Raw genomic sequence first — 209,757 nt, 5'->3', positions numbered from 1 at the left:
ATCATGTTCTTGAAGTTCTGGTCGTGGCTCATGGCGGAGCGGTGCGGCATGGCGAGATGGATGATTGCAAGAATTACACGGATCGCATGCGCGTTCCAGGTGTTGAATCCCCGCAAGGCGGCCTTGTAAAGCGGGCATCGGTGTCAGGTCTTGACTTGTGCCTTGAGGCTAAGTGCGTAGGTTGTGCCGAGCTTGCGAGGCACAACGCACCGCCGGCGGTGTTGCGCTTCCTAGCGTCGGCGCAACCGACGGTTGTCGAGTTTGGGGGAAAAGGGTCAGGTTCAAATAACGCTCAACTTAAGGCCCGCCCCGGTGGGTCGGAATTCAGTCCGACCTGCTCTCGGCGTCTTCCCGCAGCGCGGGTGTCGCGCTCGACGCCGAGCGCCGGGTGGCCTGAGACGGCGTTGTCGGGCTGAAAAGCCCGTCCCACTTCAGGCGTCGTGATCGCAGGCCGTCAGGCGTCGCGCGATTGGTTCAGGAGCGCCTGCAGGCGCGCGACCTCGGCGAGTGCGGCTTCTTTGGCTTGTCGCTCTGCCTCGTTGGCTTGAAGTGCTTCCTCCTTAGGCTTGTCGTTCCGATTCCTTGACAGCTCGCTCTTTCTCGAGCTCCTGTTGGATGGAGCGCTGTTGGCGCCAGAACTCTTGACGCGCCTGGTACCATGCTATTACCCATAACTTCCGTTGGCGTCGCGCTGCGCCTGCAGTGCGAGCACGAAATCGGCGGCGCGTTGCAGGCCGATCCACATCGTTTGCGGACCCGGAAAGCCGTCGCCTTTGCGGTTGAGGAAACCACCGAGGCCGGCGACCATCCGCACCATCGTATCGAGGGTGGGTGGTTCAGTCGGTGGCGGCTGGCGCTGGGTGACCAGATAGACCGCTTTCCATTCCTCCTCGGCGAAGACCGCGTCGCACGGCAGCTCGGGGCAATCACGCCCGATGTGGGTCAGAAACAGCACGCGCCAGGCGATGATCATGTAGAAGGCCAGCGCCGGCTCCAGGCGCTCGCGGGTCTCCAGTTGCAACTCTTCGATTTTGCAGCCGCTTTTGAGAATTTTGAAATAGACCTCCACTTGCCATCGGCAAAGATACCAGGAGAGCTTTTCGTGTGCCTGCGCGGCATTCTCCACCGGCAGATTGGTCAGCAACAGCCACCGCAGCGGCGCCTCCCCCGGCGGTGGGTCGATCTCCTCGGCGAGCAGTGCAGTGACGCTCACCTCGGGTAAGGTCCGGTCGGGGCGTGCCGGGGCTTTGAGCGTCACCCGCACGGCCTTGAGTTGCTGGGTGACCGAACGCGCCGGGCGACCGCTCGCCGCCGGGCGCTTGAAGGTGACCTCGGTGAGCACCGGTGCCGCAGCAAGTGCGTCTTCTAATTTGCGCCCGTCGGACAACCGCCGGTCGTGGTGTTGTGCGCGGATCAGCCAGTCGGCGCCGGTCTGCGGGCACGGCGCCTCGACGAACAGATCATAAATATCCCCTTCGCGATCGGCGATGTCGACCGGCCGCGTCTCGGGGAAGCGCTCGGCCAAGGCGTTGACCCGGGCGAAACCATCGACCCGGGGTGCGCTCTCCTTGTCTTCCAGCGGGCGGCGCCGATCCTTCGGCTGGCCGAGACTGCCCGGCTCGCGCGTGAAGCGGTGCGCGCCGAGCAGGCCCAGCGGCACCCGCTCGGGGGTGACCACCAGCGTCGGATGCAGGTACATGCCCCAGCGGCTTTCCAGATTCAGCACGCCCAAACCTTTAATAACGTTCTTTTTCTTAGTGTAGTCCAGCTCCGTTGTATCCTGGATGCACAACACCCGCGGGTACGCACGCAGGCGCGCCTCGGTGCAGGCGATGTGCGGGGCGAGCACCGCCTCGGCGGTGACCGCGGCGTGGTCGAACAGCCGATAGGCCGCCCGGGTCTCGTCCCAACCGCTGCAGGCCCCCGGAAGACTCAACGTCGGTTTGGCGCCCAAGGTCTCCACCAGGCGCTGCGCGCGCCGATTCTTATCGCCGATCGCCCAAGTCGATGTCGGCCAGTTCCGCTGCGAGCCCGTCCATCAGGACACCCCCAAGACGGCGCGGAAGTCGCGCCGCAGCGGATAGGCGAAGACGCTTTTACGGGGCAACGCGGCGCGCGCGAAGCGGTCCAGTTTGCCGCGTCCGGCGGTCTCCCCCAGATACTGCCAGTTCGCCGCCCGGTAACAGGTGCCGCGAAAGCGCGGGTGTTCCACGAAGGTTTCCAGCAGCACCACCGAGGCACCGTAGCGCGCGGGGAAGTCCACCGCGACCCGCGCGGCGGCCATCGCCAAGACCTTGGAGGCGAGATTCTTCACCTGCACCCACGGCAGGATCAGAAACCGAGCGTTGTTGAGCACGCCGCCGAACCGTCGCTCACGCGTCGGCGCATCCCAACCGATCCAGCGATCGCGCGCGGCGACCTTCCAGGCCGCCGCGCCGAAGCCCAGTGCACCCAAGACGCCGCCATCCCAGCGGATCAGATAGCGCAACTGCGCGCCGGACAACGGCGTATAGCCCAGATAATGCCAGCCTGCGATCAGGGCGTTCCACAACCGCGAGTCCGCCGCGCCGGCGACCGCTTCGAGACGCAGACCGACCAGCGCCTGCACCGAACCGCTCAGCGTCACCGCCTCGGGCAGCGCGTCACAGCGCGGCTGCAGCGCCCGGCCATTGCCATTGCCGTTGCGCGGCGCCGGCAGCGCGATCAGCCCCGCACGATGCAGGCGCAACAGCCCGACCCGGCAGCTCATCAGCTTCGGGCGTCCCTGCACATCGACCCAGTTCAGCGCCGTGCAAACCCGCCGCGCGATCTCCGCACGCTGCGGCGGATCGGCCTCGCGCACCGCCGCGCGTATGCTCTCAAGATCCGACGCGCTCAGTGCGCGCCCGCACAGCTTGCCAACCGGTTCCTCGTTCATCGACACTTGCCCCATCGGTGGTGATGGGGCGGGATTTCACCAGCTCAGCCTGCCTGTGTCCGGACCCTGGCGCTCCTGGCTCCGGGGCTCCGGGGCGTGAAAAGATATGGGTAATCGCATGGCCTGGTACTGGTGATAGGCGCGTTCTTTCTCGGAGAAGGCGGTCAAGGTGCTCATGGCTTGCCTCATGACAGGGGTTTGCATCCAATCGGGGAGTTTTTCGTTATCAAGGGTTTCACCCTCGTTGAAGAATCTCAGCCATCGTTCTTGCTCGGTTTCGACCTGTTGGATGGCCGCTTTGTTCAGCTCGAAGATCCAGATGCCGCCGTGGTCGATCAGCGCCTGTCCCCGATCATCGCGCATCCGGTAGCGGTGCGCATCGTCGGGCGTGTCGTCGCGCAGGGTCTGGTCGAGCAGCCAGATCGCATAGGTCGGTTTGAGGATGAGCCCTTTGCGCTGTCAGTAAGTTACTGAAGCAACAGGCTGCACCGGGTCGAGACATTTTCGTTTACCCCGGTTCCGGGGGCGGCATCGACGATCGATCAGTGGCTTACGTGGGCGGGGTCGGGCGATGAGCGAATAGTCACCCCGGCCTCGCGGGGCGTGCAAAGAGGCGGCCGCCAAGGGATCATATCGTTGTCGAGACGATCCTTTGCAGGAGGACCCCATGGCGACCATTGAACCGAGCTTGTTTGACTGGCGGGATGTCGAAGCGTGCAGCGACTTGGATCGCTTCTACCTGGCGCGGGATCATCTCCCGGATGCGCGGTTGCTGCAATACCTGGAAGTCATGCGCGGGGCGGGCCGCGACGACTACCCGGTGGCGGCGATGTGGAATGCACTGATCGCCGGGGTGGTCTTCCAGCATCCCTCGGTGGAAGCGCTGCTGCGCGAACTGGGGCGCAACCCCGCATTAATGCAGGCGTATGGCTTTGCGGTCTTGCCGATCCAGCGCAAGCCGGTGACACGGTTGGTACGCGATGCGGCAACCGGACACCTGCAGCCGGTGCGCGATGCGCCGGCCGATCCACAGGCGGCGGTGCCCACCAGCTGGAGCTTCTCGCGTTTTCTCGCCAACGTCATTGAGTTGGAGGAGACGTTGGGGATGGTGACGGGGATGATCGTGCCCCTGCGCGAGCAGTTGATGGCGGCGTTGCCGGATTTCGGCGGTCATCTCGGCTATGACGGCAAGGCCATCGAGAGCCACAGCACCGGGCGGGCCAGTCGCACCACCGGGGCGACCTCCGATCCGGAGGCCGATTGGGGCAAGCACGAAACCGGCGGGATCGACGCGCGCACCGGCAAGGCTTGGAGCAAGGTCAAGAGCTGGTTCGGCTACGGTCTGCACCTGATCGCCGACACCCGCTACGAGATCCCCGTGGCGATGCACCTCACCCCGGCCTCCCACGCCGAGCAGCCCGAGTTGCGGGCAATGATCAGGGAGCTGTTCGCCGAGACCCCCGCGTTGGCGCAGCGCTGCGGAGACTTCAGCGCCGATCGCGGTCTGGACAGCGCCGAGACCAAGGCGCTGTTGTGGGATGAGTACGGTATCCGCCCCTTGATCGACACCCGCGAGCTGTGGCGCGAGGAGAAGCAACATCCCGATGACGATCCGTCCAAGCCGATCACGCGGCCTCTCTTCCCCGAGCGGGTCGACACCATCGTGCATACCGAAAAAGGCAGCGTCCACTGCGTTTGCCCACACACCGGCGTGCAGCGCGACTTGGCCTTCCAGGGTTTCGAGGCCGATCGCAACGCACTGAAATACCGCTGCCCGGCCGCCGCCTATGACCTGGACTGCCAGGGCCGTGAGGCCTGTCATCACGCCGGCGGGGTCACCCCGGGCGCGTACGGGCGCATCGTACGGATCTGCCTCGACGAGCATGATCGGCGCATCTTCGTGCCCACGCCCCACGGCAGCCCGAGTTGGCGGCGCGGCTACAACCGGCGCAGCGCACTGGAGCGGATCAACAACCGCATCGACAACAGCTTCGGCTTCGAGCGGCACTTCATTCGGGGGCGGGCGAAAATGACCACCCGCGTCGGCTTGGCCCTGGCGGTCATGATGGCGATGGCCTTGGGGCATGTCCGGCAGGGGCGTATCGAACAGATGCGCTCGTTGGTGCAACCGATCCCCGCTACCGGTTAGCTTTGACCGCTCGGTCCTCCCGGCCAGGCTGCCGCGGCGTCGCCTGCTGGCGCGGCTGTTCGTCGCCCGGCCTTATTGAGAGTGAGTCGCATTTGCGATCCCTGGCGCGCTGCCGGGCGTCCGCGAAGGCGTGAAAAACACGCCGTGCCGGCCGGCTTGAGCCTCGACGATGCTCACCAGGTCCGGGAAAAACGCAGCAGCGCAAATGGCTCAGGATGCTGTAGTCTTGACCGCGACGCAGTTGCCGGCGGTACAGGTCCGCCCAGCCGTAGGGTGCGGTGAGGCACGAACCGCACCGATGTCTGCTCCGATCGTCGCGCTGGATCTCGATCTGAAAGACCCGGCCGGCGGCATCGCGGGCTTTCACGTCGACGATGGTGAGTTTGTCCTTGAGGGTTTCCCGCGGGTTGTAGGGATCGAGGATCCGCACCGCGCTGATCGGACGGGGGAGCGTGTCGATCAGCATCGCATTGAGAAAGTCGATGAGCAGTGCGCGGTTCTCCTCCGCGCCCAGCAGGGCTTTGAAGACACAGTCGACTTTTGGATTGATGCGGTGTTGCATGCGAAGAGTGTACGATTGCCGAACGACATGCGCAATGCCAAGAGCCCAATCGACGGGTGCGGAGGCTCAGGGTCGGTCGAGGGTCGCATCGAGGGCGACGTCGGCCTTGTTGGTCGCTCCTGCGGGGCCGGCACGGGGCGCGGAGCGCCAGGGGCATGCGTGACACCGCGGCGCGGGTGTCGCGAGAACATCGATCTGAGCCGGTTGCCGGCTCAGGCTGCGTCGTGCAGGACCTTCGCGACAGCCTCGGGCATGCGAGCAATCACGCGTAAATAGCTCTTGGCGGCCGTATCCGGCGCCTTGCGCCCTTGCTCCCAATCACGAAGCGATTCGGCGGGGATGCCGAATTGCTCTGCAGGAGAAACCGGGGACGTACCACGGTCATCGCGATCGGCGACGAATCGGCCCGGCGAGCTGCCGAGCGGTTCGCTTGGGGCCGGAGAAAAGGGGCCATGTCTGCGGTGATCTGAATTCATTTGGAATATCAACGCAGCCCAATGTGCCAAGTCGATTGCGATGCTGGCCGAGCACTCCGGGATTCGACCTCCGCTTCCCCTCTTGTTCAATGTGGATCGCCTCTGCTCGGCCTTGGTTGAGCCGGATCCGAGCGTCGAGTCGATCGGGCGTTACCTCGACATCGTGATCGATCCCGAGGATGCCCTGAGGGTGTTACACAAGCGGATCGCCCCGGACATCCTCCTGGAATGGCTGGCGCGCGAAGCCGCTGCGTCTGACGGCAATGTCACGCTCGGCGTCACAAGAACCTTCAGAATCTGGGTCGAAGGCACGCAGGATCTCGACGGATTGATCCAGGCGGCCTGTCTCAATCATGCCGGGCCGCGGTGGACGCCCGCTCAAATCACCTCCACTTTGGTGGCGACGGGGACAACGCGGGAGCCGGATCCGATCGACGGACTCGATCGACTGGACCGACCTGACTCCGTGCCGTCGAGCGTCTATTCGCAGTTTGGGAACGCCATCCTGGACATGGCCGGCCTGAGTGCTCGCAACTGTCGAGACCGCTTGGGCGCGGATGCTGTGGTCGCTTGTTTGCGGAAGCACTTCCCCGATGATGCCGAAGACTGTGCGCAGATCATCGAGCGCGAGACCGCGCCACTGACACAGAATCTGCGAGGACTCGGGCAATGGGCCGAACGGACCACCCGGGCATCAGAGCGGGACGTGGAAAGCGGCGACGGCGAATCCTTCGTGCGTTATCGGCCCGGTGATGTGCTCTCGACCGCGCAAGAGGCGATGTTGAGGGAGCTCGCGACGGGGCTTGCGTCAAGCTGGGCGTCATGGCGTGCCGAAGTGGACGAGGCTCAGCAGTACGATGACCAGAAACGTCATCGCAGGCTCATCGAGATGATCGATGATGCCGGCATCATGCTGACCGAGTGCGCCTGGTCCTGGATCGACGCGGAAGAGGATATCGCGATGCTGGACCTCTTGCTGCGGATGATGGCCCCAGACGATGACACCTTGCTCATCGCCAATCTGCGCCGTGGACTTTGCGAGCATCGGGATCTTTGCCGGATCCTGCTGGGCTATATCAACGAGCGGGAGTCGGTTAGCGAGTTGGAGCGCGCGTCTTGACCAGGCTCGCAGCGGGCTGCGATGTCGGGGTCGCGCTGCAGGCGCAGGCGCAGGCGGCAGGCTGCGAGGTCCGTGGGCGCAGTGTGTAGGATTAGGCGCGCGCTCGGCGGTTCGCGCTTTGTGCGCGGGAAAAGACGTCGGGTTCAAATAACGCTCAACTTAGGCGATTTCCGCAAACTTCTATACCCGTAGGTTGTGCTGACGATAGGAGGCACAACTTGCGCCGACGGTTGGTTGTGCCTCGCACGGCTCGGCACAACCTACGCCCTTGGCATGAAGGTTTCCGGAGTTCGCCTTAAGGTCGGCCCCCTGTGGGTCGGACTTCAGTCCGACCTGCTCTCGGCGTCATCCCGCAGGGCGGGCGTCGCGCTCCACGCCGAGCGCTGGGTGGCCTGAGACGGCGTTGTCGGGCTGAAGCCCGACCCACTTCAGACCTCGTGATCGCAGGCGGTCAGGCATCGCGCGGTTGGTTCAGGAGTGCCTTCAGGCGCGCGACTTCGGCGAGTGCGGTTTCCTTGGCTTGTCGCTCGGCTTCCTTAGCTTGAAGGGCTGATTCCTTGGCTTGGCGTTCCGCCTTCTTGGCTTGCCTCATCACAGCGGTTTGCATCCGCTCGGGCAGCTTCTCGTCATCGAGGGTTTCGCCCTCGTTGACGAATTTCAGCCAACGTTCTTGTTCGGTGTCGACCTGCTGGACGGCAAATGTGTTCAGCTCGAAGATCAAAATGCCGCCGTGGTCGGGCAGATCCTGTCCCTGATCATCGCGCATCCGATAGCCGTGCGCATCGTCCGGCGTGTCGTCGCGCAGGGTTTGATCGAGCAGCCAGATCGCATAGGTTGGTTTGATGGCGCTGTAGGGGGCGCCGCTGTGCAGTTGCCGGCGGTACAGATTCGCTTGGGCGCAAATAGAATCGAATCGAGATCCCTGGGTTGCGGATGGCATTCGCGATGTCGACACGGCACGTCGGATACTGTGCCGAGCGGTGCGAGATAGAACCCATCGCCGGTCAGCGTTGCGCTTCCAATCGTCAGCGCAATCGAGGGGTGCGGAGAATCAGGGTAGGTCGAGGGGGGCGAGGGCGCCGCCGTCATGCATTCGGCGCGAGTCTGGGGGCTGGACAAGGAAAAAGGCGAGATCGAATTCCCAAAGTCTACGCCTCTCGGCTGGCAGTGGCCGCGCCAACCCGCTGAACCGGGTAGAGGCTGATGAGCGGGTCATCGGTCATCAGCAGCAGCGGCTCGATTTGTGCCTGGACGATCAGCAGGCGGTCGAACGGATCGCGATGATGATGCGGCAGGTGGCGCACGGCAGCAGCATGGACTGCGGATATCGGCAGCTCGCGAAAGCCGGTTTCCAGGGCTGCGCGATGAACCGCATCCGGCTCTACGTCGAAATTAGGGCGGTCGAGGGCGCGCTTAATCGCGATCTCCCAGATGTTGACGGCACTGAAGAAGACCTGGTGCTCGGGCGACTCCAGCACGTCCCTACTTACCGCATCGAGCCGCGCGGGCTGCAACAGGGCCCACATCAGGGTGTGGGTGTCGGTCAGTACCCGCATCGGTGGCCCTCGACGGCGTCGATGAAGTCTTCCGGGGTCTCCGGGATCGGCGGCGCATGCTCGTCGGGCAGAGTGAAGCGGCCTTCCAGTCGGCCCAGCACGCGCCGCGGCGGCGCATCACCGACCAGCACCAGGCGGACAACCGGCATGCCGGCGCGGGCGATGATGGCCTCGCCGCCGGCCTCCACCTGTTCGATGAGGCGAGACAGCTGTGACTTGGCTTCGTGGATATTGAATTGGGTCTGCATGGTTAGTCTCCGATTAGCTAACCGCAGGATAGCCTTGCGGGGCTGCGGAGACAAGGGCATCGGTGTCAGGTCTTGACTTGGGGGGCATCGGTGTCAGGTCTTGACTTGTGCCTTGGGACTAAGTCGGCGTCGAAGTCGGCGCAACTTGACTCGAAAAAGACCGCCTCGTCGGTCTTGCCTTTTTGCGAGGCGGTGTCGGGTCTTAAGACGATACACGGTGGGGTCGGGGTGCCGATTCTTGTCGCTCGGGTGGGTCGGGCGATCGGATCGTAAGCGCCGGGTTGCGGATGGCCTCCGCGATGTCGACACTGCATGTCGGATACGATGCCGAGCGGTGCGAGACGGAACACATCGCCGGTCAGCGTTGCGCTTCCAATCGTCAGCGCAATCGACGGGTGCAGAGACTCAGGGGACGTCGAGGAGGGCGAGGGCGCTGCCGTCATGCCGGCCTTCTCGCGCGGCTGCTCGTCAAGCGCGTCGGTTCCCTGTCGGACGAGATGCCGGCGCGGTTGACCCATGTCACCGGCGATCAGGTGGAACGCCGGGGCGTGCGCGTCTTGGACGCGCCCCATCGGGTACCTGGTCCGGGAACCTCACCCTGTCATGTTGCGCAACGGCTTCACATTCAATGGCCTGCATGTTGAGACTCTGTTTTTGGGGAAATGGGGGCAGGTTCAAGGTGATTTCCGCAAACTTCCATACCCGTAGGTTGTGCTGACGATAGGAAGCACAACTTGCGCCGACGGTAGGTTGTGCCTCGCGCGGCTCGGCACAACCTACGCCGTTGGTATGAGGGTTTCCGGTATTCGCCCAAACAACGCTCAACTTACGGCCGGCTCCCGTGGGCCTGAATTCAGTCCGACCTGCTCTCGGCGTCATCCCGCGGGGGTGTCGCGCTCGGCGCCGAGCGCTGGATCGCCGGAGCGACAGGGGTCAGGTCTTGACTTATGCCTTGTATCCAGAGCTAGAGGTGGTGCGGGCCAACCCACTGACGATCCGGCAGACCTGCTCAAGCCCGAGTTCTACGGCGATGAGATCGTCGGTGTATGCTAGAGTCCAATGAAGGCGCCAACATTCGGTAACCTCATGACTGACGACACTGAAAACCTGGTCATGACCATCCTGAAGGATCTCCAATTTCGGATGAAACGGTTGGATGACCGCATGGCCAACCTTGAGCTGCGGATGACCGCCCAAGAGCAACATCTCGGCGCGCTTGTTCTGTCGCTGCCGTCGATCCACGACCGTCTCGATGTGTTGACCAGACGCGTGGAGCGTGTGGAGAGCCGATTGGAGCTCAAAAACGCGGACCCCAGCGGTTAACGGCATTTCCGTCCTCCCGGGGAAAAGGTCCAGGTTCTAATAACGCTCAACTTAAGTCCGGCCTCCTGTGGGTCGGAATTCAGCATGACCTGATTTCGGCGTTATCCTGCAGCGCGGGTGTCGCGCTCGACGCCGAGCGCCGGGTGGCCCGAGACGCCGTTGTCGGGCTGACGCCCGACCCACTTCACGCGATTGGTTCGGTAGCGCCTGCAGGCGCGCGACCTCGGCGAGTGCGGCCTTCTTGGCTGGGCGTTCGGTTTCCCGGGCGCGAAGAGCTGCTCGCTCTCGTCGTCGCCGACTTCGCCTCGCCTGGCCCTGAGTTCCGCGCGTGACGGTCCTTATGGGCCATCACCGAAGACCTCGTCGAGGGTCTGCGCGGTGAGCACCCGGGTGGACCAGTACAGCAATGACTCCGCATCGGCGTTTTCCACGCGCTGGCGGACGCTGTCGGGTGGATCGCCGAACCGGATCTTGAGCAGGGCCAGCAGCACGCGCGCCTCGCCGCGTTGGACGCCTGTTTCGATGCCTTGCTCGATGCCTTGCTCGATGCCTTGCTCGATGAAGCGCTGGGCAAATCCGCTCATGTCGGCCGCCTCCTGAGGGTAGCGTTGGTTGTATAGGATGCGTTCATTCTCGGTGAGGTCGGCATAGATGTCGATGAAATCGAGATATTTCAGACGTCGCTCGGGATCGGACTCAAGCTGCAGCAGACCGCGCGTGGCCTGGGCATAGACCTCGAGCTTCTCGTCCGGGGTGTAGGCCATGCTGGGCAGCGTCAGGCGTTCCACGAGGTTGGTGCTGTTGAAGGAGTCGCGGGCACGTCGCGCGAACAAGGCGCAGTGCAGATAGTGGAACTGCAGATACCGGCACTGCTCGCTGCCCAGGGCGAGTCGCTCGGCGTAGTGCCCGGGGTGCAGAAAGATCACGACCGGGACGACCCGCTCGGTCTCGAAGAGCTCGGCGAGATGCAGGCAGTAGTGCGCAAGGCGATGGATGGAGAAGCGGCGCGGTTCGGTTTCTTCCTCGAAGACAAAGAGCACGGCGGCGCGGCGCCCGTCGGGCCACTCCACCAGCAGTGGAACATCAAGCTCGCGAAAGCGTTCGCCGAGGCGTTCCAGGTGTTGAATCCCCGCAAGGCGGCCTTGTAAAGCGCGAAAGGGTCAGGCGGTGGAACCGCTGCATTTGAGCCACCCCACTCGGCAGGTTGTGATTGCTCGCGCGTGACGCGCCTCGGCGGGTCTGCGGAACTGCCTCATCACAGGGGTTTGCATCCACTCGGACAGCTTCTCGTCATCGAGGTGTTCGGCCTCGTTGAAGAGTTTCAGTCAGCGTTCTTGCTCGGTTTCGACCTGCTGTACCGCCGCTGTGTTCAGCTCGAAGTTCCAGATGCCGCAGTGGTCGATCAGAGCCTGTCTCCGATCGTCGCGCATCCGATAGCGGTGTGCATCGTCCGGCGTGTCGTCGCGCAGCGTTAGATCGAGCAGCCAGAGCGCATAGGTCGGTTTGAGGATGCTGTAGTCTTGACCGCGACGCAGTTGTCGGCGGTACAGGTCCGCCCAGCCGTAGAGCATGCGCGCGGTCAGATCCGCATAGACCGACAGCTGGATCTCGACCTGAAAAACCCGGCCGGCGGCATCGCGGGCTTTCACATCGACGATGGTGAGCTTGCCTTTGAGGGTTTCCTGCGGGTTTTAAGGATCGAGGATCTGCACCTCGACCACCGGACTGGGGAGCGTCTCGGTTAGCATCGCATTGAGAAAATCGATGAGCAGCGCGCGGTTCTCCTCCGCGCCCAGCAGGGCCTTGAAGACACAGTCGACTTTTGGATTGATCTGGTGCCGCATGCGGAGAGTGTACGGTTGCCGAACGACATGGTCAAGGGAACAGCAGGGGACAACAACAGGGGACACTCAACAACCGGGGGCAGTGCGGCCTGGCAAGGCCGCGTGTTCTAGCGGGTGGAACTCCCGCCCGGGTAATCGCTAGCCACGAGCTCGGTATCGAGCCTTGCGGCGCGGCTGGTAACAGGCGCGTCGATGCGTAGGCACGACAGCAGGCGAGGTGCAAAGGTCACGGGTGAAGCTGGCCTTGAAGGTGTTGAGTCCCGAAACGTTATGTTGGTGAGTGTCGATAATGCTGTTCCCGGCATTACGGTCATTCGATCGTATCGTCGCGCCTGATTGCACGATCGTCAAAGAGACACCAGTTTGACCACATGCTCCGGGAGATCCCCGCCACGATCGCCCACCTCACCCCGCCACCATCCGCTCCCGCAACCGCGTCAACCGCCCGCCGCCGGTCTGCTTCACCGCCATGGCGAGCGCCTTGGGCTGAGCGATCAAGACCACCAAGCGCTTGCCGCGGGTCACCGCGGTGTAGAGCAGGTTGCGCTGCAGCAGGGTGTAATGCTGGGTCGCCAGCGGGATAACCACGGCCGGGTACTCCGAGCCCTGGGCTTTGTGCACGCTGGTGGCGTAGGCAAGCGCTACGGCGTCGAGCTCGCCGGTCTCGTAGGCGACCGGGCGCCCGTCGAAGTCGATGGTCAGGATTCCTTCGTCGAGATCGATCGTGCGGATCCGTCCGATGTCGCCGTTGAAGACCTCCTTGTCGTAATCGTTCACCAGCTGGATGACCTTGTCGCCCGGGGCGTAGGTCCAACCGAAGCGCTCGATGCGCGGCTGGGCCTCGGGATTCAGCGCCGCCTGCAGGGCGACGTTGAGCGCCCGCGCCCCGAGACCGCCGCGGTTCATCGGGGTCAGCACCTGGATGTCGCGTACCGGATCCAGACCGTAGCGCGCCGGGATGCGCTCGGTCACCACCCGCAGCAGCCGCTCGTGAATCGCCTCCGAGGTGTCGACCCGGATCAGATGAAAGTCGCTGTCCGGGCCGTGCGAGGCCGCCGCCTCGGGCAGGTGTCCGGCGTTGATGCGGTGGGCGTTGACGATGATCCGCGAGGCGGCGGCCTGGCGGAAGATCTCGGTCAGGCGCAGGGTCGGCAGCGTGCCGGAGGCGATCAGGTCGGCGAGCACCGCGCCGGGTCCGACCGAGGGAAGCTGATCGACATCCCCGACCAGGAGCAGCGCCGCAAAGCTCGGCACGGCGCGCAGCAACTGGTTCATCAGCACGATGTCGACCATCGAGGTCTCGTCGACCACCACCAGATCGGCCTCCAGCGGATGCTCGGCATCGCGCTTGAAGCCCATCACCTGCGGATCGAATTCGAGGAGCCGGTGGATGGTCTTGGCCTCCCGTCCGGTCGACTCGGAGAGCCGCTTGGCCGCGCGCCCGGTCGGGGCACACAAGAGGACCTCCACGCCCTTGGCCGCGAGGATCCGCAGCAGGCTGTTGACCACCGTGGTCTTGCCCACGCCCGGACCGCCCGTGATGATGGCGACCTTGGCGTCGAGCACCGTCGCGACCGCGATGCGCTGCGAGGCCGAGAGCACCTGCCCGGTGCGTGTCTCGACCCAGGGCAGGGCCTTCTCGGCGTCGATCGGACCCCAGGGCGGCGGATCCTGCGCGAGCCGGCGCAGATGACCGGCGACCCCGCGCTCGGCGCGCTGCAGAGGCGCGAGGAAGAGGGCAGGGCGCTCGGCGATCGACTCGGCAACCAGGCGCTCTTCGGCCAGCTCGCTGTCGATCGCCGCCGCGATGATCGGGGCGGGGATCTCCAGCAGGCGCGCGGCCTGCGTGCTCAGGTCATCCCGCCAGGCCGCACAGTGGCCTTCGGTCGAGAGCTCCTGGAGCACATGCCTTACCCCCGCCCGGGCCCGGATCGGCGCATCGCGCGCGATGCCGAGGCGCTCGGCGATCGCATCCGCGGTCTTGAAGCCGATGCCCCAGATGTCCAGCGCCAGCCGATAGGGATTCTCGCGGACCTTCTCGACCGCGGCGTCCCCGTAGGTCTTGTAGATGCGCACCGCGCGCGCCGTGCCGACCCCGTGGGACTGCAGAAAGACCATGATCTCGCGGATCACCTTCTGCTCGGCCCACGCGGAGGTCACCCGCTGTTGGCGTTTGGGACCGATCCCCTGCAGTGTGAGCAACCGCTCCGGGGTCTCCTCGATGACGGTGAAGACGTCCTCGCCGAAGGCCGTAACCAGGGTGCGTGCGAAGTGCGGCCCGATGCCCTTGACCATCCCGGAGCCGAGATAGCGTTCGATCCCCTCCAGGCTGCGCGGCGGGACGATCCGTAGCTGGATCGCCTTGTACTGCAGCCCGTGCTGGCGGTCGTTGACCCAATGCCCCTCGGCCTCGAGATGCTCGCCGGGCGAGACGCTGGCCGCGGAGCCGATCAGGGTGACCAGATCCCGCTGCCCGCGTACCTGCACCCGCAACACGCAGAAGCCGCTCTCGGGGCTGTGATAGGTGACGCGCTCGACGGCGCCGCTGAGCGGCTCGGTCGGGGTGGGCGAGGCAGGCGGCGAGGTGGGATTCATCGCCGGATTGTAGACCCGGCGAAAGCTGTCCAGGGCAGGGATCGGCACGGCAATCGCTGCGGCGCAAGAAGACGACGTCGCCGCAGGGCAGGGCGAGCTCCCCCGTTGTGTGCGGACCGCGACGACTCCGCCAGTGGTGGCCCGAAGCCCGGACCGGTCAGCGTTCGACGAACGTCGTCCCGTTCCAACGCAGCGGATTCGGGCTGCCGTCGTCGGATGTGAGCGCGATGGCGGGCGGATCGCCCGCACCGATGCTCGCCCCGCTTGACAGAACCTCGGTGTTGAGACTCAAGCGCCCGCCTTGGCGCACGTAGAGCACGACCAGGCAGGTGCGGATCCCGCAAAAGCCGCTGCGTCCACCGGAGCGGCAGGCGAGTCCGTCATGGGAGATCAGCAGATCGGACGCTGCCTGCCGAATCCAAATCGCTGGCTTGCCGGAGAGTACACGATGATACGACTGAACCTGTTTCTGTCCATGCTGTTGGCGGTCCTGTTGGCGGTCGCTGTGACTCAGGCGCAGACCCAACTCGATCTGAACGAGGGTGCCTGTGCCGAGCTGAACGCAGCCGATGCCGAGCTGAACCGCACCTAACAAGACATCCTCCGGCACTACCGCGACGAGACGTTGTTTCTCGCTTCCGCAAACTTCCATACCCGTAGGTTGTGCTGACGATAGGAAGCACAACTTGCGCCGACGGTTGGTTGTGCCTCGCGCGGCTCGGCACAACCTACGCCGTTGGTATGAGGGTTTCCGGTATTCGCCTAAGTCCGCTCGGCCTTGAGCAAACGCCGATCCATGACCAATTTCCGCGGTTCGCCGATCACCACGGCGTCGGCGAAGCCGGGATCGGCGGGATTCAGGATCAGGTTGCGCTCGCCGGGTGTTACGGCGCTGGGTACAGTCAGCCCCACCGAGACGCCTGATGCGGCCCAGGCGTCGCCGATCGATCGCGTCGATGCCGGAGCCGGCCAGGCGGCGTCATCGGCGGGTAGCTCGGCCACGAGCTCGCACGCCAAGACGGCCTCGGGCACCACCTCGAGCTCAATATATCGCCAATGCCCGCGCAGGACGTCGTCAGCCTCCAATTGGACGAGCAGCTCAAGCTGCGCAAGCGATAGCGACTGGGCCGCATACACCATCGAAATACCGGGTGAATTCCAACGCCCGCCGAAGAGCCGTGCACCTTCGCCGGTGAAGGCCGTCTCCAGATACGCCTCGTCAAGCAAACGAAACCATCTCAAGAAAAGACCCCATGGCGTAATCGGCCGATCAGTTGCTCGACTTCACGCGCACCGACTTCCGTGTCCGCGTATTCGAGCGGACGCTGGCCGGCGAGCGCAGTCTTCGGCGACTTGAGCCAGTCCCGCGCGCGCGCGACGTCGCGCAGCATCTCGGTCGCCAGGGCCAAGAGTCGCTCGATGCGCAGCACACGCTCCGACTCGGCCGGGTCCAGACGACCGGCTTGACGGCGCCGCACCAGGGTGCGACTCGGAATGCCGGCATAGGCGGCCAGCTCCTGGAGCGACAGGCCTAAGGGTTCGCGCAGGGCCTCCAGCTCGGTGAAGGGCACGCCACGGCGCACCCGCTCGACGAGCTGCGGTGCTGGGGTCTGCAAGACCTTCAAAAGATCAGCTGCTTGCGGATGCGTCGGGGCCGTGTTCCCGGTCGCCGTGTTCGTCATGACCAGATGCTCCACCAGTAACGCCACTTGGCTCCACTCTATACGCCATTTGCCATGACAACAAGAACGTCTTTTCGACGCAGCACCCAGATCCAGCCGCTGGTGAGACGCACGGCAGTCGCCATGAGCGTGGCGACTACCCCACTGAAGTCTTCGGGCTGGGCCCTATCCCGGGCCGCGGAGACATCAACGAGCGTCTGCAGTGGTGGTGGTCTATTTGCCAGCTTTGCGGCGGCCGCAGTGTGCAGGATCTGATTCACCGTCGGCTCGGCGGCATCCAGCAGTCCGAGATCCTGCGAGCGAACGCGGATGACGGCATCCTTGGTCGGCAACCACACCCGATAGGCGACATCGCCCCACATCGCCTGGCGACCCAGGATGCGGCAGGGTGTCGCCTGGCGGATGTGCCAACACCAGTCGCCGACGCCCCAAGGCTGTTCGCAATCCATCGTCAGGTGTTCTCCGCAATCAGGCTCCGCAAGCCGTCGCGCAGCTTGCGGAAGCTCGGAGAGGTGTTGGTTTCGATACCAGGATCTCGATGTGCATCCCTACCTCGCATCGAGATAATCGCTGTACCAAAGACCGCCCAGAGGCAGTCCCTCGGACACCAGGTGACCGACATCGGCGAGCGCCGACGCCCGCTGGATCTCGGAGAAGCCGTCGGCGCCATTCTGGAGTACCCAGACCTCTTCCGGAGAAAAGGCATCAACGAAATAGGGCTGGTTCGTCGTGACGAAGATCTGCGGGGCGCCCCCGAAAGCGCTTGATGCGCGGATGCTCCATCAGCGTGCCGAGTGTGGCGATGCCCAATTGCCGCCGGTCGGTCAATTCAACATCCAAACGAGCTCTGCCCTCCTCCTCGGCACCCTCCACGGCATCTTCGCCCGACCAAACCGTCCCTTTTCCATGCTGCAGGCGCAGAACGGAAGTTCTGCGCCAGAAACCCTTCAATAATGGCCAATCAGCGTTCCTCGATGCGACACTCGAACCCCGTGCGGCACGTCGCTGATTAGGCGGCGCTTATTGCCCTTGTTCTTGACGGAGGTCCAGAGGTCGGTGACATCGATGAGCTGCACCCGTTCATCGCGTTCGGGTGGCTTATTGTTGGAGGTTTCGGGCTCAAGTTCCTGTCGGTGTGGAATGAGCGCCGGCGGCACATGAAAGCGGCTGCCGTAATCGGCGACATGGTTCATGCCGTCAGTGAGAAAGCCGCCCGGCCCGCAGGCCGGATCGTAGAGGGTACGAATCGCCGATAGCCCGCTCTTGCGGGGTCAGGCCACGGCGAACGGAGCGATATCCGGGCCGACCTCGCGACGCGACAACCAAGCATCCACCTGCGGAAGGTCGCTCGCCACCCTCAGTGCCAGCCGCTCGTACTTGGTCACATCCTCCCCGAAGCCAGCAAAGCTGAAGCCCGCAAAGATGTCATCCGGCGGAGCATCGCGCTCTTGGAGCCGTGCACGATCTCCGACCGGCAGGTAGGCGACCGGGGCTATGGCGAACAATCGCGAACCCTTCCCCCGCCGTTGATCGACAACCACGTATCACACCCGCTCAGCCCCTGACACCGACTCTGGAGCGGCATGACGCGGAGCCGGCTCGATTGGCCGATGCACGGCCGTGTCAGGCCGTCGCTTCGCCGGGCTCTCGGGCGAGGGCTTGGCGGATGCGCCCGAAGCGGCTGTCCAGACCGGCGGAACGTGGCGCGGGGCCGCAGAGATACCACTCTTTGAGGAGTCTGGCGCTGCCTTGAAGTGGGTCTTCCTCGCCGTCGACCATGCGCTCGGTCAGACGTGCGACCTGGAACTCGAGGCGCTGTTGGGCAAGCTCGGGCGGGGTTTCGACGCCGGCGAGGATTTCGAGCTGCAGGCAGAGTTGGCTCAAGCGCGCGGCGTTGGCGTCGTAACGGCGGCGCAGCGCGGCGATCTGCTCGGGGTCGCGGGTGGCGGCGAGTGCGGCCGAGAAGCGCGCGGCGATAGCTTGCTGGATCTCGCTGTCTTGTTGCTGCGGGAGATCCGCCCAGGCTTGCTCGGCCGCTTCGGGATCGAGCGGGGCGTCGGCTTCTCCGAGGAGGCCGAGCTCGAGGCGCTCGCACAGCTCGGCCTGGCGTTGCAGTAGATCGAATGCGCCTCGACGCTGTTGGTCCTCGCAGTCGCGCAGCTGTTGCTTGATCGCCTCGCGGGTCTCGCGCCAGCGTTCGTTGAGCGGGCCGGCGCTTGGGCGCGGGATGGGTAGGGACTGGGCATCGTCCCAGCGCCGTTCGAGCTCGCGGAGCTCGGCGCGGAGTCGTTTCGGATCCTGCTCGGTTCGGGCGAGTGTGATCGCGTCGGTGCAGATGGTCTCGCGCGTGGCGAGATGCTCCTTCACAGCGTTGGCGTGCGCCTGGTGCAAGGCGACGCGCCGTTCGAAGATGGCGTCGCAGGCGCTGCGGAAGGTCTGCCAGAGCTTGTTCTCGTCCTTGTGGCGCGCCGGTACGGTGGTGTGCCACTCGCGCTGGAGTGCCTTGGTCCGCTCGATGGCGGCGTCCAGATCGGGCTCCTCGATCAGGGCTTCGATCTTGGCGATCAGCTCGTGCTTCATCGCCTGATTGCGTTTGCGCTCGCCATCCAGGCGGCGATCGAGCTGCTTGAGTGCTTGGCGGAAGCGTCCTTCGAGCGCCTTGAAGTGGCGCGGGTCCACCGGTCCGATGGAATCCCAGGTGTGGCGGGTCTCGCGCTCGGCGTGCAGGACGCGTTTCCAGTCGATGCGTTCCCAATCGACCTTGGAGAGGAAGTCTTCGATCTGGTCGCAGACGGACTCGCGCGCGGCGCGGTTGGCCTCGCGCTCGGCCGCTTGGGCCTCGATGTAGGGGCGACAGCGCTCTTGGACGGCGTCGCACGCCCTATGGAAGCGCTCGGCGACGGCGGGGCTGGCGCGCGGTCCGGTCTTCTCCAGACCCTTCCAGTCCAAGCGCATGGCGTGGAGTCGCTCGCTCAGGGCTGGCAGGGGCAGGTCGGTTTCGATGAGCTGCTCCATCTCCTCGCAGAGGCCGTCGCGATGCTGATCGGCACCCCAGCGGCGCCAGTGTTGAAGGTCGCGCAGGCGTGGTGCGAGGACATGCAGGCGTGCGGAGATCTCCTCGGCGGCGCCCTTTGGCATGGCGCTGGCCTCGACCAGGTCCAGGCCGGCTCGCAGGCTTTGAAAGATCGGGTCGGCCTTCTTCAGCTCGCCGTCATCGAGGTACTTCTCCAGCTCGGCGAGTTTTTCGGGGAGCTGCTTGAGGCGGTGCTCGGCGTTCTTACGCTGGGTCTTGGTCCGCGATTCGACGCGCTCGACGAGTCCGAGGAAGGCTTCGGTCTCGGCGGTGGCGGGAAGCTCTGCGGCAAGCGCCCGGGCCTGCTCGATGAAGGTCTTGGTCATGCGTAGATCGAGCGGTTTGGGCTCGTCGAGGAGCTTCTGCGCCCGATTGCTCGATTTGCGCAGTTGCGACATGCGCTTGCGCTGATCGCCGAGGGTCGTGCGCGCGGCGTCGGCCGCGTCCATGAGTGTGCGATAGCGCTGGTCGAGGGGCCTCTGGCGCTGCGGCGGGAGGGCGTCGAGGGCGTCCCAGGCGGTGGAGACCTGTTCGCACAGGGCGCGAATCTCTTGCTCGGTGGTCAGCGCCGGTGCCACGGCCAGGGTGTCGAGGAGGGCGAGGCGTTCGCCGTGCAGGGACTCATGTGCCTCGTCGGCGGCGACCCGGGCGGCGGTCTCGCGCGCGTGGCCGCCGTAGGCCTGGATGAAGCGCTCCCGTGCGCTCTCGTAGCGCATGCGCCAGTCCGGATCGGCCTCATCCCGGATCTCGGACCATTGGCGGTCGAGCAGATCGAGGATGGCGCGATCTTGATTCCAATGCTCGAGCCGACCGAGACGCTCGGCCTTCTGGCAGAGCTCTTCGCAGAGTGCGCGCACGCGCAGCGGCCGCTCTTCGCGCTCGGCGATCAGGCGGAGTTTTTCGCGTGCGCTGCGGTAGACGTTCTTGTCGCGCTTGCCGATCTGGCGCACGACCTGCTCAAGCGCGTCCTTGGTCTCGATGCGCTCCACGGCCGCGCCGCGGTTGGCCGCGAGGGGATCCTGGACCGCGCAGAGCGCGAGCACCTCGGGAGACCGAAGGCGCTCGATGGCGGCGCGACGGATCTCGTGGGCCTGCCCTTGGACGGCGACCTGCTCGAGGATACGTGCGTCCTCGACGTGCGACAGCTCTGCGACGCGCGCATCGACGCTCACACCGTCAGGGGCGAGCTCTGCCGGCTGGGTTCCGCACAGTAGATGGCGATAGCGGGCGGCGGCGATCTCGCGCACGCCGGCGTCCGCGTCTTCGGTGAGGATCAGGCGAAGATGGGGTAGAGCGAAGAGCCGCCGCGTGGCCTCGCGCCGCACCGCAGGGTCTTCATGAGTGCGGGCGCGTTCGGCCAGAACCCCCTGGTCCTCTTCCTTGTGCGTATCTTGTCGTTTTTTCTTGAGAAAGCGCTCGAATAACATCTGATACTCGCCAACCGTTGCCCACGGACCGGCCATTGTACTCAGAAACGCGAGCAAACGGTCCGACGACTCTATACCTCGTGCAGCACGGAAGACGTGTCGAGACCGTTTGTTGTCGTTGTCGTCATCGATCATCGATACGACAACGACAACGACAACGAAAGGTCGTCAAGTCTGCCGGGGCCGATCCCATCCAAAAACATCGCATACCGCGCTGAGCGCGGTTTAGATCCAGCAGTGCGTCGGCAGGACCGCGAGAAGTCGGGCGTCCTCCGCAGGCAGCGCGATCCCGGCGTCCTCGGCGATGAGCCGCAGCACCGGGATGAAGGGGTATCCCGCGCCGGTTTCGGCCTTGGTCTCGAAGCATGCCTCGTAGGCGTCCGCGCTGCGCCGAACGAGGCGGCGCGCCGTCTCGCCGAGCGGGTCGTCCGGATGCGCTGCGGCGGCCGGTGCGGGTGTGGCGGCCGAGGGGGAGACAGGCGGGGAAACGGGCAGCGGCGCGAGCGGCGCGTCGAGGAGATTGGAGGCGGCCTCGGCGATGCGCTCGACCTCGCGGCAGACCGCGTCCAGATAGGCCTGGTCATGGACACGGTTGAAGGGGTCGGAACCGCGCAGACGGTCGGTGATCGCCTCGCGGGATCGCTCTTCGAGCGCTCCGAGTCTCCGGACGAGCAGACGCGCCGTCTCCGCGAGGGCCAAGAGCGGGGCGCTTGGATTCGGGGCTGGCATGGCGGCCGGGTTCGCAGGATTCTGCGCGGTCGCGTGCGTGTCCGGCGCGGTCGAGACAGCCGGTAGCGCGGGCGTGGGGGCGTCCTTCGTGGATGCACGACAGCTCGCGATGCCGTACTCGACGGCTGCGGCGAACAGCTCGCGGCTCTCCGGATCGCCGACGGCCTGGTCGGTCAGGCACGCGAGCAGGGCGGCGCGACCGGATTCGGAGAGTCGGTAGGGTTCGAGAAAGTGGGCCTTCTTGGTACGCTTGAGTGCATTCCGCGGCCGCTCATCGGGCGGCTCGGCCTGCGGGTTGCGCAACGGGAGGCTGCGCGGCGGACTGCTTTTCCGGCCCGGTGCCGGCGTCGGAATGCCTGATTTTCGCATGATGCCGTTCCTTCCGCGGGCGGTTGCCCGGTGGCGGACGTTGCTCGGCGAACACTTATTCGCGAACGAAAGGGTTGGTGCGTCGCTCCTCGCCCAGGGTCGACATCGGGCCGTGCCCGGGGATGAAGCGGACATCGTCTCCGAGCGGAAACAGGCGCTCCCGGATGGAGTCGAGGAGCTGGCGATGGTTTCCGCGCGGAAAGTCCGTGCGTCCGATCGAGCCCTTGAAGAGGACGTCGCCGACCTGGGCGAGTTTGCCGTGTGCGTCGAAGAAGACGAGATGGCCCGGCGTGTGCCCGGGGCAATGCAGGACCTCGAGGGTCTCCTCGCCGACGGCGATGCGCTCGCCCGCCCGGAGCCAACGGTCGGGCTCGAACGCGGTCACGGGCGGAAACCCGAACATCTCGCACTGCTCGTCCAAGGCGTTGAGCCAGAAGGCGTCGTCGGGGTGCGGGCCCCAGATCGGGATGCCGAGTCGGCGCGAGACCTCGGCACTGGCGCCGACGTGGTCGAGGTGGCCGTGGGTGAGCAGAACGTAATCGGGCTCCAGCCCGAGCGCCGCGACTTGGTCGAGGATCCGATCGGCCTCGCCGCCGGGATCGACGATGACGGCGGATCGGGTGCGCTCGCACCAGAGCAAGGTGGTGTTCTGCTGAAAGGGGGTGACGGGGATGATTCGAAATTGCACGGGGTCTGCGGATCACGCGGTCGGCGGCTCGATATCCGCGCATGGTTTCATCTGGTGTCCGGGATGTCCAGGACGCGATGGGGGTTAAGTATCCTGTTGAGCACCAATCCGTTGTCGTTGTCGTTGTCGTAATCGATGACGACAACGACGACGGCCTTTTGAATCGCTCACAAGGACGGATACGGCGCTCTGCGGATTCACGACCTGGGCGGATTCACGACCTGGGCGGTTTCACGACCCGGGCGGTTTCACGACCCGGGCGGGATCTCTGGGAGAGGGCGAGACGGCCCTTGTTCGTGCGAGGGGCCTCGGGTCTGGTTGCCTACGCTCGACAAGCCGGACGTGGGGCCGTTGTCGGCAACCCGAATGCGCTCTCAGGAACGCAGAATGGCGTAGAGCGTATCCTTCAGAATCAGGCGTTCCTTCTTGAGCTCCTCGATGGTCTCGTCGGCGACCGGCGTCCCCAGTTCTTCGAGGTCGCGTACCCGGGCGTCGAGTGTATCGTAGTCATCCATGAGTTGCGCGAACTCGGCGTTGCTCGAGCGCAGGCTCGAGATCTTCGTTTCGAGATCGGGGAACTCGTGAAGGAGGTCGTGTGATTCGCCAAGCATTGTGTCCGTTCCTCAATAAGGTGCAGTAACCCGCGCAGTGGTCGCGCCGGCGGTCGTGTGGTCGGGGCGGGACTTGCTCGCCGGGTGCAGGCGCAGCGGCGATACCGGCCCGATGCCTCAAAATGATACCGCAGCGTCATGGGTCGGACATAGCCCGTTCATGCCGAACGGTTTGCTGGACTGTCGCCTTACTTGGTGTTCGCATCCAGGTGTTTGATGACTTCGGCGGTCAGATCAAGCCTTTCGTCGAGATAGAGGAGACCGGATGTCCCGGGCTCGACGACCATGCCGACTTTGTTCTTCTTCGCGACAGCGCTGATGGAGTCGCGCGCCGGGCCGATGATCTCGCGGCTTTTGGTCTGCTGGACCTTCAGAACCTCCTGCTGGATGCCGTTTGCCTTCTCCTGGAAGGCTTCGATGCGCTTCTGAACGTCGGCCTCCTGCTTGCTGACTTGCTCGGCGCTCATGAGTGGTCCATCGCGCTCGAGTGATTGCTGGAGCTTGCGGATCTCCTGCTCCTCGGCGGCCATCTCCTGTCCACGTGGCTCGAACTCTTCACGAAGCTGGTCTTGAATACGCTTGCCCAACTTGCTTTCCTCGAGGACCTTTTGCATGTCGACATAGCCCAGCACGTCGGCGGCCAAGGCATGGGTCGGCATGATGACGGACAGGGCAAGCGCGGCAATGAGGGCAAAACGGGACATGAGCAGGACTCCGAGGAACGAAAGAGTAGGGTGAGGAAACACGCGGTCTGTAAGCATACAGCGGCGAGGAGGATCGCGGAATGGCGGCGCGCGCGATTCTAACCCTCCGCTCTCGGTCATGGGAAACGACTCGTATGCTTGCGTCGCGGGCGCGCCTATCGGATCCTGTCGACCGGCTCTGGCAGTCGGATATCCGCCGAGGGTATGCGGACTTGGGTCTGCTCGGCGATCGGCGACACCTTTTTCGGAGATCCACACCGTGGGCAACTCGTTGCAGGACCAATTGCTCAAGGCCGGCTTGGTCGACGAGCAGAAGCTCAAGCAGGCACGTTCCACCAAGCACAAGAAGACCAAGCAGCACGCCGGTCCGCGTAGTACGGCCGTCGACAACGAGGCCCGGTTGGCCGCGGACCGAGCCCGTCGCGAGAAGCTCGAGCGCGACCGCGAGCTCAATCTGCGCCGTCAGGAAGAGGCGGCCTTGCGTGCCGCGGAGAACGAGATTCGCCAACTCGTGCACACCCACCGGGTGGTGCGCGATCGCGGCGATTTGGCGTTCAATTTCACCGACGGCACGACGCTCAAACGCATCTATATCAACAAGGAGCAGCACGCGAAGCTGGTCGGGGGAAGCCTGGCCGTCGTCCGGCAGGATGCCTTCTACGAGGTCGTGCCCGCGGAGATCGCCGTGCGGGTAGCGGCGCGCGATGCGAGCCTGGTCTTGGTCCTCAACAAGGCCGCCGAGGAGAAGGACGCGGATGATCCATACGCCGACTATCAGGTTCCGGACGACCTCATCTGGTGATGAGCGGCGGTGATGCGAGCCGGCGACGCGATCAGGCGCAGCGTCCCGTAATCACGCTCCGACGTGATCGGAAGCCGCTAAATTCAAAGACCGATTGACAGGAAGACCACGGATGTCCGACATCGCCAACCTCAAGCTCGCCGTGCTCATCGATGCCGACAACGCCCAAGCGAGCATCGTCGAGGGGCTTCTTGCCGAGGTCGCCAAATACGGCACGGCCCACGTCAAGCGCATCTACGGGGATTGGACCCTGCCCAATCTGGGGTCATGGAAGGACACCCTGCTGCGTCACTCGATCCAGCCCATGCAGCAGTTTCGCTACACTAAGGGCAAGAACGCGACCGACGGGGCCATGATGATCGATGCCATGGATCTACTGTACTCGCGCAACTTCGACGGCTTCTGCATCGTCTCTAGCGACAGCGACTTCACTCGCCTGGCGTCGCGTCTGCGCGAGTCCGGCATGACGGTCTACGGCTTCGGCGAGCAGAAAACCCCGGAACCCTTCGTCGCGGCCTGCGACAAGTTCGTCTTCACCGAGGTGCTGCGCGAGGGTGCGGGCGGCGACTCGACGACGCGCAAGAGCGGCAAGGATCTGCAGCGCGACGCCAAATTGGTCAACCTGCTGCGTGCCGCCCTGGACGGCGCCGCGGACGATACCGGTTGGGCCGGGCTCGGCGCCGTCGGCTCGGCAATCGCCAAGCGCAGCCCCGAGTTCGACTCGCGCAACTACGGCTATGCCAAGCTCAGCGGATTGCTCAAGGCGATCCAGCTCTTCGAGATCGAGGAGCGGCAGGTCGGCCGCGGACCGCATAAGGCGTTGTTCGTGCGCGATCAGAAGTCGGCTGCTTAAGCCGCGTCCGGTGCTGTATGTGCGGGCTTCGGGTGGCTCTGTGTTGCGCGTCTGAGCGGACGCGGCTTAAGGTGATATCGGGAGAAAACCATACCCGTAGGTTGTGCTGACGATAGGAGGCACAGCGCGCGCCTACGGTTGGTTGTGCCTCGCACGGCTCGGCACAACCTACGGCCCTGCACATTCCTGGAAGTCCCTCACGCCGTAAGTCTCGAGCAAACCGTCGCAGAATTTTTCGTTGTCGTTGTCGTTGTCGTGTTCGTGGTCGTCCGTAATTCGATTACGACAACGAGCAGAGCCTTCGACCACCGTTCCTGGTTCCGGCTCTGCCGATCAGCGACGTGCTCAACGGGTCTATGAGCCAGGTCTGTCGAGGGGCGTTCGGATTTGTATTTCCATGCCTCGCGAGACGGCGATACCGTCCGGGATGCGACTCATGATCGATACACACTGTCATTTGGATGTTGCCGAGTTCGATCCCGATCGAGGGGCGGTGATGGCACGGGCGCGTGCGGCGGGCGTGGCCGCTATTGTGGTTCCGGCCATCCATGCGGAGGGATGGGAGGGTCTGCTCGCGCTCTGTGCGTCGGCGGACGATCTCTATCCGGCGCTGGGCCTGCATCCGGTCTATCTCGACCGACACCGAGCGGCCGATCTCGATGGGCTGGATCGGGCCATCGCCGAGCATCGCCCGCTGGCGGTCGGCGAGATCGGTTTGGACTATTACCTGCCCGAGCTGGATCGGGCGGGTCAGCAGGCGCTGCTCGAGGCGCAGTTGTCGATCGCCAGGTCCGCGGATTTGCCGGTTCTTCTGCATGTGCGCAAGGCCCATGACGAGATCTTGGCAACCCTGCGGCGTGCGCGGGTGAAGGGCGGCATCGCGCATGCCTTCAACGGCAGCCTCCAACAGGCGCAGCAATATCTGGAACTGGGATTCCGGCTCGGCTTCGGGGGGATGTTGACCTTCACGCGCTCCTCGCGTCTGCGCCGTCTGGCGGCCGAGCTACCGGGCGAGGCGATCGTGCTCGAGACGGATGCGCCGGACATGACGGTTGCCGCGCATCGGGGCGAGCGCAACAGCCCTGAGTATTTACCCGATGTTCTGCAGGCGTTGGCCGAGGTCAGGGGCGAGTCGCCCGATGTCTTGGCGGCCCGCACGACGGCCAATGCGCGCGCGGTCTTGCCGGGCCTCGACGGGGTCGATCGCTCCGGTTCGGGTCGCGTCAGCGCACCGCCGATTTGACGACCTCATAGGCGGCCAGGGCCGCCTCGCGCGATGCCTTGAGATCCACGATCGGGGCCGGGTAGTCGCGCCCGATCCGGATGCCTGCATGATCGAGCAGGGCGGTCGGAGCGTTCCAGGGTTGATGGATGTATCTGTCCGGGAGTCGGGCCAGCTCCGGGCACCAGCGTCGAACATAGGCCCCGGTCTTGTCGAAACGCTCGCCCTGCAGGACCGGGTTGAAGATGCGGAAATAGGGCGCGGCGTCCGCGCCGCAGCCGGCGCTCCACTGCCAGCCGAGGCTGTTGGCGGCGAGATCCGCGTCGACCAGGGTGTCCCAGAACCAGCGTGCACCGGCCTGCCAGGGCAGGCGTAGGTTCTTGGTCAGGAACGAAGCGACGACCATGCGCACCCGATTGTGCATCCAGCCGGTGTGCCAGAGCTGGCGCATGCCGGCATCGACCAGCGGGATGCCGGTCTCCCCGCGTTGCCAGGCCCGGAGCAACCGATCGGCATCCTCTTCGCGCCAAGGCAGAGCGGCGAAGCGCCGATCCAGCGGCTCATCGGTGGTGTGCGGGTAGTGATAGATCAGATGGTGGGCAAACTCGCGCCAGCCGATCTCGCGCACGAAGGGCTCGACCGGATCTGCGGTCGGGTCGTCACACTGTTCTTCGACCATGGCGATGATCCGCCGCGGACCGATCTCGCCGAAGTGCAGGTGCGGCGAGAGCTCGGATGTCCCTGTGTGGGCCGGCAGGTCGCGCTCGGTCGCGTAGCCCCGGACGCGCTCTCGCAGGAAGGTGCGCGCATGCTCACGCGCGGCCGTCTCGCCCGGTGTCCAGGTCTCGCGCAGCCCCGCGTCCCAGGTAATGGTCGGCAGCAGACCGAGGCTTTCGAGGGGGAGCGAGTTGAGCGCCTCGGGAGGTGGCGGCAATGCCGCCGGAGCGGGCAGGGGGGTGACCTCGGAAAGCCGAGCGGCGCAGCGACGCCAGAAGGCGGTGAAGACCCGGTAGGGCTCGCCGTTGCCGGTGGCGATCTCCCAGGGCTCGAACAGAAGCGATGCGTTGTGACTGTCCACCCGCAGGCCATCGGCCCTCAGGGCTTGCTTGATCCGGCCGTCACGTTCACGTGTCGTCGGATCATAGAGGCGATTCCAGTGGATGCGCCGGGCGCCGGTCGCCGCGACGATGCGCCGCAGCTCGGCCAGGCTGTCGCCGCGCGCGATCAGGAGCCGACTGCCGACGGTGCCCAGAGCCTGCTCCAAGCTCGACAGACTGCCGTGCAGCCACCAGCGGCTCGCTGCGCCGGGTGTCCAAGGCGCCTCCGAGTCCGGGTCGTGGATATAGACGGGTACGAGTCTGTCGCAGTCGACCAGGGTCTCTTGCAGAGCTGGGTTGTCGTCGAGACGCAGGTCACGACGGAGCCAGAGGATGACGGTGCTCGGCATTGAGGGGTGCGGTCTCGGGTCGATTTGGATCGGGTCGTGGGATGTGTGCGAGTGAGGGCTTCGGTGATTTCCGGCACAGAACCGACCGAACTGTAGGGGCGACTTTAGTCGCCCACGCGTCCGCCAAAGAAGCGCCCCCGGGCGACTAAAGTCGCCCCTACATCGCCCCTACATCGCCCCTACGTCGCCGCTTGTACGCCGTCGTTACGGTCTGTCCGGGCTTTCGGCGCCCAGGAGTCGCATAAGGCCGCGACTCAACGACGCGCGAGCATACGCTGCCGGACGCGGTTCAGTCCGCGAAGACCTCGTCGAAGAACCCCTGCATCTGCGCCCAAGACCGCGCATCGGCCTTGGGGTCGTAGGCGAGTGCGTCCATCCCGTAGGCGGCGGCGCCGGGGTTGGTGAAGCCGTGACGTGCCCCCGAGTAGACGACCATCTGCCAATCTGCCCCGGCGGCGTCGAGCCCCTCCTTGAAGGCGGCGATGCGCTCGGGCGGGACGAAGCTGTCGGCCTCGCCGTGGGCGATCAGGATGCTGGGTTTGATGGTGCCGGGCTCGACATTGCTGGCCGGCGGCAGTGAGCCGTGGAAGCTCGCGACGCCGTCGAGATCGGCACCGGCATAGGCCATCTGCATCACGGTGGCGCCGCCGAAGCAGTAGCCGATGGCGGCGAGCTTCTCGGTATCGACGCGGTCGCTGGCCTTCAGTGTGTCGAGTCCGGCCATCGCGCGCTGCTGCCAGGCTGACTGATTGGCGGTGATCTGCTGCATCCAGCCCTGGGCGTCAGGCGCGTGATCGGTCACCTTATTGTCGCCGTACATGTCGGCGGCGAAGGCGACATAGCCGAGCTCGGCGAGCATCTCGGCACGTTTCTTCGCGTAGTCGTTGAGGCCCCACCACTCATGGATAACGAGTACGCCGGGGCGCTTGCCCTCGATCGAATCGTCGTAGCTGAGGTAGCCCGTGAGGACAGTGTCGCCGTCGCGGTATTCGACACGCTCGGTCTGGATGGCGGCGCCCGCGACGAGAGGGGCGCAGAGCAGCCAGGCGGCCATGTGAGTCGATGGTCTTCTCATGAGTCTCTCCGATCCGGTGATTGACTGGGCTGTTGAACAGGTCGGGCCTGACGGCCGCGAGCTGCCGAAGGGGCGGGCTGCCATCGCGGTTCCGGAAAGGTCAGTCCGTTCGGTCCGGATGACAACCCCTAGGCCATCGGTCCTGCGCAGCGAGCCGTCAGCGTGATTGTCACACGATCGGCATTGCGACGGGCGCGGGACCTCTCTATCCTAATGCTGCAATGCAACAGGTTGTCGGGACCCCTATCTCGATCCCGACCGCCTTCGCGACGAAGGCATCATGCGTGCCCGATCAACTCATCGACGTGCGCACTGACGCTGCGTCCGAGCGCGGACAGACTGTAGCCGCCTTCCAGACAGGACACGACACGCTCTTGTGCATGCCGGCGTGCCAACAGGTGGAGCTCGCGAGTGATCCAGGCATAATCGGGCTCGCGCAGATTAAAGTGCGCCATGTCGTCCTCGACATGCCCGTCGAACCCCGCCGAGATCATGATCAGCTGAGGGGCGAAGGCGTCGAGCTTGGGCAGCCATGCGGCCTCCACGGCGGCCCGAAAGGCGGCCCCGTCGGTCAGCTTGGGCAGCGGCAGGTTGAGGATGTTGGGCGCCTTGGTATCCGCGCCGCATCCCGGATAGAAGGGGTGCTGAAAGCTCGAGCAGAAGAGCACCCGCTCGTCGCCGCTGAAGATCTCCTCGGTGCCGTTGCCGTGGTGGACGTCGAAATCGACGATGGCGATACGCTCGATGCCGTATTCGGCCATCGCATGTGCGGCGCCGACGGCGACGTTGTTGAAGAGGCAGAACCCTCCGGTCGTGCGCCGCCCGGCATGATGGCCGGGCGGGCGCACGCAACAAAAGGCGGCGTGATGTTTTTCGCTCATCACCAGGTCGACCCCGAGGATGGCGCCGCCGGCCGCACGCAGTGCAGCCGGCAGGGTGTGGCTGTTCATGGCGGTGTCGCCGTCGACCCAAACCAGGACGTCGTCGACCTCGGGGGCGGCGTCGATCAGCCCTTGGACATAATCCGCGTCGTGCACGCGGGTCAACTGCGCCACGCTCGCCTCGGGTGCGTCGTAGTGGGTGACCAGCATCTCCATCCCGGAGGCAATCATGCGATCCTGGATGGCGTAGAGTCGCTCCGGACACTCGGGATGGTGCGCGCCCATCTTGTGCTGCTGGCACAACGGGTGAGAGACAAAGGCGAGGTTCATGCGAAGGTCCTCAAAGCATTGATTGCACGCGGGAGATGGATGGTACCCGGGCAATTCTCGTTGTCGTTCGGCGCATGGTCGCGCCCGTGTCGAATCCCTGAATCCAATTTTTTCATCTTCGAAACGCGTCTACGCCGACGCCGGTCGATGCATCCGAGGCCGAGTCGATGCAGCGATACGGAATGTCGCGCCCGACGCGTTTCGAACGCGGTTTAGCTTAATCCTTTTTATTGCCCGGGAGGGCGATTCCATGCGCGTATCCGATATCGAACAACTCTTCACGCCCATCGCCGTTGCGGTTTTCGGGGCTAGCGACAGCGAGGGGTCCATCGGCGGCATGGTCTTTCGCAATCTGCTGGCCGGTGGATTCAAAGGCAACGCCTATGCGATCAATCCGAAGTACCAGGAGGTGGCCGGGGAGCCCTGCTATCGCGATCTGGGCCAGCTCGACAAGCATGTCGACCTGGCGCTGATCGCCACGCCCGCCGATCGAGTCCCGGAGATTCTCAATCAATGCGGCGGCTACGGGGTCAAGGTGGCGGTGGTCCACTCGGCCGGTTTCGGCGAGTACGGCGAACGCGGGATCAATCTTCAGGAACGGATGGTCGAGGCGGCCCGGAACAATCGGATCCGCGTTCTCGGACCCAATTGCATCGGGGCGATGCGCCCGCAACACGGTCTGAATGCCAGCGTCGGACAGGATCTTCCACGCCGCGGCAACGTGGCCTTGGTGTCGCAATCCGGTGCGATCTGTACGGCGATGATCGATTGGTCGGAGCGCCGCCGCATCGGTTTCTCGGCGGTGGTCTCGCTGGGGGCGGCAGCGGATGTCGACTTCGGAGACGTGCTCGACTATCTCGCCCTGGACAGCCAGACGCAATGCATCCTGCTCTACGTAGAGGGGATCCGCAACGCGCGACACTTCATGAGCGGGCTGCGCGCGGCGGCGCGTCTGAAGCCGGTGGTGGTGGTCAAGGCCGGGCGACATCCGGCAGGGACCCGCGCGGTCAAGTCGCATACCGGCGCCTATGTGGGCTCGGCGGACGTGTTCCGCGCCGTCACGGAGCGTGCGGGCGTGGTACAGGTCTCCAACCTCGATCAGTTGTTCGCAGCCGCCCAGGTCTTCGGCACGCGTCGGCGTCTGGCGGGCGACCGCATCGCTGTCATCACCAACGGCGGCGGGCCGGGCGTACTGGCTGCGGATCGCATTGTAGAGTTGGGCCTCTCGCTCGCGCAGATCAGCGACACGACGCGTCAGACCCTCGAGAAGGGGCTCCCGGACCATTGGTCCCACGGCAATCCCATCGACATCATCGGCGACGCCCCGCCGGAGCGTTACCGGCTGGCCCTGGATGCCTGTCTCGCGGATCCGGAGGTCGACGGGGTGCTCTGTATCCTGGCGCCCTTGGTGTTCGGCGATCCGGTCGCCACGGCCGAGCAGGTCATCGCGGCGACCAAGGACAGCCGCAAACCGGTGCTCGCCTGCTGGATGGGGGGGAAACGGGTCGCCGAGGCCCAAGAGCTTTTAGCCGAGCACGACGTGCCGCACTTCGACAGCCCGGAGGTGGCGATCGACGCCTTCTCGTTCCTCGCCACCCACCAGCGCAACCAGAAGCTGCTGATGCAGTCGCCGGGCCCGCTCTCGCAGGAGGACGCGCCGGACGTGGAAGGCGCGCGTCTGATCATCGAGGGCGTCATGGCCGAAGGGCGAAAGACGCTGGGCACGGTGGAGGCAAAGGCGATCCTCTCGGCGTTCCGCATCCCGACCATGCAGGCGGTGTTGACCCGCACGCCGAACGAGGCACTGATGGCGGCCCAAGCCCTCGGCTTCCCGGTCGTAATGAAGATCAACTCGCCGGACCTGGAGCACAAATCCGATGTCGACGGCGTGCGTCTGAATATCGACGATGCCCAATCGGTGCGCCGGACCTTCACCGAGATCGTCGAGCGTGCCAAGCGGCTGCGCCCGGATGCGCGGATGGAGGGCATCACGGTCGAGCATATGGCCTCGACGCGCGCGGCACGCGAGCTGATGGTTGGTGTGACCCGGGACCGGATCTTCGGTCCCGTGATCAGTTTCGGCGCCGGCGGCACCAAGGTCGAGGTCCTCGAGGACCGCGCGCTCGGTCTGCCGCCGCTCAACGCGTTCATCATCCAGACCATGATCGACCACACCCGGATCGTGCGTCTCATGGGCGCCTTTCAGCATATGCCGCCGATGAACCGTGTGGCCTTGGCAAAGATTCTTCAACGCGTTTCGGAGATGGTCTGCGAGCTGCCCGAGATCATCTCGATGGACATCAACCCGCTCATCGGCAACGACAAGGATGTCATTGCCGTGGATGCGCGCATCAAGGTCGATTATCGCCCGCCCCAGCAGACGACCTACGGGCACATGGCGATCCACCCTTACCCGAGCCACCTCATCGAGCGCGTCCAGTTGCCGGACGGCAAGGATCTGGTGATCCGACCGATTCGCCCGGAGGATGCCCAGATGGAGCAGGAGTTCGTTCGGGGACTTTCGGAGCAGACTAAGTATTTCAGGTTCATGCAGGCGATCAAGGAGTTGACGCCCGAGATGCTGGTCCGCTTCACCCAGATCGACTACGACCGCGAGATGGCCCTGATCGGCGTGGTCGAGCACGACGGCGCGGACGTGCAGGTCGGTGTGGTCCGCTATATGGCGCGACCGGGCGGCGAGGCCTGCGAGTTCGCGATTGTGGTCTCAGATACCTGGCGAAACCTAGGGATCGGCGCAAGACTCATGCGTTCGCTCATGCAGAACGCTCGCTCGCGCGGCTTTCGTGTCATGGACGGCGAGGTGCTCAGCGCCAACAGTCGGATGCTGGCCCTGGTGAAATCGCTCGGATTCCGCATCGAGAGCGACCCGCAGGACATGGCGGTCAAATGGGTGAGCAAGGTGCTTTGAGACCGCGTCCGGCCCGGACGGGGTCTCCGGCGTTTCGCGCAGCTTGTGCCAGAGCACGATGGAGGCGAGGACCAAGGTGATCGCGTTTGCGGCGATCACGGGCCAGGAGCCGATCAGGAGCCCGTAAATTCCCCAAAGCGCAACGCCTGTGCTGAAGAGGGCGTACATCCAGAGCGAGATGCCCCGCGTATCACGGGTACGCAAGGTGCGCACCACCTGTGGCACGAAGGACACGGTGGTGAGTGCCGCCGCAGTAAAACCGATGGTCTCGATCCACAGCGTCACTTCGTCGGCTGCCCCGACATGAGCTCAGGCGTCCGGCACTCAGTTGGCCCGGGAGCGGACAATCGACATCCCCCGAGCCTACGAGCGGCAATAGATTCGCGCCTTATCTCTTTGCTTTTAATTTTCATTTAAACCGCGTCGCGGCGACCTTCATTGGTTCGCACTACGCCGGAGTCGCTCCAACCCATTTAAGGCGATTTCCGGGAATGATCATCCCGGCCGTGCGTGTTGCCAATGCTTACCGGGCGACTAAAGTCGCCCCTACATGTTGGTCGATGCTTTCCCGGAAATAATTTAAGGTGCTCCGAACGCGGTTTAAATGCTGACCTTGAGCTTCTGCCCCGGGCGAATCTTGTTGTCGTCGGGCTGCATCTTGTTTAGCTTGCGCAGCTCGGCGACAGTGATGCCGTTCTGAACCGCGACGCGATAGAGCGTCTCCTGCGGCTTCACGACATGGTAGCGCGCTGCAGCGGTCGACTTCTTCGACGTCTGTGCAGCGGGCGCCTTCGCGACCTGTTTGGTGGATGCCTTCGCTGACGGCTTCGTTGACGGCTGCGCCGCGGCTGTCGTCTTGGCAACCGGCCGCTCCACCTTCGCGATGGCCTGACGGGCCACCGGCGATGACTTGGGCTCGGCACGGGCGACCATGACGTTGGCGACCGGTGGCGGATGGCTGGCGATGCGTCGTTTCGTCCCGGCCGGGAGCCACACCGTGCTGCCGGGGGGCAGATGCGCATGACCGTCGCGTGCGCGCTCTCGCCAGTGCATGTTCAGGTCGGCAAGGCGATAGGGGGTCACGCCGTAGTGTCCCGCGATATGGCTCACCGGCATGCTGTGCTGGAGGACCAGTCGGTCGTGCGGCCAAGGCTCTTCGCGCCGGACGCCCTCGGGGAAATAACGATCGGCGTTGCGCGTGACATCGCGGGCGGCGATGAACCCGGCGTAGAAATTACGCGAGGAAAATCCGAAGTACGGTCCCCGATAGTTCTTAACGATCCCGCCGAAGTCGTCGCCGAACTGTGCCTTGGCATTCGCCATTCCACCTTGCCCGTGGTTGTAGGAGGTGATGGCGAGCGGCCAGCTCCCGAGTCGACGATGGGCTTGGGACAAATAGCGCGCGGCGCCGTCCGCCGCGATGATGGGATCGAAACGCTCGTCGACGGTATCGTCGACCTTCATATACATTCTGCCAGTGGCGGGCATGAACTGCCAGACGCCGGCCGCGCCGACACCGGATCGTGCATTGGTTTGAAATGAAGATTCCACATGCGGGAGATAGGCGAGATCCTCCGGCACACCGTGACTGCGCATGATCTCCCGGAAGGCGGTGTCGTACCGCCCGCTGATCTCCACGCCGCGGTGGAAACGCTCGCGCAGACCTCGCTGGCTGCGCACGCGATCGGCAGCCCCGTAGACCGCGGCGCGACCTCCGGCCTGCTCGAGCTTCGCCAGGAGCGTCTTGTCGCTGCTGCTCAGGCTCTGTCCGGTTCGCACGCGCTCTTCCAGAAGGCGCAGCTGGCCCTTGTAGGCGTCCGTACGGTCACGCACCAGCGACCGTTGCGGATCCGTGTAGCCCTCTTTGATGGGCGAGGGCAGCTTGACGACCTCGTAGACGATGCCCATGTGCTCGTTGTCGTGGATGGCGACGTCGCCGCGACTCCAGATTCCGTAGACGTGGCGCCAGAAATCCACATTCGGCTGGATCTCGGCCGGAACGGGAAAGGTGTCCGAGCCGGCGACCACCTCGCCTTGGCTCCGGCTTTCGCCCGCGGTATCACGTTGGCCGCCGTCGCTGCCGCAGCCGGACAAGCCGACCAGTACAATCGACAACAGCAGGAATGAGAGATCCCTGATCCCGGTATGATAGGTCGGCATGGTCGGCGTGTCCTCTAGAGCGTGATTCGCGCGCGTCACGACCCCTGCGACGGCGGATACCCCGACGGGCCTACCGGCTCGATCGGGGCAGGGCGATGCCGTGCGAATAGGCAGCGACATCGTCGATGTGGTCGGTGCGCTCGGTGCAATGGGTGCGGCGACGATTTGATATTGGCTCACGAAAGCCGCCTTTGCAATGGATGATTGCAAGGAAATCCCTCTTTTGTTCATGCGCTGCAGCTGGCTCTTATTCTTGAAAGCGCTTGAGCTTTTGCTGTTTAAAATCATATTTATCAGTATTCTATGGTAACTGATCATTGCGATTAATCGATCGCTCGATCAGTGTGCCCGACGAATGAATTCGACCCGGACGCGCCCTGCGATCAGGCGTTGAGCGGATGGATACCTGCCGATTCGAGCAATGAGACCAAGCGGATGAGAGGCAATCCGATCAAGGTATTGGGGTCGTCACCTTCAAGCCGCTCGAATAACGCGATACCGAGACCTTCCGACTTGAAGCTGCCGGCACAATCGAAGGGCTGCTCGCGATCCAGATACCCTTCGATTTGCCGTCGGTCGAGGTGTCTGAAATGGACGCGAAAGGGTTCGACGAGGGTTTGGGCGCGCCCGCTTACGGTGTCGAGCAGACACAATCCCGTCTGGAAGACGACGGTTCGTCCGGATGCCCGCTCCAGTTGAGCGATGGCGCAGGCACGGTCACCGGGCTTCCCCAAGATATCCTTGTCGATACAGGCGACCTGATCCGACCCGATGACGAGCGCGTTCGGATGGGTGGACGCGATTGCCCTGGCCTTGGCCTCCGCCAGGCGCAGGACCAGCACCTGAGGCGACTCGCCGGGGCGGGGGCGCTCGTCGATATCGGGAGCGGCGCTCGTAAAGGGCAGCCCCAAGCGTTCCAGAAGTTGGCGTCGGTAAGGCGAGGTCGAGGCAAGGATGAGCGCGGGTGCAGGCACGGTGTCGGGATCCTGATGCGGTTTCCGGAGATCGCCTCTAGGCATTGGCGTCAAGGCCGTGGCGCTCGGTCGGTCGTTCGGGCTGAAGTATAAAACAAAAAAGCCTTCGCAATCGATTGCGAAGGCTTGAATTCATGTGCCCGCCCGATAACCGGGCGGGCCTTGTCGCTCGGGATTGTCAGACCCCTCCGACGGCACCTCCGACGACGGGCGGCTCTTTGCGCGGCGCGCCTCCTTTGGGGAGGTCGCCGTTGCTGCTGCCGGACGTCGGTTTTGCGTTGCCGGCGTCGTCTTCGGGCTCGCGCATCGGCCGACCGGACATGATGTCGTCGATCTGATCCTTGCCGATCGTCTCGAACTTGAGCAACGCCGCGGCCATCGTGTGCAGCTTCTCGAGGTTGTCTTCGAGCATCTGTTTGGCGCGCTTATAGTTGCGGTCGATGATTCGACGCACCTCCTTGTCGATCGCCTGTGCGGTCTCGGGCGAAACCTGACGCTGCTGCGTGACCGAGCGACCGAGGAAGACTTCGCCCTCGTCCTCGGCATAGGCGAGCGGTCCCAAGTTGTCCGACAGACCGAAGCGCGTGACCATGTTGCGTGCGATATCGGTTGCGCGCTCGATGTCGTTCGAGGCGCCGGTCGTCACATGCTCGGGTCCGAAGATCATCTCCTCGGCCAGTCGTCCGCCGAACAGGGTCGAGAGCTGACTCTCCAACTGACGCTTGCTCATGCTGTAGCGATCGCGCTCGGGCAGGAATAGCGTGACGCCGAGCGCACGTCCACGCGGGATGATGCTGACCTTGTGGACCGGATCATGCTCCGGAACCAGACGCCCGACGACGGCATGACCCGCCTCGTGATAGGCGGTCAGCTTACGCTCGGACTCGGACATGACGATGCTGCGCCGCTCCGCGCCCATCATGATCTTGTCCTTGGCGCGCTCGAACATCTGCATCGCGACCTCGGTGTGCCCGGCGCGGGCCGCGAAGAGGGCGGCCTCGTTGACCAGGTTGGCGAGATCCGCGCCGGAGAAGCCGGGTGTCCCGCGGGCGATGGTGCGCGCGTCGACATCCGCGGCGATCGGTACCTTACGCATGTGCACTTCGAGGATGGCCGCACGACCGGCGAGATCGGGCAGCCCGACGACAACCTGACGATCGAAACGGCCCGGGCGCAGGAGTGCCGGGTCGAGCACGTCCGCGCGGTTGGTCGCCGCGATCACGATGATGCCTTCGTTGCCCGCGAAGCCGTCCATCTCCACCAAAAGTTGGTTTAGGGTCTGCTCGCGCTCGTCGTGGCCGCCGCCCAGACCAGCGCCGCGCTTGCGCCCGACGGCATCGATCTCGTCGATGAAGATAATGCAGGGCGCGGCCTTCTTGGCTTGCTCAAAAAGGTCGCGAACGCGCGAGGCGCCGACGCCGACGAACATCTCCACGAAGTCGGAGCCCGAGATGCTGTAGAAGGGCACTTTTGCTTCGCCGGCGATCGCTCTCGCCAGCAGCGTCTTACCGGTGCCGGGGGGACCGACCATCAGCACGCCGCGCGGGATGCGACCGCCGAGGTTCGAAAATTTCTGCGGATTACGTAAGAAATCCACCAACTCGCCGACCTCTTCCTTGGCTTCTTCGACGCCCGCGACGTCGCGTAGCGTGACCTTGATGTCGCCCTCGGCGTGCTGACGCGCGCGGCTCTTGCCGAAGTTGAAGATCCCTCCGCCCCCACCGCCGCCCATGTTGCGGCGCATAAACCAAAACCAGACGCCGATCAGGAGCAAGAAGGGCAACCAGGCGATCAGCATCTGAGCCAACACGCTCGGGCGCTCGGGCGGCTCGGCCCGAATGCTCACCCCGTTCTCCAAAAGATCGCCGACCAGCGCCGGATCACCCGGATCGAAGGTCTCGAAACGGGATCCGTCGGTCCTCAGGCCCTTGACCTTCTGATCTTGGATGGTGACCTCGCGGATCGACCCATCCGAGAGCTCTTGCAGAAACTGGCTGTAGCTTAAGCTGCGGGACTCGATCGGGTCGGAGGTCGTCATGCTGTTGAACATCATCACCAGCCAGATGGTGACGGCGACCCACAGCAACAGATTTAAGTTTTTGGCATTCATTCTCAGGTTGTCCTCGTTGAACATCGCTCGGCTGGAGCGCGACGCCCTGCCATTTGGCATTGGCGGGTACATCGGGGCATGGGTCCGAAAACCAACGGAAACGCTGCCGCGGCCGATGACGGGAAAGAGCTTACCAGTTTTGATGGGTCCGGGAGCAACCGCGCGCCGTCGTTCGCAGGTGCGGATGTGGTTGGAACGCGTCGGATCCGTTGCGGTCGCAGGCTCACATCATGCTTATCGAGGCCCTCTACGATGCATCCTACTGTTCCTCTCTTGTCGGCCGGCTTCGCGGCCGGTGCACTGATCGGCGCCGCCGCGGTTGCCGGCTATCTCGCCGTGACCGAACCGCAGCCGCCGGTCTCGTTCGATGCCGATCGCGTCGCCGAGGCAGACTCGGCGACGCCGATCCCGAATGCGCTGGGTGTGACCGCGGATGTCGATCCGGCCCCGGACGCGCCGCCGGCCGAGCCGGGTGTGTCCGCGCTCGATGCGGTGACGCCGCGGGCGTTGCAAAGTCTGGAGTCGCAGGTGAAGGATCTTCGCGTTCGTTTGGTGAGCGTGGAGCAGGCCCTAAACCGTGTTCTGAGCGCCTCGACAGCGATTGCGAGTGCTGCCGAGGAGGAACGGCCGCCGGCCCCGCGCACCGCCGAGGAGCGGCGCGGTGCTCTCGTGGCCGCAGGCGTGGATCCGGGTCTGGCCGAGGATTTGGTCCTGCAGGAGGCGCAGCGCTCGCTCGAGCGACTTTCCTTGCGGGATCAGGCGATTCGGGAAGGCTGGCTCGGGACCGCCCAGTATCGCGAAGAGCTCTCGCGGATCAACGCGGACGCGCGCTCGCTTCGCGAGGAGATCGGCGACGACAGCTACGACCGTTATCTCTACACAACGGGTTCAGACAACCGCGTAAGGGTCGATTCCGTTATCCCGGGGTCCGCCGCTGAGATTGCAGGTCTGCAAGCGGGCGATCTGATCGAATCCTACGCCGATGAACGGCTGTTCGATTTCTCGGAATTGCGCGGCAAAACCACCGAGGGCGAGTACGGGGAGCAGGTCGCGGTGCAGGTGCGCCGCGGCGGCCGCGTGATCGAAACCTGGGTCCCGCGCGGTCCGCTCGGCGTGACCTTGGATTCGGCGCGGGTCGGGCCCGCGCCATGAGGCCAGTCGCAGACTTTTTCGTTGTCGTTGTCGTTGTCATAATCGGATTCCGGACTGACACGACAACAACGACAACGACAACGACAACGAGTAGAGCTTTCGACCAGTTCTCCTGGTTCCGGCTTTGCCGGTCGATCTTTTTCTGGAAATCACCTTAGGCGAATTCCGGAAACCCTCATGCCAAGGGCGTAGGTTGTGCCGAGCCGTGCGAGGCACAACCAACCGTCGGCGCAATTTGTGCTTCCTATCGTCAGCACAACCTACGGGTATGGAAGTTTGCGGAAATCACCTTACCCCTCAACGCAGATCCTTTGCGACGTCCTGCATCAAGACAGCCAGGGGACCGGCAACAGCGGGTTGGCCCGGCGGCACCTTGCAGTCGCGACAGGATGCGGTGTAGACCCGGTCCAGTCGTACCCGGCCGGTTGCCGGATCGCTCGCGCGGATCCGCATGGCGATGGTCCCGCTGCGCTGGTTGGGTTGGGTCCAGGTCAATGCGGTCAGCGCCGGTTGGATGAGCAGTCCTCCCTCGTGAGCCTCCGAGGCGTGCTCGAGCGGAATCACGCCGGCGAAGAGGTCGCTTCGATCCAAGTCCTCCGCGATGAGTTTTTGGATCCACCAAGCCGAGACCTCCGGCGAGGCCGACGTGCGCCCGTCGATGACCGGGGTGATCGCGAGGGCCGGGGGGCCGTCGTAGATCTCTCCGGAGGCCGTTGCCTTGGGCCTGGACGGGGCCGGGGTCCCGACCACCGTGGAGGTTCCGATCCTGGTCGAGGTCTGGACCGGAGCTGAGGTCGGACTGGATCCACAGCTCACGGTCGCCAAGGCGACAACGGCGACGAGCAGCAGGTGCGAGAAACGGCGGGGCGACATAGACGCGGACCTTTGCTGAGTTGGACGGAAGAGGCGGTCGGAAGAGATGCCGGTACGTCTTCGCACGCGTGCTTCGAGGTCTAACGGCGTGTGCGGAGTACCACCGACGGTAGGCTATCATAGCGGTCTCGGGCCTAGGCGCGCAGCCCCGGGTCGATCGCGGCGCGGCGTCTCTAGGAGCGAGGCTGTGCCTGTGTTACAACGGGGGCGGTAAACCTCAATCCTTGGGGCCGGTGTGCTGCGGCGATTCTCGGCCGTAGTCGAATGCGACGTCGGCGGTGTTGCGCATGAAGCGAGCAAGAGTGGAACGGTGGATGCTGCATTGGCCCGAGGGTTTTAGGCCGGGCCTTGGTTTGGGTCCGGAGGCGGGGAGCTAGTCGGTGTCTCTGGGTCCCGTCATGCTCGATGTCGCCGCGCCGGCGCTCGACGCCGAGGATCGCGAGATTTTGCGCCATCCAGCCGTGGGCGGGGTCATCCTCTTCGCTCGTAATTTCGACTCGCCCGTGCAGCTCGCCGAGCTGACCGCGGAGATCCACGCCCTGCGTGAGCCGCGTCTCTTGATCGGCGTCGACCAGGAAGGCGGGCGGGTCCAGCGGTTTCGCGAGGGTTTTACGCGGCTGCCGCCCGCGGGACGCTTCGCCGAGATCTACAGACGCCATCCCCGGGACGCTCGCGCCAGCTGCGAGGCGGTGGCCTGGCTGATGGCCGCGGAGCTGCGCTCGGTCGGCATGGATTTCAGCTTCGCGCCCGTACTCGATCTGGATCGGGGTTTGAATCCCGTGGTCGGCGATCGCGCCTTCGGTAACCGGGCGCGTGCAGTCGGCGATCTGGCGCTTGCTTGGCTCGACGGCGTGCGTCGCGCCGGCATGGCGGGCGTCGGCAAGCATTTTCCCGGACACGGCGGGGTAAGTGTGGATTCACACCTTGAGCTGCCAATCGATCCGAGACCTTACGCCGCTTTTTTGATGGAAGATCTCATCCCCTTCGAGCGTCTGATCGCGCATGCCCTGGAAGGGATCATGCCGGCCCATGTCCGATACCCTCTGGTCGACGATCGGCCGGCCGGATTCTCGCCGGTCTGGCTGCGCGAGATCCTGCGCGGTCGGCTCGGTTTTCAGGGGGTCATCTTCAGCGACGACCTCAGCATGGGGGCCGCGGCATCCGAGGGTGACTCGGTCGAGCGTGCCCGCGCCGCCTCGGATGCCGGTTGCGATATGCTGCTGGTCTGCAACGATCGTTCGGCGGCGCTCGCGGTTCTCGATGCGTTCGTCGACCACCACGACCCCGCTGCCGAGTTGCGTCTGCTCAGGATGCACGGCCGCGGTCAGCATGAGCGAGCACGCCTGCACGAGCAGCCGGAATGGCAGCGCGGCGTGCACTGCGTGGCTCTTCTCGAGGGGCTCGAAACGCTCGATTCGGGGCTCCTCGACCCGACCGACCCGGAGGCAACTGGATGAAGCTCGACCCGAAAGACTACGATGCCGTTGCCGCGCGCGCGCAACAACTGGTCACCCCCGAGGAGGTCGATGCGGCGCTCGACCGGATGGCTGCGGCGATCACCGAGCGTCTTGCGGGAAAGGATCCGCTGGTGCTCTGCGTCATGACGGGAGCTGTCTTTGTGGCCGGCCTTCTGCTGCCGCGGCTACAGTTTCAACTGCGGGTCGACTATGTCCATGCCAGTCGCTATCAGGGCCGAACCAGCGGCGGCGAGATCGTCTGGCACTACCGTCCGTCGGATGCCATCCGCGGCGAGCATGTCTTGGTGCTCGACGACATCCTCGACGAGGGCATTACGCTGCGTCATATTGTCGATGCCTGTCGAGAAGACGGGGCGGCAAGCGTACATACCGCGGTACTGGTGTCCAAAGAGCGAGAGCACGCGTGCGAGGCCGATGTCGTCGGCGTTCAGGTCGAAGACCGATACCTCTACGGGTTCGGGCTCGATTACAAGGACTACTTCCGGAACGCCGCAGGGATTTATGCGGTGGCCGACGAAGACGTGTAGGCGCGAAGGCTTCATGGGTATTTGTTGAAACGGGAATATAAGTACCCGCTTTTTGACACCTTTTGAGCTTTGGTATACATCCTGATCCGAGTGTTGCTTCAGCGTGATCGGTCTTCCCGAGGGTGACGGTTTCGTCGCCCTGCGGGACGCGCGAGCCCGGGCTGCGGGGACGCGACGACCGTATAATCCACAACAATCGGAGGATGGTGTATGCCGACCCTGGAAGACTACCGCCACACCCATGGCGAGCTGCGTCAGATGATCGAGGATCTCAGATCGCTCCTCACGCCCGATCAGCTACGCATTCGCCCCAATGCCAAAACCGCTTACGAGCTGTTGTGCGATCTGGGCACGAAGGTTCGCAACCATCTCGCCGACGAGGATCGCAGTCTCTATCCGACACTGCTCATCCACGAAGATCCCAAGGTGAAGTCGATCGCCTGGGGCTTCATCAGCGGCGAAAAGCCCTTGCGCAAGACCTTCGACGACTACCACAAGCACTGGCTGAAAAATTGCGATTTCAACTTCACGGACGATTTTCTTGTTGAAACACACGAGATCTTCGACATGGTCGACAAGCGCATCGATCGCGAAGAGCAGGTCCTGTTTCCGAAGCTGATCGAGATCGGTATCTTCAACGATCGCGCCGGAAAGCGCGGCGCGAGGTCGCTCAATCCATCAGCCTAAGAATCGGTCGTCAGATCGCTCGACGACAAGAAATCGGCGCCGCAAGGCGCCTTTTTTTTGGCTTCCACGCCACCCTCCGCTAGACTGCACGGCCGATTTCGAGTCACTTCCGGACGTGATCAACGCATGAGTCTTCTCGCCATTATCGGTGGATCTGGTTTTTCGGACTTTCCCGCCTTGGAGGTCGAGGCATCGCGTCGCGTCGAGACCCCGTTCGGCGAGACCTCGGCGCCGGTGGCGAGCGGTCACCTGGACGGTGCGCAGGTCCTTTTCCTCCCGCGCCACGGCGCCGGCCATCGTCTGCCGCCTCACCGAATCAACTACCGGGCCAATCTCTGGGCACTGCGCGCCCTAGGCGCCGAACGTGTCGTCGCACTGGCGGCGGTCGGCGGGATCGGTGCGCGCTTCGCTCCGCTCGCGCTGGCGGTTCCGCATGACCTCGTCGACTACACCTACGGGCGCGAGCACAGCATCTACGACGGGGAGCAAAGCGGGCTGGATCATGTCGACATGACCTCGCCCTACTGCGAGGAGCTGCGCAGTGTGTTGATCCGCGCCTGCGCCGAATCCGGTCATCCGGCGATCGAGGAGGGCGTTTACGCCGCGACCCAGGGGCCGCGGCTCGAAACGACCGCCGAGATCGCCCGGCTGGAGCGCGACGGCTGCGACCTGGTCGGGATGACCGGCATGCCGGAAGCCGGGATCGCGCGGGAGCTCGGACTCTGCTATGCGAGCCTGGCGTTTGTCGTGAACTGGGCTGCGGGTAAGGGCGAGGGCATCATCACGATGGCCGAGATCGACTCTCATCTGCGCGAGTGTGTCGGACGTGTGCGCAAGGTCCTTGGGGTCGTCGCAATCTCGGGCTGACCCGTCAGGCCGGCCTTGTCCAAACCCACCGCTCCGATCGGCGACCCGGCGGGGTGGGTGAGCTCGGTCGGGCCTCGGGTGTCGGATCGCCTGCTCCGGCCCCTCGCAGGCGCAAGGTTTAAGTACATCAGGAAACTCTGATACCATAAAGGTCCCTTACTTCATCGCTTTATCCAGGAGAATCCGAAATGGCCACCGAGGAAACTGCACCCAAACGCTCCGGTCTTGGCTGGATCCCGAAGTTGTCGCTTTGGGCGGTCGTGATCGCCTTCGGTTATCTTTACCTGAGCTCGATCGACCGTGACACCGCCGGCGATACGACGCAGGTGGCGGTGGCTGACGAGAGCGCTGTCGAAGCCGACGGGTTCCAAAAGTTCGTCGCTAAGCTCGGCGATCTGACGGCCTCAGCCGAAACCGTGATCGCCGATGTGACTGCCGCCGGGGCAGACGGCTTCAGCAAAGTCGTCGATACGGTCAAGGATCTAACCGGCTCGGCGGAAACTGAAGCGGTCGAGACCCTCGCCTCCGAGGCAGCGCCGGGCGAGGTCGCCAAGGCCGAGCCGATCACTGCCGAGCCGGTCGCTGCTGAGCCGGTCGATGCCCGGGCGGCGATCGTCGTGCCGAGTGCTGGTCCGCAGGAGTCCGCCGCCAAACCCGTCTCCATGCAGGTCGCGGAAGAGCGCCCGGCCGCCGCGGCATTCAACAGCCATTCAGCCCCCTTGCCCTCGACAGCTGCGGCTCGCGCGACGACCCCGGAGCCATTGTCGGAGCCCGTCGCCGAGGTCGCGCTCGAAGGATCCGCTCCCGCCGGGGCGACCGCCGCTGCGCCGCCGATCAAGGACGCCGAGGCAACCGTCTTCGCCGAGTCACTGATGGGCGGCGAGTCGCCTGCCGAGCCGGCTTCCGTGTCGGCCGAGGTCGCCCAGCCGATGTCCGCTCCGATCCAGCAGGGTTTCGCAGCGGTCCCGGTCATGCCGCAGCCGTTCGCACCGATCGAGGGTGCGCCTGCGCCGACCATGGCCGCGCCCGGCGCCCCTGCGTTTGATCGCCGTCAAGAGAGTGTCGATCAATACCGGGCACGCATGATGGCCGAGTACGAAAACATGCGGCGTGCCTCCGACCAGCGAGCCCGTGAATACTGGGAGCGGATGCAGGCTCCCGCTCCGATGGCCGCGCCCATGGGTTATCCCGCTTACGGACCGGGATTTGTACCGGGCTACGGCGCGCCGGTCTATCAACGATAGTCCTCGCCGGACCGATCCGCCGACACAGCGGTCCGGTCGATGTTGGGATTGGTCGGTCGGGTGCCGAGGATCCCGAGCGATGGGCAGCGTGCGAGGCGGTTTTTCGCCTTGCGCGTCAACTGATCGCATCCGCGAGATCCGACATTCGCATAGTCGACGGTGCCCTATCGTCGACACCCGGTCACCCGAGCACGACCCCGGTCTAATCTCCGTTCGGCCCTTCAGCCTCGCAGTTCGGTCTCATGCCGGAGGGGTTGCCGGCAGCGGCGGCAAAGATAGACGGCTCCCTCCCGGCAGATTCTGTTGTGACGAATACTGCTGATCTCGTGCGTGCCGCAACTGCAGCGATAGAGAAACCGCTGAAGGGATCGTGTGCGCAGTTTCGAGACGTCGTAACAGTGGCAGCGTGAAGGCTCGACACCGAAATGACGCATGACGGCTTGCCATTCAGGGCCGTGTGGTCGGATGCGCGGTCCATATTTCACGAAGGCCACGACATGGGCCACCTCATGCGGCACGGTTTCGGCAACGAACTGCGTCGGGTGTAGACCCAGCAGGGTCGCGTTGTACCGGATGATTGCGAAGGATTCGTTTCGCATCCGCGCTTGCCCTGCCGAGGTCCCTCGAAGATCGAATCGGATCTCGACCCGAGGCATGGCGAGGCGCAGCCGGCATTCCGCCTCGCGCAGGAGCGCTCCGGTACGAGCCGCGGCGTGCTCGGTCGGAGACGGGTTTGTCAACGTTTTGTTTATGATCGATTCTCCTGTCATCGGCCCCTCGTTGTCGTCTTCCTCGCATTGACGGCGTTGCGGGCGGTTGGCGATCTGCAATCGATACCCGACGCCGACCTCGCGGGTCGGCCGCCGCTCGATTTCTACGTGCTCGGAGACTGCACCGACGCGGCCCCGGTTGGCAATGTGCGGGCGGTTTGTCGGCGATGTTTCCTCCTCGGGCCATACCTTCGGTACAGGGTTGACCGATCAACAACCCTTGCGATTCAAAGTTGAACGGGATACACTCCACGGGCTTCGTAGACGGAGTCCACTACGGGCACTTTGAAGGTCGGCGCTTCATAAAGACCCCTTCGATGGGGTTTTTTTATCTTGGGCCTTTCATTGCTGCCGAGCTTCGGGCCGGCGGTCTCCTTCGCAAGGCGGTCAGTCGGGCGTCACCCGTTCGGGGTCTCGACGTGCCGTCGGCTCTCTTGGCCCGGGATCGCATCGGTGCGGCTGTGAGCCGCCGGCGCGTGCGTCGTGTCGGTGCATTCGACCGTGTCGGGTCGATAGCAGATTCTTCAAGTCGTTGGGCCAATGGCCCAATTTTTGTTTCTGAAGGGCGTGCGATGGAGCCTGCGGAGAGTCGTCTGAGCCAGTTGGCCCGCGAGGTTGTCGAACCTTTGGGCTACGAGCTTGTCGGTGTCGAGTTGTTTCAGCGCGGCGCGAGCGGCGCTACGCTGCGAATCTATATCGACCACGAGCGCGGCATCGGTCTCGACGATTGCGCCGCCGTGAGCGATCAGTTGAGCGCCGTACTGGATGTCGAAGACCCTCTTCAAGGGCGCTACGACCTTGAGGTCTCCTCGCCCGGGTTGGATCGGCCACTGGTATTCCCCGAGCACTTTCGGCGTTTCGAGGGCTTGCGCGCAAAGGTCCGGTTGAGCGAGAAGCTCGAAGGTCGACGCAATCTGGAAGGTATTCTGCGCGGATGCGAAGACGGCATCGTGCGCCTCGAGGTGGACGGTCGTCTCTGGGCGATCCCTGTGAGTGGGATCGAGATTGCCCGGCTCGTCCCCGTCTTTTGACGTCGTGGGTCCAACGTAGGGCCGAGCCAAAGTCGTGTCGAGCCAGCCCAGTGCCGAGCCAGCCCAGTGCCGAGCCGGTTCAGTTTTGGCGTAGCCGCATTCGGTCAAGTCGCACTTCGGTGGTCGATCGCATCGGCACGACCCCGTCGCGAGCCGGATCTTTTGAGTCGGATGAGGTGGAATGAGTAAAGAGATCTTATTGGTCGTGGAGGCCGTCTCGAACGAGAAGGACGTCCCCGAAGGCGTCATCTTCGAGGCCATCGAGGCCGCGCTGGCGTCGGCCACCCGCAAGAAACACGGCGGGGAGATCGATGTGCGCGTCACGATCGACCGCAAGACCGGCGATTACCGCTCTTTCCGGCGTTGGGAGATCGTTCCCGACCCCGAGCAGGGTGTGCTCGAGGCTCCGTCGCGACAGATTACCGAGTCGGCGGCACAGATTCTCGAGCCCGAGCTCGGCCCCGGCGACTTTATCGAGGAAGAGATCGATTCGGAGCTGTTCGGCCGCATCGCGGCCCAGACCGCCAAGCAGGTCATCGTGCAGAAGGTCCGCGAGGCCGAGCGCGCGAAGATCGTCGAGGCGTTTGGCGAGCGCAAAGGGCAATTGGTGACCGGCATCGTGAAGAAGGCGGAGCGCGGCACCATTATGGTGGATCTGGGCAGCAACGCCGAGGCACTGGTCCCGCGCGACCATGTGATTCCTCGCGAGTCGGTGCGCCCCGGCGATCGGCTGCGCGGTTATCTCTACGATGTCCGCTCCGAGCCCAAGGGTCCGCAGCTGTTCGTGAGCCGCACCGCCCCGGAGTTGCTGATCGAGCTGTTCAAGCTCGAGGTGCCCGAGGTCGGAGAGGGGCTCATCCGGATACTGGGTGCGGCGCGCGATCCCGGGTCCCGTGCCAAGATCGCCGTGCGGACCACCGACCCGCGCATCGATCCCGTCGGCGCCTGTGTCGGGATGCGCGGTTCGCGGGTTCAGGCCGTCTCCAACGAGCTCAACGGCGAGCGCGTCGATATCATCCTCTGGGACGACAATCCCGCCCAATATGTCATCAACGCCATGTCCCCGGCCGATGTGGTCTCGATCGTGATCGACGAAGAGGCGCGCAGCATGGATGTCGCCGTCAAGGAAGAGAACCTTGCGCAGGCGATCGGACGCAACGGTCAGAACGTGCGCCTTGCCAGTCAGTTGACCGGCTGGGAGCTCAACGTAATGAACGAGGAGGACGCGGCGGCCAAGGGCGAGCAGGAGGCGGTTCGCTCGGTCCAGAACTTCATGGAGCAGCTGGGGGTCGACGAGAATCTCGCGGCGATCCTGGTCGAAGAGGGTTTCAGCACGGTCGACGAAGTCGCCTACGTGCCCTTGGTCGAGATGCAGGCAATCGACGAGCTCGACGACGACACCATCGAGCTGCTGCGCGAGCGCGCAAACGATGTCTTGTTGACGCGCGCGATCGCCACCGAGGAGGACGGGGCTCGGGATCCTGCGCAGGAGCTGCTGGATATGGACGGGATGGACGAGCCATTGGCCTATGCCCTTGCGGAACGCGGCGTGGCCACAGTCGAGGATCTCGCCGAGCAGTCGGTCGACGACCTGCTGGATATCGACGGGATGGACCGCGAGCGTGCGGCCCGCTTGATCATGAAGGCCCGCGAGCCCTGGTTTGCGGACGCCCCGCAGGAATAGAGGAATAAAGGTCAGTTCATGAGTGAAGTTACGGTCAAGCAACTCGCCTCTACGGTCGGCATCCCGGTTGAGCGTCTCCTGACACAGCTGAACGAGGCAGGCATCACCGCGGAAAACGCGGAGACCACCTTGACGGAGCAGGAGAAACTCCAGCTTCTAGGCTATCTGCGTCGCAGCCACGGGAAGGCTGAAGCCGACAGCGGTACCACGCCCGGTCAAGTCACGCTCAAGCGCAAGTCGGTCAGCGAGCTGCGCCAGCCTGCGGCGGCCCCGAGGGGTAACGTCGGAAGTGCTCGACCGACCCCCGCCGCGCGGGCCAAGACCGTGAGTGTCGAAGTTCGGCGCAAACGGACTTACATCAAGCGGGCAGACGAGCCGGTTCCGCCGCCGTCCGCAGCCAACGCCCAACAGCGGCCGGCTGTGGAACGAGCGCGCCCGCAGCGCGAGCGCTCGGCCTCCTCGGCACCTGCACACGACGGCGGGCGTCGCCGTATCGAGCTTGAGGCGTTGCGGGCCGAGCAGGAGGCGCGCCGACTTGCCGAGCAGGAGGACCAGGAGCGCCAAGCTCGCGAGCAGGACGAGAGGCGTCGGATCGAGGAGCAGGAGCGACGTGCCGCCGAGGCGGCACGTGCCGCGGAAGAGGCGGCTCGTCTTGCTGCCGAGGCGGCGGAGCGAGCGGCTGCGAGTGTTGCGATCGAGATCGAGAGCGCGATCGAAGCGGACGAAGAAGAGCCGGTCGCGGCGGCCATCGTGCGTCGCGTAGAGGCGTCGAAGCCGAAGAAGGCGCCCCCGAAGAAGGCGGTGGAAATCTCCGAGAAGGAGCGCTCGGTGAAAAAGGCCGGGCGAAAAGATAGCTTGCGTGGCCGCGAGGTTGCGGTGACGCCGAACGCCGATTACGAAGAAATCGATTCCGCGGGTGGCGCTGCCGGCCGCGGATTGCGCCGTAAAAAGAAGACGCTCAAGCCGCAGCTCCAAGATAAGCACGTCTTCCAAAAGCCGACCGCACCCGTCGTGCGCGAGGTCGAGATCCCCGAGGTCATCTCGGTCGGCGAGCTGGCCAGTCGGATGTCGGTGAAGGCATCGGAGGTCATCCGAGAGCTCTTCAAACAGGGCATGATGGTTACCATCAACCAGGCGCTCGATCGCGACACCGCAACCATCGTCGTCGAAGAGTTCGGTCACACGGCCGTGCGCGCCGACGAGCGCGATGCCGAGGGCGTGCTGATGGAGGAGGTCCAGGAGCAGGTCGAGCAGGCCGAGATGCTGCCGCGCCCGCCCGTCGTGACCATCATGGGTCACGTCGACCACGGCAAGACCTCGCTGCTCGACTACATTCGCCGCACCCGTGTCGCCTCCGGCGAGGCAGGGGGGATCACCCAGCATATCGGCGCCTACCACGTCGAGACGGCCAAGGGCACGGTGTCCTTCCTCGATACTCCCGGCCATGCCGCCTTCTCGGCGATGCGTGCTCGCGGGGCCAAGGTCACGGACATCGTGATCCTGGTGGTGGCGGCGGACGACGGCGTCATGCCGCAGACGGTCGAGGCCATCCAGCACGCCCGAGCCTCCGGCGTGCCCATTATCGTCGCGATCAACAAGATCGACAAACCGGATGCCCATCCGGACAAGGTGATGCAGGAGCTCACGCAGCATCAGGTCGTCGCCGAGGAGTGGGGCGGCGACACCATGATGGTGCAGGTCTCGGCCAAGACCGGCGACGGCATCGATGATCTTCTCGACGGTATTTTGCTGCAGTCCGAAGTGCTCGAGCTGAAGGCCGCCGTCGATGGTCCTGCCCGCGGGACAATCGTCGAGTCCAGTCTCGACAAGGGGCGCGGTCCGGTCGCGACCGTCCTGGTTCAGTCCGGAACCCTGCGGCGCGGCGACATCATCGTCAGCGGCGGGGAGCATGGCCGTGTTCGGGCCATGTTCGATGAGGCCGGAGTACCGGTCGAGGCAGCAGGGCCTTCGATTCCGGTGCAGGTACTGGGTCTGTCGGGCACGCCCTACGCCGGGGACGACGTCATGACGGTCGCCGACGAGCGCCGAGCTCGCGAGGTCGCCGAATTCCGCTCGGCGCGCTCACGCCAGAGCCGTTTCGACGAGCAGCGCGGCGTCAGCCTCGATCAGCTCTTCGCGCAGATCAAGGACGGCGAGCAGAAGAGCGTCAACCTCATCATCAAGGCCGACGTGCAGGGCAGTCTCGAGGCACTCAAAGACAGCCTGATCAAGCTCGGGAACGAAGAGGTCAAGGTCGCGCTGGTCGCGGTCGGCGTCGGCGGCATCACCGAGTCCGACGCCAATCTGGCCGTTACCTCCAACGCCATTCTGCTCGGATTCAATGTTCGGGCCGACGCCGCGGCGCGCCGGGTGATCGAGGACAAGGGCCTCGACCTGCGCTACTACAGCATCATCTACGAGCTGATCGACGACGTGAAGAAGGCCATCTCGGGGCTGCTCAGTCCGATCGTGACGGAGGAGATCATCGGTCTTGCTCAGGTGCGCGACGTCTTCCGCTCCTCGAAGTTCGGCGCGGTTGCCGGCTGCATGGTCACCGAGGGTGCGATCCGTCGCAACAGCCCGATCCGCGTGCTGCGCAACAATGTCGTCGTCTACGAGGGAGCGCTCGAGTCGCTGCGCCGTTTCAAGGACGACGTGAACGAGGTGAAGAACGGCATCGAGTGCGGCATCGGTGTGAAGAACTACAACGACGTGCAGCCGGGCGACCAGATCGAGGTCTTCGAGCGGACCGAACGGGCCCGCGAGATCTGACCGGATGAAGGAATTCGATCGTACCGAGCGCATCGGCGCTGAGCTCAAGCGTGTTCTCTCCACCCTGGTGCGCGACGAGGTGAAGGATCCGCGTCTGGCCAACATCACGGTCCACGAGGTGCGGGTGACGCGGGATCTGGCGCACGCCAAGGTCTTCTTCACCTGCTTCCCGACGGACGACGACGCGGCCGAGCAGACCCGTCTGCTCAACGGGCGTCTTGCCGGATTCCTCCGTCACGGGCTCGCTCAGCGGGTACGTCTTCGGACCATTCCGCAACTGCATTTCGTGTTCGACGAGTCGATCGGCAAGGGCGAGCGCCTCGCGGCGTTGATCTCGCAAGCGGTCGGACAGTCCGACACATCCATGCGTGAAGACGCCGACCAGGAGGAGCTGCAGGCAGATGGGACGCCGTCGTAATACAGGCCGGGATGTCACCGGTATTCTGCTCTTGGATAAGCCGCCGGGCCTGTCGTCGAATGACGCCCTGCAGCGCGTGAAGCGCTTCTATAGCGCCGCCAAGGCCGGCCATACCGGGAGTCTCGACCCTCTGGCGACCGGACTTCTGCCCTGTTGTTTGGGCGATGCGACCAAGTTCTCCGCCTATCTGTTGGATGCGGACAAACGCTATCGGGTACGTGTGCGCCTCGGCGTGACCACCACGACCGCCGATGCCGAGGGCGAGATCGTTGCCGACGAGCCGGTGGTCGGGATCGACGAGGCGTGCGTGCGCGAGGTGCTGCGCGGCTTTCTCGGTACCATCTCGCAACTGCCGCCGATGCACTCGGCCGTGAAACATCAAGGACAGCGGCTCTACAAGCTGGCTCGGCAGGGCCTGGAGGTCGAGCGCACGCCGCGCGAGATTCAGATTTTTGCGCTCGATCTGCTCTCGATCGATCTGCCGGAGATCGAGCTGGACGTGCATTGCTCCAAGGGCACCTATGTCCGTACGCTCGCCGAGGATATCGGCCGCGGGCTCGGCTGTGGTGCCCATGTCAGCGGATTGCGCCGCACCGCCGTGGGGCCTTATGCGGAAACGGCAGGGCCCTTCGTCGGTCTGGAGCGGATCGAGGCGATGGCCGGAGAAGACGACATGGCCGGTCTGGATGCGCTGCTCCTGCCACTCGACAGCGCTCTGGGCCACTGGCCGGCCGTGCGTTTGTCCGCCGATGCCGCCTTCTATCTGCGGCAGGGCCAGGCGGTCTTGATCCCGCAGGCACCGACGGACGGATTGGTGCGACTCTATGATCCGTCGCAGAACTTCGTCGGCGTCGGCAGTATCCTCGACGACGGGCGCGTTCAGCCCAAGAGACTGATTTAGAATGTAAAGCGTCGTTGGCGCTCGACGCTGCGAGCACACGATACCCTGCGGGTCCGGCGCGCGCCGCCGTCGAGCTCAGGTTTTCTTATCCATGGTCCGATCCCCTGATGTCATTGTCGGGGCGATCGATCCCCCTCCCGACGGGAGGCGGAGCAGGACCTTTTTTCTCCATCACCGAACCGGGAGACCACCAATGACAATGACCGCAGCCGAGAAGAAACAGATCGTCGAAGACTACCGTCGTGCCGATACCGACACGGGGTCCCCGGAGGTGCAGGTCGCGCTTTTGACCGCGCGCATCCTGCAGCTCACCGATCATTTCAAGGAGCACAAGCATGATCACCACTCGCGCCGCGGTCTGGTGCGCATGGTCAATTCGCGTCGCAAGCTCCTCGACTATCTCAAGCGCAAGAATCTCGATCGTTACCGCGAGCTGATCACACGACTCGGCCTGCGTCGCTGACGCGCGCCTTCCGATTTGGCGATCGGGCGGTTGCAAAGCCCCCGATCCGCCCGCTCCCCGCGGTTGGGAAGCCGCTGGCGGCACCGACGCACAGCCCTGTCACCGCAGCGCGCTCAGATGCCCTGAGGTTGCAGGGGACCATGGCCCGGCGCTACGACGGACCACATACCCGAGGATCTACTTGTGATTCCCAAAGCTATCGTGAAGCAATTCAAGCTCGGCGACCAGACCGTGACGTTCGAGACCGGCGAGATCGCGCGCCAGGCCGATGGTGCCGTGATGGTCAACGTGGACGATACGGTCGTCCTGGTCACGGTCGTTGTCGACAAGCGCCCCGGCGCGGTGCGCGACTTTCTGCCTCTGACCGTCGACTATCAGGAAAAGACCTATGCCGCCGGCCGTATCCCCGGCGGCTTCTTCCGTCGTGAGGGGCGTCCGAGCGAGGTGGAGATCCTGACCTCGCGTCTGATCGACCGTCCAATCCGCCCTCTGTTCGCGAAGGGCTTTGGGCAAGAGATCCAGGTGATCGCAACCGTGAAGTCGCTGAACCCCGCCGTCAATCCCGAGGTTCCAGCGATGCTCGGCGTCTCCGCTGCATTGGCGGTCTCGGGTGTCCCCTTCAACGGACCGATCGGCGCGGTGCGCGTCGGCTACAAGAACGGCGAGTACCTCCTCAATCCGGCGGTGGTCGGCGTGGGTCCGGATTCGGATCTCGACCTGATCGTTGCCGGCACCGACAAGGCGGTCTTGATGGTCGAGTCCGAGGCGCGCGGCCTCTCGGAAGAGATCATGCTCGGCGCCGTGCTGTTCGGTCATGAGCAGATGAAGCCGGCAATTCAGGCAATTCGCGAGCTGGCCGCCGAGGTCGGCAAACCGCCGATCGCCTGGGCCCCGCCGCCGACGGATACCGCGTTGGCCGACGCCGTCGCCAGCGCCTGTGGCGATCGGATCGCCGAGGGCTACCGCATCAAGGAAAAGCAGGACCGTTATGCGGCCCTGGACGCGGTGCGTGCCTCAGTGGTCGCCGATCTGTGCGGAGGCGACGCATCGGCCTGGACCGAGCAGCAGGTCATGGGCGCGATCGAGAAGTTCGAAAAGACCACCGTGCGCAGCTCGATCATCGCCGGCAACCCGCGAATCGACGGCCGCGACAACGTGACCGTCCGTCCCATCACGATTCGCACCGGTGTGCTGCCCCGCACCCATGGCTCGGCGCTCTTCACGCGCGGCGAGACCCAGGCGCTGGTCATCACGACCCTGGGCACCGAGCGTGATTCGCAGGTCATCGATGCACTGGAAGGCGAGCGGCGCGAGCACTTCATGCTCCACTACAACTTCCCGCCCTTCTGCGTCGGCGAGACGGGGCGCGTGGGCTCGCCCAAGCGGCGCGAGGTCGGCCACGGCCGGCTGGCCAAGCGCGGCGTGCTCGCCGTCATGCCGAGCATCGAAGAGTTTCCCTATTCGGTGCGCGTGGTCTCCGAGATCACCGAGTCCAACGGCTCCAGCTCCATGGCCAGTGTCTGCGGCACCAGTCTGTCGCTGATGGATGCCGGCGTGCCGGTGAAGGCGCCGGTTGCCGGCGTAGCGATGGGTCTGATCAAGGAAGGCGATGCCTTCGCCGTGCTGACCGACATCATGGGCGACGAGGATCATCTCGGCGACATGGATTTCAAGGTGGCCGGAACGTCCGAGGGCATCAACGCCCTGCAGATGGACATCAAGATCGAGGGCATCACTGCCGAAATCATGGAGACGGCACTCGATCAGGCGAAGGCCGGCCGGCTGCACATCCTCGGCGAGATGAACAAGGTCATCGGTTCACACCGCTCCGAGATGTCCGAGCACGCGCCGCGCATTATTGAGCTGAAGATCCATCCGGAGAAGATCCGCGATGTTATCGGCAAGGGCGGCTCCGTCATCCGCGCCATCACGGAAGAGACCGGCGCCACCATCGACATCAACGACGAAGGCGTGGTCAAGATCTTCTCGGTCGAGAAGGCTGCCGGCGAGGAGGCCAAGCGTCGGATCCGTCTGATCACGGCCGATGTCGAGGTGGGCAAGATCTACGAAGGCCGTGTCGCACGCCTGATGGATTTCGGCGCCTTTGTCACCATCCTGCCCGGACGCGACGGTTTGGTGCACATCTCGCAGATCTGCGAGGAGCGCGTCCAAAGCGTGAGTGATAAGCTCGCCGAGGGCGATCAGGTCCGTGTGAAGGTCCTGGAGGTCGACAAGCAAGGCCGCATCCGCCTCAGCATGAAGGCCATCGAGCCGGGCGAGTAATCGTTCAGTTTCACGGGGTATCGCTAAGGGGCCTATGGCCCCTTTCTCGCGCTTCAGAGACCCGATTCATCCGCCCGTCATCGACATAAACCGGATGACCTTCTCAGGGCGCTCGTTGAACTCATGGCGCTCGGGTTTCAGTGCGATGGCCTGTTTCAGATGCTCAAGCAGTTCGTCATCCCCGATTCCGTCGCGCAGCAGCGGCCGCAGCGCGTAGCTGCTCTCCTGACCGAGACACAGATAGAGGGTGCCGTCGACCGTGAGGCGCACCCGGTTGCAGGTTTCGCAGAAGTGCTGCGAGATCGGGGTGATGAAGCCGATCCGGGTCTCGGTCGCGCCGAGGCGGAAGTAGCGCGCCGGGCCGCCGCCCGGAAGGATGTCCGGGATCAAGGTGAAATGCTGCTCCAAGCGGCGACGCACCGTCTGGAGATCGAGATACTGATCCCGCGCGGCTTGACCGGTCGCGCCCATCGGCATGGTCTCGATCAGGCGTAGCGTGAAGCCGTTGTCCGCGCAGTAGTCGAGGATGTCCTCGATCTCCTCGTCGTTCACACCGCGCATCGCGACGGTATTGACGCGGATGGGTGCGAAGCCGACTTCACGTGCCGCCGCGATGCCGCGCAGCACCTTGTCCAGATCCCCGCCGGTGACCTGCTTGAAGACCTCGGGGCGCAGGCTGTCGAGGCTGACATTGAGCCGGCGCACGCCGGCACGATAGAGCGGCTCGGCGAGCGACTCCATGCGGGTGCAGTTGCTGGAGATGGAGAGATCATCCAGGCCGGGTAGCGCCGACAGCCCGGCGGCCAGCTCGGGCAGATTGCGCCGCACCAGCGGCTCGCCGCCGGTGATGCGCACACGGCCCACCCCCAGCGCGGTGAAGGCGCCGACGACGCGGGTGATTTCCTCGAACCTGAGCCAGTGCTCGGGCTCCTCGAACCCCTTGAAGCCTTTCGGCAGGCAATAGCCGCAGCGCAGGTCGCAGCGGTCGGTGACGGACAGGCGCAGGTAGGCGATGCGTCGGCCATAGGGATCGGTGAGGGTCTGGTCGTTCATGCAGTGATCCGTTGAAACTCGAAGGGTTGTGTCAGGTGTTGGGATGCAGGGGACTCCTCGCGGCCGCCCGGCCCCACGAGGCCGTGCGTCAGACCGAATACGGGACCTGATCGGCAGGTCTCGGGTCCGATCACCCGCGGCGAAGGGCAGAAAGATCCTGCCCACCGGCCGGACGGGAACCGAGGCGATGGCCTCAGAACTCGCCTGTGGCCCCGGCCGTCATGATGATCAGCATCGCCTGGTTGACCCGTATTGCCAGCTCCTGGAGGTCGTTGGGCAGCGAGTTGTTGTTGATCAGCATGTCCAGGTTGAGCATGAACAGCCAGGGCCTTCCCTGGGCGTCCTCGACCAGCGCGATGCGGCAGGGCATATAGGCCGAGTAGATGGGGTCTATCCGCACCATCTTGACCGCGTCGTCCGGGTCGCAAAACTGGAGGATCTCCAGGTGCGGGGACTCCTCGCCCCGGGCCCGGATCTCCGCGTGGACCTCCTGACGGCCGACCAGCTTCCAATTGAGCTCCGCGGCCTTCGACATCATCGCTGCGCTGGCGTCCTCGATGCTCACCCCGCCCTGAAGGCTCATCTTGACAACGGTCTGGGAGATGTCGTGGATCTCCACCTGGGGGCGGTCCTGGGCCCAGGCAGCCATGGCCACGATCGCGACGGCTGCGCCGATCAGGCGGCGAATGAGTGGCTTCACGTAATTGTCTCCTTGGAGGATAGCACTGGGTGCGGCGTCCCACCCCCCGTTTGGGAACGCCGCTGACTGGAATCCGCGATCATCTCGGAATGAATAGCAGACCGTCCTCGGTGACCTCGAAGTCGCCGGAGAGGCCGGTCACCGGGCGCATATCCTGGTTGATGGGGGTGAGCAGGATGTCGCCGGTCGGCAGCACCTTGAAGCGTCCGGCGATCTTCATCGCCTGATGCGCCTCGCCCGTTGCCTGTGTCGCGACCGTCGTCCCGCCAGAGCCCAGCGCGATCATCTCGTCCGTCATCTCACTCTCCGGAGACGATTCGGCCTGCAGGCTGAAGGGTTCGACCTTATCCAGGGGGCCGTGGGCGGGGAGTGTGGTGAGGAAGGTGACCAGATCGTCCAGGGCTTCGTCTTCCAGCCCATCGAACGTCTCGTCTTCCGGGTCATTGTCGTGATGGCGATCCTTTTCCTGGAACCGTTTCATTTGGTTGAACAGGTAGCTGCCGTACTGGCCGGCCAGCGGCGGGATGTCTTTCTCCGGCTTGCCCAGACCCGTGGTGCGGTGGCAGCCCTTGCATTCATCCATGAAGTAGTCCTCGCCCAGCTCGGCATCCCCTTTGGTATAGGCAGGGATCTCCGGCAGATTGAGCGTGCGCAGGTTCACCCCGGCCAGATACTCGGAGATGTCGTCGATATCCTTGTCGGTCATGGAGTCGACGCTGGACGCGATCACCATGGGAGGGTAGTGCCGTACCCCGTCGCGGTAAAAGCGAAGCTCCTTGGACAGGTAGCCGGCGGGCAGGCCGGCGAGCCTGGGGGACATGGTGCCCGGTGTGCCCTGGCCGTAGTTGCCGTGACAGAGGGCACATGACCGGTTGATCCGCTTGGCGTTCTCGATGTCGAGGGCCGCGGCGGGCCCGATGGCGAGAACGAGCGGCAGGACTGCCGCGATGGCTTTCATGGTGGTTCTCCTCCTCCTCGGGGGGGACTGCCGGCTCGCCTGATCTTCGTGTTTGTTCAATCGGCCTGGCCCTTGCTCCGGGCCACGAAGACGATGGACGGACGGGTGGAGCAGTGCAGAGATTCCGAGACCGTGCGAGATCGTTGTCGTTGTCGGGGGCATCCCTGCCGGGACGTCGAGAGCGGCTTCCATTCGCAACCTTGGCCCAAATCGCACGCTAGAGGTCCCGGCCGAAGACGTGGGTTCGGGACACCGACGACTCATCCCAGCCGGGTCGGAATTCCAGGCCGGTTTTCCGGATGTCCACCAGGATGGTGTTGTAGGCGAACGAACCGGCCGGACTGGGCTCATCGGCGGTGAGCAGATTGGGATTGCCGCCCCGGTCGATGCCCTCGTCGTCGAGGTCGATCCAGGTTCCCTCGGGGCAGACCACCACCCCGGGCATGCAGCGCTGGGAAACATAGACCGGCACCAGGATCCGTCCCCGGTCGTTGAAGACCTCCACCACCTCCCCGGTGCGCAACCCGAGCCGCTGGGCGTCGACCGTATTGATCATCATCTCGTGGGGACAGGCCTCCTGGAGATTGGCGATATTGTGGAAGATCGAGTGGGTGCGGTTGCGCGGGTGCGGCGTGATCATGTGATAGGGATGGCGCTTGCGCTTCTCGTGATGGTTGAGCGACTCGAACGGCTCGATCCACTTGGGGATAGACGGGATCGGATAGCCGTACTGGGTCTTGGCCCAGTCGTCGATCTGGGCCAGCTCGGAGGAGAGGATCTCGATCTTCCCGGACGCGGTCGGGAACGGAGTGCCCTGCTCGATCTGGTCCTGAAAGCCCACGTGAGGTCGACTGAGCTTGAACTTGTAGATGCCGAGTCGTTTGAACTCGTTCCAGGGCATCTCGACGTGCTGGTGGGCCATGACCCGGTCATCCCACCAGGCCCGCAGATAGGCCTCGTCCACTGGGTCCGGGTTGTTCCAGTAGTCCCGTGTGGCGCGCGGGTTGTAGACCTGCCCGAACCGGTCGCCCATCCCGGTCTTGTTGCCGATGCGGTAGGCGAGCTCGGTGAAGACCTGAAAGTCGGTCTTCGACTCTCCCAAGGGCTCGATCACCTTGGGGCGATGGATGTAGTAGTGACCCTTGTACCAGGGCAGGGCCACGTCGTGGCGCTCGAAATGGGTACAGATGGGCAGCAGCACATCGGCATAGAGCCCGGAGGGGGTAATCGTCTGATCGAGGCAGACCACCAGGTCGAGCTTCTTGATGGCCTCGATCTCGGCATTGATGTTGGTGAGCTGATTGAGCCAGTCAGAGCCCTGCCAGAAGATCCCGCGGATGTTCGGCACCACCCCGTCGCGCTCGTCATCGCGCGGCCAGAGGCCGGCCTCCTCGCGGCTGACGTCGGGGTAGTTGTTGACGATATAGGCCCAGCGGTCGGACTTGATGGAGGCGAACCAGATGTTCGAGTACTGATCGTGGGGGTGGGCGACCCCCTCCGCGTGCCAGGCCTTGCCGACCCCCTCGGCGCAGCCGCCGAGGACACCGATGTTCCCGGTCATGGCCTGAAGCGCGGCGGCCATGCGGTTGAACTGCTCGCCGTATGCCGCCCGCCCGGGACCCCAGCAGGCCTTCAGGGCGGCGGGCTTGGTGGTGGCATAGAGCTCCGCGAGCTTCTTGATGTCCTCCGCCGAGACCCCGCAGATCTCGGCGGCCCATTCCGGCGTCTTGGGCTGGCCGTCGAGGGTGCCGAGGATGTACTCCTTGAAGCTTTCGCGCCCGTTCGGTGAGGTGGATGCCCAGTAGGGCATGGTGCGCGGGTCCATGCCTTGGACGAATTTGTCGATGAAGGGCTGGTCCTGGAGCCCGCGGGTGAAGATGAAGTGGGCCATGCCGGCCATCATGGCCGCGTCCGTTCCGGGCCGGATGGGAATCCACCAGGCGTCGAAGACCGCGGCGCTGTCGGTGTACTGCGGGTCGACGCAGACAAACTTGCAGCCCCGCTGCTTGGCCAGCCGCATGTAATAGACGGTATTCCCCCCGTGGAAGGTGAAGGCGGGGTTCCAGCCCCACAGGATCATCAGCTTCGAGTGGGCGAAGGTGTCGTCCTCGCTGCCGTCCTCGATGGTGCCGAAGGTCCAGCGCGAGCTGGTGGTGGTTCCCTGGTAGGAGGGGACTGACCAGGAGCTGGTTCGGCAGGAGAACATGCCGAGGAACCGGCCTTGGAGGCCCTCGATCTGGTCCGACTTGTGCAGAACGCCATAGGAGGCGCCGGCATAGCTCTGATCGAGGATCGCCTGGTGCCCGTACTGCTCTTTGGTGGCGATCAGCTTGTCGGAGACCAGCTCCAGCGCCTCGTTCCAGGTGGCCCGCCGGAATCGCCCCTCCCCGCGCTCGCCCACCCGGATCATGGGGTAGAGCAGGCGCTCCGGGGAATAGATGCGCTCGCGATAGGCACGGCCGCGCAAACAGGCTCGAAGTTGCGGCTCTTCCTCGGTGTCCTTTCCATAGCAGCCGCCCCGTTGATGGGTGCCGTCGTCGGAGGAGAGGCGCACGATCACGTTGCCCTTCTTGTGGGCCACCAGCACGTGGCGCGAGCCGCAATTGTGTGCGCAACTGGTGACCACCGTCTCCAGCGCGTCGTCGGTGGGATAATCCCGATAGGCGAAGGCGGCGGCGTCCTTGATGCGTACCAGTCCACCGGTACCGATGGCGGCAGCCGCCGCAGCGCAGGCCTTGAGTATGCTGCGGCGCTTGATCTTGAGTGAACGCGACAGGGTCTCGTCGATGTCTTGACCGATGCTCATTCTCGCGGACTCCGGGTTTTTAAACGAGTGAAGCGCTCGTCGTATTCGGTTTGGCGGCCGCGTGCCCATTCCGGATCGACCTCGGGCATGCGCTCCAGCCAGGGGCGACGGACATAGGGATAGGGTGTCGCGTACCAGGCGCGGCCGCCATGGCAGCCGTAACAGGAGTCGCTGCTCTCTTTGCCGGCCTGCTCGATCTCTCCGGCGTCGAGAAAGTTGAGCTGGTGGCGGACCGTGCGGTATTCCTGGTGGCAGGTGACGCAGTCGTTCTTGAACTGATCGCGGACCTCGGGCCAATCGCCGGCGAGTCCCGCCATCACCTCCCAGTCGAACTGACCGTGGCACATGAGGCAGATGTTCGGGTCGACACTCCTGCGCGACTTGATGCCGGGCTGCGTGTCGTCCGCGGAGCCGGAGATCTCCTCTTTGGGATCGTGGCCCTGGTGGCAGGTGTTGCACCGGAAGTCCATCAAGCGCCTAGCCTCGGGGGTGACCAAGTGGCGGCGATGGAAGGTGTCCTGCTCGCCCTGATAGCCGTCGAGCGTCTGGTACCAGGCGAGCAGCTCCCCGCTGGGCTCGCCGGAGATGGTCTGCGGTCTCGGGCGGCGTTCCAGCACCTCCCGGTGGCAGGTCAGGCACTGCTCATCCGTGGCTGTCTCGATCGCCGGCTTGAAGTGGATCGGATCCCAGGTGGCGCTGCGGTAACCGGACTTGGGCGTGTCCGCGGCGACGCTGGCCCAGGCTAGATTGCACAGGGCAGCGATGGCAATGAGCTTTAGATCTCTCACTGTTGGGCTCTCCAATGACAAGGCACGATCGACCATCGGACATGCATGCGATCTCCGTACGCAGGCGGAACGGGTGCTTAGTGGAACGAACTATTGCAGCACGGCAGATGTGTCGAGACCGTTCGTTGTCGTTGTCGTTGTCGTTGTCCTAGTCGTATCGATGGTCGATTACGACAATGATCTCGGACGGTATCGGGATCTCTGCAATGCTCCACTAGGCAGTTCGAAGTGGTGCTTTTATCTCGCCGAATCGGCGCATCCTTTCGTGTGGGTCAGTCACTCGATACGTCAGCGCCAGCATCGGTTTGCGATTCCGGTTTCCTGGACCACCCCGATGCGGCAAGGCTATTCCTGGTGTCTGCATCGGCTTGTTTGCGTCCAGCAAAGCGCATGCCACAAACACAGTGCCCATTCCGCCCCTGAGCCCAAGTCCGCCGATGAATGACGCGATTACGGGACTTTTCGGGGCTGGACTGACTGAACGGGTCGGCATCGTCTGTCGGTCTTTCCGATCCTGGCGGGCCAAAGACGACTGTAAACGGGAGCCGAGACGAAGTGTCTACGCCTATTTGGCATGTCTATGGGGTGTCTTCAGCTTGCAATCAGCGGCAATGGCCCCTCATTCATCAACCAAAACAAATAGATAATCTGTTCCTGTGGAGTGGGTCGCCAATCTGCCGATTCGTCAGGGAATTCTTCTTAGGTTTCGACGCGCGACGTTGTGCTTCGGCCACCTGTTGGCTTCGTTGGGAAGCCTCTGCGCGGCGCTATCAAGCCAGCGAGCCCAGAGGCACTTTACGGGCATCCGTACGGTCCTATGCCCGCCTGGACGATGCGCTCACGGGATTCCCATGAGCGACACGCCGTTTCACGGTAATGCCTTAACCGGACGCTGTTCGTTGGCTGTGACAAATAGTCATGCTGTGCACCCGGCCGACCAAGCAGCATGGATGGCGAACCGGCGATGCAGACCCGGCACGGGCTGCCGCGCACATGCACGCGCAGCAAAGCGAAGACATTGCGGCGATGGTTGCGTGCTCCTCGGTGGCGCCGGCCATCGCGATGACCTCGCCGGCGACGTACTCATGGCGGACCGGCGCGACAGCCTCGCCCGCGAGATACTCCTCGACACTGATGGATTGGGCTTCGACAAGAGTCAGTCATGGAGGGGATCCGCATTTGGTCGTTGATCCAAGAGTATCCATTTCTTTCCGGAACGGCGCCACGTGATCGATGCCCGTGCGCTCTCCACACGCGTCCGCGCCGGTCTCGATCGGCTCCGGGCGCACACGGAATGACTTACTTTACAAACTTTTACTTTACAGAATTTTCCTGAGGATCTATTGAGCGTTGAGAGTTTAGACCGCTTACCGTTGGTCACCGACCTCCGGCCGCTCGCCCCGAGTCTGTCCGATTCTCGAACGGCGGTTCGGTCCAGATCGACGCGTGCGGATGCTGCGAAGCCAAAGGCCACTGCAACGCCCCAGCGGCGAGGCACCGCGGATCTCCAACCTGAGAGGGGGTAGCGTCGGATGACCACGGAACATAGCCGTCAAGAAAACGACGCGGCGCTCTCGCCGACGCCGCCCGGCGCAGGGCCTTTAGCCACCATCCTGATCGTTGACGATACGCCGCAAAACCTCAGCGTTCTTGGTGAGTTATTACAGCCGCTCTACCGGGTGCGCGTGGCCAACTCGGGCGAGCGGGCACTGCGCGCGGCGAGCTCGCCACCTGCGCCCAGCCTGATCCTGCTCGATGTGATGATGCCAGGCATCGACGGCTATGAAGTGCTCAAGCGTCTGCGCGCCGACGTCGGGACGCGGGACATCCCGGTGATCTTTATTACGGCGATGGACGCCGCCGAGAACGAGGAATTCGGACTGTCACTCGGCGCGGTCGATTACATCACCAAGCCGATCAATCCAGCCATCGTGCTGGCGCGCGTCAAGACGCAGATCGAGCTGAAAGCGGCGCGCGATCGACTGGCCGACGAGAACACCTGGCTGGAAGCCGAGGTCGCGCGACGCATGCGCGACAATCTCCTGATCCAGGAACTGAGCATCCATGCACTCGCCAATCTGGCCGAGGCACGCGATAACGAAACCGGGCAGCACATCATCCGCACACAGATTTACGTGGAGCTCCTGGCCAAACATCTCGCGACGCACGAGCGCTTCCAGGCGGCCCTCGCCGGTCCCCGCCTGGAGCTGACGATCAAGGCGGCGCCCCTGCACGATCTCGGCAAGGTCGGCATCCCCGATGCGATCCTGCTTAAACCGGGCCGCCTAACCGCCGAGGAGATGGAGGTCATGAAGACGCACCCGGTCATCGGCGCCGCCGCGATCGATAAGGCGATGGCGCAGGCCGTCAAGGACATGGGCGACCGGGAAGCCGGGCAGGCCAGAGATGCCTTTGCCTTCCTGCAGATCGCCAGTGAGATTGCGCTTGGCCACCACGAGAAATGGGATGGCTCGGGCTACCCCGCCGGTCTGGCAGGCGACGCCATTCCTGTCTCGGCCAGGTTGATGGCGCTCGCGGATGTCTTCGACGCCTTGATGAGCCGTCGGATCTACAAGCTCCCGATGGATCTGGAGACCACAACCCGGCTCATCCTTGACGGGCGTGGCAGCCATTTCGACCCAGCGGTCGTCGATGCCTTCCTGGCCTGCCGCGAGCATTTTGCCGAGATCGCGGCGCGTTACCCGGATGAGGAGCACGCGGCCGAGTAGGCGGCGCTCGCGCGTCTGGAACAATCGGCGAGCCACCACGACCGGGAGCGGTCCAACCGACAGCCCATGCTCGCCCGGTTGCTCACCAGGAGACAACACCTGAGCCTTCCGCTTCTCCCCTGGGTGCTCTTCGCCTGTACGCTGCTGATCCTGATCCTGATGATCGTGATCGCCGTCGTCGCAGTCCGGACCCGTCGTCGTTCCAGCCCGGAAGACGAGGCCAAGCAAGGCACGCTGGCAACGCTACAGACGATCCTTGAGCAGGTTCCCGTCGCGATCCAATTGGTCGACGCCCAAACCGCGCGCTTCATCGAGGTCAATCCGGCCAGCGCCAACGCACTCGGCTATAGCCGGGCAGAGATGCTCGGGATGACGGTCGGCGACATCCAGGCCGAGATGCGGCCGCAGGACATCGCCGCAATGATCGATGAGCTGGCCAAGACCGGCAGCGCCCAGTTCGAAAGCGCTCACCGCTGCAAGGACGGCCGGCTCATTGATGTCAGCGTCAATCTGCGCTACATGCGGCAGGATGGCGGCGACGCCATTCTGGGAATCTGGCGCGACATCACGGCCGAGAAGCAGGCCGAGGCGCGGATTCGCATGCTGTCGATGGCGGTGGAGCAGAGTCCGAATGCCGTGGTGATTACGGATCTGGATGCCAGGACCACCTATGTGAACGACGCCTTTTGCCGGGCGACCGGCTACAGCCGCGAGGAGGCCCTTGGCAGGAACCCGAGTTTCATCAAATCGGGCAAGACACCGGCGGACACCTACGCGGCACTCTGGGCCGCGCTAACCGCCGGAGAACCCTGGAAAGGTGAGCTCATCAATCGAGCCAAGGACGGACGCGAGCTGGCGGAATTGGCCACGATCCTACCGCTGCGCGACCCCGATGGCCGGATCCGGCACTATGTCGCACTCAAGCAGGACGTGACCGAAACCAAGCGCATGGGCGAGGAGATCGCCACCTATTCTGCGCATCTGGAGCAGTTGGTCGAGGAGCGCACGCTGGAGCTGCAACAGGCCACACAAGCGGCTGAAGCCGCCAACCGGGCCAAGAGCGACTTCCTCGCCAACATGAGCCACGAGATCCGCACGCCGATGAACGCCATCATCGGTCTGACTCACCTGCTCAAACGCGACATCCGAGAGCCAACCCAGAACGAGCGGCTCGCCAAGGTTTCGGTGGCGGCACACCATCTGCTCCGCATCATCAACGACATCCTCGATCTCTCGAAGATCGAGGCCGGCCGGCTGCAACTGGAGCAAACCGATTTCGAGCTCGAGCGCATCATCGACAACATCTGCAGCCTGATGCGCGAGCGGGCCGCCGAGAAGCACCTCGAATTGATCGTGGACCTGCAGGGTCTGCCCCCGATCCTGCGTGGCGACGGGTTACGGCTTGGCCAGATCCTGTTGAATTTCCTCGGCAACGCGGTGAAGTTCACCGAATCGGGAAGCATCACGCTGCGCGGTTGGACCAGCGGCGACGTGCCGGGTGGACTGATGGCACGCTTCGAGGTCCAAGATACCGGGGTTGGCCTGACCCCCGAGCAGCAAGGCCGACTTTTCCAGGCGTTCGAGCAGGCCGATACCTCCACCACCCGAAAGTACGGCGGCACCGGCCTTGGTCTGGCCATCTCGCGGCGCCTGACCGAGCTGATGGGCGGACGCATCGGCGTGGAGAGTCAGCTCGGGCACGGCAGCACCTTCTGGGTCGAGATCCCCTTCGATCCAGGTCGTGTCGGCGATACGGCACGCGGCCACGCGGCACCGACCCGCGGCAAGCCTGCACTCGTGGTCGATGATCTGCCCGAGACCTTCTCCGGTCGGCCGGGGTATGGCCAGCGGCGACTGCCGCTCGGCGAAGCGGAGAGCCAGCTCCGCCGACGCGGGCACAGCCGAGTCCTTCTGGTCGAAGATAATCCAGTTAATCAAGATGTTGCGTTCGAGTTACTGGAATCGGCGGGCCTTGAGGTTGACCTAGCCGAGGATGCGCCGGACGCAACAGACACCGGCGCCCTCGGCCTGGCTGAGCATGCCGTGCCCGATCCCGATTCCGATCCAGGTCCCGGTCCAGACGGGCAGACGAGCGCAGACCTGTCCGACATCCGTCGCAAACTTGCCGCGATCGACGGCATCGATCTCCGCGCCATCCTGCCGCAATGCGCCGCGACGGATCCGCACACCATACGAGCGAGCCGTCACGCGAACAGTGACGCCAAGTGCCTGGATCCGCACCACGAACGGGTTTCCTCCGACCCTGGCGACGCAGCGCTCACGGCCGCCATCGCAAGCGAGGTCACGGGCAGGCTGACGGCGCTCCTCGCCGCGGACGACATGGCAGCGATGACGCTCTTTCGCGACAACGAACCCCTGCTGAGCGCCGCCCTCGGTCAAGAGGCCGCGGCATTCAAGCACCATCTGGAAGACTTCTCCTTCGAGGAGGCATTGAGCATCCTGCGTGCGGTCGTGGCAACGGCGCCGAAATCGCCCTGAGCCGAGACCATCATGAGTCGCCGTTCATCGCGCACCACGCCAATGTTGACGCCGGGATGGGTCTGGCACCGGGTCAGCTACCGGATCTGGATCAGCATCCTGATCGGCGCCACGTTGGCCTGGAGCGCCGCGGCGGGGGACGACGCCGCCGAGCAGCGGGTGCTGCGTGTCATCGGGGACGAGAACTACCCGCCCTATCTGTTTCGCAACCAGGACGGTCAGGCGACGGGTTATCTCGTCGATTTGTGGCGGCTGTGGGAGACCAAGACCGGCGTCCCGGTTCAGATCGATGTCGCCAACTGGGCCGAGGCCCAACGCACCCTTCTCCGGGGCGACGCGGACGTCATCGAGAACATCTATCGCACACCCGAGCGCGAGCTGAGCTATGACTTCACCGCGCCCTACGCCAATCTGCCGGTGGCGATCTACAGCCATGATTCGATTCAGGGCATCAACGACGTTGCCGCCCTGCGGGGCTTCCAGATCGGTGTTATGGATGGGGATGCCTGCGTCGAGCGCCTGCGCCGTGAGGGCATCACCAACCTGCGTCTCTACCGGGATTACACCGAGCTCCTGATGGGCGCGCTCGCCGAAGACATCAAACTCTTCTGTCTCGACGAGTATCCCGCGAACTATTACATGTACCGGCTCAATGCGCAGAAGAGCTTCCGCAAGGCCTTCGAGCTCTATCAGGGACAGTTTCATCGCGCGGTGCGCAAGGGCAATACCGACATCCTCGACCTGGTCGAGCGGGGGATGGCGGCCATCAGGCCGCAGGAACGCGAGGCGCTGCGCAAGACCTGGATGGGACAGCCGCTGCCCTATTCGGATGTCCTGCATCATGCCGCGCTGCTGGTCGGTGCGCTCGCGCTGGCGGGCCTCGCACTCCTGATCTGGACTTGGGCGCTGCGCCGGCGCGTCGCCTCCAAGACACGCGAGCTGCAGCAGGCCCTGGAGGCGGTTCACGCGGCCCGCCGGGAGAGCGAGGCAGCCCGTGATCGGCTGGAAATCGAGGTCGCGCGGCGCACCGCCGATCTCTCGGCGGCCCTGGAGGAGCAGGAGGTGCTCTTCGAGACCGCCACGTCGGGCATCGCGCTGATCACCGACCGGACCCTGATGCGCTGTAACCGACGGCTGCATGAGATCTGCGGATGGCCGCTCGGGGAGATGGTCGGCAAGTCGACGGCGATCTGGTGTCCGACCGAGGCGGCCAACCGGCCCGGCGGCGAGATCCCTGCCCCGAGCTGGATCGATCAGCCCAGTCGGCGCGAAGCACAGCTCATCCGCAAGGACGGCAGCCTCTTCTGGGCGCGCCTGAGCGGCAATGCCGTGGATCCCGACGACCCGGGCAAAGGCACGGTCTGGGTGATCGACGATATCGACAGCGAACGGGCCGCTGTGGAGAAGATGCGCGAGGCCCAGCGGCTCGCCGAAGACGCGGTGCGCCTGAAGGCGGATTTCCTGGCCAATATGAGCCACGAGATCCGCACACCGATGAACGCCATTATCGGCCTGACCTACCTGATCCTCAAGACAGAGCTGACGACCCGCCAGCGCGACTATCTGACCAAGATCCAGGGATCGAGCCAGCATCTGCTCGGGATCATCAACGACGTCCTGGATTTTTCCAAGATCGAGGCCGGCAAGCTGCACGTCGAGCATATCGACTTCGAGCTCGATGCTGTCCTGCAGAATGTCGCCGCGCTGATCGCCGAGCAGGCAGCGGCAAAGGGCCTGGAGCTGATCATCGCCACCGATGAGCGCGTGCCGGGCCGACTCGTCGGCGATCCACTGCGCCTGAGCCAGGTTCTCATCAATTTTGCCACCAATGCCGTCAAGTTCACCGAGCACGGCGAAATCAACATCCAGGTGGAGATCCTGGAGGCGACAGACTCAGACATCCGCTTGCGCTTCGCCGTCCGCGACACCGGCATCGGCATCACAACAGCGCAGCAGGCGCGGTTGTTCGAGAGCTTCCGGCAGGCCGATAGCTCAACCACCCGCAAGTACGGGGGCACCGGATTGGGGCTGGCGATCTGCCGACGCCTCGCCGAGCTGATGGGGGGCGAAGTCGGCGTGGCGAGCACGTTCGGCGTCGGCTCGACCTTCTGGTTCACCGCCCGCCTGGGAATCAGCGCGGATCAGTCACGCCGCCTGCTGCCGCGGCCCGACCTGCGCGGATTGCGCGTCCTGGTGGTCGATGACAATGACAGCTCGCGCGAGGTGCTCACCCACCTGCTCACCGGCATGACCTTCGTGGTCGATGCGGTCGACTCGGGGGCTGCCGCCGTGGATCGGGTCGTCCGTGCACAGCGCGCCGCACTGCCCTATCAGGTTGTCCTGATCGATTGGCAGATGCCCGACATGGACGGTCTGGCGACGGCTTGGGAGATCCGCCGGTTGGCGCTGGACCATCCCCCGCCTCTCATCATGATCACCGCGCATGGGCGCGAGGAGCTGATCAAATCGGCGACGGCCGCGGGCTTCTCGGACATCCTGATCAAGCCGGTGAACCCGTCTCTGCTCTTCGACAGCCTCATGCATCTGCTGACCGAGGATCCGGCGCAGCAGGATGAGCCCGCGCCGCAACCGGGTTCCTCGCCCGGCCTCTCAGCAGACAGGCCGGGCATCATCGCCGGCGCACGCGTGCTGCTGGTTGAGGACAACCTCATCAACCAGCAGGTTGCGTTGGAGCTGCTTGGCGAACTCGGGCTGCAGGTCGAAATCGCGGCCGACGGCGCTATCGCGCTTCGGAGGGTGCAGCAGGATCGCTACGATCTGGTCCTGATGGACATCCAGATGCCGGTGATGGATGGGCTCATGGCGACGCGCGCGATCCGCAGGTTGCCGGGCTTCGCGGACCTGCCCATCGTCGCCATGACCGCCAACGTGATGCCCGGGGACCGCGAGCGTTGTTTGCAAGCCGGCATGAACGACCACCTTGCCAAGCCGATCGAGCCCGATCATCTGACACGCGTCCTGGAAGAGTGGATCGCGCCACGCAGCCCGATGGTGTCGGCCGGGCGCCCTGTCGGCGCGGGTGTGCCCGCCTCCGCCGTAACCGGCGCGACTCTGCCCGGCGCCGGCGAGGCACCGGACAAGGGTATCGGCGATTTGGGTCGGATCCCCGGGCTGGACGTTGCACGCGGACTACGCCAGTCGCTCGGGCGCGAGACACTGTATCGATCCCTGCTCCAGACATTCGTCGAGACGCAGTCCAGCTTCGACAACCTGCTTGACGCAGCGCTCCAGTCAGCCGACTGGACCAATGCGCAACGCCTGGCCCATACACTGAAAGGCGTGGCGGCGCAGATAGGCGCCACCGAGGTGGCGAGCTCGGCCGCGCAACTTGAGCAGGCGTTGCGTCTGCGAGACACGACCGAGTCGCTTCGCGGACAGCGTATCCAGACCAGCCGGCAACTCGACACATTGATCGACGCCATCCGCAGTCAGGACGCGACATCGTCGGCGGCGCTGCCGATGCCGGTAGAGTCGCAGGCGCCCATCGATGCAAATCTGCTGCGGTCGGTCTGCCGGGATCTCGCCCGGGGCCTGAGCGACGACGATTTCGCCAGCAGCCAACTGCTGACCGATCACGCGGATCTACTCGGCGCGGGTTTGGCGGAGCAGTATGCGGTCATCGCCGATGCCGTGCACCGCTTTGATTTCGCCGCGGCCCTGGACGGCCTGCGCGATGCCGCGGATCGCCACGGGATCGCCCTGGATTGACCCGGGCGATGACGATACTGGTGAGGCCCTGCATCAGATGCTCCAACGCCTCCTGCACCAGCCGCTCGCTCTCAACATCCAAGGCGCTGGGGCCTCGTTGAGCAACAGCAGAACCGGATTGCGCAGCACCGTGCATGCGCTGGCGATGCGCTGACGCTCGCCCGGGAAGGTCTCGAAACCCTGCGGTAGGCGGTCGAGAAACTCGGCCGGGCTCCGACCCCCTTTTCTCGGTGAACCCCTTTTCTCGGTGTGCTCCGGTCAGTTGGTCCGTGGTGGCGAGCCGCTTCAGTTCCAGGTTGCTATGCCTCAGCGCCCAATTGGCCGATTCAGCCTTCTCTCTGGCGCAGATCAGGGCCTGCTCAGCGCGAACGCGCTCGGTGACATCGATCAGTACCCCTTCCCAGACCGTCGATCCATCGGGAAGATCGCGTGGAACAGACTCGGCGGTGATCCAGCGCACCTCGCCGTCGACGATGATCCGCGTCTGTCCGAAGAACGGCCGTTTTTCGGCAAAGGCCTCGGCATTCAGACGAACCCAGTCGTCGAAGTCCTCGGGATGGACACACGCGAAGACACTCATGGTGTCGCCTTCCGCTTCCTCCCGGCTCACTCCGCTCAGCTCCAGGAAGCGCTTGCTCATGAACGAGAACCGGACCATGGCGGCACCGGGCGCCAGCACCATGCTGTAGGTACCCACCGGGATGGCTTCGGTGACTTCGTAGGCGGTCCGCTCCAGCGCCTCCCGTGCCGAGCGCAGTTCCCGCTCCGCCTGCCGCAGTTCAGTGATGTCCATCAAGCCGACCAGCAACCGATCGTCGAGGACAACGGCGCTGATGAGCGTATCGCGCACCCGGCCGGCTTTGCAGGTGCCCCGGAATTCCCTGGCCTCGATCAGACCGTTCTCGGCGACGGCCCGCGCCACGGCGGGATGATATCGGGGACGGTTGATCCATCTAGATCTCCGTTAATTCAGGTCCAGCGTGACCCGATTGTTCAGCAACTCTGAAACAGTTTGGTCTAACATAATAGCAGGCCCCGGTTGACATCTTGGCCACGCGCCACTTGCCGCTACATGCGGCTACTCTCGGAAGTTTAGCCTTCCGTTGCTCGACCGGGGCCGCCCGACATTGGACATCTTCCCATGGCTCGTCGGTCTGAGGCGAAGCCTCGCTAGGAATGGATGAGGGCAGGGTGCCACCGTGCCGCCACACTAAAAGGGTGTTCAGTGACCGCTCGGCAAGCCAACCGGAGGATCAGCACCTTGAATGCGATTGATCTCCCTCGATTGCTCAGTCGGCGCAGCCTGCTGCGACTCGGGGTGCAGGGCGTTGCCGTTGCCGCATTGGGTGGCCTGGCCGGTTGCGCGCGCTCGCCGTTGCGTGTCGCGCTGGCGCCTTGGGCCGGCTACCAGTTTATGGCCCTGGCCGAGCAGGAGGGCTGGTACGCGCCAGATCAGGTGCAACTTGTGAAGACCGCGACGCTCGAGGAGTCGGCCAGGGCGTTGGCTGAAGGACGGGTGGATGGCGCGGCGCTGACCCTGGATGAGGTGCTTCTCCTGCGTGCCGACGGGGTGCCCGTTGAGACTGTCCTCATCATCAATGTCTCGGCCGGCGGGGATGCGCTGCTGACCCGACCGGGTCTGGGCAGCCTGTCCGATCTTGCCGGCAAACGCATCGCCGTGGAGGACTCAAGTCTCGGTGCGGTGATGCTTCACCACGTCCTGCAGGCCGCCGGACTCGCCCCGGCCGACGTCATCATCGAGCCGATGCAATTCGATCATTTGGCGGCCTGGGAGCAGCTCGCACCCGATGCCATCCTGACCTACGAGCCGGCGTTGACGCCGTTGGAGGCGCGTGGACTGGTCCGGCTCTTCGACAGCCGCGCGTTGCCGATGCGGATCCTGGACGTTCTGGCCTTGCGCACCGGGACGCTGCAGCGCCAGGGCGGGGCAGTCCGCGAGCTGATCGCCGGGCACTTCAGGGCACGCGAGCTGTGGTATCGCAATCCCATCGACACCGGCTATCTGCTGGCGCGTCTACTGGGCGTTCAGGTCGACGACGTCAAGCGCATCTTCAGCGGTCTTGATCTGCCCGACGCGCTCTACAACCGCCAATACCTGTTGCCGCCGGCACTTGAGCTGAACCAGACAGCGCGCGAGATCGCGGGGATTCTAATCGACGCTGATCTGCTGCAGGGTGTGCCCCCACTGGAGGGATTGTTCCGAGCGGACGGCTTGCCAACGGAGCCGGGATGAGCCGGCGTCTGGCGAACTGGGCGCTGCTCGTTCTGTGCCTTGGCGGGTCAGCAGCGGCTTCGGCTGAGCCGTCCCGAACGCTCCGGGTCGGGATCCTCGCCGCTGGTCCGGTCGTTGAGGAGCAGGCGCGCTGGGAGCCATTGGCGCAGCGCCTGGAGCAGCAGCTTGGCGACGTCAGCGTCAGTGTCCGGGTGCTTGGACACGCGGATCTCAACCAGGCCATCATCGCGCGTCAGGTTGATCTGCTCATCACCAATGCCGGCGATTACCTGGCGCTCAATCACCGCATTGGCCTCTCGGCGCCTTTAGCGAGCCTGGTCGGGCTTGCCGATGGCAAGCCGCAGCGCGGCTATGGCGGCGCCATCCTGGTGCGTGACGAGCGCACCGACCTGCAGCGTCTGGAGGATCTGGCGGGCGAGCGGATCGGGGCCCTGGATGTCCATCAGTTGACTGGTTTCGATGCGCAGGTCTATGAGCTGTTCAAGGCGGGTGTCCGCGTCCCGGAAGAGATTGAATCGCTGCTCACTGATGAATCCCCCGAAGCTGGGCTCGTCGCATTGCAGACTGGGCAGGTGGATGCCCTGTTTGTGCGCGGTGGCGTACTCGAGCAGTGGGAACGCGACGGTCGGGTCTCGCCCGGCACGCTGCGGGTGCTCGCCCGGCGCGATCTGCCAGGCTATCCCTATGCCTTGTCGACCCCGCTTTACCCGGCGCGTCCAGTGCTTGCGATGCCCCAGCTCGACGAGGATCTGGCGAAACGGGTCGCCGCAGCGCTGCTGATGATGCCGAGCGGCAGTGTGCCTGATCTGCACGGATTTACCCTCCCTTACGAGTACGAATCCGTCCGAGCCCTGTTGCGGGCGCTCCGGCTTCCGCCCTATGAAAGTGAATCGCTGCTGACCTGGGCCCGGGTTTGGGACGAGCATCGCGACGGGTTGATCGCCGCCATGGTCGGTGCTGCGACGATTCTGACCCTCCTGTTGGTTTTGGGCATCTATGCCGCGCGGCTGCGCGCCGCGCGTAGTGAGAGCCAGCGGCATGCGCGGGAGTTGGACGAGGAGCGCACCCGCCTGGACGTCCTGCTCACCGAGATCCGCGCCACCCAGATTCAATTGCGCGAACGGCTCAAAGAGCAGGAGTGTCTCCAGGCCGTCCTGCGCGCGACCGAGTCGATACAGACGCCTCAGGGCGAGATGCTGCGCGCGGTTGTTGAGCGGTTACCCGCAGCATGGCTTCACCCGGACGTGGCCGCCGCGGCGATCCACTGGGACGGCGAGTCCTTCGCCACGGCGGGTTTCACGGCCGCGGCGCCCGCGCTCCAGATGGCGCCGATCCGGATCGGGGATGCCGTTCGGGGGCATGTCGACGTGGTGTATCTGGAATCCCGTCCGGAGCAGGACGAGGGGCCTTTCCTCAAGGGCGAGCGTGTTCTGATCGACGCCGTTGCGGCGCGTCTGACGAGTGTCCTCGAACGTCGCATCGCGGCTGCCGCCGCACTGGAGCGCGAGGAGATCCAGCGTGGAGTCGTTGCGCTGGCCGAAGCGAATCTGCGCGCGAGCGAGGAGCGCTTTCGTCGGCTGTTCGAGGACACCAAGGAGGCCGTTGTCCTCATCGAGGACGGGCGCTACACGCATCCGAATCGGGCGACGCTCGAGATGCTGCGGATGGATCATGCTGACCAACTCGAAGGGCTCACCCCCGTCGACCTGTCTCCCGAGCACCAGCCCGATGGTCAGCGCTCCACAGTGAAGGCCGAGGCGCTGATCCAGAGAGTCTTCGAGGAGGGGGCGCTGCAGTTCGAGTGGGAGCATGTTCGCGCCGATGGCGAGCCAGTCCTCGTCGAGGTGCTGCTGACGCATATCCAACAGCCCGAGAAGAAGCTGCTGCACGTGGTGTGGCGTGACATCACCGACAAGAAGCGCGTCGAGCGGGAGCTCGACAACTACCGCCGTGATTTGGAAACCCAGGTCGTCGAGCGGACCGGGGCACTCGAAGCCTTGAACGCTCAACTCAAGCAGAGCGAGGAACGCTACGCCTTTGCATTGGACGCGAGCAATGACGGCCTTTGGGACTGGGACATCCGCGCCAATCGCACCTATTACAGCCCCGCTTATTTCGGGATGTTGGGGTACCAGCCCGGCGAGCTCGACGACGAACGGCTTGATCTGTGGTCGGACCTCGTGCACCCGGAGGATCGCGCGCCGGTCATGGAGGCCGTTGAGAACAGGTTGATGGTCGAGGGTGGCTACGAGATCGAGTTTCGTCTGCGTGCCCGAGATGGAGCCTACAAATGGATCCTTGACCGCGGTAAGGTCGTTGCCCGGGACGAGGCCGGCACACCGATCCGCGCCGTCGGCACCCACACGGATCTGACCGCGCGCAAACAGATCGAGATCCAGTTGCGCGAGGCCAAGGAGCAGGCCGAGTCCGCTAGTCGGGCCAAGAGCGCGTTCCTGGCGAACATGAGCCATGAGATCCGCACGCCGATGAACGCCATCATCGGGATGTCGCATCTGGCGCTCAAGACCGATCTGACGACTGGGCAGCGCGGCTATGTGCGCAAAATTCTCGGCTCCAGCCAGCACCTGCTCGGCATCCTCAACGACATCCTCGACTTCTCCAAGATCGAAGCCGGCAAGCTCACGGTCGACCAGCACGAGTTCGAGCTCGAAGGGCTCTTCGATACCTTCGCCAACCAACTCAATGAGCAGATCAGTCGAAAGGGCCTTGAGATGGTCATCGACATCGGCCCCGAGGTGCCGCGCTGGCTGATCGGCGATGCCCTGCGACTCGGCCAGGTGCTGATCAATCTGGGAAGCAACGCGGTCAAGTTCACCGAGCAGGGTGAGATCGACATCGTCGTCCGGGTCGCGCGGCGCACGGCCGACGAGGTGTTGTTGCGCTTGGAGGTTCGCGACACCGGCATCGGTTTGACCGATGACCAGCGGGCACTGCTCTTCCGCAGCTTCCAGCAGGCCGACAGCTCGACGACCCGCCGATACGGCGGCACCGGACTGGGTCTGGCGATCTCCAAGCGCCTCGTCGAGTTGATGGGTGGAGAGATCGATGTCGACAGCACGCCGGGCGAGGGCAGTACCTTCTGGTTCACGGCGATGCTCGGGATCGGCCGCACCGAACCGCGCCTCCTGGTGCCGCGTCCGGATCTCACCCACTGTCCGGCACTTATTGTCGACGATCACGATTACGCCCGGTCGATCCTGCGCGACATGCTCGCGAGCATGACGTTCGACGTGACCGAAGCCGATTCCGGTCCGGCCGCGATCGCTGCGGTCGACCGTGCCGCACGGGACGGTCGGCCGTTCGCCGTGGTCTATCTTGACTGGCGGATGCCGGGGATGGATGGACTGGAGGTGGCACGGCGGATCCATGCGCTCCGGCTCGATCCGGAGCCGAAACTGGTCATGGTGACCGCCCACGGCAAAGAGGAGCTGATCGCGGACGCCCGAGCGGCCGGGGTCGCCGATGTCCTGATCAAGCCGGTCCATCCCTCGATCCTGTTCGACACCACGATGGATGTCCTTGGCGGCGAGGTCCGCGGTGCGCGCGACCACATCCCCGGAACGCATCCGGAGCTGGCGCAGCTCAAAAGCATCCGCGGTGCGCGTCTGCTGGTGGTCGAGGACAACGAGCTGAACCAGGAGGTGGCGATGGAGCTGCTGACCGGCGCTGGCCTGCTGGTGGACCTCGCCGAGAATGGGGCGATCGCGGTCGAGAAGGTTCAGCAGGCACAATACGATCTGGTGTTCATGGATATGCAGATGCCCGTCATGGACGGCATCGAGGCCACGCAGGCGATTCGCCGACTTCCGGAATTCGCCGATCTGCCGATCGTCGCCATGACCGCCAATGCCATGGCCGGGGATCGCGAGCGCTGCCTGCACGCCGGAATGAATGATCACCTGGCCAAACCGATTGACCCCGAAGCGCTGTGGGCCATGCTGTTGCGTTGGATCAAGCCAGGCGATGATGCCGTTGCATCCGCTCCCGATGGACAGGTTCATCTGCCGCTTCCTGGCGTCGCCCCGGCGCTTGAGCGCTTTGCCGGGATCGATGGACTCGACACGGCTGCGGGGTTACGCCGGACACTGGGTCGGTCGGCCTTTTATCTCTCGCTGCTGCGCACCTTTATCGCCGGTCAGCAGGATTTCGCTGTGCGATTCGACAGCGCGCTTGCCGCAGGCGACCGGTCCAGCGCGCTGCGCCACGCGCATACGCTCAGTGGTGTTGCGGCGCAGCTTGGCGCTGTGACGCTGGCCGAGCAGGCCAGAGCGCTTGAGCAGCGCCTCCGTGAGAACGCACCGCTTGATTCGCTCCGTGCGCCGCGGGCCATGACCAATCAATGCCTGGACGCGCTGATCAAGGCCATCGCCGCGCGTTTGCCGGAGCATGACCTCGAACCACTGCCCGAGACGACGGTGGATCCTGCCGAGATGCGCGCCAGCTGCGAAGCCTTAGCCCGCCTGCTGGCCGACGACGACTTTGCCAGTGCCGGGTTGCTCCAGAAGGATGCGACTACGCTGCGTGCGGCCTTGGGCAGTCAGTTTCCGGCGATCGCTCAGGCCATTGATGACTATGACTTTGCCGCCGCGCTGAGCATCCTGACGCAAGCCGTTCCCGAGCTGGCGGTGTTGGACTGACAGCCTGCGGGAGACCGTGGCCAGCCCGCCCAGCAGGATCCGGACGGCGTCGCGGCGGCTCTTGCTCGTCGGTGTGTCGGACATGGCTCTCATCTCCTCGTCTTGGGGTTGAAGGCCCGGACCCGATGGGGGGCCTGGGCCGTGCGGACACCGTGGTCGGAGCCGCCAGAGCGCGGGCCGCCGCCGGCGTCGGCTGGAGGTCTCCCGGGGTCACTCCAGCATGCCGTCGATGACATTCCTGAACCAGCTGTGGGCGTAGCTCACCTCGCGCCGGCGAAGCTCCTGGAAGGCATCAACGGGCGAGACGCCGCCGGAGCCGGGGACTTCCGCGATCAGGTCGGTCGCGGCGTCGAAGGCGTAGACGCCGGCCACGGAGATGCCGAAGTCGTGGCCCAGGATGCTGCAGCAGGTGTTGACGTAGGCGGCCTCCCCCCGATGCCTGGCCGCGGAAGCGGACGACGTTGGCCGCCGCGGCCTCCTCGGCCTGGGAGTTGGCCGCGTAGGCGGACTTGGGCATCTTGGACGCGCGGGTCGCGTCGCCCAGCACGTAGACCCCAGGGTTGCGGCTGGACTCGAAGGTGCGCTTGTCGACCGGTCAGCGGTCGCTGTCCGCCAAGTCCGAATCGACGGCGATCCGGGCGGTCTTTTGAGCGGGGATGTGGAGGGGCTCCGGGTATCCCTGCGTCAACCTCCAGAACGGGCGCCCTTCCCTGGAGCGCCCGCGATCGGACCGAAACGGCTCAGCGCATCCCGCCCATGCCGGACATGCCGCCCATCCCACCCATACCGGACATCCCCGACATGCCGCCCATCCCACCCATGCCGGACATCCCCGACATGCCGCCCATTCCACTCATGCCGGACATCCCCGACATGCCGCCCATCCCGCCCATGCCGGACATCCCCGACATGCCGCTCATGCCTGCCGGCTGAAGCAGAACGCCCTGGGGCGTGACTTTGTAGGTCCCGGCCATGCCGCTCATGCCGCTCATTCCGGACATGCCGCCCATGCCGGACATCCCCGACATGCCGCCCATGCCGCTCATCCCGGACATGCCGCCCATGCCGGACATGTCCGCGATGGCAGTTGAGGTGGCAACGAAAAGCCCCAGGGTGAGCGCAAGCTTATTGACTTTCATGGATGTCTTCCTCGTTTCTGTGGTGTTGGTAACTGCCGGATTGGGGAAGTGCCGATCAAGTCGGCGCTTCCCGCGCGCGGGATACCCCGCCAATGTCAACGGCTGCAAGCCGTTGAATCTGAAGCACAACAAGTTTGGCGCCTCTTGGAGTGCGTGCTGATCAAAGGCCGGGACGGCATTCGATCTGCTTCTCCGTACCTGCCAGCAAACAACAGGCCAACACGGGCTGAACTTCCGATTCGCGGCATTGGGAGATTTCCAATCCGATGAAAACGCTCGGAAAGCGACGTCGACGGAGGTCGGTAGCGAAACATCGGCCACAGCACAAAGAAATCGATGAAACCGCAAAATTCTGCCACATTGTCAGATGCTGGTCGCTTGGAGCAACCTAATGCCCTAAGCGCTGACGATTTATTGGTTGTGACAATTGGTCATGCAGCCAACCAGCACCGTGCGGTTAAGGCATTACCCAAGATTCGGAAACTGGAACCGCAAAGGCGCGAAGTACACTAGGTTCAGCGCCTTCCTAATCCAGCACCTGGAAAAGCCGGCGCTGATGTGAGGTCGTCGCGCAGACGGGACAGAGGGCGGACGCGGGACGCGCGGTGGGCAGATGAAAATCGGCCCCGCAGGCGCGGCAGCGGCGGGTCGCGAGGGGGACTAGAGTCTGTGGGTCGGCGGCGAGCCGCTCCATCCGCACCGCGCCCCGGTTGCAGGCATCCACGCAGATACCACAGCCGGTGCAGCCGTCCGGGTCGAGGCGATAGCCTTCCGGGGTGAGCGCGATCACCTCATGAGGACAGAGCCGGACGCAGGCGTCGCAACCGGAGCAGCCTGCCTCGTCGATACGCGGGGCGTTGAGGCTCAGGCCTCCTCCCTCGCTGTGGGGGACGATCCGTCCAGGAGGCACGAAGCAGGGCGCCCCATCCCCGTCCCGTTCGGCCAGGTCTGCGGCCCGTTCCGTGGCTGCGGTCAGCACCCGGCGGAAGAAGGCCCGCCGGTCGACCTCCTCGGGACGGTGGCTGGCACGCGCCAAGGCCAGCTCTGCCGACCAGGCCGCCGACGGAAGAAAGGCTGAATCGACCAACGGTAGGCCACGACTCCGCAGCAGCAGATTCACCTCTCCCAGCGCTCGATCGAGGCGGACGACGCCCCCGCGAGGGCAGGCATCGCAATCTCCACGGGCGAACACCAGCCGGCCCACGCCATCGCGGTGCAGCTCGAGCAGCCGGCGCACTCCCAGGATGTGAAGACAGGGAACGAATGTCCCATCCCCGTCCACCTTCGCCTCCGCACAGGCGGCGAAGGCAACCTTGACCCCGTTGACCCGCAGCCGCAGGGGCCGCCAGTGCTCCAGCACTGCCCCCTCGGGACACGCCGGCGCGCACAGGCCGCAGCCGTCGCAGCTGGCCGCGTCGATGCCGAGACGTTCTTCGTCCAGCACCCAGGCCGAGTGCGGGCAGGCATCAACGCAGGCCCGGCAGGTCGCCTGCGCCATCCGGGCATGGACGCAGCGTTCGCTGACGACCTCCGGCAGGAGGTCAACCAACGCGAGCCCGGCGCCCCATAAGGTCACAGCTACCAGCCGGGTGCGGCGCCCGGAACGTACGGGCCCGCCACCTCGACCGGGGCCGACGGCGCCGCGTTCAGTCGCTCGGCCATTTCCTCCGCGGTCGGCCGAGGTTGCTCCAGGATCTCCGCGAGGAGGTCCCGGAGCTCGTCGATCCAGGCCGCGGTGAGCATGGCCAGCCCGGCGTAAAAGCGCGTCGCGCAGCGCGCCGCGACCCGGGCGGCGAAGGCGTCGATCCAATGCAGCAGGTGCTCGTCCAGGAACCGGGCCGCATCCGACAGGGCCGCCTCCCCGGGGCCCTCCTCCGTCAGCAGGTGCGCGAGAAAGCGCAGCTGATGGACCAGGTGGTCGTCCGTTCGGCGGCGCCAGTCCTCCACTGCAAGGCCGTGGCTACGGTACCAGGCCCGCACCCGGAACATGGGCTCCTGCATGGTGAGGTGGTCGTCGTCAAGCCAGACTGACTCGCAGGGTGAGGCCCCGATGCCGTGGTTGAGGTAGATGTCTGCATAGTCGGCGGCCAGATGGTCCATCGCCTCCTGGCTGTGACTCGCCGGGATCTCCGTCAGACCCTCCCGGAGCAGCTCCTCGGCCTGGCGCCCGCGCTGGGTCCGCAGCGCAATCCCGAGGAAGTCCTCGTAGCAGTGCTCCCAGAGGGAAAGCAGCAGCTCCGGGGTCAGCTCCCGGTCGTGGAGCAGGGCGAGCAGGGCGAGGTCCTCCGCCGCCGCTGTGCAGAAGCGCTTAAGGGTACCCTCATCGGGCGGGACAGCTCGCAGAACGGCATTCATGACAACTCACCCTTGCTGTGGGGGATGAACAGGATGGAGGGGCTGGTCAACTCCGGTTTAGCGAAGTTCTTCACCGCCCCACACCGGTTCCTCCCCGTAGCCGATTGTTCTTTTTTTGCCCGCCTTCGGCGTCGCGTCGACAGTCACATCGCCAAACGATGCGACTATCGGCGCTCCTTGATGGCAGATGAAAACCCTTCCCGATCCGGTACAAGATCCTCCGGCAATCGCCTAATGCCCGGCTGGCCTCCCGCTCATTCCGCTCATCCCGACTGGCACGCCCGGATAAGGGTAGAAGGTGGTCTGGCCCGATCCCTGGATGTGGAAATAGCCGCTGACCCCACCCATCGCCTCCATGCCTTCCATACCACTCATGCCCTGCATGCCGCCGGTCGCGGGCTGGTGCCTCTGCAAGGCGTCCCCCTGCCCGATGGGAAAGAGCAGCACGTCACCCTCCGCGGTTACTCGATAGTAGCCTCCCATGCCCTTCATGGCCGCGAGGGCGCTCTGCACCGACATGGCGTTGGATTCCGTCTGGGCCGGGCTTGCCGGCTGGGTCTCATCCGCCTCGGCCAGGCCAAGGCTGCCCGAGGCGGCCAAGACGGCCAGGGCTGTCGTCCCCAGGGTTTGCATCCGCGGCTTCAGGGTACCGGTCTTCATGGGCCTATCCTCCGTACTCGATTGTGGTTCGCGCATTGTTTTGCGAGTCAGCTAGCACGGCACTCAGGTCTCCACCTTCCCCTTACTGTGGGCCACGAACACGATAGAGGGGTTGGTCAACTCCGGGTTAGCGAAGTTCTTCACCGCCCGCACCGGTTCCTCCCCGGGGCCGATGGCCTTGGTCTCCTGGACATTCGCGCGCAGCAGGTCGATCGGGCCGACGTCGAGCACCCGCATCATGCAGGCCATCACACAGTAGGGCTTGCGCCCCGCCTCGATCTCGTCCACGCACAGGTTGCACTTGGAGACGATGTTCTGATCCGGGATGAACTGGGGCGCGCCGTAGGGGCAGGTCGCCTCGCACCGGCGGCAGCCAATGCACAGCGTCGAGTCGATGTCCACGATGCCGTTGTCCGCCCGCTTCCAGATGGCCCCGGTGGGACAGGCGGGCAGGCAGGCCGGCTCCGCGCAGTGATTGCAGGAGACGTTGACCTTGTAGGCATAGACGTCCGGGTAGATCCCGCCCTCCACATACTGCACCCGGCGAAAGCGCGGCCCGGCAGACAGCCCGTTCTTGTCCTTGCAGGCAATCTCGCAGGCACGGCAGCCGATACAATCCACGTTGTGATGCACGAAGCCGAGTTGCATCTCGGGCACCACCGGCTTGTACACCTCGCGCTTGCGGCGCTTGATGGCCTCTTTGATCGTTGTCTTGTCGTTCTCGTCAACCATGGGTCGATCCTCAATAAGCCCTTGCCGCCGCGTAAGCAGATGAACCGCAGAGACGCAGAGAACGCCGCGGGGACCGGGAAGCGCTCAACGAACGGCCTGCTGGCCAGCCGTTGCCCGCACCCGTTGCCCCCGCCATTCGCGTTCATTCGCGTTCATGGTGAACCAAGATCCGATTCGTGTCAGAGATCACGGCGGAAGACGTGCGCCCGGGATGTCGCAAGCTGGTCCCAGCCCGGGCGGTGCGTCAGGTCGGTCTTGGCGATGTTGCAAAGCACCGTGTTGTAGGCGAAGGCCCCGGCGGGACTCGGCTCGTCCAGGGTCAGCATGTCCGGATTGCCGGACCGGTCGACCCCGTTCTCGTCGAGATCGATCCAGGCCCCCTCGTGGAGCACCAGGACGCCCGGCATGCAGCGCTCGGTAACGTAGACCGGCACCACCACGCGACCCCGGTCGTTCCACAGCTCCGCCGTGTCGCCGGTCGCTATTCCCAGTCGCTTGGCGTCGTCGGCGTTGATGGTGACCTCCTGCTCGTAGGTCTCCCGCAGCCAGGCGCAGTTGTTGAAGATGGAGTGGGTCCGCCAGCGCGGGTGCGGGGAGATCAAATGGAAGGGGTGCCTCGCCGTCTTCGGGCTGTTGAGGGACTCCCAGGGCTCGATCCACTTGGGAATCGAGGGGATGTGATAGCCGTACATGGTCCGGGTCCAGTCGCTGATCTGGGCGAGCTGGGTGGACAGGATCTCGATCTTGCCCGATGGCGTCTGGAAGGCGGCCCCGTTCTCGATCTGGTCGCGGAAGGCGACGTGCGGCTGAGCCAGCTTGAACTTGTAGACGCCGTGCTGCTTGAACTCCTCCCAGGGCATGTCCACGTGGTGGTGGGGCATGACCTTGTTCTCCCACCACTCCCGGAGATACGCCTCCTCCACCGGATCGGGGTCGTCCCAGTAAGCCCGGGTCGCCTTGGGATTGTACGCCTGCCCGAAGCGGTCCCCCATCCCGGTGCGCTGGCCGATGCGGTAAGCCAGCTCAGTGAAGATCTGAAAGTCGCTCCTCGACTCCCCCAGTGGCTCGATGACCTTGGGCCGGTGGATGTAGTAATGGCCCTTGTACCAGGGCAGGGCCACGTCGTGGCGCTCGAAGTGGGTGGCCACCGGCAACAGCACGTCGGCGTAGAGCCCGGAGGGGGTGATGGTGGAGTCCATGCACACCACCAGCTCCAGCTTCTGGATGGCCTCGATCTCCTTGTTGATATTGGTGAGCTGGTTGAACCAGTCCGACCCGTGCCAGAAGATCCCCTTGATGTTGGGGATGACGCCGTCCATCTCGTCCTGCCGCGGCCACAACCCGATCTCCTCACGCTGAACGTTGGGATAGTTCAGCACGCAGTGGGCCCAGCGGTCGGACTTGATCGAGGAGAACCAGATGTTGGAGAACTGATCGTAGGGATAGGCCACCGCCTCCGCGTGCCAGGCCTTGCCGACGCCTTCGGCGGACCCGCCGAGCACCCCGATGTTGCCGGTCATGGCCTGCAGCGCCGCCCCCATGCGGTTGTACTGCTCCCCGTAGGCGTTGCGTCCCGGGGCCCAGGAGGCCTTCAGCGCCGCCGGCTTGGTGGATGCGTACAGGTGGGCGAGCTTCTTGATGTCCTCGGCGCTCACCCCGCAGATCTCCGCCGCCCACTCCGGGGTCTTGGGCTGACCGTCGTAGGCGCCCAGGATGTAGTCGCGGAAGTTCTCCTGGCCGTTGGGACTGCCGCTCGCCCAGTCCGGCATGGTCCCCGCATCCATGCCATGGCAGAAGCGGTTGATGAAGTCCTGATCCTGCAGGCCGTTGGCGAAGATGTAGTGGGCCATCCCCGCCATCATGGCCGCGTCGGTGTTGGGCTTGATCGGAATCCACCAGGCGTCGTAGCTGGCGGCGGAGTCCGTGTACTGAGGGTCCACCAGCACGAACTTGCAGCCCCTCTGCTTGGCCATGCGCATGTAGTAGAAGGTGTTGCCGCCGTGGAAGGTGTAGGCGGGATTCCAGCCCCACATGATGATCAGCTTCGAGTGAGCGAAGGTGTCGTCCTCGTTGCCGTCCTCGATGGTGCCGAAGGTCCAGCGGGAGCTGGCGGTGGTGCCCTGGTAGGAGGGCACCGACCAAGAGCTGGTGCGGCAGCTGAACATGCCGAGGAAGCGCCCCAGCAGGCCCTCGATCTGGTCGGACTTGTGCAACACCCCGTAAGAGGCCCCGGCGTAGCTTTGGTCGAGCAGAGCGGTGGACCCGTACTTGTCCTTGAGCTCGATCATCTTGCCGGCGACATGGTCCAGTGCCTCGTCCCAGCTGATGCGTTTGAACTTCCCCTCGCCGCGCTTACCGACGCGGCCCATTGGGTAGAGCAGCCGCTCCGCGGAGTAGAGGCGCTGGCGGTAGGAGCGCCCGCGCAGGCACGCACGCAGCTGCGGCTCCTCCTCGGTGTCCTTGCCGAAAAAGCCACCCTGCTGGTAGCGGCCGTCGTCCGTGGAGATGCGCACGATCACGTCGCCCTTCTTGTGGGCGACCAGCATGTGGCGCGAGCCGCAGTTGTGGGCGCAGCTCGTGACCACCGTCTGGAGCTCATCGTCGCGGGGATAGGGCTCGAAGGCGAAGCCCTGGGCCTCGCGCGTCTGCACCAGGCCGCCCGCGCCGACGGCGGCGGCCGCGGCCGCCGTGGTTTTGAGAAAGCCGCGTCGAGTGAGGCTGAGGCGGGCGTCGAGGAAGCGGAGATCCTGCTCGTCTTTCATGGCTTGTTACCCTGCACGTTGTCCGCCGCCGGGGTAGCTTCCACCCCGACCAGGAAGCGGGCTTCGGATTCGGTCGGACGCCCCTTCGCCCAGTCGGGCACCGCCTCGGCCATGCCCGGCCAGGGGTTGCGCGGATAGGGGAAGCTGATCCGGTACCAAGAGCGACCGCCGTGGCAGCCGAAGCATCCGTCCTTATTCTCTTTGGCAAGCGCCTCGATGGCATCGGCCTTGAGATAGTTCACCCGGTGCCGGTTGGTGCGGAAAATCGCATGGCACAGCAGGCAGTTGTCCTGGAAGGCGGCGCCGTACTCGGCCCAGGGACCCGGTACCGCCATGATCTGGTAGGGGAAGCCGCCGTGACACATGAGGCACACCTCCGGCTCCACGTGCTTGCGCTGGATCAGTGTGGGGTCACCGCCGGCGTGGGACATGGCGGTCTCCTCGCGGGGGTCGTTGCCCAGATGACAGGTGTTGCACTTGAGGCTCATGACCTGCGTCGCAAAGTCGGTCACCAGGTGACGGCGGTGGAAGGTCTCCTGATCTCCCTGATAGGTGTCCAGGGTCTGGTACCAGGCCAGGGCATGGTCCGCCGTTAGCCCTGCGGGGGACGCCTCGCGGACGCGACTCTCGAGCACTTCACGGTGGCAGGCGAGGCACTGTTCGTCGGTCGCCTCGAGAATGGCGGGTTTGAAGTGAATGGGGTCCCAGCGGGCCGCATCGTAGCCCGCCCCGTTGGGGTCAGCGGACTCGGCGTGACCCGTACCCCAGACCAGTACGATCAGGGTCAACAGACTCGCTCTCTTCATCGGGACGGATCCTCTACGGTCGGGTGCAAGGCCCCGACGGGAAAAAGCCAGCACGTCCCTGTGCTGATGCGGCGGTCGCCGCTCCAAGGGTTTTTATTGAGCGGGAGGCGTCCAGCCGGACATGCCGCCCATGCCGGACATCCCCGACATGCCGCCCATGCCTCCCATGCCGGACATCCCCGACATGCCGCCCATGCCTCCCATGCCGGACATCCCCGACATGCCGCCCATGCCGGACATCCCCGACATGCCGCCCATGCCGCTCATACCCGCCGGGTAGAAGAAGATCTGGCCTTCAGGCGTGATCTGGAAATAGCCGGACATGCCGCTCATCCCGCCCATGCCGGACATCCCACCCATTCCGCTCATGCCGGACATCCCACCCATTCCACTCATGCCGGACATCCCACCCATGCCGCTCATGCCGGACATCCCGCCCATGCCGCTCATGCCGGACATCCCCGACATGCCGCCCATGCCGCTCATCCCGGACATACCGCCCATCCCGGACATACCGTCCATGCCGAACATACGTGAAGGCATCCAGACCCATCCGCCCATGCCGGACATACCGTCCATGCCGGACATCCCCGACATGCCGCCCATGCCGGACATGCCGCCCATGCCGGACATGCCGCCCATGCCGGACATGCCGCCCATGCCGGACATCCCACCCATGCCGGACATCCCGGACATGCCGCCCATGCCGGACATCCCACCCATGCCGGACATCCCGGACATGCCACCCATGCCGGACATCCCGCCCATGCCGGACATCCCGCTCATCCCGGCGGGATAGAAGAAGATCTGCCCGTCAGGCGTGATCTGGAAGTAGCCGGACATGCCGCTCATGCCTCCCATGCCGGACATCCCCGACATGCCGCTCATGCCTCCCATGCCGGACATCCCCGACATGCCGCCCATGCCTCCCATGCCGGACATCCCCGACATGCCGCCCATGCCGCCCATGCCCGACATGCCGCCCATACTGTAAGCCGCTGTCGCACTACCGGCCAGGGCCAGCCCGACCACGGTAGAGACGGCGGCTTTCTTTAACCTTGTCAGTGTATTATTCATATAATCTCATCTCAATTGGTGATTTCTCGAAGGACCCGGACGCCTCTCCCCTGCGGCCTCCCGGATTGTGCCCGGACCTGCGCGCTCACCGCGCTCGGCCGGACCTCATCTCCCCGGCGACAGGCGGCCGGGGCCTGCGGTCGTTCCTTCTCCCGTCTCCTCGACAGGCAGACTCCCTGAGGGGACTCGCCCGTCACTGCTCGTGCCAGCCACGGATGTCGTAACGGCCGGTCATGCCGGGCCGGTTGAAGGGGGTGTACCAGTTGCCCTGGTCCTCAAGGAACCGCAGGCTGGCCGGGTAGGGCTGGCTGATCCCGGTGAGCGCTCGGGTATACCAATCGGGCTCCCGTTGTACCTCGCGGATCACGGGCGCGCCCTCCGGGCGCTGGGATGGTTGCAGGCCGGCGATGGGCTGGCCGCCCTCGGCGAGCAAAGAGCCGGACCAGCCGCCACACGCGGCGGCTAGTCCGAGAAGCGTCAACAGTCTGCTAGTCATCTCCTCGTCCTCGTGTGGCTGTGGGCATGCAGCCGATCGGGAACCGGGAGCCCAGGCGGAGGATGGCCGGCCGCTCTATCCAGGCGGCTCAGGTAGCATCCGCCCTCCAGCGGCCCGTCAGTCGTCCGCGCCGCTAGTTCGGTTCCGGGTCGTTAGCGGTCGGTTGCGGCCTATTCAGCAAACAGAATGCCAGGCGCCAAAGAATGGAATTTTCTCATTAAAATCAGTTACTTTTGTTATGGCGACCCGGCCCGAGATGCGACCCGCCCCGGCGCCGCCTGACGATTTGTCACTCAACTCACGCGGTGCGTCGGCATTTGGGCGTCGGAGGGATGCCTGAGAAACGGGCACAAGCTGGCAACTTCTATCTTTAGATCAATGCCTTACTAGATCCTGCCGGCACCCCGCCGGGGATCAGTCGGAGTGAGACAGGGAACCTGACTGTCTGTCAGGGCTGCGGGACGGAGCCGACCTGTGCCGGGCGACTGAGTTGGAGAAGGGAGGCTGCGGTCCACCGGCCCGCGAATCCGGGCCGACGGCGGTCAAGTAAGCGCAAACGCAGAGAGCAGCGCTGACCCCGCGGGCCCATCGCGCTCGGCGAGGAGAATGACTCAGAACAGGACGATCACCCGCCCGGTCCTGCTGTTGACGCCAATCTGATGCAGCAGCCTGTGCGGCGGTGCGGTCGTGACGATGCTCACCAAGAACATCCGATTAACCTGACGGATACGGCCGACCAGGGCCTCGGGGCCATCCACCCCGGCGAGCCAGGACGCGGCGATGACCCTCGCCTCGTCCGGGCCGTCGACGGGCAGGGAGATCCCGCCCTCCCGGACCAGGGTAACGACCTCGCCGGGGCACGCCTCGACCGGCCGCTTCGTTGGCGCCGCCGGATCATCAACCCGGGGATAGAGCAGAAGCGAGCCATCTTCGCCCCGCCCAACGCGCCAGCCCCGCGCCTCCAACGGGCCCGCAAGCCCCATCAAGCCGACCTCGCCGGGTGGCGCCTGCGCCGGTCCCTCCGAGGTCGGGACCTGCGCAGCACCAGCAGCGGCGGCCGGCGCAGCGGGCGGGAAGAGCAGCACGGAGCCGTCCGCGTTCCGCTCCACCCGCCAGCCACTCGCGCCCAGCCGTTCCCAGTTCGCGATTGGCGCCGCCGACCCGGCCACGGAGGCCGCCGCCGCGGCCTCATCCGGCGTGGAAACCGGCGCTGCGGGCACGACGACTTCCAGGCCCCCGTCAGGGAGGGATCGAGCCGTCCAGCCCGCCTGCTCCAGCGCCGCCTTCAGAGCTCCCGCAGCGTCTTCCCCTCGGGAAGCCCCGCAGGCCGCCGTTAGCCCCAGGGCGAGGGCGGCAGTCAGTAACGGAATCTGCTTTCTCATGCGTCTCCTGCATCTCGGTGAGCGCGCCCCCGCGGGACGTTGACCCAGGCCTGCAAGGCCCATGCCCCGGCCCGGAGTTGGGGCGCCTGCCTGGCAGAGCTTCGATGATTGAGGGCCGCGACCGCCCCCAAGAGGTCCTGGCGCCTGACAAGTTGGCAGGACAAATCCAAGCCTGATGCAATACAGTTGGCAGTAATAAGATTTCGCAGATACCCACGTCCGCGGACGGAGCCACAAGACGATGAGAAGAACGGCTCATAGCCTCAACACAAAATTCGCCCTGGGCACCGCCGCCGGACTGGTCGCCAGCTCCCTGGTGTTCCTGGTGCTATTCGTTGGCCTGTACCAGGATCAGATCGCCCGAGAGCGCACAAACGCCAACGTCCAGGTCACCCGCCTGCTCCAGATCTCCCTGGAGAACGCCATGCTCAAGCGCGACTTGGACGGCCTCCAGCACATCGTTGCCCGGCTTGGGGAGCAGCCGGGGATCCACGGGGCGATGATTGCCACCACCCGGGGCCTGATCCGTGTCGCCACCGATCCCGCATCCGTGGGCAGACAGCTGGCTCTCGGCCCGGGTCCCTGGAACTCCATGGTGACCGAGCTCATTACCGCACCGGACGGGCGCCCGCTGGTACGCAGCATCAACCCGGTCCCCAACCGGGACGCCTGCCGGGAGTGCCACGGCGCCGCAAGCGACCGGCCGATCAACGGTTTTCTTCTGGTAGACCTGGATGCAGATGTCATCGGCGCCCAAGCGCGCTCCACGACGTTGCTGTTGATGGGGGCCGGCGCCCTCATCGTGCTGCTCAACCTTGCCGGCGGCTGGTGGTTCATGGGCCGATTCGTGCTGCAGCCGGTGCGCCAGCTCACGGCGGTGAGCGCGCGCCTGGCCGGCGGCGACCTGTCCGCTCGGGCGACGCTCGCCGACGGGGACGAGCTTGCCTCGCTCGGGGAGGGCTTCAACGCCATGGCGGACTCCCTGCAGGAAAAGATCCGGGTCATCCAGGAGAAGGAGCGGTTCCTCCAGCAGTTGATCGACGCTATCCCCGACGGCATCCGGGTCATCGGCCAGGACTTCCGCGTGGTGCTCGCCAACGCCACTTACCGCAACCAGCTCGGTCTGGCATTGGACTCGCCTGCACCCACCCTGTGCCACGCCGCCACGCATGCTCGGGTGACCCCCTGCGCAGCGACCCTCATCACGTGCCCCGTGCGGGAGATTTCCCGCACCGGCACTCCCCTGCGCACCATCCACCAACACACCAGAAGCGACGGAAGCAAGCTCGGCGTGGAGCTCTACGCCGCCCCCATGCGGATCGCCCGCGGGGGCCACGACGAGCTCTTGGTGGTGGAATCCATCCGCGATCTGGAGCAGGAGGTGCGCTTCTCTCACGAGCAGCGCCTTTCCGAGCTGGGCCGCCTCGCCGCGGGCGTTGCCCACGAGATCCACAACCCGCTATCGTCCGTGCGTCTGGCCCTGAATGCGGCAGAATGCGCGGCCGCCGAGACCCCGCCAAACCGTGAGCGGCTCACCGAATACCTGACGCTGGTCGATCAAGAAGTGGTCAAGTGCAGCCAAGTGACCGAACGCCTCCTGCACCTCAGCGTGCCGCCATCGCCCGTCCAGGAGCTGGTGGAGGTGGACCGGGTGGTGGCCGAGACGATTTCGCTGCTGGCCTGGGAGGCCGAATCCTGCAAGGTCGGCATCCGCCTTCTGGCCGATCAGCCGACGCCCCTGCGTGTGCTGGCCACCGACAGCGAGATCCGCATGATGGCGCTCAATCTGGCCCAGAACGCCTGTCACGCGATGCCCGATGGGGGGGAGCTCATGGTGCGCTTCACCCGCGCCAACGGCGCGGTGGTGATCGAGTTCGAAGATACCGGCGTGGGGATCGACGCCCGTGACCTGGCCCGCATCTTCGAGCCGTTTTTCAGCCGTCGTGCGGACGGCAGCGCCGGCACCGGATTGGGGCTGCCCATTACCAAGAGCTTGGTGGAAAGCCATGGCGGTACCATTCTTATCGACAGTGGGCTCGGACGGGGATGCCGGGTGACCGTCACCTTCCCGGATGCTGACCTGGAGCCGGGGGAAAGCCCATGAGTGCGCATATTCTCATCATCGAGGACGACGCCGTGCTCGGGCGCATGATCGTCCACCAACTCGCCAGCCAGGGCCACGAGGTCACCAATGTTGGGACCTGGCGCGAAGCGGACCAATACCTGGCACGCCACGAGCCCCACCTCATCATCACCGATATGCGCCTACCGGACGGCGACACCCTCGATCGCCTGGGAGACATCGTCAAGCACCAGCCGGTGATCCTGCTGACCGCCTTCGGCTCGGTGCGCAGCGCCGTCGCCGCCATGAAGGCCGGGGCCTTTGAGTATCTGTTGAAACCCGCAAGCCCTGAGGAACTGTCCCTGGTGGTGCAACGTGCCCTGGAGCACACGGCGCTGCGCCGCGACCACCAGTTCTGCCGGCGCCGCCTCCAGGCCAAAGAGGGGGCGACGAGCTTCATGATCGGCGTGAGCGCGGCCCTGCTCCGGGTCAAGGAGACCATCGCCGCGGTCGGTCCGAGCAACATCAACGTGTTGATCCAGGGGGAGAGCGGCTCGGGCAAGGAGCTGGTGGCCCGGGCGGTGCACGAGGCGAGCGAGCGGGCCGGGCGCAACTTCGTGGCAGTGGACTGCTGCACCCTGCAGGAGAAGCTTTTCGAGTCTGAGCTGTTCGGCCACGAGCGCGGCGCCTTCACCGGCGCCGACCGCCAGAAGCGTGGCCTGATCGAGGGGGCCGAGGGGGGCACCCTGTTCCTGGACGAGATCGGCGAGATCGAGCCCGCCATCCAGGCCAAGCTGCTGCGCGTCCTGGAGACCGGCGTGTTCCGTCGCCTGGGCGGCACCAAGGACCTTCAAGCCAACATCCGCGTGGTGGCCGCCACCAACCGGGACCTCGCCGCTATGAGCCGTCAAGGCGGCTTCCGGTCCGACCTCTACTACCGGCTCAGCACCTTCGTGGTCGAGGTCCCGCCGCTGAGGTCTCGGCGCGACGACATCCCCTATCTCGCCACCCACTTCATCCAGAACCACAATTTCTCCAAGCGCATCAATAAGTCCCTGGCGTCCGAGACAATCCGCCGGCTCACCGCCTACGATTGGCCAGGCAATGTTCGTGAGCTACGCAACGTGGTCGAGCGGGCGATCATCCTCTCCCGGGACAGCAGCAGCATCCGCACGGAGCACCTGGCTTTCGGTGCGGGCAACGAAGAGAACAGCGTCAAGGTGACCCTGAGCTTTGAGCACGAGCCGACCCTGGACCAGCTGGAGGCCGAGTACCTGCGCCTGCAGCTCGCCAAGCAGAGTGGGCACCGGGCCAAGGTGGCGGAGGTGCTGGGTGTGAGCGAGCGCAACATCTACCGGCTGATCCAGCGCTACAAGCTCTCGGTCTCCGAGTACCGCAGGTCATAGGCATAGGAGCACAGCGCGTCCAGGGTCGTTTCCGCCTGCGGCGGGGTCATGCCCCGAAAGGCGGTCGCGAAAAACATGTCCTGCTTGGCGATGCCGAAGACGTTGGAGGCAAGCCCGGCGCCGAACCCCGCCAGGCTGTGTGGGAACAGGGTCTTCCATGCGTACTCGAGGAGGGAAAAACCGTCCGGATGTGTGTTGGCGCGATCGGTAAGGGCGGTATTGCTGTCCCCCGCCTTGAGACCGCCGCTGTCCCCGAGCGAGTGCCCGAGGGTTGGCCTGGAATGCTACGATGAGCCGAAGCGTCGACAACCTAAGGGCCCATCCCCCATGTCCGCATCTCCGAGCTGCCCCCCGACGGCCTTCGGCCTCATCGTCATCGGCGACGAGATCCTCAAGGGCACGCGTGTCGATGCCCATCTGAATGCCTTCAAAAGGATGGTCGGCGAGCGCGGACAGGAGCTGGCGTGGCACTGGCTGCTCCCGGATGACCCGGAGGTGTTGGTCGCACATCTGCGCTTCTCGATGGGGCGCCCCGATCCCGTTTTCGTGTGCGGCGGGATCGGCGCGACGCCCGACGATCACACCCGCGCATGCGCCGCGACCGCGGCCGGTTTGGAGTTGGTGCGTCATCCCGAAGCCAAAGCACTGCTCGAGGCGAAGTTCGGTGCGGATGCCTATCCCAACCGTATCCTCATGGCGGATCTGCCTGCCGGGTGCGCCCTGATTCCGAATCCGATCAACCGGATCCCGGGCTTTTCGCTGCGCGGGCACTGGTTTCTGCCGGGCTTTCCTCAGATGGCCTGGCCGATGGCGCAATGGGTCTTGGAGCGGTCCTACGGTGTCTCGGACCTGGTGCAGGAGCGAGCGTTCGAGCTTTTCGATACCCCGGAAAGCAGCCTGATCCCCGTGATGCGGGAGCTCGGCGATCGGTTCCCGGATCTCAAACTCTTCAGCCTGCCTCATTTGGGCGATGATGCCCACATTCGGTTGGGTTTTCGCGGGCGCGGCGGAATCGACGCGGCGATGGATGCCCTGCGCGAACGGCTCGAGCACGATGCGATTCCCTATCGCGAGGTGGAGTCGGATGCCCTGCGCCGCTGAAAAAAAGACCGCCATGGCGGGTGTGTGGTACGCCTTGGCGGTCAATTGCTTGCTGCTGAGCTCAGGCCTGAATGCGAGCCGGCTGAGGTCGGGTGCCGGGAGACGATTCGAGGCTTGAGTCTCTATCCTGCGCTTTAACTGTCACGAGAACAGTAAAGATCTGTAAAGGACTCAAAAGGCAACGCGCTCAAGGGTGCCCCTTCACGAATCTTGACTTGTTCCAAAGCCCTTGACGGCCACTAATGCGGTTTAGATTTTCTTGGTTGATGGATCTCATGGCCTACATACCTGCCCGAGATCCAGAGTTTCTCACTCCTACGATGTAGTCACCCAGGAGCCATGTCATGGCAGCACGGACGCCGCTCGCGTCGGACGAACAGTACTCGCCACTCTACTTCCTCGCCGCGCTCGGTGCCGGTGGGTTGGCTGCCAATTTCTATGTCTGGCTCCTGTTCTGGGTACCCCATCCGGATCGACCGGTCCCGGTGTTCGAAGACATCATTGTCGCGGTTACCAATGGGACAACGCCGTTGCAGAGCGCCATCGCAGTCGCCGTTGCCGGCATTGTGATCTTTGCGCTGCTGCACTTGGGGCTGCTGGGCTGGAACCTGGTCCGCTTCGCGCGCTATCGCGGCACCGATGCCGCTCGCCTGCTGCGGACCGGTAACTCCGAAACCCAATTGCTCGCTCTGCCGCTGACTGTCGCCATGACCATCAACGTCGGTTTCGTCCTCGGCATGGTCTTCGTACCCGGCCTTTGGTCGGTGGTCGAATGGCTGTTCCCGGCAGCCATTGCCGCCTTTCTTCTGGTGGGGATCTGGGCGCTGAGTCTGCTCGGGGACTTCTACGGGAGGGTGCTTACGCAGGGCGGTTTCGACTGCGGGCGCAACAACAGTTTTGCACAGATGCTCCCTGCCTTCGCGCTGGTAATGGTTGGCGTAGGGCTCAGTGCGCCTGCAGCCATGAGTGTCACACCCTGGATCGCCGGGCTGGGATACGTCCTGTCGACCTTCTTCATTGTCGCCGCTGTCCTCCTCGGTGCCGCAAAAATGGTACTCGGGCTGCGCTCGATGTTGGAGACCGGCGCCAATGCCGAAACCGCTCCAACCCTCTGGATCGGCGTGCCGATCCTCACGGTATTAACCATCGCGCTCGTGCGCCTCGGGCACGGGGCCGAGGTTCATTTCGGCGATCAGGCCACGGCCATTCACCACTTTGATCTCATGTTGGCACTACTCAGCGCCCAGATCAGCTTTCTGATGCTCGGTTGGGCGGTCCTGCGACGCCAAGGCTATTTTCGCCGCTATGTCTTCGGACGTGAGATCTCGCCGGGCAGTTGGGTGCTGATCTGTCCCGGAGTTGCTATGGCCGTCATGCTGCACTTTTTCGTTAACCAGGGCCTGGTGAATGTGGGGCTGATCGGGAAGTTCGATCTCGCCTACTGGACCCTTTCAGGCCTAGCGCTTCTGGTGCAGGCGGTCACCATTCTGCTGGTGCTGCGCATTGGCTTCAACCAGCGCCGCGCCGCGCGCGGCGACGGAGTCGCTCCGGTGACGGGATGCGCGCAGTGCAGTGATGAGACGCAAATCATCCTGGCTAACCTCATGCCCGCTTGGCCGGAGCAACTCAAGACCTCCTTGGCATGGAACGGCAAACGCATCGCCGTCGCCAACGGGCAGACACTCTTTCGTCCGGGTGACCTCTGCCGTGGTTTCCTGTTGATCCTGAAGGGACGTCTGCGAGTCGAACATCGTGCGTCGTCGGATCAGCCCCCGACCCCACTCTATACGATCGGCCCTGGTGAAAGCTGCGTCGTGACCACGGCCTGCCTCGTGAGCGCGACCCGCTATCAGGCCCAGGGCATCGCGGACGGCGATGTCGAAGTCTTAGTGCTCCCCTCACAGGTCTTTCAAGGCCTGGTCGCGGGAAGCGAGAGTTTCCGCGCCATCGCGTTTGGCGTCTTCGCTGACAAAGTGAATGCCTTCGTCGATGTCATCGATGAGCTGCTGCTGCGTCAGGGGCAACGGTCAACCGCAACGGCATCAAGCGCCGCTCTCAGCAGAACCGAAGCCTGAATGCGTGCCGGCCGAAGTCGGGTGCTAGAGACTATAAAGGACTCAAAAGGCAACGCGCTCAAGGGTGCCCCTTCATGAATCTTTACTTGTCCCGAAGGTCTCGACGGCGGTTAATGTGGTGAAACTCGTGTCGGTTGAGTCGCCCTGTCGATCTGTGCCGGTTGTACGGAACCCGATCCACTCCGTTCGGGATGGACCTCCGGACAGGCTCTGACGGGGCCTTATCAGTGGAGTCACCATGCATCCCACCGTCCTTGACGACGACACTCGGATCGAAGCGGCATCCGGGTGTTTTCTTGAGCCAATCCAAGGCCTCTTATTCGGTATGCCCGGGACTGCCGAGGAGCAGGCGAGGACCGTCACGCCTTGGTCCGGATTTGCCGATCGGGCGCCGCGCCCGGCAACGTTCGATCGATCCTCGGGCCTCTATCCGGGCACCGACGCAGCTCGCATCATGGTCGTCGATGACGACCTCCTTTTGCTGCGTGCCACGTCGCGCCTGGCGATCTCCTGGGGCTATCGATGCGAAACCTACAGCGAACCTCGCCGCGCGCTCCTCGCTGCCGAGGCGAGCGCACCTGACCTCTTGATCGTCGACATCTACATGCCGGACATCGATGGGTTCGAGGTGATCAAGCGGATGCGGACGATGGCCCGCGCAACCCGCATCCTCGCCGTCAGCGGGGACGTGGGTTGCGGGCAGCGGACCCACGTTCTCGACATCAGTCGCGTCGTGGGGGCAGATGCCGTGCTCGAAAAGCCAATCGTCGCCTGGTTGTTGAGGGCGACGGTCAAGCGCTTGCTCGGTCCCGCGGAATGCGACTGAGTCCGGATCTCGGGCAATCCGCGCGTATGCGCGATTTAAACCGCGCCCGGTGCGGGATGCGTACTTTGTGGGAGTGGCTTGGCCGCGCCAGCTTCGACGACTTTCGGAGCTGGCGCGGTTTAGGGTCCTCCGCTGCGCGGCCCCATCCGAGACAATGCATCGCTTTCGACCTGGTCATCGGCATGTCTCCCGATCGTACGAGACCGTCTGATGTCGGTCCACCTCGGCCGTTCGGCCGGCCGGATCGAGCAGCGGCGACCACCCGAACCGAAGGCGTCAGCACCGAGGCGACCATGCCCGTTCTTTACAAATCTTTACCCTCGCGCCGCGCGGATGGTCCACAATTACGAGGTAGAACCGCGTTCAGCGCGAGATGCTCATCTTCAACTGAGCTCGACGTTTGGTGCATCTACAGCCCTTAGCGATGGCGCGGTTAAAAATTTTTTATTTTTAGTATCTTAAACCGCGCTGGCTCCAACGGTTGTCAAGTCTGCCGGGGCCGATCCCATCCAAAAACATCGCATACCGCGCTAGGCGCGGTTTAAGGTTCATGGGGCCAGGCTGATGAAGCTGAAGGGTTACGCCAACAACGCGCTGAAGCCAATGCTGGATCCGGTACCGGAACGCCTACAGAACATCGAGATTCGATAATTATGAACAAGGAATCGAACGCTTGGTCGGACGTCATCCTTGTCGTGGACGACGACGACAGCATGCTGCGAATCCTGCAGCTTCTCCTTCAGCGTGCCGGCTATGGGGTGATCACGGCCCGTTCGGCGGGCGAGGGTCTACGCCTCTCGGAGACCTGCGGGCCGAGTCTGGCGATCCTCGACTGGAAACTTCCCGACATGACCGGGCTGGAGCTCTTGCGCCAGCTCAAGCTCTCTCTTCCGCACCTGCCGATCATCCTTCTGACCGGATTCGCCAACCTGGAAGGCGCGGTCAGCGCCATCAAGGAAGGCGCTTACGATTATCTTGCTAAGCCAATGAATAATAAAGGATTTTTAGCGAAAATTCGGGAGGCGTTGGAGCATGGTTCACGTCCCTTCCCGGTCATCTCGGGTCGGGATCCGCTGACCGAACGGATGGGGACCAGTACGGCGATCACGCGAACCATCGAGGACATCGAGCGGGTGGGACCCACGGACTTCTCGGTGAACCTGTTCGGCGAGACCGGGGCGGGCAAGGAGGTAGTCGCCCATGCGATCCACGAGCTCAGTCCCAGGGCGAAGAAGCCCTTTGTCGCCGTCGACTGCGGCGCAATCCCGGAATCCTTGATCGAGAACGAGTTGTTCGGTCATGAGCGCGGCGCCTTTACGGGTGCCGATCGGCAACAGGCGGGACGGTTCGAGGCCGCAGACGGCGGGACGCTGTTTCTCGACGAGATCACCAACCTATCCCTATCGGCGCAAGCCCGGCTCTTGCGGGTTCTGCAGGAACGGGTCATCTATCGGGTCGGGGGCAGCACGCCGATCCCGGTCGATGTGCGGCTGATCTCGGCAAGCAACCGGCAGTTGGCCGGGGTGGTGAGCGAGGGCGGTTTCCGCGCCGACCTGCTGTATCGGTTGTCCGATTATCGCATCGCGATCCCTCCGCTGCGCGAGCGCCGAGAGGACATCATGCACATCGCCAACGAGTTTCTGGTCGATGCGAACAGGGATCTGCACAAACACATCGGTCATTTCACGGACAAGGCCATCCAGGCCATGTTGACCTACCCTTGGCCGGGCAATGTGCGTGAGCTGAGGAGCGTCGTGCGTCGTGCGGTCTTGGTCGCACAATACCTCATCGATGTCCATCACCTTGACCTCCCGGAGTCCGGGTTCCGGACCCAGTCGGATCCGCTCGGCAAGGCCATGGCCACCCAAATGGATCCGGATAGCGAAGGTCTATCGCTCAAGGAGATGGTGCGCACAAGCGTAGAGCATCTGGAACGCGAAGTCCTGTTGAGCGCCTTGCGACTCCACGACGGAAACAAGGCGGCGGTCGCTCGGATGCTCCAAGTGGACTACAAGACGGTTCACACCAAGTTGAAGGCTTACGGATTGGGGGTGTGAGGCGCCCGTGGATGCCTTCTATTGCTTCTGTTTCGCACCGGCCTGTTTGCCGTCGGATCTGAGGTTCGATGACTGCGGTTGGGAAGACCCGATCGAAGTCCGGCGTCTTGCGGGGTTTGACGTCATCCTGAGTCGTGTGCCTCTCGGGCGTTTTACGGGTGCCGAGGCGGAGCAGCGACTCGCCGATCTCGAGTGGCTGGTGCCGCGTGCACAGGCCCACGATCGAGTGATTGCACGCACCATGGAGTGGGCGACCGTGCTCCCGCTGACCTTCGCCACCCTGTTCTCCTCGCTGCCGGCCGTTGCGCTCGAGGTTGCCGCGCGACGCCGTGCCCTGCTTGACTTCTTCGAGCGTCTGGCCGGGCGCGAGGAATGGGCAGTCAAGGTCACGATGGACCGAGAGCGGGCCATCGCCGCGCGGATGCAGTCGCTCTACCCGGAAGGAGGGGAGGTGCCCGCCGGGGGGCGCGGTTATCTCCTGAAACAACGCCGCCGCGGCGAGGCCGAGCAGGCCATCGGCCCTTGGCTGAAGGGTCAGGTCGCGCGTCTGGACGAGGCGCTGCGGCCGAGCTGCGAGACGCTCCTGATTCGGCCCCCGCGTGACGAGGTGGTCGCGATCCGGGCCTGTCTGGTCACTCGTGAGCGCGCCCCGTTCCTATCCGAAGCGATCGAGCGGAACCGCAACGATTTCGCGGAGCAGGGTCTCGATCTGCATTGCTCGGGCCCTTGGCCGCTGTACAGTTTTTGCGGGACATCATGAGCGGTCCGGCCCGTCCGATGCTCCATTGCATCCAGCGGACCCCGCCCGAGCCGCTCGCGCGGGCGGATGCGGATCTGCGCTGGATCGAGTGCGACGGGCTGGCGGCCTTGGTGGCCGACCAAGAGCCGAGCGAGATCGCGGGCGCGGGCCATGCCAGGCTCCAGCGCTACGCGGACATCGTCGCCGAGATCCATGCGCGCGCGGCGGTGATTCCGGTACGGTTCGGTTGTCTTTTAGCCGGCGACGACGCGGTCGGCAAACTCCTGCACAGGTACCGCGATCGATTGCACGGACTGCTCGATCAGGTCGGTGATTGTCTCGAGTTCGGCATTCGGCTGCTGCTTCCGACCGACGCGCCGGCAGCGACGGACGACGCCGCGGCTCCGAGGCCACCTGCGAACGCGCCGAGCGACCCGCGCGCCGATTCGGACATGGGTCCTGGCCTGACGCATCTCCTCGCGATCCGTCGCCGCCTCGAGCGGGATGCGCGCCTCGCCGCGCGAGCACGCGAGGCACGTGACCTCATCGAGGGCCGGGTGGCCGGGTGCTATCGAGAGGTCCGCGAGGAGCTTGGGCAGATCGAAGGACGATCGTTGCTCTCGCTGTATTTCCTGGTTCCGCGTGCGCAGGGCGAACACTTTGTCGAATGTCTGCGGCAGGACGCGTCCAGTCTGCGCGGGACTGGGCTCTTGACCGGTCCATGGCCGCCGTACAATTTTGTTGGAGCCATCGATGACGATATCCGATCACTGGATTGAAACGGTCGCGGACGATCCCGATCATCCGCGACCGCTCGGCGGAATCATGTTTCGAACCCTTTTCGACGCCATCCCGTCATCGATCCTGGTGGTGGACGGTCGTCTGCGTATCGTGATGGCCAACCGCAACTTTTTGCGAAAGGGCAATCGCACCGACGCGGAGACCATCGGTCGACGTTTCGAGGAGGTCTTTCCTGCGGCGATCGTCGAGCGGACCGATATCCTCGACTGCGTGCAACGCGTCTTCGTGAACAGCGAGCAGAGCCCCTTCCGGCGGATTACCTTCCGTGCCCCGGGGATGCCCATGCGGACCTATTATTTTCGGGCGTTGCCGTTGCCGGCGAAGGGCAAGGTCGCGCATGCCATGTTTCTGATGGAGGACATCACCGAGCAGGAGCGTCTCAGCAAGGATATCCAGCGTGTCGAGCGTCATCTCGCCAGCGTGGTCGAGAGTGCGAGCGATATCCTGGTCTCCACCGACACCGACGGGCGTATCCTCAGTTGGAATCGCGCGGCCGTACGCTTGACCGGCTACCCGGCGGACGTCGTGATGCACCGCGGATTCTCGGGACTCTTTCTGGAGACGGAACGCCCGGAGGTCGAGATGGCCTTGTCCCGGGTGACGGTGTTGCCGGGCAGTCTGAACGAGGAGTGGACGCTGAGCACGGCATCGGGTGAGGGGCTCGCGGTGTCCTGGACCATCGCGCCCATGTTGAGCGAGGACGGAACCCTGATCGGGATGGTTGCGGCTGGTCGTGATCTAACCGAGCGCTACCGGATGCAGTCCGAGCTGCTGCGGTCCCAGAAGCTGGCGGCACTGGGCGTGATGGCGGGCGGGATCGCCCATGAGATCCGCAACCCGCTGGCGGTCTGCTCCTCGGCGGCCCAGTTTCTGCTCGACGACTCCTTGGAGCCGGAGCTGCAACGCGAATGTGTCGAGAAGACGATCGCAGGTGTCAGCAAGGCATCCGAGATCATCGAGAATCTCCTGCGCTTCGCGCGCCCCTGCGCGGTGGAGAAGATGACCCTGGTGGAGCCGCTTGCCCTGCTGAAGCAGGCCCTTTCGGTCGTGGCCCATCAGGCGCAGATCGCGCGTATCGAGGTCGAGATGCAGGTCGGCGATCGGCCGTTGTGGGCGCGCGGTGTGCCGAGTCTGCTCGAGCAGGCGTTCATCAATCTCTTTCTCAATGCCATTGCGGCCATGCCTGGGGGCGGCCGACTCACCATCGAGGTCGACCAAAAGGGCGACGAGGTTTCGGTGCATATCAGCGACACCGGGGTCGGCATCCACTCGGCGGACATCGTCAGGATCTTCGATCCCTTCTACACCCGCTCGCCGATCGGGCAGGGCACAGGGCTCGGTCTGTCCATCTGCTATTCGATCATTGAACAGCATCGAGGACGGATCGACGTGCAAAGCGAGGTCGGAGTCGGAACCTGTTTCTGCGTCCGCCTGCCCTTGGCGGAACCGCCGTGCAGTGATGAGGCGTAAACCTAGCCCTGCCGTGATTGACGGGCAGCCCCTGACCTTCCTCACCGTCGATGACGAGCCAGCGATCAACTGGATCCTCGGGCGTCTGATCGCATGCAGAGGTTTCCCCGTCGACCACGCGCTCAGCGGGCGAGAGGCGATCAAGCTGTGTCGTTGCAACCGCTATCGGGTCGTCTTCGTCGATGCCAAGCTCCCCGATATCCTCGGTACGACCCTGGTCTGTCATCTCCGACAGCGCCTGGACGATCCGGTGATCGTGCTGATCTCGGGGTATTTCTTTGCCGACGATCCGACGGTCGAAGAGTTGATTCGCAGCGGCATGATCCAGCACTTCGTCGCGAAGCCGTTTCTACATCGCGACATCCTCGATATCATCGATCGCATCGCCGCATCGCTATCGATTTGAAGACCTCGCTCGTAAGACCGGCCACCCAAACCTTCAGTCGCTCGCGACATCCGCTCTGCGCCACGTTCCACGATGGCCGGAGTTGCGAACAAGACCTCACGGGAAGAACCGCGCGCCTGTAGCTCTTAAACAGGCGTGGTCGCCGACAGTCTTCCTATTGATGACTCGCAATCCCTTGGTCTCAATTGACAATTCGCACTATCGAAACGCTTGGTGTGGCGCATCCTGGCTATGGAGCAGCCGCCATAACTATGGTCTCTGCTCCATACTTTTATTGCTTCGATCGAGCGAATGACCAAGTGCGCAGCCAATTAAAACGAGCAACCCATTGCTTTTCAAGTTTATAAATATTCCGCGTTGGTCATTGAGATACTGGCACGGCCCATGCTCTATAAGAGACAAGCAACCCGACAGGCAGGACGCCGAACGAGAAGTCGCAAGGATCATCGAGGGTATCCGATAGCTGAACGACTTCGTTGGGGCCGGGGTAAAAGGAGCACGGGATTCGACCCAGGCCCGCCGGGTTCGCTTAAAGCGCACTTCAGTGCATTCGTCCAGACTCTTTATTAGGACTGAGATCATGGCAAAAGTAGCAAACTCCACCGACTCCTCCAGTCTCGCCGAAGTCGTTGACCGGATCCTTGACAAGGGCATCGTGATCGACGCGTGGGTGAAGGTCTCCCTGGTCGGCATCGAGCTGTTGGCGATTGAAGCCCGTGTGGTGATCGCCTCCGTCGAAACCTACCTCAAGTATGCAGAGGCCATCGGCCTCACCGCTCCGGCAGCTGCTCCGGCTTGATTTAGGGGCTAGCACCTCGGGAGATGCCGTTCTCATGCTCGGGGAATCGCCCGGGGCGGCATCTCCCGCCGGGTCAGGCGGCCGTCCGCGCCGAGCCCGGTCGTCGGGTTGCGCGGTGACCCGCTTGATCGGGGTCGGATTCCGCAACCTGATACAAGGAGCACACCATGGGCCGATTTACCGAAGACATGGGGCGGCTGCGCGACGAGATCGCATCGGACCGCACCAACCGTCATACCCTGATCGCCGAGACCCGCGAGGAGATTTCGGCCAGCGCGCTCGCCTTCATGACTGATCTGAAGGACAGCGTCGAGACACTCCAAAGCCGGTTCCGCGCGGATTTCGCCGAGATGGCGCAGTCCAACCGGGCGGACCGCAACGCCTTCATCACCCAGCTTGGCACCGATGTCGCCAATCTCCGTGTCGAGGCCGCCGCACAACGCGACGCGGGTCGCCGGGCCTTCATCGAGTCGGCCGCCGAGGCGCGTGCGGAACGGGCCAGCCAAGGTGCCGCGATGCGCGAGGATGTTGCGCAACTGCAGGATGGCTTCCGCCGTGCCAGAGGCGAGATGGCCACCGAGGTACGGGCTGCCGGACAGGCCTTCGTGTCCGACATCGTCGATGCCGTCACGGGACTCAGGCGCGAAACCATTCAACTGGTCGATGACCTCGGTCGCGAACGCGCCTCGGCACGCGAGGCTTGGCGCAGCGGCATGCCCAAGGCCCCGCCGCCGGTACCCATGGCCCGGCCGAAGGTGCAGGCCAAGCCGATGGCCAAGGCGGCGCAGCAGCCGGGCGACCCCATCGAGTCGATGGCCAAGCCGCAGGACAAGCCGGCCAAGCCGGAGCCGAAAACTGCTCGGGCCAGGGACGAGGGATCCACGACGGACTGACCCGGTACGACCGGGCGAGCCTCTGTGAATCCACCACTGCACGGGGGCCGGGAGGCCCCGTGCCCAATCGATGCCAGGACAAGACACATGAGCGCCCAACTCCTGCAAGATGCCAGCGAGGTCTCCGCCTTGAACAACGACAACGTGCAACCCGAGGCGAGCGAGACCTTCGTTTGCACGCCGTCGGTCGAAGCGCTAGCGGAGCGGGCATCCGCCTATCTGCAGGCCGGTTACCCGGTCCATCTCGCAGGCCCCGCGGGAACAGGCAAGACCACCTTGGCCTTCCATGCCGCGGCGAAGCGCGGCCGCCCGGTCAAGCTCATTCACGGCAACGACGAGCTGGGGCTCTCCGATCTGGTCGGCCAGGACAACGGCTACCGGCGCAACACCCTGGTCGACAATTACATTCACTCCGTGGTCAAGACCCAGGAGGAGGTTCGAACCTTCTGGATCGACAACCGGGTGACGACCGCTTGCCTCAACGGCGAGACCCTGATCTACGACGAGTTCAACCGGTCCCGCCCGGAGGTCAACAACCTCTTTCTGAGTATCCTCGGCGAGGGCATCCTGAATCTCCCCAACCGTCGCCAGCAAGGCGCCGGATATCTCGAGGTCCATCCTGAGTTTCGGGTCATCTTTACTTCCAATCCGGAGGAGTATGCGGGTACGCACAAGACCCAAGATGCCCTGATGGACCGGATGATCACCATGAAGATCAGTCACTACGACCGCGAGACCGAGATCCAGGTCACCCGCGCCAAATCGGGTCTGCCGCTGAGCGAGGTCGCCATCGTGGTCGATATCGTCCGCGAGCTGCGCGGGCAGAGCGTCAACCATCATCGCCCGACCTTGCGCGCCTGCATCGCCATCGCGCGCATCATGGCTGATCGCAAGATCAGCGCCCGCTCGAGCAACAGCTTTTTCCGCGACATCTGCCGCGACATCCTCGATATGGACTCGGCCAAGGTCCGCCGCGACGGCAATGCCTTGAGCGAATCGCCGGTCGACGACGTCGTCGCCACCATCAGCGGCCGGTCGCGCGGACCCAAAATCGTCGCGCCCAAGGGCCTCGACAAGGAGGTTTGAGATGTCCAAGTTCACCCAGCCCTCGCGCAGCGTGCGGGACATCAAAACCCTCGCGGGCATGGCCGACGATGCGCGTGCCCCGCACAAGATGTATATGCGCCTGTTCGCGCTCGAGACCGAGCGCCACCGGCGGCTCCAGGAGCGCGCCAGTGCCATGCTGAGAGTCGACAACATCGATGCGCGTTGCGCCGAGATCGCCGCGGAGATGGAGCAGCTGCTGCAGACCCTCGGCGTGGAAGCCGTTGCGCCAGGAGATTTTCCGGGTAATGCTCGGGCGGGTTCCGGCCGCGGCTCGACGCCGCCGTCTGCTCAAGCACGGGGCAAACGCATCGGCGTTGGGCGCCAGGGCACCTCGGGTGCAACCTCGGTCGGCGAGACCGTTAAGATCCGCTATTGAGTCGACCAGCTTAAGAGTGCATCACATGAATATCCACTGTATGTCCTGCGGCCATTCGATCGAGCTCGGTAGCGCCTACGAGACCTATCAGGGCCCCCTGCGATGCGTCGTTTGCAAGACGCTGATGACTGTTCGCATCGAGGAGGGGCAACTGCGGTCGATGGAGCCGGCCGATACGCTCGTCGTGCCCAAACCACCGCAACCGATCGTCGCCAATCCCAACTGAGCCCAACTGAGCCCGGGTGGGGCCGCCCGCCGACACCTGAGCGAGAGATCTAACGATGCAACAGGTAAGCCAACAGACTACCGCAACGGGTCGGTACATCTACGCGATCATTTCCGATCGGGGCGAGCAGTCCTTGGGGCGGATCGGGCTCGACGAGAACGAGGTCTACACCGTCGGAAACGGGTATGTCGCCGCGGTCGTGAGCGACCTCTCGGGCGGGCGCATCCGTCCCCAGCGGCGTAATATGGCCGCGCATCAGGAGGTACTCAAACACCTGCTGCGCGAGGTCACCCCCTTGCCCGCGGCCTTCGGTTTGCTGGCCGACGACGAGGCCGCGATCATCCGCATCCTGAAGGACAACCAAGACGCTTTTCTGAGTCAGCTCAAACGGGTGGATGGCGGACTGGAGATGGGACTGCGCATGTCCTGGGACGTCCCCAACATCTTCGAGTATTTCGTCGGCGCTCATCCGGAGCTGCAGGAGCTGCGGGACGATTTCTTCCGCGACGGGAGCAACCTAACCCAGGATCAGATGATCACGCTCGGGCGAAGCTTCGAACGTCTCCTGGAGCAGGATCGCGAGGAGTACACGGAGCAGGTCGAGTCCGTCATGCGCCGTTGCTGCCGCGAGATCAAGCGCAATAAGTGCCGCACCGAGAAGGAGGTCATGCATCTGGCCTGTCTCGTCGATCGCGACGCCGCCGGGCGCTTCGAGCAGGCCGTACTTGAAGCCGCGCGTCCCTTCGACAACAACTACGCCTTCGATTTCAACGGACCTTGGGCGCCCCACAACTTCGTCGAGATGGACATCCAGGTCTGAGGGCGTAACCTGTTCTGCAATCGGGGTCGCAGCGGTGCCGATGGTGCAACGGTGGTCCCCTCGGAGGTAAACCGTGTTGATCGTCGACGATCTTCTAGCTGCGCCTATCAAGGGAATCATCTGGATCTTCGAGGAGATCCATAAGTCCGCGACCGCGGAGCAGCGTGCGCGTCGCGACGAGATCATGGCCGCCTTGAGCGACCTTTATCGCGCCTTGGAGCAAGGCGAGATCACGGACGACGCCTTCGATACCCGTGAGCAGGCCCTACTCGACGAGCTCGACGCCTTGGATGCCCGGGAGGATGCGACCGAGCTCGACGCCGATGCGGAGGAGGATGATATCAGCGGAGCGGGCGAGGACGACGCGTCTACGCCCGGGCGTGCCGCCGAGGTCTTTACCGATGCGCTTCGGTTGGTCGGGACGCCGAGCCCGGCGCCATCGGGCCGAGCGGTTGCGGCGCCGCGGGAGCTGTCGAGCCTGACCGAGCTCGACGAAGACGCATCATGATGCTCGCGATCGGCGAACAGCAGGACTTCACGGACGAGATCCAAAGGGTCTCGCTGTGCGAGGCGCTCGATCGCATCCTGAACAAGGGCGCGGTGGTCTCCGGCGAGCTGACCATTGCGGTCGCAAACGTCGACCTCTTGTATCTCAGCCTGCAACTGGTCATCACCTCGGTTGAGACGGCAAAGCGGGAGATGCTTCATGTCCGGCACTGAAACCGGCACGGCTCCGAGCAGTGCAGCCTCGGCTGCACCCGACACGGCGACCCTGCAGCGGGCCAACCTGCTGGCGGACCTTCTGGAGACCAAGGTGGCCGCCGCCGGCCGGCGCATCGATATCGATCCGGAACGTGTGCAGCGGGGTCTGGGTCAATTGGTCTTGACCGTCGTGAAGCTGCTTCATGTGCTGCTTGAGCGCCAAGCGATTCGCCGTGTCGACGGCGGCGATCTGGACGAAGATGAGATCGAGCAGCTGGGACTCGCCTTGATGCGTCAGTCCGAGGAGATCGACCGTCTGCGCCGTCTCCTCGGACTCGAGGAGCAGGACTTGAATCTCGATCTGGGTCCGCTCGGCAAGCTCTTTTGAGGATGTAAGCATGTCCGTTCAGCGCGCTACACTCACCCATTCCACCAACAGCACCAGCGTTGCGGATCTGTTGGAACGTGTCCTGGACAAAGGGATCGTGATCGCCGGGGACATCCGTATCAAGCTGGTGGACATCGAGCTGCTCACGATCCAGCTTCGGTTGGTCGTTTGCTCGGTCGACAAGGCCCGCGAGATGGGTATTGATTGGTGGTCCGACAACGCCATGTTCAAGGGGCTCTCGTCCCAAGCATCCGCCGAGTCACTGCCGGTCGCTGCGGCGACGTCCGGCATCGAAGACCGCCTCGCACGCTTAGAGTCCCTATTGGTCAAGCAGGCCGCGGCGGCCGAGGCCGTCATCTGAGGGAGTGCGCGCAATCATGTCCGATCCAGTCGAGCGCACCGAGACTGTTCAGATCGTTCCGGGCTCGACCCGGACGCTCATTTACTGTCCCGTGATCCACAGCCTGGTAGACCTCGGAGCGCTCGGCACGCCGGTGCAGTCGGCTACCCGGACCGCCTTCGGTGCCGAGGCATGGCGGCGACGGGTTCATACGGTTGAGCAGATGTGGGCCGAGATCGAGCAATTGATCGAGGGCATGGACCTGGATCCGACCCGGACCCGGGTCTACCAGGACGGCCTTCCGATCTGCGGCCATGAGCTGGAGATCGTCAAGGAGATGACCTATAAAGGAAGCCGCAACCATCGGATCCTGCTGCGTCTTCATAGCCAAGGCGCAACCCTGATGGGCACCGAGTCCGGGCCACTGCTGCTGCAGGAGTACAACCTGGCCAAGCGCCTGCTGGACCCCGACCAGCAGGGTTTGAACAGCGACGGCCGCGATGCCCTGCAGATGCAGGCCCGGACCCTCCTCAAGGCGCGTGATCTCTTCATCGCCCAACGGATCAACGAGACCCTGCAAGCCGGCGAGGTCGGCATCCTCTTCCTCGGCATGCTGCATGACGTCACGCCTTGGCTTGCGTCGGACATCCGGGTCGCTTATCCGCTCGGGACACCGGTCGGATCGGACGGCGTCGCCGAGTCCGAGTCCGAGACTTGAGGGCATCCGGAAGGCGCCGCGTCCCGCGGAGCGACAGGCGTGACCGCGGGCATTCGATAACCCCCAACTCAAGAGGTCAGGAACCATGAGCAACAGCAGAGGTCGGGACGGATCCGTCGAAGGTTTCCTCGGGGGGCTCGCCAATCTGGTCGAAAAGCTCGGCGATCTCGCCGAGAAGGGCGAGCAGCTCAAACGCTCGGGCAACTTCGACGTCCAGAGCGGAGGCAACAACTTCAAAGGAGTCTATGGCTTTACCGTACGCACCGGTCTCGGCGGAGATCGCGACGAGGTCAAGGTCGAGCCCTTCGGCAACATCAAGCGCGACGAGGTGACCGGGCACGCCGTGGTCCAAGAGGTCCGCGAGCCCGTCATCGACATCTTCGACGAGCCGGACGAGGTGATCCTGGTCGCCGAGATGCCCGGGGTTTCGAGTCCCGATGTTCATGTGGATCTTGCGGACGACATCCTCACCCTGCGTGCCGGGGAAGGTGAACGTTCCTACTACAAGGAGGTCGTGCTGCCGGCGCACTGTGCCGACCATGTCGCGACCATTTCCTGCAACAACGGCGTGGTCGAGATCCGCTGTCCGAAGGTTGCCGCGGAACGCACGGAAACCAAGGACGAGTAGCGCTATGAGCGAATCCAATGAGCTGAGGCTCAAGGTCTCGGAGGCCCTGAGCAAAGATGTGGGGCGTGCCTTCGCGCGGATGGATCCGGCCGATATGGCTCGGCTGGGCGTCGCGATCGGCGACATCGTCGAGGTCGAAGGCAAGCGTCCCGCGGTCTGTAAGGTTTTGCCGGCCTTCAAGGACATCCGCGGTCAGGGACGGGTGCAGCTGGACGGCATCAGTCGTGACAATGCGGGCGCCGGGCTCGACGAGTTCGTTGTTCTGCGTGTGATCGCATACGCTCCGGCGGACAGCATCACGCTGGCGCCGACGACGGTGACCCCCACCGATCGTGATCTGCCCTATATCGGCAGTCTGCTCGACGGACTGCCGGTCCGCGAGGGTGACCGCGTGCGCGTCACCCTCTTCGGGAGTCGCTCGACCGATTTTCGCGTCCTGGCGACCGCTCCGCGCGGCACCGTGATCATCAACCCCACGACGCGTCTCACGATCAGTGGACCCAAGGGGCAAAAGGCGTCGGCGAGCGCGGGTGCGCGCAACCCCGTTTCCTACGAGGATATCGGGGGTCTCAAGCCGCAGCTTCAGCGCATTCGCGAGATGATCGAGCTGCCGCTGCGCCATCCCGAGCTCTTCGAGCGGCTCGGCATCGATGCCCCGAAGGGTGTCCTGATGCGCGGACCGCCGGGATGCGGCAAGACCCTGATCGCCCGCACCATCGCGGACGAGGCGGAGGCCAACTTCTTTGCCGTGAGCGGACCGGAGGTCATCCACAAGTTCTACGGGGAGAGCGAGGCGCATCTGCGCAAGATCTTCGAGGAGGCGTCGGCCAAGGGGCCGAGCATCATCTTCCTGGACGAGATCGATGCCATCGCGCCGCGCCGCGAGGGCACCCTCGGCGAGGTGGAAAAGCGCGTGGTCGCCCAGTTGCTGGCCCTGATGGACGGGCTCAGCCAACGGCGCAACGTCATCGTCATCGCGGCGACCAACCTGCCGAACATGATCGACCCGGCCCTGCGACGCCCCGGACGCTTCGACCGCGAGATCGAGATCCCCATCCCGGATCGGGACGGACGCCTCGAGATCCTGGAGATCCACAGCCGCGGCATGCCGCTGGCCGCGGACGTCTCCATGCGCCATCTGGCGGATGTCACCCACGGCTTCGTCGGTGCGGATCTGCAGGGGTTGTGTCGCGAGGCCGCCATGCTCTGTCTCAGGCGCCTCATGCCCGAGCTGGACCTGACCCTCGGGACCGTCCCCTACGAGCGCTTGGCGACCCTCGAGATCCGCAATGGCGATTTTCTCGCGGCCCTGCACGATGTGGAGCCGTCCGCCGTGCGGGAGTTCTTCGTCGAGATCCCGGACGTCACCTGGGATGACGTGGGTGGTCTGCACGAGACCAAGGATCGCCTCAAAGAGGCGGTGGCCTGGCCGCTCAAGTATCCGGAGCTCTTCGAGCAGGCCGGTGTCCGCCCGCCCAAAGGCATCCTGCTCGACGGGCCTCCCGGATGCGGCAAGACCATGCTGGCCAAGGCGGTGGCCAGCGAGACGCAGGTCAACGTCATCTCGGTGAAGGGCCCGGCACTCATGTCCAAGTACGTCGGCGAATCCGAGCGAGGCGTTCGCGAGATCTTCCACAAGGCCCGCCAAGCCGCGCCATGCATCATGTTCTTCGACGAGATCGATGCGCTGGTGCCGGCACGCGGCGGGAGCGCCAGCGACAATCATGTCGGCGAACGGGTCCTAAGCCAGTTTCTGGCCGAGATGGACGGTATCGAGGATCTGCGCGGCGTGCTGGTGTTGGGGGCGACCAACCGGGCGGACATGCTCGACCCGGCGATCCTGCGCCCCGGCCGTTTCGATCAGGTGATCCGCATCCCGCTCCCGGACGACGAGGGTCGCCAGGAGATCTTCAAGGTCCATCTTCGCGGCAAGCCATTGGGTGGCGGTATCGATGTGGATGCGCTGGTCAAAGACAGCGCCGGCTTCAGCGGTGCCGAGGTCTCCGCGGTCTGCAACCGGGCGGCCTTGGCGGCGGTGCGGCGGGCCGTGTCCTCACTGGACGGACCGCCGGATGCCGAACGCACGGAGCACATCGAGGTCCGCATCGAGATGTCCGATCTGACGGACGCGCTCAGCAGCATACGCCTTTAAACCGCACCCGGCGCGGTATGCGCTGTTTTTGGATGGGGTCGACCCCGGCAGGCTTGATGAGCGTTGGAGTCGGCGCGGTTTAAGATATTAAGCAACAGGGCGGAGGTTGTGCCGAGCCGTGCGAGGCACAACCAACCGTCGGAGCTGGGTCCGCCGACTTCAGTCGGCACCTGGGTTCGCCGACTTCAGTCGGCATCTGGGGAGGCGGACTTCAGTCCGCCGCGCGGGCGACTGACGTGGCCCGTCTGCGGGGGGGCCGACTCAAGTCGGCGTACCCGGGCGTGCGGCCAGTTTCGCGTCCGGTCGGCGCCGGGATTCGGTTCGTTCAGCGCATCCGAAAGGGTGTGTCGCTGATGTGCTCGACCGACGGACAACGGCGATAGAAGTTACGTTGAACCCTCCCGCCGGCGTACACCCATGCCGTGAGTCCGTGCGCGACGGCGAACTGCACCGCTTCCTCGATCAAGGCCCGCCCCAAACCGTAGCGTCGCCATTCAGGTGCGACGAAGACGCTCAAATGCGCGTTGAGCGGTCGTTCAGAAAACGGCTTGAACCAACGTACTAAGCTCCAGCCGAGGATCTCGGATTCCGAGCGCGCCAAGAAGCACAGCGCCTGCTTCGGATGCTCGCGAAGAACGGCAAGCATGTGGGAGTCTGCGGTGCCGTCGGTGAGAGTGCGCAGGCGATTGCGCTCCAATGACGTCAGCGCCGACAAGGGCTTTTCCTCGATCCGGACATCGTGTATCGCAGGGGATTCTCCCGACGGGACGGCCGAGCCATCCGAGCTTGCGAAGCCGAAGGGTTCCGGATCGACGCAGGCGACACAGCCCTCGTGATCTTGATGATCGCCCTGTTTTCCGCAGGACGAGACAGGGCCGCTCTCGACGGGGCATGGCATCGGTTTCGGGGACGGGGAGTCCTCCGATGCAACGCCGGCGACGGGTTCCCGAGCATGATCTAGGTTTTCGATGATAGGCATCGGAGTCCGCCGGATTCAAAACAAGTTTTGTAAAGACGGTGTCGAGAACCGTTCCGTGAGTGCCGATGCCGGGCCGGCGGCTCATTTTCGAGTGATTTCGATGTGTGTTGCATCCAAAATTCTTAGCGGAGACGCGGTTTAAAATGATATATTTTTAACGTCTTAACCCGCGCCGACTCCAACGGTCGTCAAGTCTGCCGGGGCCGATCCCATCCTAAGTATCGCATTCCAGGCGCGGTTTAAGGAGAGACGAGTATTCCCGCCACCATTATCGTCGTCGAAGACGACCCGCGTATGGGTCGTGTTCTAACGCGTCATCTGACGCGCGCGGGTTACGCGGTGTCGAGCGCCGCCAACGGATCCGAGATGCGCCGCCTCTATCGTCACGATGGCGCGGACCTTGTTCTTTTGGACCTCAACTTGGGTGCGGAGGACGGCATAGATCTAGCGCGCGAGATTGTTGTCTCCACCCCCGCGGCCGTCATGATCCTGACCGGACGCGATGACCTTCAGGATCGCATCGATGGCTTGGATGCCGGTGCCGATGACTACATCACCAAACCCTTCGAAATCGAGGAGCTGCTCGCACGTATCCGAGCTGTCCTCAGACGACACGCGTTCGAGGCAAGCGCTCACGATGCGATCCAACTGGGCACGCTGAAGCTCGACCCGAGCGCCATGAGCCTGAGCGATCTGTCCAGCGGGGTCTCCCTGCGATTGACCGAGACGGAATCCCGCATCCTCGCGACCTTGATGCGTCAGCATGGACGGGCCGTCAGCCGTGCCCAGTTGCTGAACCGCGAGCCCTTGACCCCGGAAGACCGCACGGTCGATGTCCACATCGGCAACATTCGGCGCAAACTGCGTGACGGCGGTATCGGCACCCTCGTGATTTGGCCGGTACGAGGCCACGGCTACCGTCTGAGGCTCGAGAGCGAATGACCGATTCCGATGCCCCAACGGGGCTCACCACGCGAGCCCGGGGCAACGCCCCAGGATAAGGATCCCCATCCAGCTTAGGCGATTTCTGCAAACTTCCATACCCGTAGGTTGTGCTGACGACAGGAAGCACAACTTCCTCCTACGTTTGGTTGCGCCTCGCACGGCTCGGCACAACCTACGCCCCTGGTATGAAGGTTTCCGGAGTTCGCCTTAAACCGCGCCCAGCGCGGTATGTGATGTTTTTGAATGGGATCGGCCCCGGCAGACTCGACGATTGTTGGAGCTGGCGCGGTTTAATCAGGTAAGCCCTTCACAAATCTTTACTTGAAGCTATCGAGGTCGGCTTGGCCTAATGCGGCATTGTCTCGAAGCGCCCTGACTCCGCCGGGTGCATTGCCATCGCCCGGGATCAGGCGAGCAGTCGGGATCGACGTCTTGTCCCGAAAGGAGAGTCAACATGCGACTGATGTGTCTTGATGACGATCCTCGAATCGAGGCCGTTCTGGGACGTTTCCTGAAACGGTTCGGGCATGCCGTGGATTTCCATGTATCGATCGCTTCCTTCAAGGCCGCGCTTGCGTCCGATTCCCCCGAGCTTGTCCTCCTCGATCTGGGTCTGGGCCGGGAGAACGGCATCGATGTTATCCACTGGCTGGCCGAGACCCATCCCGGGATTCCCGTCGTTCTTCTTTCCGGACATGGCGACGATCTGCTCGACACTGCGCGACGCATCGCCCGCTCGACCGGAATCCAGGTCCTCGGGGCGGTATCCAAGTCCCGGATGGTGAAGGAGCTTCCCTCAATCCTGGAGAAGGGCGTCACGGCGGCACAGCAAAGGCGGGACCGAAACCCGCACGCCGGGGCTGATATCACCCGGCAGGATCTGGAATGGCAGATCCGGAGCGGCGGTATCGTCGCGTATTTTCAACCCATCGTCTCGCCGGCCGACGGGCGGTTGAGGGGCGCGGAGGTGCTGGCGCGCCTGCGGCTGCCGAGCGGACAGATCCTCGGTGCCGGGGAGTTCATTCCGCTCGCCGAATCGAGCGGGCTCATCTACGAGGTCACCGAGACCCTGTTCGAGCGTCTGATCGAGTCGCGCGAGACGCTTGCCGCGTCGGGACTGACCTTCATCGCGGTCAACCTGTCGCCGTTGATCCTGCAGCAGGAGCGGTCCTTGGTACTGGTGCGCCGCTTGGTCGGCGGGCTCGGGGGAATCTGCGCCGTCAAGATCGAGATGACCGAGAGCGCTGCCAGCGCTTATCCCGATATCTTGCGCAGCGTGGCGGCTCAGATCCATCTGATGGGCGTGTCGTTGGCGATCGACGATTTCGGGATCGGCTATTCCTCGATGCGGGCGGTCGCCGAGCTCCCGTTCGACACGTTGAAGATCGATCTGTCGTTCGTCTCGGAGATGTTCGATTCGCCGAAAGCGCTGAAAGTGTTACGCGCCATGATCAGCTTCGGTCAGACGCTGGAGCTGCAGGTGGTTGCCGAAGGGGTGGAGACGGAGGCGCAGCGGCGCTTGTTGCTTGAAGCAGGCGTCGATTTCGCGCAAGGCTATCTGTTCGGTAAGCCCATGACAGTGGAGTTGCTGGCGAGCATCTTCTCCGTGCCGAAGACGGATGCCGATTCCGAACCCGGGTCTAAACCTGACCGGGACCGGGACCAGGAGCCGGAGTCTTCGCTCGCGCCGAGCGTGCCGACCGGGCGCATCGACGGGGGCGAGATCGGGCGAACCATCATGGTCGTCGATGACGACCAGCGCATGCTGCATGCCACGGCACGCCTGGTCACGGACTGGGGTTACCGCTGCGAGATCTTCGCGGATGCACGCACCGCATTGCAGGTCTGCGAAGTCGCTGCCCCACGGCTTCTCATTGTCGACATCTACATGCCGCAGCTCGACGGGTTCGAGATGATCAAGCGGATGCGCCGGATCGCCCCGGCAACGCGGATCCTCGCCGTGAGCGGCGATGTGATCCGCGGGCACCAGACCAATGTCCTGGACATGTGCCGAGCCTTGGGAGCGGACGCAGTCCTGCAGAAGCCGATTGCCCCGGATCAGCTTCGGGCCGTGCTCGAGCGTCTGATCGGTGGACCGGACAGGGGTGATTCGGACGGCGTGGCCGTCGCGTCGAGTCCGCAGCGCGTCGAGGAACCGCAGCAGGTCGATGATCCGCAAAGCGAGGGCCGCGCCTTGGTCCAGTAGGTGCCGAGCGACAGCAGTGAAACAGCAGTCCAGCGCCGGCGCCACCATGAGCCCGATCCGCACCGTGGCGCTCACGGTTTTGCTGGCCGTGCTCGCCCTGGCCGGCAACCATTTCAACCTCTCGCTCTTTTTCGGTCTGGACATCCTCTTCGGATCCGTGGCCGTCCTCTTGGCCATTGTCTGGCTCGGGACCCGCGCCGGCTTGATCGTCGCGACCGCCTCCGGTGTCTATACCTATCTCCTTTGGGGTCATCCCTTCGCGTTGATGATTTTTCTGGCCGAGGCGGCCTTTGTGGGCTGGCATCGAGATCACGCGCGACGACGCGGCCGCGAGGTGCCGGTGCTCGGTCTCTCGGTGGCGCTCTATTGGGCCTTGATCGGCATCCCCTTGGTTCTGCTGTTCTATCGTGTCGTCATGGGGATGGTCTGGCACCAGACCCTGGTGGTCGCGGTCAAGCAGCCCTTGAACGGCATCCTGAACGCGGCCTTGGCGGGGCTGGTGGTCATGGTCGTGGCCGCCGCGAGAGGTCGCCCGGGCAGCCTCTCGGCACGAGAGGTGTTGTTCACGCTCTTCCTCTCGGGGTTTCTGCTGCCGTCGATCTTCCTTGTTGCCTGGGAGAATCGTGATCTCAAGGACCGTTTGGAGCAGGATCTCGCCGATCGTCTGAGGATTTTCGGTGTGCTCGCCATTCACGATCTCGGCCCGGCCCCACCCGCAACTACGAGTGAAGCGGCCCGAATCCTGAGCCATGTACAGGAGATGACCCGGCTCTTCGGCAACACACTGCCCGATTCCGCCAAGCTCGAGGTCCGTCCGATCGGGCTGTTCGGGGGCATCGGGTCTACCGCGGGTGCGCCGCATACGCGCGTCGTCCGAACCGCGGCCGAGGGTCTGATGATCCTCGTGCCGGAGGATTGGCATCCCTCGCGGATGGCGCTCTGGCGGCAGGCACGCTATCGCATGATCCTGCCGCTTGCAGAGCCGACAGTCGGCGCGGGTCTGTCGATCGAGCTCAGTGCGGCCCCGCTGGTCGACGAGCTGCAGCGCAGGGTGCTGCGTCTGCTGACGCTTCTGCTGGCGATCGCCGGGATCGCGATCCTGCTGGCGGACCGATTCGCCGTGCTGCTGGTGCGTCCGTTGAAGCAGCTCGTGCAGATCGCTGTCGAGGTGCCCGCTCGGGTCGTCGCGGGCGAGACGCTGACCATCCCGTCGCCCGGGCTTTTGACCGAAGGACGGGCACTGACCGACGCCTTCGGGGCCATGGCCAACCGCCTTGTCGAGGGCTTCGCACGGTTGGCCGCGAGCGAGGCTTCGCTGCGCGAGGCGCAGGCAACCGCGCATCTCGGCAGTTGGAACTTCGATTACGTCAGTGGCCGGCTCGCCTGGTCAGACGAGGGGTTTCGACTGCTCGGGTATGCGCCCGACGCCGTCACGCCGAGCCTGGAGGCGTTTTACGCGGTCGTGCCCGAGGAGGATGGCGTGCGCGTGCGGGCGGCAATGGAGGCCGTCCTCACCCGCCCCGATGGTCTTTTTGCCGTGGAGCATCGGGTGCAGGGTGTCGACGGCGTGCAGCGGATTCTCCGCGCGGAAGGTCGAGCGCACTTCGCCGATGACGGAACACCGTTGCGTTTCTCCGGAACTGCCATCGATATCACCTCGCAGCGCGCGGTCGAGGATACCTTGCGGGCGCAGGAGGAGCGTTATCGTCTGGTCGTGGAGAACATCGAAGATCTGGTGGTCCGCACCGATGCCCAAGGCCGATTCCAGTATGTCAGCCCCTCCTATTGCAGGCTCTTCGGTCGCGACGAGGCCGAGCTGATCGGCCATCATTTCATGCCGCGTGTCCACCCGGACGACCGAGAACGCACGGCGGAGGCCATGCGTGCGCTGCAGAACCCGCCGTACACCTGTCGGATCGAGCAGCGCGCCGAAACGGTGCTGGGTTGGCGGTGGTTGCAGTGGGTCGACCGCGCCGTGCTCGACATGGAGGGCCGCGTCGACGCGATCGTCGGGATCGGGCGAGACATCACCGAGCGCAAGGCCGCCGAGTCGGCGCTGGCGGAGGAGCGTCGCCGTCTCGCCGACATCATCGCCGGGACACAGGTCGGGACCTGGGAGTGGGATCTCGTCACCAATGCATTGACGGTGAATCCGCGCTGGGCCGAGATGATCGGCCGCCGCCTCGAGGATCTCGAGCCGACCACGATCGAGACCTGGCAGGTGTTCTGTCATCCCGAGGATCTCGCGAGGTCCGAGAGCGCGGTCGCGCGGCATCTCCGCGGCGAGACCGACCAGTACTTGTGCGAGCTGCGGATGTTGCACGACGACGGCCGTTGGATCTGGGTGCAGGATCAGGGGCGCGTCTCGGCGCGCGATGCGCAAGGTCGGCCGCTGCGTATGGCCGGAATCCATGAGGATATTACCGTCCGCCAAGAGGCCGAGCTCGAGCTGATGCGGCGCGAGTCCCTCGAGCGCGAGCTGCTCGGGCTGGCCTCGGCCTTCGTCGCAGTCTTTGATGAGAATCTCGACCCCCTGGTCAACCGAACCCTCGAGCGGCTCGGCGGCTTCACCGAGTCGGATCGGGCCTATGTGTTCCGGTTCGATCTCGCCGCCGACACCATGAGCAACAGCCATGAGTGGGTCGCCCCGGGGATCGAGCCGATGATCGGGCATCTGCAGCAGATGCCGATCGAGCACTTCTCCGCCTCGATGCAGCTTCTCGAATCCGGACAGGCCGTTGTCGTCCCGCGTGTGGCGGAGCTCCCGGACGCCTGGGCCATGGAGCGCGAGGTCCTGCAGTTCCAAGCGATCCTGTCGGTCGTGCTGGTGCCCCTGCTGCAGGATGAGCACCTGATCGGTTTCGTCGGTTTCGATGCGGTGCAGGCGCCGCGGGACTGGTCGGAGGCGGAGGTTCGCTTCCTGCGGGTCTTTGCCAGCATCCTGGTGAGCGCGTTCGAGCGCGCCCGCACCTACTCGGAGCTTCGCGACAGCAACCTGCGCTATGACGAGCTCGCCGTGCAGAGCCGAATCGTCAACTGGGAGGTCGACCCCCAAGGTCTCTTCACTTATCTCGGCTCGGCGGTCGAGGCCGTTACCGGCTATCGCAGCGAGGATCTGGTCGGTCGGAAGCACTTCTTCGACCTGACGCCCGAATCGATGCGATCCCGCGTGAAGTCCGAGGCATTGCAGCTCTTCGGGCGCCGTGATCGCCTGAGCGACTACAGCAATCCCATCCGTTGCGCCGACGGCGCGACGATCTGGGTTCTGACCAACGGTGCGCCGGTCGTCGCCGAGGACGGCAGGCTGCTCGGCTACCGCGGCACGGATGTCGATATCACCCAGCGGCATCGGGCGCAGGAGCAGCTTGAGCAAAGCGAGGCCCGTCTGAGCGCGGTCTTCGAGAATGCGCCCATCGGGATCGCGATCGCGGATTCCGACGGGCGACTGCATCTGGCCAATCGCGCGCTCGGCGAGTTTCTCGGCTATGACCCCCAGGATCTCGTCGGGATGCGCTTCGACGAGCTCACCTGTCCGGACGATCTGATGACGGAGCTGGCCTTGTTTCGGGAGCTTGCGGCGGGAAAACGCAACCTCTACCGAATGACCAAGCGCTATCGCAAGGCCGACGGGACGATGGTGTGGGGTGATCTGCGGGTCGTCTTGCTGCCCGGCTTGGCCGATGATCGGCCCATGGCGCTCGGGATGGTCGAAGACATCACCGAGTTTCAGGCCGCGACCGAGCGCAAGCGCGAGCTCGAGGCCACGCTGTTGCACTACACCAAGAACCTGGAATCGCTGGTCGATCTCGCCAGCCGGGCCCTGCCTGCGACCGAGGAGCTTCGCGCCATCCTGCAGATCGGGTGTCAAGGCCTGGGCATGGACGCCGCCGACATCGGAGCGATCGGGTCGGACCGGACCTATCGCGCGGTCGCATCTTATCCGGACGCCGATGGATCGCAAGTCGGGTCTTTACCCGAGGCCTGCGTCGCGCTCGACACGGACACGGCGGAGCCCGGCATCCCGCATCTCTTGGTCGGCTCGCAACTGCCGGATGGGGCGCGGCAGGCAGGTTACCTCTCCTGCGTTCGGATGGTGTTGCGGTGGACCGGGCCAAACAGTCGGGTCAGTGCATTGGTGATCAGGTTCTGGGGACGCGCCGACTGTCCCGCGCTGTCGGGTCCGGGCCGAGAGCTGGTGCGTCTGATCGGCCAGCGCATCGTCGCTCAGCAATACGAAGAGCAGCTTCAGGCCGCGCTGATCGCTGCGAAGGAGCGCGAGACCATCGGTCATCTGGCGAGCGGCGTGGCGCACGACTTCAATAATCTGCTCGGGGTGATCGACGCCAATCTCTATTATCTCGAAGCCATCCTGAGCGGCGAGCAGGGTGATCCGGAGGTGGCTCAGGTCATCGAAGAGACCCAGAGTGCGCTCGGTCAAGCGAAGGTCGTCACCTCGGGCATGCTCTCGCTCAGTCGCGCAGGCGGCATCGTGCCGGAGAGCGTGGAGCTCGAGAAGACGATTCGCGAGCTGGTGACGATCCTGAGACAGATCCTCCCGGCCAAGATCAACCTCGGGCTGGATCTCGAACCCGGACTCGCGGCCATGAGCAATTCCGCGTTCCTTCAAGCCGCGTTGCTGAACCTTGTCATGAACGCGCGTGATGCGATGCCCGATGGCGGGGATCTGCTGATCGCCGCACAGACCGTCGCGTGGGACGCCCTTGTTCCGCTGGCGGTCGGTCGACTCGATCCGGGTGAGTATGTTCAGGTCAGGGTAGTCGACACCGGGTGCGGCATGCCAGACGAGGTCTTCGAAAGGCTCTTCGAGCCGCTCTTCTCGACCAAGGCCAAACAGCGCGGGCATGGACTCGGCCTATTCATGGTGCAGGAGTTCGTCATGCGCTCGGGTGCGGGTCTGGTCGTGTCCTCGCAGGTCGGTCGGGGCACCGAGTTCCGTCTCCTGATGCCGCTCGCCCCCCGAGGATCCTCGCCACCCGACCCGGTCGCGCTGTCAAACGGGCATTCGACTACGCCCCTGCTGCGGATCCTCGTCGTCGATGATGACCCGCGTATCAGGGACTCGGTCGGGCGATTGCTGATGTTGGACGGCATGCTGGTCTCGTTCGCCGAGAATGGCCAAGACGCCCTCGATCTCTTGGGACGCGACGCCGACTTCGACCTGGTGTTGTCGGATCTGGCGATGCCGGTTCTCGACGGCGTTGCCCTGTGTGGCGAACTCGCGCAGGCGTTCCCGCATCTGAAGGTGATTCTGATGACCGGCCAGGCCCCGTCGGCCTTCTCGCTCGATGCCTTGCCATATGCGCCGCTCGTGCTGCGCAAACCTATCGATCACGGTGCTCTTCGAGCCGCGATCGCGGAGTTCGTTGGCGGGCCCCGAGAATGACGAGGGTCGTGGCCCGATGTTCGGAGCGACATCCGATGACGCCATACGCATTTACATTTATTTACTGTATAGCGGAATCCCATTCGCTTAATCTGGTCGGCGAAGCCTCTTCATGGAGTCCGGGCCGATATCATGCTGCTGGTTGGCTCTCTTGCTCGGTCGGCCTGAATAATCCGAAAACCGAGGGACGTATCTGACAAGGTTCCTCTCGGCGCCTCAATATTGGTTGAACTATGTTTGATTTTTTGCCGATCGTTCGACGCAGTCGTGCTCGAGTCCGCTATGCAGACAAGATCCGAGAGCAATATGACTGTGTGTCCGCGTACTTGCCGGTCCTGACATTGTCCTCCCGTTATTCGCCCTTGGTCTCGAGCCGCGCCATCTCGTTTCATCGCAAATTGGATTTCGGCGAATCCCGAAAGACAGTCATCGACTGTCTCGGTCGACCGGGACATTCCATCCATTCGCCCAATCCTGTGACGGGGGCGATCTTCGTCTACCGCTATCGGGTCGAGGATTATCGAATTCGCGACGAGTTCCATTTCTCATCGCATGGGCTCTTCTATGTCAGCCGGACATTCTCCTCCGTCGCAACGCATATGCATGCGGACATTCTACGGATGTACTCCGACAAATATCTCGGCGGCTCGCCATTCGACGCAATCAAGCAAAAGATCGTCGATTCAGGCGAACGCGAGATCTTGGCGACCCCAGCACCTGCGTCCACCGTACACTATGTCGCGACCTCGCATCCGACCGTTCGGCAGATTGCCGACTACGCAGGAAGCGCACGCTCGAATGACGCGCATCCCGACGACATACAGAGAGATTCCGCGTTGCACGATTGGATGTAGGTCGGGTCGAGGGCCATCATCGGCTTCTCGCACATGAGATGGGCGCGACCTTCTTCAATTAGTTGGTGCTGACGCGCCGTTGGAATGCCCTGCACAACGGCGCCTAGGTTCCCGTGACCGACCTGATCGTCTCCAACCCCTATCTGGGTACCCCGGCGCGTTCGCGGCTTCACCGTAAGAAGTGCCGACCGAATAAGCCCCGACCTTCCGGCCGGGGCTGTGCGTGTCATTCAAGCCCGATGCGCAGGCTCAGAGCGATTTCTTGCAGAAGTACCAGTCCACGCAGTCGTACTCGCCGCTTGCAACCCGTGCGTTCGCCTCCTCTACGCTGCCAGGCGGCGGGACGATGACCTTCTCGCCCGGCTGCCAGTTCTCGGGTGTGGCGACCTTGTAGGCATCGGAGGTCTGCATGGCCTTGACCAGACGCAGGATCTCGTCGATCGAGCGGCCGTTGCTCATCGGATAGTAGAGCATGGCCCGCAGCACGCCTTGCGGATCGATCACGAAGGTCGCGCGCACCGCCGAGGTGTCGCTCGCGCCGGGCTGAATCATGCCGTAGGCCTTGGCAACCTGCATCGAGAGGTCGGCGATGATCGGAAAACCGATCTCCACGTCGAACTTCTCCTTGATGTTGCGCACCCAGGCGACGTGGCTGTAGTGGCTGTCGATGGAGAGGCCGAGCAGATCGCAGTCGAGTGCCTGGAAATCGGCATGGCGGCGGGCGAAGCCCATGAACTCGGTGGTACACACCGGCGTGAAGTCGGCCGGGTGCGAGAAGAGCACCAGCCACTTGCCGCGGTAGTCTTCCAGGGTCTTGCGGCCGTGGGTGGTCGGGGCATCGAAGGCCGGCGCCGGCTCGTTCAAACGCGGCATGGCGGGGGCGGTCATGGTCTCGTTGGTCATGGGTCGATCTCCAGGTATTCAGTGGTTGTTGCGTCATCCCTCGTTCGAGGTTGACGCTAGATTAGCGATCGGTGATGAACCTAAGAAGTCGTTTGTTGCGATGGCGGCCATCGTCAAGAACGATTGATTTATATCAAACGATTTCTAGTAACGATCACGCGAGGTGCGAAGGGGCCATCCTTGGCTTGTGGTCTGCGCAGCCTCGCGATGGATCCGGATCCTATCCGACGTCCGGGTTCGAGGCGCGTGCGCCGGCGGTCTTTGGCATTCGGATTGCGTCTGAGGGCGATGTCGTCACAGGGTGTCGGACGTCGCCCCGGTCTCCAACTGCTCGAGCCTCACCCGCAACTGCGCGATCTGCTTGCTTAGAGGCGTTGTTGCGGGCACACGTGACTCCAAGTGTCCGATCGGGGTTTCACCGGCCTCAAGCGCTCCGCGTCGGCCACCGCCGCGTCCCGCGCGCATCCGCCCGTCACCGCAAGGGCCACGTCCACGCCCCTGACCTTGCCCCTGTCCCTGACCACGACCGCGTCCGGATCCACGTCGACCCGTTCCGTCTTGCATCGGCATCTGTTGTTCCTCGTCGATAGCGGACCTGTGGGCCGGCCCCCGGCTCGGTGGCCTCGACTCGGCGCCGCACGTCCGCCTGAAAGAGACATCACCCATGCACCCCGGCACCAGCCAGGGCGGCAGGGCTCCAAGGCAGCGACTCGCGCGCAGCCCGAGTGCGGAGTATCGGCGCTTTGCCGACTGCTTTACCCTGAGATTTCGCAACCGAAAGTGCACCTATGTGCGTTTCATGGGTGCCGACGGAAGTCCGTCCCCGACCTCTCGGAAAGGCGGCTGCATGCCCGGATGTCGCCGCGCACGCTGCAGTCGAGATTCCAACCCGGCGGCCTGTTCACTTCCGGACGGGGCGCAGAACGGCCGACTTCGGAGAACCGGCACTTCCGGTATGATCGGCGTCCAACTAGCCCTGATGCGAGGGATCCCGTCATGCGATTTCCTTACGGCTTAAGCGATTTCAGCAAGCTCATCCAGGACGGATACTTCTACCAGGACCGTACCGATCGGATTCCCCTCCTCGAAGCCGCAGGGGATCAATTGATCTTCATCCGCCCCCGCCGCTTTGGCAAAAGCCTGCTGCTGTCGATGCTGGAGCACTACTACGATGTGAGCCGGGCGGCGCAATTCGAGGCGCTGTTCGGACATCTGGCGATCGGCCGGAATCCCACGCCACGGCATAACCAGTATTTCGTGATGAAATGGGATTTCTCGCTGGTGAAAGCACAGGGAGAGATCAAGGACATCGAAGCGGTGTTGCATCAGCATCTCAATGATCGCATGGCTCAATTTGCCGCCGATTACGCAACGCATCTCACCCGGCCCGTGACGCTGCGCCCGGATAACGCCATTTCGTCGCTGGAATCGCTACTGAGCGCAACGCGGGCGGCGGGCCGTAAACTCTATCTGCTGATTGACGAATACGACAATTTCGCTAATGACGTGCTGATGGCCGGGCGGAAACAAGAATTTTACGAAGCCCTCTTGTATGGCGAGGGCTTGCTGAAAACCGTGTTCAAGGCGGTAAAAGCGGCGGCGGGTGGTTTAGGGCTGGATCGGGTGTTCATCACCGGGGTGTCGCCGGTCGTCCTCAGCGACATGACCAGCGGCTATAACGTCGGGGAGAATATCTATCTCAAGGCGACGTTCAACGATCTGTGCGGTTTCACCGAGGCGGAGATCGCCGCCGTGCTGGCGCGCATGGCCGTGGAGGGCGGTTCCTGGTCGGCGGCGGAGGCCATGGAGACCATGCGCACCTTCTACAACGGTTACTGCTTCAGCGAAACCGGCGGCGAGCGGCTCTACAATCCGACCCTGAGTCTGTATTTTCTCAAAGCCTTGCAGACCGATGGTGGCTATCCAAAGGAAATGCTGGATGAAAATCTGGCGATGGATCGCGGCAAACTGGCCTACATCGCGCAGCTTCCGCATGGCGAAGCGGTGTTGATTCAGGCGCTCAATGGCGCGGAGGGGGTGATCATTCCGCGCCTGGCCCGGCGCTTTGGCGTCGCGGACGTCTTGATCGCAGTCAAGGATCAGCCGTTCATGGCCTCTCTGCTGTACTACTTCGGGGTCCTGACCTTTGCCGGTCGCGGCGTGCTGGGCAAGGCGATCCTGAACATCCCCAATCTGGTGGCCCGCTCGCTCTATGTCGAACGGTTGCGGGAGCTCTGGCTGCCCACCTACGACGATCGCCAGACCATCCCGCGTCTGGCGGAAACGCTGTATCTCAAGGGCGATTTGGCCCCGTTGGTCGCCTTTATCGAGCAGCGTTATCTCCCGGTGCTCTCGAATCGGGATTATCGCTGGACGAACGAGCTGCTGGTGAAGATCGCCTTTCTCACGCTGCTGTTCGATGACCGGCTGTACATGATGGTCTCGGAAACCGAGGTGGACCACGGCTATAGCGATCTGAGCCTGATTGTCCGATCCGATATGCGGCAGTTTCAGGCCCTGGATCTGCTGCTGGAATTCAAGTACCTGAGCCTGAAGGATCTGGGCCTGACCGGGGAGCAGGTGCGTGAATCCACCGCGGCGCAATTGGCGGCGCTGCCATTGATCCAGGCGAAACTGACGGAGGCGGCGGATCAGGCGCAACGCTACGGCGCCGCCTTACGGACCCGCTACGGCCTGACCGATCTGCGCCTGTTTGCGGTGGTCGGCGTCGGGCTGGAGCGGGTGGTCTGGCGGGCGGTCCAGCCGGTCGGACCCTAGCGACGGGGAGGGCCGTCGGCAAGGCCAGGACGCTGTCGAAATCGACAGACCGCCGGACCGCCGACTTCAGTCGGCGAGTATCCACAAGCACGGGGAGTCCCGGTCAGTTGCGGCGTCGCCGCCCCCCTCGCGCCGACTGAAGTCGGCGGTCCCGGAAAGCGGGCTTCGTGCCTGACATCAAATGCGGGCGGCAGCGGTTGCCCGAACAAGCGCTCGGCCGCGAGCAGCCAGCCGCGCACCGCGTTGCCCGGGCCCAGGCGGTCCAGTTCGGCAAGCAGGCGCGGCCAGTCGATCGCAGCCGCAGCCGGCAGTGCGCGTAGCCGCGCAAACTCGTGCAGTTGGCGCAAGGATCGGCGGCCGGAGTCGAAACCCTGATCCTGCACCTGATGGTGCAGCGCATTGTGCAGCAGCCGATGCTCCAAGGCCGGGATGCGCAAGCGCAGATCCTCCCATGCCACGGGCTCGGCCGCGGCGACCACCCGAGCAACAGCGCCACCGCCCCCTTGAGCAGGAGAGGCTCGAACCCGGCGGCATTGAGCAGGCGCACGGTATCGCGCAACACCGCCAGCAGCCGGTCATTGCGCTCGGCATTGAGCCGATGCAGCTCGGCCAGGGCGATGCGTACCGGTTCCGGCACCGCCTCCAGCCGTTGCCTCGCCGCCAGGGCGACGTAGCTGGACGGTGCGGGAGCGACGATGGGACATGACAAGTCTCCTGACGGATGATGGAGCGAGCGACGGTTGAGCGGACTGAGACGGCCAAGGCGCCTGACCGCAAGTCGAAGGCGGATCGACACGCAGCGGCGGGCGCTCATGCGCAAGCGACGCCAGGCGCGGGATCCGCCCTGCCAAGCCGCCGGACATGCAGTGCCGGCGCAGCCGGGCGCCAAGCGTCGTTGGACCATCGGTTGGCGAGCGTGACTTGAGGCCGCTGACAGGGCCCTGGGAGTGGGGAGTGGTGAGTGGTGAGTGGGAATCGGGGGGACCAGCAACGGTGGATCATCAGGCGGCGCGGCTTCATTGGAAATCGCCGACGCGCAAACCGGGGAGTCCGTCCTTGCGTTGAGTGTGTCCATGGCCCAATTCACAGCGATCTTACCCACACAGTCAAGATCAGCAGGGCGGGGCAGGTGTTGTGTTTTGCATCACCCACGCGCCGCGCGATTCGGCTGATCAGCGCGTCCGGTCGGCCGAAAGACGCGCCGATCGTCGGCCGCCCGAGGAAACCTGGGGCAGACCACGGTAGTCCGGCCCGAGCGGGCGGTCGTCGCGTGCAGGAAAGCCACCGCGCCACAAGAGGCCGTCGAGATCCTTCGGCAGGAGCCCGGCGCTTGCCAGCTCCGCGATGGCGAAGGCCAGCAAGATGCTATGCTCCCCGCGATTCACGACCCGCGAGAGACGCCATGCGCTTTTTCACCACCGAAGGCCCGGTCCGCCCCGACCGTCACTACAGCCTGCCGCCGCTGTCGCGCTGGAACCTGGGCGAAGTCCTCGATCTGATCGACCAGGAAAAATACTTTCTGCTCCATGCCCCGCGCCAGACCGGCAAGACCTCCTGCCTGCTGGCGCTCATGGCGCATCTGAATCGGGAGGGGCGCTATCGGGCGGTCTATGCCAATCTGGAGGGCGCGCAGGCCTGGCGCGAGCGCCTCGCCGATGCCATGGCGACCATCGTCACCGACATCGCCACCTCGGCCCAGGTCTGGCTCGGCGACGAGGAGCGCCCGCGTCACGCGCGGGAGGTTCTGTCCACCACCGCGCCCGGCTCGGTCCTGCACGTTTTTTTAAGTCAGTGGTGTCAGCAAACGCCGCAACCGCTGGTGCTGCTGCTGGATGAGGTCGATGCCCTGGTCGGCGACACCCTGCTGTCGTTGTTGCGCCAACTGCGCGCCGGCTATCCGCAACGTCCGGGCGCTTTCCCGCAGACCATCATCCTGTGCGGCGTGCGCGATCTGCGCGACTACCGCATCCATGCCAGCTCCGAGCGCGAGGTCATCACCGGCGGCAGTGCCTTCAACATCAAGGCCAAATCGCTGCGGCTGGGCGATTTCAGCGCTGAGGAGACCCGCACCCTGCTGCTGGAGCATACCCAAGAGACCGGGCAGGTCTTCACCCCGGAGGCGCTGGAGCGCGTTTGGGAGCTGACGCTGGGTCAGCCCTGGCTGGTCAATGCCCTGGCCTACCGCGCCTGTTTCGAGCTGCGCGCCGGACGTGATCGTTCCCGGCCGATTACCTTAGACCTCATCGATCAGGCCAAGGAGGGGATGATCGTCGAGCGCGTCACCCATCTGGATCAGCTCGCCCACAAGCTCCAGGAACCGCGCGTGCGGCGCGTCATCGAGCCGATGTTGGCCGGGACCACGCTCGGCAACGTACCCGACGACGACATCCAGTATCTGCTCGATCTGGGCCTGCTGCGCCAGCAGGGCGGGGGCCTGACCGTCGCCAATCCCATCTATCGCGAGGTGCTGCCGCGCATGCTGGCCTTCACCCCGCAGGCCTCCCTGCCGCAGATCAGCCCGACCTGGCTCAAGGCCGACGGCACCCTGGATCCGGCCGCGTTGCTCGATGCCTTCCTCGCCTTCTGGCGCCGGCATGGCGAGCCGCTGCTGGGCAGCGCGCCTTATCACGAAATCGCCCCCCACCTGGTGCTGATGGCCTTCCTACATCGGGTGATCAACGGCGGCGGCACCCTGGAGCGCGAATACGCCATCGGCTCCGGGCGCATGGATCTGTGTCTGCGCTATGAGGCGGTGACGCTGGGGATGGAGCTGAAGGTGTGGCGAGACGGTCGCCCCGATCCGCTCGCCGAGGGGCTGATCCAGCTCGACGATTATCTCGCCGGCTTGGGGCTGGACAGCGGCTGGCTGGTGATCTTCGACCGCCGCGCCGGACAGCCGCCGATCGCCGAACGCACCGACAGCACCACCCGGATCAGTCCCCGGGGGCGCTCCATTCACGTGATTCGCGCCTGAGCTGGGCCGAGCAGGATCTGCGGCATCTTCAGCTTGCGGTATCCAGGGAGACGGATCACGCGGGTGGCGGCACAATGAATTTACCTTGTTTTTGCCCGGTAGGGCTTGGCCGGGAGGTCGGGCCGGTCTAAGGTGTCGTCAGATTCAGGCTGCGCTCGGCCGCGCGGTGCGCGCTCGGGCCTGCTCCCGGGGCGGGGGACGCTCCACGCTCGATATTGCCGGACCTCGACGTGAGCCTCAGACGACAGATCGTGATTTTCCTCGGGTTCCTGTCGGCCCTGCTGATCGGGGCGACCCTGCTGTCCTTCGCGCTCAGTGCCGGTCGGGTCGAGGGCCATCATCGGCATCTCGCGTACGAGATGGGCGTGACCTTCTTCAAGCAGTTGGTGCTGACGCGCCGTTGGAATGCGCTGCACAACGGCGTGTATGTTCCCGTGACCGACCTGATCGCCCCCAACCCCTATCTGGATGACCCGGCGCGTGATGTCGTGACCCGCGACGGGGTGGAGCTGACCAAGGTCAATCCGGCGTACATGACCCGGCTGCTCTCCGATATGGCGGCCGACCAGGAGGGTGTTCGCTTCAAGATCACCAGCCTCAAGCCGCTGAATCCACTGAATGCCCCGGATGATTGGGAGCGCGAGGCCCTCTTGGCCTTCAGGGAGGGTGCGCGCGAGTATGCGGGCCTGGCGGAGGAGGAGGAGGGTGGACACGAGACCTTTCGATTCATGGGTGCGTTGATCACGGAGAAGCCGTGCCTGGCCTGTCACGAGAGAGATGGCTACAGGATCGGGAGCGTGCGCGGCGGGATCCGTGTGTCGCTGCCGTACGAGCCCTTTCGGACGGCGATCGGCGCCGGCGTCATGCAGTTGCGCATCGGTCATCTCGGCTTTCTCGCGACGGTGCTGGTCCTGATCTGGGGCACCGGTTGGCTGTTGTGGCGACAGGCTGCGCAGGTTGAAGGGCTGAACGCGCACACCCGTCGCTTGAATCGCGATCTGCACGCCAAGACGGAGGCCATGCTTGTTCAGAACGCCGAGTTGGATGCAGCCCTGTCCGAGGCCGAGCGTGCCGGTCGTGCCAAAAGCGAGTTTCTCGCCAACATGAGCCACGAGATCCGCACCCCGATGAATGCGGTGATCGGGCTGAGCGATGTCCTGCTGCGCACGCCCTTGAGCGATGAGCAGCGCGATTCGCTCGGCAAGATCCGCAGCGCCTCGCGCATGCTTTCGGGGATCATCGCCGACATCTTGGACTATTCTGCGATCGAGGCAGGACGGCTCGCGCTGGATCCGCGAGCCTTCCGTCCGGCGGAGCTCGCCTCGCAGATGCAAACCTTGTTCGGGGCAGCGATCGCGGAGAAGGGACTTGAGCTGTGCGTTCGGGTCGATCCCGAGATCCCTCCGGCGCTGCTCGGGGATGTGTCGCGTCTCGAGCAGATCCTCTCCAATCTGATCGGCAACGCGGTCAAGTTCACCGAGCACGGTGAGGTCGTGTTGAATATCCTGAATCTCGGGCGCGACGCCGATCGCGTCCGCCTGCGTTTGGAGGTTCGAGACACCGGGGTCGGCATGACCGATGAGACGCTCGGCCGGCTCTTCGAGCCCTTCTTCCAGGCCGACACCTCAAGCACCCGGCCCTACGGCGGCAGGGGATTGGGGCTGGTGATCAGTCGCCTGTTGGTCGAGTGCATGGAGGGGACGCTCGCAGTTGAATCGACGCCGGGCGCGGGAAGTCTCTTTGCGGTCGAGCTGGACTTGCCTTTGGCCGATCCGGCGGATGTCGAGACGCATGAGCCGACGCCCCCCGGCGATCCGGGCGACGGGGCCGAACCGACGGCGGGTTCCCCGCCGTCTGAACGACGTGTCGGGGCGCCGAGGCCGCCCGCCCCCGATTTTTCCGGTGCCTCGGTCCTCGTGGTGGAGGACAATCTCCTGAACCAGGAGGTGGCCAAGCGCATCCTGGAGAAGACCGGCGCGCAGGTCACCCTGGCCAGCCATGGTGCGGAGGCGGTGGATCTGGTGCATGCGCGTCGCTTCGATCTGGTGCTGATGGACCTGCAGATGCCGGTGATGGACGGTTTCGAGGCGACGCGACGTATCCGCGCGTCCTTCCCGGACCTGCCGGTGATTGCACTGTCGGCCGCGGTGATGGAGGCCGACCGGGAGCGTGCGCGGGTGGCGGGTGTCCAAGGTCATTTGGCAAAGCCGATCGACAGCCGCCTGTTGTTCGAGACCTTGGCGCACTGGTTGGCGCGAGGTTCCGAGAAGGCTGCGGGCAACGCGACGTCCGAGCCGCCGGTGGCGGCGCCATCGACGGCCGCGGCCGCGGGCGGACCCGAGCCGGATGGGGGCGTGACCGGCATGGACGATGCGGGCGCGTCTCTGCTCGTCGCGCGGCTGCGCGAGATTTGGACGCTTCTGGACACGGGCAACATGCGTGCACTCGATGGCTTTGCACAGGTCCGCGAGCAGATCGCACGGATGCCGTGCAGCGAGTCACGCGCTCTGGACGATGCTCTCGACCGTCTTGATTTTGTTGAGGCAAGGGCCTCGGTATCCGCGCTGATCACGCGTTTGACGACGGCCGACGGTCGGGACCGTCTGCTTGAAGACACTCGGATGATCGATCCATGACCAGCGACGATCCTTTGCGCCCCGAAGCCGATCGGGCGACCGAGCAGGCTTCGGCCGCGGGCTGCGGTAGCCCTAAGCCGGCAGGCCCAGCCCGCGGTTCGGCCCGGGAGGCTCACGAACCGGCGTTGTCGCTGAAGGTGCAAGCCCGCGCGGCGCTCGAGCAGGGGGATCTCGAACGGGCGACGCGCGATCTGGCGCAGGCCCACGTCGAGCCGCTGAAGCTGATCGAAAACCTGCGTATCTATCAGGCCGAGCTTGAGATTCAGAACGAGGAGTTGCGCGCCGCTCAGCTCGACACGGAACGCGCCGTACAGCGCTATCTGCGCCTCTTCTCCGACATGCCGATCGCCGGCTTGGTCATCGACCGCATCGGCCGGATCCTCGAGGTCAACCGTGTCGCCGGCGAGCTGTTCGGCCTGAGTACGCGGCATCTGCGTCACCACTTTCTGACCCGATTCACGAACCGCAGCTGCGAGGCGACGCTCTACGAGGCGTTGCGCCAGGCCTGCGCGAGCGGCCGGGCGAGCGTCGCCGAGCTGACGTTCTCGAGCGGCGACGGGGTCGGCTTTGTCGGCGAGCTCGCGTTGGCGGCGCTGCCGGTGGAGATGGACGACACGCACGAGTGTCGGCTCCTCGCCATGATCATCGATCTGACCGCGCGCAAAGAGACCGAGCGCGACCTCCTGGATCTGAACCGGCGCCTGGCCGAGACATCGACCCGGGCGGAGGTTCTGGCCTCGCGAGCCGAGGAGGCGAATCGCGCGAAAAGTACCTTCCTGTCCAACATGAGCCATGAGATCCGCACGCCTATGAACGGCGTCATCGGGATGGTCGAGCTGTTGCTGGACACCGAGCTGACCGAGCAGCAGCGCGAGTATGCCGAGAGTGCGCGCATCAGCGCCGAATCCCTGCTGGGTCTGATCAACGATATCCTGGATCTCTCCAAGATCGAGGCGGGCAAGGTGGTCTTGGAGACGTCGGACTTCGATCTGCGTGCTCAGCTCAAAGAGATTGCGACGATCGTCGCTCATCGCGCGCGCGCTAAGGGACTGCGACTGGTCTGCGAGGTGCCGGCGGAGGTTCCGGTGCTCCTGCGCGGAGACGTCGGGCGCTTGCGCCAGATCCTCGTCAACCTGATGGGCAACGCAATCAAGTTTACTCCGAGCGGAGAGATCGGGGTCCGGGTCGAGATAATGTCGCCAGGCGACGGCCAAGGCGAGGACAAGGGCGAGACGGTGTCGCGCTCGGACGAGATCCGGCTCGGTTTCGCTGTCCGCGACACCGGCATCGGGATCCCGGCGGACAAGCTCGGGATGTTGTTCGACAGCTTCAGTCAAGTGGAGTCCGGGATTACGCGTCGCTACGACGGCACTGGGCTGGGCCTGGCGATCTCCAAACAGCTCGTCGAGCTCATGGGCGGGGAGATCGGTGTCGAGAGCCGGGAAGGGCAGGGCTCGACCTTCCGTTTCAGTGTCCGTCTGCGCCGGGTTCCCGGGGCCGCAGGGCTGACCCGACCGGTGGATCCCTGCGATAACGAGCTGCTGCGGCGCGCTGCGGGTCCCGAGCTGCCATCGGCGCGTGCGGGCGAAGCCGGCCCGGCGACTCCGAAGCCGGCGCCGCGTTTCGACGGCGCTTCGATCTTGGTCGCGGAGGACAAGCCCGTGAATCAGGAGGTCGCGAAACGCCTGCTCGAGAAGACCGGGGCACGCGTCACCTTGGTCGACGACGGGGCCGCGGCCGTGGCCATCGTCGCGAAGCAACCCTTCGACCTGGTGTTGATGGATCTGCAGATGCCGGTGATGGACGGCTTCGAGGCGACGCGTTTGATTCGTGGCCAGGCACCGGATCTACCGGTGATCGCGCTTTCGGCCGCAGCGATGGACGATGACCGGGTGCGGGCGCGCACAGCCGGTGTCGATGCCCATCTGGCCAAACCGATCGACAGCCAGGCGCTCTACCGGACCCTGTCCATCTGGTTGGCGCCGGGTACCGCCGAGACCCGAGCAAGCGCCTTGCCCGAGGTCCCGGAGCCGGATCGCCCGGGAGCTCGATCCGGCCCGGACGAGCCCGCCCCGAGTCTTCCGACGACGCTCGAGGGGTTCGATCTGGAGCAGGGTCTACAGTACGCCGGCGGCGATGCGGCCTTCTATCACACCCTCTTGCGGGGCTTCCGGGACGAGCTGGGCAAAGAGCTTGCGGATCTTGCCGAGCGGCTCGGAACCGGCAAGGACGCGGGGACCTCGGCTCGGATGGTACACACCCTCAAAGGGCTCGCTGCAACCGTCGGTGCCGTGCGTCTAAGCGCAATCGCGACGCGTCTCGAGAGTGCACTGAGGAACGGGGCTTCCGTGACGGCAGAGATGATCGGGGAGCTCGACGAGGCATTGATGCAGGCCCGGGCGCGATTGGATCGTCTGCAGCTGCCAGTGAAGGCTTCTCCCGGAGACGGGACGCGAGATCGGCAACGTGCCACCGATGTCGTCGCCGACGAGGCGAGCCCGGCTGCGAGGAGCGCTAGGCCGATTTGGCCTCACGCACGGCGTCCGAGTCTGTTGATCGTGGACGACCAACCTATCCAGATCCAGGCGATGTATCGGGTTTTCCAGGATGATTGCGATGTCTTCATGGCGACCGACGGCGAGCAGGCGCTCGCGCACTGTCGGCGCACCCCTCCGGATCTGATCCTGCTCGATGTCGTCATGCCCGGGATGGACGGATTGGCGGTCTGTCGCGCGCTCAAACAACAGGGCGCAACCGCCGACGTTCCCGTCCTGTTCGTTACGGCGCAGACCGAGGCATTGGATCAAACCCAGGCGCTCGAGGCCGGCGGTGTGGATTTCATCAGCAAGCCGGTCAATCCGGCCGTGGTCCGGGCTCGGGTTCGAACCCATCTGACCCTGAAGGCGCAAGCCGACCTGATGCGCGACATGGCCTATCTGGATGGGCTGACAGGTATCGCCAACCGGCGAGCCTTCGACGAGCGCTTGCGCACGGAGTGGTGTCGGGCACAGCGCGACGGCAACCCGCTTGCGGCCTTGATCCTGGATGTCGACCACTTCAAACGCTACAACGATCGTCATGGCCATCAAGAGGGCGACGCCTGTCTGCGGGCGATTGCCGAGGCACTGATCGGGGTTCCCTGTCGCGGACACGATCTGATCGCACGCTACGGCGGAGAGGAATTTGTTTGTCTGCTGCCCGGTTGCGACATGACAGCAGCCATAAGGCGGGCGGAATGTCTGCGCGTCGCCGTCGAGGATCTGGGCATCCCGCATCTGGATTCTCCGGTGAACGCTCACGTCACGGTCAGTATCGGGGCGGCGGTGCTCGTGCCCGATGATCGGACGTCTCCCGAACGACTGCTCGAGCAGGCCGACGAGCAGCTCTACCGCGCGAAGGGTGCCGGTCGGAACCGTGTCGAATCCGGTGGCGCGGGATAAGCGCTACGGCGTCGCCGTGAGCCTCCCCGGCGACATCGCCGTCGCGTACGCAACGCGACGTGTCGGAAATCAGTCGAGCACTCGATCCAATCGTTGTCGTAATCGTCTACGATGAACCGTTCCAAACGGTCTATCGTGCGACGCCCCGGCAATGCACTGCACTCGAAAGCCGACTTACGATTCGATACACGCTCTTGCGTCGATTCGGGTCATCGGCGAGCATAGCCAAGAAAGCGGCTCGGGTTTTCGGCGCGGCACTCGGGCATGAGATGTTCGAGCGTCGCTGCGCCGAGCTCTGGATTCAGGAGGGCGTGGTGTGTTCCGACCGGGAGGGAGATCTTTGAGCGAGCGCGTTTCAGGGGTGCGCAACCACCTGCCGTCGGCGCACGGCGGCGAGCCCGAGTTTTTCCGACGCATGGTCGCGGCGAGCGCCGACGGTTTTGCTTACCTCGATCGCGATCTCACGTATCGCGCCGCCAACGCCACTTACCTAAGCTCTTGGGACTGGACATCCGAGCAGGTCATCGGCCGTCGCGTGGACGAGATCATGGATCGGGATTTCTATGCGGAGGAGGTCAAGCCACGCTTGGAGGCATGTCTCGCCGGAGAAAAGATCGTGTACGAGGCACAGCTCCCGAGGCGAGGCGTGCGGATCGGCTGGGGTGAGGTGAGTTATACGCCTTGGCTCGACGAGGTCGGGGAGGTCGACGGGGTTGTGGTCTGCGTGCACGACACGACGGCCCGACACGCGGCGAACAATTCGCTCAGCCGCCTTGGAGAGATCGTCGAGACGGCGCAGACCGAGGTGTATGTCTTTGATCCTAAAGACCTGTGTTTCGAGCAGGTGAATCAGGGCGGCCGCTCCAACCTGGGCTTCGGCATGGAAGAGCTTGCCGCGATGACGCCGTTGGATTTGATGCCCGATTACGATACGCCGACGTTTATCCGTTTGCTCGAGCCGCTCCGTCAAGGAAGCAAGAGCCAGGTTATATTGCAGACTCGGCATCGGCGCAAGGATGGCACCTGCTATCCCGCGGAGATTCGCCTGCAACTCTTGGGCAAGGAACCCCGCTTCGTCGCCCTGACCACGGATACAACCGAGCGCCAGCGTGCCGAGGAGGCGATCAAGCATCTCGCGTTCTTCGATCCGCTCACGGGTCTGCCCAACCGCCGTCTTTTGATGGATCGGCTCGATCGCGCAGTGTCGGCGACTCGGCGTAGCCATCTCATGGGCGCACTGATCTTCGTCGATTTGGACGATTTCAAGACGCTCAACGACACCCTTGGGCATGATCAGGGCGACCGGTTATTGCGCCAAGTCGCCAAGCGTCTCTCGTCCTGTATTCGAGAGACCGACACGCTCGCCCGTCTCGGCGGCGACGAGTTCGTGGTGATGTTGGAGCGTCTGAGCGGTCGAGCGGAGGAGGCTGCGACGCAGGCGGAGGTCATTGCCAACAAGCTGCTTGCAGCCCTGCGCGAGCCTTGTGCACTGGAAAATCATGAGTATCGGTGCTCGGCCAGCATGGGTGTGACCCTGTTCGGGCGGCGGCCCGTGAGCGTCGAGGAGTTGATGAAGCAGGCCGATCTGGCCATGTATCGGGCCAAGGCCGCGGGACGCGACACATTGCGTTTCTTCGACCCCCAGATGCATGTCGAGGCGTCCGCGCGTGCGGCGCTCGCCGCGCGCCTGCGTCTGGGCTTGGATCACGGCGAGTTCCTCCTCCACTACCAGAGCCAGGTCGACGGGGCTGGGCAGGTGACCGGTGCCGAGGGGCTCCTGCGCTGGCAACACCCGCAACGAGGACTTCTCGAGCCTGCCGCCTTCATCAGGCTGGCCGAGGAGACCGCGACGATCCTGCCGTTGGGTCGATGGGTTGTCGAGATGGCCTGCGCCAAATTGACGAGCTGGTCCGAGCGCACCGAAACGGCCGGCCTGACGCTCGCGATCAACATCAGTGCGGCGCAGTTTCACCATCCGGATTTCGTCGCTCAGGTCTTCGCCGCGATCGAGCGGCACGGCTGCGATCCGAATCGCCTGAAACTCGAGATCACCGAGAACCTCCTGCGCGACGACCGCGAAGGCACGATTGCGAAGATGTCGGTGCTCAAGGAGCGGGGCATCGCCTTTGCACTCGATGACTTCGGAACAGGCTACTCCTCGCTGGCGGATCTCGGGCGGCTGCCGTTCAAGGAGATCAAGATCGATCGCTCATTTGTACAGGATCTCGTGACCAACGAGCGGGATGCGGCGATCGCGCGCACCATCATCGCCTTGGGCGACACGCTCCACCTCGATGTCATTGCCGAGGGGGTCGAGACCGAGGCCCAACGCGACTGGCTGGTCGGGCACGGCTGCCATGCCTTTCAGGGCTATCTGTTCGGCCGGCCGGGTCCGGCGGAGACCTCGGCAACGCGGCTGGATGCCTGACCTTAAACCGCGCCCAGCGCGGTATGTGATGTTTTTTGATGGGGCCGGCCTCGGAAGGCTTGGCGACCGTTGGAGTCCGCGCGGTGCAGATTCGCAAGGTTCGATGCCGCCCGACCGATGCTTCAGACCATCTTGTTCAGCCTGTATTCAAGGATCCCCTGCGCACCAGCCGCACTGAGCTTCGGGACGAGGTCCCGCACCGAGGCGGCATCGACGATGGTCTCGAGCGCCAGCCATTGACGGTCGTAGAGATGGCTGACCGTCGGGGCATGCAGACTCGGCAGCAGCGCGACCACGGCGTCCAGGCACTCGGCCGGGACGTTGCACTTGAGCGCGACCTTATGGCGAGCCCGCAGGGCCGCTTGGAGCATCAAGGCGATCTGCTCGATCTTGGCCCGCCGTACGGGATCCTGCATGGCTTGGGGATTGGCGACGAGGCGCGTCTCGGTGATCAGGAGATCCTCGACGATGCGGAGTCCGTGGGCGCGAATGGTGCTGCCCGTCTCGGTGATCTCCACCACGGCGTCGACCAGCCCCTCGACCACCTTGGCCTCGGTGGCACCCCAGGAGAACTCGACGGCGGCTTCGATCCCGCGTTCGGCGAGATAGCGCTTGGTGAAGCCGACCAGCTCGGTGGCGATCTTCTTCCCGGCCAGATCCTCGACCCGCTGGATCGGCGAGTCTTGCGGCACCACCAAGACCCAACGACTCGGGCGGTTGGAGACCTTGGAGTAGGTGAGGGTGCAGATCTGCTCGACCTCGGCCTGTGATTCCAGGATCCAATCCAGCCCGGTCAGCCCGAGATCCAGCGCGCCGCGCTCGACGTAGGGGGCCATCTCCTGGGCACGGATCAGGGCGCAGCGGATATCCGGGTCGTCGATGTCGGGGTAGTAGTTACGCGCGTGCGCTGTGATGTTCCAGCCGGCTTGGGCGAACAGCTCGATAGTGGCCTCTTCCAGGCTGCCTTTCGGGATGCCGAGCTTCAATAGGGGCATGAGGACTCCGGTCGATGGCTGCAGTATTGACCTGCCATTATGCCTCGAATCAAACATCGGCAGTGCTTGCGTATTCCACATCGACGGCCTATTTCTAAGGGGGCGAAAAGCGAATCCCCGCGTTCGAGATACGGTCGGGACGGCGCTCTTTAGGAAGGCGGCGCGATTCCGCATCGCGCGGCCTCGGCCTTCGTGATGATCGGGAGGCAGGTGTTCAGTGATGCATCAACGATTCGATCTCGTCGTCATCGTGGGGGCGATCTTCCTCGCGATCTTCGTCGCCACTGCGGTGATCCTTCGCTTCTTGGGCGTTCCGGGCCGCGACGCGGAATCGGTTGCCGATTCTCCCCCGGCGGCGACCCGGCAGTTGGATCGTCCGCGCATTTTTACCGTACCGGATGCGCCGACCCCGGCGCAGGGGTGGCGGGACGAGCGATCGTTGCGTTACGGGTCGCTGCGCGATGGAGGATCGGTGATCGACGGCTATCGCTTTCGCCCGCTCGAAGAGCCCGAGCTGCGCAAATTCGGTGGTCGAGCCGATACACCCGATGACCGATCGGCGGATGGGTCCGGCGCACGTGATCGCGGTCTCGACGCCCCGCTCTTTCGTCGCGACGACCGATTGCCGGAGGGCTTCCCCTCCGAGTGGGGGGAAACACACTATCGATTCCGTCCGATCGAGCCCCCGAGGAGCGCGCCCGATCCATGGCGCCCGTCGCGCGACCCGCGAAGACCGCCTGGTTTCACCGATCCCGGACTCTTCGAGCCTCCGCCGCAGTGGGGGGCGACGCCGCCGGTGCTGCCGCTTCCTCTGCCGCCGCCCTTGCCTGACCTCTATCCTTCGCTGATTCCGCCAAACGATCATCGACTCACGGTACGATAGTCGCGTTGCCCGGAGAGGGTTGCCGTCGATTGGAGGAGACCGGTCAGGCTCCGCTCGCCTCGTGGATCCGGCGGCCTGTCGCGCAACTCGAGGCCAGGTTTGGGCCTTTGCGCAGTGTCGGGGCCCACTGAGGACGCATCGTGCATCGCGCCAACGCTTTCGAATGGATGAGTGACGACTATGAATCAAGATCTTGTCAACAAGTGGGTCGTCATCCTGATGGCGCTCGGGATCTCCGCGCTGTTCCTTGCGATGATCCAACAGTTCCTGATGGCGCTCTTTCTCGCCGGGCTCTTCAGTGCGATGGCGCGCCCCCTGTTCCTGTGGCTGCAGCCGCGTCTGCGGGGCAGTGCGAGCCTGGCATCGCTCGCCACACTCCTGGCGGTGGCAGTGGTCGTCCTGATCCCGCTCGCGTTGCTGGTCGCGGTCGTGGTGGGGCAGGCGCTTGATGTCACCCAGACCTTCGTGCCCTGGCTCAAGGAGCGCCTCGCCGATCCGGATGCCTTCCTGGAAGGCATGCGTCGCTTGCCCTTCTACGAGGATCTGCTGCCCCTGCGCTCGATCTTCATCGAACGTGCGGGCGAGGCCGCAACCTTCGCCAGTAAATTCGTCGTCGGGGGGCTTTCGTCGCTCACGGTGGGCACGCTGAACTTCTTCTTCATGGCCTTCGTAATGCTGTACAGCATGTATTTCCTGCAGATCGACGGCCACAAGCTGATCAACAAGATCCTCTACTACTTGCCGCTGAAGAGCGCCGACGAGCGGGTCCTACTGCAGAAGTTCACCTCCGTGACCCGTGCCACGCTGAAGGGAACGCTCCTGATCGGGATCCTGCAGGGCGGACTCGCCGGCATCGCCTTTGCCGTTGCCGGGATCGAGAACGCGGTGTTCTGGGGCACCGTCATGGTGGTCTTGTCGATCATCCCGGCGGTCGGCTCGGCACTCGTCTGGGTGCCGGCGTGCATCGTCCTCGCCGTGCAGGGCCAGACCGGAAGCGCGATCGGCTTGGCTGTCTTTTGTGCCCTGGTCGTCGGCAGCCTCGACAACCTCCTGCGGCCGATCTTGGTGGGACGCGACACCAAGATGCACGAGCTCATGATCTTTTTGAGCACGCTCGGCGGCATCTTCATGTTCGGCTTCAACGGGCTCTTTATCGGGCCGCTGATCGCCTCGCTCTTCATCTCGATCTGGGAGGTCTACGGAGTCGAGCTCGCTGATTTTCTGCCGGATGTCGATGTGGTTCTGGCGGATCTCGGCCCCGTCGCCGAGGCGCCGAGGGCGAGCCCCGCGCCCGGCTCGCCCGACGGACCGCCCGACCCGTCCCCCGAGCCGCCGGACCGCAATGATCGGGTCTCATGATGAAGGTCGAATCGCCGACCGGGCACCTGACGGCGTGTGTGCGCGGGTCGCTGGCGCTGTCGATGGAGTGCGATCCATCGCTGCAGATCCGCTTCGCCGTCGTGATCGGTCTGGGCTGCCTCCTGCTCCCGCTCATGGCTGCCGTATCGTCCCCTGTCCGCGAGGATGCCGCGCAGCGTGCGGTGCCCGCTACGCCGGTCGTCGTTCGACTGGCCTTGCAGTGGCGCCCGCAGAGCCAGTTTGCCGGCTACTTCATGGCGCGGGAGAAGGGGATCTATCGTGCATCGGGTCTGGATGTTCAACTGCTTCACGCGGATGCGGAGCACACCTCGCTCGGCATGTTGCGCGACGGTTCCGCCGACCTGGCAACCGCCTTCCTGACCGACGGGATCATGGCGGCGGTCGCGCGCGCCGGGATGCCGCTGCCCGGCGGACCGAACGCGTCTGACGCACTCCGGATCGTCCAGGTGGCACAGATCGTCCAGCGCTCGCACCTCATGCTGATCGCCTGGAAGGATATGGGTGTGGAGCGCGCGGCCGATCTGGACGGGATGCGGGTGAGTTATTGGCAGGGGAGCTTTTCAGCCGCATTCGATGCCTTCTTTGCCGCGCATAACGTCGAGCCCATCCGCATCCCTCAGTACGAATCGGTGAACCTCTTTCTCAAACGCGGCGTGGCGGCCTGTGCCGTCATGTATTACAACGAGTATCACCGTATCCGGCAGGCCGGGATCGACACCGATCGGCTCACCGGCTTCGTGATGAGCGAGGAGGGCTTCGGCTTTCCGGAAGACGGGATCTACGCCACCGCGGCCTGGATCGGCTCGCATTCGGAGGTCGCGCGCAAGGTCCGAGAGGCGACGCTTGTAGGTTGGGCCTACGCGCGTGACCACCCCGAAGAGACCCTGGATCTGGTGCTGGCCGAGGCCAGAGAGGCCGGGGTGCCGGCCAATCGCCCACACGAGCGCTGGATGCTGGAGCGCATCATCGAGTCCATCTTCGTTCCGGACCAGCCGGGCCAGCCAGCCCCGACACCGGGGGCACTCGATCCGACGGATTTTCTCTCGGCCGCGCAAGCCCTTCTGGCGGTCGGCCTAGTGGAACGGATCCCGAGGGTCGACGCCTTCGCCCCCTTCGACGCAAGCCCGCCATGATCCCGCGCACCGTGACCCCGCTGCGCCATAGCCTGCGCACGCGACTCTTGATCGCGACCGTCGGCGTCACCGGCGTCATCCTCGCGGCCGTGATCCTCTGGGGCTACTTCAGCGTCCTGAATCGCTTGGAGTTGGATGCGAGGCAACGCGCCTCGGCCATGGCCGAGGGCTCCGCCGACAAGATCGATTCGGAGCTCGCCGGCTTGCAGGGGCTGGTCCAGGGCATGGCATTGGTTCTGAGGACGCAGGCCCTGGCAATCCCCTTCGATCAGGTCCGCGCGCTTCAGGCGGCGACACTCGAGGCGCATCCGCAGATCCAGGGCATGACCATCGCGTTGCTGCCCGAGCTCAAGCCCGCGGATTGGCCCGATGCAGCACTCGCGGTCGATCGTCGACGCCATGGACTCGTTTACCGCCAGCTTACCCGCGAGGACGAGACCTATCTCGCCCGGGATTGGTTTCACCTGCCGCGCTACCTCGAGCAGGGGACCTGGAGCGAGCCCTATCTCCGGTCGGGCGGTCTGAAGATGGTGACCTACTCGGTCCCGCTGCACATCCCGAGCGAGACCGGTCTGCGTTTCGCCGGAGTCGTCACGGCCGATATCGATGTCGGCTGGCTCGATCGCGTCGTCGCCGAGCTGCCGGTCGGCAGGCAGGGCTACGGCTTCCTCATGACACATAACGGGACCTATATTTCGCATCCCCTGAGTGCGGTCGTCTTCAACGAAACTGTCTTCAGCATCGCCGAGGCACGGGGAGACGAGGCACTCAGGGCGACCGGACAGCGCATGGTGTCGGGACAGCCTGGTCTGCTGAGCTGGATCAGCTGGGCTCATCAGGAGCCGAGCTGGCTCGCCTGGCATCCCTTGGCGACCACCGATTGGACTATGGGAACGGTCGTGTCACAGGCCGAGCTGCGCGCCGACATTCGTCGCCTGAGCCAAGAGAACGCCTTGGTCGGCCTCCTCGGGATGGGCCTTCTGGTGCTGGCGGTCTGGCTGGTCGCGCGCTCGATCACGCGTCCGGTCACCGCGCTCGGCGCGGCTGCTGCCACCCTCGCCTCGGGCGACCTCGACGCGCCCCTGCCGATGCCCGAAGGGCGCGACGAGGTCGCCTTGCTCACGGCGGCCTTCGGGACTATGCGAGACAATCTGCGTCGCTATATCGCCGATCTCGCCGAAACCACCGCCGCACGCGAGCGGATGAACGGCGAGCTGCGCATCGCCCACGACATCCAGATGGACCTGGTGCCCAAGACCTTCCCGCCGTTCCCCGAGCGCGACGACATGGACCTGTTTGCGGTGATGGAGCCCGCGCGCGAGGTCGGCGGGGATTTCTATGACTTCTTCGCGCTCGACGACGAGCGTCTGGTGCTCGCCATCGGCGATGTCTCGGGGAAGGGCGTCCCGGCCGCACTCTTCATGGCGGTGACACGGAGCTTTCTGCGCTCGGCGTTCCGGGTCGACGACGACCCCGGTCGCGCGCTCTGCCGGGTCAACGAGGATCTGGCCGAGAGCAATGAAGCCTGCATGTTCGTGACCCTCTTTTGTGCGGTGGTGCATCTGCAGGATGGTCGTGTCGAGTACGCCAATGCGGGTCACAATCCGCCGCTCCTGGTTGATGCGCAGGGTCGCGTCGACTGGATCGGCAAGCCTTATGGACCGGCCGCCGGGGCCATGCCCGGCAGCCTCTATACCACCGGGCGCTTCAGGCTGACGCAGGGCGCGCTGCTGCTCCTCTACACCGACGGTGTGACCGAGGCGATGGACCCGGGAGGTCGTCTCTACGGCACGGATCGGCTCGCGAAGCGTCTGGAGGCGTTGCGCGCGCTGGATTGCCGAGGCGGTCTGAATGCACTCCTGGACGACATCCGCTCGCACGCCGCCGGGACCGAACAGTCCGACGACATCACCATGCTCATGTTCAAGCATCTCGAGGAGGGTCTGAACGGAGCGTCCCCGCCGCGGGAGGAGGGCGACGGCATCCTGAGATTGGACATCGTGAATCGCCCGGACGCTCTTAGCGACGCGCTTGATCGGGTCGAGGGTTTTATCGAGGCCGGCCGGGCTGCGCCGCGCCTCGCCGACGCCGTCAGGCTGGTGCTCGAAGAGCTGCTGACCAATACCATCAAGTACGGCTACGACGACACAGCCGAGCATCGGATCGAGGTGGTGCTCGGGCTCGGTCCGCCGGCAACCCTCTGCATCGAGGACGACGGTCATGCCTTCGATCCGGTCGCCAGCATGCCGACCGTCGATCCGGCGGGATCGGTCGAGGATCGGCCGATCGGCGGTCTCGGCCTGCACCTGGTCCGGTCGCAAGCGGCGTCGCTTCGATATCGGCGTAGCGAGGGTCGCAACCGGCTCGAGATCGTCTTTCCGGATTAAACCGCGCCCGGCGGGGTATGGGATGTTTGTGGATGGGATCGGTCTCGCAGCCTTGACGACCCTTGGAGTCGGCGCGGTTTAAGGCGATTTCCGCAAACATACCCGTAGGTTGTGCTGACGATGGGAAGCACAACTTGCGCCGACGGTTGGTTGTGCCTCGCACGGCTCGGCACAACCGACGCCCTCGACGACCCTTGGAGTGGGCGCGGTTTAAGGCGATTTCCGCAAACATACCGGTAGGTTGTGCTGACGATAGGAAGCACAATATCCGCCGACGGTGAGTTGTGCCTCGCACGGCTCGGCACAACCGACGCCCTCGACGACCCTTGGAGTGGGCGCGGTTTAAGGCGATTTCCGCAAACATACCCGTAGGTTGTGCTGACGATAGGAAGCACAACATCCGCCGACGGTGAGTTGTGCCTCGCACGGCTCGGCACAACCTACACCCTCGACGACCGTTGGAGTGGGCGCGGTTTAAGAGATTAAAAAATATAAAATATTAAATATTGAACCGCGTCCCCGCTAAGGGTCGTGGATGCAGCGAACGTCGAGCTCACTCGAAAGTCGGCATCTTGCTCTGGACGCGGTTTAATTCGGGTGCGGTTCAGACGGCCATCGCGCCGAGCGCTTCGTCCAAGCTCCTATAGCAGGACATGATGGTCGCAAAACCGCTGATCTCGAGCACCTCGCGGATCTGCGCGTTGGCGTTGCAGAGACCGAAGGCCCCGCCCGCCTGCTTCAGATGCTTGGTGGCCTTCAGAAGCACGCGCAGGCCCGCACTCGAGATGTAGTCGGTCTTTCCGAAATCGACCAGGATTCGGGTCTCCCCTTGCTCCATCGCGCCCGTGATCAGTTGATCGGCCTCGGGCGCGCTCTGGGTGTCCAGACGGCCGTTCGGCATCAGGATCAGCACACCGGCGTTCTTACTCGAGAGAATACTCATGGCTCGTCGATCCTTGCATCAGTGATTGAACTGCAGTCGAAGCTCGGCTCGGCCCGCGCCGGCGCGGCTGTCGACCCGGTCGGCCAGGTTTCGGATCAGCACCCCCGAGAGGTTTGCCATCGCCGCATCGAGTGCCGGGGCGTCGTCGTCCATCTCCAACAACGCCCGCGCATCGAAGGGTTGCAGCGCGGCGAGACGCACGGCGCGGCCCGGATAGCTCAGTGTCAGGCTCAGGGTTTCCTCGTCGAAGCACGCCTTCAAGCGCGCCGGACCATCCATGGCACCGGCCTGTCGCAGGGCCTCCAGCGCCTCGCCGACGGCCACGCCGGCGCGCACGATGACCTCGCGCCGAGCCCCCCAGTCGGCGCCGCGGTCCTCCAGGAAGTCCGTTGCCTGCGCCGCCGGGAGCTTTGAATCGAGGGCGCTCTCGGCTTGCCGTGCGATCCCGATCCGAAACAGAAGATTCAGGACAATTGCGCAGAGGGTGCCGACCATCAAGCCGGATCCCAGGAGCGGCTCGAGCTCGGGCGAGAGCCGGGAGGTCAGCTCCGGGAGCATGAACACGGCCGACCCCGCCATCAAGCTGAGCCCAACGACGGCGCGGCGACGGGCATCGAGGAGGCGCGACAGGATCAGCTCGGCCCCGGAGACCATCATGTAGGCCGCGGTGTAGAGCAGGATCGCGCCGACGACCGCGGCCGGCAGCAAGATGACGAAGGTGGTGATCTGCGGCAGAAACGCCAGGACCATCAAGAGTATGCCGGCGACGACGCCCACTCGGCGGGCGGCAACGCCGGTGACATGGGCAAGCCCCAGGTTGGCCGAGGAGAGCACGGTCATGACCGTACCGGTCAGACCGCTCAAGACGTGGCAGAGGCCGAACCCGTAGAGCAGTCGTCCGATCATCGGCAGATCGGGGCGCTTCCATTGCTTGTTCGTCATTCTGTCGATGGTGACGGCGCATCCCACGGTGTCGACGGCATCGACGATCGCGACCATGAGAAAGGGGATGATGGCGGCCGCGACCCACACAGGCGTCGGTGCCTGGTATTGGGCGCCCGGAACCGCAAACCAGGGCTGGGCCGCGACCTGCGCCAATTCGTCCCCGCCGAAGTGGCCGGTCACGACGGCGACAGCGAGGCCCGCGCCTGCGCCGATCAGCAAGGCGAGGATGCGCGCGCGTCCGGCGGACCATACCGAGAGTCCGACGATGGTCCCCAGGGTGACCGCGGCGATCAAGAGGGCATCTCGGTCGAGCCAGGCGACGCCCTCGGCGTCCAGGCCCGCGGCGCGGTCAATGCCGCCCGGGATGAGGCTCATGCCCAAGAGCATCAGCATGATGCCCGTGACTTCGGCCGGGAAGAGCAGCCGCAACAACGGAAGGAACCGGCCCAGGATCATCACGAGGAGACCCGCGATCAAGATGCCGCCGGCCGCCGCGCCCGGCCCCAAGGCATTGGCCACGGCGATGAAGACGAACATGGTGATGGGGTTGGGGATCTTCACCAGCAGATGGCCGGCGCTCATGCGGGTGGTGAGACCGTTCAGCAGGGTGCCGAAACCCATCACCAGGATGCCGAGCGCGACGAAGTCGCGCAGATCGGTGTCGTGCAGGCCGATCGCCCGACCCACGATCACGCTGTAGACCACCAGCATGAGGGCCACGAGCGCATGCTGAAGTCCGGCGCTCAGGGTCGTCGACCACGGCGGTCGGTCCGAGGCCGTGTAAAGCATGTCACGCGGTTTCTCGCGTTGTCCGTCGGCGAACGGGGGTAGTATCCGATCGAGCGCCTTCTTCCAGTCCATGTCAGGTTCCGCGCCGATGGCGTCCTCGCCCGGCTGTGACGGGGGTGTCCCCGATGCGTCCCCGGTGCGCCTGCAATGCGTCCTCTCAGGCTCGGCCGAGCCAGCGCTTGGCTCTAAGCTTGAGCGAAGCCTCCGAATGGCCCGGCTCCTCGACCATGCCGGGCGGATCGCGCCCGGGGTCGTCGGCCAGCCAATCCAGCGGCTCGAAGACACAATCGAGGAGCTGTGCCAGCGCCGGAATGACGCGCCCCTCGAGCAATGACCGCTCCCGCCCCGCGAGGCGACGAAAATACAGATTCAGCTCGTCGATATGAAAGCGTGCGGCCTCGGCGAAGGGGTCGAGCGGCACCTCGAGCAGCATCTCGAAATCCGGACCCAGTCGTGCCGCCAGTGCCTGCTGGTCGGCCCGGCGAAACCGGGCCTGCAAGGCGGAGCGGCGTGGCGATTCGGCCGAGACGTCCACAATGAAGGTCAAGGTCAGATATCCGCTTGCGTCGGGACGCGCGAAGGACGCGATCTTGAGCACCCCTTCAGGGGGCGTATCCTCGGCGTCGGTCATGAGGAAACCGGCGAAGGCGATCATCCCCTCCCGGGCCTTGCCCGAGAAGAGGCTTTCGGTCACATCGTAGAATTCCTGCACGATCATCCTCCCGGACCGCAGTGCGCGGGCTCTCCGTATCAACGGCTTGACCGACCCGTGGGGGATTTTGCGCCGAAAGGCCGGGGGTCACAAGCGCGGCCACCGATCCGTGGCTACCGATCCGCTTAGCACCGATCAGTTTCCGAAATCTCTCACGGAGGCACGGAGACACGGAGCGCACGAAGGACAGATCTCGGATTCTCCGTGCCTCCGTGAGAGGCATGTCGCGTTGGAATCAGGGAGCCGACCGACGTCAACCGATAGGTGGCAAGCGCGATCCGCTCCGCCCCGATCGGCTCAACCTCCGATCGGTCCGCCATCCTCCTTGGTGACGACGACGACCGAAGGGCGGGGCGGCAGCTTGGGGTCGAAGTCCGGCCAACGCGTGGCGGGGTCTGCGAAGGTCGAGGGGCGCTCGAAGCCCGGATAGTCGAGTGTGCCGTCGGTGGCCGGGTGCTGCACGGCCAGAAAGAGGGTGCGTCCGTCCGGGGTGAAGCAGGGTCCGCAGAGCTCGGCACCGACCGGTACCCGGAAGAACATGTGCCCGGTGCCGCGTCCGCTGCCCTCGGTTTCCAGCGCCCAAAGCCCGTCGGCGCTGCCGGATGCGCCGTGCCAGGCCTTACCCTGATCGGTCGCGACCCAGAGTCGGCCCTGATGGTCCAGTGCACAGTTGTCGGGGCAAGCAAACCAGCCGCTCTCGCCGGTCGCCGGGTTCCAGAGTGCGGCGGTTGCCGGGTCTCGCGGATTGCCGGCCTTGATCAGAACATCCCAGCCGAAACGCTCCGCCGCATGATCGCCGGCGGGTGGGATCAGCTCCAGTAGATGACCCCACAGGTTGGCGGCGCGCGGATTCGCCGGGTCGAGCTGCTCGGCGGTGCGCTCCTTGTTGTTGGTGAGCATCACATAGACGCGGCCGTTGTGCGGATTCGGTTCCACGTCCTCGGGTCGGTCCATCGGGGTCGCGCGGAGCAGATCTGCAGCCCGACGGGTCTCGATGAGGACATCGGCTTGCGAGTGGAAGCCGTTCTCCGGGGTCAGACCGCTTTGGCCGAAGATGAGCGGGAGCCAGACGAGCGTGCCGTCCGGCTCGAAGCGTGCGACCGAGAGCGTACCCGCGTCCAACAGATCGCGGTTCGCCGCGCGATTGATCGGGTCGACCTTGCCGGCGGTGACGAAACGATAGAGATACTCGAAGCGCTGGTCGTCGCCCGAGTAGAGCACGAGACGGCCATCGGCGTTGACGATGGACTCGGCGCCCTCGTGCTTGAAACGCCCGAGCGCGGTGCGCTTGATCGGCGTGGAGGCCGGGTCGAGCGGGTCGACCTCGACAATCCAGCCGAAGCGGTTTGCCTCGTTCGGCTCCGCGTTGACGTCGAAACGCTTGTGGAACCGGGCCCAGGCGAAGTGGCCGGCAGGCACGCCGTAGCGTCCGTAGTTGCGTTTCTCCGGATGTTCTGCGAAGCCGTCCGCGACGGTCGCGTCCGGATGCCGATCCAGATCGCCCGAAAAATAGCCGTGAAAATTCTCCTCGGCCATCAAGTAGGTGCCCCAAGGGGTAATGCCCCCGGCGCAGTTGTTGAGCGTGCCGATCACGCGGGTACCGCTCGGATCGGCCGCGGTCTTCATGCGGTGATGCCCGGCGGCCGGCCCGGTGACCCCGACCTCGGTGTCGAGCGCGGTGATCCGGCGGGCGTACGCACTGTCCGGGACGACGGACCAGCGCCCGGCGTTCTTGCGAATCTCGAGGATGGATCCGCCGTTGCACGCCATCTCGATCTCGACGCGCTCGGGGGTCGGCTCGCCCCCGCTCGGGAACATCACCTCGGCGTTGGTGTACTCGTGATTGACGCACAGTAGGCCATGCTCGGAGCCCTTCGATCCGAGCGGCAAGGGCACATAGCCGACATAGTCGTTGTTGTAGCCGAACTGCCGGATCTGCGCGGCGGCGCTTTGGTGATCGGGGTCGAAGGTCGGAGCGCCCGGCAGGAGCGGATCACCCCAACGGATCAGGATCTCGGCCCGATAGCCGGGTGCCACATGATGGGTCTCGTCGACCCCATGCGCGATCTCCTCGAAATCGAAGCGGGTGTTTGTGGTCTCGCGCTCGCCTTCCGGCTGCGTGACCGCGTCCGCAAGGAGCGCCAAGGGAGCGGTCGCGAGACCGCCGAGCGCGCTCGCGGCAAGCGCACCGCGCAGCAGATCGCGCCGGCTGAAGCGGGCCTGGATGATGTCGCCGAGCGTGGCCGCGGCGCTTGGGTTGAGGGGGCGATCTTCCGACGCCTCATGGGCCTCGGCTGGACATGAATAGCGCTGATCGATGCTCGACATGATAGTTTAGAAGCTCTCGCTGTCCTCGGGTCGGTAACCCGAAGTTCTTGTTTTTCCTTTGCGTCCTTTGCGCCTTTGCGGTTCCGAATGCCTGCGGTCCATCTGGTCTTGGGTCGGTTCGGGCGACCCTAACGGCAGCAACCGGCTACTTGCAGACACTCGTGTTTTGCCGCCCAGAGTCCGCAGTCGCGTGTACAGCTAAACCTCCCGATGTCTGCGAATTACCTGTACAGTCCTCGGCATTCACACGCTTGAATGGTGTGATGGGATCGATCGTGACGATCCGGCCGCGACGGCGGAATCCTGCGCGTGCTTTGCCAGACAGATCGAGCACAACTCGAGTCGAAGCCGCTCAAGATGCAATGGTTTGCTGATAAAGCCGTCCATGCCAGCCTCCAGTGCCTTGGCCCGATCCTCGGGGAAGGCATTTGCGGTGAGGGCAACGATGCGTGGCTGGCGGGTTAGATCCAGCGCGCGAAGCCGCTGCGTGGTCTCAAGGCCATCCATCCCCGGCATGATGAAGTCCATCAAAACCACGTCGTAGTCGTTCTGTTGGACCATCTCCAGTGCTTCGGGACCTGAAGCGGCAATGTCCGGCTGATGCCCGAGGCGCTCGGCCATGCGCCGAGCAAGCAACCGATTGACGGGATTGTCATCGACAATCAGAAGTCGAATGCTCGGTGCCGTACATGGACAGACGTTGTCGTCATCTGCCGTATCACGGGCGCTCGGCGCATCCTCAGCCCGCTGCAGGTGCACATCGAACGAGAAAACGGACCCTTGCCCCGGGCTGCTGTCGCATGAGATCTCTCCGCCCATCGCCCGCACGAGCCGATGGCAAATGGCTAACCCCAGTCCGGTGCCTCCGAAATGTCGGCTGGTCGACACATCCGCCTGGGAAAACGGCTGGAACAGACGCATCTGCTGCTCGGCGCTCATACCGATGCCGCTATCGGCGACGCGCACGCGCAAGCGCCAGCCGTCGGCTGTCTCGTCCGCGTCTGCCTCAAGGCGCACCTCACCGTGCGGCGAGAATTTCACCGCGTTGCCGATGAGATTGGTAAGCACCTGCCTCAAACGGAGGCGATCTCCATTGACCCACTGCGGCAGTGGCGCAAGCTGCGTAAGCAGTCGCACGCGTTGAGGAGATTGCTGTGCCTCAAACGAGCGCAGGGTGCCCTGCAGCAGATCGGCAGGGTCGAAGATTTCCTGCTCAAGCTGCAGCTTTCCTGCCTCGATCTTGGAGAAATCGAGGATGTCGTTGATCAGCGCGAGCAGATTACGACCATTATCGTGAATCAACAAAACCTGTTCCTGATGCTCGGGTGCCAAAGACTCGAGCGACAGGAGCTCAGACATGCCGATGACCGCGTTCAGTGGCGTGCGGATCTCGTGGCTCATCACCGCCAGAAAGTCGCTCTTCGCGCGGACCGCCTCCTCGGCGCGCTCAAGGGCCGCGTGCAGCTCGGCCGTGCGCGCTCGGACCTGCTCCTCTAAAGCGGCGGCCTGGCGATGCAGTGCCTGATTGGCCTCATAGAGCTCAAGGCTTTTCTCTTCCAGCAGCCGCTCCGCCTCCTTGCGGGCACGCCGCTCGCGTTCGGCGCGCCGAAGCAGCCGGCCTGGATCGGTTTGCGTCTCGGTCATGTTCGGCTGAGCTCGAAGCGCACGTGCCCGCCCTTGTCGTCCAAATCATATCTCGCGATTGCGACCGGCGTCCCATAGTGCGCGATACACTGACGAATCAGACCCTCGGCCAAATCGCCCATGTGTCGGTCGGAGCGATAGAGCATGCTCAGGTGGTCCCGGTCCGGCCGATCAATCTCGAAGCGGGGTAGTTCCGCATTCGGATAGAGCTTGCGGACCTGTACATGGATCACATCCTCGATCCGTTCGAGAAAATCCAGGCTATTGCCGATCCCGTCGAAGAGCTCAGCGTGATGAACGTGGAACCGCTCGAACAAGAACTCTCCAAACGCCCGAATCAAGTCCGGAGCCGGGGTGCCCGTGCGCTCGGACAGTGCTCCGACCAGGGCAACCATCTCTCGATGACTGTAGGTGCCGACGCTCGTGTAGGCGCCGCCCGAGGGCAGATCACAGGCGTCGATGATGTCATCCGCCATCTCGGGGGAGAACTCGGCCTCGACCATCTCGAGGAACTCCACAAATACAACGCCTTTCATGAGCTCGCTCCCCCCTGGGCCCGTCGCCACAACTTGGCCAATAGCTGATTTATCTTGTCGGCCAATCCTAACGGAAGCCGGCAAGGCTAGGGTAGTCAAAACTCTTCTCTGGATATGTTGGAAACAACACGACGGCGGTTTAGAGCTTTGCGATACGCTTCCCGACCGGGCAGATTCGATTCGATGGAGGACGCAGCGGTTGACGACGAAACGGCAGGAACGCGAAACCATTTCCTTGGCACTCGGCAGCGGAGGAGCCCGCGGACTCGCCCATATCGGCATCATCGAATCCTTGACCGCGAGGGGCTATCGCATCACCTCCATCAGCGGCGCCTCGATGGGTGCCTTGGTCGGCGGAATCTATGCCGCGGGCGAGCTCGACGCCTACAAGCGTTGGGTCTGCGCGCTGAACCTGGGCGATGTCCTGAGGTTCGTCGATATCGCCTTCAGCGGGGCCGGTTTGCTCAAGGGCGATCGCATCATCGAGACCTTGCGTGCGATGGTCGGAGATCATGCCATCGAAGACCTGTCGATCAGGAACGGATCCGACAGTTCTTCGATGCGATCGGCGAGACCCTGGGAAGGCGCGACGATGAGCAACTCGGTGTGTTCGATCTCACGCTCCGGTCCTTCGAGACCATGCAGAACGCCATCGCGGCTCTCAAGCTCGCCGCCTATCGCCCGGACGTCTTGATCGAGGTCCCGCGCGATGCTTGCGCCGCGCACGAGTTTCACCGGGCGCGCGAGCTGATCGAGCTGGGGCACCGGCTGGCGGAGGAGGCGATGGCGAGGCGCTGACCACGCGCCCGAGGATCTCCGACATCGCGTCCGCGGCACGGAACCCGACGAACGGGTTCGACGCTTGGCGATTCGGGAGGTGGTGCGTCCCTGCACCGGCGGAGAACGGGTTGCGGGTCTGGTATGAGCGCTCAGTGCGCGGTCGCTGTAATGGCCTCTTCGCGCGTATAGAACCGACCGTCGCGGATGAATCCGGAGACGATCCCCGGGCGGGTCGCAGTCACATGACCTTCATGATCGCGATGGAGGATCCAGGAGTCGGGCAGACCGTCGAGTAGATGCACGGGCGCCGGGGTCCCGTCCGCAAAGCGCGAGAGCACCGCCTCGCCGCTCGCACCGTCGAGATAACCGGGGCGAAATCCAAACGATCCGTTGTTCCGGCTGACGCCTCCGGTACGCGCGTATAGGACGTTTTCGTTTCGAAGTGACGCTTGCGTCAGTGCCCCGTGGAGCCGGCGTGCGCGTTCCTGATCCCGTGTCGTCCCGAGCTGCGTCCGAGTCTGAAGTTGAAGATCGTTCATGGGTTTCTCCTCGCCTCCGAAAAATGAGGCTTTCGATGGAGATTCAAGCATACGGCGTGCCGAGGACGGGATCCATTCTGATGCGACTGGCTCCGTCGATCGCTGTTCGGTCGCGATCCCGGTTGCGATCCAGTTCCAGATCCGAAGCCGGTCCTTGATGATGACCTTCCAGGGACAGCACCCGATACCGCGCCTGGCATAAGGCAATTGGCGACCTGATCACCGATGTCTATACTTCAAGGCGGGACGGACCGGCCGGCTGCTTCGGTAGGCATCGATTCCCGCTGGGTCGGCTGGCACGACAACCGGATTTTTCAGACGCTTGAACCGCGCCGACTCCAACGGTCGTCACGTCTGCCGGGGCCGATCCCATCCAAAAACATTGCATACCGCACCGGGCGCGGTTTAAGGAGCGAAAGAGCATGTTCATGCGGCCTTGTCGAATGCGTCGGTTAGCCCTTTTCGCCGGCTGCGCGTGGCTGATATTGAGCGTTGCCGATAGTCTGTCCGAACCGATCAGCTATACGCTGCCGCCGAACTTCTCGGGTACAGAAGCGGGGTTTGCTTCTATTGGTCCGATCCAATACACCTTCGTGGAAAAAAATCCGGACGGAGCGATCAACCGGAGCTTTGACTACACAACGAGTCCGGCAAAACTCTGGTATGCCTATTTTCCTGCCGCGTCGGGAGCCGAGGCGATCTATCGCGATCCGACCGGGACACCGCTTTTTGTTTTTCTCAACGGTGGACCGGGTGCTGCGACCAGCGCGAATCTGTTTGCCAACAGCACGGCGCCCTACACCATCAATCGCGACCTTGTCGAGCCGGGTGGGCCAGGCTACGCCCCGAATCCCTGGAGTTGGACAGCGCTCGGGCATTTGCTGTACATCGACCCGGCACTGACCGGGTTTTCCTACAATCTCGGGCCGGCAGGGGTGAATCATCCGAACCCGTTCGTATCCGCCCCCATCCGCACCGCCGAATTTTTCGGGCGAGGTAATTTCAATCCTTTCATCGATGCCGCGCAGTTGCTTCGGGTCGTGCTCGGATTCATCGAATCGCACGAGGCGCTAAGCTCCAGCCCGGTCGTCTTCGTGGGGGAGAGTTATGGCGGAACGCGCGTCGCGACGATGATGAACATGCTCTTGTTTAGTGCGGACTATGACCGCGGCGGGCAGGCATTTTACTGGGATCCGGAGCTGGTCGAATCGATCCGCCGCCATTTTGGCGTGAATGGTGCCGAGGAATTGCTGCCGGAAACCGTGGCCTCCCGATTTGGCCGTCAGATCCTGATCCAGCCGCAACTGACGTCTTACCAAGATGACGTCCATGACTTGCTCTACTGGGACCGGAAGCCATCCATCATCGATCATGTTGCCGAGGTCGCCGGTCACCCCGGCGAGTTCTCACGCAAACGCTTATGGTGTATCTCGCAATGGCCGCCGCTGTTCGGCAAGGCCAATTGCGCGATCATGGGATACCTGCCGTTGTGGGATCGCGACCGCTACAACTGGTCGAAATACGCCGCTTGGTCGGACGAGCTCGAGGCCTTCGCAAGCGCGCAGCTCAATCAGATCGACACGCTCGATACCCTGCTGGGTATCGATGTCTCGTCAGTGGCCGATATCAAACCGGATGTGCGCAGGAGGGCATATAAGGTGCTTGGCTTCGATCCTCCGTCCCTTGGCCAGGCGCTCAGAGAAAACCCCGACAACCAGTGGGTCGCGTTGCAGTCCCGAAGAACCGAAAGCCAAGGTTTGAATGCCCTAATGACCGGCTCAGGTACACTGGAAGACGCCTTCGGACCTCTGAAACGTTGGGATCGCTATTTCACGTCTTTCAGCACCGAAGTCTATGCCGCCTTCGCGCTGAATGTCGTCGCGCCCGAGTATCGGACGTTGCCGCTGAACGCAGACAACCACCCGACGTATGGGGAGCTTTTTCTTCGGAATATCCGTTATATCGAGACCTTTCTGACCGATGCGTTTTATGATCTGGTGATTTATTCGGAAGCGCTGCCGCTGGCATTGGAGAAACACGAAAGTGTCCACAGCGTAAAACGGAAACCCGGCAATACCGAGCGGGATGAGCCGGGGCAGTTCGAGATCTTGTTTTACGACGGACCCCCTGTCGCCTTCTATTATCCAAGGTATGTGAAGTCCGGTCATGCCGTAAGCAGCAGCGAGCCCGGGAAACTCCGCTCGGACGTTTCGGTGTGGCTCGATCCCGGTCAGCCTTAAACCGCGCCCAGCGCGGTATGCGATGTTTTTGGATGGGATCGGCCCCGACAGACTTGGCGATTGTTGGAGCCGGCACGGTTTAGGCGAATTGCGGAAACCGATATACCAAGGGTGCAGGTTGTGCCGAGCCGTGCGAGGCACAACCAATCGTCGGCGAAAGTCGTGCTTCCTATCGTCGGCACAACCTACGAGCCTAATCGTTGTCGTTGTCCGATCCGATTACGACAACGAGCAGAGCAGAGTCTTAAGAGCACTTTTCCTGGTTCCGGCTTATTGGTCCACTTGTGTCTGTCGGAGTCAATCCAGCGGGAGATTTGCGCGCTCCACCACACGCCGCAGGACGAAGCTCGAGTGCACGCCGGTCACCCCTTCGATGCGTGTGATCTTGTTGAGCAGCAGGTCCTGGTAAGCATCCATGTCGCGCACCACGACCTTGAGCTGGTAGTCGGCGTCGCGTCCGGTGATCAAGAGACATTCCTGCACCTCCGGGATGGCCGCGACAGCGGCGTCGAAGCGCTCGAAACGCTCCGGGGTGTGCTTGTCCATCGAGATGCTCAGGAGCGCCATGAGGTTGAGCCCGAGCGTTTTGGCGTCGAGCAGGGCCGCATAGCCGCGGATGATGCGCGACTCTTCAAGTGCTCGGACGCGTCTCAGGCAAGGCGAGGGCGACAGGCCGATGCGTTCTGCCAGCTCTTGATTGCTGATGCGTCCGTCGCGTTGCAGCTCCTCGAGGATGCGCCGGTCGTAACGGTCGAGCTTCATCGGGGTTGCTCCGTCCGGTAGTTACGTCCGGGATGGCGATTGCTGATCTGCCGAACAAGTCGCGAAGAGTGGCAGATCCTTGCGCAGATGAACCCGTAGAAAGGCATTTTTGCAATCATCTGCGTGCCTGTCGAGCCTATTCTATCCCCGTCGGCCAACCAGCCGCGAACCGGGCAAGGGCTCACGAGGCACCCGCCCACCAGGCTCACAGTCCTTACCGGGACGCGAGCGGCCAGCGCCTTACCAAGGCACTGCAAACCGGTTCCGCCCCGCCGTTTGCTCGGCGCGGGCGTGAACGATCCATCTGCCGGGGATGGCTATCAGCTATCAGCTATCAGTTCTCGGCGATAAGGTTTGATTTGACGGCGTTTCGTCGAACGCATTGACTCAGCTGACGGCTGACGGCTGACGGCTGACGGCTGACGGCAGCTGCAGCGCACTCAAGACTCCGGAGAAGAACATGACCCGTTTTGACCCCCGAAAATATCGTCGCGGTCCGGTGGTGGATCTGCCGAATCGCCGCTGGCCGAGCCGTGTTGTCGAGCAGGCTCCGATCTGGGCGAGTGTGGACCTGCGTGACGGCAACCAGGCGCTGTTGGAGCCGATGGGGGTCGCCCAGAAGCGTCGTCTTTGGGCGTTGCTGGTCAAGATGGGATTCAAGGAGATCGAGATCGGTTTCCCGGCGGCGAGTCAGCCGGACTTCGACTTCGTGCGCTGGCTGATCGAGGAGAACAAGATCCCCGAGGATGTGACCGTCCAGGTCTTGGTGCAGGCGCGCGAGGATCTGATCCGGCGCACCTTCGATGCCTTGGAAGGTGCCCCGCGCGCGATCGTCCATCTCTACAACTCGACCTCGCCGGTTCAGCGTGAATGGGTGTTCGGTCAGGATCGCACGGGCGTGACGGCAATCGCCCGTCAGGGTGCCGAGTGGGCTCTGCGCGAGGCGCAGCGACGGCCCGAGACGCGCTGGACCTTCCAGTACTCGCCCGAGAGCTTCACGGCCACCGAGCCGGACTACGCGGTCGAGGTCTGCGAGGCGGTTCTGGATGTCTGGCAGCCGACCCCGCAACGTCCCTGCATCATCAATCTGCCCGCGACGGTGGAGGTCGCGAGCCCGAATGTCTTCGCCGATCAGGTCGAATATTTCGGAACCCACATCTCGCGGCGCGATGCGATCGTCCTGTCGGTGCATACCCACAACGACCGCGGAGGTGCGGCTGCTGCGGCGGAGCTGGCCCTCTTGGCGGGTGCGGACCGGGTCGAGGGGACCCTGCTCGGCAACGGCGAGCGCACCGGTAATCTGGACATCGTGACCCTGGCGATGAACCTCTACAGCCAGGGCATCGATCCGGGTCTGGACCTGAGCGATCCGGACGAGATCGTCCGGGTGGTGGAGGAATGCACCGGCACGGCGCTGCACCCGCGCCACCCCTGGGTGGGCGAGCTGGTCTATACCGCCTTCTCCGGAAGTCACCAGGATGCCATCCGCAAGAGTCTGATGCGTCAGAGCCCGGAGGAGCCCTGGCAGGTCGCCTACCTGCCGATCGACCCGCGTGATCTGGGTCGCAGCTATCAGGCGGTGATTCGGGTCAACAGCCAGTCCGGGAAGGGCGGCGTCGCCTTTGTCATGGAGCGCGACTTCGGGCTGAACCTGCCGCGTTGGATGCAGGTCGAGCTAGCCCGATTGGTCCAGGCGCAGAGCGAGCGGCGCGGCGGCGAGATGGATGCCGAGAGCATCCGCCGCATCTTCATGGACCATTTCGTCGTCGATCGAACCCCGGTCCGGCTGCTCGGTTATCGGCTGGATCGCAACGGGCACGACGTCATCGAGGCCCGCATCGCGGGTCCGGACGGGGAGCACCGGCTGCGCGGAGAAGGGGACGGCGCCATTGCCGCCTTCGTCGATGCCTGGTCCCGCTGGAGCAGCAAACCCGTGCGCATCCTGGATTATCAAGAGCATGCGATCGGCGAGGGGACGGACGCCGAGGCCATCGCCTATGTTCAGCTGGAGGTCGGATCGCAGCGGATCGCCGGCGCCGCCATCAATCGCGACACGGTGGCCGCCTCTCTGGGCGCCGTCCTGTCCGCGCTGAATCGCGGCGAGGCCCGACAGGCTCGGGCGGCGTAGGTTGTGCTGACGATAGGAAGCACAACTTCCGCTGGCGGTTGGTTGTGCCTCGCACGGCTCGGCACAACCTCAGCGTGGAATCGCGGCGAGGCCCGACAGGGTGGAGGAGCGAGAGCGACGTCCAGGCACGGCGAGGCGCTGCGATACGCTTTCGGCGTCCGCGCCTGTCTGCTGCGACGGTACGCCGCGCCTTCCACTCTCTCCCTCGAGGTTGTAGGCTCGCGGCTTTCTCGTTGTAACCCTCAAAAACTCGCGATGCCTTCCGCTCCACTGTTCCTGGATCCCGAAACCTTGAAGCACGCGATTCCGCCGACCTACCTGGAGCGGGGCAGGCGGTATCTGCAGGACCGACGCGTGCTGAGCGCGGATCACGATGCCGCACGGGGGCTGGTGACGGGGCGGGTGCGAGGCTCTGGCGGGCGGATCTATCAGTGCCTAGTGCAGCTCGGCGAACGGACCGACGGCGCCTTGACGGTGGTCGGTCAATGCTCCTGTCCGGTCGGATACAACTGCAAGCATGTGGCGGCCGTGTTGTTGTCGCTGGGCACGCGGGCGCCGAGCGCAACCTTGCCGGCCGAGGCGCGCGCGCTGCCGTTTCAATTGAAGAGTTGGCTCGATCAGATCGAGCGGGCAACGGGCATTCCCGCCGAAGAACCCCATCGGATCCTCTATTTCATCGACCCGGAGGAGCATCTCGGGGTCAGGCGCACAGCGGTGCGTGCAGCCAAGGCGCGGCATCTGCTCGCCGGCGGTTACGGTAAACCTCAGGAGTTCAATCTCCTCGGTCACTCCAAAGCAAGCTTCATCGGTCCGGAAGATCAACGCATCATGGGGTTGCTGGCGATCGCGCGGGGCGGCGGCGATCCGAGCACCGCCTATCTGGATACGCTGACCGGTGCGGACGTCATGGCGGCGATCGCGCGCACCGGGCGCGGTCATCTGCGCACGATCGATGGCCTGGTCCTGCGCAACGCGGGTCCGCTTGCGGGTAGGCTGGAGTGGCGCCTCGGAGACGATGCCCGGTTGCGCGTGATCCTCGAGGCCGACCGCCCGGGGCTCTTGCTGCTGCCGATGTCGCCGCCTTGGTATCTGGATCCGGACACCGGCGACTGCGGTCCGCTCGAGACCGGCCTGGATGACCGCGAGGCCGGCGTCTTGGCCGCAGCCCCGGTGGTTGCGCCCGAGTCAGTGGAAGCATTGGAGCAGGCCGCGCGGGAGCGTTTCAAGGGGCGCTCGGTTAACCTGCCCAAGAGCCCCGAGCGACGTCGCAGCCACTCAGAGGTGCCTGTTCCGCGTCTGCGTCTGCGCAGTGTCGATCGGGCGGCAAGCAGCGTGGGACGCTACTGGGGCATCCAGCGTCAGCCCGAGTGGGCACATCATGCCGTGCTCGAGTTCGTCTATGGCGGTACCTCGGTCGATCCGCGCGACCGCGCGCCGGTGCTGCGTCGTGTCGAGCAGGGCGTGCTTGTGGAGGTGGAGCGTCAAGCCGACGCCGAGCAGGCGGCGATCGGCGTGCTTGAGGCGTCGGGTTTCCATCGCACCACCGAGGCGTCCGACGCCGATGGTCTCTGGCTTGAGCGTGCCGACCCCGACACCTGGCTCGATTTCATGCAGGATGGGCTGCCCGATCTCGCGGCGCAGGGTTGGCGGATCGAGGTCGAGGATGGCTTTCATTTTCGGATCGCCGAGATCGGCGATTGGGAGATGGACATCGCAGAGGGCGAGGGCGGGAACTGGCTCGACGTGGGGTTGGGCGTGGAGGTCGACGGACAGCGGGTCGACCTGCTTCCGTTGCTGGTGGAGTTGATCGGGCGCTATCAGGTGGATCTTTCGACGCGGACGCTCGCGGCGATGGATGCCGAAACGCGCCTGCAGCTGCGGCTCCCCGACGGGCGGCTGATCCTGATGCCGGTGGAGCGTCTGCGGCCGATCCTCTCGACCTTGATCGAGCTGTACGACCCCGAGGGTCCGCTGGGATCACAGGGGAGCAAGGGCCGCTTGCGTCTGTCGCGTGTCCATGCAGCACAGCTCGCGGAGCTGGAGGCGGCGGCCCCGGCGCTGCGCTGGCGGGGCGGGGAGTCGGTGCGTGAATGGGGCCGGAGGCTGCGTGACTTCCAGGGGTTGGAGGGGGTCGCGCCGCCGGTCGGGCTGAGCGTCGAGCTTCGGTCTTATCAGCGTCAAGGGCTCGATTGGCTGCAGTTTCTCCGCGAATACGAGCTCGGCGGTGTTCTGGCCGACGACATGGGTCTCGGCAAGACGGTGCAGACCCTGGCCCATCTCTTGGTGGAGAAGGAGAGCGGGCGGGCCGATCGCCCGAGCCTGGTGGTCGCGCCAACGAGTCTGCTCTTCAACTGGCGCCGCGAGGCCGAGCGGTTCACACCGGCGTTGCGGGTGCTGTCGCTGCATGGCTCGACGCGCCACATGCGGTTCGCGTCGATCCCGGATCATGACCTGGTGCTCACGAGCTACCCGCTGCTGCCGCGCGATCTGGACGCGCTCGCGGAGCAGGAGCTCCACCTGCTGATCCTGGACGAGGCCCAGAACATCAAGAATCCGCGCAGCAAGGCCGCACAAGCGGCCCGCGGCTTGAACGCCCGCCATCGGCTCTGCCTGACCGGCACGCCGATGGAGAATCATCTCGGGGAGCTGTGGTCGCTGCTCGATTTCCTGATGCCCGAGCTGCTCGGCGACGAGCGCCGTTTCCGGCGGCTTTTCAGAGTTCCGATCGAGCGCCATGGCGACGACGTGCGTCAGGACGAGCTGCGTCGGCGGGTCGCCCCGTTCCTGTTGCGTCGCACCAAGGAAACCGTCGCCGCCGAGCTGCCGCCCAAGAGCGAGATCATCCGCGAGGTCCCCCTTGCCGACGATCAGCGCGATCTCTACGAGACCCTGCGCTTGGCATTGCATGAGAAGGTGCGCGAGGAGGTGGCCCGCAAGGGTCTTGCACGCAGCGGCATTGTCATCCTGGACGCCCTGCTCAAGCTGCGGCAGGTGTGCTGCGATCCGCGACTGGTGTCGCTCGAGAGTGCGCGCCGGGTCAAGGGCTCCGCCAAGCTGGACCTGCTGATGACCCTGCTGCCCGAGCTGCTCGAAGAGGGGAGGCGTGTACTGCTCTTCTCGCAGTTCACGAGCATGCTCGCCTTGATCGAGGAGGAGCTGATGAACCGCGGACTGCGCGAGGATCAGGACTTCGTGAAGCTGACCGGACGCACCCGCAATCGCGACCGACCGGTCGATCGCTTCCAGGCCGAGGAGGTGCCCCTGTTCCTGATCAGCCTCAAGGCCGGCGGCACAGGGCTGAACCTCACCGCGGCGGATACGGTGATCCACTATGACCCTTGGTGGAACCCCGCGGCGGAGCGTCAGGCGACCGACCGGGCACACCGCATCGGGCAGGATAAGCCGGTGTTCGTCTACAAGCTCCTGACCGAGGGCACTGTCGAGCAACGCGTCGCCGATCTGCAGGCCCGAAAACAGGCCCTCGCCGACGCGATGCTCGCAGGCGGCGGTGCCGCATCGGGCACCTTGAGTCCGGATGACCTGAATCTCTTGTTCGCCCCATTGGCTGACGACTGAACCCGGACCGGGCCGACTGCGTCAGAACCGACGATCACCGCCGCCGGCTCGGGCGATTTCCAAAGGCGTCGAGACCCATGGTTGTGCTGACGATAGGAAGCACAACATCCGCCGACGGTGCGTTGTGCCTCGCACGGCTCGGCACAACCTAGGCGCCGAGCCGGGACACGGCTGCATGCATTCGGACCGACGACAACCGCCTCGGCGGCCTCACCAGGCGGCATGCCACCCGGCCGTCCTGATCAGGATCACGGCAATCAGGAGCGCGAGGAGAATCGCCCAGAGCGAGAGATAGATCGCGTTGGATTGTTTGGCCCGGTTGCGATCGGTCCAGGAGCGCGGTCGTACCCCTTTTAGCAAGAAGACGACCTTTGCCGACAGCAGCACGCAGACGATATTCACGATCAGCAGCAGAAAGGCGCCGAGCGCCTCTTCCCAGCGCCCCGCGCCCAGCATCATCCCCATGGTGGCGGTCGGCGGGAGCAGGGCGACGGCGACCATCACCCCGACCAGGGTCGAGGATAAGCCGGTCGTCAGCGAGAGAACGGCCGCGGCACCCGAGGCCAGTCCCAAGACGACGCCGCCGAGATCGACATCCGTGCGGGACAGGATCTCGGGGCTGTCGAGTCCGATCGGCAGGACCAGCACGATCACGACGGCGATCAGGAGAGAGAGACCGATCCCGGCACAGTCGGTTTTGAAGGCACGCCAGGTCAGCTCCTTGTCGCCGAGCGAGGTGGCGAAGGCCAGCGCGATGTTGGGTCCGAGCAGGGGTGCGATCACCATTGCGCCGATGACGACCGCGACATTGTTCTCGATCAGACCGATCGCGGCCACCAGGGTCGAGAGGACCGTCAACACCAAAAAATTGCTGTCGAGCTGGGCGCCCTTGGCGATCTGGCTGTAGAGCTCCTCGCGTGTGGCTGCAACGGCCTTGGCCTGATCCTTCTCGAGGTCCTTGTCGTCCTGGCCTTCGTGGGTCAAGACGGCGTCGATGGATTGGACGACGATGCGTGCGCGGTCGTTGGCCGTCAATAGATCCTGAAGTGAGTCGATCAGTGCTTGCCGAGAATCGTCGGGGACCAGCATGCGGATGCTGCAGCGCCCGTCGCCTCCGTCGCCGCCCCACCAGAAATCTTCTGCGCCGTAGAACTTCGCCATCCCGGCAAGGGTTTTGGCGTGTTTTTGATCTGCGATGACCTCGACGATGCGCATGGGTTCGCGCTCAGAAGACCGGGATCTGGGCGAACAGGGCGAGCAGAATGAGCGCCAAAATCCCGACGGTCATCCAGATGCGGTTCGCCAAGCGTCGACGCCCCCGCCGTTGCTCGCGCGCAGCGGAGAAACCCGAGTCTGATTCGATCTCGGGGGCCAGATAGACGCGCCGATGTGTCAAATCGATCGCATCGACGGCAGCGACCGCGGTCACCGGATCGGTTCGGTAGATGCCGGCTTCCGCATCCACCATGCTATGCCGAAGCGCTGTTTGAGCGTGCATCCGGGCGACGTGGAGTGCGGGGAAAAAGGCGGCGTATCTCAGACGGGGCCCTGACGAGTCCGTTGCCGCGACGCCCGAGGACGTTGGGTTCTGTGGTGAACTGAAGACGCGCACGAAACCGGGCCGGTCTTCACGTGTCTCGACGATAAGGTAGCCTTCGAGATCACTCATCGCGACATCCTTCGCTCGGCAAGCGCATCCTTGCGCCGAGAGTCGGGTCGGATTGGGGGGTATGCCCGATCGCTTCGAATCAGGCCGCGCGTGTGGTCGTGCGCTCGATCTCCCAGTTGCACCGGTCGATGAGAACCTTCAGTGATCTCGTGACCGCGATGTCGCTGCGCAGCTCGAACCGCTTGCCGCGTTCCCAGCAGTCGTTGGCCGCATCCGCGAGCAGCGGAAGACCCTGACGGCACAGTTCCCAAAAGGCGAGTGATCGTTGTGTGCTCATGACGCATATCCCCTGACGATGGGTCTGAAGTTCGAAGATGACGACTTGCCTGGATTGCTTTAACTGAAGCACATCTCTTGCCATCTCGCCGAGACCCCTGGCTATTCATGATCTGTAGCCGTTTCGCAACAAACAAAAACATGGGTTTTGTCGTTGACCCCACGTCTAGTCTAGCGCATGAAGGCATTTTTGTCGGCATCGCAACACTCATGATCCTTTTCCGCAACGCATTGGCGCGCGCTGTTGTTTGGCGAAAGTGCGTGCAGCGTCGGGTTTTGCAAGACAAAAGGTGCCGAACGGTAACGAATTCGGTTCGAACCTCGGTGAGCGGTGGGTGCCTGTCGAGCGGCAAAAAACGGATGATTTCCTGATCGGGATCAACCTAGACGTCTCACCGTGTTCGGGAGATGCTGTCGGATGACGTCGGCGAACGCCTGCAGCGCCGCACGCCTCGGGAAGCTGCGCCGGTAGACCAAGGAGATGCGGCGGAACGCATCCGGGAGGCTGCCCAGCGGGCGAGCGATGATGCCGCTGTCGGTCATCCAGGCCCCGCGGATCGCGAGTGCTGGCACGAGGGTGCAGCCGAAGCCGGCGCCGACGAGCTGCAGAAGGGTCTCGAGGCTTGCGGCGCGCAGGTCCGCCATCTCGCCCTTCGTCGGCCGCTCCGCGAGGCGGCAGACCTCCATGACCTGATGGGTGAGGCAGTGGCCGTCGGCCAGCAACAGCAAATCTACCTCCTCGAGGTCTTTCGCCGTAATCTCGTCCTTCTCATACAATGGGTCGTTGCGCGGATGCGCAAGCCAGAAGGGCTCGTCGAACAGCGGCATCGTGTCCAGATCCGTGTCGTTGACCGGCGTGGCGAGCAGTGCGGCGTCGATCTCATGTCGGGTGAGTCGACCGAGGAGCAAATCCGTGATCTCCTCCGACAGGATCAGCTTCAGATTCGGGTAGGTGCGTTTCAGGGGCACCAGGATCTGCGGAATCAGGTAAGGGCTCAGTGTCGGGATGGCCCCGATGCGCAACGGGCCGGCGAGCGGATCCTGATGGGCGCGCGCGACCTGCTCAATGGCCTGTGCCTGCTCCAGGGCGAGCCGCGCGTGCCCGAGGATCGCCTCGCCGACCGGGGTGATCTCCACCGATCGGTTGGTCCGCTCGAAGATAACCACGTCGAGCTCCTCCTCAAGCTTCTTGATCTGTCCGCTCAGAGTCGGCTGACTTACGAAGCAGCGCTCCGCGGCACGACCGAAGTGGCGTGTCTCGGCGACGGCGAGGATGTATTTGAGGTCACGGAGGTTCACCCAGCGATGATACAGCGGCGCGGCAGTAGTCTCCAGCCGACAGGGGCCAGCTTCCATCCGCCCGCTTCCTGCCTCCAGCTATCAGCTATCAGCTATCAGCCCTTGGATTCAAGACCTCGGCTTGCTGCTTTCGGTTCTCAGTTTCGATTTGGTCGCGGTTTCCGGCTTGATTAGACTCAGGGAATGCCGGCATCCTCTAACTGACGGCTGACGGCTGACGGCTGACGGATGGAGGCTGGCGGCTGCCCCCGCTTGATTGCCCCCACCCGATTCCCCACCTCCGTAATGACCTTATAAAAACTCAGGAGTCATTCACCGTGAGAATGGACAAGCTGACCGCGAAGTTTCAGATGGCCCTGGCAGACGCACAGAGTCTGGCCGTTGGCCGGGATCACCAATTCATCGAGCCGGTCCATCTGATGGTGGCCCTGCTGGATCAGGAGGGTGGCTCAGTGCGTCATCTGTTGACGCGCGCCGACGTCAACGTGAACCGGTTGCGCTCGGCCTTGGGCGATCTCCTCGACCGGCTGCCGACCGTGGAGGGGGCGGGTGGGGATGTCCATGTCGGCAACGAGCTGAACCGCCTCCTGAATCAGACCGACAAGCTCGCGCAGCAGCGCAGTGATCAGTACATCTCCTCCGAGCTCTTCGTGCTTGCGGCGCTCGAGGACCGCGGGGCCATGGGCAACGCGCTGCGGGAGGCTGGCGCGAGCAAGGGTGCGATCGAGAAGGCGATCGAAGCGGTGCGCGGCGGTCAGAGTGTGAACGACCCCAATGCCGAAGAGCAGCGCCAGGCGCTCGAAAAATTCACCATCGACATGACCGAGCGCGCCGAGCAGGGCAAGCTGGATCCGGTCATCGGGCGCGACGACGAGATCCGGCGCACCATTCAGGTCCTGCAACGCCGGACCAAGAACAACCCGGTGCTGATCGGCGAGCCGGGCGTAGGCAAGACCGCGATCGTCGAGGGGTTGGCACAGCGCATCGTCAACGGCGAAGTGCCGGAAAGTCTCAAAGGTCGCCGCCTTCTCTCGCTCGACATGGCAGCCTTGATCGCCGGGGCCAAGTTCCGCGGCGAGTTCGAGGAGCGGCTCAAGGCGGTCCTGAACGACGTCGCCCGTCAGGAAGGCAACATCATCCTCTTCATCGACGAGCTGCATACCATGGTCGGCGCCGGCAAGGCCGAGGGCTCGATGGATGCAGGCAACATGCTCAAGCCGGCGCTGGCGCGCGGCGAGCTGCATTGTGTCGGCGCCACCACGCTGGACGAATATCGCAAGTATGTCGAGAAGGACGCGGCGCTGGAGCGGCGCTTTCAAAAGGTCTTGGTCGATGAGCCGAACGTCGAGGACACCATCGCCATCCTGCGCGGGCTCAAGGAGCGCTATGAGGTCCACCACGCGGTGGAGATCACCGACCCGGCCATCGTCGCGGCGGCCGTGCTCTCGCATCGCTATATCTCCGATCGCCAACTGCCCGACAAGGCGATCGATCTGATCGACGAGGCGGCCTCGCAGATCCGCATGGAGATCGACTCCATGCCCGAGGAGATGGACCGGCTCAATCGACGTCTGATTCAACTGAAGATCGAGCAGGTCGCGCTCAAGAAGGAGTCGGACGATGCATCCAAGAAACGCCTGACTGATCTGGAGAGTCAGATCGAGCGTGCCGAGCGCGAGTTTTCCGATCTCGACGAGATCTGGAAGTCCGAGAAGGCGGCGGTGCAGGGGACAGCCCACATCAAAGAGGCACTCGACCGCGCGCGCGTCGAGATGGAAACCGCGCGGCGTGCGGGAGACCTGGGTCGCATGTCCGAGCTGCAGTACGGGCGCATCCCCGAGCTGGAAAAACAGCTCGCCTCTGCCGCGGATACCGACCAGGGCGAGAACCGACTCCTGCGCAACAAGGTGACCGAAGAGGAGATCGCCGAGATCGTCTCCAAATGGACCGGCATCCCGGTCTCGCGCATGCTCGAAGGCGAGCGCGACAAGCTGCTGCGCATGGAGCAGGAGATCGAGAAGCGCGTGGTCGGCCAGGCCGAGGCGGTGCGCGCGGTAAGCGACGCCATCCGACGCTCGCGTGCGGGACTGTCGGATCCGGGCCGGCCGATCGGCTCATTCCTCTTTCTCGGGCCGACCGGTGTGGGCAAGACCGAGCTGTGCAAGGCGCTCGCGGCCTTCCTCTTCGACACCGACGAGGCGATGGTCCGCATCGACATGTCCGAGTTCATGGAAAAACACTCGGTCGCGCGTCTCATCGGGGCGCCGCCCGGCTATGTCGGCTACGAGGAGGGCGGCTATCTGACCGAGGCGATTCGGCGCCGGCCTTACAGTCTGATCCTGCTCGACGAGGTCGAGAAGGCGCACCCGGATGTCTTCAATGTCCTACTCCAGGTACTGGACGACGGGCGCCTGACCGACGGGCAGGGACGTACGGTCGACTTCCGAAACTCAGTGATCGTCATGACCTCGAACCTGGGCTCGGACGTGATCCAACAGGTCGCCGGCGAGGCCAACTATGCGGAGATGAAGGACGCCGTGATGGAGATCGTGCGCGTGGCATTCCGGCCCGAGTTCATCAACCGGCTCGACGAGATCGTGGTCTTCCATCCGCTGCAGCCGGCGCAGATTCGGGCGATCGCGCGGATCCAGATCGACTATCTGCGCAAGCGCCTCGCCGATCGCGACATGGCGCTGGAGGTCAGCGATGCCGCTTTGGATCATCTCGGCGAGGCCGGCTTCGATCCGGTCTACGGCGCGCGTCCGCTCAAGCGTGCGATCCGGGCGCAGCTCGAAAACCCGCTCGCCCAAGAGATCCTGTCCGGGAAGTTCGCTCCAGGCGATCTGATCGAGGTCGGTCTGGAGAACGGCCAGCTCAGCTTCGAGCGGGTGCTTCAGGGGGAGATCATATAGACCTCGGGCAGAGACCTAGCGACCCGGTCGTAGCGTTTCGAGGGCGCACGCCGTCGGCGCGAGGGTTCCGAAGGAGGGAGGCGTTAAGGCGGTCAACTCCTTCACGCCTTCCGGGTCGGTTGCCGAGGTCCGGAGGACCGGGCGCGTTCGGTGGCTGAGAGACGGTCCTACCGGATCGTCGAGACGTTGATAGGCCCAGCGATCTGCACGGTGCCGACGGGTGCGATCCGTGCGGAGACGACCGCGCTAGGGTCAGGGATCGCAGGGGCGTGCGGATTCGCGACGACCAAGAAGGATGTGGTCAGGATGACCGCACCGCCGACCGTCCGCGTGACGACCTTTCCGACATCCATCGACGCGAGTCGGTCACGGACACGCGTGGTTGTATCGACCAGCTTTGACCAATCGGCTGCAGTAGGCATTCGCATCTCGAGTCCCCTCCCGGGTTTTTGTTGTGATCCCAATATCGTTGATGTCGAGGCGAATCCAAACGGATAACCCTTCCAATTCGGTCAGGATTTCGTTCGTATTTCTCGACCTTCCCGACCGATATATCACGGGCAATCGGCCCATCCGGTCGATTCCGGATAGAATCCGGCCTTAACTTGTATCGGGAGATCTTTGGGATGAGCCAAGCGCTCAGAACGGTCGTCGCACGCCAACGCATGCTCTTGCAGGGCCGTCTTGCTACCTCGCTGGTCCGGCTTGTCGAGCCCTGTCGCCTGGCTTGGCCTGATCGCACTGCGTTGGAGCGGATCCTGCTCGCGGCACTGCCGACACTGGCATCCTGCAAGTATCTCTACGTCCTCGACCGCGAGGCATGCCAACTGACGGCGAACGTCTGCCCGCAGGGCCTGCTGCCGGAGCATTGGGGTCGGGATCGGCGCGAACGTCCTTACATGGCCGAGGCCCTTGCCGGCGAGCGCTTCTCGCTGTCGCCCGTGTATATCAGCCGGAACGCCCGCCGGCCGTCCCTGACCGCCATCCAGCGAATCGATGACGGGGCAGGCTCGCTGCTCGGCTATCTGGGTGCCGACTTCGATCTTCGCGAGCTTCCGCTCACCCGCGAGCTCTACGAGCAGCCGGAGCAATGGCTCCAGCTTAAGGGCGATCCGGCGATCCGCGGCGGTCTCTTCGATCAACAGCGCGTCGAGAGCCTGATGGACGGACACATCGACGAGATCCTCGATCTCATCGTCGAGTTGATCGCCGCGCACGGCGTCTTCCATGGCAAGCTGCATTTCTCCAGCTCGCGGGCCACTCTCTGGCTTGTCGACGATCCCTTTCGGTTCCGAATCCTTGATTTCGAGGACCTCGCCGATCCGGGCACCTGTCTCGCTTATCCCCAGCGCACCTATCCGATCGATGCCGCCATTCCGTTGGACCGGGTCGCCGAGGTCTTCCGCACCTTCCGGGCGTTGCGCTTCATGGACGAGAACATCTACCTGCGCTCGGGATCGCTCAACATCTACAACGGCATCGTCGGGCTGAATTTCTCGTGCGACGGCTCGCACTACATGCCTTGGGACGACTTCCTGCACAAGAGCATCGAGTTCTGGATCGGCACGGGCGAGTCCTGTGCACTGGAGGGCGGCGGTAGCTAAGGTGCGGAGCGGCGAGCCGTTGTCGTTGTCGCAATCGAGAGCGACAACGATTTGATGCAGTGCGCGACTTTTTCTGACTCAGACGGGAGATCAGCGACGTGAACCTGTTCCGGTCCATCTTCCGCGGCGGCGAGTCACGCGGACGCTATCCCGAATCGCTGATCGAGGCGGCCATCGAGCGCGCCGTGGAGGGGACCGACACACGGCTGCGCCTGCTGCCGGGATACCGCAAGCGTCTGCGGGTGCCGGTCATTCAGGCGATCGATCAAGTCGTCGCCCTGGTGGACGCCATCTCTGCACCGCTGGCGGCCGGGCGTCGCGAGCACGGCGAGGATCCTCGCCTGGCCGCGGTCTTCTCATCCTCCGCGGACATGCTCCGGATCTTCGGACGGGATCCCGCACTGACGGCCTTTTTGGCGACGCCGGAGGGTGCTGCCGCCGAACGCGTCAACTGCTTGCTCCTCGCCGAGCGTGTGGAGCGAAACATCCTCGGCATGGATCTGGTCGGCGACCAGGTGCGGCGCGATGTGCCTCAGGTCGCGGTCAGCTTCACCGGTCATCGACTGCTGGATCCGCGGGCCGGCGAGGTCGAGATGCGCCGTGCCTTGGAACGACGAGCCTTCGACCATCTGCTCGCCTTGGCCTTGAACCGGATCGCCGAGGTCCGGGTGGAGCGTGAGGACCTGATCCGCCAGCGCGACCTGCTGCGCCGCAAGCACGCGGCGTTGGAGCGTGGGGGCTGGACCTTCGCGGCTGCACAGGGCGCGCCTCCCGAACCCGCCGCCCTCATAGCCGAGCTCGATGCGATCACGGCTAACCTTGCGGTCTTGGGCACGGACGATGGTGTCCTGCGGGCGCATCTAGGCATCGTCGCCGACTCGCTCGCCGAGGCCGTACGCCAGTTGTGGGCGGAAGAGCTCGACCTCTCGCTCGATGCAATGAATATCCGGCGCGATGCAGGGGAGCCGTCGGCTCGGCACATCGTCATGAAGGAGTTGCACAACGCGCGCGGGTGGCGGCTCGTAATGCTGCCGTTGCTGATCACGCCCGGCGAGATCCCCCCGCGCGAGGACTTTGTGGCGGCGGCGGAGCGCTATCTTTGAGATCGAACTCGGAATCGCCGAGCCGCGTGGTCGGCACGCCGTACAATCCGGCCGCCTGAAACGGCGGCCATCGCAAAGGGGGCAGCACGCATGAGCGACAAGAGACGCAGCACCAAGACCGAAGACCAAACGGCTTCCGAAGCGCCCAAGAAGCTTAAGAACACGCAGTACCTCAAGGAGCTGGCAAAGCTGCATGTCGAGCTGGTCAAGCTGCAGAAGTGGGTCCGCCACCACGGACTGAAGGTCTGCATCGTCTTCGAGGGTCGCGACGGTGCGGGCAAGGGCGGCACCATTAAGGCGATCACAGAGCGGGTCAGCCCGCGGGTCTTCCGGGTCGTGGCCCTTCCTGCGCCGACCGAGCGCGAGAAGAGTCAGATGTATGTCCAGCGCTACATGCGGCATTTCCCCGCGGCGGGAGAGGTGGTCATCTTCGATCGCAGTTGGTACAACCGTGCCGGCGTCGAGCGGGTGATGGGCTTCTGTACCGAGGAGCAAACAAACCATTTTCTGCAGATGACCCCGCTGGTCGAGCGTGCGATGGTGGATTCCGGGATCATTCTCGTCAAATACTGGCTTGAGGTTAGTCCCGAGGAGCAGACGCGCCGATTGGAAGGTCGCATCGAGGACGGTCGCAAGGTCTGGAAGCTCACGCCGATGGATCTCAAGTCCTACAGCCGCTGGTACGACTACTCGCGGGCGCGCGATGCCATGTTTGCGGCGACCGACACCGCTTGGGCACCCTGGTACGTCGCCCCCTCGGACGACAAGAAACGGGCGCGGCTGAACATCATCAGCCACCTCTTGGGCCGGGTTCCGTTCGAGGAGCTGCCGCGCGAAAAGGTGACGCTGCCCAAGCGTCAGAAGGCCGAAGGCTATCGCGAGCCCGACTACCCGTTCAGGATCATCCCCGCGGCCTATTGAGATGGTGCAGGACGGGATCGGCCCTCATCCGCGCCGAGACCGGAATTGAACGATGGGCCGACATGCCTCGTGTACAGGCCCAACATCCCGCTCGCCCTCATCGAGGCGAAGGACGACAACCACGCCGTCGGCGACGGCATGCAGCAAGCGCTGGATTGCGAGATCGATCCGGATGCAGACAGCAAGGTGTCTATAGGGTTAGCATCGGTGCTGACGCCGGGGCGGCGTACGACGAAACAATCCTTCGATACCCGCAGTGGAGCCGCGCCTTGAGTTACCGAGAACGCATCACGCTCGAGCCCGACAAGCGTTCGGGACAGCCCTGTATCCGGGGGCTGCGCATCACCGTATACGACATCCTCGGTTACCTCGCCGCCGGGATGACCGAGGCCGAGATTCTGGAGGACTTCCCTGATCTCGAAGCGGCGGACATCCTCGCCGCGCTGGCGTTTGCCGCGGATTTTGATCGCCGGCTGCTGATCGTGCCAAATCTGTGAAACTCCTGCTGGACCAGAACCTCTCTCCGCGACTGACCGATTTGCTCGCGGACATCTATCCGGAATGCATCCATGTCCGTGAGCTCGGAATGGCAAGGGCGTCGGACACCCAGATTTGGCTGTACGCCGCCGAGCAGGGTTTCACCATTGTCTCGAAGGACGCGGATTTCCGGCAGCGAAGTCTCGTTCTGGGGGCACCCCCCAAAGTCATATGGTTGAGGATCGGCAATTGCAGCGTCGCGGAGAGCGCCGCGCTGCTGCGCAACCGCTTCGTCATGATTCGTCGCTTCATCGAGGAATCCCCCGCGGATTTTCTAGCGATCTCCTGAACCCCTGAACCCTGCTAAACCGCGCCCAGCGCGGTATGCGATGTTTTGGATGGAATCGGCCCTGGCAGACTTGACGAGCGTTAGAGTCGTTGCGGTCTAAAACATTAAAAAATATAACCTTTTAAGCCGCGTTCCTGCTAAGGGCCGTGGATGCACCAAACGTCGAACTCACTCGAAAGTGAGCATCCCGCTCTGATTCGACCTGGTGCATCCTCTCGGCAGGCTAACGAGCGGTATCCATCGGCCTTTCAGGGAAGTCATGGAGCCAGGCCAAGAACAGCTTGTAGCCCAGCACCAGGACGACCGCACCGACGAAGAGCCCGATGATCCCCGAGGTGATGAAGCCGCCGATCGCACCGACGAAGATCACCGCCATCGGAACCTGCACGCCGCGCCCGAGCAGGATGGGCTTCAAGACATTGTCGATGCTGCCGACGAACAGGCTCCAGATCAGGAAAAGTATCGCCGGGACGGTATCCGCCGTCGCCAGGACATAGATCAGGATCGGGACGGTGATCGGAAAGATGCCGATCTGGACCGTGCTGAGCAGCAGACACAGCAGAGCCCAGAGCCCTGCGCCGGGTAGACCGATGGCCATGAAGCCGATGCCGGCGAGAATGGATTGGATCAGCGCGACCCCGAGGATCCCGCGGGTGACGCTGCGGACCGTCGCCTCGGCCAGTTCCGCGAAGTCCGCGCCCCGCCCGCCGGCCAAGCGAACGGCGAGCGCGCGGGCGAATGCGCCGCAGGCCGTCGCGTTGGCCAGAAACACCCCGGCGATGATGATGGCGACGATGAACTGCAGGATGCCGAAGCCAGCGCCGGCCGCGGTGGACAACAGCCAGCCACCGAGCGCCTTCAATTGGGGCGCGAGCTTTTGGACCGTCGCCGCGAGGTTCGTCGATGCCTGGGACCAGAAGGTGCTCAGACCTTCGCCGACCAATGGCCAATTCCGCACCGAATCCGGTGGCGGCGGCACGGCCAAGGTGCCGTCCTGAAAGCCCTTGGCGAGTCCCTGGGCCGTGTCCACCAAGGTTCCGCTCAGCATCACCGCGGGCACCATGAGCAGGACGATCCCGAGGATGACGAGCGTGGTGGCCGCGAGTCCGCTTCTCCCGCCGAACATTCGCCGCAGCTTCAGATAACCCGGGTGAGCCGACACCGCGATGATCACCCCCCAGGCGATCGGGATGAAGAACGGCTGGATGATGCTGAAGCACCAGGCCACGAGCAGGATCAGGATGCCGATCCTGACGGTTGCCTCCAGTGCAGTGGCCACAATCTCACTTTGCTGGATCACGAGGATCTCCTGCTCAGTCCTCGGGCAATCTGACCGGTACCGCCTCGACACCCCAGATGTCGTCACAATACTCGCGAATGGAGCGGTCCGACGAGAACTTTCCGCCGCGGGCGGTGTTCAGGATCGACATGCGTGTCCAACGCTCGGTGTCTGTCCATGCCTCGCTGACTTGCTCCTGGCAGGCGATGTAGGCGGTGTAGTCGGCCAGCACCAGGAAGGGATCGGACTGGGTCAGGTTCTCGACCAAGGGTCGCGGTACGTCGGTGTCGCCGCGCGTGAACCGGCCGCTGCCAATCAGCTCCAGCACGGCGCGCAGCTCGTCGTCGGCGGCCACCCGGTCGGCCGGCCGATAGCCCTCGCGCTTGATTCGCTCCACCTCGTCGGCGGTGAGCCCGAACAGGAAGAAGTTCTCGGCGCCGGCCTCTTCGCGCATCTCCACGTTGGCGCCGTCCAAGGTGCCGATGGTCAGCGCGCCGTTGAGCATGAACTTCATGTTGCCGGTGCCCGATGCCTCCTTGCCGGCGGTGGATATCTGCTCGGAGAGATCGGCGGCGGGATAGATCAGGTGCGCATTCTGGACGTTGAAGTTCGGGACGAATGCGACACGCAGACGGTCATTGATCTCCGGGTCGGCATTGATGGTCTCCGCCACGGCATTGATCAGCTTGATGATGCGCTTGGCCATGAAATAGCCGGGCGCGGCCTTGCCGCCGAAGATGAAGGCGCGCGGCGGTATGTCGAGCACCGGGTCCTCCTTGAGGCGGCGGTAGAGCGTGACGATGTGCAGCAGGTTCAGATGCTGGCGCTTGTACTCGTGGATGCGCTTGACCTGGATGTCGAACAGCCAGGTCGGATCGAGCGCGATGCCGGTGTACTGCTGGATGTAATCGGCCAGACGCCGCTTGTTGGCCTCTTTCACGGTGCGCCACTCCTTGCGGAAGGCGGCGTCATCGGCATGCGGCTCGAGTCCCTTCAAGCGACCGAGATCGGTCAGCCAGCCATCGCCGACCCTTTGGTCGAGCAACACGCGCAGCCCCGGGTTGGACAGGGCCAGGAACCGGCGTGGCGTCACACCGTTGGTCTTGTTGCTGAAGCGCTCGGGCCAGAGCTCGAAAAAGTCCTTCAACACGCTGGCCTTCAGCAGCTCGGTGTGCAGTGCGGCGACGCCGTTGACGGCATGACTGCCGACGGTCGCGAGATGGGCCATACGCACGCGTTTATCGCCCTCCTCGCCGATCAGCGACAGGCGTGCGACACGCGCCTCGTCCTCGGGATAGCGTGCCCGGACCTCGTCCAGGAAGCGACCGTTGATATCGTAGATGATCTCCAGATGGCGCGGCAGCAGCTCGGCGAACAACGGCAGCGGCCAGGTCTCGAGCGCCTCCGGCAGCAGCGTATGGTTGGTGTAGCCGAAGGTCGCCACCGTGACGGCCCAGGCCGTATCCCAGTCGAGCAGCCGCTCGTCGATCAGCAGCCGCATCAGCTCGGCGACACCGATCGAGGGATGGGTATCGTTGAGCTGCACCGCGAAGCGCTTCGGCAGGTCTTCGATCGGCGCGCCGGCGAGATCGAGGATGTGCAGCATGTCCTGCAGGGAGCAGGAGACGAAGAAGTACTGCTGTGCCAGGCGCAGCCGCTTGCCGATGGCCGGCTCGTCGTTGGGGTAGAGGACCTTGGTGACGGTCTCCGAGATCAGCTTCTCGTTCACGGCCTGGTAGTAGTCACCGGTATTGAAGGCCTGGAAGTCGAAGGACTCGACCGCCTCGGCGCTCCACAGCCGCAGGGTATTGCAGGTGTCGACACCATAGCCCTGGATCGGCGTGTCGTAGGCGGTGCCCTTCACGACCCGAAATGGCACCCAGCGCACGCGCGTCGCGCCCGACTCGTCCCGGTAGGGCTCGGTGTGCCCGCCCCAGTTGACGCTGTAGGCCACCTCCGGTTTGGCGATCTCCCAGGGGTTGCCGTAACGCAGCCACTTGTCGGTGATCTCGGTCTGCCAGCCGTCGCGGATCTCCTGGTCGAAGATGCCGAACTCGTAGCGGATGCCGTAGCCGATCGCGGGGCGCTCCAGGGTTGCCAGTGACTCGAGATAGCAGGCGGCGAGCCGTCCGAGCCCGCCGTTGCCGAGTCCGGGCTCCTCCTCGCAGGCCAGGATCTCGTCGAGCTCGAAGCCGAGCTCGGCCATGGCCGCGCGCGCCGCCTCCTCGATGCCGAGATTGAGCAGGTTGTTGCCCAGATGCGGTCCCATCAGGAACTCGGCTGACAGGTAGGCCGCGACCTTGTGCTCGGCGGCGAAGTAGGTCTCGTTGGTCGCGATCCAGCGCCGCTGCATCCGGTCGCGCACCGCCAGTGCCAGCGCCCGGTAGTAGTCCCGCGGCCCGGCGACCCGGGCCAAGCGCCCGAGGGAATACCGTAGATGATCGACGACGCCCTGTCGAAGGGCCTCGGCGCTCGGGCCGGTGCGGGGGTCGGTTCCACGGGCCTTTTTCTCGGATGCAACGGTCTTGCCGGCCATGCTCGAAAACCTCTGTTTGCGATAGTGAAGAGGCGCCCCTGTCGGTCGGGGCGCCGTCGGGGACGGTTGTCGGTCGGGTCGAGGTTCAGGGGATCACGCTTGCGCAAATGTCGGGTTGGGCTTCAGGATTCTCGGCGCCGCTGGATTGAACGGGGCGCCTTCGTCAGATCCACCTGGGCCGCCTAAACCGCGCCAGTCCTTCAGGTGCGCCGCCCGCGCGGCCAGCCCCGGCACCCAGTCGATGACATCGATGACCAGCGTGAAGCGGTCGGTCTGGTTCAGGATGGCCAGCTCGAGCGGGGTGTTGATGTTTCCCCGTTCCTTGTAGCCACGCACATGCATGTTCTCGTGGTTCTTGAACCGGTAGGCGAGCTTGTGGATCAACCAAGGATAGCCGTGGAAGTTGAAGATCACCGGCTTGTCGGTCGTGAACAGGGCGTCGAACTCTCGGTCGGTGGAGCCGTGCGGGTGCTCGCTCGCCGGCTGCAGTTTGTAAAGATCCACGACGTTGACGAAGCGGACCTTCAGATCGGGCAAGTGCTCGCGCAGCAACGCGGTCGCGGCGAGCGCCTCCTGGGTGGCGACGTCGCCGCAGCAGGCCATTACCACGTCCGGCTCGACGCCCTCGTCATTGCTGGCACGGCCCCAGATGCCGATGCCTTTGGCGCAGTGCACGACGGCCTCGTCGATGGTGCTGAACTGCAGGTGCTTCTGCTTGTCGCAGACGATGACGTTGATGCAGTCGGTCGAGCGCAAACACCGGTCCGCCACCGCAAGCAGGGTGTTGGCGTCGGGCGGCAGATAGACGCGGCAGACGCTCGGGCTCTTGTTGGTGACGAGATCGATGAAGCCCGGGTCCTGGTGCGAGAAGCCGTTGTGATCCTGCCGCCAGACGGTGGATGAGAGGAGGATGTTCTGGGACGCCACCGACGCACGCCAGGGCACGTGGTTCTTGGAGATGTCCAGCCACTTGGCGTGCTGGTTGAACATCGAGTCGATGACGTGGGCGAACGCCTCGTAGGTGTGGAAGAAGCCGTGGCGCCCGGACAGCAGATAGCCCTCCAGCCAGCCGATCAGGGTGTGCTCGGAGAGCATCTCCATCACGCGCCCGTCGCGGGAGAGCTCGCCGCCGTCGGCGTCCTCGGGCAGCAGGTCCGCCATCCAGACCTTCTTGCTCACCTCATAGACCGCTTGCAGACGGTTGGATGCGGTCTCGTCCGGACCGAAGAGGCGGAAGTTGGTCATGTTGTTGCGCATGACATCGCGAAGGAATTCACCCAGCGGCCGGGTGTTCTCGTACAGGACCTTACCCTTCTGGTCGTCCGGCACCTGCACCGCGTAGTCACGGAAATCCGGCAGCTTGAGATCCCGGCGCAGCAGGCCGCCGTTGGTATGGGGATTGGCGCTCATGCGCCGGCCGCCGCTGGGAGCCAGCTCGCGCAGCTCCGGCACCAGCCGGCCGTCGGCGTCGAACAGCTCGTCGGGCCGGTAGCCGTGCATCCAGTCTTCCAGCAGCTTCAGGTGTTTCGGGTTGGTCCGCACGTCCGAGAAGGGCACCTGGTGCGAGCGCCAGGAGCCCTCGGCTTTGTGGCCGTTGATCTCCTTGGGTCCGGTCCAGCCCTTGGGCGTGCGCAGCACGATCATCGGCCAGCTCGGCAGCTCCGCCTTGCCGCTTCGGCGCGCCTCGGACTGGATGCGGCGGATCTCGGCGATGGCCGTGTCCAGGGTCGCGGCCATCCGCTGGTGCATGGTCTCGGGGTCGTCGCCCTCGACGAATTAGGGCGTGTAGCCGTAGCCGTGGAAGAGTGCTTCGAGCGTGGATCGACCCGGGGGTCTCGGGGGTGACGTGGGAGCCGATGTGTCCGGGAAAGGAGAACTGTTTGAAAAATTTCTGCAGGCCATCGGCGTCCTCGCTCTTGTCCGGATAGACCTCGGAGTAGGTGCCTTCCAGTTAGGTCGGGCCGAGCATGCCCGGCGCGCCGTGGCCGGGACTGGCCATGAAGATCACATCGAGGTCGTCGCGCTTGATGCAGCGATTCAGATGCGCCCAGGCGAAGGAGAGCGCGGGGCTCGCGCCCCAATGACCGAGCAGACGGTGTTTGACGTGCTCGATCGCCAGAGGCTCCTTCAGAAGCGGGTTGTCGCGCAGGTAGATCATGCCGACCGAGAGGTAGTTGCAGGCACGCCACCAGGCGTCGATGCGCTTGAGCTCATCGGCGTCGAGGGGCTGAGCACTGGGGGCGTTAGTCATCGCTTTCTCCTGGTGGTTGGCGGTCATGCTCCCGACCGATCGTTGGGGTCGGAAACTTTGATTCGGTTCGGGTCGAAACGTCTCCCATTGCGGTCGGAGCGGATACGCGCCCCGAGTCATCCCTGTCCTCGCAGCAAGAGCAGTCGTCGGGTGGATCAAGGAGCGTAGCGACGGATCCACCGACGGCGGCGCGGTGGCACCGCTTCGCTTGTTCCACCCTACCTGCGTCGTGTTTCATTTGTTCGTGAAGGATTCGTTACCTATCATTCGACCTGGCCAAGCAGCAGCACCAAGGAGCGGGGTCGCAGCTCGTAGCTGTCGGCGGCGATGGGCCGCGCCTCCTCGGGCGGGACGATGTCCTCGGGCGCGTCAAGCGCGGTGTCGATCAGGCGATGCCATGGTGCCATCGGTCCTCCGGGAGGCGGCGGCAGCTCGAAGCGCAGCGGCTCCCAGTAGGCGCTCACCATCAGATGGATCGTCAATCGCTCGCTCAGGCTCCAAAGGGTGCAGGCGAGGCTGTGGGATTCGTCGCCCCAGTCCGGCTGGCCCAAGCGCACGCCGTGCCACGCGATGCGGGCTCGGGCGAGGATCTGGTTGAGGGTCAGGCCATGGTCACCCGCCGACAGCTCGCGCCGTTGCCGCAGGGCGATGAGTTGCTTCACAAACCGCTGCAGGTCCCGGTGTCGCTCCACAAGCGTCCAATCAAGCCAGCCGATCTCGTTGTCCTGACAGTAGGCGTTGTTGTTGCCGAGCTGGGTGCGGCGCGCCTCGTCACCCATCAGGATCATGGGTGTGCCCAACGCGAGTAGGTTGAGCGCCAGGAGGTTCCTGATCTGCCGGGCGCGCATTGCCTCGATCTGCGGATCGTCGCTCGGACCCTCGACGCCGCAGTTCCAGCTTCGGTTGTCGTTGGCTCCGTCGCGGTTGTCCTCGCCGTTGGCCTCGTTGTGCTTGCGGTCGTAGGAGACCACGTCGTTCAGGGTGAAGCCGTCGTGGCAGGTGACGAAATTGACGCTCTGCTCCGGCTCGCGCTCCTCGTGACCGAAGATGTCCGGGCTTCCCAGCAGCCGGGAGGCGAGCCGCGGGACCGTGCCCCGGTCGCCCTTGACGAAGGCGCGCACGTCGTCGCGGAAGTGCCCGTTCCATTCCTGCCAGATGTCGCCGACGAAGCCGCCGACCTGATAGAGCCCAGCCGCGTCCCAGGCCTCGGCGATCAGCTTGGTGCTGGCCAGGACCGGGTCGGTCTCGATGTCGAACAGCACGGGCGGATTGGCCAAGGGCCGACCGAGTTCGTCGCGGCTCAGGATCGAGGCGAGGTCGAAACGGAAGCCGTCCACATGCATGACCTCGACCCAGTACCTCAGGCTGTCGACGATCATTCGGCGCACGACCGGATGGTTGCCGTTCAGCGTATTGCCGGTGCCGGTGTAGTTGGCGTAGCGGGTGCGGTCGGGCTCCAGAATGTAGTAGGCGTCGTTCTTGAGGCTCTTGAAGCAGAGGGTCGGTCCCCGGTCGTCACCCTCGGCGGTGTGGTTGTAAACCACGTCGAGGATGACCTCGATACCGGCCCGGTGCAGGGTCTTGACCAGGTCGCGAAACTCGTCGATGGCACCGAGCGGGTCCGTGCGCGAGCTGTAGCCCTGGTGGGGTGCGAAGAAGGAGACTGGCGCGTAGCCCCAGTAGTTGACCCGACCGGGCGGCGCATCGAAGGGATCGAACTAAAAGACCGGCAGCAGCTCAACGGCGGTGATGCCGAGTTCGACAAGGTAGGGGATCTTCTCGATCAGGCCCGCGTAGGTGCCACGCTTAGGGGCGGCGATACCGGAGCTCGGATGCCGGGTGAAGCCGCCGACATGCATCTCGTAGATGACGGTCTGCGAGAACGGGCGGTGCAGGGGGCGCGTCGCCTTCCCAATCGTAGCCCGAGATGTCCACGACCACGGTCTTCATGGCGACTGCGGTGTTGTCGCCCGGAGCGGAGGCGGCCCTGCGGTCGTAGCCGGAAGGCAGGGCCACGCAACGACCGTAGGGGTCGATCAGCGGCTTGTTCGGGTCGAAGCGCAGTCCGCGCTCCGGCGCCCGGGGTCCGATGGCGCGATAGGCATAGAGCTGGCCGGGGCCAAGTCCGGGCACGAAGCAGTGCCAGTAGTGGTTGGTCCGGTGTCGGGCAGGGTCGAGCGCGATCACCAAGGCGGGGCGCGGATCGTCGACGGCGTCGAAGAACAGCAGCTCGATGCCCGTGGCGTCTGCCGAGTACATCGAGAAGCTAACGCCGTCCGGACGCGGATCGGCACCGAGCGGGTAGAGTTGGCCGCGTTCTACGGTATCGCTCATCTTATCACTCCACAGGAAAATGTCGCGGATCCCAAGGGAAGGGAGTCGCCAGTCTCACCCGCTCGGGAAGGCCGAAAAATCCACCGTGATCGTTTGCATCGATCACCCTTCGCTGGGGTGTCAGTCTGTCCGGATATACGCCCGAACCCATTTCCGGTGATTGCCGACAGTGCCGTGATCGGCAAGAATCAGAGAACTCGACGATTCGCCCGCGCCAAGCCCACCGGCTTGCCGATGAGGTAGGCGGTTTCTCGGAGGTCACACCTTGGAAGCGAAAAAGCTCTGTAAGATCGACGACTTGCTGCGGTCCCCGGAAGAGCGCGTCGAGCTGATCAACGGCGAGATCGTCAAGCGGCCGATGGCCCGCTCCGATCATGCGCTGGTTCAATCCGGCGTCTCCGACGAGGTCGCTGTTCTGAAGAGAAAGAATGGTCCCGGCGGCTGGTGGATCATGCCCGAGATCAGCGTCAACTACAGTGAGACCCAGTGCCCGAGCCATGACTTGGCGGGATGGCGACGGGAGCGCTTGCCGCGCAGGCCCACGGGCGTCATGGAGATCCTGCCGGATTGGGTCTGTGAGATTACCTCGCCGGGGCATGAGCGGAAGGACCTCTTTCACCACTTCATGCTCTTGCAGCGCCACGGAGTCCCCGACTACTGGATCATTTCCCCGGAAGACAAGACGCTGATCGCCTATCGACTCGTGGACGGAAAGTATCATGTTGTTTTCTCGGTGGAATATGGCGTCGAGGCGGCGGCTGATCGGGTAAGAATCCCTCCGTTCGAAGAGATCGAGATGGACCTACGCTATATCTTCGGGGGCGAAGATTGATCCCGACTGACGGAGATTGCCTCAGATCTCGCCCGGCTCGTCGGGGATATCTTCCGGTAAAGGGAATGGCGTTGCGAACAGCAGCGGGGTCATGAACAGGGCCCTCCGCCGGGACGATGGATGTCGGCCTGCTCGTAGATGCTATCGAAGAGTGCTTCCGCGTCGTCCCCATCGGCGACGACCCGTACCATCCGCACCAGGGACGCCTCGGGCAGTTTGCCCCTTCGCGCGACGGCCTCCCGCAGCACGGAATGTCCGCGACAGTAGATGCTCTCGGCCCGGGTAATGCCCTGCTCGCGCAGCCAGGCGAGCAGCCGCCGCTCGGTGCCGTCGTCCGGCAGGATGCAGGAGATGAGTTTGGCCGGCTGGCCCGGAACCTGCCGGGCTGCTTGGACCGGGCTCATGGCATGTCCCTTTGGCCCGCAAGCGTTGTCAGAACCTCGCGCGGAATATAGGTGGCCATCCGCTCGACCGGCGTGATGTAGGCCATACCCGCGCCGGGAACATGGAGATCCGCGGCGCGGTAGACCGCCTCGAAGACAACGTCCTGAGAATCGGTGGCAACCAGGATGCTGACCACATCCTTCTCCGCCTCGATCGCGATACCGAGTAGCCCGAGCCGTTCCCGCGGGCCGATGCCCCGGGCATGGTAGACCAGCGCACCAGCCGCTCCCATGGCCCGGGCGGCCTCGATGACCGCATCGCCGCGCCCGGTGGAGACGATGCAGGTGATCAGCGCCACGTCCGTCAAATAGGTGATCTTGTCGTCTTTCATACCAGTGCCTGGACCTCTTGCTCATGATGGATTGCTGCTTGGCCGCTGGCGGTCCGTTCCTGCCGGCCGGTTTGCATGCGCGCCCACAGCCCCGTCAGCAGGACGCGGATGATCGGAAACAGCGAGGCCAGTGTCACGATACCGAAGCCGGAGAGACCCGAATCGGCCTTGCCGGCGGCGGCCGCGATGCCGATGCCGTGCGCCAGCACCAGCGGCACGGTGACCGGGCCTGTGGTCACGGCGCCGGCATCCCAGGCCAGCCCGAGCACCGTGGCCAGCTCGGGATCGGCCGAGGCATACAGCGTCAGGCCGATCACCGGCACCAGCGAGGCGTAGATCAGCGGCTTTAGGCTCCATCCGTGCAGGAAGCGCAGGGTGCCCGCCACCGCGGCGAGTCCGACGCTCGCGCCGATCACGAACACCAAGGCCATCGTCCATTCGTTGAGCAGCGCCCAGAGATAGGGCGCCTGCTCGGGCGAGATTGCGGAGCAGATCTCAGATCTTCAGGTACTGCTGGCGTAGCTCCGGATGATGGCTGTGCTCGAGAGCACGCGTTGAGAGAGGCCGGCAGGCCTCATGCGACCCCTGGATCATCGCCGTGGTGCATCCCGCGCCAGTCGCGCGGCGGCAGCGGCCATGCGCCCGAACAGGGATCGATAGAGCTCGCAGTGCGGGTCTTTCTCGAATAGGGTGCCTTGGACCGAGAAGGTCCGCACCGGGCAGCCGCCATGACAGAGGGCCAGATAGTCGCAGTCGATGCAGTCGCGCGTGACCAAGGCCATCGGACGCCGGTGGAAACGCTCGCGCACCGGATTCTCGGCGAGCAGGCTGTCGAGACTGTCGGCCTCGAAGAGGTTGCCGAACCAATAGTCCGGATAGCTCGCCACCCAGCAGTCGCACTGGGCGACGTTGCCGCGGGCGTCGATGCAGAGGATGTGGTTGGCGCAGTCGTCGGTCCAGATGCAGGGGAGGACCGACGGGGCATCGAGAAAGACGCTCAGCAGTTCGTCGAACGGACCGACGCGCACGCCGTCTCGATCGCCGCGCGCCAGCCAGACCTCGGCCAGATCGACGAAGAATCCGGTCAGCGCCGCACTGTCGAGCGACAGATCGCGCTTGGCGGCGTTGGGACTGCCGCCGGGGAAGGGGGTATTGACCTGGAAGCTACGGATACCGAGGGTGTCGACGAAATAGCCGTAGAAGCGCTCCGCACCGATCGCAAGCGTCTGTGCGTTCGGTACCGCAATGGCCCGCACCTCGATCCCGGCCGCGCGTGCCTGCCGGATGTTCCGGGTCAGAATCCTGTCGTAGTCGGCGGCGTCTTTGCCGTGCCGGTGTCGATAGAGGTTCGGATAGTCCACGGATGTGCCGACCTGATTGTCGAACATCTCGCGGATCAACTCGTTCCAGCGCGGGCCGTAGCCGATCATATTGGTCTGGAGACCATGTGTGACGACCACCCCGCGCTCGGCGGCGACGGTGCCGATCAGACGATGGGCCGCGTCGAACCAGGCCGGCGACAGGGTCATGACCTCGCCGCCCTGCCAGTGAATCGTCAGTGCCCCGACGGCCTTGGCGACGAGATAATCCAGCACCTTGTCGATCAGGATCTCAAGACGCGCCAACGACAGGCGGTCATCGGTTTTGTCCTCGAAGCAGTAGTCGCAATCGGCATTGCACTGAAGCGTCGGCAGGAGGATCAGGGAGAACGTCCGAGCGCGCATAACGGATCAGTCCTCCGGGGTCGTGTGGGCGGCGAGGTCTGCCCGTAATGCGTCGGCGGCGGTCTCGACTTCGGCGAAGAGGCGTTTTACCCCGATGCAGGAATAGTCGCTGCGCGGCCATTTGAAATAACCGTCACAGCGTGACAGGTAGGGGCAGCCGCAGCACTCGCCACCGGCCGCAAGCAGCGCGTCCCGGAAGGCGGCCACGGAATCCGGACCTTGGCCCGGCGCCTGCTCACCCCGTTCGTCGAGCACGCGCACCTCTGCCGGGTCCCGCTCCAGCAGTGACCAGAGCGCGACCGGTGTGTCCTGAAGGAACGCGATCAGCAGGGTATGAAAGGGCTCGACCGGCTGGGACACGGTGGGGTTGTGCAGGTATTCGGCGAGGGCCTGCCGGGCCTCCGCGACCGCTTCGGGGCTCGGTTGATGGCCGTGCAGACGCACGCTGAAGCCGAGCGACAGCGCCAGTTTGACGGCCCGGGCGAGACCGGGGCGATAGGGGACGGTCACCCGGACCGGATGGCGTACCGACAGTCCCGTGCAGCGATAGAGCAACGGCAGCTCCACCACCGGATCGCCCATGAGCAGATCCAGCGGAACCCCGTCCCCCCAGTCGGCGAGCGGCGTTAGGTCGCCCGCCAGACCGGTGAGCTGGATGAAGGCTAAATTTTCGGGCGTCTCCGAACCGAACAGGGCTCGCGGCTCAGCCGGGTCGCAGGTGCGCAGGATCGCCGGACGGTCGGGGAAGGTTGCGAACAGCGCGCCCGGGAGAATGAAGACGGGCGTCACGGGCTGTTCTTGGGTGGTGGATGACGCATCCGGCACGCTTGCCTGCCTCCTCGCGCCGCACGGGCGGTTCATCGGCGAATGACCGGTCCAAGCCGCCAGGGCCGCTCGGACCAGCCGATTGCGATGGATCGATCAGCCATTGATCCAGCCGCCGACACCGCGGCGATTGACCCAGCTCCCGCCGCCACCGGTGCCGTTGACCCAAGCGCCGCCGCCACGGACAACGCCACCGCGGCGGTTGACCCAGGCCCCGGCCCGGGCATCGTTCCCCGGCACGGCGAGTCCGCCCAAGACCGCGGCGCCGATCACCACCTTCGACCAGCGGCCCAGTCCGAGCAGGAAGTCGCGCCGACTGCGTTGCTCCGCGTCGAGTGCAGGCGGCTCCTGTTCGGAACGGGTTTCGAGTTTATCGTTCATGTCGTCCTCCGAATGTGTCTCAGGGTGCTGTTGGATTGGAGAAGTGCATGGTCCGAAGCTTCCAGGCGCCGTCCAGATTCTGCATCACCACCGTGATGTTCAGGGCGAAGCTGCGGGACTCACCCTTGAGCGAATCCGTGTATTCGCAGTTGGCGGTGATCCAGCCGACATCACCGTTGACTTCGATCTGCATCCAGGGACAATCGCGTTCCAGGGTTCCGGCGTCGAAGTCCGCGAAGAAATGCCGATAGGCGTCTGCGATCTGTGCCTTGCCAACCCAGCGCTCGGGCGGCGTGGTGCCCATCACCACGGTCTCCTCGCCGGGGGCGTAAAGGCCCATCAGGGCATCGATGTCGTGGTTGCCGAGCGCCTGTTCATGCGCCGACAGCACCTCGCGCATCTCGGCTTCCGGCTCGGATGCCGCGACGGCGGATGCGCAGACCAGGGTCAGCGCCGTTGCGATGAAGAAAGGTTTCGAAATCATGCCTTGTACCTCCGGGTCGATGAAGCGCCTGTCGTGCAACAGGCGCCGGATGGCTATCGAACTTGCATAATAACCTTAGCACTTCCGTGGATCCGATGGCGTTAAACCGCGTCCCCGCGAAGTGCGGGCATGTTCAAGATCCAACCGGCTCGACAGGGAACCTCCAGGTGATGGGCCCCGTGCGGATGAGCTGCCGCCCGGGCTCCCCCGGCTTCTTTCCGTAACGGATCAACTGAATCAAGTCCGAGCTGACCTGCGGGTTGCTGGTGAAGTAGGAGTGACCGAAGGCATCGGTACGTTTGCCCTCGTAGGTGATCAGATCCAACCGTCCTATCTCCGACATGTAACGCTGGGCCTCCTCGGGGATGTCCTCGGGCCGCATCTGACCGACCCGGGTCCGGCTGCGGAACAGGATCTGCGAGACTCGGAGCGCTCGGTCCTCGGGCGACGCATAGATGGTCAACCGGCCCTTCAGCACCCGCGGCAGCCTTGCCTCGGGCCAGACCGTGACCAGGTCGGGGTCGGAGACAAAGCCGGTGATCTGCTGGGCGGCGATGTCGATGTCGATGTCGGGCGAGAGCAGCACCAGGTTGTCGATCTTGTAGAGGTCGGCGGCTTCTTTGCCGGCGGAGATGGCCTTGAGCCCTAGCTCCCGCACGGCCTTGAGCGTCACCGCCGTGCCGCGGCTGTGCGCGAGGATCTGCACGCCTTCCACACCGGGCGTGGTGGCGAGCATGCGGATGCTCTTCTTCAGGTGCTCCACCGCGAAGTCCCCGGACTCGGTGGTGGTGGTGTAGGAGGTCAGGAAGTTGCCGGTGGTGGAGGCGGGCCAGGTGAAGAAGGCGCACACCTGCTCCCGGCCGAGCCGAAGGCGATGCGCTTGGCCCGTTCCTGGCCGTTTTCATGAGGTCTCGAATGGGATGCCGTCGCGATGACTCGGCAACCTGCTGCAGAAAATCGAGGTCTCGCACGGTCAATGTCCGCTGAAGACCAGGACCTGGAACGGGATCACCAGCGCCTGGAGACGCAGGATGATGGCATGCACCAGTCCGACGGTGTCGATCGCGTGGAGTCCCAAGCTGTGCCAAAAGCCGATGTCCGGGTCTTGTAGAGCCTCGTGGTTGTTGGTGTAGAGGTTGGCAATACAGTTGCCGCCCTGGGGCAGGCTGTCGAGCTGGCCGGCGTAGAGCGGTTCCATGATGACGGTAATGCTGCCGGGGCGCCCCATCTGCTGCACATCGACCAGGGTATCGGTCGGCTTCACCTGGCCCGAGGCGATGACGGGCTGAACCTCGGTGACCACCGTCGGGACGATCTGCCAGGGCATGGCCATGCAGGTGACCTCGCCGATCATGCCCTCCTTGATGACCTGCGATTCGATCTGACCGAAGCCGGCCATGAGAAATACGGCCGAGCGATCCGGCACCAGGATGCCGGCCGGGCGAAGCATCGGATTGACGATGTCGCCGGGGCGCAGCGCGAACTGCTGCAACATCCCGTGCGTCCCGGCCACCACCAGCGTCTTGCTCAGAGCGACCTCGGCCTCGCGCAGCGCCGCCTCGGCGCTCGCCTTTTCGGCCGGGAGCTGAAACTCCATCTGCGCGACGACGGTGTCGCGGCTCGCCAGGGCCGCGTCGAGGGCGCCCTGCGCCGTCTGGACCTGCACCCTTATCCGCTCGACCTCGGCCTCGGCGATCGAGCCGGGGCTGCGCTCTTGCACCTCCGTTCTGCGGGCGAGCTCGTCGTTGGCCTGATCGAGCGCCCCGCGCGCCTGGACGATGCGCCCCTCCGCTTCCGCGAGCTGGGATTGCGCCGTCACCATGGCGGCGTCGATCTCCGCGATCTTACGCTTGGTCGTCTCCAGGGCCGCTTCCTGCGCCGTGCTGTCGAGCCGGAACAGGGGTTGCCCTTCCTCCACCCGTTGGTTGATCTCGACAAAGGTTTCGGCGACCCGCCCGTTCGTCTCCGGCAGGATGGTTACGGTTCGGAACACCGAGGAGGCGGATTTGGTCGAGGGGTGAAAGTAGAACACGGCCGTGATCAGACTCACGGTCAGGATCAGGCACAGCGTGATCCCCCAGCGCAGCTCGTACCAGACCGAGAATAAGGTGATCTCGCGCCCGAGCCGCTTACCCTGAACGAAGTGGCGGTAAAGGAAGTCGGGCAGGATCGTGAATGTCGAGCAGAGCAGGAGCTCAAGCATGGCTGACGCCCCCGGTTTGCGCCGTCGAGGCGCCGCCGGTCGCAGCCGATGCAGCCGGTTCAGGTGCCGATGACGGCGGTCGGTCCGCCCGGGGCGAAACTGTCGGGGATGCCGCCGCGCTCGCGGGCGACGGCGCTGGATCGGGCCTCCCGGCGATGCGCTCCAGCGAGGTGGCGATCGATGACAGCGGCGTGGTGAAATCCGGCAGCGGCACGAGAGCGAGCAGCAGCCCGGCGATCCAGAACGCGTGGTTGTGGGTGAAGAGCGCGAGTAGGGCGAGCACCGCGACGATCTCGAACTGGATCTTCTGGCCGCGATGGGCCATCTGCTCCGGCAGGGCGTGGAGCTTGAAGTAAAAGATGCCGATGCCGACGACGGCGATCAACAAAAAGATCGCCATGGCCACGAGCAGGACGTCGGTCTGTCCCGGCGCGGTGACGAAGGGCGGTAAGTGGTGGATCGCGGCCGGGTGGATCGGCTCCGCCATGGTGGATTCTCCTGCAGACGTTTAGAGCGAGTCTTTATCGTCACCGAGGATTAAACGGCGCCCGGTGCGGTATGCGCTGTTCTTGGATGGATCGGCCCCGGCAGTTTTGACGACCGCTGGAGTCGGCGCGGTTTAAGATATTAAAAAATATATTATTATTTTAAATCGCGCCTCCACTGAGGGCCGTGAGTGCATCAAACATCGAGCCCACTCGAAAGCGAGCATATCGCTCTGTGCGCGGTTTGGCCTGGCCGGCCCGTCGCCCCGGCATCAAGCCGGTGGCGCCCCGGCGGGTTTCGGGGCCGTGGCGGCGAGCCAGGCCTTGTGCGTCGCGCGCAGGGTCGGGAAATGCCGCTCTGCGAGGGGGCGCTCGTCGAGGCCCTTGGACTCGCGCAGTTGCGCGATCTCGGTCATGCGCCCGGCCAGGACGAGCTCGGCGCCTTGTCGGCACAGGGCCTCGGCGAGCTCCCGAAGCTCGGTATAGCCGGTGTAGTCGACACCGGTGATCGGCACCGCGTCGAGCACGAACCACTTCAGACCCGGTCCCGACGCGTGCACGGCCGCCAGGGCCTGTTGCTTGAAATAGGGCGCGTTGAAGAACACCAACGGCGCGTTGAAGCGGAACAGGACCAGCCCCGGCTCGGTGCGGGCATCGGCGTGGCGGGCGATCGCGTGGAAGCCGGACAGACCCGGCACCTTGCCGAGCACCTCCGCCCGTGGCCGCGCCGACAGTTGCACGAACCGCAGCAGAGCCAGCGCGACCACGATCAGGATCGCCTTCAGCGCACCGACCCAGATGACGCCCAAGGTGGCCAGCACGGCCAGTGCGAGCTCGACCCGGTCCACGCGCTGCAACACCGCCAGCGTCTTGAGGTTGATCAGGGACACCGAGGCGCTGATCAGCACCGCGCCCAGCGCCGCGATCGGGACGTATTGCAATGGCCCGGTTAGGAACAACAGGACTAGGGCGATGGCGCCGGCGGCGACCAACCCGGCGACCTGGGTCCGCCCGCCGGCGGTGTCGTTCATCGCCGTGCGGGAATCGGCCCCGGCGATGGCGAAGGACTGCGACAGTCCGGCGGCGATGTTGGAGACTCCCAGGGCGGCCATCTCCTTGTCCACCTGGATATCGTAATGGTTGCGGGCGGCGAAGCTGCGGGCCGTCAGCATGGTGCTGGTGAAGCTGATCAGTGCGAGGCCCGCTGCCGCGCCGGCGAGATCGTCGAGCAGGTGCAGCGGTATCTGCGGGATCGCGAGCGTTGGCAACCCGGCCGGCACGGCGCCGACCACCGCCACACCGAGCGCGTCGAGCCGGAACACCGCCACCGCCAGGGTCGCCGCGATCAGCGCCACCAGGGCCGCCGGCAGTCGCGGCAGCAGGCGCTTGGACAGCAGCAGCACCAGGTAGGTCCCGACCCCGACCGCCAGCGTCGGCCAATGGGTCTGAGCGATGTGGACCGCGACCTCGATGAGCTTCGGCACGATACCCTGGGCATCCACCGGGAAACCGAACAGCTTGCCCAACTGCCCGGCCATGATGTAGAGCGCGATGCCGTTCAGATAACCGACCAGGATCGGCCGGGACAGAAAGTCCGCGAGGGCACCGAGACGCAGGAAACTGGCGCCGATCAGGTAGAGCCCGGTCAGCAGCGTCAGCACGACCGACAGCGACAGATAGAGCGCGGGGTCGCCGTTGGCAAGCGGCGCGATGGCGGCCGCCAAAAGCGCCGCGGTCGCAGCATCGGGACCGACGATCAGTTGCCGTGAGGTGCCGAACAGGGCATAGACCAGCAGCGGCAGGATGCTGGCATAGAGCCCGACCACCGGGTTGAAGCCGGCGAGCTGGGCGTAGGCCACGCCCACCGGCAGCGCAACCGCCGCCACCGACAGGCCGGCGATCAGGTCATGGGACAGATCGGCGCGCCGGTATCCGAGCAACGCCGGTAAGCCCGGCATGATGCGGGCAAGACGGCCGGTCGGCGGTGCCGTGGTCACGTCGGATTCGATACTCACCGGTTCTCCGTTAGGAATCGTTCGTTTGCGCCGACTGCCCGCCGGGGGCAGGGCCTCGGATCCGTGTCGGGCTACAAGAACCCTTGCCCCCGCCGCGCCGCCTCGAAGACCTCGATGCCGGTGCGCTGCCCCACGCAGTCGAAGTGGACCGTCGGCGGCTCCGCCGACATCTCGATCGCTGCAACCAGGGTCTTGAAGGCGCTCGATGTCAGATGCCGGTCCAGCGCGGCCTGGGTCACCCACTCTTCCACCAAGGTGAAGGCGTCGGGATCTTCAACGTCAAGGTAGAGCCGGCAGTTCACACAACCCGGCACGACGCGGGTCGGCTCGAGCAGCGCCCCGACGCTTTTCAAGAAATCGGCGCGTCGCAATGGCGGGACACAGACGCTGACAGAGAACACGATCATCGGCGATAGCCCTGCGCGATCGGAGTGCACCGAAGGCGACAGCAAATAACCTGCCAACCATGACAACCCGATCGATCGCTCGGGACTGCAATCAAGTCAATCGCTTCGCGACCTTCGGCGCCCGAGACGCTCCGCGACTCCGAGACCGCAACGCGTGATTTCAGAGTTTCCACGATTTCTCGGAGCGACGCTGTCGTGGGCTCTGCTTAAACCGCGCCCGCTCCAGCGGTCGTCGAGTCTGCCGGCATCGATCCCATCCAAAAACATCGCAGACTGCACCGGGCGCGGTTTAACCGGACGTCGGGCGTTTCAGACCGAGCCGCTTCATACGAGACTCCAAGGTCGTGGGCTTGATGCCCAGGCGCTCCGCGGCCCCGCCGGGGCCACGAATACGCCAACCCGTCTGCTGAAGCGACTGGAGGATCTGCTCGCGTTCCCGGTCCTTCAGCGAACCCGCGGACGTATTCTCGGCAACCTCGTCGCCCCTGGTGCGCATTGCCGGCGGAAGCTTAGCGCCGAGCGCGATATGCAGCGTCGAGCTGCGGGCCAGGATCATTGCCCGCTCGATCAGGTTGCGCAGCTCGCGCACATTGCCTGGCCAGGCATAGGCTATCAGCGCCTCCATGGAATCCGGGGCGATATGCTCGATCGACTTGCCCATGGACTCGCCGAGCTCCCGGACGAACTCCCACGCGAGCAGAGGGATGTCCTCGGGGCGCTCGCGCAACGGCGGCACCGCGACCGGGAAGACATTCAGTCGATAATAGAGGTCATCACGAAAGCGACCCTCGGCGACGGCGCGGGCAAGGTCACGGTTGGTGGCCGCGATGACGCGGATCTTGACCTTGATGGTGCGGGTTCCGCCCAAGCGCTCGAAGCTGCCGTCCTGGAGCACGCGCAAAAGCTTCGTTTGAAGCTCGAGGGGCAGCTCGCCCACCTCGTCGAGGAAGATGGTCGAGCCGTCCGCGAGCTCGAAGCGACCCATTTGTCGCGCCAGCGCACCCGTGTAGGCACCCTTCTCGCGACCGAACAGCTCGGCCTCGATCAACGACGCCGGCAGTGCGGCGCAGTTGACCTTGATCATCGGGCGTTCGCCGCGTTGGTTGAGGTGGTGGATGGCGTCGGCCAAGACCTCCTTACCGGTGCCTGTTTCACCGAGCAGCAGGACCGTGGCGTTGGTCGGTGCAACCTGGGCGATCTCCTCCAGCACCCGGTTGAAGCGCGGGGAACGGCTGCTCGGCAGTCGCCCGCAGCCGGATCGGCTGGACTGGCGCAGGCACTGATTCTCGGCCTCCAGGCGTTCCTTCAGGTGCGTGATCTCCGCCAGCGCGGTCGCCAGCGCGGCCTCCCGACGGCTGCGCGCCACGGCTTGGGCGAGCACCTCGCCGACGAGCTTGAGCCGCAGGATCAGATCCTCCGGCCAGGCGCGCGTCCGATGAAAGGCGCTGAAGGCGATGGCGCCGACCACTCGCCCGCCGACCCGCAGCGGAATCGCCAGATTGGACTTGAGTCCGGCATGCTTGCAGTAGTGGATTTCGACCACGGCCTCGGGCGGGAGGTCGGCCGGGATGTCGGCAAGCGCGACGACCCGCCCGGCGCGCAGCTCACCGAAATACCAGGTCAACGACGGGGCCGGACCCGGTGCCATCGCTTCGATGCTCTCCTTGCTCACCGAGCAGAGGATCTGGAACGGCCCTTCGGCGTCGCTGACCCCCGCGAAGCTGCAGCGGTCGAACCCGAGGAAGTCCGTCAGGCGCGTCAAGGCAAGCCTGAGCTGGTCGATCACTTCGTCCGCCGGGAGATCCGCGAAACGCGCCGACAGATCGCCCAGCAGTCGCTCGAACGCCAGGCGCCGGGCGAGCGGGAACGCCGTTGCATCGACGTCTGCACCCGGCTCGGCGTCAGGTTGGTCAACGCACGACCCGCCGGCGTCCTGGTCGGAGCCGGCTTCGGATGTCCCGGGCATCCGCCCGTTTCTCGGTGGCGTTTGAGGACTCATGTCCGACACGTCGACCTCTGCACGGTTGCGGGTTGCCCGGCAAGAATTCCTGCCGATGGCTCAATGGGTAAGTGTAAACCTAATTTAAACCGCGCCCGGTGCGGTATGCGTCGTTTGTCGGAGTGGCTTGGCCGTGCCGGCTCCGATGACTGTCGGAGCCGGCACGGTTAAAAGTGTTGAAAAATTAAAAACTCTAAACCGCGTCTCACTGGAATCAAGGATATCTCCGAAGCATCGCGGGATCCCGCCAACAGGTGCGCGGGGATGCTGTTCACCGGATCGCTGGGATATTCGATGGCGCGAATCCTTGCCCGACGCAGGCCCTTGGGATAGCCTGAGCGGTCGCATGATTTCCCGCGCAATCAATGCCCGGGTCCAAGTCTGGCGGCGCCAGTTCCTCAACCTTCGGGAGTACCTAGCATGACCGAAAAAACCCATGAAGACGGCATCGTGGTCGCCATCCTGGATCGCATGGAAAAATTCAGGATCCCTCGGGCGCTGGACATCAAGGCGAAGGTCGATCGCGGCGAGCCCCTGAGCGATTCGGATATCGACCATCTCAACCTGGTGTTGCAGGATGCGGAGCAGGTCAAGCACTACGTCGACGCCCGGCCCGACCTGCAAGGTCTCTACACGCGTGCCCTCGCCCTGTACGGAGAGATTACGGCGAAGGCCTTGCAGAACGAGCAGAACGCCACCTGACGCGCCCGTTCCATGCGCGATCAGGACGCGATCAAGTTGCGGCAGTCGGACATCGCGCTTACCCGGCGCGCCGGGCGAAGCCTCCCGACGGGCTGGCGGGGGCTGATGCGCACCCTCCCGCTCGTGCTCCTTTGCCTGGTGGGTATCCCGGCGACGGGCACTGCCTCGGCAGCCGGCCCCGAGTCCGTTCCGGAGACCTCATCGGCGTCCGACCCCCAGGCCGATCGGATCGCGGTCGGCCAAGGCGAGCCGGCAAGCCTGACCTTTTGGAATCGAGAGATCGCGATCCTGCGCGCCGATATCGGCGGGATCTCGCCGGCCGATCGGGTGCGGCGTATCCAGGGCAAGATCGCCGATGTGCTGGAGAGCAACCCGGGGGTGAAGGCGGAGGCGATCCGCTCGACCTTCGCGAATCTCTCCGGCTTCTGGGTGCAGATCGACGGTCATCCGGTCTTCGGGCTGGTTCCCGAGGATGCGGACGGGATGACCGGAGAAACCGTCGAGGAGCAGGTCGGGAGGGCGGTCGATCTGCTCCAAGAGGCGCTGGATGCGCGGCGCGAGCAGCGCAGCCTGCCGCTGATCCTTGAGGGGCTCGGGCTGGCGACTGCGGCCACGCTGCTCCTCGTCGTGCTTCTGTGGGGTGTGGTCAAGCTCGAAGGCCATGCCATGAGGCGTCTGCTCCAAACCGGGTCAGGCTCGGCCGAGCCGGTCTCGAGCCATCGGGCGCCGATCAAAGTGGCCGGACTCGATCTGGAACCCATCCTGACCGGTATCGAGCGAACCGCGATCAAGGCGACGGGCTGCGGTTTGGCGGCGATTTCCGGACCGTCGAGCGCGGCGCCATGTCGGTCTCCTGGCTGGAAGCGGACACCGCCAAGGCGACTCGGCGTCTCACCGTGACGTTGATCTGGGTCTTCGCGGTGACCGTCGCCTACCCCTACATCACATCCCGGGCTCGGATTCGCGTTCTGATCGCGTTTCTGCTGATCGGCCAGTTGTCGTCGGTGCAGGCCTAGGAGATCGAGCCGCGGGCCTTCTCGAACGCGCCGATCGGCGTGAATTTCCTGATTGCGGGGTATGGCTACACCTGCGGCGGACTGGCGTTCGACAGCTCGGTGCCTGTCACCGACCCGCAGCTCGAGACGTCCAGCGCCGTCCTTGGCTACGCGCGCGTGCTCGATCTTTGGGGCCAATCCGGAAAGGTCGATGTCATGGTGCCCTATAGCTGGCTGTCCGGGACGGCCGAGTCCGCAGGGCAGCCGATCGAGCGCATCGTCGACGGATTCGCCGATCCGCGGTTCCGTCTGTCGGTCAACCTCCTGGGCGCGCCCGCCCTGACACTCGAGGAGTTTCGGGCCTACAAACAGGACATCATCGTCGGAGCCAGTCTTCAGGTCTCGGCGCCCTGGGGGCAATACGACAACAGCCGCGTGGTCAACCTCGGCACCAATTGATGTTTCAAACGTGCCTCGTATTCTTCTAAGACTTTCATCAGCAACGCCCCATCCCAATTGACATCTCTATAGGCTGGATCTGGCGTAATCTCAAACACGGCGTAGATCTCACGACGTCTGAGCGCGTTCCAGGTGGATGGCTACTGTGGCCATAAGGTCCCGAAATTCCACAAGCACCATCTTGATAAAGCGATTCTCGGGAGTATCCAGAAAGTCGCCTCGTGCCTTGACTCTGATCCGAGCAGGTAGCGATGTCAAACGAGGTCGCGCGAGCCTGAGAGGATGATCTGGCGGCAATGAGACCCGATCGCTGGCGCGGCCGATAAGGCGCGCCAAATCATTACCCGCTCTCAAAGGTCGGCTGATCGACTGTTCGACTGTTCTCGACGCTGGTCCTCCAAGCGCCGGTGCGGATTACGTAACACGTCGTCAACAGCGCCGCGGAAACGCGCGGAGCTTAGCGTGTGTCGCAGGAACTCGAGTTGTTGCTCAAGAACCGCACGGTCGGTTCGCCAGGCCGAGGAGAGACGTAGTCGGGTCGCCGCCCGGCTGTCAAGCAGCAGACCGGCGCAGCGCTCGGCGAGATGATCCAGCATGCCGCGATAATGCTCGCGATAACCCATTTTGATGGAGCGGATCTCTACCGCGGTCTCGGCCACCGGCACCGTCGCGCCCCGGCGCGTGACCAGCAATAGCAACAGGCCGCATTGGTCACCGGGCTCGATGAAACCAGCATCGGCGCCCGCGTCCGACGCCGGGTTCCGTCGAATGACCCGTGTCTCCGACAAGTGGAGGTCTGTCGAGCCGTCCAGGGGCTCAAGCCGATAGACGTAGCAACGGCGTTTTGGATGATATCGGCACGTAAGAAGCTGGATATTGCGTTGATTATGATTCTTGGCGGATTCAATCAGTGATTGAGCGTTATTGTCAGACGATCATGATGGGATGGCCATGTCACGCATCTCATGGCTGGGTTGCAAAAGGCTGACCTTGGTCGGATCCTCCCCGGAGCTTTCGGATCGACCGGCTGGATCTGACGGGGCTCGGCCGTCGGAACCCGGGTCCGAGTCTGGACTTTGAGGGTGAGATCGGCCTGTCGGGCATCGCCGTGGCGATCTCTGTCTCTGCCGGGCCAGCGGGCGAGTCAGGGTCAGCCTACTGGCCCTTCGCCTTCCGAATGCAGGTTGCCGATGCGAGCATAGAAGCCTCGCGTACCTCGGCAATGGCTCGCCAATAGCGGGTAACGCCCACTCGACGCCTGCGCAGCTCCCGGCACCCGAGCTGCTGCGGATGCTCGACGGGACGCTGCACCTGAAAGTGGGCCACCTCAAGGCGCGGGACCTCGGCCTCGATCTGCTCGACCTGGACGCCGCCTTGGATTCCGGTCACCTCCAAGCCACGGTCGCCACCGGTGCAGACCGTCTCGGTGCCGAGATCGACCTGCGCCCGGATCGGGCCGGATGGCGATTCGACATCCGAGCCAAGGGGAATCTCGACTTGGCGCGCCTGCTCGATGCGCAAGAATGAATTTCGCATAATGTATATTATGTCAATTGGCGTTGTCGGTGAGGAGTGAGTCAGCATAGCCGATCGTCGCGAGCAGCAAGGCCCAAGGGCTTCTCAGAACCCAGTTAAGCGGATCGAGCAGCGCCTCGTCCGACCAACGCCCGTGCAGAACGAAGGCTTCATCCGACCCGCCGAAGCCCGGTTGGGCAATCAGCCGTCCGGGGCACCAGTTTGCGTCGACGCCCGAGCCGGTTGGGTCGACGGGCGACGGCGCTTCGCTTGCTGAGTCCGAGCTCCGCTCACGAGCGCCCGCGTCGCAGCATAGGACGCCTCGCAAAAGGCCAAAAAGGGCCTTTGCAGCTCAGGACTTGGCCAGACGCCCTCTTGTGGAACCAACCGGCCCACCGTCAGCTGGTACTCCGCCAGGATATCGATATAGCGCTTGCGGTCCTTCACATCGATCACCAGGGGGAGGTGGCCGGAGCGCAGCAACGGCAGGTTGGAGAGCAAACGCGCTAGCCGCCCGTTGCCGTCCCAGAACGGGTGTATGTGCACGAAACCCAGATGCAGGTGCACATAGGCCGTGATGGCATCGACCTCGCTCAGGCCATCCCGAGACAAACGGTTCAACTCCGCGCACCATTGCGACATCAGCTCGGGAACGTCCCGCGGATCCGCATACTCGATGAAGTTCTGCCGCCCGTCCGCGGTTATGGCGTAGGTTCCGTTGGGCTCCCGCTTCCAGGCGCCGCACGGCTTGTCGATGTCGCGTACCACCTCGGTCTGAATGGCTCGATGCAGATCGAACAACTTGTCGTCCGTGAATCCCTCGTCCAACCAGTGATAGAGCAGCTCGATCGCCCGCGCATGCCCGACGACCTCTTGATGGTCCTTCAGAGGCTTGCCCGAGACCGTCAGACCCTCTTCGATGACGAATTTGGTTTCGCCCAGCGTCAGGGTATTGCCCTCGATGGCCGTCGAGCCATGGGTCCAAAGATCTCGGACTTGGGCCAGCAGGGCCGCGCGGATGTCGGCGTCGAGACCGCCGAAGGCACTAAGGTCGTTGATCGTCATACGCTGTCATCAGGGTTGGGACAGACATGGGGGTAGGCGAAGCCGGTGCTGTGCGCGGCGTTCGTGGGGACCAATACGCAGAAGCAGCTCTGATCATCGTCACGCGGCGCAACCACTGCGCATGTTACGACCGGCCAAGGCCCGATTCCGAAAGCCGTTTTGCAATCTCGCTGATCGGGATGAAAAGACGGTTGGATTGGCTCGTAAGCCGATGAAACCCAAGGCGAGCATAGAACGCGGCAGCGTGATCGGCCTTTGCGTCCACGACAAGCGCATAGATCGCCGGTTCTGCCCGGACGGCGCGGGCAACGGCATCGACGACAAGGAGTGCACCCAGACCCTGTCGTTGATAACGGCGCTCGACGGCCAAGCGCCCGATCAGCCCGGCAGGAATTGATGGGTAACGCGGCAAACGCTTGGTCAGGCTCTCGGGCAAGTCGGCCAGCGGGATGCCCGCCGCTGCAAAGGTGTAGTAACCGGCAACCTGGTTTTCGGCGTCCAGCAACACAAAGCAGTTGCTCACGCGACGCCGGACGTCCTGCTTTACGCGTTCTCTGAAATACCGATCAAGTGCGCCGACGCCGCTGCAAAAAGCCTCGCGATCCTGCGCTCCGAGTAGCTCGATATGAAATCCGTCTCCGGGCACGAGCGTTACGCGTTCAGGCTAAGGTAGCGTGCGACGGCGCCCTCCATCGACGGCGTGAGCGGTTCCGGGTTCAGCAGCGCCTCCGCGAACCGGTGCTGATCCTCGACGGACAGTCGGATGATGCAGGCATCCTCGATCGCGCGATGGGCCGCGTCCCGAGCTGCGGCGACGACAAAATCACTAACACTGCGTCCCTGGAGCTCGGCGGCGCGCCTGACGACGGCCAGTACCTCGGGCGATACCCGAGCCTCGAAGCGGGCGGTGCGGATCGTTTCTCTCGGCATCATGGTGTCCTTGGTTCCTGCCATCATTGTACGTAACTTATCCGTACACTGCAAACCGCGGATGTCGACCGGTTGCTGACGACCATCGGCACCGAGCCGCGCATCTACACCTTGAGACCGGGCGTCGAGCTGTCGGTGGCGATGGGGTCTTTCTGACCGCTCGGGCACCCTCCAGGCATTCAAGAAATGCGAGCTTGTGCCTATATAAGGTATACATCACACGTCTGTCGCCCCTCGACACGGGAGTCTCGTCCATGGAGTTTTTTGCCACTGCGCGCCTCGTCGCGTCCGCTGATCAGCTGCGCGATCGGATCACCGGGCCGCGCCTAGTCGAGCACTGCGCGGCAATCGACCGTGTCTTGATCTGGCGCGAGGAGATCGATGCCGGCGAGATCTACTGCCTCTGGGGCCAGTTCCATGTGCGGCGCGAGCCGATCCGCGACGGCGTGCGCTTCACCCTCCCCGGCTGCCCGAACGCGCTGGCTTGGACGGTGACGGCGGAACCCGAGGGCGTGCTCGTGCATTGCACGATCAACCGCACCGAGCACGATCCGGACTTCATCGAGTCGCTCGAGACGTTCGTGGAAGACTGGCGGGTCGGTCTGGAGTGTCCGGGCTTATCCGGGCGAGGCGCGCCTTGATGTCCGAGGGCGGATCGACCGCAATCTCAAGGGAGTTGCGGTCGATCCCGCGATTCGCCAGCCACTCACTGCTCGCCTTCGGGCGGCATGACGCTGTACTTCAGCGAGGGCGGACCCGGCGGCAGCTCCACGAAGCTGTCGCCCTGTGCGGCGATCGTGAATTGGCGCTCGGCGTCGGCGCCGGAGGCCTGCGGGTCGGGATCCAGGTAGGCGGTGCCGATCCAGCCCGGCTCCAGGAAGTCCGGGATCTTGGGGCCGACGAAGCCGCTCTCGAGGAGCGCCTGGCTTACGCCGTACGAGCGCACCCGGATGGTCTCACCCGGCTCTACCCGTGTGGTCCCACGCAGCATGGAGATGACCTCCATGCGATAGATGACGTCGAAGCGCTCCGCCGGATCCGCAGCGGTCTGCACCTCCAACACCTTTACTTCGAGGACCGCTTGGGCATCGGCCTTGAGCCCCTCCACCGCATCCGGCGGCAGAACGGCGCTGACCTTCCCGGCCAGGATGGCGAGCAGTCCGACGACGGCGATGGCGGTGGATCGCATCAAACGGGTTGCGTGCATGAGGATTCCTCCGAGACAGGACAACCGGTCCACCAAGACACAAAAAAACCGTACAGCCGGGGGCCGCATGGTCTCTTTGGCGAAAGGCTGATGCGATCAGTTGAGGATCGCAACACGCCCCTGGAACACGGCCTCGTAGTAGGCACTGGTCGCGAGCAGCTCGGTCACGTTCGGTTCAGACAGGGAGCTGGCGGCGTCTTCCAACTCGCTGCTGGACAATCCACCTTGGTGCAGAGTCGCGAGCAGGTGCTCGGTCTCGAGCTCTGCCGCGATCCGGCGCTGTTGCGCAAACCAATCTTGGCCGGCCTCTGTTGTGACGGACCGGTCGTGCGCGGTGATGCGATCAAGATCGCATTCCGGCATCTTGGTATCGGACAACACGGCGGGAGAGGCGATCAGGGTCGCGATCAGGATCAAGAGTGTGGATTTCATGAGTCTTTGCTCAGCCATAAAATAAGTTAATACTAATATACCGATGCAAAGAGCCTGAGTCAAGTCGTCGGAAAAAGAGCCGTAACGCCGCTGCGCGGCCACCGGTCACTGGTTGGAGTCCGCCCCTATGCGTCTTTGGCGCGCCGCCTGGAACGCGCGACCAACGGATGTCGAGCGCACCGAGCCCGGGGAGCTTCAGCATTTCGCCGGCCCGGTAGACGTTCATCACGATACGCTGGTCGATCTGATACCGAAAGGAATGGCATTCTCGTGGATCGCGCGCGCCGAAAGGCCATCGGCGATCACGAAGACCACATCCAGCCCTGCCCCGAGCGCCATCGCTCGCTCCGCCAATAAGGCTTGCGAGCTGTCGTTGAGCCGTCGTCCGAGGTCCGGGCGCTTCAGATAGACAAGGCGATCCGGGGCCGCACTGTGAAGACGTAGGCTTTCCAGCCCACGCGCGTCGAGCTGCGCGGAGATCGCATCGCCATCCAACGGCAGGTGAACGGCATCGCGAGCCTGCGCATGCGCCAGCTGGAAGGCGAGGTGCGCCACTGTGGGCAGGCTGCTCCCGGCGCGGCCAAGCGCGATCCGCGCATCGGTGAACCGACGCAGCGACGACCAGGGATTCGCAACGACGGGGTGGGCGCGATCGGTCATGGAGCCGCCTGTTGCAACCGAGCCAAGGCCCGGCGGAAGGGCTCCGGCAGCCTGTCGGAGACGATCAACCGATTCGCGGCGTCGAAGATCCCCATCTCGCCGAGCCAGGACTCGAACTCGGGCGCTGGACGCAACCCAAGCAGCTCGCGGACATAGAGGGCATCGTGAAACGACGTGGTCTGGTAGTTGAGCATGATGTCGTCCGAGCCGGGGATGCCCATGATGTAGTTGCAGCCAGCCACACCGAGCAAGGTCAGCAGGACGTCCATGTCGTCTTGGTCGGCCTCGGCATGGTTGGTGTAGCAGACGTCGCAGCCCATCGGCACGCCCAGCAGCATCCCCGTTTCCGTAAAGGCGGACAAGGCTGCCGTGTCGGCCTGCTCGGACAGGAGTCAATTGCGAAAATCGCCGACGGTCAAATGCTCGACCCGGGCGAAGGCGGCGGTATCATGATCGTCGATGATGAGCCGCGTGACCTCGTCGTCATCGTAAGGGACCACGGCCTCGGGTAAGTCGTACCGCCGATGCTGTGACGACACCTCGACATCGGATGTTGCCGATGTGCAAAAATGCCTTCCGTTTTTTCTTGGGGATGTAGATCCGTCTAAGCGGTGTTGGCCGGTAGTCCTCCGGCATCCTTTACCCGCTCGCTCGCTCGCTCGCGGGTCGACCCTTGCGGGCCGCTGTCCACCGTCCTTGTGGGGGCGATCGGGCTTACTACGTTTCGCATGTGTACCATTCCCGAAGGGGCTAGGCTCCGCCTCTCCGCCGGCAGTGCACCATCTGCGCGGGGCCAACATTGGAAGCCCCGACCTGACTGCTTACCTTTTTGGTCCATGAAGAGATTGTTGAGCCTAGGCATCGCGCCTGGCTTTCCAGGCTCGCGGCGGTGGCTTCTCGTCTTTTCGCGCATCTGCGACCCGCGCAGCTCATTGTTTATAAAATGCGCGCGCCTTAACTTAGCGCCATTCGTGGCCGTACCCGTATTCGAACACCTGTCCAAATTTCGGGGTTCGCATGTACGGTTGCATTTGGCTTAAATACCTGTTTTTAAATAACCTATACGCTCTCCTGAAATCCGGGAGAGCCCCGATCTCAAGCAGTTGGGTAATAAAAGATGGCACTTGCCTGAACCCCGTCAGCGCTTGGAAGCCGTCCGATAGTTTAGTCGTAAAGCGGCGACTAACCTCTTTTGCGATCAACTTGACGACCAGCTTCTCAAGATCATCGCTCAAGCGATGATAATGAATCAGATCATTCCTTCCCTGCTGCGCCCGTTCCAGCACTTCACTGGGCACAATGCGAACAGACATTTCCATTATCTTTTCTTCTTCATCACTGACCGTCAGCTGTATATTCACACTCAGACAGTTCATCTGCCGGATCAGCTTCTCCCGCTCTTCCGGAGAACTGTTTGCTGTCAGTTGCTCGCCGTGCCGCTCCATATCCAAGATCGTCTTCACTAGACTGGAATCGATCTTCGGAAAAAAAATATTCAAAAAGCGATAAAAAGGGAGCAGCTTTTCTGTGGAAACAGTGTTTGCGCTAAGATAAATCGGCGAGAAGAGAATCGGATCGGCATGCAACAAAGACGCTTTGTGGGTCATATCATCGGCCCTCAAGTATTACATAAGTGAAGTGGGCTCCAAGTCCGGACAATTTCTGCCTGAAGTTAAGCCAGCCTGCTCGTCTCGATTGCTGAAGTAGACCCTACTCAGTCTAGGGCAATCGCATCATGTTTTCGTAATATTGGTGTGCTCTGATGTGATACGAATGGCCTGGCCCATGCGATGCAAAATAAACGAACGGGCTGCCGATTTACAGTAAAGAAATGGGCCTTGATCATCGTTTGGTCCAGCTACTGGCGATCCTTGCGTCGTCAGGGCTTCCAGCCCTGATTCCGTCAGGCCAGGATGGCCTGACGACGCATTCGGTGGCCGCTGTGGGCGAAGGGATGATCGAGGCCGCGAAGCCGTATCCGCCGCCAGCGGTCGGAATCATCGACGACAGCTCGGCGAGCGAGAAGATCATGGCGGTATACATGGTCACCATCAGAATGGCTGCAATCAGCAAGCCACCCCAGCCGCCCTGCCCGAGTCCGAAGTTCCAACCGGCGAAATCACCCGAGATGACATAGGCCACGCCGAGCCCCGCGAGCAGAACCCACCCCGCCGCGCCCTGTTTCAACTGCCGATGCTCGAAATAGGACGAATCGACCTTCTCGTAGTCGGCCCCATGGACATGAATAGCGGCTTCTTCAGACACGAGCGATACCCCGCAGAGCGACGACAGCGTAGAGGACATGATCGGTACGGTCTCGGGGTTGAACAGAGACGGGCCGAGGCGCGTTGTCCCGACATGCGCGTTCCCCAAAGTATCGACAGCTGCAACCTGACAATGCAGCGGACGATTGATCTAGGGCAATCCGCTCCAAATCGGTGCCGATATCCTGGGTCGGCACAAGCGCTTCCGGCCCGTCCGCGGTCATCTCCGCTCGGTTTGCCGAGTCCGCAGGATTCGCCGAGCAGGATCGAGGCCAAGAAGATGAGTTATGCCTTTGGCGTAGAGATCGACCACCCTTTCGACGCGTCCGTAGAGCGCGTCGTGGCCGCCTTGGCGGCGGAGCGTCTCGGAATCGTCAGCGACGTCGATGTCGCCGCGATCCTGAGACACAAGCTGAACGAAGAGATCGGCGGCTATCGCACCCTGGGAGCCTGTGCGCCAGGGCTGGCCAGCCGCGTGATCGGCTCTCGGCCCACTGCGGGGGCGCTGCTGCCCTGCAACGTCGTGGTTCGGGAGGTTTCGCCGTCACGCACGGCCGTGGATTTCATGGATCCGATTCCCGTGCTCGCCTTGGTTGAGGATGAAGTGGCCGATCAGGTCGCCGCCGAGGCGCATGCCATTCTGGAACGGGTGGCAACGGCACTGAAGGCGTAACGCGGACGTCCGGGCAGGTGCGCGCGGCCGGCATGGCGCTCTGCGGCGAAGGGGCAACCGATCAACATGCATCCTTTGAACAGGAAACGCCATGCTCGGTGACGTGATCCGGACCGAGCGTCTAGTCCTGCGGCCGATCGGTGTCGAGGACCTGAGCGTGGTTCAGACCGCGGCCGGGCGGCGCGAGGTGGCCGACACCATGATCTCCATTGCGCATCCCTTCTCGGCGCAAGACGCCGAGCGCTATGTTGGATCCCGTGTCGAGGCGATGCAGCTGGGGTACGGCGTGGCCTTCACATTCCGGACGCATGTCCCCGCGGTATTCGTCGGCTTCGCCGAGCTCCGGGACATCGAGCCCGAGCACGCCCTGGCCGAGTTAAGCTTCTGGCTGGCGGTCGAAACCAGGGGGCGCGGGTACATGGCGGAGGCACTCGCTGCGGTCCTGCGCTACGCGTTTCGGGATCTGGACCTCAACCGGGTCTATGCCTACCACATGGTCCGCAATCCGACGTCGGGGCGGGTCCTGTCGCGCTTGGGTTTCCAAGTGGAAGGGCTGTTGCGGCAACGGGTTCGCAAGTGGGGCCTGTACGAGGATGTCGTCTTGCAGGCGCTGTTGCGTTCGGAGTGGTCCGACACGGTCGGTCCGCCTGGTTGACCGCCGGGGTCTCGGGTGCGCTATGCTCCCCCGGTATATGAACCCTGCGACCTATACACCTGACCAGCTTCTGGGCCCGCTCAATGCGGTCGAGCGCGAGCATGCGCCCGAGCATCTGTATGTCGCGGGCGATCTCGGGATCCTGCAGAAGGGTTGCGCGCGTGGCCATCGTCGGCGCGCGGCAAGCCTCGCCGGCCGGTTTGGCGCGGGCGCGCAAGCTCGCTGCTCGGCTGGCGCACGAGGGTACCGTGGTGGTCAGTGGGCTGGCGATGGGGATCAACACCGCTGCGCACACTGCGGCGATGGCGGCGGGCGGGCGGACCATCGCGGTCACCGGTACCCCGCTTGAGCGTGCCTACCCACGTCAGAACGATCTGCTCCAAGCGCGCATCGCGACGGATCACTTGCTGGTGTCCCAGTTCCCGCCGGGGACCAAAACCCAGCGGTTCCACTTTCCGCAACGCAACCGTACGATGGCGCTGGAAATCGTCGCTGTTCTAGCGCGATCAAGGACGCGGGGGGCATTGACCCAAGCTGGGCAAGAAACTGATCGGCTGGTGCCGGGTCGTGCGAGGACGGATCGAGACCAATTTGGAGGGAGAATGGGCGGAACATGCGGCCGAGCATGGAACGGGCAAATGCCTCGCGACGGGCGGCGGAGAGGGAGTCTGCCCAAGCCAGGTAGCGGATGGCGGTGCCTTCGCGCAGGCGCCTGAGGAGCTGGAAATCGTGGCGCAGCTCCTCTTCGAGCTGCTGGACGCACCACTGATAGTAGCGGTTCCCGAAGGCAAGACGGGCCGAGGCGAGTGAGTCGGACATGAACAGCGTCCCTCCCTACCAACCTTCCGGCGGGCGGGTGGACGACCCAATCCGCCAGGCTCAGGCCGCGCGGACGGCCCTTCTGCGCCTTATAACACGCCCCGGGGATACCGCGACGTTACTGATTGCCGCCAGGCTCGAGGTCGACGGTTCCGGCAAGACAGCGCCTGTGCCGTAGAGTACCTCGACATCCTCGATCGTGGGTTTGGGCCAAGGTCCCCATGAACCACTGCCACCCAACTACATCGCGTTGAGCCACAGCAATTGGGACGAACTTGCCGCCGCCGGGAAACGCGATCGAACGTCCGCTTCCTGCAGCGCCGCCTTGCTCCCGGCGAAGGTCGTCAGTGTCGGCTTCCGGCGTCCACCTGCCGTGAGCAGCGCACTGGGCGATGTCCGCAGTTGGCCGGTTGCTGCCTTAACCAGGGTGGCTTCGTGGCGATCGAGCATGCAGCTCGGCGCGCCGAGGAGAACCTCGACGCCGGCGCTTGCCTCTCCACCCTTCTGGGGCCGGAGGTGATTCTGGTTCCGATGCCCCGGTGCTGGCTGATCAAAGAAGGCTCGTTGTGGCTTGCACGGGCGATCCGCGGGCCTTTTCCGCCCGATCGTCATGATGCCCGTTCGGTGGGGTCTCAGCGTCACGGTACAGCGCTTGCGGGCGCGATCGCCTCGGCGAGCCGCGTGCGCCGGACGCCGGGCGGAGCCTGCTCGCCTCGGGGGTGCGTGCCGGCGACCTCCACGAGCAGGCAGGACGACTCGGTCAAGGCGGCGAACGGCGGCGGTTCCGGATCGGGCCGGGTATCCAGCGCTACGTGAAGAATGCGGTATGGAGCGCATGAGTTGGCTGACGTCAATCCGATAGGTTTTCTTCTCGGTCGTGAAGCTGTATTGGTCCCGCCCATCGACAAGACCGGGGACCGAGAACATGACATTACTGCCCTCGACAGAGACGTCCGCACGTTGGCCCGCGCCGGTTCTGAGCTCATAGCAAACAACGTCATCCGGCGGAGCGATCCCGCGAACGGTGCCCGAGTCATGCCCTCGCTTGAACTGGATGGGCTCGCACGATTGGGCTTGGGCGGTGCCGGCGGCAACGAGCAGATGGATCGCCGCAAGGCAGGCGAGCCCGGACAGCTGTGGTGTCTTCATGATCCCTTCTGGCGAAACGTCGCGGTTGGAGTCACGGAACAGACAACATACCGTATGCATGCGAAGATTTTCCAGCGACGTCGACCTGGATCGACGTCGGGTCGAGATCATGAGCGCGTTGGGCCGGATCGCCCTCGCCCCCCGGAGCGCATTGACCTGAATGCACTCGCCTCTGCGCCGGGTCTCGACGGGACAGTTCGTCGCCAGTCGCGCGGGGTCAGCGGCAGACGCGCCGCCGGCGGCGATGCCTATGACGGGGCGGTGCTTTAGGGGTCACCCCTCGAAGTGATCCGGCCACTGCCGGGCACCGTGATAGACACGCAGGATTTGCAGCTGATCGCCGCTGACCTGGTAGGGAGCGATGTAGGCGGTTCCGGGGATGGCCAGCTCGCGCGTGCCGGGAACGCGGCCGGGCCTGCCGATGTGCGGGGTGTCCTCGAGGTCCGTGATGCGGCGGCGAAGACGTTTCAGCAGAGCACGCGCCGCGTCCGGGTTGTCGCTGGCAATGTCGAGAAAGATCTCCCGAAGATCGTCGCGCGCCTGTGGCGAGAAGACGATCGTCATGCGTCACGCGTGCGCGCTGTCTGCTCGATCAGCGCGTCTATTTCCTCCATTACCGCCTCGAACGGGATGCCTTCCCCGCGATCGAGCGAGGCTTGCGCCTGTTTGATTCCTTCAAGCTGCCAGGACTGGGCCTGGATGTACTGCTTGAGCGCCTCCTCGATCACCCAGTTTCGGGACCGATCCATGGCCTCCGCGAGGAAGGCGATTTGCGCGGCAACTTCCGGGTCGGTGCGCACGGTGATGGTGCTTCCGGCCATGTGGGAGCCTCATGTGTTTGCATTGCAATATTTCGCAATCATGACATGAAAGACCAAGGAGAAACAAGCAAATGCGATGAATCAGGCGTCTTGCCCCACCTCGCCCCAGCCTTTCCGGGTGCCCCGATCCATTGCTTCGCGCTGGTGCGCACCATCAGCCAGGGCGAGATCGCGTCGATCTTGGACCCCGTCGCGGGTCGGATCACCTCTCGTCGAGGCCATCTCCATCGCGACCCCTAAAGCCCGGCCGGCTCGGCTTGGTCCGATTACCCTTGCATGCGCTATCATGACTGGACATTTATACAGCTTCGGTCATCCGTCATGTCTCGATCCGTCGTCGCCGCCTGCGCCCTGATTGCGCCGCAGCTTCATCCGCTGTGTTCGGCAAGCCGATGATCATGCACGCCTGCACGCTCGCTCCGCTCCCCTGCCCGCTCCCGCTCTTCGGCGCGCGTATCCCGGCCGGCTTCCCCTCGCCGGCCGACGACGATCTCGAAGGCACCATTGATCTGAACGAGCAGTTGATCCGGCATCCGGCCGCGACCTTCTTCTTGCGGGTGCAGGGGGATTCCATGACGGGTGCCGGGATCCGTGACGGCGATCTACTGGTGGTGGACCGCTCGCGCGAGGCCAAGTCCGGATCGATCGTGGTGGCCGCTGTCGATGGCGAGCTGACCCTGAAGCGCCTGAAGATCGAGGGTGCGCGGGTCTGGCTGGTGCCCGAGCATCCGGACTATGCGCCGCTGGAGATTCAGGGCGAGATGGGGTTGGTGGTCTGGGGCGTGGTTGCCCATGTCGTGCATTCGTTCTGAGCCGTGCGGGTGCGACAGTCACTGTCGCGGGGCAGTGCTAGTCTGGTGCCTTTGCCGAGGAATCACCCATGACACGCTTCGCGACCCGTTTCGAGGCCGCTCTCTGTCTGGCCGCGCAGGCCCACCATGGGCAGGTGCGCAAGGGCACGGCCAATGTCCTGGGGCTGGCGCTGCCCTACATCACCCATCCGGTCGCGGTCGCAACGCTGGTGCAGCGCTACGGCGGGGACGCCGACCAGATCATCGCCGCGCTGTTGCATGATGTGCTCGAGGATGGGGGAGAACACTGGGCGGAGCGCATCGCGACCGAGTGTGGCGCCGAGGTGCTGGCGCTGGTGCGCTTCTGCACCGATGACGTGCCGAATGCGGCGGGTCATAAGGCCCCCTGGCGGGAGCGCAAGGAGGCTTATCTGGCGCATCTGGCCCAGGCCACGGGGCCGGGGCTGCTGGTCTCGGCCTGCGACAAGCTCGCCAATCTGCAGGCCATCCACCTGGATCGGCTGGAGTGCGGCCCGAGCGTCTGGGCGCGCTTCAGTGCCGAGCGCACGGCGGTGTTCTGGTACTACGGGGCCTTGATCGCGGCCTTCGGGGAGCGGGTGCCGAGCGCGCTCGTCCAGGCGCTGCACCGCGAGTGGGCGGCAGTGCAGACGCTTGCCGCGGGTGATCCCGCATGAGCCGCCCGCCATGTTCGCCCTGGTCGACTGCAACAACTTCTACGCCTCCTGCGAGCGACTCTTCCGGCCGAGCCTGGAGGGGCGCCCGGTGGTGGTGCTCTCCAACAACGACGGCTGCGTGGTGGCCCGCAGCAACGAGGCCAAAGCGCTCGGCATCCCGATGGGGGCGCCCTACTTCAAGTACGCCGCGGTTCTGCGCCGGGCCGATGCTGCGGTCTTCTCCTCGAACTATGCCCTCTACGGGGATCTGTCGCGGCGGGTGATGCAGGTGCTGGCGGGGTTCGCCCCGCGCATCGAGGTCTATTCGATCGACGAGTGCTTTCTGGACTTGGCCGGGGTCCGGGATCCCACCGCCCTGGGTCTGGAGATCGCCCGGACCGTGCGGCGCTGGACCGGCATTCCGGTGGCGGTCGGGATCGCCCCGACCAAGACGCTCGCCAAGCTCGCCAATCGGCTTGCGAAGAAGGGCCAGGGCCCGGCCGGTCCGGTGCTCGATTGGTCGTTGTTGCCGGACCCCGACGCCGTGCTGGCCGCGGTGCCGGTGGAGGACATCTGGGGCATCGCCGGGCGCTTGGGGGCACATCTGCGCGCGATCGGCATCGCCGATGCGCGGGCATTGTGCGAGGCGCACCCGCAGCGGTTGCGCGCGTCCTTCGGGGTGGTGGTCGAGCGCATCGCCCGGGAGCTGCGTGGGCAAGCCTGTCTGGCGCTGGAGGAGGTGGCGCCGCCGCGCCGCCAGGTTATGGTCTCGCGCAGCTTCGGTGCCGCGGTGACCGCGCCGGCCGAGCTGCGGGCGGCGGTGACGGCGTTTGCGAGCCGTGCCGGGGAGAAGCTGCGGTCGCAGGGGCTCGCCGCCC

Annotated in this window: 178 protein-coding genes and 11 pseudogenes; 86 read left to right on the top strand and 103 right to left on the bottom strand. The window is 64.4% G+C overall.

All coding sequences use genetic code 11. From position 1 onward, the window contains the following. Nucleotides 1–664 precede the first annotated feature (664 nt). The 4 genes and pseudogenes from AADX97_RS05730 to AADX97_RS05715 form a co-directional block, all read right to left on the bottom strand. On the bottom strand, nucleotides 665–1,963 hold the full coding sequence (locus tag AADX97_RS05730) for an IS4 family transposase (protein WP_374232437.1): 1,299 nt from the start codon (nucleotides 1,961–1,963) through the stop codon (nucleotides 665–667). Between the two features lie 75 nt (nucleotides 1,964–2,038). Beyond that, nucleotides 2,039–2,917 (bottom strand): DUF4338 domain-containing protein, encoded by an 879-nt coding sequence (locus AADX97_RS05725; RefSeq protein ID WP_374232436.1) that lies wholly within the window; start codon nucleotides 2,915–2,917, stop codon nucleotides 2,039–2,041. 36 nt (nucleotides 2,918–2,953) lie between these two features. Then, on the bottom strand, nucleotides 2,954–3,094 hold the full coding sequence (locus AADX97_RS05720) for a hypothetical protein (protein ID WP_374232435.1): 141 nt from the start codon (nucleotides 3,092–3,094) through the stop codon (nucleotides 2,954–2,956). Between the two features lie 3 nt (nucleotides 3,095–3,097). Then, nucleotides 3,098–3,319: pseudogene (locus AADX97_RS05715) on the bottom strand (hypothetical protein); the annotation flags it as partial. Nucleotides 3,320–3,584: 265 nt separating this feature from the next. On the opposite strand from AADX97_RS05715, the gene AADX97_RS05710 reads away from it, so the two are divergent. Continuing rightward, nucleotides 3,585–5,066, top strand: a complete 1,482-nt coding sequence (locus tag AADX97_RS05710) for a transposase (protein ID WP_374232434.1) — start codon at nucleotides 3,585–3,587, stop codon at nucleotides 5,064–5,066. Here AADX97_RS05710 and AADX97_RS05705 read toward each other — a convergent pair. Then, nucleotides 5,056–5,628 carry an Rpn family recombination-promoting nuclease/putative transposase gene (locus AADX97_RS05705; protein WP_374232433.1) on the bottom strand — a complete coding sequence of 191 codons (573 nt, stop codon included), beginning with the start codon at nucleotides 5,626–5,628 and terminating at the stop codon, nucleotides 5,056–5,058. The two genes, AADX97_RS05710 and AADX97_RS05705, sit on opposite strands and share 11 nt — an antisense overlap. Nucleotides 5,629–5,840: 212 nt before the next feature. Beyond that, nucleotides 5,841–6,104 (bottom strand): helix-turn-helix domain-containing protein, encoded by a 264-nt coding sequence (locus tag AADX97_RS05700; RefSeq protein ID WP_374232432.1) that lies wholly within the window; start codon nucleotides 6,102–6,104, stop codon nucleotides 5,841–5,843. 40 nt (nucleotides 6,105–6,144) lie between these two features. On the opposite strand from AADX97_RS05700, the gene AADX97_RS05695 reads away from it, so the two are divergent. Beyond that, a complete protein-coding gene (locus AADX97_RS05695) occupies nucleotides 6,145–7,224 on the top strand; it encodes a hypothetical protein (protein WP_374232431.1) in 1,080 nt (359 codons plus the stop codon). Nucleotides 7,225–7,675: 451 nt separating this feature from the next. Here the strand turns inward: AADX97_RS05695 and AADX97_RS05690 are convergent, their stop codons facing one another. From AADX97_RS05690 to AADX97_RS05680, 3 genes are all read right to left on the bottom strand, one after another. Continuing rightward, nucleotides 7,676–8,164 carry a PD-(D/E)XK nuclease family transposase gene (locus tag AADX97_RS05690; RefSeq protein WP_374232430.1) on the bottom strand — a complete coding sequence of 163 codons (489 nt, stop codon included), beginning with the start codon at nucleotides 8,162–8,164 and terminating at the stop codon, nucleotides 7,676–7,678. A 208-nt stretch (nucleotides 8,165–8,372) separates the two neighbouring features. Further along, nucleotides 8,373–8,780: a type II toxin-antitoxin system VapC family toxin gene (locus tag AADX97_RS05685; protein ID WP_374232429.1), complete on the bottom strand. Its 408-nt coding sequence runs from the start codon at nucleotides 8,778–8,780 to the stop codon at nucleotides 8,373–8,375. Continuing rightward, a complete protein-coding gene (locus AADX97_RS05680) occupies nucleotides 8,768–9,028 on the bottom strand; it encodes a type II toxin-antitoxin system Phd/YefM family antitoxin (RefSeq protein ID WP_374232428.1) in 261 nt (86 codons plus the stop codon). The genes AADX97_RS05685 and AADX97_RS05680 overlap by 13 nt, the downstream gene beginning before the upstream one ends. Before the next feature lie 1,086 nt (nucleotides 9,029–10,114). Between AADX97_RS05680 and AADX97_RS05675 the strand changes: the two genes are divergently transcribed. Next, nucleotides 10,115–10,351 (top strand): hypothetical protein, encoded by a 237-nt coding sequence (locus tag AADX97_RS05675; RefSeq protein ID WP_374232427.1) that lies wholly within the window; start codon nucleotides 10,115–10,117, stop codon nucleotides 10,349–10,351. 338 nt (nucleotides 10,352–10,689) lie between these two features. On the opposite strand, the pseudogene AADX97_RS05670 reads toward AADX97_RS05675, so the two are convergent. The 7 genes and pseudogenes from AADX97_RS05670 to AADX97_RS05640 all read right to left on the bottom strand — a co-directional run. Next, nucleotides 10,690–11,466 (bottom strand): annotated as a pseudogene (locus AADX97_RS05670) (hypothetical protein); the annotation flags it as partial. Nucleotides 11,467–11,676: 210 nt separating this feature from the next. Continuing rightward, nucleotides 11,677–12,195 (bottom strand): annotated as a pseudogene (locus AADX97_RS05665) (Rpn family recombination-promoting nuclease/putative transposase). 405 nt (nucleotides 12,196–12,600) lie between these two features. Next, entirely contained in the window at nucleotides 12,601–14,790 is a 2,190-nt protein-coding gene (locus tag AADX97_RS05660; RefSeq protein WP_374232445.1) for an ATP-dependent RecD-like DNA helicase, read from the bottom strand. 157 nt (nucleotides 14,791–14,947) lie between these two features. Next, a complete protein-coding gene (locus AADX97_RS05655) occupies nucleotides 14,948–15,385 on the bottom strand; it encodes a hypothetical protein (protein WP_374232426.1) in 438 nt (145 codons plus the stop codon). Nucleotides 15,386–15,552: 167 nt separating this feature from the next. Further along, nucleotides 15,553–16,032, bottom strand: a complete 480-nt coding sequence (locus tag AADX97_RS05650) for an RES family NAD+ phosphorylase (RefSeq protein ID WP_374232425.1) — start codon at nucleotides 16,030–16,032, stop codon at nucleotides 15,553–15,555. Then, entirely contained in the window at nucleotides 16,029–16,472 is a 444-nt protein-coding gene (locus AADX97_RS05645) for an antitoxin Xre/MbcA/ParS toxin-binding domain-containing protein (protein WP_374232424.1), read from the bottom strand. Before AADX97_RS05645 ends, AADX97_RS05650 begins: the two co-directional genes overlap by 4 nt. A gap of 38 nt (nucleotides 16,473–16,510) precedes the next feature. Continuing rightward, entirely contained in the window at nucleotides 16,511–16,921 is a 411-nt protein-coding gene (locus tag AADX97_RS05640) for a hypothetical protein (RefSeq protein ID WP_374232423.1), read from the bottom strand. Between the two features lie 162 nt (nucleotides 16,922–17,083). Between AADX97_RS05640 and AADX97_RS05635 the strand changes: the two genes are divergently transcribed. Next, entirely contained in the window at nucleotides 17,084–17,239 is a 156-nt protein-coding gene (locus AADX97_RS05635; protein WP_374232422.1) for a hypothetical protein, read from the top strand. Nucleotides 17,240–17,419: 180 nt separating this feature from the next. Here the strand turns inward: AADX97_RS05635 and AADX97_RS05630 are convergent, their stop codons facing one another. The 7 genes from AADX97_RS05630 to AADX97_RS05600 form a co-directional block, all read right to left on the bottom strand. Beyond that, nucleotides 17,420–17,665 carry a hypothetical protein gene (locus AADX97_RS05630; protein ID WP_374232421.1) on the bottom strand — a complete coding sequence of 82 codons (246 nt, stop codon included), beginning with the start codon at nucleotides 17,663–17,665 and terminating at the stop codon, nucleotides 17,420–17,422. Between the two features lie 78 nt (nucleotides 17,666–17,743). After that, a complete protein-coding gene (locus AADX97_RS05625) occupies nucleotides 17,744–17,977 on the bottom strand; it encodes a hypothetical protein (RefSeq protein WP_374232420.1) in 234 nt (77 codons plus the stop codon). 118 nt (nucleotides 17,978–18,095) lie between these two features. Further along, the gene (locus AADX97_RS05620; protein WP_374232419.1) at nucleotides 18,096–20,972 is read right to left on the bottom strand and encodes a DUF349 domain-containing protein; all 2,877 of its coding nucleotides are present in this window, start codon (nucleotides 20,970–20,972) and stop codon (nucleotides 18,096–18,098) included. A gap of 225 nt (nucleotides 20,973–21,197) precedes the next feature. Then, on the bottom strand, nucleotides 21,198–22,070 hold the full coding sequence (locus AADX97_RS05615) for a hypothetical protein (protein ID WP_374232418.1): 873 nt from the start codon (nucleotides 22,068–22,070) through the stop codon (nucleotides 21,198–21,200). A gap of 55 nt (nucleotides 22,071–22,125) precedes the next feature. After that, a complete protein-coding gene (locus tag AADX97_RS05610; RefSeq protein ID WP_374232417.1) occupies nucleotides 22,126–22,758 on the bottom strand; it encodes an MBL fold metallo-hydrolase in 633 nt (210 codons plus the stop codon). Nucleotides 22,759–23,132: 374 nt separating this feature from the next. Then, a complete protein-coding gene (locus AADX97_RS05605) occupies nucleotides 23,133–23,369 on the bottom strand; it encodes a YdcH family protein (protein ID WP_374232416.1) in 237 nt (78 codons plus the stop codon). 188 nt (nucleotides 23,370–23,557) lie between these two features. Then, the gene (locus AADX97_RS05600) at nucleotides 23,558–24,073 is read right to left on the bottom strand and encodes an OmpH family outer membrane protein (protein WP_374232415.1); all 516 of its coding nucleotides are present in this window, start codon (nucleotides 24,071–24,073) and stop codon (nucleotides 23,558–23,560) included. 259 nt (nucleotides 24,074–24,332) lie between these two features. Here AADX97_RS05600 and AADX97_RS05595 point away from each other — a divergent pair, with 259 nt between their 5' ends. From AADX97_RS05595 to AADX97_RS05585, 3 genes are all read left to right on the top strand, one after another. Further along, complete coding sequence (locus tag AADX97_RS05595) at nucleotides 24,333–24,875, top strand: DUF2058 domain-containing protein (RefSeq protein WP_374232414.1); 543 nt, start codon at nucleotides 24,333–24,335, stop codon at nucleotides 24,873–24,875. Nucleotides 24,876–24,987: 112 nt separating this feature from the next. Continuing rightward, nucleotides 24,988–25,728 carry an NYN domain-containing protein gene (locus AADX97_RS05590; protein WP_374232413.1) on the top strand — a complete coding sequence of 247 codons (741 nt, stop codon included), beginning with the start codon at nucleotides 24,988–24,990 and terminating at the stop codon, nucleotides 25,726–25,728. A gap of 436 nt (nucleotides 25,729–26,164) precedes the next feature. Next, on the top strand, nucleotides 26,165–26,971 hold the full coding sequence (locus AADX97_RS05585; protein WP_374232412.1) for a TatD family hydrolase: 807 nt from the start codon (nucleotides 26,165–26,167) through the stop codon (nucleotides 26,969–26,971). Here AADX97_RS05585 and AADX97_RS05580 read toward each other — a convergent pair. The 3 genes from AADX97_RS05580 to AADX97_RS05570 form a co-directional block, all read right to left on the bottom strand. Then, complete coding sequence (locus tag AADX97_RS05580; RefSeq protein ID WP_374232411.1) at nucleotides 26,952–28,397, bottom strand: deoxyribodipyrimidine photo-lyase; 1,446 nt, start codon at nucleotides 28,395–28,397, stop codon at nucleotides 26,952–26,954. The two genes, AADX97_RS05585 and AADX97_RS05580, sit on opposite strands and share 20 nt — an antisense overlap. Before the next feature lie 289 nt (nucleotides 28,398–28,686). Further along, nucleotides 28,687–29,472 carry a dienelactone hydrolase family protein gene (locus AADX97_RS05575; protein WP_374232410.1) on the bottom strand — a complete coding sequence of 262 codons (786 nt, stop codon included), beginning with the start codon at nucleotides 29,470–29,472 and terminating at the stop codon, nucleotides 28,687–28,689. 278 nt (nucleotides 29,473–29,750) lie between these two features. After that, complete coding sequence (locus tag AADX97_RS05570) at nucleotides 29,751–30,683, bottom strand: histone deacetylase family protein (protein ID WP_374232409.1); 933 nt, start codon at nucleotides 30,681–30,683, stop codon at nucleotides 29,751–29,753. A 250-nt stretch (nucleotides 30,684–30,933) separates the two neighbouring features. Between AADX97_RS05570 and AADX97_RS05565 the strand changes: the two genes are divergently transcribed. Beyond that, complete coding sequence (locus AADX97_RS05565; protein ID WP_374232408.1) at nucleotides 30,934–33,612, top strand: GNAT family N-acetyltransferase; 2,679 nt, start codon at nucleotides 30,934–30,936, stop codon at nucleotides 33,610–33,612. Between the two features lie 48 nt (nucleotides 33,613–33,660). Here AADX97_RS05565 and AADX97_RS05560 read toward each other — a convergent pair. From AADX97_RS05560 to ftsH, 4 genes and pseudogenes are all read right to left on the bottom strand, one after another. Further along, a pseudogene (locus AADX97_RS05560) lies at nucleotides 33,661–33,897 on the bottom strand (SemiSWEET transporter); the annotation flags it as partial. A 315-nt stretch (nucleotides 33,898–34,212) separates the two neighbouring features. Next, nucleotides 34,213–35,772, bottom strand: coding sequence for a transglycosylase SLT domain-containing protein (locus AADX97_RS05555; RefSeq protein WP_374232407.1), 1,560 nt, complete (start codon nucleotides 35,770–35,772; stop codon nucleotides 34,213–34,215). 383 nt (nucleotides 35,773–36,155) lie between these two features. Then, the gene (locus tag AADX97_RS05550; protein ID WP_374232406.1) at nucleotides 36,156–36,791 is read right to left on the bottom strand and encodes a nucleoside triphosphate pyrophosphatase; all 636 of its coding nucleotides are present in this window, start codon (nucleotides 36,789–36,791) and stop codon (nucleotides 36,156–36,158) included. Nucleotides 36,792–36,924: 133 nt separating this feature from the next. After that, the gene (gene ftsH / locus AADX97_RS05545; protein WP_374232405.1) at nucleotides 36,925–38,856 is read right to left on the bottom strand and encodes an ATP-dependent zinc metalloprotease FtsH; all 1,932 of its coding nucleotides are present in this window, start codon (nucleotides 38,854–38,856) and stop codon (nucleotides 36,925–36,927) included. A gap of 252 nt (nucleotides 38,857–39,108) precedes the next feature. On the opposite strand from ftsH, the gene AADX97_RS05540 reads away from it, so the two are divergent. Beyond that, on the top strand, nucleotides 39,109–40,008 hold the full coding sequence (locus AADX97_RS05540; RefSeq protein WP_374232404.1) for a PDZ domain-containing protein: 900 nt from the start codon (nucleotides 39,109–39,111) through the stop codon (nucleotides 40,006–40,008). A 297-nt stretch (nucleotides 40,009–40,305) separates the two neighbouring features. Here the strand turns inward: AADX97_RS05540 and AADX97_RS05535 are convergent, their stop codons facing one another. Continuing rightward, nucleotides 40,306–40,881: a hypothetical protein gene (locus tag AADX97_RS05535; RefSeq protein WP_374232403.1), complete on the bottom strand. Its 576-nt coding sequence runs from the start codon at nucleotides 40,879–40,881 to the stop codon at nucleotides 40,306–40,308. A 380-nt stretch (nucleotides 40,882–41,261) separates the two neighbouring features. Here AADX97_RS05535 and nagZ point away from each other — a divergent pair, with 380 nt between their 5' ends. From nagZ to AADX97_RS05510, 5 genes are all read left to right on the top strand, one after another. After that, nucleotides 41,262–42,338 (top strand): beta-N-acetylhexosaminidase, encoded by a 1,077-nt coding sequence (gene nagZ, locus AADX97_RS05530; RefSeq protein WP_374232402.1) that lies wholly within the window; start codon nucleotides 41,262–41,264, stop codon nucleotides 42,336–42,338. Then, the gene (locus AADX97_RS05525; protein ID WP_374232401.1) at nucleotides 42,335–42,886 is read left to right on the top strand and encodes a hypoxanthine-guanine phosphoribosyltransferase; all 552 of its coding nucleotides are present in this window, start codon (nucleotides 42,335–42,337) and stop codon (nucleotides 42,884–42,886) included. Before nagZ ends, AADX97_RS05525 begins: the two co-directional genes overlap by 4 nt. Before the next feature lie 210 nt (nucleotides 42,887–43,096). Beyond that, on the top strand, nucleotides 43,097–43,573 hold the full coding sequence (locus AADX97_RS05520) for a hemerythrin domain-containing protein (protein WP_374232400.1): 477 nt from the start codon (nucleotides 43,097–43,099) through the stop codon (nucleotides 43,571–43,573). A 126-nt stretch (nucleotides 43,574–43,699) separates the two neighbouring features. After that, entirely contained in the window at nucleotides 43,700–44,440 is a 741-nt protein-coding gene (locus AADX97_RS05515; RefSeq protein ID WP_374232399.1) for an S-methyl-5'-thioinosine phosphorylase, read from the top strand. A gap of 188 nt (nucleotides 44,441–44,628) precedes the next feature. After that, nucleotides 44,629–45,684 (top strand): hypothetical protein, encoded by a 1,056-nt coding sequence (locus tag AADX97_RS05510; RefSeq protein WP_374232398.1) that lies wholly within the window; start codon nucleotides 44,629–44,631, stop codon nucleotides 45,682–45,684. Nucleotides 45,685–45,905: 221 nt separating this feature from the next. Here the strand turns inward: AADX97_RS05510 and AADX97_RS05505 are convergent, their stop codons facing one another. Further along, nucleotides 45,906–46,424: a SprT-like domain-containing protein gene (locus AADX97_RS05505; protein WP_374232397.1), complete on the bottom strand. Its 519-nt coding sequence runs from the start codon at nucleotides 46,422–46,424 to the stop codon at nucleotides 45,906–45,908. A 602-nt stretch (nucleotides 46,425–47,026) separates the two neighbouring features. Here AADX97_RS05505 and rimP point away from each other — a divergent pair. From rimP to pnp, 7 genes are all read left to right on the top strand, one after another. Then, the gene (gene rimP / locus AADX97_RS05500) at nucleotides 47,027–47,485 is read left to right on the top strand and encodes a ribosome maturation factor RimP (RefSeq protein WP_374232396.1); all 459 of its coding nucleotides are present in this window, start codon (nucleotides 47,027–47,029) and stop codon (nucleotides 47,483–47,485) included. Nucleotides 47,486–47,666: 181 nt separating this feature from the next. Then, nucleotides 47,667–49,169, top strand: a complete 1,503-nt coding sequence (gene nusA / locus AADX97_RS05495; protein ID WP_374232395.1) for a transcription termination factor NusA — start codon at nucleotides 47,667–47,669, stop codon at nucleotides 49,167–49,169. Nucleotides 49,170–49,187: 18 nt separating this feature from the next. Further along, nucleotides 49,188–51,941, top strand: a complete 2,754-nt coding sequence (infB, locus tag AADX97_RS05490) for a translation initiation factor IF-2 (RefSeq protein ID WP_374232394.1) — start codon at nucleotides 49,188–49,190, stop codon at nucleotides 51,939–51,941. Nucleotides 51,942–51,945: 4 nt separating this feature from the next. After that, nucleotides 51,946–52,359: a 30S ribosome-binding factor RbfA gene (rbfA, locus tag AADX97_RS05485; RefSeq protein WP_374232393.1), complete on the top strand. Its 414-nt coding sequence runs from the start codon at nucleotides 51,946–51,948 to the stop codon at nucleotides 52,357–52,359. Next, nucleotides 52,343–53,260, top strand: a complete 918-nt coding sequence (truB, locus tag AADX97_RS05480) for a tRNA pseudouridine(55) synthase TruB (RefSeq protein ID WP_374232392.1) — start codon at nucleotides 52,343–52,345, stop codon at nucleotides 53,258–53,260. Before rbfA ends, truB begins: the two co-directional genes overlap by 17 nt. A gap of 193 nt (nucleotides 53,261–53,453) precedes the next feature. Next, nucleotides 53,454–53,723 carry a 30S ribosomal protein S15 gene (rpsO, locus tag AADX97_RS05475; protein ID WP_374232391.1) on the top strand — a complete coding sequence of 90 codons (270 nt, stop codon included), beginning with the start codon at nucleotides 53,454–53,456 and terminating at the stop codon, nucleotides 53,721–53,723. Nucleotides 53,724–53,909: 186 nt separating this feature from the next. Next, a complete protein-coding gene (gene pnp / locus AADX97_RS05470) occupies nucleotides 53,910–56,006 on the top strand; it encodes a polyribonucleotide nucleotidyltransferase (protein WP_374232444.1) in 2,097 nt (698 codons plus the stop codon). Between the two features lie 66 nt (nucleotides 56,007–56,072). On the opposite strand, the gene moaA is transcribed toward pnp, so the two are convergent. The 5 genes from moaA to AADX97_RS05445 form a co-directional block, all read right to left on the bottom strand. After that, on the bottom strand, nucleotides 56,073–57,059 hold the full coding sequence (gene moaA, locus AADX97_RS05465) for a GTP 3',8-cyclase MoaA (protein ID WP_374232390.1): 987 nt from the start codon (nucleotides 57,057–57,059) through the stop codon (nucleotides 56,073–56,075). Between the two features lie 193 nt (nucleotides 57,060–57,252). After that, nucleotides 57,253–57,759: a DUF302 domain-containing protein gene (locus AADX97_RS05460; RefSeq protein ID WP_374232389.1), complete on the bottom strand. Its 507-nt coding sequence runs from the start codon at nucleotides 57,757–57,759 to the stop codon at nucleotides 57,253–57,255. A gap of 79 nt (nucleotides 57,760–57,838) precedes the next feature. After that, the gene (locus tag AADX97_RS05455) at nucleotides 57,839–58,717 is read right to left on the bottom strand and encodes a cytochrome c (protein WP_374232388.1); all 879 of its coding nucleotides are present in this window, start codon (nucleotides 58,715–58,717) and stop codon (nucleotides 57,839–57,841) included. A 217-nt stretch (nucleotides 58,718–58,934) separates the two neighbouring features. Beyond that, nucleotides 58,935–61,523, bottom strand: coding sequence for a molybdopterin-dependent oxidoreductase (locus AADX97_RS05450; RefSeq protein WP_374232387.1), 2,589 nt, complete (start codon nucleotides 61,521–61,523; stop codon nucleotides 58,935–58,937). Next, nucleotides 61,520–62,311, bottom strand: a complete 792-nt coding sequence (locus tag AADX97_RS05445; RefSeq protein ID WP_374232386.1) for a hypothetical protein — start codon at nucleotides 62,309–62,311, stop codon at nucleotides 61,520–61,522. Before AADX97_RS05445 ends, AADX97_RS05450 begins: the two co-directional genes overlap by 4 nt. A 1,532-nt stretch (nucleotides 62,312–63,843) precedes the next feature. On the opposite strand from AADX97_RS05445, the pseudogene AADX97_RS05440 reads away from it, so the two are divergent. The 4 genes and pseudogenes from AADX97_RS05440 to AADX97_RS05425 all read left to right on the top strand — a co-directional run. After that, a pseudogene (locus AADX97_RS05440) lies at nucleotides 63,844–64,269 on the top strand (response regulator); the annotation flags it as partial. 69 nt (nucleotides 64,270–64,338) lie between these two features. Beyond that, complete coding sequence (locus AADX97_RS05435; protein ID WP_374232443.1) at nucleotides 64,339–65,040, top strand: HD-GYP domain-containing protein; 702 nt, start codon at nucleotides 64,339–64,341, stop codon at nucleotides 65,038–65,040. A 66-nt stretch (nucleotides 65,041–65,106) separates the two neighbouring features. Further along, complete coding sequence (locus AADX97_RS05430) at nucleotides 65,107–67,539, top strand: PAS domain S-box protein (RefSeq protein WP_374232385.1); 2,433 nt, start codon at nucleotides 65,107–65,109, stop codon at nucleotides 67,537–67,539. Between the two features lie 12 nt (nucleotides 67,540–67,551). Beyond that, the gene (locus AADX97_RS05425; protein WP_374232384.1) at nucleotides 67,552–71,268 is read left to right on the top strand and encodes a response regulator; all 3,717 of its coding nucleotides are present in this window, start codon (nucleotides 67,552–67,554) and stop codon (nucleotides 71,266–71,268) included. 4 nt (nucleotides 71,269–71,272) lie between these two features. Here AADX97_RS05425 and AADX97_RS05420 read toward each other — a convergent pair. Further along, a pseudogene (locus tag AADX97_RS05420) lies at nucleotides 71,273–71,475 on the bottom strand (ABC transporter); the annotation flags it as partial. A gap of 154 nt (nucleotides 71,476–71,629) precedes the next feature. After that, nucleotides 71,630–71,908, bottom strand: a pseudogene (locus tag AADX97_RS05415) (PAS domain-containing protein); the annotation flags it as partial. Nucleotides 71,909–72,529: 621 nt separating this feature from the next. Between AADX97_RS05415 and AADX97_RS05410 the strand changes: the two are divergent. Both AADX97_RS05410 and AADX97_RS05405 read left to right on the top strand, forming a co-directional pair. Then, nucleotides 72,530–73,522: an ABC transporter substrate-binding protein gene (locus AADX97_RS05410; protein WP_374232383.1), complete on the top strand. Its 993-nt coding sequence runs from the start codon at nucleotides 72,530–72,532 to the stop codon at nucleotides 73,520–73,522. Beyond that, nucleotides 73,519–78,180, top strand: a complete 4,662-nt coding sequence (locus AADX97_RS05405) for a response regulator (protein WP_374232382.1) — start codon at nucleotides 73,519–73,521, stop codon at nucleotides 78,178–78,180. The genes AADX97_RS05410 and AADX97_RS05405 overlap by 4 nt, the downstream gene beginning before the upstream one ends. Before the next feature lie 210 nt (nucleotides 78,181–78,390). Here the strand turns inward: AADX97_RS05405 and AADX97_RS05400 are convergent, their stop codons facing one another. The 11 genes from AADX97_RS05400 to AADX97_RS05350 form a co-directional block, all read right to left on the bottom strand. Beyond that, on the bottom strand, nucleotides 78,391–78,552 hold the full coding sequence (locus AADX97_RS05400) for an FCSD flavin-binding domain-containing protein (protein WP_374232381.1): 162 nt from the start codon (nucleotides 78,550–78,552) through the stop codon (nucleotides 78,391–78,393). 368 nt (nucleotides 78,553–78,920) lie between these two features. Further along, nucleotides 78,921–79,319, bottom strand: a complete 399-nt coding sequence (locus tag AADX97_RS05395; RefSeq protein WP_374239271.1) for a hypothetical protein — start codon at nucleotides 79,317–79,319, stop codon at nucleotides 78,921–78,923. 526 nt (nucleotides 79,320–79,845) lie between these two features. Next, nucleotides 79,846–80,895, bottom strand: coding sequence for a 4Fe-4S dicluster domain-containing protein (locus AADX97_RS05390; RefSeq protein ID WP_374232379.1), 1,050 nt, complete (start codon nucleotides 80,893–80,895; stop codon nucleotides 79,846–79,848). A gap of 2 nt (nucleotides 80,896–80,897) precedes the next feature. After that, nucleotides 80,898–81,674 (bottom strand): molecular chaperone, encoded by a 777-nt coding sequence (locus AADX97_RS05385; RefSeq protein WP_374232378.1) that lies wholly within the window; start codon nucleotides 81,672–81,674, stop codon nucleotides 80,898–80,900. A gap of 231 nt (nucleotides 81,675–81,905) precedes the next feature. Next, nucleotides 81,906–82,334, bottom strand: coding sequence for a hypothetical protein (locus AADX97_RS05380; protein ID WP_374232377.1), 429 nt, complete (start codon nucleotides 82,332–82,334; stop codon nucleotides 81,906–81,908). 63 nt (nucleotides 82,335–82,397) lie between these two features. Further along, nucleotides 82,398–83,066 carry a 4Fe-4S dicluster domain-containing protein gene (locus AADX97_RS05375; protein ID WP_374232376.1) on the bottom strand — a complete coding sequence of 223 codons (669 nt, stop codon included), beginning with the start codon at nucleotides 83,064–83,066 and terminating at the stop codon, nucleotides 82,398–82,400. A gap of 179 nt (nucleotides 83,067–83,245) precedes the next feature. Next, the gene (locus AADX97_RS05370; protein WP_374232375.1) at nucleotides 83,246–85,828 is read right to left on the bottom strand and encodes a molybdopterin-dependent oxidoreductase; all 2,583 of its coding nucleotides are present in this window, start codon (nucleotides 85,826–85,828) and stop codon (nucleotides 83,246–83,248) included. Continuing rightward, nucleotides 85,825–86,634 (bottom strand): hypothetical protein, encoded by an 810-nt coding sequence (locus AADX97_RS05365; RefSeq protein WP_374232374.1) that lies wholly within the window; start codon nucleotides 86,632–86,634, stop codon nucleotides 85,825–85,827. The genes AADX97_RS05370 and AADX97_RS05365 overlap by 4 nt, the downstream gene beginning before the upstream one ends. A 93-nt stretch (nucleotides 86,635–86,727) precedes the next feature. Continuing rightward, nucleotides 86,728–87,711: a hypothetical protein gene (locus tag AADX97_RS05360; RefSeq protein WP_374232373.1), complete on the bottom strand. Its 984-nt coding sequence runs from the start codon at nucleotides 87,709–87,711 to the stop codon at nucleotides 86,728–86,730. A 193-nt stretch (nucleotides 87,712–87,904) separates the two neighbouring features. Next, complete coding sequence (locus AADX97_RS05355) at nucleotides 87,905–88,207, bottom strand: hypothetical protein (protein ID WP_374232372.1); 303 nt, start codon at nucleotides 88,205–88,207, stop codon at nucleotides 87,905–87,907. Nucleotides 88,208–88,818: 611 nt separating this feature from the next. Then, nucleotides 88,819–89,376: a hypothetical protein gene (locus tag AADX97_RS05350; RefSeq protein WP_374238561.1), complete on the bottom strand. Its 558-nt coding sequence runs from the start codon at nucleotides 89,374–89,376 to the stop codon at nucleotides 88,819–88,821. A 454-nt stretch (nucleotides 89,377–89,830) separates the two neighbouring features. Between AADX97_RS05350 and AADX97_RS05345 the strand changes: the two genes are divergently transcribed. From AADX97_RS05345 to AADX97_RS05235, 23 genes are all read left to right on the top strand, one after another. After that, a complete protein-coding gene (locus AADX97_RS05345; RefSeq protein WP_374232370.1) occupies nucleotides 89,831–91,693 on the top strand; it encodes a PAS domain-containing sensor histidine kinase in 1,863 nt (620 codons plus the stop codon). After that, nucleotides 91,690–93,057 (top strand): sigma-54-dependent transcriptional regulator, encoded by a 1,368-nt coding sequence (locus AADX97_RS05340; RefSeq protein ID WP_374232369.1) that lies wholly within the window; start codon nucleotides 91,690–91,692, stop codon nucleotides 93,055–93,057. Before AADX97_RS05345 ends, AADX97_RS05340 begins: the two co-directional genes overlap by 4 nt. 327 nt (nucleotides 93,058–93,384) lie before the next feature. Beyond that, a complete protein-coding gene (locus AADX97_RS05335) occupies nucleotides 93,385–94,158 on the top strand; it encodes a competence/damage-inducible protein A (protein WP_374232368.1) in 774 nt (257 codons plus the stop codon). A 344-nt stretch (nucleotides 94,159–94,502) separates the two neighbouring features. After that, nucleotides 94,503–96,233 carry a Crp/Fnr family transcriptional regulator gene (locus tag AADX97_RS05330; RefSeq protein ID WP_374232367.1) on the top strand — a complete coding sequence of 577 codons (1,731 nt, stop codon included), beginning with the start codon at nucleotides 94,503–94,505 and terminating at the stop codon, nucleotides 96,231–96,233. Between the two features lie 238 nt (nucleotides 96,234–96,471). Beyond that, nucleotides 96,472–97,059, top strand: a complete 588-nt coding sequence (locus AADX97_RS05325) for a response regulator (protein ID WP_374232366.1) — start codon at nucleotides 96,472–96,474, stop codon at nucleotides 97,057–97,059. Nucleotides 97,060–97,712: 653 nt separating this feature from the next. Continuing rightward, the gene (locus AADX97_RS05320) at nucleotides 97,713–99,116 is read left to right on the top strand and encodes a sigma-54-dependent transcriptional regulator (protein WP_374232365.1); all 1,404 of its coding nucleotides are present in this window, start codon (nucleotides 97,713–97,715) and stop codon (nucleotides 99,114–99,116) included. A 7-nt stretch (nucleotides 99,117–99,123) separates the two neighbouring features. After that, nucleotides 99,124–99,876 (top strand): GvpL/GvpF family gas vesicle protein, encoded by a 753-nt coding sequence (locus AADX97_RS05315; RefSeq protein ID WP_374232364.1) that lies wholly within the window; start codon nucleotides 99,124–99,126, stop codon nucleotides 99,874–99,876. A 17-nt stretch (nucleotides 99,877–99,893) separates the two neighbouring features. Further along, nucleotides 99,894–100,634 carry a GvpL/GvpF family gas vesicle protein gene (locus AADX97_RS05310; protein WP_374239269.1) on the top strand — a complete coding sequence of 247 codons (741 nt, stop codon included), beginning with the start codon at nucleotides 99,894–99,896 and terminating at the stop codon, nucleotides 100,632–100,634. Further along, nucleotides 100,609–102,126: a PAS domain-containing protein gene (locus tag AADX97_RS05305; protein WP_374232362.1), complete on the top strand. Its 1,518-nt coding sequence runs from the start codon at nucleotides 100,609–100,611 to the stop codon at nucleotides 102,124–102,126. Before AADX97_RS05310 ends, AADX97_RS05305 begins: the two co-directional genes overlap by 26 nt. Then, on the top strand, nucleotides 102,116–102,532 hold the full coding sequence (locus tag AADX97_RS05300; protein WP_374232361.1) for a response regulator: 417 nt from the start codon (nucleotides 102,116–102,118) through the stop codon (nucleotides 102,530–102,532). Before AADX97_RS05305 ends, AADX97_RS05300 begins: the two co-directional genes overlap by 11 nt. A 580-nt stretch (nucleotides 102,533–103,112) precedes the next feature. After that, entirely contained in the window at nucleotides 103,113–103,331 is a 219-nt protein-coding gene (gvpA, locus tag AADX97_RS05295; RefSeq protein WP_120798278.1) for a gas vesicle structural protein GvpA, read from the top strand. A 167-nt stretch (nucleotides 103,332–103,498) separates the two neighbouring features. Beyond that, on the top strand, nucleotides 103,499–104,224 hold the full coding sequence (locus tag AADX97_RS05290; RefSeq protein WP_374232360.1) for a hypothetical protein: 726 nt from the start codon (nucleotides 103,499–103,501) through the stop codon (nucleotides 104,222–104,224). Between the two features lie 87 nt (nucleotides 104,225–104,311). Beyond that, nucleotides 104,312–105,310 (top strand): gas vesicle protein GvpN, encoded by a 999-nt coding sequence (gene gvpN, locus AADX97_RS05285; RefSeq protein ID WP_374232359.1) that lies wholly within the window; start codon nucleotides 104,312–104,314, stop codon nucleotides 105,308–105,310. A gap of 1 nt (nucleotide 105,311) precedes the next feature. Further along, nucleotides 105,312–105,707, top strand: coding sequence for a hypothetical protein (locus tag AADX97_RS05280; RefSeq protein ID WP_374232358.1), 396 nt, complete (start codon nucleotides 105,312–105,314; stop codon nucleotides 105,705–105,707). A 25-nt stretch (nucleotides 105,708–105,732) separates the two neighbouring features. Continuing rightward, a complete protein-coding gene (locus AADX97_RS05275) occupies nucleotides 105,733–105,933 on the top strand; it encodes a hypothetical protein (protein ID WP_374232357.1) in 201 nt (66 codons plus the stop codon). Between the two features lie 55 nt (nucleotides 105,934–105,988). Continuing rightward, nucleotides 105,989–106,753: a GvpL/GvpF family gas vesicle protein gene (locus AADX97_RS05270; RefSeq protein ID WP_374232356.1), complete on the top strand. Its 765-nt coding sequence runs from the start codon at nucleotides 105,989–105,991 to the stop codon at nucleotides 106,751–106,753. 73 nt (nucleotides 106,754–106,826) lie between these two features. Continuing rightward, nucleotides 106,827–107,261, top strand: a complete 435-nt coding sequence (locus AADX97_RS05265) for a gas vesicle protein GvpG (protein WP_374232355.1) — start codon at nucleotides 106,827–106,829, stop codon at nucleotides 107,259–107,261. After that, nucleotides 107,258–107,473 carry a gas vesicle protein gene (locus AADX97_RS05260; protein WP_213459613.1) on the top strand — a complete coding sequence of 72 codons (216 nt, stop codon included), beginning with the start codon at nucleotides 107,258–107,260 and terminating at the stop codon, nucleotides 107,471–107,473. Before AADX97_RS05265 ends, AADX97_RS05260 begins: the two co-directional genes overlap by 4 nt. After that, complete coding sequence (locus tag AADX97_RS05255) at nucleotides 107,460–107,843, top strand: gas vesicle protein K (RefSeq protein WP_374232354.1); 384 nt, start codon at nucleotides 107,460–107,462, stop codon at nucleotides 107,841–107,843. Before AADX97_RS05260 ends, AADX97_RS05255 begins: the two co-directional genes overlap by 14 nt. A gap of 10 nt (nucleotides 107,844–107,853) precedes the next feature. Then, on the top strand, nucleotides 107,854–108,204 hold the full coding sequence (locus AADX97_RS05250) for a gas vesicle protein (RefSeq protein WP_374232353.1): 351 nt from the start codon (nucleotides 107,854–107,856) through the stop codon (nucleotides 108,202–108,204). 16 nt (nucleotides 108,205–108,220) lie between these two features. Next, on the top strand, nucleotides 108,221–108,901 hold the full coding sequence (locus AADX97_RS05245) for a hypothetical protein (RefSeq protein WP_374232352.1): 681 nt from the start codon (nucleotides 108,221–108,223) through the stop codon (nucleotides 108,899–108,901). Between the two features lie 85 nt (nucleotides 108,902–108,986). Further along, nucleotides 108,987–109,529 (top strand): Hsp20/alpha crystallin family protein, encoded by a 543-nt coding sequence (locus AADX97_RS05240; RefSeq protein WP_374232351.1) that lies wholly within the window; start codon nucleotides 108,987–108,989, stop codon nucleotides 109,527–109,529. Nucleotides 109,530–109,533: 4 nt separating this feature from the next. Then, entirely contained in the window at nucleotides 109,534–111,681 is a 2,148-nt protein-coding gene (locus tag AADX97_RS05235) for a CDC48 family AAA ATPase (RefSeq protein WP_374232350.1), read from the top strand. A 325-nt stretch (nucleotides 111,682–112,006) separates the two neighbouring features. Here the strand turns inward: AADX97_RS05235 and AADX97_RS05230 are convergent, their stop codons facing one another. Next, entirely contained in the window at nucleotides 112,007–112,396 is a 390-nt protein-coding gene (locus AADX97_RS05230; RefSeq protein WP_374232349.1) for an N-acetyltransferase family protein, read from the bottom strand. Nucleotides 112,397–112,915: 519 nt separating this feature from the next. Between AADX97_RS05230 and AADX97_RS05225 the strand changes: the two genes are divergently transcribed. From AADX97_RS05225 to AADX97_RS05210, 4 genes are all read left to right on the top strand, one after another. Further along, nucleotides 112,916–113,602 carry a response regulator transcription factor gene (locus tag AADX97_RS05225; RefSeq protein ID WP_374232442.1) on the top strand — a complete coding sequence of 229 codons (687 nt, stop codon included), beginning with the start codon at nucleotides 112,916–112,918 and terminating at the stop codon, nucleotides 113,600–113,602. Between the two features lie 457 nt (nucleotides 113,603–114,059). Further along, complete coding sequence (locus AADX97_RS05220) at nucleotides 114,060–115,811, top strand: EAL domain-containing protein (RefSeq protein WP_374232348.1); 1,752 nt, start codon at nucleotides 114,060–114,062, stop codon at nucleotides 115,809–115,811. 16 nt (nucleotides 115,812–115,827) lie between these two features. Then, nucleotides 115,828–121,215, top strand: a complete 5,388-nt coding sequence (locus tag AADX97_RS05215; protein WP_374232347.1) for a PAS domain S-box protein — start codon at nucleotides 115,828–115,830, stop codon at nucleotides 121,213–121,215. A 398-nt stretch (nucleotides 121,216–121,613) separates the two neighbouring features. Then, entirely contained in the window at nucleotides 121,614–122,069 is a 456-nt protein-coding gene (locus AADX97_RS05210) for a hypothetical protein (protein WP_374232346.1), read from the top strand. 249 nt (nucleotides 122,070–122,318) lie between these two features. Here the strand turns inward: AADX97_RS05210 and AADX97_RS05205 are convergent, their stop codons facing one another. After that, nucleotides 122,319–122,972 carry a peroxiredoxin gene (locus AADX97_RS05205; RefSeq protein WP_374232345.1) on the bottom strand — a complete coding sequence of 218 codons (654 nt, stop codon included), beginning with the start codon at nucleotides 122,970–122,972 and terminating at the stop codon, nucleotides 122,319–122,321. Between the two features lie 294 nt (nucleotides 122,973–123,266). Further along, entirely contained in the window at nucleotides 123,267–123,542 is a 276-nt protein-coding gene (locus tag AADX97_RS05200; protein WP_374232344.1) for a hypothetical protein, read from the bottom strand. A 426-nt stretch (nucleotides 123,543–123,968) separates the two neighbouring features. Between AADX97_RS05200 and AADX97_RS05195 the strand changes: the two genes are divergently transcribed. After that, the gene (locus AADX97_RS05195) at nucleotides 123,969–125,750 is read left to right on the top strand and encodes an AAA family ATPase (protein ID WP_374232343.1); all 1,782 of its coding nucleotides are present in this window, start codon (nucleotides 123,969–123,971) and stop codon (nucleotides 125,748–125,750) included. Here AADX97_RS05195 and AADX97_RS05190 read toward each other — a convergent pair. Beyond that, nucleotides 125,747–126,208, bottom strand: a complete 462-nt coding sequence (locus tag AADX97_RS05190; RefSeq protein ID WP_374232342.1) for a hypothetical protein — start codon at nucleotides 126,206–126,208, stop codon at nucleotides 125,747–125,749. The two genes, AADX97_RS05195 and AADX97_RS05190, sit on opposite strands and share 4 nt — an antisense overlap. 714 nt (nucleotides 126,209–126,922) lie before the next feature. After that, a complete protein-coding gene (locus AADX97_RS05185; RefSeq protein ID WP_374232341.1) occupies nucleotides 126,923–127,111 on the bottom strand; it encodes a hypothetical protein in 189 nt (62 codons plus the stop codon). A gap of 41 nt (nucleotides 127,112–127,152) precedes the next feature. Here AADX97_RS05185 and AADX97_RS05180 point away from each other — a divergent pair, with 41 nt between their 5' ends. The 4 genes from AADX97_RS05180 (at nucleotide 127,153) to AADX97_RS05165 (ending at nucleotide 137,228) form a co-directional block, all read left to right on the top strand. Further along, complete coding sequence (locus AADX97_RS05180) at nucleotides 127,153–128,724, top strand: AAA-like domain-containing protein (protein WP_374232340.1); 1,572 nt, start codon at nucleotides 127,153–127,155, stop codon at nucleotides 128,722–128,724. A gap of 230 nt (nucleotides 128,725–128,954) precedes the next feature. After that, a complete protein-coding gene (locus tag AADX97_RS05175; RefSeq protein ID WP_374232339.1) occupies nucleotides 128,955–131,360 on the top strand; it encodes a response regulator in 2,406 nt (801 codons plus the stop codon). A gap of 125 nt (nucleotides 131,361–131,485) precedes the next feature. Then, nucleotides 131,486–134,800, top strand: a complete 3,315-nt coding sequence (locus AADX97_RS05170) for a response regulator (RefSeq protein ID WP_374238820.1) — start codon at nucleotides 131,486–131,488, stop codon at nucleotides 134,798–134,800. Between the two features lie 340 nt (nucleotides 134,801–135,140). Continuing rightward, a complete protein-coding gene (locus AADX97_RS05165) occupies nucleotides 135,141–137,228 on the top strand; it encodes a putative bifunctional diguanylate cyclase/phosphodiesterase (protein ID WP_374232337.1) in 2,088 nt (695 codons plus the stop codon). A gap of 122 nt (nucleotides 137,229–137,350) precedes the next feature. Here the strand turns inward: AADX97_RS05165 and hisG are convergent, their stop codons facing one another. Further along, the gene (gene hisG, locus AADX97_RS05160) at nucleotides 137,351–138,223 is read right to left on the bottom strand and encodes an ATP phosphoribosyltransferase (protein WP_374232336.1); all 873 of its coding nucleotides are present in this window, start codon (nucleotides 138,221–138,223) and stop codon (nucleotides 137,351–137,353) included. Between the two features lie 220 nt (nucleotides 138,224–138,443). On the opposite strand from hisG, the gene AADX97_RS05155 reads away from it, so the two are divergent. The 4 genes from AADX97_RS05155 to AADX97_RS05140 all read left to right on the top strand — a co-directional run bounded on the left by AADX97_RS05155 (nucleotide 138,444) and on the right by AADX97_RS05140 (nucleotide 144,006). Next, nucleotides 138,444–139,106, top strand: coding sequence for a hypothetical protein (locus AADX97_RS05155; protein WP_374232335.1), 663 nt, complete (start codon nucleotides 138,444–138,446; stop codon nucleotides 139,104–139,106). A 180-nt stretch (nucleotides 139,107–139,286) separates the two neighbouring features. Continuing rightward, nucleotides 139,287–140,465 carry an AI-2E family transporter gene (locus AADX97_RS05150; RefSeq protein WP_374232334.1) on the top strand — a complete coding sequence of 393 codons (1,179 nt, stop codon included), beginning with the start codon at nucleotides 139,287–139,289 and terminating at the stop codon, nucleotides 140,463–140,465. Then, nucleotides 140,462–141,619: an ABC transporter substrate-binding protein gene (locus tag AADX97_RS05145; RefSeq protein WP_374232333.1), complete on the top strand. Its 1,158-nt coding sequence runs from the start codon at nucleotides 140,462–140,464 to the stop codon at nucleotides 141,617–141,619. The genes AADX97_RS05150 and AADX97_RS05145 overlap by 4 nt, the downstream gene beginning before the upstream one ends. Next, nucleotides 141,616–144,006 (top strand): SpoIIE family protein phosphatase, encoded by a 2,391-nt coding sequence (locus AADX97_RS05140; protein WP_374232332.1) that lies wholly within the window; start codon nucleotides 141,616–141,618, stop codon nucleotides 144,004–144,006. The genes AADX97_RS05145 and AADX97_RS05140 overlap by 4 nt, the downstream gene beginning before the upstream one ends. Before the next feature lie 604 nt (nucleotides 144,007–144,610). Here AADX97_RS05140 and AADX97_RS05135 read toward each other — a convergent pair. The 6 genes from AADX97_RS05135 to AADX97_RS05110 all read right to left on the bottom strand — a co-directional run bounded on the left by AADX97_RS05135 (nucleotide 144,611) and on the right by AADX97_RS05110 (nucleotide 151,903). After that, entirely contained in the window at nucleotides 144,611–144,949 is a 339-nt protein-coding gene (locus AADX97_RS05135; RefSeq protein WP_374232331.1) for an STAS domain-containing protein, read from the bottom strand. An 18-nt stretch (nucleotides 144,950–144,967) separates the two neighbouring features. Next, nucleotides 144,968–146,755 carry a uracil-xanthine permease family protein gene (locus AADX97_RS05130; RefSeq protein WP_374232330.1) on the bottom strand — a complete coding sequence of 596 codons (1,788 nt, stop codon included), beginning with the start codon at nucleotides 146,753–146,755 and terminating at the stop codon, nucleotides 144,968–144,970. A gap of 85 nt (nucleotides 146,756–146,840) precedes the next feature. Further along, nucleotides 146,841–147,395: a hypothetical protein gene (locus AADX97_RS05125; protein ID WP_374232329.1), complete on the bottom strand. Its 555-nt coding sequence runs from the start codon at nucleotides 147,393–147,395 to the stop codon at nucleotides 146,841–146,843. A gap of 297 nt (nucleotides 147,396–147,692) precedes the next feature. Then, nucleotides 147,693–149,723: a PhoX family phosphatase gene (locus AADX97_RS05120; RefSeq protein ID WP_374232328.1), complete on the bottom strand. Its 2,031-nt coding sequence runs from the start codon at nucleotides 149,721–149,723 to the stop codon at nucleotides 147,693–147,695. Nucleotides 149,724–149,966: 243 nt separating this feature from the next. Then, nucleotides 149,967–151,367, bottom strand: coding sequence for an ATP-binding protein (locus AADX97_RS05115; protein ID WP_374232327.1), 1,401 nt, complete (start codon nucleotides 151,365–151,367; stop codon nucleotides 149,967–149,969). Beyond that, nucleotides 151,364–151,903, bottom strand: a complete 540-nt coding sequence (locus tag AADX97_RS05110; RefSeq protein WP_374232326.1) for a heme NO-binding domain-containing protein — start codon at nucleotides 151,901–151,903, stop codon at nucleotides 151,364–151,366. The genes AADX97_RS05115 and AADX97_RS05110 overlap by 4 nt, the downstream gene beginning before the upstream one ends. A gap of 199 nt (nucleotides 151,904–152,102) precedes the next feature. On the opposite strand from AADX97_RS05110, the pseudogene AADX97_RS05105 reads away from it, so the two are divergent. Further along, a pseudogene (locus tag AADX97_RS05105) lies at nucleotides 152,103–152,701 on the top strand (patatin-like phospholipase family protein). A 131-nt stretch (nucleotides 152,702–152,832) separates the two neighbouring features. Here AADX97_RS05105 and AADX97_RS05100 read toward each other — a convergent pair. Further along, on the bottom strand, nucleotides 152,833–153,222 hold the full coding sequence (locus AADX97_RS05100; RefSeq protein WP_374232325.1) for a hypothetical protein: 390 nt from the start codon (nucleotides 153,220–153,222) through the stop codon (nucleotides 152,833–152,835). 422 nt (nucleotides 153,223–153,644) lie between these two features. On the opposite strand from AADX97_RS05100, the gene AADX97_RS05095 reads away from it, so the two are divergent. Further along, on the top strand, nucleotides 153,645–155,462 hold the full coding sequence (locus tag AADX97_RS05095) for a hypothetical protein (RefSeq protein ID WP_374232324.1): 1,818 nt from the start codon (nucleotides 153,645–153,647) through the stop codon (nucleotides 155,460–155,462). 297 nt (nucleotides 155,463–155,759) lie between these two features. On the opposite strand, the gene AADX97_RS05090 is transcribed toward AADX97_RS05095, so the two are convergent. Beyond that, on the bottom strand, nucleotides 155,760–156,224 hold the full coding sequence (locus AADX97_RS05090; RefSeq protein WP_374232323.1) for an Lrp/AsnC family transcriptional regulator: 465 nt from the start codon (nucleotides 156,222–156,224) through the stop codon (nucleotides 155,760–155,762). A gap of 460 nt (nucleotides 156,225–156,684) precedes the next feature. On the opposite strand from AADX97_RS05090, the gene leuA reads away from it, so the two are divergent. Then, a complete protein-coding gene (gene leuA / locus AADX97_RS05085) occupies nucleotides 156,685–158,352 on the top strand; it encodes a 2-isopropylmalate synthase (protein ID WP_374232322.1) in 1,668 nt (555 codons plus the stop codon). 291 nt (nucleotides 158,353–158,643) lie between these two features. Next, the gene (locus AADX97_RS05080) at nucleotides 158,644–161,928 is read left to right on the top strand and encodes an SNF2-related protein (protein WP_374232321.1); all 3,285 of its coding nucleotides are present in this window, start codon (nucleotides 158,644–158,646) and stop codon (nucleotides 161,926–161,928) included. A gap of 210 nt (nucleotides 161,929–162,138) precedes the next feature. Here the strand turns inward: AADX97_RS05080 and AADX97_RS05075 are convergent, their stop codons facing one another. From AADX97_RS05075 to AADX97_RS05060, 4 genes are all read right to left on the bottom strand, one after another. Next, nucleotides 162,139–163,143, bottom strand: a complete 1,005-nt coding sequence (locus AADX97_RS05075; RefSeq protein WP_374232320.1) for a TIGR00341 family protein — start codon at nucleotides 163,141–163,143, stop codon at nucleotides 162,139–162,141. Nucleotides 163,144–163,153: 10 nt separating this feature from the next. Next, nucleotides 163,154–163,597: a hypothetical protein gene (locus AADX97_RS05070; RefSeq protein WP_374232319.1), complete on the bottom strand. Its 444-nt coding sequence runs from the start codon at nucleotides 163,595–163,597 to the stop codon at nucleotides 163,154–163,156. Between the two features lie 79 nt (nucleotides 163,598–163,676). Continuing rightward, nucleotides 163,677–163,874, bottom strand: a complete 198-nt coding sequence (locus AADX97_RS05065) for a hypothetical protein (protein ID WP_374232318.1) — start codon at nucleotides 163,872–163,874, stop codon at nucleotides 163,677–163,679. A 377-nt stretch (nucleotides 163,875–164,251) separates the two neighbouring features. Then, nucleotides 164,252–165,172, bottom strand: coding sequence for a LysR substrate-binding domain-containing protein (locus tag AADX97_RS05060; RefSeq protein WP_374232441.1), 921 nt, complete (start codon nucleotides 165,170–165,172; stop codon nucleotides 164,252–164,254). A gap of 317 nt (nucleotides 165,173–165,489) precedes the next feature. On the opposite strand from AADX97_RS05060, the gene clpB reads away from it, so the two are divergent. Beyond that, nucleotides 165,490–168,084, top strand: a complete 2,595-nt coding sequence (clpB, locus tag AADX97_RS05055) for an ATP-dependent chaperone ClpB (RefSeq protein WP_374232317.1) — start codon at nucleotides 165,490–165,492, stop codon at nucleotides 168,082–168,084. Nucleotides 168,085–168,251: 167 nt separating this feature from the next. Here clpB and AADX97_RS05050 read toward each other — a convergent pair whose 3' ends face one another. Next, complete coding sequence (locus tag AADX97_RS05050; protein ID WP_374232316.1) at nucleotides 168,252–168,506, bottom strand: hypothetical protein; 255 nt, start codon at nucleotides 168,504–168,506, stop codon at nucleotides 168,252–168,254. A gap of 204 nt (nucleotides 168,507–168,710) precedes the next feature. On the opposite strand from AADX97_RS05050, the gene AADX97_RS05045 reads away from it, so the two are divergent. The 6 genes from AADX97_RS05045 (at nucleotide 168,711) to AADX97_RS05020 (ending at nucleotide 172,538) form a co-directional block, all read left to right on the top strand. Next, the gene (locus AADX97_RS05045) at nucleotides 168,711–169,688 is read left to right on the top strand and encodes a PDC sensor domain-containing protein (protein WP_374232315.1); all 978 of its coding nucleotides are present in this window, start codon (nucleotides 168,711–168,713) and stop codon (nucleotides 169,686–169,688) included. Between the two features lie 98 nt (nucleotides 169,689–169,786). Beyond that, complete coding sequence (locus AADX97_RS05040; protein ID WP_374232314.1) at nucleotides 169,787–170,791, top strand: hypothetical protein; 1,005 nt, start codon at nucleotides 169,787–169,789, stop codon at nucleotides 170,789–170,791. A gap of 90 nt (nucleotides 170,792–170,881) precedes the next feature. After that, nucleotides 170,882–171,712, top strand: a complete 831-nt coding sequence (ppk2, locus tag AADX97_RS05035) for a polyphosphate kinase 2 (RefSeq protein WP_374232313.1) — start codon at nucleotides 170,882–170,884, stop codon at nucleotides 171,710–171,712. 69 nt (nucleotides 171,713–171,781) lie between these two features. Beyond that, nucleotides 171,782–171,985, top strand: coding sequence for a hypothetical protein (locus AADX97_RS05030; RefSeq protein WP_374232447.1), 204 nt, complete (start codon nucleotides 171,782–171,784; stop codon nucleotides 171,983–171,985). Further along, nucleotides 171,982–172,209 (top strand): DUF433 domain-containing protein, encoded by a 228-nt coding sequence (locus AADX97_RS05025; RefSeq protein WP_374232312.1) that lies wholly within the window; start codon nucleotides 171,982–171,984, stop codon nucleotides 172,207–172,209. The genes AADX97_RS05030 and AADX97_RS05025 overlap by 4 nt, the downstream gene beginning before the upstream one ends. After that, a complete protein-coding gene (locus tag AADX97_RS05020) occupies nucleotides 172,206–172,538 on the top strand; it encodes a DUF5615 family PIN-like protein (protein WP_374232311.1) in 333 nt (110 codons plus the stop codon). Before AADX97_RS05025 ends, AADX97_RS05020 begins: the two co-directional genes overlap by 4 nt. A gap of 223 nt (nucleotides 172,539–172,761) precedes the next feature. On the opposite strand, the gene AADX97_RS05015 is transcribed toward AADX97_RS05020, so the two are convergent. The 5 genes and pseudogenes from AADX97_RS05015 to AADX97_RS04995 form a co-directional block, all read right to left on the bottom strand. Beyond that, complete coding sequence (locus AADX97_RS05015) at nucleotides 172,762–173,838, bottom strand: AI-2E family transporter (protein WP_374232310.1); 1,077 nt, start codon at nucleotides 173,836–173,838, stop codon at nucleotides 172,762–172,764. Between the two features lie 13 nt (nucleotides 173,839–173,851). Beyond that, nucleotides 173,852–176,353, bottom strand: a complete 2,502-nt coding sequence (locus AADX97_RS05010; RefSeq protein ID WP_374232309.1) for a glycogen/starch/alpha-glucan phosphorylase — start codon at nucleotides 176,351–176,353, stop codon at nucleotides 173,852–173,854. Between the two features lie 195 nt (nucleotides 176,354–176,548). Continuing rightward, a pseudogene (locus tag AADX97_RS05005) lies at nucleotides 176,549–178,604 on the bottom strand (phosphoketolase); the annotation flags it as partial. A gap of 263 nt (nucleotides 178,605–178,867) precedes the next feature. Further along, nucleotides 178,868–180,148, bottom strand: coding sequence for a hypothetical protein (locus AADX97_RS05000; protein WP_374232308.1), 1,281 nt, complete (start codon nucleotides 180,146–180,148; stop codon nucleotides 178,868–178,870). Between the two features lie 262 nt (nucleotides 180,149–180,410). After that, nucleotides 180,411–180,938, bottom strand: a complete 528-nt coding sequence (locus AADX97_RS04995; protein ID WP_374232307.1) for a hypothetical protein — start codon at nucleotides 180,936–180,938, stop codon at nucleotides 180,411–180,413. 265 nt (nucleotides 180,939–181,203) lie between these two features. On the opposite strand from AADX97_RS04995, the gene AADX97_RS04990 reads away from it, so the two are divergent. Further along, complete coding sequence (locus AADX97_RS04990) at nucleotides 181,204–181,770, top strand: Uma2 family endonuclease (protein ID WP_374232306.1); 567 nt, start codon at nucleotides 181,204–181,206, stop codon at nucleotides 181,768–181,770. 89 nt (nucleotides 181,771–181,859) lie between these two features. Here the strand turns inward: AADX97_RS04990 and AADX97_RS04985 are convergent, their stop codons facing one another. The 13 genes and pseudogenes from AADX97_RS04985 to AADX97_RS04925 all read right to left on the bottom strand — a co-directional run bounded on the left by AADX97_RS04985 (nucleotide 181,860) and on the right by AADX97_RS04925 (nucleotide 193,035). Beyond that, the gene (locus tag AADX97_RS04985; protein WP_374232305.1) at nucleotides 181,860–182,174 is read right to left on the bottom strand and encodes a hypothetical protein; all 315 of its coding nucleotides are present in this window, start codon (nucleotides 182,172–182,174) and stop codon (nucleotides 181,860–181,862) included. After that, nucleotides 182,171–182,545 (bottom strand): P-II family nitrogen regulator, encoded by a 375-nt coding sequence (locus AADX97_RS04980; protein ID WP_374232304.1) that lies wholly within the window; start codon nucleotides 182,543–182,545, stop codon nucleotides 182,171–182,173. The genes AADX97_RS04985 and AADX97_RS04980 overlap by 4 nt, the downstream gene beginning before the upstream one ends. After that, entirely contained in the window at nucleotides 182,542–182,976 is a 435-nt protein-coding gene (locus AADX97_RS04975) for a DUF1538 family protein (protein ID WP_374232303.1), read from the bottom strand. The genes AADX97_RS04980 and AADX97_RS04975 overlap by 4 nt, the downstream gene beginning before the upstream one ends. A 159-nt stretch (nucleotides 182,977–183,135) precedes the next feature. After that, entirely contained in the window at nucleotides 183,136–184,269 is a 1,134-nt protein-coding gene (locus AADX97_RS04970; RefSeq protein WP_374232302.1) for a radical SAM protein, read from the bottom strand. A 6-nt stretch (nucleotides 184,270–184,275) separates the two neighbouring features. Then, nucleotides 184,276–185,094: a hypothetical protein gene (locus AADX97_RS04965; protein WP_374232301.1), complete on the bottom strand. Its 819-nt coding sequence runs from the start codon at nucleotides 185,092–185,094 to the stop codon at nucleotides 184,276–184,278. A gap of 96 nt (nucleotides 185,095–185,190) precedes the next feature. Further along, nucleotides 185,191–185,475, bottom strand: a complete 285-nt coding sequence (locus AADX97_RS04960) for a hypothetical protein (RefSeq protein ID WP_374232300.1) — start codon at nucleotides 185,473–185,475, stop codon at nucleotides 185,191–185,193. A gap of 19 nt (nucleotides 185,476–185,494) precedes the next feature. Beyond that, nucleotides 185,495–185,959: a nuclear transport factor 2 family protein gene (locus AADX97_RS04955; RefSeq protein WP_374232299.1), complete on the bottom strand. Its 465-nt coding sequence runs from the start codon at nucleotides 185,957–185,959 to the stop codon at nucleotides 185,495–185,497. 133 nt (nucleotides 185,960–186,092) lie between these two features. Next, nucleotides 186,093–186,812: pseudogene (locus AADX97_RS04950) on the bottom strand (alpha/beta hydrolase); the annotation flags it as partial. A gap of 120 nt (nucleotides 186,813–186,932) precedes the next feature. Beyond that, nucleotides 186,933–188,162: an HlyD family secretion protein gene (locus AADX97_RS04945; RefSeq protein ID WP_374232298.1), complete on the bottom strand. Its 1,230-nt coding sequence runs from the start codon at nucleotides 188,160–188,162 to the stop codon at nucleotides 186,933–186,935. Next, the gene (locus AADX97_RS04940; protein WP_374232297.1) at nucleotides 188,155–188,649 is read right to left on the bottom strand and encodes a hypothetical protein; all 495 of its coding nucleotides are present in this window, start codon (nucleotides 188,647–188,649) and stop codon (nucleotides 188,155–188,157) included. Before AADX97_RS04940 ends, AADX97_RS04945 begins: the two co-directional genes overlap by 8 nt. Before the next feature lie 270 nt (nucleotides 188,650–188,919). Further along, entirely contained in the window at nucleotides 188,920–190,644 is a 1,725-nt protein-coding gene (locus tag AADX97_RS04935) for a SulP family inorganic anion transporter (RefSeq protein ID WP_374232296.1), read from the bottom strand. 89 nt (nucleotides 190,645–190,733) lie between these two features. Continuing rightward, nucleotides 190,734–191,069, bottom strand: coding sequence for a putative quinol monooxygenase (locus AADX97_RS04930; protein ID WP_374232295.1), 336 nt, complete (start codon nucleotides 191,067–191,069; stop codon nucleotides 190,734–190,736). 289 nt (nucleotides 191,070–191,358) lie between these two features. After that, complete coding sequence (locus tag AADX97_RS04925) at nucleotides 191,359–193,035, bottom strand: sigma 54-interacting transcriptional regulator (protein ID WP_374232294.1); 1,677 nt, start codon at nucleotides 193,033–193,035, stop codon at nucleotides 191,359–191,361. A 453-nt stretch (nucleotides 193,036–193,488) separates the two neighbouring features. Between AADX97_RS04925 and AADX97_RS04920 the strand changes: the two genes are divergently transcribed. The 3 genes from AADX97_RS04920 to AADX97_RS04910 all read left to right on the top strand — a co-directional run bounded on the left by AADX97_RS04920 (nucleotide 193,489) and on the right by AADX97_RS04910 (nucleotide 195,224). Continuing rightward, on the top strand, nucleotides 193,489–193,770 hold the full coding sequence (locus tag AADX97_RS04920) for a hypothetical protein (RefSeq protein ID WP_093185077.1): 282 nt from the start codon (nucleotides 193,489–193,491) through the stop codon (nucleotides 193,768–193,770). A gap of 12 nt (nucleotides 193,771–193,782) precedes the next feature. Beyond that, nucleotides 193,783–194,670, top strand: a complete 888-nt coding sequence (locus AADX97_RS04915; RefSeq protein WP_374232293.1) for a hypothetical protein — start codon at nucleotides 193,783–193,785, stop codon at nucleotides 194,668–194,670. A gap of 155 nt (nucleotides 194,671–194,825) precedes the next feature. Further along, the gene (locus tag AADX97_RS04910) at nucleotides 194,826–195,224 is read left to right on the top strand and encodes a transporter (protein WP_374232292.1); all 399 of its coding nucleotides are present in this window, start codon (nucleotides 194,826–194,828) and stop codon (nucleotides 195,222–195,224) included. Nucleotides 195,225–195,332: 108 nt separating this feature from the next. On the opposite strand, the gene AADX97_RS04905 is transcribed toward AADX97_RS04910, so the two are convergent. The 6 genes from AADX97_RS04905 to AADX97_RS04880 form a co-directional block, all read right to left on the bottom strand. After that, nucleotides 195,333–195,521, bottom strand: coding sequence for a DUF2357 domain-containing protein (locus AADX97_RS04905; RefSeq protein WP_374232440.1), 189 nt, complete (start codon nucleotides 195,519–195,521; stop codon nucleotides 195,333–195,335). A 53-nt stretch (nucleotides 195,522–195,574) separates the two neighbouring features. Next, nucleotides 195,575–196,012 carry a DUF2357 domain-containing protein gene (locus tag AADX97_RS04900; RefSeq protein WP_374232291.1) on the bottom strand — a complete coding sequence of 146 codons (438 nt, stop codon included), beginning with the start codon at nucleotides 196,010–196,012 and terminating at the stop codon, nucleotides 195,575–195,577. Between the two features lie 367 nt (nucleotides 196,013–196,379). Next, nucleotides 196,380–196,760, bottom strand: a complete 381-nt coding sequence (locus AADX97_RS04895; RefSeq protein WP_374232290.1) for a hypothetical protein — start codon at nucleotides 196,758–196,760, stop codon at nucleotides 196,380–196,382. A 180-nt stretch (nucleotides 196,761–196,940) separates the two neighbouring features. Beyond that, complete coding sequence (locus tag AADX97_RS04890) at nucleotides 196,941–197,804, bottom strand: Fic family protein (protein WP_374232289.1); 864 nt, start codon at nucleotides 197,802–197,804, stop codon at nucleotides 196,941–196,943. Between the two features lie 124 nt (nucleotides 197,805–197,928). Further along, entirely contained in the window at nucleotides 197,929–198,429 is a 501-nt protein-coding gene (locus AADX97_RS04885; RefSeq protein ID WP_374232439.1) for a GNAT family N-acetyltransferase, read from the bottom strand. 26 nt (nucleotides 198,430–198,455) lie between these two features. Next, nucleotides 198,456–198,737: a DUF1778 domain-containing protein gene (locus AADX97_RS04880; protein WP_374232438.1), complete on the bottom strand. Its 282-nt coding sequence runs from the start codon at nucleotides 198,735–198,737 to the stop codon at nucleotides 198,456–198,458. A gap of 251 nt (nucleotides 198,738–198,988) precedes the next feature. On the opposite strand from AADX97_RS04880, the gene AADX97_RS04875 reads away from it, so the two are divergent. Then, nucleotides 198,989–199,375 carry a hypothetical protein gene (locus AADX97_RS04875; protein WP_374232288.1) on the top strand — a complete coding sequence of 129 codons (387 nt, stop codon included), beginning with the start codon at nucleotides 198,989–198,991 and terminating at the stop codon, nucleotides 199,373–199,375. A 65-nt stretch (nucleotides 199,376–199,440) separates the two neighbouring features. Here AADX97_RS04875 and AADX97_RS04870 read toward each other — a convergent pair whose 3' ends face one another. The 7 genes from AADX97_RS04870 to AADX97_RS04840 form a co-directional block, all read right to left on the bottom strand. Further along, nucleotides 199,441–199,941, bottom strand: coding sequence for a hypothetical protein (locus tag AADX97_RS04870; RefSeq protein WP_374232287.1), 501 nt, complete (start codon nucleotides 199,939–199,941; stop codon nucleotides 199,441–199,443). Nucleotides 199,942–200,037: 96 nt separating this feature from the next. Continuing rightward, nucleotides 200,038–200,373: a hypothetical protein gene (locus AADX97_RS04865; RefSeq protein WP_374232286.1), complete on the bottom strand. Its 336-nt coding sequence runs from the start codon at nucleotides 200,371–200,373 to the stop codon at nucleotides 200,038–200,040. A gap of 225 nt (nucleotides 200,374–200,598) precedes the next feature. Then, nucleotides 200,599–201,033: an ethanolamine ammonia-lyase light chain EutC gene (locus AADX97_RS04860; protein ID WP_374232285.1), complete on the bottom strand. Its 435-nt coding sequence runs from the start codon at nucleotides 201,031–201,033 to the stop codon at nucleotides 200,599–200,601. Continuing rightward, entirely contained in the window at nucleotides 201,030–201,395 is a 366-nt protein-coding gene (eutB, locus tag AADX97_RS04855) for an ethanolamine ammonia-lyase subunit EutB (RefSeq protein WP_374232284.1), read from the bottom strand. The genes AADX97_RS04860 and eutB (AADX97_RS04855) overlap by 4 nt, the downstream gene beginning before the upstream one ends. A gap of 30 nt (nucleotides 201,396–201,425) precedes the next feature. Next, nucleotides 201,426–201,572 carry an ethanolamine ammonia-lyase subunit EutB gene (gene eutB, locus AADX97_RS04850; RefSeq protein ID WP_374232283.1) on the bottom strand — a complete coding sequence of 49 codons (147 nt, stop codon included), beginning with the start codon at nucleotides 201,570–201,572 and terminating at the stop codon, nucleotides 201,426–201,428. A 420-nt stretch (nucleotides 201,573–201,992) separates the two neighbouring features. Next, a complete protein-coding gene (locus AADX97_RS04845; protein ID WP_374232282.1) occupies nucleotides 201,993–202,640 on the bottom strand; it encodes a hypothetical protein in 648 nt (215 codons plus the stop codon). A gap of 235 nt (nucleotides 202,641–202,875) precedes the next feature. Continuing rightward, nucleotides 202,876–203,337: a hypothetical protein gene (locus AADX97_RS04840; protein ID WP_374232281.1), complete on the bottom strand. Its 462-nt coding sequence runs from the start codon at nucleotides 203,335–203,337 to the stop codon at nucleotides 202,876–202,878. A gap of 240 nt (nucleotides 203,338–203,577) precedes the next feature. On the opposite strand from AADX97_RS04840, the gene AADX97_RS04835 reads away from it, so the two are divergent. From AADX97_RS04835 to AADX97_RS04820, 4 genes and pseudogenes are all read left to right on the top strand, one after another. Further along, the gene (locus AADX97_RS04835; RefSeq protein ID WP_374232280.1) at nucleotides 203,578–203,970 is read left to right on the top strand and encodes a DUF302 domain-containing protein; all 393 of its coding nucleotides are present in this window, start codon (nucleotides 203,578–203,580) and stop codon (nucleotides 203,968–203,970) included. A gap of 91 nt (nucleotides 203,971–204,061) precedes the next feature. Then, entirely contained in the window at nucleotides 204,062–204,625 is a 564-nt protein-coding gene (locus AADX97_RS04830; RefSeq protein WP_374232279.1) for a GNAT family N-acetyltransferase, read from the top strand. 83 nt (nucleotides 204,626–204,708) lie between these two features. Continuing rightward, a pseudogene (locus tag AADX97_RS04825) lies at nucleotides 204,709–205,101 on the top strand (DNA-processing protein DprA); the annotation flags it as partial. 91 nt (nucleotides 205,102–205,192) lie between these two features. Continuing rightward, nucleotides 205,193–205,435 carry a hypothetical protein gene (locus tag AADX97_RS04820; protein ID WP_374232446.1) on the top strand — a complete coding sequence of 81 codons (243 nt, stop codon included), beginning with the start codon at nucleotides 205,193–205,195 and terminating at the stop codon, nucleotides 205,433–205,435. A 249-nt stretch (nucleotides 205,436–205,684) separates the two neighbouring features. On the opposite strand, the gene AADX97_RS04815 is transcribed toward AADX97_RS04820, so the two are convergent. From AADX97_RS04815 to AADX97_RS04805, 3 genes are all read right to left on the bottom strand, one after another. Next, entirely contained in the window at nucleotides 205,685–205,894 is a 210-nt protein-coding gene (locus AADX97_RS04815) for a hypothetical protein (protein WP_374232278.1), read from the bottom strand. Between the two features lie 972 nt (nucleotides 205,895–206,866). Next, on the bottom strand, nucleotides 206,867–207,157 hold the full coding sequence (locus AADX97_RS04810) for a type II toxin-antitoxin system RelE/ParE family toxin (protein WP_374232277.1): 291 nt from the start codon (nucleotides 207,155–207,157) through the stop codon (nucleotides 206,867–206,869). Next, entirely contained in the window at nucleotides 207,154–207,414 is a 261-nt protein-coding gene (locus AADX97_RS04805) for a CopG family ribbon-helix-helix protein (RefSeq protein ID WP_374232276.1), read from the bottom strand. Before AADX97_RS04805 ends, AADX97_RS04810 begins: the two co-directional genes overlap by 4 nt. Before the next feature lie 398 nt (nucleotides 207,415–207,812). Between AADX97_RS04805 and AADX97_RS04800 the strand changes: the two genes are divergently transcribed. The 3 genes from AADX97_RS04800 to AADX97_RS04790 form a co-directional block, all read left to right on the top strand. Continuing rightward, the gene (locus tag AADX97_RS04800) at nucleotides 207,813–208,226 is read left to right on the top strand and encodes a LexA family protein (RefSeq protein WP_374232275.1); all 414 of its coding nucleotides are present in this window, start codon (nucleotides 207,813–207,815) and stop codon (nucleotides 208,224–208,226) included. A 68-nt stretch (nucleotides 208,227–208,294) separates the two neighbouring features. Further along, nucleotides 208,295–208,900, top strand: coding sequence for an HD domain-containing protein (locus AADX97_RS04795; protein WP_374232274.1), 606 nt, complete (start codon nucleotides 208,295–208,297; stop codon nucleotides 208,898–208,900). 10 nt (nucleotides 208,901–208,910) lie between these two features. Then, nucleotides 208,911–209,757: Y-family DNA polymerase (locus AADX97_RS04790; RefSeq protein WP_374239268.1), on the top strand; the 847-nt coding region annotated here is incomplete at its 3' end.

This window comes from Thiocapsa sp. C2-2m (genome assembly GCF_041903745.1).
GTDB lineage: Bacteria > Pseudomonadota > Gammaproteobacteria > Chromatiales > Chromatiaceae > Thiocapsa > Thiocapsa roseilacustris.
The sequence above is the reverse complement of the archived record's forward strand: the minus strand, read 5'-3'. Positions and strand labels throughout refer to the sequence as shown.

Bases quoted from the DNA above. Each gene is read 5' to 3' on its own strand.
- AADX97_RS04875 (WP_374232288.1), top strand. From the start codon at position 198,989: ATGGAGTTTTTTGCCACTGCGCGCCTCGTCGCGTCCGCTGATCAGCTG.
- AADX97_RS05385 (WP_374232378.1), bottom strand. From the start codon at position 81,674: ATGAATGCCGTTCTGCGAGCTGTCCCGCCCGATGAGGGTACCCTTAAG.
- AADX97_RS05140 (WP_374232332.1), top strand. From the start codon at position 141,616: ATGATCCCGCGCACCGTGACCCCGCTGCGCCATAGCCTGCGCACGCGA.
- AADX97_RS05600 (WP_374232415.1), bottom strand. From the start codon at position 24,073: ATGTCCCGTTTTGCCCTCATTGCCGCGCTTGCCCTGTCCGTCATCATG.
- AADX97_RS05380 (WP_374232377.1), bottom strand. From the start codon at position 82,334: ATGAAGACCGGTACCCTGAAGCCGCGGATGCAAACCCTGGGGACGACA.
- AADX97_RS05130 (WP_374232330.1), bottom strand. From the start codon at position 146,755: ATGGACTGGAAGAAGGCGCTCGATCGGATACTACCCCCGTTCGCCGAC.
- AADX97_RS05195 (WP_374232343.1), top strand. From the start codon at position 123,969: ATGCGATTTCCTTACGGCTTAAGCGATTTCAGCAAGCTCATCCAGGAC.
- ftsH (WP_374232405.1), bottom strand. From the start codon at position 38,856: ATGAATGCCAAAAACTTAAATCTGTTGCTGTGGGTCGCCGTCACCATC.
- AADX97_RS05135 (WP_374232331.1), bottom strand. From the start codon at position 144,949: ATGAGTATTCTCTCGAGTAAGAACGCCGGTGTGCTGATCCTGATGCCG.
- AADX97_RS05075 (WP_374232320.1), bottom strand. From the start codon at position 163,143: ATGCGCATCGTCGAGGTCATCGCAGATCAAAAACACGCCAAAACCCTT.
- AADX97_RS05510 (WP_374232398.1), top strand. From the start codon at position 44,629: ATGGCCACCGAGGAAACTGCACCCAAACGCTCCGGTCTTGGCTGGATC.
- AADX97_RS05220 (WP_374232348.1), top strand. From the start codon at position 114,060: ATGCGACTGATGTGTCTTGATGACGATCCTCGAATCGAGGCCGTTCTG.
- AADX97_RS05365 (WP_374232374.1), bottom strand. From the start codon at position 86,634: ATGAAGAGAGCGAGTCTGTTGACCCTGATCGTACTGGTCTGGGGTACG.
- AADX97_RS05405 (WP_374232382.1), top strand. From the start codon at position 73,519: ATGAGCCGGCGTCTGGCGAACTGGGCGCTGCTCGTTCTGTGCCTTGGC.
- AADX97_RS04985 (WP_374232305.1), bottom strand. From the start codon at position 182,174: ATGAGCCCGGTCCAAGCAGCCCGGCAGGTTCCGGGCCAGCCGGCCAAA.
- gvpA (WP_120798278.1), top strand. From the start codon at position 103,113: ATGGCAAAAGTAGCAAACTCCACCGACTCCTCCAGTCTCGCCGAAGTC.
- nusA (WP_374232395.1), top strand. From the start codon at position 47,667: ATGAGTAAAGAGATCTTATTGGTCGTGGAGGCCGTCTCGAACGAGAAG.
- AADX97_RS05065 (WP_374232318.1), bottom strand. From the start codon at position 163,874: ATGAGCACACAACGATCACTCGCCTTTTGGGAACTGTGCCGTCAGGGT.
- AADX97_RS05320 (WP_374232365.1), top strand. From the start codon at position 97,713: ATGAACAAGGAATCGAACGCTTGGTCGGACGTCATCCTTGTCGTGGAC.
- AADX97_RS05245 (WP_374232352.1), top strand. From the start codon at position 108,221: ATGTCCGATCCAGTCGAGCGCACCGAGACTGTTCAGATCGTTCCGGGC.
- AADX97_RS05525 (WP_374232401.1), top strand. From the start codon at position 42,335: ATGAAGCTCGACCCGAAAGACTACGATGCCGTTGCCGCGCGCGCGCAA.
- AADX97_RS05555 (WP_374232407.1), bottom strand. From the start codon at position 35,772: ATGCCGACCTATCATACCGGGATCAGGGATCTCTCATTCCTGCTGTTG.
- AADX97_RS05580 (WP_374232411.1), bottom strand. From the start codon at position 28,397: ATGCCGAGCACCGTCATCCTCTGGCTCCGTCGTGACCTGCGTCTCGAC.
- AADX97_RS05310 (WP_374239269.1), top strand. From the start codon at position 99,894: ATGCTCCATTGCATCCAGCGGACCCCGCCCGAGCCGCTCGCGCGGGCG.
- AADX97_RS05180 (WP_374232340.1), top strand. From the start codon at position 127,153: ATGCGCTTTTTCACCACCGAAGGCCCGGTCCGCCCCGACCGTCACTAC.
- AADX97_RS04980 (WP_374232304.1), bottom strand. From the start codon at position 182,545: ATGAAAGACGACAAGATCACCTATTTGACGGACGTGGCGCTGATCACC.
- AADX97_RS05690 (WP_374232430.1), bottom strand. From the start codon at position 8,164: ATGCCATCCGCAACCCAGGGATCTCGATTCGATTCTATTTGCGCCCAA.
- AADX97_RS05615 (WP_374232418.1), bottom strand. From the start codon at position 22,070: ATGCGAAAATCAGGCATTCCGACGCCGGCACCGGGCCGGAAAAGCAGT.
- AADX97_RS05355 (WP_374232372.1), bottom strand. From the start codon at position 88,207: ATGACTAGCAGACTGTTGACGCTTCTCGGACTAGCCGCCGCGTGTGGC.
- AADX97_RS05540 (WP_374232404.1), top strand. From the start codon at position 39,109: ATGCATCCTACTGTTCCTCTCTTGTCGGCCGGCTTCGCGGCCGGTGCA.
- AADX97_RS04915 (WP_374232293.1), top strand. From the start codon at position 193,783: ATGCGCGATCAGGACGCGATCAAGTTGCGGCAGTCGGACATCGCGCTT.
- AADX97_RS05275 (WP_374232357.1), top strand. From the start codon at position 105,733: ATGAATATCCACTGTATGTCCTGCGGCCATTCGATCGAGCTCGGTAGC.
- AADX97_RS05100 (WP_374232325.1), bottom strand. From the start codon at position 153,222: ATGAACGATCTTCAACTTCAGACTCGGACGCAGCTCGGGACGACACGG.
- AADX97_RS05370 (WP_374232375.1), bottom strand. From the start codon at position 85,828: ATGAAAGACGAGCAGGATCTCCGCTTCCTCGACGCCCGCCTCAGCCTC.
- AADX97_RS05290 (WP_374232360.1), top strand. From the start codon at position 103,499: ATGGGCCGATTTACCGAAGACATGGGGCGGCTGCGCGACGAGATCGCA.
- AADX97_RS05260 (WP_213459613.1), top strand. From the start codon at position 107,258: ATGATGCTCGCGATCGGCGAACAGCAGGACTTCACGGACGAGATCCAA.
- AADX97_RS04835 (WP_374232280.1), top strand. From the start codon at position 203,578: ATGAGTTATGCCTTTGGCGTAGAGATCGACCACCCTTTCGACGCGTCC.
- AADX97_RS05375 (WP_374232376.1), bottom strand. From the start codon at position 83,066: ATGGTTGACGAGAACGACAAGACAACGATCAAAGAGGCCATCAAGCGC.
- AADX97_RS05150 (WP_374232334.1), top strand. From the start codon at position 139,287: ATGAATCAAGATCTTGTCAACAAGTGGGTCGTCATCCTGATGGCGCTC.
- AADX97_RS04880 (WP_374232438.1), bottom strand. From the start codon at position 198,737: ATGATGCCGAGAGAAACGATCCGCACCGCCCGCTTCGAGGCTCGGGTA.
- AADX97_RS05520 (WP_374232400.1), top strand. From the start codon at position 43,097: ATGCCGACCCTGGAAGACTACCGCCACACCCATGGCGAGCTGCGTCAG.
- AADX97_RS05045 (WP_374232315.1), top strand. From the start codon at position 168,711: ATGAGCCAAGCGCTCAGAACGGTCGTCGCACGCCAACGCATGCTCTTG.
- AADX97_RS04815 (WP_374232278.1), bottom strand. From the start codon at position 205,894: ATGCTCGATCGCCACGAAGCCACCCTGGTTAAGGCAGCAACCGGCCAA.
- AADX97_RS05200 (WP_374232344.1), bottom strand. From the start codon at position 123,542: ATGCCGATGCAAGACGGAACGGGTCGACGTGGATCCGGACGCGGTCGT.
- AADX97_RS05710 (WP_374232434.1), top strand. From the start codon at position 3,585: ATGGCGACCATTGAACCGAGCTTGTTTGACTGGCGGGATGTCGAAGCG.
- AADX97_RS05110 (WP_374232326.1), bottom strand. From the start codon at position 151,903: ATGAAAGGCGTTGTATTTGTGGAGTTCCTCGAGATGGTCGAGGCCGAG.
- AADX97_RS05620 (WP_374232419.1), bottom strand. From the start codon at position 20,972: ATGTTATTCGAGCGCTTTCTCAAGAAAAAACGACAAGATACGCACAAG.
- AADX97_RS05250 (WP_374232353.1), top strand. From the start codon at position 107,854: ATGTCCGTTCAGCGCGCTACACTCACCCATTCCACCAACAGCACCAGC.
- AADX97_RS05450 (WP_374232387.1), bottom strand. From the start codon at position 61,523: ATGAGCATCGGTCAAGACATCGACGAGACCCTGTCGCGTTCACTCAAG.
- AADX97_RS05340 (WP_374232369.1), top strand. From the start codon at position 91,690: ATGAGTGCGCATATTCTCATCATCGAGGACGACGCCGTGCTCGGGCGC.
- rimP (WP_374232396.1), top strand. From the start codon at position 47,027: ATGGAGCCTGCGGAGAGTCGTCTGAGCCAGTTGGCCCGCGAGGTTGTC.
- AADX97_RS05155 (WP_374232335.1), top strand. From the start codon at position 138,444: ATGCATCAACGATTCGATCTCGTCGTCATCGTGGGGGCGATCTTCCTC.
- AADX97_RS05360 (WP_374232373.1), bottom strand. From the start codon at position 87,711: ATGAATAATACACTGACAAGGTTAAAGAAAGCCGCCGTCTCTACCGTG.
- AADX97_RS04805 (WP_374232276.1), bottom strand. From the start codon at position 207,414: ATGGCCGGAAGCACCATCACCGTGCGCACCGACCCGGAAGTTGCCGCG.
- AADX97_RS05435 (WP_374232443.1), top strand. From the start codon at position 64,339: ATGCGCGACAATCTCCTGATCCAGGAACTGAGCATCCATGCACTCGCC.
- AADX97_RS04920 (WP_093185077.1), top strand. From the start codon at position 193,489: ATGACCGAAAAAACCCATGAAGACGGCATCGTGGTCGCCATCCTGGAT.
- hisG (WP_374232336.1), bottom strand. From the start codon at position 138,223: ATGCCCCTATTGAAGCTCGGCATCCCGAAAGGCAGCCTGGAAGAGGCC.
- AADX97_RS04995 (WP_374232307.1), bottom strand. From the start codon at position 180,938: ATGAGCGATACCGTAGAACGCGGCCAACTCTACCCGCTCGGTGCCGAT.
- AADX97_RS05090 (WP_374232323.1), bottom strand. From the start codon at position 156,224: ATGAAGCTCGACCGTTACGACCGGCGCATCCTCGAGGAGCTGCAACGC.
- AADX97_RS05660 (WP_374232445.1), bottom strand. From the start codon at position 14,790: ATGAATCCCACCTCGCCGCCTGCCTCGCCCACCCCGACCGAGCCGCTC.
- AADX97_RS05425 (WP_374232384.1), top strand. From the start codon at position 67,552: ATGAGTCGCCGTTCATCGCGCACCACGCCAATGTTGACGCCGGGATGG.
- AADX97_RS05575 (WP_374232410.1), bottom strand. From the start codon at position 29,472: ATGAGAAGACCATCGACTCACATGGCCGCCTGGCTGCTCTGCGCCCCT.
- AADX97_RS05565 (WP_374232408.1), top strand. From the start codon at position 30,934: ATGCGCGTATCCGATATCGAACAACTCTTCACGCCCATCGCCGTTGCG.
- AADX97_RS04860 (WP_374232285.1), bottom strand. From the start codon at position 201,033: ATGACCGATCGCGCCCACCCCGTCGTTGCGAATCCCTGGTCGTCGCTG.
- ppk2 (WP_374232313.1), top strand. From the start codon at position 170,882: ATGAGCGACAAGAGACGCAGCACCAAGACCGAAGACCAAACGGCTTCC.
- AADX97_RS05205 (WP_374232345.1), bottom strand. From the start codon at position 122,972: ATGACCAACGAGACCATGACCGCCCCCGCCATGCCGCGTTTGAACGAG.
- AADX97_RS05585 (WP_374232412.1), top strand. From the start codon at position 26,165: ATGATCGATACACACTGTCATTTGGATGTTGCCGAGTTCGATCCCGAT.
- AADX97_RS05300 (WP_374232361.1), top strand. From the start codon at position 102,116: ATGAGGCGTAAACCTAGCCCTGCCGTGATTGACGGGCAGCCCCTGACC.
- AADX97_RS05630 (WP_374232421.1), bottom strand. From the start codon at position 17,665: ATGAACCATGTCGCCGATTACGGCAGCCGCTTTCATGTGCCGCCGGCG.
- AADX97_RS04945 (WP_374232298.1), bottom strand. From the start codon at position 188,162: ATGCTTGAGCTCCTGCTCTGCTCGACATTCACGATCCTGCCCGACTTC.
- gvpN (WP_374232359.1), top strand. From the start codon at position 104,312: ATGAGCGCCCAACTCCTGCAAGATGCCAGCGAGGTCTCCGCCTTGAAC.
- AADX97_RS05570 (WP_374232409.1), bottom strand. From the start codon at position 30,683: ATGAACCTCGCCTTTGTCTCTCACCCGTTGTGCCAGCAGCACAAGATG.
- AADX97_RS05235 (WP_374232350.1), top strand. From the start codon at position 109,534: ATGAGCGAATCCAATGAGCTGAGGCTCAAGGTCTCGGAGGCCCTGAGC.
- AADX97_RS05720 (WP_374232435.1), bottom strand. From the start codon at position 3,094: ATGAGCACCTTGACCGCCTTCTCCGAGAAAGAACGCGCCTATCACCAG.
- AADX97_RS04830 (WP_374232279.1), top strand. From the start codon at position 204,062: ATGCTCGGTGACGTGATCCGGACCGAGCGTCTAGTCCTGCGGCCGATC.
- AADX97_RS05700 (WP_374232432.1), bottom strand. From the start codon at position 6,104: ATGAATTCAGATCACCGCAGACATGGCCCCTTTTCTCCGGCCCCAAGC.
- AADX97_RS05725 (WP_374232436.1), bottom strand. From the start codon at position 2,917: ATGAACGAGGAACCGGTTGGCAAGCTGTGCGGGCGCGCACTGAGCGCG.
- AADX97_RS04975 (WP_374232303.1), bottom strand. From the start codon at position 182,976: ATGGCCTTGGTGTTCGTGATCGGCGCGAGCGTCGGACTCGCCGCGGTG.
- leuA (WP_374232322.1), top strand. From the start codon at position 156,685: ATGACCCGTTTTGACCCCCGAAAATATCGTCGCGGTCCGGTGGTGGAT.
- AADX97_RS05550 (WP_374232406.1), bottom strand. From the start codon at position 36,791: ATGCCTAGAGGCGATCTCCGGAAACCGCATCAGGATCCCGACACCGTG.
- AADX97_RS04970 (WP_374232302.1), bottom strand. From the start codon at position 184,269: ATGCGCGCTCGGACGTTCTCCCTGATCCTCCTGCCGACGCTTCAGTGC.
- AADX97_RS05640 (WP_374232423.1), bottom strand. From the start codon at position 16,921: ATGGATTGCGAACAGCCTTGGGGCGTCGGCGACTGGTGTTGGCACATC.
- AADX97_RS05095 (WP_374232324.1), top strand. From the start codon at position 153,645: ATGTTCATGCGGCCTTGTCGAATGCGTCGGTTAGCCCTTTTCGCCGGC.
- AADX97_RS04865 (WP_374232286.1), bottom strand. From the start codon at position 200,373: ATGAAATCCACACTCTTGATCCTGATCGCGACCCTGATCGCCTCTCCC.
- AADX97_RS04955 (WP_374232299.1), bottom strand. From the start codon at position 185,959: ATGATTTCGAAACCTTTCTTCATCGCAACGGCGCTGACCCTGGTCTGC.
- AADX97_RS04840 (WP_374232281.1), bottom strand. From the start codon at position 203,337: ATGTCCTCTACGCTGTCGTCGCTCTGCGGGGTATCGCTCGTGTCTGAA.
- AADX97_RS04960 (WP_374232300.1), bottom strand. From the start codon at position 185,475: ATGAACGATAAACTCGAAACCCGTTCCGAACAGGAGCCGCCTGCACTC.
- AADX97_RS05455 (WP_374232388.1), bottom strand. From the start codon at position 58,717: ATGAAAGCCATCGCGGCAGTCCTGCCGCTCGTTCTCGCCATCGGGCCC.
- truB (WP_374232392.1), top strand. From the start codon at position 52,343: ATGGGACGCCGTCGTAATACAGGCCGGGATGTCACCGGTATTCTGCTC.
- AADX97_RS05280 (WP_374232358.1), top strand. From the start codon at position 105,312: ATGTCCAAGTTCACCCAGCCCTCGCGCAGCGTGCGGGACATCAAAACC.
- moaA (WP_374232390.1), bottom strand. From the start codon at position 57,059: ATGAACGACCAGACCCTCACCGATCCCTATGGCCGACGCATCGCCTAC.
- AADX97_RS05345 (WP_374232370.1), top strand. From the start codon at position 89,831: ATGAGAAGAACGGCTCATAGCCTCAACACAAAATTCGCCCTGGGCACC.
- AADX97_RS04930 (WP_374232295.1), bottom strand. From the start codon at position 191,069: ATGATCGTGTTCTCTGTCAGCGTCTGTGTCCCGCCATTGCGACGCGCC.
- AADX97_RS05515 (WP_374232399.1), top strand. From the start codon at position 43,700: ATGAGTCTTCTCGCCATTATCGGTGGATCTGGTTTTTCGGACTTTCCC.
- AADX97_RS05270 (WP_374232356.1), top strand. From the start codon at position 105,989: ATGCAACAGGTAAGCCAACAGACTACCGCAACGGGTCGGTACATCTAC.
- rbfA (WP_374232393.1), top strand. From the start codon at position 51,946: ATGAAGGAATTCGATCGTACCGAGCGCATCGGCGCTGAGCTCAAGCGT.
- AADX97_RS04795 (WP_374232274.1), top strand. From the start codon at position 208,295: ATGACACGCTTCGCGACCCGTTTCGAGGCCGCTCTCTGTCTGGCCGCG.
- AADX97_RS05645 (WP_374232424.1), bottom strand. From the start codon at position 16,472: ATGACGAACACGGCGACCGGGAACACGGCCCCGACGCATCCGCAAGCA.
- AADX97_RS05590 (WP_374232413.1), top strand. From the start codon at position 24,988: ATGTCCGACATCGCCAACCTCAAGCTCGCCGTGCTCATCGATGCCGAC.
- AADX97_RS05395 (WP_374239271.1), bottom strand. From the start codon at position 79,319: ATGAAAGTCAATAAGCTTGCGCTCACCCTGGGGCTTTTCGTTGCCACC.
- AADX97_RS05675 (WP_374232427.1), top strand. From the start codon at position 10,115: ATGACTGACGACACTGAAAACCTGGTCATGACCATCCTGAAGGATCTC.
- AADX97_RS05695 (WP_374232431.1), top strand. From the start codon at position 6,145: ATGCTGGCCGAGCACTCCGGGATTCGACCTCCGCTTCCCCTCTTGTTC.
- AADX97_RS05535 (WP_374232403.1), bottom strand. From the start codon at position 40,881: ATGTCGCCCCGCCGTTTCTCGCACCTGCTGCTCGTCGCCGTTGTCGCC.
- AADX97_RS05010 (WP_374232309.1), bottom strand. From the start codon at position 176,353: ATGGCCGGCAAGACCGTTGCATCCGAGAAAAAGGCCCGTGGAACCGAC.
- AADX97_RS05605 (WP_374232416.1), bottom strand. From the start codon at position 23,369: ATGCTTGGCGAATCACACGACCTCCTTCACGAGTTCCCCGATCTCGAA.
- AADX97_RS05330 (WP_374232367.1), top strand. From the start codon at position 94,503: ATGGCAGCACGGACGCCGCTCGCGTCGGACGAACAGTACTCGCCACTC.
- AADX97_RS05240 (WP_374232351.1), top strand. From the start codon at position 108,987: ATGAGCAACAGCAGAGGTCGGGACGGATCCGTCGAAGGTTTCCTCGGG.
- AADX97_RS04940 (WP_374232297.1), bottom strand. From the start codon at position 188,649: ATGGCGGAGCCGATCCACCCGGCCGCGATCCACCACTTACCGCCCTTC.
- AADX97_RS05325 (WP_374232366.1), top strand. From the start codon at position 96,472: ATGCATCCCACCGTCCTTGACGACGACACTCGGATCGAAGCGGCATCC.
- AADX97_RS04890 (WP_374232289.1), bottom strand. From the start codon at position 197,804: ATGACGATCAACGACCTTAGTGCCTTCGGCGGTCTCGACGCCGACATC.
- AADX97_RS05255 (WP_374232354.1), top strand. From the start codon at position 107,460: ATGTCCGGCACTGAAACCGGCACGGCTCCGAGCAGTGCAGCCTCGGCT.
- AADX97_RS05115 (WP_374232327.1), bottom strand. From the start codon at position 151,367: ATGACCGAGACGCAAACCGATCCAGGCCGGCTGCTTCGGCGCGCCGAA.
- AADX97_RS04925 (WP_374232294.1), bottom strand. From the start codon at position 193,035: ATGCCCGGGACATCCGAAGCCGGCTCCGACCAGGACGCCGGCGGGTCG.
- AADX97_RS05120 (WP_374232328.1), bottom strand. From the start codon at position 149,723: ATGTCGAGCATCGATCAGCGCTATTCATGTCCAGCCGAGGCCCATGAG.
- AADX97_RS04870 (WP_374232287.1), bottom strand. From the start codon at position 199,941: ATGCACGCAACCCGTTTGATGCGATCCACCGCCATCGCCGTCGTCGGA.
- AADX97_RS04845 (WP_374232282.1), bottom strand. From the start codon at position 202,640: ATGACCCACAAAGCGTCTTTGTTGCATGCCGATCCGATTCTCTTCTCG.
- AADX97_RS05305 (WP_374232362.1), top strand. From the start codon at position 100,609: ATGACGATATCCGATCACTGGATTGAAACGGTCGCGGACGATCCCGAT.
- rpsO (WP_374232391.1), top strand. From the start codon at position 53,454: ATGACAATGACCGCAGCCGAGAAGAAACAGATCGTCGAAGACTACCGT.
- AADX97_RS05685 (WP_374232429.1), bottom strand. From the start codon at position 8,780: ATGCGGGTACTGACCGACACCCACACCCTGATGTGGGCCCTGTTGCAG.
- AADX97_RS05680 (WP_374232428.1), bottom strand. From the start codon at position 9,028: ATGCAGACCCAATTCAATATCCACGAAGCCAAGTCACAGCTGTCTCGC.
- AADX97_RS04810 (WP_374232277.1), bottom strand. From the start codon at position 207,157: ATGACGATCGTCTTCTCGCCACAGGCGCGCGACGATCTTCGGGAGATC.
- AADX97_RS05705 (WP_374232433.1), bottom strand. From the start codon at position 5,628: ATGCAACACCGCATCAATCCAAAAGTCGACTGTGTCTTCAAAGCCCTG.
- AADX97_RS04895 (WP_374232290.1), bottom strand. From the start codon at position 196,760: ATGCGAAATTCATTCTTGCGCATCGAGCAGGCGCGCCAAGTCGAGATT.
- AADX97_RS05145 (WP_374232333.1), top strand. From the start codon at position 140,462: ATGATGAAGGTCGAATCGCCGACCGGGCACCTGACGGCGTGTGTGCGC.
- AADX97_RS05335 (WP_374232368.1), top strand. From the start codon at position 93,385: ATGTCCGCATCTCCGAGCTGCCCCCCGACGGCCTTCGGCCTCATCGTC.
- AADX97_RS05070 (WP_374232319.1), bottom strand. From the start codon at position 163,597: ATGAGTGATCTCGAAGGCTACCTTATCGTCGAGACACGTGAAGACCGG.
- AADX97_RS05050 (WP_374232316.1), bottom strand. From the start codon at position 168,506: ATGCCTACTGCAGCCGATTGGTCAAAGCTGGTCGATACAACCACGCGT.
- AADX97_RS04800 (WP_374232275.1), top strand. From the start codon at position 207,813: ATGCACGCCTGCACGCTCGCTCCGCTCCCCTGCCCGCTCCCGCTCTTC.
- infB (WP_374232394.1), top strand. From the start codon at position 49,188: ATGAGTGAAGTTACGGTCAAGCAACTCGCCTCTACGGTCGGCATCCCG.
- AADX97_RS05430 (WP_374232385.1), top strand. From the start codon at position 65,107: ATGCTCGCCCGGTTGCTCACCAGGAGACAACACCTGAGCCTTCCGCTT.